The sequence below is a fragment of the Nocardiopsis mwathae genome (genome assembly GCF_014201195.1).
GTDB classification, from domain to species: domain Bacteria; phylum Actinomycetota; class Actinomycetes; order Streptosporangiales; family Streptosporangiaceae; genus Nocardiopsis_C; species Nocardiopsis_C mwathae.
On sequence record NZ_JACHDS010000001.1, the window covers coordinates 2,872,465 to 3,102,094 of the forward strand.

General features: G+C 71.9%; 202 protein-coding genes, 1 pseudogene and 3 riboswitches (2 of these 206 running past the window's edge). Of the genes and pseudogenes, 71 read left to right on the plus strand and 132 right to left on the minus strand.

Annotation, left to right across the window (positions count from 1 at the left end):
- Positions 1–1,454, plus strand: partial view of a thiamine pyrophosphate-dependent enzyme gene (locus HNR23_RS12410; protein WP_184075732.1) — the 3' portion only. Its footprint begins 247 nt before the window's first position; 1,454 of the gene's 1,701 nt are visible here — the last part of the coding sequence; the start codon falls outside the window, past its left edge; it ends in the stop codon at positions 1,452–1,454.
- A 108-nt stretch (positions 1,455–1,562) separates the two neighbouring features.
- Here HNR23_RS12410 and HNR23_RS12415 read toward each other — a convergent pair whose 3' ends face one another.
- The 4 genes from HNR23_RS12415 to HNR23_RS12430 form a co-directional block, all read right to left on the minus strand.
- Entirely contained in the window at positions 1,563–2,489 is a 927-nt protein-coding gene (locus HNR23_RS12415; protein WP_184075733.1) for an RluA family pseudouridine synthase, read from the minus strand.
- Positions 2,486–3,145: a signal peptidase II gene (gene lspA / locus HNR23_RS12420; protein ID WP_184075734.1), complete on the minus strand. Its 660-nt coding sequence runs from the start codon at positions 3,143–3,145 to the stop codon at positions 2,486–2,488. Before lspA ends, HNR23_RS12415 begins: the two co-directional genes overlap by 4 nt.
- Before the next feature lie 35 nt (positions 3,146–3,180).
- Positions 3,181–3,591, minus strand: coding sequence for a TraR/DksA family transcriptional regulator (locus HNR23_RS12425; protein ID WP_184080242.1), 411 nt, complete (start codon positions 3,589–3,591; stop codon positions 3,181–3,183).
- 341 nt (positions 3,592–3,932) lie between these two features.
- On the minus strand, positions 3,933–4,196 hold the full coding sequence (locus HNR23_RS12430; RefSeq protein ID WP_184080244.1) for a hypothetical protein: 264 nt from the start codon (positions 4,194–4,196) through the stop codon (positions 3,933–3,935).
- A 482-nt stretch (positions 4,197–4,678) separates the two neighbouring features.
- On the opposite strand from HNR23_RS12430, the gene ileS reads away from it, so the two are divergent.
- A complete protein-coding gene (gene ileS, locus HNR23_RS12435; RefSeq protein ID WP_184075735.1) occupies positions 4,679–7,861 on the plus strand; it encodes an isoleucine--tRNA ligase in 3,183 nt (1,060 codons plus the stop codon).
- Between the two features lie 115 nt (positions 7,862–7,976).
- Here ileS and HNR23_RS12440 read toward each other — a convergent pair whose 3' ends face one another.
- The 19 genes from HNR23_RS12440 to mraZ all read right to left on the minus strand — a co-directional run bounded on the left by HNR23_RS12440 (position 7,977) and on the right by mraZ (position 29,631).
- Complete coding sequence (locus HNR23_RS12440; protein WP_184075736.1) at positions 7,977–9,011, minus strand: hypothetical protein; 1,035 nt, start codon at positions 9,009–9,011, stop codon at positions 7,977–7,979.
- Between the two features lie 60 nt (positions 9,012–9,071).
- Positions 9,072–9,935 (minus strand): DivIVA domain-containing protein, encoded by an 864-nt coding sequence (locus HNR23_RS12445; RefSeq protein WP_184075737.1) that lies wholly within the window; start codon positions 9,933–9,935, stop codon positions 9,072–9,074.
- A gap of 130 nt (positions 9,936–10,065) precedes the next feature.
- Positions 10,066–10,359 carry a YggT family protein gene (locus tag HNR23_RS12450; protein WP_184075738.1) on the minus strand — a complete coding sequence of 98 codons (294 nt, stop codon included), beginning with the start codon at positions 10,357–10,359 and terminating at the stop codon, positions 10,066–10,068.
- A gap of 39 nt (positions 10,360–10,398) precedes the next feature.
- Complete coding sequence (locus tag HNR23_RS12455) at positions 10,399–10,926, minus strand: cell division protein SepF (RefSeq protein ID WP_184075739.1); 528 nt, start codon at positions 10,924–10,926, stop codon at positions 10,399–10,401.
- 116 nt (positions 10,927–11,042) lie between these two features.
- Complete coding sequence (locus HNR23_RS12460) at positions 11,043–11,780, minus strand: YggS family pyridoxal phosphate-dependent enzyme (RefSeq protein WP_184075740.1); 738 nt, start codon at positions 11,778–11,780, stop codon at positions 11,043–11,045.
- Positions 11,777–12,505 carry a peptidoglycan editing factor PgeF gene (pgeF, locus tag HNR23_RS12465; protein WP_184075741.1) on the minus strand — a complete coding sequence of 243 codons (729 nt, stop codon included), beginning with the start codon at positions 12,503–12,505 and terminating at the stop codon, positions 11,777–11,779. Before pgeF ends, HNR23_RS12460 begins: the two co-directional genes overlap by 4 nt.
- 135 nt (positions 12,506–12,640) lie before the next feature.
- Positions 12,641–14,044, minus strand: a complete 1,404-nt coding sequence (gene ftsZ, locus HNR23_RS12470) for a cell division protein FtsZ (RefSeq protein ID WP_184075742.1) — start codon at positions 14,042–14,044, stop codon at positions 12,641–12,643.
- 439 nt (positions 14,045–14,483) lie between these two features.
- The gene (locus HNR23_RS12475; protein WP_184075743.1) at positions 14,484–15,188 is read right to left on the minus strand and encodes an FtsQ-type POTRA domain-containing protein; all 705 of its coding nucleotides are present in this window, start codon (positions 15,186–15,188) and stop codon (positions 14,484–14,486) included.
- Between the two features lie 86 nt (positions 15,189–15,274).
- The gene (gene murC, locus HNR23_RS12480) at positions 15,275–16,714 is read right to left on the minus strand and encodes a UDP-N-acetylmuramate--L-alanine ligase (RefSeq protein ID WP_184075744.1); all 1,440 of its coding nucleotides are present in this window, start codon (positions 16,712–16,714) and stop codon (positions 15,275–15,277) included.
- Entirely contained in the window at positions 16,711–17,874 is a 1,164-nt protein-coding gene (gene murG, locus HNR23_RS12485) for an undecaprenyldiphospho-muramoylpentapeptide beta-N-acetylglucosaminyltransferase (protein WP_184075745.1), read from the minus strand. The genes murC and murG overlap by 4 nt, the downstream gene beginning before the upstream one ends.
- On the minus strand, positions 17,871–19,235 hold the full coding sequence (ftsW, locus tag HNR23_RS12490) for a putative lipid II flippase FtsW (RefSeq protein WP_184075746.1): 1,365 nt from the start codon (positions 19,233–19,235) through the stop codon (positions 17,871–17,873). The genes murG and ftsW overlap by 4 nt, the downstream gene beginning before the upstream one ends.
- A 153-nt stretch (positions 19,236–19,388) precedes the next feature.
- A complete protein-coding gene (gene murD / locus HNR23_RS12495) occupies positions 19,389–20,768 on the minus strand; it encodes a UDP-N-acetylmuramoyl-L-alanine--D-glutamate ligase (protein ID WP_343070752.1) in 1,380 nt (459 codons plus the stop codon).
- A gap of 98 nt (positions 20,769–20,866) precedes the next feature.
- Positions 20,867–21,877: a phospho-N-acetylmuramoyl-pentapeptide-transferase gene (mraY, locus tag HNR23_RS12500; protein WP_221308597.1), complete on the minus strand. Its 1,011-nt coding sequence runs from the start codon at positions 21,875–21,877 to the stop codon at positions 20,867–20,869.
- Between the two features lie 41 nt (positions 21,878–21,918).
- Positions 21,919–23,334 carry a UDP-N-acetylmuramoyl-tripeptide--D-alanyl-D-alanine ligase gene (locus tag HNR23_RS12505; protein WP_184075749.1) on the minus strand — a complete coding sequence of 472 codons (1,416 nt, stop codon included), beginning with the start codon at positions 23,332–23,334 and terminating at the stop codon, positions 21,919–21,921.
- Between the two features lie 425 nt (positions 23,335–23,759).
- Complete coding sequence (locus tag HNR23_RS12510; protein WP_184080246.1) at positions 23,760–25,328, minus strand: UDP-N-acetylmuramoyl-L-alanyl-D-glutamate--2,6-diaminopimelate ligase; 1,569 nt, start codon at positions 25,326–25,328, stop codon at positions 23,760–23,762.
- 139 nt (positions 25,329–25,467) lie between these two features.
- A complete protein-coding gene (locus HNR23_RS12515) occupies positions 25,468–27,444 on the minus strand; it encodes a penicillin-binding transpeptidase domain-containing protein (RefSeq protein ID WP_184075750.1) in 1,977 nt (658 codons plus the stop codon).
- Between the two features lie 52 nt (positions 27,445–27,496).
- Positions 27,497–27,952: a hypothetical protein gene (locus tag HNR23_RS12520; RefSeq protein WP_184075751.1), complete on the minus strand. Its 456-nt coding sequence runs from the start codon at positions 27,950–27,952 to the stop codon at positions 27,497–27,499.
- Positions 27,949–28,959, minus strand: coding sequence for a 16S rRNA (cytosine(1402)-N(4))-methyltransferase RsmH (gene rsmH / locus HNR23_RS12525; protein ID WP_184075752.1), 1,011 nt, complete (start codon positions 28,957–28,959; stop codon positions 27,949–27,951). The genes HNR23_RS12520 and rsmH overlap by 4 nt, the downstream gene beginning before the upstream one ends.
- Before the next feature lie 243 nt (positions 28,960–29,202).
- Positions 29,203–29,631 carry a division/cell wall cluster transcriptional repressor MraZ gene (gene mraZ / locus HNR23_RS12530; protein ID WP_184075753.1) on the minus strand — a complete coding sequence of 143 codons (429 nt, stop codon included), beginning with the start codon at positions 29,629–29,631 and terminating at the stop codon, positions 29,203–29,205.
- Between the two features lie 291 nt (positions 29,632–29,922).
- Between mraZ and HNR23_RS12535 the strand changes: the two genes are divergently transcribed.
- The 3 genes from HNR23_RS12535 to HNR23_RS12545 all read left to right on the plus strand — a co-directional run bounded on the left by HNR23_RS12535 (position 29,923) and on the right by HNR23_RS12545 (position 34,891).
- A complete protein-coding gene (locus HNR23_RS12535; protein WP_184075754.1) occupies positions 29,923–30,918 on the plus strand; it encodes an AAA family ATPase in 996 nt (331 codons plus the stop codon).
- A 161-nt stretch (positions 30,919–31,079) separates the two neighbouring features.
- Positions 31,080–32,300, plus strand: a complete 1,221-nt coding sequence (locus tag HNR23_RS27495) for a DUF58 domain-containing protein (RefSeq protein WP_184075755.1) — start codon at positions 31,080–31,082, stop codon at positions 32,298–32,300.
- Positions 32,301–32,605: 305 nt separating this feature from the next.
- On the plus strand, positions 32,606–34,891 hold the full coding sequence (locus HNR23_RS12545) for a transglutaminaseTgpA domain-containing protein (RefSeq protein ID WP_184075756.1): 2,286 nt from the start codon (positions 32,606–32,608) through the stop codon (positions 34,889–34,891).
- Between the two features lie 186 nt (positions 34,892–35,077).
- On the opposite strand, the gene HNR23_RS12550 is transcribed toward HNR23_RS12545, so the two are convergent.
- From HNR23_RS12550 to HNR23_RS12600, 11 genes are all read right to left on the minus strand, one after another.
- Complete coding sequence (locus tag HNR23_RS12550; protein ID WP_184075757.1) at positions 35,078–35,464, minus strand: DUF3040 domain-containing protein; 387 nt, start codon at positions 35,462–35,464, stop codon at positions 35,078–35,080.
- 258 nt (positions 35,465–35,722) lie between these two features.
- Positions 35,723–36,997 carry a DNA polymerase IV gene (locus HNR23_RS12555; RefSeq protein WP_184075758.1) on the minus strand — a complete coding sequence of 425 codons (1,275 nt, stop codon included), beginning with the start codon at positions 36,995–36,997 and terminating at the stop codon, positions 35,723–35,725.
- A 166-nt stretch (positions 36,998–37,163) separates the two neighbouring features.
- Positions 37,164–37,934, minus strand: coding sequence for a methyltransferase (locus HNR23_RS12560; protein ID WP_184075759.1), 771 nt, complete (start codon positions 37,932–37,934; stop codon positions 37,164–37,166).
- Positions 37,935–38,019: 85 nt separating this feature from the next.
- Positions 38,020–38,433, minus strand: a complete 414-nt coding sequence (gene nusB / locus HNR23_RS12565; protein WP_184075760.1) for a transcription antitermination factor NusB — start codon at positions 38,431–38,433, stop codon at positions 38,020–38,022.
- 49 nt (positions 38,434–38,482) lie between these two features.
- The gene (efp, locus tag HNR23_RS12570; RefSeq protein ID WP_184075761.1) at positions 38,483–39,046 is read right to left on the minus strand and encodes an elongation factor P; all 564 of its coding nucleotides are present in this window, start codon (positions 39,044–39,046) and stop codon (positions 38,483–38,485) included.
- A 122-nt stretch (positions 39,047–39,168) separates the two neighbouring features.
- Positions 39,169–40,248 (minus strand): 3-dehydroquinate synthase, encoded by a 1,080-nt coding sequence (gene aroB / locus HNR23_RS12575; RefSeq protein ID WP_184075762.1) that lies wholly within the window; start codon positions 40,246–40,248, stop codon positions 39,169–39,171.
- Entirely contained in the window at positions 40,245–40,769 is a 525-nt protein-coding gene (locus HNR23_RS12580; protein ID WP_184075763.1) for a shikimate kinase, read from the minus strand. Before HNR23_RS12580 ends, aroB begins: the two co-directional genes overlap by 4 nt.
- A 66-nt stretch (positions 40,770–40,835) precedes the next feature.
- Positions 40,836–42,023: a chorismate synthase gene (gene aroC / locus HNR23_RS12585; protein WP_184075764.1), complete on the minus strand. Its 1,188-nt coding sequence runs from the start codon at positions 42,021–42,023 to the stop codon at positions 40,836–40,838.
- 68 nt (positions 42,024–42,091) lie between these two features.
- Positions 42,092–42,976, minus strand: coding sequence for a prepilin peptidase (locus HNR23_RS12590; protein ID WP_184075765.1), 885 nt, complete (start codon positions 42,974–42,976; stop codon positions 42,092–42,094).
- 99 nt (positions 42,977–43,075) lie between these two features.
- Positions 43,076–43,816: an SseB family protein gene (locus HNR23_RS12595; RefSeq protein ID WP_184075766.1), complete on the minus strand. Its 741-nt coding sequence runs from the start codon at positions 43,814–43,816 to the stop codon at positions 43,076–43,078.
- Between the two features lie 52 nt (positions 43,817–43,868).
- Positions 43,869–44,345, minus strand: a complete 477-nt coding sequence (locus HNR23_RS12600; RefSeq protein ID WP_184080248.1) for a MarR family winged helix-turn-helix transcriptional regulator — start codon at positions 44,343–44,345, stop codon at positions 43,869–43,871.
- A 137-nt stretch (positions 44,346–44,482) separates the two neighbouring features.
- Here HNR23_RS12600 and HNR23_RS12605 point away from each other — a divergent pair, with 137 nt between their 5' ends.
- A complete protein-coding gene (locus HNR23_RS12605; protein WP_184075767.1) occupies positions 44,483–45,028 on the plus strand; it encodes a YceI family protein in 546 nt (181 codons plus the stop codon).
- 150 nt (positions 45,029–45,178) lie between these two features.
- On the plus strand, positions 45,179–45,496 hold the full coding sequence (locus tag HNR23_RS12610; RefSeq protein WP_246421726.1) for a DUF2470 domain-containing protein: 318 nt from the start codon (positions 45,179–45,181) through the stop codon (positions 45,494–45,496).
- A gap of 27 nt (positions 45,497–45,523) precedes the next feature.
- Here HNR23_RS12610 and HNR23_RS12615 read toward each other — a convergent pair whose 3' ends face one another.
- Positions 45,524–45,883 carry an SdpI family protein gene (locus HNR23_RS12615; RefSeq protein ID WP_184075768.1) on the minus strand — a complete coding sequence of 120 codons (360 nt, stop codon included), beginning with the start codon at positions 45,881–45,883 and terminating at the stop codon, positions 45,524–45,526.
- Between the two features lie 370 nt (positions 45,884–46,253).
- Between HNR23_RS12615 and HNR23_RS12620 the strand changes: the two genes are divergently transcribed.
- Positions 46,254–48,923 carry a protein kinase domain-containing protein gene (locus HNR23_RS12620; RefSeq protein ID WP_184075769.1) on the plus strand — a complete coding sequence of 890 codons (2,670 nt, stop codon included), beginning with the start codon at positions 46,254–46,256 and terminating at the stop codon, positions 48,921–48,923.
- Between the two features lie 366 nt (positions 48,924–49,289).
- On the plus strand, positions 49,290–50,216 hold the full coding sequence (locus HNR23_RS12625) for an aldose epimerase family protein (RefSeq protein ID WP_184075770.1): 927 nt from the start codon (positions 49,290–49,292) through the stop codon (positions 50,214–50,216).
- A gap of 134 nt (positions 50,217–50,350) precedes the next feature.
- On the opposite strand, the gene HNR23_RS12630 is transcribed toward HNR23_RS12625, so the two are convergent.
- The 10 genes from HNR23_RS12630 to fmt all read right to left on the minus strand — a co-directional run bounded on the left by HNR23_RS12630 (position 50,351) and on the right by fmt (position 60,649).
- The gene (locus HNR23_RS12630) at positions 50,351–50,992 is read right to left on the minus strand and encodes a nucleotidyltransferase family protein (protein WP_184075771.1); all 642 of its coding nucleotides are present in this window, start codon (positions 50,990–50,992) and stop codon (positions 50,351–50,353) included.
- A gap of 177 nt (positions 50,993–51,169) precedes the next feature.
- Positions 51,170–52,333 (minus strand): XdhC family protein, encoded by a 1,164-nt coding sequence (locus HNR23_RS12635; RefSeq protein ID WP_184075772.1) that lies wholly within the window; start codon positions 52,331–52,333, stop codon positions 51,170–51,172.
- A gap of 235 nt (positions 52,334–52,568) precedes the next feature.
- Positions 52,569–52,994, minus strand: coding sequence for a PH domain-containing protein (locus tag HNR23_RS12640; RefSeq protein ID WP_343070538.1), 426 nt, complete (start codon positions 52,992–52,994; stop codon positions 52,569–52,571).
- Positions 52,995–53,088: 94 nt separating this feature from the next.
- Positions 53,089–53,583 carry a 6,7-dimethyl-8-ribityllumazine synthase gene (gene ribH / locus HNR23_RS12645; RefSeq protein ID WP_184075774.1) on the minus strand — a complete coding sequence of 165 codons (495 nt, stop codon included), beginning with the start codon at positions 53,581–53,583 and terminating at the stop codon, positions 53,089–53,091.
- 104 nt (positions 53,584–53,687) lie between these two features.
- Entirely contained in the window at positions 53,688–55,034 is a 1,347-nt protein-coding gene (locus HNR23_RS12650) for a bifunctional 3,4-dihydroxy-2-butanone-4-phosphate synthase/GTP cyclohydrolase II (protein ID WP_184075775.1), read from the minus strand.
- Between the two features lie 104 nt (positions 55,035–55,138).
- Positions 55,139–55,825 (minus strand): nicotinamide riboside transporter PnuC, encoded by a 687-nt coding sequence (gene pnuC, locus HNR23_RS12655; RefSeq protein WP_184075776.1) that lies wholly within the window; start codon positions 55,823–55,825, stop codon positions 55,139–55,141.
- The gene (locus HNR23_RS12660; RefSeq protein ID WP_184075777.1) at positions 55,825–56,475 is read right to left on the minus strand and encodes a riboflavin synthase; all 651 of its coding nucleotides are present in this window, start codon (positions 56,473–56,475) and stop codon (positions 55,825–55,827) included. The genes pnuC and HNR23_RS12660 overlap by 1 nt, the downstream gene beginning before the upstream one ends.
- 135 nt (positions 56,476–56,610) lie before the next feature.
- Positions 56,611–56,741: riboswitch (FMN riboswitch) on the minus strand.
- Positions 56,742–57,355: 614 nt separating this feature from the next.
- A complete protein-coding gene (gene rpe / locus HNR23_RS12665) occupies positions 57,356–58,024 on the minus strand; it encodes a ribulose-phosphate 3-epimerase (RefSeq protein WP_184075778.1) in 669 nt (222 codons plus the stop codon).
- A gap of 104 nt (positions 58,025–58,128) precedes the next feature.
- Positions 58,129–59,589: a transcription antitermination factor NusB gene (locus HNR23_RS12670; protein ID WP_184075779.1), complete on the minus strand. Its 1,461-nt coding sequence runs from the start codon at positions 59,587–59,589 to the stop codon at positions 58,129–58,131.
- 130 nt (positions 59,590–59,719) lie between these two features.
- Positions 59,720–60,649 carry a methionyl-tRNA formyltransferase gene (fmt, locus tag HNR23_RS12675; protein WP_184075780.1) on the minus strand — a complete coding sequence of 310 codons (930 nt, stop codon included), beginning with the start codon at positions 60,647–60,649 and terminating at the stop codon, positions 59,720–59,722.
- Positions 60,650–60,794: 145 nt separating this feature from the next.
- On the opposite strand from fmt, the gene HNR23_RS12680 reads away from it, so the two are divergent.
- Positions 60,795–63,026, plus strand: coding sequence for a primosomal protein N' (locus HNR23_RS12680; RefSeq protein WP_184075781.1), 2,232 nt, complete (start codon positions 60,795–60,797; stop codon positions 63,024–63,026).
- Positions 63,027–63,034: 8 nt separating this feature from the next.
- Here HNR23_RS12680 and HNR23_RS12685 read toward each other — a convergent pair whose 3' ends face one another.
- The 4 genes from HNR23_RS12685 to HNR23_RS12700 form a co-directional block, all read right to left on the minus strand.
- Positions 63,035–63,430 carry a PIN domain-containing protein gene (locus HNR23_RS12685; RefSeq protein WP_184075782.1) on the minus strand — a complete coding sequence of 132 codons (396 nt, stop codon included), beginning with the start codon at positions 63,428–63,430 and terminating at the stop codon, positions 63,035–63,037.
- Entirely contained in the window at positions 63,427–63,720 is a 294-nt protein-coding gene (locus tag HNR23_RS12690) for a FitA-like ribbon-helix-helix domain-containing protein (protein WP_184075783.1), read from the minus strand. Before HNR23_RS12690 ends, HNR23_RS12685 begins: the two co-directional genes overlap by 4 nt.
- Positions 63,721–63,866: 146 nt before the next feature.
- Entirely contained in the window at positions 63,867–64,637 is a 771-nt protein-coding gene (locus HNR23_RS12695; protein WP_184075784.1) for an SAM-dependent methyltransferase, read from the minus strand.
- A 194-nt stretch (positions 64,638–64,831) separates the two neighbouring features.
- Positions 64,832–66,211 (minus strand): aminotransferase class V-fold PLP-dependent enzyme, encoded by a 1,380-nt coding sequence (locus tag HNR23_RS12700; RefSeq protein WP_184075785.1) that lies wholly within the window; start codon positions 66,209–66,211, stop codon positions 64,832–64,834.
- A 79-nt stretch (positions 66,212–66,290) separates the two neighbouring features.
- A riboswitch (SAM riboswitch) is annotated at positions 66,291–66,418 on the minus strand.
- Positions 66,419–66,683: 265 nt separating this feature from the next.
- Between HNR23_RS12700 and HNR23_RS12705 the strand changes: the two genes are divergently transcribed.
- The 5 genes from HNR23_RS12705 to HNR23_RS12725 all read left to right on the plus strand — a co-directional run bounded on the left by HNR23_RS12705 (position 66,684) and on the right by HNR23_RS12725 (position 71,621).
- Positions 66,684–67,049, plus strand: a complete 366-nt coding sequence (locus HNR23_RS12705) for a DUF3870 domain-containing protein (RefSeq protein WP_184075786.1) — start codon at positions 66,684–66,686, stop codon at positions 67,047–67,049.
- 64 nt (positions 67,050–67,113) lie between these two features.
- Positions 67,114–68,403 carry a CoA transferase gene (locus tag HNR23_RS12710; RefSeq protein WP_184075787.1) on the plus strand — a complete coding sequence of 430 codons (1,290 nt, stop codon included), beginning with the start codon at positions 67,114–67,116 and terminating at the stop codon, positions 68,401–68,403.
- On the plus strand, positions 68,400–69,590 hold the full coding sequence (locus HNR23_RS12715; protein ID WP_184075788.1) for an acyl-CoA dehydrogenase family protein: 1,191 nt from the start codon (positions 68,400–68,402) through the stop codon (positions 69,588–69,590). The genes HNR23_RS12710 and HNR23_RS12715 overlap by 4 nt, the downstream gene beginning before the upstream one ends.
- A 67-nt stretch (positions 69,591–69,657) precedes the next feature.
- Positions 69,658–70,122, plus strand: coding sequence for a nitroreductase/quinone reductase family protein (locus HNR23_RS12720; RefSeq protein WP_184075789.1), 465 nt, complete (start codon positions 69,658–69,660; stop codon positions 70,120–70,122).
- Positions 70,123–70,364: 242 nt separating this feature from the next.
- Positions 70,365–71,621: a DUF418 domain-containing protein gene (locus tag HNR23_RS12725; protein ID WP_184075790.1), complete on the plus strand. Its 1,257-nt coding sequence runs from the start codon at positions 70,365–70,367 to the stop codon at positions 71,619–71,621.
- Positions 71,622–71,720: 99 nt separating this feature from the next.
- Here HNR23_RS12725 and HNR23_RS12730 read toward each other — a convergent pair whose 3' ends face one another.
- From HNR23_RS12730 to pyrR, 16 genes are all read right to left on the minus strand, one after another.
- The gene (locus HNR23_RS12730) at positions 71,721–71,960 is read right to left on the minus strand and encodes a hypothetical protein (protein WP_184075791.1); all 240 of its coding nucleotides are present in this window, start codon (positions 71,958–71,960) and stop codon (positions 71,721–71,723) included.
- Between the two features lie 78 nt (positions 71,961–72,038).
- Entirely contained in the window at positions 72,039–72,266 is a 228-nt protein-coding gene (locus tag HNR23_RS12735) for a hypothetical protein (RefSeq protein WP_184075792.1), read from the minus strand.
- Positions 72,267–72,344: 78 nt separating this feature from the next.
- Positions 72,345–73,196 carry a hypothetical protein gene (locus HNR23_RS12740; protein ID WP_184075793.1) on the minus strand — a complete coding sequence of 284 codons (852 nt, stop codon included), beginning with the start codon at positions 73,194–73,196 and terminating at the stop codon, positions 72,345–72,347.
- Positions 73,197–73,367: 171 nt separating this feature from the next.
- The gene (metK, locus tag HNR23_RS12745; RefSeq protein ID WP_184075794.1) at positions 73,368–74,561 is read right to left on the minus strand and encodes a methionine adenosyltransferase; all 1,194 of its coding nucleotides are present in this window, start codon (positions 74,559–74,561) and stop codon (positions 73,368–73,370) included.
- 357 nt (positions 74,562–74,918) lie between these two features.
- Positions 74,919–76,136 (minus strand): bifunctional phosphopantothenoylcysteine decarboxylase/phosphopantothenate--cysteine ligase CoaBC, encoded by a 1,218-nt coding sequence (gene coaBC / locus HNR23_RS12750; protein ID WP_184075795.1) that lies wholly within the window; start codon positions 76,134–76,136, stop codon positions 74,919–74,921.
- A gap of 44 nt (positions 76,137–76,180) precedes the next feature.
- Positions 76,181–76,447, minus strand: coding sequence for a DNA-directed RNA polymerase subunit omega (gene rpoZ / locus HNR23_RS12755; RefSeq protein ID WP_184075796.1), 267 nt, complete (start codon positions 76,445–76,447; stop codon positions 76,181–76,183).
- Between the two features lie 91 nt (positions 76,448–76,538).
- Positions 76,539–77,135 (minus strand): guanylate kinase, encoded by a 597-nt coding sequence (gene gmk / locus HNR23_RS12760; RefSeq protein WP_184075797.1) that lies wholly within the window; start codon positions 77,133–77,135, stop codon positions 76,539–76,541.
- A 409-nt stretch (positions 77,136–77,544) separates the two neighbouring features.
- Entirely contained in the window at positions 77,545–77,868 is a 324-nt protein-coding gene (gene mihF, locus HNR23_RS12765; protein WP_184075798.1) for an integration host factor, actinobacterial type, read from the minus strand.
- A gap of 350 nt (positions 77,869–78,218) precedes the next feature.
- Positions 78,219–78,923: an orotidine-5'-phosphate decarboxylase gene (gene pyrF, locus HNR23_RS12770; RefSeq protein WP_184075799.1), complete on the minus strand. Its 705-nt coding sequence runs from the start codon at positions 78,921–78,923 to the stop codon at positions 78,219–78,221.
- 243 nt (positions 78,924–79,166) lie between these two features.
- Complete coding sequence (locus tag HNR23_RS12775; RefSeq protein ID WP_184075800.1) at positions 79,167–80,129, minus strand: dihydroorotate dehydrogenase; 963 nt, start codon at positions 80,127–80,129, stop codon at positions 79,167–79,169.
- A 155-nt stretch (positions 80,130–80,284) separates the two neighbouring features.
- The gene (locus tag HNR23_RS12780) at positions 80,285–81,190 is read right to left on the minus strand and encodes a dihydroorotate dehydrogenase electron transfer subunit (protein ID WP_184075801.1); all 906 of its coding nucleotides are present in this window, start codon (positions 81,188–81,190) and stop codon (positions 80,285–80,287) included.
- A 161-nt stretch (positions 81,191–81,351) separates the two neighbouring features.
- On the minus strand, positions 81,352–84,669 hold the full coding sequence (gene carB, locus HNR23_RS12785; protein ID WP_184075802.1) for a carbamoyl-phosphate synthase large subunit: 3,318 nt from the start codon (positions 84,667–84,669) through the stop codon (positions 81,352–81,354).
- A gap of 9 nt (positions 84,670–84,678) precedes the next feature.
- Complete coding sequence (gene carA / locus HNR23_RS12790) at positions 84,679–85,839, minus strand: glutamine-hydrolyzing carbamoyl-phosphate synthase small subunit (protein WP_343070539.1); 1,161 nt, start codon at positions 85,837–85,839, stop codon at positions 84,679–84,681.
- Positions 85,836–87,125 carry a dihydroorotase gene (locus tag HNR23_RS12795; RefSeq protein WP_184075803.1) on the minus strand — a complete coding sequence of 430 codons (1,290 nt, stop codon included), beginning with the start codon at positions 87,123–87,125 and terminating at the stop codon, positions 85,836–85,838. The genes carA and HNR23_RS12795 overlap by 4 nt, the downstream gene beginning before the upstream one ends.
- Positions 87,126–87,169: 44 nt before the next feature.
- Positions 87,170–88,096 carry an aspartate carbamoyltransferase catalytic subunit gene (locus HNR23_RS12800; RefSeq protein ID WP_184075804.1) on the minus strand — a complete coding sequence of 309 codons (927 nt, stop codon included), beginning with the start codon at positions 88,094–88,096 and terminating at the stop codon, positions 87,170–87,172.
- On the minus strand, positions 88,096–88,734 hold the full coding sequence (pyrR, locus tag HNR23_RS12805; protein WP_184075805.1) for a bifunctional pyr operon transcriptional regulator/uracil phosphoribosyltransferase PyrR: 639 nt from the start codon (positions 88,732–88,734) through the stop codon (positions 88,096–88,098). Before pyrR ends, HNR23_RS12800 begins: the two co-directional genes overlap by 1 nt.
- Before the next feature lie 576 nt (positions 88,735–89,310).
- On the opposite strand from pyrR, the gene bldD reads away from it, so the two are divergent.
- Positions 89,311–89,805: a transcriptional regulator BldD gene (gene bldD / locus HNR23_RS12810; RefSeq protein ID WP_017557791.1), complete on the plus strand. Its 495-nt coding sequence runs from the start codon at positions 89,311–89,313 to the stop codon at positions 89,803–89,805.
- A 457-nt stretch (positions 89,806–90,262) separates the two neighbouring features.
- Entirely contained in the window at positions 90,263–90,871 is a 609-nt protein-coding gene (locus HNR23_RS12815; protein ID WP_184075806.1) for a GNAT family N-acetyltransferase, read from the plus strand.
- Here the strand turns inward: HNR23_RS12815 and metF are convergent.
- Positions 90,789–91,742 (minus strand): methylenetetrahydrofolate reductase [NAD(P)H], encoded by a 954-nt coding sequence (gene metF, locus HNR23_RS12820; protein WP_184075807.1) that lies wholly within the window; start codon positions 91,740–91,742, stop codon positions 90,789–90,791. The two genes, HNR23_RS12815 and metF, sit on opposite strands and share 83 nt — an antisense overlap.
- A gap of 106 nt (positions 91,743–91,848) precedes the next feature.
- On the opposite strand from metF, the gene HNR23_RS12825 reads away from it, so the two are divergent.
- Both HNR23_RS12825 and HNR23_RS12830 read left to right on the plus strand, forming a co-directional pair.
- The gene (locus HNR23_RS12825; RefSeq protein ID WP_184075808.1) at positions 91,849–92,919 is read left to right on the plus strand and encodes a polyprenyl synthetase family protein; all 1,071 of its coding nucleotides are present in this window, start codon (positions 91,849–91,851) and stop codon (positions 92,917–92,919) included.
- Positions 92,920–93,237: 318 nt separating this feature from the next.
- Positions 93,238–94,122 carry an NAD(P)H-binding protein gene (locus HNR23_RS12830; RefSeq protein ID WP_184075809.1) on the plus strand — a complete coding sequence of 295 codons (885 nt, stop codon included), beginning with the start codon at positions 93,238–93,240 and terminating at the stop codon, positions 94,120–94,122.
- A 751-nt stretch (positions 94,123–94,873) separates the two neighbouring features.
- Here the strand turns inward: HNR23_RS12830 and thiE are convergent.
- A complete protein-coding gene (gene thiE, locus HNR23_RS12835; RefSeq protein WP_184075810.1) occupies positions 94,874–95,524 on the minus strand; it encodes a thiamine phosphate synthase in 651 nt (216 codons plus the stop codon).
- Between the two features lie 173 nt (positions 95,525–95,697).
- Positions 95,698–96,057, minus strand: coding sequence for a helix-turn-helix domain-containing protein (locus HNR23_RS12840; protein WP_184075811.1), 360 nt, complete (start codon positions 96,055–96,057; stop codon positions 95,698–95,700).
- A gap of 132 nt (positions 96,058–96,189) precedes the next feature.
- Positions 96,190–96,301, plus strand: a riboswitch (TPP riboswitch).
- Between HNR23_RS12840 and thiO the strand changes: the two genes are divergently transcribed.
- From thiO to pknB, 4 genes are all read left to right on the plus strand, one after another.
- Positions 96,294–97,445, plus strand: a complete 1,152-nt coding sequence (thiO, locus tag HNR23_RS12845) for a glycine oxidase ThiO (protein WP_184075812.1) — start codon at positions 96,294–96,296, stop codon at positions 97,443–97,445. Its footprint overlaps the riboswitch before it by 8 nt.
- A 60-nt stretch (positions 97,446–97,505) precedes the next feature.
- Positions 97,506–97,706: a sulfur carrier protein ThiS gene (gene thiS / locus HNR23_RS12850; RefSeq protein WP_184075813.1), complete on the plus strand. Its 201-nt coding sequence runs from the start codon at positions 97,506–97,508 to the stop codon at positions 97,704–97,706.
- Positions 97,707–97,709: 3 nt separating this feature from the next.
- Positions 97,710–98,546: a thiazole synthase gene (locus HNR23_RS12855; protein ID WP_184075814.1), complete on the plus strand. Its 837-nt coding sequence runs from the start codon at positions 97,710–97,712 to the stop codon at positions 98,544–98,546.
- A gap of 183 nt (positions 98,547–98,729) precedes the next feature.
- Entirely contained in the window at positions 98,730–100,691 is a 1,962-nt protein-coding gene (gene pknB, locus HNR23_RS12860) for a Stk1 family PASTA domain-containing Ser/Thr kinase (RefSeq protein ID WP_343070541.1), read from the plus strand.
- A gap of 99 nt (positions 100,692–100,790) precedes the next feature.
- Here the strand turns inward: pknB and glpK are convergent, their stop codons facing one another.
- Positions 100,791–102,269: a glycerol kinase GlpK gene (glpK, locus tag HNR23_RS12865; RefSeq protein WP_184075816.1), complete on the minus strand. Its 1,479-nt coding sequence runs from the start codon at positions 102,267–102,269 to the stop codon at positions 100,791–100,793.
- 274 nt (positions 102,270–102,543) lie between these two features.
- Between glpK and HNR23_RS12870 the strand changes: the two genes are divergently transcribed.
- Positions 102,544–103,569, plus strand: a complete 1,026-nt coding sequence (locus HNR23_RS12870; protein WP_184075817.1) for a 6-phosphofructokinase — start codon at positions 102,544–102,546, stop codon at positions 103,567–103,569.
- A gap of 137 nt (positions 103,570–103,706) precedes the next feature.
- On the plus strand, positions 103,707–104,981 hold the full coding sequence (gene thiI / locus HNR23_RS12875; protein ID WP_184075818.1) for a tRNA uracil 4-sulfurtransferase ThiI: 1,275 nt from the start codon (positions 103,707–103,709) through the stop codon (positions 104,979–104,981).
- Between the two features lie 43 nt (positions 104,982–105,024).
- Here thiI and aroF read toward each other — a convergent pair whose 3' ends face one another.
- Complete coding sequence (gene aroF, locus HNR23_RS12880; RefSeq protein WP_184075819.1) at positions 105,025–106,089, minus strand: 3-deoxy-7-phosphoheptulonate synthase; 1,065 nt, start codon at positions 106,087–106,089, stop codon at positions 105,025–105,027.
- Between the two features lie 320 nt (positions 106,090–106,409).
- Between aroF and HNR23_RS12885 the strand changes: the two genes are divergently transcribed.
- Entirely contained in the window at positions 106,410–107,012 is a 603-nt protein-coding gene (locus HNR23_RS12885) for a molybdopterin-dependent oxidoreductase (protein WP_184075820.1), read from the plus strand.
- Between the two features lie 35 nt (positions 107,013–107,047).
- On the opposite strand, the gene HNR23_RS12890 is transcribed toward HNR23_RS12885, so the two are convergent.
- Positions 107,048–108,343, minus strand: coding sequence for a serine hydrolase domain-containing protein (locus HNR23_RS12890; protein ID WP_184075821.1), 1,296 nt, complete (start codon positions 108,341–108,343; stop codon positions 107,048–107,050).
- Positions 108,344–108,662: 319 nt separating this feature from the next.
- On the opposite strand from HNR23_RS12890, the gene HNR23_RS12895 reads away from it, so the two are divergent.
- The 3 genes from HNR23_RS12895 (at position 108,663) to HNR23_RS12905 (ending at position 113,665) form a co-directional block, all read left to right on the plus strand.
- Entirely contained in the window at positions 108,663–110,321 is a 1,659-nt protein-coding gene (locus tag HNR23_RS12895; protein WP_221308107.1) for an IS1182 family transposase, read from the plus strand.
- A gap of 243 nt (positions 110,322–110,564) precedes the next feature.
- On the plus strand, positions 110,565–112,988 hold the full coding sequence (locus HNR23_RS12900) for an ATP-binding protein (RefSeq protein ID WP_184075823.1): 2,424 nt from the start codon (positions 110,565–110,567) through the stop codon (positions 112,986–112,988).
- Between the two features lie 221 nt (positions 112,989–113,209).
- Complete coding sequence (locus HNR23_RS12905; RefSeq protein WP_184075824.1) at positions 113,210–113,665, plus strand: hypothetical protein; 456 nt, start codon at positions 113,210–113,212, stop codon at positions 113,663–113,665.
- On the opposite strand, the gene HNR23_RS27500 is transcribed toward HNR23_RS12905, so the two are convergent.
- The 4 genes and pseudogenes from HNR23_RS27500 to HNR23_RS12920 form a co-directional block, all read right to left on the minus strand.
- The gene (locus tag HNR23_RS27500; protein ID WP_343070542.1) at positions 113,616–114,062 is read right to left on the minus strand and encodes an ATP-binding protein; all 447 of its coding nucleotides are present in this window, start codon (positions 114,060–114,062) and stop codon (positions 113,616–113,618) included. The two genes, HNR23_RS12905 and HNR23_RS27500, sit on opposite strands and share 50 nt — an antisense overlap.
- A gap of 56 nt (positions 114,063–114,118) precedes the next feature.
- Positions 114,119–114,601, minus strand: a pseudogene (locus HNR23_RS27505) (DUF5931 domain-containing protein); the annotation flags it as partial.
- Positions 114,501–115,457: a hypothetical protein gene (locus HNR23_RS12915; RefSeq protein ID WP_184075825.1), complete on the minus strand. Its 957-nt coding sequence runs from the start codon at positions 115,455–115,457 to the stop codon at positions 114,501–114,503. The gene HNR23_RS12915 and the pseudogene HNR23_RS27505, both read right to left, overlap by 101 nt.
- Positions 115,454–116,221 (minus strand): alpha/beta hydrolase, encoded by a 768-nt coding sequence (locus HNR23_RS12920; RefSeq protein ID WP_184075826.1) that lies wholly within the window; start codon positions 116,219–116,221, stop codon positions 115,454–115,456. Before HNR23_RS12920 ends, HNR23_RS12915 begins: the two co-directional genes overlap by 4 nt.
- 321 nt (positions 116,222–116,542) lie before the next feature.
- Between HNR23_RS12920 and HNR23_RS12925 the strand changes: the two genes are divergently transcribed.
- Both HNR23_RS12925 and HNR23_RS12930 read left to right on the plus strand, forming a co-directional pair.
- A complete protein-coding gene (locus HNR23_RS12925; protein ID WP_184075827.1) occupies positions 116,543–117,400 on the plus strand; it encodes a lysophospholipid acyltransferase family protein in 858 nt (285 codons plus the stop codon).
- Positions 117,401–117,447: 47 nt separating this feature from the next.
- Positions 117,448–118,149: an endonuclease/exonuclease/phosphatase family protein gene (locus tag HNR23_RS12930; protein WP_184075828.1), complete on the plus strand. Its 702-nt coding sequence runs from the start codon at positions 117,448–117,450 to the stop codon at positions 118,147–118,149.
- 95 nt (positions 118,150–118,244) lie between these two features.
- On the opposite strand, the gene HNR23_RS12935 is transcribed toward HNR23_RS12930, so the two are convergent.
- Together HNR23_RS12935 and HNR23_RS12940 are read right to left on the minus strand one after the other, a co-directional pair.
- The gene (locus tag HNR23_RS12935) at positions 118,245–119,222 is read right to left on the minus strand and encodes an ROK family glucokinase (RefSeq protein WP_184075829.1); all 978 of its coding nucleotides are present in this window, start codon (positions 119,220–119,222) and stop codon (positions 118,245–118,247) included.
- A gap of 118 nt (positions 119,223–119,340) precedes the next feature.
- On the minus strand, positions 119,341–119,850 hold the full coding sequence (locus HNR23_RS12940; protein ID WP_184075830.1) for a hypothetical protein: 510 nt from the start codon (positions 119,848–119,850) through the stop codon (positions 119,341–119,343).
- 444 nt (positions 119,851–120,294) lie between these two features.
- Here HNR23_RS12940 and HNR23_RS12945 point away from each other — a divergent pair, with 444 nt between their 5' ends.
- On the plus strand, positions 120,295–122,091 hold the full coding sequence (locus tag HNR23_RS12945; RefSeq protein ID WP_184075831.1) for an AMP-binding protein: 1,797 nt from the start codon (positions 120,295–120,297) through the stop codon (positions 122,089–122,091).
- 120 nt (positions 122,092–122,211) lie between these two features.
- On the opposite strand, the gene HNR23_RS12950 is transcribed toward HNR23_RS12945, so the two are convergent.
- The 4 genes from HNR23_RS12950 to HNR23_RS12965 all read right to left on the minus strand — a co-directional run bounded on the left by HNR23_RS12950 (position 122,212) and on the right by HNR23_RS12965 (position 126,743).
- Positions 122,212–123,264: a C40 family peptidase gene (locus HNR23_RS12950; RefSeq protein WP_343070543.1), complete on the minus strand. Its 1,053-nt coding sequence runs from the start codon at positions 123,262–123,264 to the stop codon at positions 122,212–122,214.
- A gap of 496 nt (positions 123,265–123,760) precedes the next feature.
- The gene (locus HNR23_RS12955) at positions 123,761–124,765 is read right to left on the minus strand and encodes a C40 family peptidase (RefSeq protein ID WP_184075832.1); all 1,005 of its coding nucleotides are present in this window, start codon (positions 124,763–124,765) and stop codon (positions 123,761–123,763) included.
- A 348-nt stretch (positions 124,766–125,113) separates the two neighbouring features.
- Entirely contained in the window at positions 125,114–126,472 is a 1,359-nt protein-coding gene (locus tag HNR23_RS12960) for an NYN domain-containing protein (RefSeq protein WP_184075833.1), read from the minus strand.
- Positions 126,462–126,743 carry a hypothetical protein gene (locus HNR23_RS12965; RefSeq protein WP_184075834.1) on the minus strand — a complete coding sequence of 94 codons (282 nt, stop codon included), beginning with the start codon at positions 126,741–126,743 and terminating at the stop codon, positions 126,462–126,464. Before HNR23_RS12965 ends, HNR23_RS12960 begins: the two co-directional genes overlap by 11 nt.
- A gap of 278 nt (positions 126,744–127,021) precedes the next feature.
- On the opposite strand from HNR23_RS12965, the gene HNR23_RS12970 reads away from it, so the two are divergent.
- From HNR23_RS12970 to HNR23_RS12980, 3 genes are all read left to right on the plus strand, one after another.
- Positions 127,022–128,773 carry a DEDD exonuclease domain-containing protein gene (locus HNR23_RS12970; protein ID WP_184075835.1) on the plus strand — a complete coding sequence of 584 codons (1,752 nt, stop codon included), beginning with the start codon at positions 127,022–127,024 and terminating at the stop codon, positions 128,771–128,773.
- A 101-nt stretch (positions 128,774–128,874) separates the two neighbouring features.
- On the plus strand, positions 128,875–129,645 hold the full coding sequence (locus tag HNR23_RS12975; protein ID WP_184075836.1) for a rhomboid family intramembrane serine protease: 771 nt from the start codon (positions 128,875–128,877) through the stop codon (positions 129,643–129,645).
- A gap of 70 nt (positions 129,646–129,715) precedes the next feature.
- Complete coding sequence (locus HNR23_RS12980) at positions 129,716–129,991, plus strand: Lrp/AsnC ligand binding domain-containing protein (RefSeq protein WP_184075837.1); 276 nt, start codon at positions 129,716–129,718, stop codon at positions 129,989–129,991.
- 88 nt (positions 129,992–130,079) lie between these two features.
- On the opposite strand, the gene trpD is transcribed toward HNR23_RS12980, so the two are convergent.
- Both trpD and HNR23_RS12990 read right to left on the minus strand, forming a co-directional pair.
- On the minus strand, positions 130,080–131,132 hold the full coding sequence (gene trpD / locus HNR23_RS12985) for an anthranilate phosphoribosyltransferase (RefSeq protein WP_246421730.1): 1,053 nt from the start codon (positions 131,130–131,132) through the stop codon (positions 130,080–130,082).
- Positions 131,133–131,438: 306 nt separating this feature from the next.
- Positions 131,439–131,876 (minus strand): response regulator transcription factor, encoded by a 438-nt coding sequence (locus HNR23_RS12990; protein ID WP_184075838.1) that lies wholly within the window; start codon positions 131,874–131,876, stop codon positions 131,439–131,441.
- A 441-nt stretch (positions 131,877–132,317) separates the two neighbouring features.
- Here HNR23_RS12990 and ctaE point away from each other — a divergent pair, with 441 nt between their 5' ends.
- Genes ctaE through qcrB form a run of 4 tightly spaced genes read left to right on the plus strand, consistent with a single transcriptional unit; the run spans position 132,318 to position 136,598 of the window.
- Positions 132,318–132,899: an aa3-type cytochrome oxidase subunit III gene (ctaE, locus tag HNR23_RS12995; protein ID WP_449406833.1), complete on the plus strand. Its 582-nt coding sequence runs from the start codon at positions 132,318–132,320 to the stop codon at positions 132,897–132,899.
- Between the two features lie 17 nt (positions 132,900–132,916).
- Positions 132,917–133,828, plus strand: coding sequence for a cytochrome bc1 complex diheme cytochrome c subunit (gene qcrC / locus HNR23_RS13000; RefSeq protein ID WP_184075840.1), 912 nt, complete (start codon positions 132,917–132,919; stop codon positions 133,826–133,828).
- Positions 133,821–134,939 (plus strand): cytochrome bc1 complex Rieske iron-sulfur subunit, encoded by a 1,119-nt coding sequence (gene qcrA / locus HNR23_RS13005; RefSeq protein ID WP_184075841.1) that lies wholly within the window; start codon positions 133,821–133,823, stop codon positions 134,937–134,939. The genes qcrC and qcrA overlap by 8 nt, the downstream gene beginning before the upstream one ends.
- Positions 134,940–134,942: 3 nt before the next feature.
- On the plus strand, positions 134,943–136,598 hold the full coding sequence (gene qcrB / locus HNR23_RS13010) for a cytochrome bc1 complex cytochrome b subunit (RefSeq protein ID WP_184075842.1): 1,656 nt from the start codon (positions 134,943–134,945) through the stop codon (positions 136,596–136,598).
- A 456-nt stretch (positions 136,599–137,054) separates the two neighbouring features.
- On the opposite strand, the gene HNR23_RS13015 is transcribed toward qcrB, so the two are convergent.
- The 4 genes from HNR23_RS13015 to ctaC form a co-directional block, all read right to left on the minus strand.
- On the minus strand, positions 137,055–138,353 hold the full coding sequence (locus HNR23_RS13015) for a L,D-transpeptidase (RefSeq protein WP_184080258.1): 1,299 nt from the start codon (positions 138,351–138,353) through the stop codon (positions 137,055–137,057).
- Between the two features lie 292 nt (positions 138,354–138,645).
- The gene (locus HNR23_RS13020) at positions 138,646–139,071 is read right to left on the minus strand and encodes a cytochrome c oxidase subunit 4 (protein ID WP_184075843.1); all 426 of its coding nucleotides are present in this window, start codon (positions 139,069–139,071) and stop codon (positions 138,646–138,648) included.
- A gap of 15 nt (positions 139,072–139,086) precedes the next feature.
- Positions 139,087–140,760, minus strand: a complete 1,674-nt coding sequence (gene ctaD, locus HNR23_RS13025; RefSeq protein ID WP_184075844.1) for an aa3-type cytochrome oxidase subunit I — start codon at positions 140,758–140,760, stop codon at positions 139,087–139,089.
- The gene (gene ctaC / locus HNR23_RS13030; protein ID WP_449406834.1) at positions 140,760–141,761 is read right to left on the minus strand and encodes an aa3-type cytochrome oxidase subunit II; all 1,002 of its coding nucleotides are present in this window, start codon (positions 141,759–141,761) and stop codon (positions 140,760–140,762) included. Before ctaC ends, ctaD begins: the two co-directional genes overlap by 1 nt.
- A 416-nt stretch (positions 141,762–142,177) precedes the next feature.
- Between ctaC and HNR23_RS13035 the strand changes: the two genes are divergently transcribed.
- Positions 142,178–142,414 carry a sulfurtransferase TusA family protein gene (locus HNR23_RS13035; protein WP_184075846.1) on the plus strand — a complete coding sequence of 79 codons (237 nt, stop codon included), beginning with the start codon at positions 142,178–142,180 and terminating at the stop codon, positions 142,412–142,414.
- A 112-nt stretch (positions 142,415–142,526) separates the two neighbouring features.
- On the opposite strand, the gene rpsD is transcribed toward HNR23_RS13035, so the two are convergent.
- Positions 142,527–143,138: a 30S ribosomal protein S4 gene (gene rpsD, locus HNR23_RS13040; RefSeq protein WP_184075847.1), complete on the minus strand. Its 612-nt coding sequence runs from the start codon at positions 143,136–143,138 to the stop codon at positions 142,527–142,529.
- Positions 143,139–143,213: 75 nt separating this feature from the next.
- On the opposite strand from rpsD, the gene HNR23_RS13045 reads away from it, so the two are divergent.
- A complete protein-coding gene (locus HNR23_RS13045) occupies positions 143,214–143,993 on the plus strand; it encodes a DUF2470 domain-containing protein (protein ID WP_184075848.1) in 780 nt (259 codons plus the stop codon).
- A 75-nt stretch (positions 143,994–144,068) separates the two neighbouring features.
- Here HNR23_RS13045 and HNR23_RS13050 read toward each other — a convergent pair whose 3' ends face one another.
- The 7 genes from HNR23_RS13050 to HNR23_RS13080 form a co-directional block, all read right to left on the minus strand.
- Entirely contained in the window at positions 144,069–145,040 is a 972-nt protein-coding gene (locus HNR23_RS13050; RefSeq protein ID WP_184075849.1) for a PfkB family carbohydrate kinase, read from the minus strand.
- A gap of 251 nt (positions 145,041–145,291) precedes the next feature.
- Positions 145,292–145,642: a HesB/IscA family protein gene (locus HNR23_RS13055; protein WP_184075850.1), complete on the minus strand. Its 351-nt coding sequence runs from the start codon at positions 145,640–145,642 to the stop codon at positions 145,292–145,294.
- Positions 145,643–145,888: 246 nt separating this feature from the next.
- Entirely contained in the window at positions 145,889–147,010 is a 1,122-nt protein-coding gene (locus tag HNR23_RS13060) for a glycerate kinase (protein ID WP_184075851.1), read from the minus strand.
- 121 nt (positions 147,011–147,131) lie between these two features.
- On the minus strand, positions 147,132–147,710 hold the full coding sequence (gene pspAB, locus HNR23_RS13065; RefSeq protein ID WP_184075852.1) for a PspA-associated protein PspAB: 579 nt from the start codon (positions 147,708–147,710) through the stop codon (positions 147,132–147,134).
- 99 nt (positions 147,711–147,809) lie between these two features.
- Entirely contained in the window at positions 147,810–148,730 is a 921-nt protein-coding gene (gene htpX, locus HNR23_RS13070; RefSeq protein ID WP_184075853.1) for a zinc metalloprotease HtpX, read from the minus strand.
- Positions 148,731–148,951: 221 nt separating this feature from the next.
- Positions 148,952–149,236, minus strand: a complete 285-nt coding sequence (gene pspAA / locus HNR23_RS13075; protein ID WP_184075854.1) for a PspA-associated protein PspAA — start codon at positions 149,234–149,236, stop codon at positions 148,952–148,954.
- A complete protein-coding gene (locus HNR23_RS13080) occupies positions 149,233–150,006 on the minus strand; it encodes a PspA/IM30 family protein (RefSeq protein ID WP_184075855.1) in 774 nt (257 codons plus the stop codon). Before HNR23_RS13080 ends, pspAA begins: the two co-directional genes overlap by 4 nt.
- Before the next feature lie 280 nt (positions 150,007–150,286).
- Between HNR23_RS13080 and HNR23_RS13085 the strand changes: the two genes are divergently transcribed.
- Both HNR23_RS13085 and HNR23_RS13090 read left to right on the plus strand, forming a co-directional pair.
- The gene (locus tag HNR23_RS13085) at positions 150,287–150,769 is read left to right on the plus strand and encodes a DUF3043 domain-containing protein (protein ID WP_343070545.1); all 483 of its coding nucleotides are present in this window, start codon (positions 150,287–150,289) and stop codon (positions 150,767–150,769) included.
- A gap of 82 nt (positions 150,770–150,851) precedes the next feature.
- Positions 150,852–151,862: an aldo/keto reductase family protein gene (locus HNR23_RS13090; RefSeq protein WP_184075857.1), complete on the plus strand. Its 1,011-nt coding sequence runs from the start codon at positions 150,852–150,854 to the stop codon at positions 151,860–151,862.
- Positions 151,863–151,941: 79 nt separating this feature from the next.
- Here the strand turns inward: HNR23_RS13090 and HNR23_RS13095 are convergent, their stop codons facing one another.
- On the minus strand, positions 151,942–152,148 hold the full coding sequence (locus HNR23_RS13095; protein ID WP_184075858.1) for a hypothetical protein: 207 nt from the start codon (positions 152,146–152,148) through the stop codon (positions 151,942–151,944).
- Positions 152,149–152,337: 189 nt separating this feature from the next.
- On the opposite strand from HNR23_RS13095, the gene HNR23_RS13100 reads away from it, so the two are divergent.
- From HNR23_RS13100 to HNR23_RS13140, 9 genes are all read left to right on the plus strand, one after another.
- On the plus strand, positions 152,338–153,303 hold the full coding sequence (locus HNR23_RS13100) for a bifunctional adenosylcobinamide kinase/adenosylcobinamide-phosphate guanylyltransferase (RefSeq protein ID WP_184080260.1): 966 nt from the start codon (positions 152,338–152,340) through the stop codon (positions 153,301–153,303).
- Positions 153,304–153,409: 106 nt separating this feature from the next.
- Positions 153,410–154,168, plus strand: a complete 759-nt coding sequence (locus HNR23_RS13105; protein WP_184080262.1) for an adenosylcobinamide-GDP ribazoletransferase — start codon at positions 153,410–153,412, stop codon at positions 154,166–154,168.
- A 396-nt stretch (positions 154,169–154,564) separates the two neighbouring features.
- A complete protein-coding gene (locus tag HNR23_RS13110; RefSeq protein WP_184075859.1) occupies positions 154,565–156,076 on the plus strand; it encodes a leucyl aminopeptidase in 1,512 nt (503 codons plus the stop codon).
- Positions 156,077–156,258: 182 nt separating this feature from the next.
- Positions 156,259–157,635 carry a dihydrolipoyl dehydrogenase gene (gene lpdA, locus HNR23_RS13115; RefSeq protein ID WP_184075860.1) on the plus strand — a complete coding sequence of 459 codons (1,377 nt, stop codon included), beginning with the start codon at positions 156,259–156,261 and terminating at the stop codon, positions 157,633–157,635.
- Between the two features lie 78 nt (positions 157,636–157,713).
- A complete protein-coding gene (gene sucB, locus HNR23_RS13120; RefSeq protein ID WP_184075861.1) occupies positions 157,714–159,132 on the plus strand; it encodes a 2-oxoglutarate dehydrogenase, E2 component, dihydrolipoamide succinyltransferase in 1,419 nt (472 codons plus the stop codon).
- Positions 159,133–159,470: 338 nt separating this feature from the next.
- Positions 159,471–160,370 carry a TIGR01777 family oxidoreductase gene (locus tag HNR23_RS13125; RefSeq protein WP_184075862.1) on the plus strand — a complete coding sequence of 300 codons (900 nt, stop codon included), beginning with the start codon at positions 159,471–159,473 and terminating at the stop codon, positions 160,368–160,370.
- A 162-nt stretch (positions 160,371–160,532) separates the two neighbouring features.
- Positions 160,533–161,255, plus strand: coding sequence for a lipoyl(octanoyl) transferase LipB (gene lipB / locus HNR23_RS13130; RefSeq protein ID WP_184075863.1), 723 nt, complete (start codon positions 160,533–160,535; stop codon positions 161,253–161,255).
- Positions 161,256–161,313: 58 nt separating this feature from the next.
- Positions 161,314–162,270: a lipoyl synthase gene (lipA, locus tag HNR23_RS13135; RefSeq protein WP_184075864.1), complete on the plus strand. Its 957-nt coding sequence runs from the start codon at positions 161,314–161,316 to the stop codon at positions 162,268–162,270.
- A gap of 108 nt (positions 162,271–162,378) precedes the next feature.
- The gene (locus HNR23_RS13140) at positions 162,379–163,110 is read left to right on the plus strand and encodes a DUF4191 domain-containing protein (RefSeq protein ID WP_184075865.1); all 732 of its coding nucleotides are present in this window, start codon (positions 162,379–162,381) and stop codon (positions 163,108–163,110) included.
- Between the two features lie 128 nt (positions 163,111–163,238).
- On the opposite strand, the gene HNR23_RS13145 is transcribed toward HNR23_RS13140, so the two are convergent.
- Positions 163,239–163,685 (minus strand): RDD family protein, encoded by a 447-nt coding sequence (locus HNR23_RS13145; RefSeq protein WP_184075866.1) that lies wholly within the window; start codon positions 163,683–163,685, stop codon positions 163,239–163,241.
- A 332-nt stretch (positions 163,686–164,017) separates the two neighbouring features.
- On the opposite strand from HNR23_RS13145, the gene glnA reads away from it, so the two are divergent.
- Both glnA and HNR23_RS13155 read left to right on the plus strand, forming a co-directional pair.
- Positions 164,018–165,442: a type I glutamate--ammonia ligase gene (gene glnA / locus HNR23_RS13150; RefSeq protein ID WP_184075867.1), complete on the plus strand. Its 1,425-nt coding sequence runs from the start codon at positions 164,018–164,020 to the stop codon at positions 165,440–165,442.
- 141 nt (positions 165,443–165,583) lie between these two features.
- Positions 165,584–166,054, plus strand: coding sequence for a DUF6247 family protein (locus tag HNR23_RS13155; protein WP_184075868.1), 471 nt, complete (start codon positions 165,584–165,586; stop codon positions 166,052–166,054).
- A 399-nt stretch (positions 166,055–166,453) separates the two neighbouring features.
- Here the strand turns inward: HNR23_RS13155 and HNR23_RS13160 are convergent, their stop codons facing one another.
- From HNR23_RS13160 to HNR23_RS13180, 5 genes are all read right to left on the minus strand, one after another.
- Positions 166,454–166,993: a copper chaperone PCu(A)C gene (locus HNR23_RS13160; RefSeq protein WP_184075869.1), complete on the minus strand. Its 540-nt coding sequence runs from the start codon at positions 166,991–166,993 to the stop codon at positions 166,454–166,456.
- A complete protein-coding gene (locus HNR23_RS13165) occupies positions 166,990–167,610 on the minus strand; it encodes an SCO family protein (RefSeq protein ID WP_184075870.1) in 621 nt (206 codons plus the stop codon). The genes HNR23_RS13160 and HNR23_RS13165 overlap by 4 nt, the downstream gene beginning before the upstream one ends.
- An 84-nt stretch (positions 167,611–167,694) precedes the next feature.
- Positions 167,695–168,300, minus strand: a complete 606-nt coding sequence (locus HNR23_RS13170) for a hypothetical protein (protein WP_246421734.1) — start codon at positions 168,298–168,300, stop codon at positions 167,695–167,697.
- A gap of 162 nt (positions 168,301–168,462) precedes the next feature.
- Positions 168,463–169,038 (minus strand): TetR family transcriptional regulator, encoded by a 576-nt coding sequence (locus HNR23_RS13175; protein WP_184075872.1) that lies wholly within the window; start codon positions 169,036–169,038, stop codon positions 168,463–168,465.
- 20 nt (positions 169,039–169,058) lie between these two features.
- Positions 169,059–169,382 carry a DMT family transporter gene (locus HNR23_RS13180; RefSeq protein ID WP_184075873.1) on the minus strand — a complete coding sequence of 108 codons (324 nt, stop codon included), beginning with the start codon at positions 169,380–169,382 and terminating at the stop codon, positions 169,059–169,061.
- A gap of 215 nt (positions 169,383–169,597) precedes the next feature.
- On the opposite strand from HNR23_RS13180, the gene HNR23_RS13185 reads away from it, so the two are divergent.
- Positions 169,598–172,618, plus strand: coding sequence for a bifunctional [glutamine synthetase] adenylyltransferase/[glutamine synthetase]-adenylyl-L-tyrosine phosphorylase (locus tag HNR23_RS13185; protein ID WP_184080264.1), 3,021 nt, complete (start codon positions 169,598–169,600; stop codon positions 172,616–172,618).
- Positions 172,619–172,762: 144 nt separating this feature from the next.
- On the opposite strand, the gene HNR23_RS13190 is transcribed toward HNR23_RS13185, so the two are convergent.
- From HNR23_RS13190 to HNR23_RS13200, 3 genes are all read right to left on the minus strand, one after another.
- Entirely contained in the window at positions 172,763–174,346 is a 1,584-nt protein-coding gene (locus HNR23_RS13190; protein ID WP_184075874.1) for an alpha-amylase, read from the minus strand.
- 373 nt (positions 174,347–174,719) lie between these two features.
- Positions 174,720–175,055: a hypothetical protein gene (locus tag HNR23_RS13195; RefSeq protein WP_184075875.1), complete on the minus strand. Its 336-nt coding sequence runs from the start codon at positions 175,053–175,055 to the stop codon at positions 174,720–174,722.
- A gap of 89 nt (positions 175,056–175,144) precedes the next feature.
- The gene (locus HNR23_RS13200) at positions 175,145–175,894 is read right to left on the minus strand and encodes a hypothetical protein (protein WP_184075876.1); all 750 of its coding nucleotides are present in this window, start codon (positions 175,892–175,894) and stop codon (positions 175,145–175,147) included.
- 303 nt (positions 175,895–176,197) lie between these two features.
- Here HNR23_RS13200 and HNR23_RS13205 point away from each other — a divergent pair, with 303 nt between their 5' ends.
- Positions 176,198–176,449, plus strand: a complete 252-nt coding sequence (locus HNR23_RS13205; protein WP_184075877.1) for a hypothetical protein — start codon at positions 176,198–176,200, stop codon at positions 176,447–176,449.
- A gap of 85 nt (positions 176,450–176,534) precedes the next feature.
- Entirely contained in the window at positions 176,535–179,525 is a 2,991-nt protein-coding gene (locus tag HNR23_RS27215; RefSeq protein ID WP_184075878.1) for a helix-turn-helix transcriptional regulator, read from the plus strand.
- 94 nt (positions 179,526–179,619) lie between these two features.
- Here the strand turns inward: HNR23_RS27215 and HNR23_RS13215 are convergent, their stop codons facing one another.
- A complete protein-coding gene (locus HNR23_RS13215) occupies positions 179,620–181,374 on the minus strand; it encodes an NAD+ synthase (RefSeq protein ID WP_343070546.1) in 1,755 nt (584 codons plus the stop codon).
- Positions 181,375–181,586: 212 nt separating this feature from the next.
- Between HNR23_RS13215 and HNR23_RS13220 the strand changes: the two genes are divergently transcribed.
- A complete protein-coding gene (locus HNR23_RS13220; RefSeq protein ID WP_184075880.1) occupies positions 181,587–182,948 on the plus strand; it encodes a glutamine synthetase beta-grasp domain-containing protein in 1,362 nt (453 codons plus the stop codon).
- A gap of 95 nt (positions 182,949–183,043) precedes the next feature.
- On the opposite strand, the gene HNR23_RS13225 is transcribed toward HNR23_RS13220, so the two are convergent.
- From HNR23_RS13225 to HNR23_RS13245, 5 genes are all read right to left on the minus strand, one after another.
- Positions 183,044–183,730, minus strand: a complete 687-nt coding sequence (locus HNR23_RS13225) for a response regulator (RefSeq protein WP_184080266.1) — start codon at positions 183,728–183,730, stop codon at positions 183,044–183,046.
- A 361-nt stretch (positions 183,731–184,091) separates the two neighbouring features.
- Positions 184,092–187,070, minus strand: a complete 2,979-nt coding sequence (locus HNR23_RS13230; RefSeq protein WP_184075881.1) for a helix-turn-helix transcriptional regulator — start codon at positions 187,068–187,070, stop codon at positions 184,092–184,094.
- 1,210 nt (positions 187,071–188,280) lie between these two features.
- Positions 188,281–188,463, minus strand: a complete 183-nt coding sequence (locus HNR23_RS13235; protein ID WP_184075882.1) for a hypothetical protein — start codon at positions 188,461–188,463, stop codon at positions 188,281–188,283.
- Between the two features lie 255 nt (positions 188,464–188,718).
- Positions 188,719–189,333, minus strand: a complete 615-nt coding sequence (locus HNR23_RS13240; protein WP_184075883.1) for a TetR/AcrR family transcriptional regulator — start codon at positions 189,331–189,333, stop codon at positions 188,719–188,721.
- A 7-nt stretch (positions 189,334–189,340) separates the two neighbouring features.
- Positions 189,341–190,984: a DHA2 family efflux MFS transporter permease subunit gene (locus HNR23_RS13245; protein ID WP_184075884.1), complete on the minus strand. Its 1,644-nt coding sequence runs from the start codon at positions 190,982–190,984 to the stop codon at positions 189,341–189,343.
- Between the two features lie 308 nt (positions 190,985–191,292).
- Between HNR23_RS13245 and panB the strand changes: the two genes are divergently transcribed.
- Together panB and HNR23_RS13255 are read left to right on the plus strand one after the other, a co-directional pair.
- Positions 191,293–192,135, plus strand: a complete 843-nt coding sequence (gene panB / locus HNR23_RS13250; RefSeq protein ID WP_184075885.1) for a 3-methyl-2-oxobutanoate hydroxymethyltransferase — start codon at positions 191,293–191,295, stop codon at positions 192,133–192,135.
- A gap of 179 nt (positions 192,136–192,314) precedes the next feature.
- The gene (locus HNR23_RS13255) at positions 192,315–193,352 is read left to right on the plus strand and encodes an LLM class F420-dependent oxidoreductase (protein ID WP_184075886.1); all 1,038 of its coding nucleotides are present in this window, start codon (positions 192,315–192,317) and stop codon (positions 193,350–193,352) included.
- A gap of 357 nt (positions 193,353–193,709) precedes the next feature.
- On the opposite strand, the gene HNR23_RS13260 is transcribed toward HNR23_RS13255, so the two are convergent.
- Together HNR23_RS13260 and npdG are read right to left on the minus strand one after the other, a co-directional pair.
- Positions 193,710–194,495 carry a helical backbone metal receptor gene (locus HNR23_RS13260; protein WP_394353772.1) on the minus strand — a complete coding sequence of 262 codons (786 nt, stop codon included), beginning with the start codon at positions 194,493–194,495 and terminating at the stop codon, positions 193,710–193,712.
- The gene (npdG, locus tag HNR23_RS13265; protein WP_184075887.1) at positions 194,492–195,178 is read right to left on the minus strand and encodes an NADPH-dependent F420 reductase; all 687 of its coding nucleotides are present in this window, start codon (positions 195,176–195,178) and stop codon (positions 194,492–194,494) included. Before npdG ends, HNR23_RS13260 begins: the two co-directional genes overlap by 4 nt.
- 107 nt (positions 195,179–195,285) lie before the next feature.
- Between npdG and HNR23_RS13270 the strand changes: the two genes are divergently transcribed.
- The gene (locus tag HNR23_RS13270; RefSeq protein ID WP_184080270.1) at positions 195,286–196,038 is read left to right on the plus strand and encodes an FCD domain-containing protein; all 753 of its coding nucleotides are present in this window, start codon (positions 195,286–195,288) and stop codon (positions 196,036–196,038) included.
- A gap of 36 nt (positions 196,039–196,074) precedes the next feature.
- On the opposite strand, the gene HNR23_RS13275 is transcribed toward HNR23_RS13270, so the two are convergent.
- The 6 genes from HNR23_RS13275 to map all read right to left on the minus strand — a co-directional run bounded on the left by HNR23_RS13275 (position 196,075) and on the right by map (position 202,880).
- Entirely contained in the window at positions 196,075–196,434 is a 360-nt protein-coding gene (locus HNR23_RS13275) for a hypothetical protein (RefSeq protein WP_184075888.1), read from the minus strand.
- Between the two features lie 208 nt (positions 196,435–196,642).
- The gene (locus HNR23_RS13280; protein ID WP_184075889.1) at positions 196,643–197,572 is read right to left on the minus strand and encodes a S66 peptidase family protein; all 930 of its coding nucleotides are present in this window, start codon (positions 197,570–197,572) and stop codon (positions 196,643–196,645) included.
- Positions 197,569–199,584 (minus strand): prolyl oligopeptidase family serine peptidase, encoded by a 2,016-nt coding sequence (locus HNR23_RS13285; RefSeq protein ID WP_184075890.1) that lies wholly within the window; start codon positions 199,582–199,584, stop codon positions 197,569–197,571. Before HNR23_RS13285 ends, HNR23_RS13280 begins: the two co-directional genes overlap by 4 nt.
- Positions 199,585–199,602: 18 nt before the next feature.
- The gene (locus HNR23_RS13290; RefSeq protein WP_184075891.1) at positions 199,603–201,012 is read right to left on the minus strand and encodes a M20/M25/M40 family metallo-hydrolase; all 1,410 of its coding nucleotides are present in this window, start codon (positions 201,010–201,012) and stop codon (positions 199,603–199,605) included.
- 85 nt (positions 201,013–201,097) lie between these two features.
- Complete coding sequence (locus HNR23_RS13295; RefSeq protein WP_184080272.1) at positions 201,098–201,931, minus strand: M55 family metallopeptidase; 834 nt, start codon at positions 201,929–201,931, stop codon at positions 201,098–201,100.
- Positions 201,932–202,028: 97 nt separating this feature from the next.
- On the minus strand, positions 202,029–202,880 hold the full coding sequence (gene map, locus HNR23_RS13300; protein WP_184075892.1) for a type I methionyl aminopeptidase: 852 nt from the start codon (positions 202,878–202,880) through the stop codon (positions 202,029–202,031).
- Between the two features lie 121 nt (positions 202,881–203,001).
- On the opposite strand from map, the gene HNR23_RS13305 reads away from it, so the two are divergent.
- Complete coding sequence (locus HNR23_RS13305; protein WP_184075893.1) at positions 203,002–203,199, plus strand: hypothetical protein; 198 nt, start codon at positions 203,002–203,004, stop codon at positions 203,197–203,199.
- A gap of 30 nt (positions 203,200–203,229) precedes the next feature.
- Here HNR23_RS13305 and HNR23_RS13310 read toward each other — a convergent pair whose 3' ends face one another.
- Both HNR23_RS13310 and eat read right to left on the minus strand, forming a co-directional pair.
- The gene (locus tag HNR23_RS13310) at positions 203,230–203,820 is read right to left on the minus strand and encodes a hypothetical protein (protein WP_184075894.1); all 591 of its coding nucleotides are present in this window, start codon (positions 203,818–203,820) and stop codon (positions 203,230–203,232) included.
- 88 nt (positions 203,821–203,908) lie between these two features.
- On the minus strand, positions 203,909–205,378 hold the full coding sequence (gene eat / locus HNR23_RS13315) for an ethanolamine permease (protein ID WP_343070547.1): 1,470 nt from the start codon (positions 205,376–205,378) through the stop codon (positions 203,909–203,911).
- Between the two features lie 304 nt (positions 205,379–205,682).
- On the opposite strand from eat, the gene HNR23_RS13320 reads away from it, so the two are divergent.
- The 4 genes from HNR23_RS13320 to HNR23_RS13335 all read left to right on the plus strand — a co-directional run bounded on the left by HNR23_RS13320 (position 205,683) and on the right by HNR23_RS13335 (position 210,152).
- Positions 205,683–207,047 (plus strand): type I glutamate--ammonia ligase, encoded by a 1,365-nt coding sequence (locus HNR23_RS13320; RefSeq protein ID WP_184075895.1) that lies wholly within the window; start codon positions 205,683–205,685, stop codon positions 207,045–207,047.
- 112 nt (positions 207,048–207,159) lie between these two features.
- The gene (locus HNR23_RS13325; protein ID WP_184075896.1) at positions 207,160–208,533 is read left to right on the plus strand and encodes an aldehyde dehydrogenase family protein; all 1,374 of its coding nucleotides are present in this window, start codon (positions 207,160–207,162) and stop codon (positions 208,531–208,533) included.
- Between the two features lie 24 nt (positions 208,534–208,557).
- The gene (locus HNR23_RS13330) at positions 208,558–209,322 is read left to right on the plus strand and encodes a 3-oxoacyl-ACP reductase (RefSeq protein WP_184075897.1); all 765 of its coding nucleotides are present in this window, start codon (positions 208,558–208,560) and stop codon (positions 209,320–209,322) included.
- A 122-nt stretch (positions 209,323–209,444) separates the two neighbouring features.
- Entirely contained in the window at positions 209,445–210,152 is a 708-nt protein-coding gene (locus HNR23_RS13335) for a gamma-glutamyl-gamma-aminobutyrate hydrolase family protein (RefSeq protein WP_184075898.1), read from the plus strand.
- A gap of 35 nt (positions 210,153–210,187) precedes the next feature.
- Here HNR23_RS13335 and HNR23_RS13340 read toward each other — a convergent pair whose 3' ends face one another.
- The 4 genes from HNR23_RS13340 to HNR23_RS13355 form a co-directional block, all read right to left on the minus strand.
- Positions 210,188–211,471: a Gfo/Idh/MocA family oxidoreductase gene (locus HNR23_RS13340; RefSeq protein ID WP_184075899.1), complete on the minus strand. Its 1,284-nt coding sequence runs from the start codon at positions 211,469–211,471 to the stop codon at positions 210,188–210,190.
- A 68-nt stretch (positions 211,472–211,539) separates the two neighbouring features.
- Entirely contained in the window at positions 211,540–212,457 is a 918-nt protein-coding gene (locus HNR23_RS13345; RefSeq protein ID WP_184080276.1) for a carbohydrate ABC transporter permease, read from the minus strand.
- Between the two features lie 5 nt (positions 212,458–212,462).
- On the minus strand, positions 212,463–213,431 hold the full coding sequence (locus tag HNR23_RS13350) for a carbohydrate ABC transporter permease (RefSeq protein ID WP_246421735.1): 969 nt from the start codon (positions 213,429–213,431) through the stop codon (positions 212,463–212,465).
- Positions 213,428–214,696, minus strand: coding sequence for an ABC transporter substrate-binding protein (locus tag HNR23_RS13355; protein WP_184075900.1), 1,269 nt, complete (start codon positions 214,694–214,696; stop codon positions 213,428–213,430). The genes HNR23_RS13350 and HNR23_RS13355 overlap by 4 nt, the downstream gene beginning before the upstream one ends.
- 206 nt (positions 214,697–214,902) lie before the next feature.
- Here HNR23_RS13355 and HNR23_RS13360 point away from each other — a divergent pair, with 206 nt between their 5' ends.
- A complete protein-coding gene (locus HNR23_RS13360) occupies positions 214,903–216,315 on the plus strand; it encodes an ROK family transcriptional regulator (RefSeq protein WP_343070548.1) in 1,413 nt (470 codons plus the stop codon).
- A 95-nt stretch (positions 216,316–216,410) separates the two neighbouring features.
- Here the strand turns inward: HNR23_RS13360 and HNR23_RS26800 are convergent, their stop codons facing one another.
- The 7 genes from HNR23_RS26800 to HNR23_RS13395 form a co-directional block, all read right to left on the minus strand.
- A complete protein-coding gene (locus HNR23_RS26800; RefSeq protein ID WP_184075901.1) occupies positions 216,411–217,586 on the minus strand; it encodes a metalloregulator ArsR/SmtB family transcription factor in 1,176 nt (391 codons plus the stop codon).
- Between the two features lie 45 nt (positions 217,587–217,631).
- On the minus strand, positions 217,632–217,973 hold the full coding sequence (locus HNR23_RS26805) for a metalloregulator ArsR/SmtB family transcription factor (protein ID WP_184075902.1): 342 nt from the start codon (positions 217,971–217,973) through the stop codon (positions 217,632–217,634).
- 239 nt (positions 217,974–218,212) lie between these two features.
- Positions 218,213–219,298 carry an oligopeptide/dipeptide ABC transporter ATP-binding protein gene (locus HNR23_RS13375; RefSeq protein WP_184075903.1) on the minus strand — a complete coding sequence of 362 codons (1,086 nt, stop codon included), beginning with the start codon at positions 219,296–219,298 and terminating at the stop codon, positions 218,213–218,215.
- Entirely contained in the window at positions 219,295–220,428 is a 1,134-nt protein-coding gene (locus HNR23_RS13380; RefSeq protein WP_394353773.1) for an ABC transporter ATP-binding protein, read from the minus strand. Before HNR23_RS13380 ends, HNR23_RS13375 begins: the two co-directional genes overlap by 4 nt.
- Positions 220,425–221,315, minus strand: coding sequence for an ABC transporter permease (locus HNR23_RS13385; protein WP_184075904.1), 891 nt, complete (start codon positions 221,313–221,315; stop codon positions 220,425–220,427). The genes HNR23_RS13380 and HNR23_RS13385 overlap by 4 nt, the downstream gene beginning before the upstream one ends.
- Positions 221,312–222,376, minus strand: a complete 1,065-nt coding sequence (locus tag HNR23_RS13390) for an ABC transporter permease (protein WP_184075905.1) — start codon at positions 222,374–222,376, stop codon at positions 221,312–221,314. Before HNR23_RS13390 ends, HNR23_RS13385 begins: the two co-directional genes overlap by 4 nt.
- Positions 222,377–222,380: 4 nt before the next feature.
- Complete coding sequence (locus tag HNR23_RS13395) at positions 222,381–224,249, minus strand: ABC transporter substrate-binding protein (protein ID WP_184075906.1); 1,869 nt, start codon at positions 224,247–224,249, stop codon at positions 222,381–222,383.
- Positions 224,250–224,579: 330 nt separating this feature from the next.
- On the opposite strand from HNR23_RS13395, the gene HNR23_RS13400 reads away from it, so the two are divergent.
- From HNR23_RS13400 to HNR23_RS13415, 4 genes are all read left to right on the plus strand, one after another.
- Complete coding sequence (locus HNR23_RS13400; RefSeq protein ID WP_184075907.1) at positions 224,580–225,293, plus strand: metal-dependent hydrolase; 714 nt, start codon at positions 224,580–224,582, stop codon at positions 225,291–225,293.
- Between the two features lie 78 nt (positions 225,294–225,371).
- Complete coding sequence (locus HNR23_RS13405; protein ID WP_184075908.1) at positions 225,372–226,034, plus strand: class I SAM-dependent methyltransferase; 663 nt, start codon at positions 225,372–225,374, stop codon at positions 226,032–226,034.
- 60 nt (positions 226,035–226,094) lie between these two features.
- Positions 226,095–227,258, plus strand: coding sequence for an exonuclease SbcCD subunit D (locus HNR23_RS13410; protein ID WP_184075909.1), 1,164 nt, complete (start codon positions 226,095–226,097; stop codon positions 227,256–227,258).
- On the plus strand, positions 227,258–229,630 hold the 5' portion of the coding sequence (locus tag HNR23_RS13415) for an AAA family ATPase (protein ID WP_184075910.1). 645 nt of this gene lie beyond the right edge of the window; only the first 2,373 of its 3,018 coding nucleotides appear in the window; it begins with the start codon at positions 227,258–227,260; its stop codon lies off the right edge, out of view. Before HNR23_RS13410 ends, HNR23_RS13415 begins: the two co-directional genes overlap by 1 nt.

Consider the following 229,630-nt stretch of genomic DNA (forward strand, 5'->3'; position numbering starts at 1 on the left):
CACGGGGGCCGGGGGCGTCCAACCTCGCGGTGGGGGTGCACACGGCGCGCCAGGACTCCACCCCGATGATCGTCTTCCTCGGCCAGGTGGAGACCGACCACCTGGGCAGAGAGGCGTTCCAGGAGGTGGACCTGACCGCCTTCTACGCCCCGATCACCAAGTGGGCCACCACCGTCACCCGCGCCGACCGACTGGCCGAGGTGACCGCGCGCGCCATCCGCGTGGCCACCACCGGCCGCCCGGGACCGGTCGCCATCGCGGTCCCCGGAGACCTGTTCGGGCAGCGTGTCCCCGCACCGAGCGGCCTACCAGGCGGCATCCCGCCGCGGCCGCCCCTCGGACAGGACGAGCGGGACCGGCTGGCCGACTGGCTCGCCGGCGCCCGGCGGCCGGTGATCATCGCCGGAGGCGGGGCGCGCGGCGGCCGCGAGGCGCTGGTCCGCGTCGCCGAGCGCTTCCACGCCGGGGTGTACGCCGCGTGGCGGCGCCAGGACGTCTTCCCCAACGACCACCCGCTCTACCTGGGGCACCTCGGGCTGGGCTGCGACGAGGCGACCCTGGCGGCGCTCCGGGAAGCCGACGCCGTGCTGGTCGTGGGATCACGGCTGAGCGAGGTCACCACCCAGGGCTACCGACTCCCCGCTCCCGCGGGCAAAGGCGTGGACTCGCCGGTCGCCCAGATCGACATCGATCCCGACCAGATCGGGATGGTCACCGGCGTGTGGCTCGGTGTGGTCGCCGAGGCGCGGCGCGCCCTGGAGGCCCTGGCCGACGCACCGGTCAGCGCCCCCTACCGCGACTTCGCCCCCGCCCACCGGGCGTGGCTGGAGACCACGGCCGCGCCCGCCGACAGCGCCGTGCACCCCGGCGGGCGGCTGCACCCCTGGGCCGTGGTGGAGAGCATGAGGCGCGTCCTCCCCGACGACAGCGTCGTCTGCAACGACGCCGGGAACTTCGCCGCCTTTCTGCACCGGGGCTGGAGCTACCGCCACCCGCGCACCCAGCTCGCCCCGACCAGCGGCGCGATGGGCTACGCCGTGCCCGCCGCCGTCGCGGCCAAACTCGTCGAGCCCCACCGGACGGTCGTGGCCGTGGCCGGGGACGGCGGCACGCTGATGACCGGGCAGGAGCTGGAGACGGCGACCCGTCTGGGGCTGCCGGTCATCGTCGTGGTGTTCCAGAACGGCATGTACGGCACGATCGCCATGCATCAGGCGCGCGACCTGGGCCGGACCGCGGGCATCGGCATCAGCGGCCCCCTGGATCTGGCCGGTTACGCGCGCAGCCTGGGCGCACGCGGCGCCACCGTCTCCTCCCCCGAGGAGCTGGACAAGGCGCTCGCCGACGCCCTGGACACCGAGCTGCCCACCCTCATCGACGCCCGGACCGACCCGGACATCATCAGCCCGGGCGCGACCATGTCCGGCCTGCTGTCCGGCGACGGCGGCCGCTAGCGGCCGCCCCTACGAGCAGCCCCCGCCGATCTCGCAAGACGGTTCGAATCCGTGCGGACCTTCGGACCGTCCTCCCGAGATCGACGGGGGCCGGGGCACAGGTGCCGGTCAGTCCTCGCGGAGGAGGTCGACGGCCTTGGCCAGGTCGTCCGGGTAGCGGCTCGCGAACTCCATGTGGCGGCCCTCGGTGGGGTGTTCGAAGCCGAGCCGGACCGCGTGCAGCCACTGCCGCTGGACGCCGAGCCGGTCGGCGAGCGTGGGGTCGGCACCGTACAGGTAGTCGCCGACGCACGGGTGGCGCATGGCCGCCATGTGCACGCGGATCTGGTGGGTGCGGCCCGTTTCGAGCTTGATCTCCAGGAGGCTGGCCGCACGGAACGCCTCAAGGGTGTCGTAGTGGGTGACGGAGGGGCGGCCGCCGGCCACCACCGCGAACCGGCCGTCACCGGAGGGGTGGCGGTCGATGGGGGCGTCGATCGTGCCGCGCAGCGGGTCCGGGTGGCCCTGGACCAGCGTGTGGTACCGCTTGTCGACCGTGCGCTCCTTGAAGGCGCGCTTGAGCACGCTGTAGGCGGCCTCGCTCTTGGCCAGCACCATGAGGCCGGTGGTGTTGGCGTCGAGCCGGTGCACGATGCCCTGCCGCTCGGCCGCACCGCTCGTGGTCAGCTGCACGCCGGAGGCGAGCAGGCCCTCCAGCACCGACGGCCCCGTCCAGCCCACGGTCGGGTGGGCGACGACGCCGACCGGCTTGTCGACGACGATGATGTCGGTGTCCTCGTAGACGATGCCGAGCCCCGGCACCGGCTCCGGGCGCGGGACCGGCGCGCTGGGCGGTGGCGGGAGCGTGACGTCCAGCCAGGACCCGGCCTGGACACGGTCGGACTTGGCCGCCACTCCCCCGTCGACCAGCACGTTGCCCTCGACGATGAGCTCGGCGGCGCGGGTGCGGGACAGGCCGAACATGCGGGCGATGGCCGCGTCGAGGCGATCGCCCTCCAGCCCGTCGGGCACGGGCATGCTGCGCTGGTCACTCACGTCCGGTCCCCCTTGTCGGCGCCGTCGCCGCCCGCGCGGCCCCGCTCTCCGTCGTCCTCGCCTCCGGTACCCGCGGAGTCGGTACCGCGGCTCCCCCCGCTCTCGGTGCCGGCTGATCCGCCGGCACTCGCGCCGTCGGGCTCCCCGCCGGTGTCGGACTCACGGGTCCCATCGATGTTGATGCCCCGGAAGGCCAGAATGACCGCCAGGACGCCGCCGACCACGATGCAGGAGTCCGCGAGGTTGAACACCGGCCAGTTGGGAACCTGGATCCAGTCGACGACCTCGCCGTACAGCGGCGCAGGCGGGCGGAAGAACCGGTCGTAGAGGTTGCCGGTGGCGCCGCCCAGGATGAGGCCGAGCGCGACGGCCCAGCCGGTGCTGCGCAGCTTGCGTCCCATCGTCACGATGTAGAGCGCCACGGCGCTGGCGATCAGGGTGAACACCCAGGTCACGCCGGTTCCGATGGAGAACGCGGCGCCCGAGTTGAACACCAGCGTCAGCCGCAGCAGCTCCCCGACGACCGGCACGCTCTCTCCGGGGAGGAGCCGCGCCAGCACGATCTCCTTGGTGGCGAGGTCGGCGGCGAACGCGACCAGCGCCAGACTCAGCAAAAGAACGAACCGCCGCGGCTTCTTCGCGGCGGGTCCGTTCACCGTCCGATTTCCGTCCCCGGAGGGCTCGATGTCAGTCAGCGACGCTCCTCGCGCTGTTTGCACTTCACACACAGTGTGGCCCGCGGAAACGCCTGTAGCCGCGCCTTGCCGATCGCCTTGCCGCACGATTCGCAGACGCCGTAGGTTCCCGCGTCCATTCGCTTGATCGCCCGCTCGTTCTGTGCGAGCAGGTCACGAGTATTGTAGGCCAGCGCCAGGTCGTGCTCGCGCTGGTAAGCCTTGGCACCGGTGTCCGTGGGGTCGTCGCCGGCCCCGTCGACGGAGTCGGCGAGCCGCTCCGCCAGCTTGGCCTCGGTCTCCGCGATCTCGGCGCGCAGCTGGTCCATCTCGGTCTCCAGCTCCCGGCGCACTTCGGCGAGCTCTTCCTCGGTCCAGGGGCTCTCGCCCTCACGGACGGGAAGGCCCGAGGCCTCGGTCACGCCCATGTTCCCCTCACGCTCTCCCCCACGGAGCCCCTGTACGGCCCCGGCCGACGTCACCGTGGTCTTCGACACCATAGGTGCTCCTGTTTGCAAAAGACCGCACGCGGATTCGTACCGGTCCCCGACATTCCCCGCTCTCACCTGCGAGAACACCACGGTCACACCGCATCCGTCCACGCAATGCCGGGTAGCTTAAACGCCCAGCCAGGGGCGATTCAACCGACACGACGCAACATACCCACCTCGGTTCTTTTCCTCATGTGTTCCCATCTTCGGGGGCTCCGATTCGCCGGGGCCGCGCATGCCCGCGCCGTCGATCGGTCAGGGGCGGGCGCAGTGCCCGCTCACTCGGCCACGGCGAACCCGCCGTAGTCCTCCGCGAGACGCGACAGGTGCGGCTCGTCGAAGGTGGCCGGACCGCCGTGCGGGCCGGTGTGCACCTCGATCACCCAGTCGACGTCCTCGGCGTCGTCCTCGCCCGCGAGCATGTCACGGTGCACGCGGCACGGCTCGTACCCCTGCCCGCTCAGCTGCTCGGCCAGTTCCTCGGCGTCCTCGCGGTCGGGCAGCGTGACCAGTACCGTGCCCTCGCGCCGCGCCTCGCCCATGTTCGACCCGCCCTTCACGTCCACTCGGAATCGGCCGGAACGACATGCCGCCGACGGCGCCGTCCCGGCAGGCCAGTATGCCCCCGCCCGCGGCCGCGGCCCCTCACTCCCCCTCCACCGCGCGGACGCGCCCGCGGTCCCGGACCCTCACCGGCGCGGCCGACGACGGCGAACCGGACGCCGGGTTCGGCTATCCTCAGAGATCAAGCAAGGCGTGGATGGGGACGAGTACCGCCGGACACAGCCACGAGCGACCCGGGGGCGGTGGGAGCCCGGGGGCATGACCGTCGGGAAGATCACCCCGGAGCCGCCGGAAGAACGGCCAGCGCGACGCGCCCGGCCCAGTAGACCCGGCAGCGGCAGCAATGAAGTGGGGCGCGCTCGGGTCCGGACCGGAGGCGGCGCCCAAGGAGGGTGGTACCGCGGGGCCGCCGAGCCTCGTCCCTCCATCAGGTGAACACTCCTGATGGAAAGGGCACGAGGTGTCGCACGATCAACCCGCAGCCGCCCGGCCGTTCCCGGCGCTGCCGGCCCAGGTCGACCTGCCCGAGGTCGAGCACGAGGTCCTGCGCCGCTGGTCGGAGCAGAAGGTCTTCGAACGCTCCCTGGAGCAGACCCGCGGCGGCCCCAGCTGGGTCTTCTACGAGGGGCCCCCGACCGGCAACGGACAGCCCGGCGTCCACCACGTCGAGGCCCGCGCGTTCAAGGACGTGTTCCCGCGCTTCAAGACGATGAAGGGCTTCCACGTCGACCGCAAGGCCGGTTGGGACTGCCACGGCCTGCCCGTCGAGGTCGCCGTGGAGAAGGAGCTCGGGCTCAGCGGCAAGAAGGACATCGAGGAGTTCGGTGTCGCCGAGTTCAACGCGCGCTGCCGGGAACACGTGCTCAGCAATGTCAAGGGCTTCCGCGCCATGACGGAGCGGATGGGCTACTGGGTCGACCTCGACCAGGCCTACCGCACGATGGACTCCGAGTACGTGCAGTCGGTGTGGTGGGCGCTGAAGACCATCTGGGACAAGGGCCTGCTGGTCCGCGACTACCGGATCAGCCCCTACTGCCCCCGCTGCGGGACGACGCTGTCCGACCACGAGCTGGCCCAGGGCTACGAGACCATCACCGACCCATCGGTCTACGTGCGGTTCCCGGTCACCTCCGGGCCGCTGGCCGGACCCGACCGCCCCACCTCGATGCTGGTGTGGACGACCACCCCCTGGACCCTGGTCTCCAACACCGCCGTGGCCGTGCACCCCGACGTCTCCTACGTCGTGGCCACCGACGGCAGCGAGCGGCTGCTGGTGGCCGAGGCGCTGGCCGAGAAGGTCCTGGGCGAGGGCTGGGAGCTGACCGGCGAGCGCTTCGAGGGCAACGAGATGGAGCGCTGGACCTACCGGCGCCCCTTCGACCTGGTCTCCTTCGACACCCCCGCGCACTTCGTCGTGCTCGGCGACTACGTCACCGTGGAGGACGGCACCGGCCTCGTCCACCAGGCACCCGCCTTCGGCGCCGACGACATGGCGGTCTGCCGCGCCTACGGCCTGCCGGTCGTCAACCCGGTGCGCGGCGACGGCACCTTCGAGGCCGACCTGGACCTGGTCGGCGGGCAGTTCTTCAAGGCGGCCGACGAGGCCCTGGTCGCCGACCTCGCCGACCGCGGCCTGCTCTTCCGCGACCAGGCCTACGAGCACAGCTACCCGCACTGCTGGCGCTGCCACACCCCCCTGCTCTACTACGCGCTGCCGTCCTGGTACATCAAGACCACCGCGGTCAAGGACGAGCTGCTCGAACAGAACGCCCGCACCAACTGGTTCCCGGAGAACGTCAAGGAGGGGCGGTTCGGTGAGTGGCTGCGCGGCAACATCGACTGGGCGCTGTCCCGCAGCCGGTACTGGGGCACGCCGCTGCCGGTATGGGAGTGCGGCTCCGGGCACTTCACCGTCGTCGGCTCGCTGGCCGAGCTCGGCGAGCTCGCCGGGCAGGACCTCGGCGCGCTCGACCCGCACCGCCCCTACGTCGACGACGTGCTCATCGACTGCCCCGAGTGCGGGGCGCGGGCGCGCCGCGTGCCCGAGGTCATCGACGCCTGGTTCGACTCCGGGTCCATGCCGTTCGCCCAGTGGGGCGCCCCGCACCACAACCCGGAGACCTTCGAGGCCAACTTCCCGGCGCAGTACATCGCCGAGGCCATCGACCAGACGCGCGGCTGGTTCTACTCGCTCATGGCCGTGAACACCCTCGTCTTCGGTCGCTCCTCGTATGAGAACGTGGTCTGCCTCGGACACATCCTCGCCGAGGACGGCCGGAAGATGAGCAAGCACCTGGGCAACGTGCTGGAGCCCATCGCGGTCATGGACCGGCACGGCGCGGACGCCCTTCGCTGGTTCATGCTGGCCAGCGGCTCGCCCTGGGCGGCACGCCGCGTCGGCCACGCCGCACTGGAGGAGATCGTCCGCAAGGTCCTGCTGACGTACTACAACACCGTCTCCTTCTTCACCCTGTACGCCAACGCCGGGGAGACCTGGAACCACGAGCGGCTGGCCGACGCCCCCGCCCCGGCCGACCGCCCGCTGCTGGACCGATGGCTGCTGTCCGAGCTCAACCGGCTCGTCGCCGACGTCGACGACGCCCTGGAGCGCTTCGACACCACCGGCGCCGGGCGGCGGATCACCGCGTTCGTCGACGACCTGTCCAACTGGTACGTGCGCCGCTCGCGCCGCCGCTTCTGGTCGGGCGCCAGCACTCCGGAGGGGGCGTCGGCGTTCGCGACGCTCTATGAGGCGTTGGAGACGCTGACCCGGCTGATGGCGCCGATGGTGCCGTTCCTCACCGACCACGTGTGGGCGGCGCTGCGGCGGCCGGAGTCCCCGGAGTCGGTGCACCTGACCCGGTGGCCCGAGGTGCGCCGGGACCTGATCGACATCGAGCTCTCGGAGCGCATGGCGCTCACCCGCCGCCTGGTGGAGCTGGGGCGCGCCGCACGTGTCGACTCGGCCGTCCGCACCCGCCAGCCGCTGTCGCGGGTCCTGGTCGGCGCGCAGGGCTTCGACACGCTGCCGGAACAGCTGCGCGCGCAGATCACCGAGGAGTTGAACGTGGTCCGGCTCGACCCGCTGTCGGCGGTCGGCGGCGACCTGGTCGACTACACGGTCAAGCCGAACTTCCGGGCGCTGGGCAAGCGCTTCGCCAAGCGCACCCCGCTGGTCGCCAAGGCGATCCAGGCGGCCGACCCGCGGGGCCTGGTCGAGGCGGTGCGCTCGACCGGTTGGGCGCACGTGTCGGTGGAAGGCGAGCAGGTGGAGGTCAACGCCGACGAGGTGCTGATCACCGAGCAGCCCCGTGAAGGGTGGGCGGTGGCCACGGAGAACGGCGAGACCGTGGCCCTGGACCTGGAGCTGACTCCGGAGCTCCAGCGCGCCGGCCTGGCGCGCGAGGTGGTCCGGCTGGTCCAGGACGGGCGCAAGTCCGCCGGCCTGGACATCTCCGACCGCATCGAGCTGTTCTGGACGGCGACCGACCAGAGCGCGGCCCGGGCCCTGACCGAACACGGCGAGACCATCGCCGGTGAGGTCCTGGCCCGCAGCCTGACCGAGGGCGAGCCCGACGGAGAGGCCCACCGAACGGCCTCGGACGACCTCGGCATCACCTTCTGGCTCCGCAAGGCGGAGTAGCGGAGGGGCCGTTGCACGGATGAGGGCCGGGGCGCGTACGCGCCCCGGCCCTCATCCGTGCACGATCACGGGGCCGGATCCGATGATGTCCGCTGCGCCCGATGGGCGCCCGTGGTCATCTGGGGCCGGGTCGCCCGCCCGCCTCACCGGTGCCGGGGTCGGCGTCGTCGGTGGGAGCGTCGTCCCGCTTCCCGTCCGGCTCCTCAGCCGGCGGCTCCTCGGGGGACGGCTCCTCGGCCGGCGGCTCGGCGGCGGGGGTGTTCCCAGGTTCCCGGGGCTCGGCTTCGGGGGTGCCGTCCGCGGCGGGTACCGGGATGGGTTCCGATGGGGTGGGTTCCGGTGCGGCTGCCTCCGCCGCGGTGTCCGAGGCGGGCTCGCTCTCGGCGGGGTCCGGGTCGTCGGAGAAGTCTTCGCGCAGGAGGTCGACGAAGGCGGAGAAGGAGTCCTCCGCATCCTCGGTGCTCTGGGGCTCGTCCGGTTCCGAAGCCGTATCGGTGGAGTCGGTGGGCGCGCCGACGGGGCGGGGCCGGGTCTCTTCCGGCTCGGCCTCCGCTGTCGGCTCGGTGCCCGTCGCGGCGCCGTCCTCAGCGGGCTCGGCGGCGGGCTCGGGTTCCGGTTCCGGGGCCGGACGCGGCCGGGTGGCCTTCTCCGGGACCACGTAATGGAAGGCGGGAGCCTCTTCGGCGACGTCCGCCTTCTCGGTCGTGGGTGCGGCCGGGGCCGCGGGTTGTGGCTCTGCCGGTGCGGAGGACGTGCTCGTGGCCGGAGGCCCCGGCCACAGGCGCGTACCCGCGGTCGCGGAATCCCGCACCGGCGCGGGAGCCGGTGCGGGATGAGCCGAGGTGCTCACCGCCGGTGTGGCAGTGGCCGGTACCGCCGCGACCGAGGGGCTGGTCGCGGCGGGGACGGACGCCTTCCCCAAACCGTCCGTCCGCCGGGCCTGAACTGCCGAGGCCACCCGCTCCCTGAGTTCGTTCCATCCTGGGAGGCCTAGGTACCTGCGGAGGCGGATCGTCTCGATCGCCAGCAGAACGGCACCGAGGCCGCCCATCGCGAGGGCGATGTAGACCAGTGTCGTCTCTACGAGTACCACGGCCGCCGCGATGACGACCAGAGCCGCCGCAAGCGTGACGAGGCTGAGGATGAACACGGGAAGAGAGCGCCTTTACTCACGGGTTGGCGGTGTGCACGTGAACAGGGGTCCCGCGCGTCAGCGACGCTCGTGCGGGGCCTCCTGGTGGAATCCGCCGTGCTGGACCGGCTCGGGCTGGGCGAACGGGTTGCCCGCGGGGGTACCGCCGCCCGGAGTCGCCATCCCCGGTGCCCCACCGGTGGGAGGCATGGTCGCGAAGCCGCCCGTGGTGTTCGGGTTCGGCGCGCCGGGCTCCTGGGCACCCTCGGCGAGTTCGCGCAGCTGGCGCTCGAAGTAGTCCTTCAGTCGGCTGCGGTACTCGCGCTCGAAGTCCTTCAGCTCGCTGACCTTGTGCTCCAGCTCCTCGCGCTGCTGCACCAGGGAGCCCATGACCTGGCGGTGGCGCTCCTGGGCGTCGCGGTCGAGGTTCTCGGAGCGGGCGCGGGCCTCGTTGACGATCTGCTCGGCCTGGCGGCGGGCCTTGCCGAGGATGTCGTCGGCCTCGTGGCGCGCGCGGCCCAGGGTCTCGTCGGCCTCGCGGCGGGCGTCGGAGATGGCCTGGTCGGCGGTCTGCTGTGCGAGGGCGAGGACCCGCGCGGCGGTGTCCATGTTCTCCTCGGCACCGGGGAGACCCATCTGGGCGGCCATGGCCGGCATCGGCTGCTGCTCGACCTGGGGCGGGGGCGCGGGGGCGGGCTCCGGCTCGGGAGCGAGCTGCGGCTCCTGGGGCGCCTGCTGGAAGTCCTGCATCCCGGCGTTGGGCACCTTGCCGCGCAGGCACTCCGCAAGCTTTCCGCGAAGCTCTTCGTTCTCCTGGATCAACCGGTCGAGCTCGGACTCGACCTCGTCGAGGAAGGCATCAACCTCTTCCTCGTCGTAGCCCGGTCGTAGCCGGGTCGTACTGAACTGCTTATTGCGTACATCCGCGGGTGTCAGCGGCATGCTCGTCTCCTTGGCGCGCTTGGACTCTATCCGTAGGGACGCTACCTGATCGTGACCTTACGGCAATCCAGTTCATGACCAAGACCACATAGCGGAACCGGAGCTTACCCATCCGGCATCCGAGGCGGTCCTAGATGAACCGGAGCGAAGCCACGACCTGGATGAGGATCACCACGAACAGAAAGAGGACGGTGAAGCTCAGGTCCAGCGCCACACTCCCCAGACGTACGGGTCTGATGAACCGGCGCAGGAACTTCAAGGGTGGGTCGGTGATCGTATACGTCGTCTCCGCCAGTACCAACACGAACCCGCTGGGCCGCCAGGATCTGGCGAACGACTGTACGAGTTCGAAGACGAGTCGGCCGATCAGCACCAGCATGAACAGCTGCAGGATGACGATCAGGACGCTCTGGACGATGCTCACGGTCGAACTCCGACCCACTCTCTGGACGTCTGCGTTGCTCTAGCTCTGATTGAAGAACCCTCGCTCAGCGATACGTGCCTTGTCTTCAGCGGTCACCTCAACATTAGCCGGGGACAACAGGAACACCTTGTTGGTCACCCGCTCGATACTGCCATGCAGCCCGAAGATCAGCCCCGCCGCGAAGTCGACCAGCCTCTTGGCGTCGCTGTCGACCATCTCGGTGAGGTTCATGATCACCGGGGTGCCTTCTCGGAAATGCTCTCCGATAGTACGCGCTTCGTTGTACGTCCGAGGATGGAGCGTCGTGATCCGCGCCAGGTCCGCGGTCGACGGTATCCCGTGGGTCGCAGGGCGCCGCTCCGCCGCCGACATGGCGTAGTCGTCCGCGTCCATCACGGAGTCGGAGCGAGGATCGCCGCCATGGGCGTCGAGCTCGCGGTCGCGTCGGTCCTCGACCCCGTCGTCAAAGTCGTCGAAGTCATCATATTCATCCGCATAGCGGTGATCGTAGCGGTCGTCCTCCACGAGGCCGAGGTAGACCGCCATCTTGCGCATCGCGCCGGCCATCTCTTGTCCTCCGTCGTCCCTGTGGTGCTGCACCGCAGATGACTTTTCACCTATTAGCCCAGGTCCGCCCTGGTGGGCGAACTCGACAGATGGGCGCCAAGGTCCATGTGGGGACATTACCCCACGATCGGGCCACGATCACCGAGCAACGCCGTGCCCACCCGCAGGTGTGTCGCGCCGTGTTCGATGGCGGCCTCCAGATCTCCGCTCATACCGGCCGAGATCACCCTGGCCCGAGGGTAGCGATCCCGGATCTCGGAGGCGACCTGGTGGAGCCGGGCGAACGCCGTGCCGGGGTCGCCCTCGCGCGGGGCGACGGCCATGACGCCGCCCACCGACAGCCCGCCCTCGGCCTCGATCTCCCCGGCGACCGACAGGGCGTCGCGAGGGTCCACCCCGCCGCGCGGCCCCAGCACGCCGACGGCCGACTCCGGGTCCAGGTCGACCTGGACCAGGCAGGTCAGCTCGCGGCCCTCCGCGCGGGCGCCCTTCCCCAGGGCTCGGACGAGGCGGCCGCGGTCCACCGAGTGGACGACGTCGGCGTAGCGCGCCACCGACCGCGCCTTGTTGGTCTGCAGCTGACCGATGAAGTGCCAGGTGAGGCCCAGGCCACTGCACTCCGCGGCCTTCGGGCCGGCCTCCTGGTCGCGGTTCTCGCCGACGTCGGTGAGCCCGAGTTCCGCCAGGATCCGCACGTCGGAGGCCGGATAGGTCTTGGTCACAGCGATGATGGTCACATCGCCGGGGTTCCGGTCCGCCTTCTCACAGGCCGTCGCCACGCGTTCGCGCAGGGCCAGGAGGTGCGACCGGATCCGGTCGGTCCGCGGCCCGGCCACCTGTCCGTCCCGGGTCATCTCGCCTCCCGCCAGATGAAGCCGGCCAGGCGGCCGGTCGGGGCGTCGCGCCGGTGCGAGAACAGCTCGGAGCTCTCCAGGGTGCAGCGCTCGTCGGCCGTGATGTGGCCGATTCCGGTCGTGCGCAGCTGCGCGGTCACCGCGGCGCGCAGGTCCACACCGGTGGTCCCCCGCCGGGTGCGGCTGGCGCCCTCCGGAGAGCGCCGCGCCACCTCCTCCTGCATCTCCGGCGGCACCTCGTAGCACCGCCCGCAGATGGAGGGTCCCAGCGCGACCGTGATCCGCGCCGGGTCCGCGCCCTGCCCGACCATCGCGGCCACCATCGCCGGGGCCACGCCCGCGGCGGTGCCCAGCCGACCCGAGTGGGCGGCGCCGATGACCCCGGCCGCGCCGTCGGCGGCGAGGATCGGCAGGCAGTCGGCGGCCAGAGTGGCCAGCACCAGGTCGGGGCGCGTCGTCACGACGCCGTCGACCTTCCCGGCGTCGCCGGGGGCGTCGACTACGGCGACGTCGGCGCTGTGGACCTGGTTCATCCAGACCACGCGGTCGGGGTCGAAGCCGAACCGGGCGGCGGCGACGCGCCGGTTCTCGGCGACGGCCCCGGGGGCGTCGGAGGTACCCATGCCGAGATTGAGCGTGTCGTACGGCGCGGTGCTGACCCCTCCGTCGTAGCGCTGGGTGAACCCGGCGCGGACACCCGGTCCCATCTCGATCGTGGCACTCATCGTCGGACTGTTCCTCACAGGCGGGAGAAGGAGGGAGAACGTGCAAAAGGGTACCGGCGGCGGGATGCCCCGCCGCCGGTACCGGTACGTATCGTTACCTGCCGTGACCGCCGATTCCTCGGCTCGCGCGGACCGTTACTTGAGGAAGTCCGGGACATCCAGGTCATCGGGGTCGTCGAAGATGACGCGGCGCCGCGGGGTGGGGATATCCCCGCCGCGGGGGTAGGACCCCTCGGTGCCGGTCCCCCGGACGTAACCGCTGTCGTTGACGGCGCGGATGTTCCGGGCCCGCTGCTGCTGCTCGTTCCGGTCGATGTCGTCCTCCGGCTCGGCGGGCTCGGGCGCGGGAGGCTCTTCGGCGCGCACCGGCTCTGGCTCCGGCTCCGGCTCGGGCCGCACGGCGGGGGCGGACGCCTCGGGGCGTGGCCGCTCCTCGCGGACGGGCTCGGGCTTCGGCTCGGGGGCGGGCTCCGGCCGCGGCTCGGCGGCCGCCGACGGCGCCGGGGCTCTCGGCGGCGCGGGCTCGGCGGGCGGGTCGGAGCGCGGCGCGGCCGCCGCGGTGCTCGCCCGCGGCGGGTTGATGGCCTCGCTGCGCGGCTCGTCGAACCCGGCCGCTATGACCGTGACCCGCACCTCGTCGCCGAGGGCGTCGTCGATGACCGCGCCGAAGATGATGTTGGCCTCCGGGGCCGCGGAGTTCGCGACGAGCTGCGCCGCCTCGTTGATCTCGAAGAGGCCGAGGTCGGACCCGCCCTGGATGGACAGCAGCACGCCGTGGGCGCCGTCGATACTGGCCTCCAGCAGCGGGGAGGAGATGGCCATCTCGGCCGCGGCGACGGCGCGGTCGTCGCCCCGTGCCGACCCGATGCCCATGAGGGCCGAGCCGGCGCCGGACATCACCGACTTCACGTCGGCGAAGTCGAGGTTGATCAGGCCGGGTGTGGTGATGAGGTCGGTGATGCCCTGGACACCGGAGAGGAGCACCTGGTCGGCCGCCTTGAACGCGTCCAGCACGCTGACCTGGCGGTCGGAGATGGACAGCAGGCGGTCGTTGGGGATCACGATGAGCGTGTCGACCTCTTCGCGCAGCATCGCTATCCCGGCCTCGGCCTGGGTGGCGCGGCGCTTGCCCTCGAACCCGAACGGGCGGGTGACGACGCCTATGGTCAGCGCGCCCAGCGAGCGGGCGATGTTGGCGACGACGGGCGCGCCGCCGGTGCCGGTGCCACCGCCTTCGCCGGCGGTCACGAAGACCATGTCGGCCCCCTTGAGGACCTCCTCGATCTCCTCCCGGTGGTCCTCGGCCGCCTTGCGCCCCACATCGGGGTTGGCACCCGCGCCCAGCCCGCGGGTGAGTTCGCGGCCGACGTCGAGTTTGACGTCGGCATCGCTCATGAGCAGCGCCTGAGCGTCGGTGTTGATGGCGATGAACTCGACGCCCTTGAGTCCCTCTTCGATCATCCGGTTGACGGCGTTGACGCCGCCGCCGCCGATACCGACGACTTTGATGACCGCGAGGTAATTCTGCGGTGCTGCCACGACGAGGGGCCTTTCCGCTCGCATCCGCCGACCGCGCCGTCGCCGCCGTGCGGGGGTCTTCCGCGCTCCCCGCCGGGCGGCCCGGGCGGCCGGTCGTCCGGTTCTACAGTCTTTCGTGTTCGCGGACCCCGCGGGCCGGCACTCGACCGGTGGGGGTCCCGTGGGGTCCGGGGCCGGGGAAGACCGGTGCATCGGCTTGGTCCCGGTCCCATTCGCCACTAACGCTTCGCGTCCATACTTATGTCAACCAAAGGTAGTGCTTCCCGACAGTAGGCCGCGGCCTTCCGAGGGGCAACTAACCACGAGTTCAGCCTAACGGCGTGTCGCGTGAAGAGGCGATGTGCGCACCCGGCGCGTCGCGTCTGGAATGTCCGGTGGCGTGTTCCGACGCGTTCTTACCCGGCCGGTTCCGGACACGGCGGCCGACCGCAACCACCGACTAGCGGACCACTGCGACATCGGGGGCGCTGACGTCGTAGCGGCGCTCCGCGCTGGAGGGGTGCTCCCGCAGCAGCACCGCGAGTACTTCGCCCTTCTCCTCGGCGCGCTCGCCATCGCCCCAGGTGACCTCCGCGCCGTCGCCGAGCCGCAGGACGAGTGTCGCAGGGGCGTCCGCCGCGATGGTGTCGACCTTGGCCAGGACGTCCTCGGGCAGCTCCTCGGCGACCGCTGCCGCCGCCTCGATGCCCGGGTTGCCCTCGACCTCGCCCCTGATGGTGACGAGGGGGAAGCCGCCCGGCCGGGCGTCGGCGTCGGCTATGCGCACGCCGTCCTGGTCCACCAGCCGGTAGCCGCCGCCCTCCCGGAGGGCCAGCTTCGGGGTGCGCTCGGCGACGTCCACCCGCAGGGTGGACGGCCACACGCGGGTCACCTCCACCGACTCGGCCAGCCGCAGTTCGGCGGCCCGGTGCGCGGCGGCCCCGGTGTCGACCCGGGCCAGGGGGGTGCCCGTGGGCACCCCCAGCGCCTCCACGACAGCCGCCTCGGAGAGCCGGTCGACCCCGGTGACCTGGATGTCGCGCACCACCAGTAGACGCGAGCCGAGTAGGAGCCAGATCACCACGGCCAGCAGGGCGACGACGAGCAGGGTGACGAATGCCGCCTTCCACGGGTCGGACGATCCGGCTCCCTGCGGCTTGCGCACGCTTGGGGCCGTTCCCGCCGCTGCCCCCGGCCGCCGACGCTCCACGTCCACCGCTCCCCTCCGCCGTGGTCCTCCGGCGCGCCCCGCTACTCCTCCGCCGCGTCCGCCATCGCCGCGACGATGTGGGGGCCCAGCTCGGTGATGTCCCCGGCACCCATGGTGAGCACGATGTCACCCGGTCTGGCCAGGGACGCGGCCGTGGCGACCGCATCGGAGCGCTCCGGACGGTAGTGCACCCGGTCGTGGCCGATGCGGTCGGTGATGAGCCGCGCGTCGACACCGGGCTCGGGGGCCTCGCGCGCCGCGTAGACGCCGAGTACGACGACCTCGTCGGCCATGGTGAGGGCCTCGGCGAATTCCTGGGCGAAGATCCGCGTGCGGCTGTACAGGTGCGGCTGGAATACCGCGATGATCCGCCCGGGCCCCTCCTGCGCCGCGGTGGCCTCGCGTGAGGCAAGCGCCGCACGGGCGGCTTCCAGGTCGGCCGCGATCTCGGTGGGGTGGTGGGCGTAGCTGTCATAGACGGCGGCGCCCCGCGCCTCGCCCTTGGGCTCGAACCGGCGGGCGGCGCCGGTGAAGGCGGACAGGCCCTCGACGGCGACCTCGGGGTCGTGGCCGAGCTCGTCGGCGACGGCGACGGCCGCCGCGGCGTTGAGCACGTTGTGCCGACCGGGCACGGCGACGGCGCAGGCCAGGGGGTCGCCGCCGGGCGGCGTGAGGGTGAAGGCGGTGGCGAAGCCGCGGGCCGCGATGTCGGAGACCCGGTAGTCGGCCTCGGGTGCCTCGCCGTAGGTGCGCACCCGCTTGCCGCGCTCACGGGCGACCTCGGCGACCTTGCGCGCACCGGGGTCGTCGATGCCGATGACCAGGGTGGAGCCGACACGGTCGACGAAGGACGCGAAGTTGGCGTGGATCTCCTCAAGGCCGCCGTAGTTGTCGAGGTGGTCGGCCTCGACGTTGGTAACCACGGCGATCTCGGGCGACAGCATCAGAAACGAGCCGTCGCTCTCGTCCGCCTCGGCGACCATGACGTCGCCGGCTCCGGCGTCGGCGCCCAGCCCGGTGGTGACGAGCTTGCCTCCGATGACATAGCCGGGTTCGGCGCCCATCTCCTGGAGCACGACGGTGAGGATCGAGGTCGTGGTCGTCTTGCCGTGGGTCCCGGCGACGGCGACGCCCGTGCGGTCGAGCAGCAGCGCGCCCAGTGCGGCGGCGCGGGGCAGCACCCGGATGCCGCGCTCGCGGGCGCGGAGCAGCTCGGGGTTGTCCTCGCGCACGGCGGAGGAGAGCACCAGGGTGTCGGCGTCGCCGAGCTGGTCGGCGGCGTGCCCGACGTGCACCCGGGCGCCCAGGTCCTCCAGTTCGCGCAGGAGCGCGCTGTCCTTGGCGTCGCTGCCGGACACCTCGACGCCGCGCTGGAGCAGGATCCGCGCGATGCCGGACATGCCGACCCCGCCCATGCCGAGGAAGTGGACCCGGCCCAGTTCGGCGACGGGGACGGGCTCGGTCGTGGGGACCAGGCTCACGTGGCGTCCTTCCCGTCGGCGTAGGTCCCGGTGTCCGTCTCGACCTCGAAGTCGTCGACCGGGGTCTCCGGAACGGCTCCGCCCTTGGCCACGGCCATGACCTCGCGGGCCAGCGCCTCGTCGGCGTCGCGGCGGCCCATCTTGGCGGCGGCCTCGGACATGGCGACGATGCGGTCGGTGTCGGTGAGCAGCGGGATGAGGTGCTGCTGGATCCACTGGGGGGTGAGGTCGGCGTTGGCGACCATCAGGCCGCCTCCGGCTTCCACGATCGGCTCGGCGTTGAGCCGCTGCTCGCCGTTGCCGATGGGCAGCGGGACGAAGGTCGCCGGCAGGCCGACCGCGGTGAGCTCGGCGCACGTGAGCGCGCCGGAGCGGCACATGGCCATGTCGGCGGCGGCGTAGGCCATGTCCATGCGGTCGACGTAGGGGACGGCGACGTACGGGACGCCCTCGCGGGTGAGGTCCTGGGGCTCCTCGGCGTTCTTCGGGCCCACGACGTGCAGCACCTGCACGCCGGCGGCGCGAAACGCCTCGGCGGAGTCGAAGGCGGCCTGGTTGACCGCCTGTGCGCCCTGGGAGCCGCCGAAGATGAGCAGCGTGGGCAGGTCGGGGCGGAGCCCGAAGAACGCCCGCGCCTTGTCGCCCATGCTGAGCCGGTCGAGCTTGGAGATCTGCTCGCGCAGCGGGATGCCGATGTAGCGCCCGTTGCGGATCTCGGTGTGCGGGTGTCCGGTGAAGACGTGCGGGGTCAGCCGGGCGCCGAGGCGGTTGGCCAGCCCGGGCAGCGGGTTGGCCTCGTGGATGACGATCGGGATCCGGCGGCGGCGGGCCGCCAGGTAGCCGGGGGTGGCGACATAGCCGCCGAAGCCGACGAGCACCTCGGCCTGGATCCGGTCGAGGTGGGCGCTGGCCGCGCTGACGGCGCCCGCGAGCTTGCCCGGGACCGACAGCAGCTTGGGGGTGAGCTTGCGGGGCAGGGGCACGGCGGGGATCTCCCCCAGCTCATACCCCCGCATTGGGACAAGGCGGGTCTCCAGTCCCCGCTCGGTCCCCAGACACACGATCTGGGTGTTCGGGTCGATACGCCGCAGCGCATCGGCCAGGGAGAGCGCGGGCTCGATATGCCCGGCCGTTCCACCTCCGGCGAGGGCTACCCTCATCGTCGCCGATTCCTCCTCGCTTGAACCTGCGTCGGACGCGATCCGTTCTTCGCCTGCGCCGCCCTCCCGGTTTTCCCTCCGGGCCCGGCATTGTCCAGGCCAAGCCAGCTTAGAGCCCTTTGCGCCCGGCTCGGACCGCGAGCGGCCAAGGCCCTGCGGGCGGCGGGCTCGTTCTTCGCGAGCGCGAGCAGCACCCCCAGCGCCAGCATGGTCGGGATCAGCGACGACCCCCCGGCGGAGACCAGGGGGAGCGGAATGCCCGTGATGGGCATGAGCCCGATGACCGTCCCGATGTTGACCATGGCCTGGACCACGATCCAGGCGGTCAGCGAGGTCGCGGCCAGCCGGACGAACGGCTCCTTGGCCCGCGAGGCGACGCGTAGACCAGCGTAGCCGAGGACGCCGAACAGTCCGACGACGAGGAGGGTTCCGATCAGCCCGAGCTCCTCGCCGATGATCGCGAAGATGAAGTCGCTCTCCGGGTGCGGCAGGACACCCCACTTCTCGAAGCTGCCGCCGATGCCGCGGCCGAACACCCCGCCGCTGCCCAGCGCGTACAGGCCGTGCAGCAGCTGGTACCCGGCGCCGGTGGGATCGGCCTCGGGGTTGAGGAACGAGGTGAGGCGGCCCTTGCGGAACGGTTCGACGGCGATCATGATCGCGGCGAGCGCTGCCACCAGCCCGATCATCCCGGCGATGAGCCGCGTGGGGGCGCCCACGACCCACAGCAGCGACAGGAAGATCGTCAGCAGCACAAAGGAGGTGCCCAGGTCGGTGCCGATGAGAACCAGGAGTACCAGCACGCCGCAGCCGGGCAGCAGCGGCATCAGCAGCTGGCGCCAGTCGGTGAGCTGTTTGAGCTCCTCCTTGCGGGCCAGCACGTTGGCGCCCCACATCGCGAACGCGAGCTTGGCCGGCTCGGAGGCCTGCACGGTCACTCCGCCGATCTCCAGCCACCGCATCGCCCCGGCGCCGTACTCCTCGCCCTTGAACATGGTGATGATCAGCAGCGCGACCGAGACGATCATCGCGGGGTAGCCGATCACCCGCAGTACCCGGAGCGGGAGCTGGGAGGCGACCACCAGCAGCGGAAGCCCGATGGCCGCGGCCACGACCTGCTTGCGGAACAGGGAGAGGGCCGACCCGGTCTCGGTGTAGGAGTCGACCATCGACGACGACCACACCATGACCAGGCCGAGCGCGATCAGCAGCGCGCTGCTGCCGAAGATCAGGTAGTAGGAGGTCAGCGGGCGGTTCAGCACCTGCGGCAGCTCCCGCGCCCGCGCCATCCCGCGGCCGAGCGCACCGCCTCCCCGCTGATCGCCCTTCCCGGCGGAGGAGACCGATGTCGACACCGCCATGCGTCACCTCCACCCACGCCCCGTTTCACCCGGCGTCGACCAAGTCTGGCGGCTGAAAGCCCGAGCTCGTAGGACATTTCGCGCGTGTTGGGCGGTTTTCCGGAAGGGGCGGGGTGGCCCCGGCCACATCTCCGCGGCGGCCGGGGCGGGGCGTCAGCCGCCGAGCTTGCGGACGGCGTCGCCGAAGGCGTCGCCACGGACGTTGTAGTCGTCGAACATGTCCATCGACGCGGCCGCCGGGGCCAGCAGTACGGTGTCGCCCTCCCGCGCCATGGCCGCCGCCGCCTCGACGGCCGCGGCCATGGCGGTGTGCCCGTCGGTGTCGGCGATGTCGGTCACCGGGACGTCCGGGGCGTGGGCCGCCAGGGCCTCGCGCAGTCGGGCCCGGTCGCGGCCCAGCAGCACGGCGGCGCGCAGCCGGGGCGCGGCGGTACGCACCAGGTCCTCGACGTCGGCGCCCTTGAGCAGGCCCCCGGCCACCCACACGATGGAGGCATAGGCGGCCAGGGAGGCCGCGGCGGCGTGCGGGTTGGTGGCCTTGGAGTCGTCGACGTAGTCGGCGCCGCCGACTGCGGCCACGTAGGCGATGCGGTGCGGTTCGGGCGCGAAGCCCGCCAGGCCGGCCCGGACGGACGCCGGGGCGACGCCCACCGACCGGGCCAGGGCGGCCGCCGCGAGGGCGTTGGCGACGTTGTGCGGCGCCGCCGGAACCACGTCGGCCAGTGTCGCGAGCTCTTCGGCACTGTGCCTCGGGTCGTCGACGAACGCCCGGTCGACCAGCAGGTTCTCCACCACGCCCAGTTCGCCGGGGCGCGGCGTGTCCAGGCTGAAGCCGACCAGCGGTGCGTCGGTGTCGCCCGCGCGGGCCAGCCGCAGCGACCACTCGTCGGCGGTGTTGGCGACCCGGAGCGTGCCGGGGGCGAAGACGCGGCCCTTGGCCTGGGCGTAGGGCTCCAGACCGCCGTGCCAGTCGAGGTGGTCGGGGGCGACGTTGAGGACGGTCGCGGCGTGCGGGCGCAGCGAGGACGACCAGTGCAGCTGGAAGCTGGACAGCTCGACGGCGAGGATGTCGGCTCGGTTCCCCGACTCGTCGGGCAGCGCGGCCTCGATGACGGGGGTGCCGACGTTCCCGACCGCCACGGCGTCGCGGCCGTCGGCCCGCAGCATCGCCTCCAGCATCCGCACGGTCGTGGTCTTGCCGTTGGTGCCGGTGACGGCCAGCCAGACCTGATCGGCGGGCTTGAGCCGCCAGGCCAGTTCGACGTCGCCGATGACCTCGATACCGGCTGCGGCGGCGGCCGCCAGCAGCGGGGAGTCGGGCCGCCAGCCGGGCGAGGTGACCACCAGGTCGGTCCCGGGAGGCGGGCCGTCGGCGGCGCCGAGCTCCACCCGGGCGCCCTCGGAGCGCAGCTCCTCGGCCACCCGGCGGGCGGCCGCGTCGTCGCGGCCGTCGACGACGGTCACCTGCGCGCCGCGGGCGAGCAGGACGCGGGCCACCGGCGGGCCGGACACCCCGATCCCGGCGACGCACACGGCGCGCCCGCCGAGCCCGGCCGAGAACGCGGCGGTCCGGCCCGCGGTCCCCTCGGTGCCGGAAGCGGCGGCAGTGCTGTCAGGGTTCTCGCTCACGCTTATCTCGGCATCCATTCCAGGTAGAACAGGCCGATGCCGACCCCGACGAACAGGCCCTGGATGATCCAGAACCGGATGACGATGGTCGTCTCGGCCCAGCCCTTGAGTTCGAAGTGGTGCTGCAGTGGCGCCATCCGGAACACCCGTTTTCCGGTGAGCCGGAACGAGGTGATCTGGATCATCACCGACAGGGTGATGAGCACGAACAGGCCGCCGATGATGAGCAGCAGCAGCTGGGTGCGGGTGGTGATGGCGAGGCCGACGATGAGGCCGCCCAGCGCCAGTGAGCCGGTGTCGCCCATGAAGATCTTGGCCGGCGGCGCGTTGTACCAGAGGAAGCCGATACACCCGCCGAGGGCCGCCGCCGCGACGACCGCGAGGTCGAGCGGGTCGCGCACCGGGTAGCAGCTGGGTTCGAGCGCCTGGACGCAGCTCTGCCGCAGCTGCCAGTTGCCGATGATGACGTAGGCGACCAGGGAGAGGATCGTCGCGCCGGTGGCCAGGCCGTCGAGCCCGTCGGTGAGGTTCACCGCGTTGGAGAAGCCGACGATGAGGAACAGCGCCCAGATCACGAACACGCCGAGCATCAGCGGCGGTCCGAAGTCGCGCAGGAAGGACAGCTGCGGGGACGCCGGCGTGTAGCCGTAGCCGTTGGGGAACTGGGTGACGCCGATGGCGAAGCCGACGCCCACGACGGTCTGGCCGAGCATCTTCGCGCCGCTGCGCAGGCCCAGGCTGCGGCGCTTGTAGATCTTGATGAAGTCGTCGAGGAAGCCGACGCAGCCCATGCCGACGAAGAGGAACATCACCAGCAGCCCGGACACCGTCGGCCGGGTCATCAGCGCCAGGTGCGAACCGAAGTAGCCGATGACCGCGCCGAGGATGATGACGATGCCGCCCATCGTGGGCGTGCCCTGCTTGGTCTTGTGGCCTTCGGGGCCGTCGTCGCGCACCTCCTGGCCGAACTTGAACCGGTACAGGATCCGGATCACCATCGGCATGAGCGCCATGGAGAAGATGAGTGAGAGCGCCGAAGCGATCAGAATGCCGGTCACTTGGCGTCCCCCCCGGACTTGAGCAGCTCGGCGACCCGTTCCAGCCCGGCCACGCGCGATCCCTTCAGCATGACGACGTCTCCTGCCCGCAGGCGCTCACGCAGCGCCGACGTGGCGGCCGCCGCGTCGGGGACCCTGACGGTCTCCCCCGGCCACCCCTGCACGCTGTGTGCACCATCGGCGATGGGCGCGGCCTCGTCCCCGACGACGATGATCCCGGCGGCCCCGGCTTCGGCCGCGAGGCGGCCGACGGCTTCGTGCTCGGCGCGGTGCCGCTCCGCTCCCAGTTCGGCCATCTGCCCGAGGACGGCGAACGACCGCCGGTTCTCCCCGAGCCTGCCGAGCGTCCGCAGCGCCGCGGCCATGGACTCGGGGTTGGCGTTGTAGGCGTCGTTGACGACCGTGATACCGCCGTCCAGCTCGTCGACCTCCATGCGCCACCTGCTGACCGGGTCGGCCTGGCCCAGCGCGGCGGCGATGGCGTCGACGCCCATCCCCGCCTCCGCGGCGACGGCTGCGACGGCCAGCGCGTTGTGCACCTGGTGGGTACCCACCAGTGCGAGGCGCACCGGTGCGGTGCGGCCGCCGACCTCCAGGGTGAACGCGGCCCGGCCCAGGGCGTCGAGCTCGACGTCCGTGGCCCGCACGTCGGCGCCGGCGGAGGTCCCGTAGGTGACCACGCGCGCCTTGGTGCGGTCGGCCATGCCGATCACGGCGTCGTCGTCGGCGTTGAGCACCGCGAGCCCGCCGTCGGCCGCCGCGGGCAGCGCCTCGACCAGCTCGCCCTTGGCCTGGGCGATGGCCCCGCGGCTCCCGAACTCGCCCAGGTGGGCGCTGCCCACGTTGAGCACCACGCCGATGCGCGGCGGGGCCAGCGAGCACAGGTAGGCGATGTGCCCGGTGCCGCGCGCCCCGACCTCCAGGACCATGTAGCGGGTCGCCTCTTCGGCGCGCAGCACGGTCAGCGGGTGGCCGATCTCGTTGTTGAACGAACCCTGGGTGGCCAGCGTGGCCCCGCTGTGCGCCAGCACCTGGGCCATCAGGTCCTTGGTGGTGGTCTTGCCGGACGATCCGGTGACGCTGATGATGTCGGTGTCGGCCAGCTCGTGGGCGACGGCCCGCGCGAGGCGTCCCAGGGCGGCCTGGACCCCCTCGTCGCCTCCGTCGACCAGCAGGTGCGGGGCGTCGACCGGCCGGGACGCCAGGACCGCCACCGCTCCCGCCTCGACGGCGGCGCGGGCGTAGTCGTGGCCGTCGACGTGTTCGCCGGTGAAGGCGACGAACAGCGAGCCGGACCGGGCCTGCCGCGAGTCGATCACGACCGGGCCGTTGACGATCTCCGCTGCACGCGCCGATCCGCTTAACCGGGATTGGGTGATCTCAGCGATCCGATCGAGCGTCAGCGCGATCAAATCCACTCCTCATGTCGGGGCCCGGTCCTCCGCGCCTGTGGCGCTCCCGGGAACAGACGGCGCGAATGCGGGGAAGCGCGGTACTCGTCTACTTGGGAGCGGCGTCAGCACGCCACGGAGCCGGGCTGCGATTGCCGGACCTAACCTTAGAACATGTTGGGCCGCAGGGGTTGCGCCCAGGCCGGATCACGACCGATCCGTGATCACCTGTCCATGTCTTCGCCTCTCACGACCGTATCGCCCGTCATGAGGGAGACCGTCGCGGGCCGTCCGGCCGTGCGCGCCCCCGCGGCCACATCGGAACCACACCGGAACCACACCGGATCCACACCGATCTGGGCGGCGTGTACCGATCCGTGAGTGCTCGGTGCACGCCGCCGAGATCAACGGACGCGACGTGGACGGGGGGCCGCGCGGCCGGGCGCTCAGTCGTGTGCCAGCCGACGCAGGGCGTCGCGCAGCACCTCCCGGTCGTCGAAGGGCAGCACCTCGCCGCGGACGTACTGGCCGCGCTCGTGGCCCTTGCCCGCGACGACGACGACGTCGCCCGGCCGGGCCCGGCGGACCGCGGTCTCGATGGCAGTGGCCCGGTCGGGCTCGACCGTGATGCGGGCGCGCTGGTCCTCGGGCACCTTGGCGACGCCCTCCAGCATGCTGTGCACGATCGTGATCGGATCCTCACTGCGGGGGTTGTCGTCGGTGAAGACGACGGCGTCGGCGAGCCGGGCGGCGGCCTCGCCCATCAGCGGGCGCTTGGCCCGGTCGCGGTCGCCGCCGCAGCCCACGACCATGGTGAGGCGGCCGTCGGTGATCTCCCGCAGCGAGCCGAGCACGGCCTCGATCGCGCCGGGCTTGTGCGAGTAGTCGACCAGGGCGGTGAAGTCCTGGCCCTCGTCGACGGGTTCCATGCGCCCGGGAACGCCCGATGCCGCGGCCACCCCTTCGACCGCGGTGTGCATCGGGACCCCGGCCTCGACGAGGCCGACGATGGCGGCCATGGCGTTGGACACGTTGAACGGGCCGGGCAGCCGAACCGCGGCGTCGGCCTCCATCCCGCCGGGTCCGACCAGGCGGAAGGTGCTGCCGTCGGCGGACAGCCGCACGTCGAGCGCGCGCCAGTCGGCCTCGGGATCGCCCTCGGAGGAGAAGGTGGTGACCGGGATCGCACCGCGGGCTCCGACCATGTCGATGAGGGCGCGGCCGAACTTGTCGTCCCGGTTGACCACGGCGACCTTGGCGTACTCGGGGGTGAACAGCCGCGCCTTGGTGTCGAAGTAGTCGCGCAGGTCGGCGTGGAAGTCCAGGTGGTCCTGGGAGAGGTTGGTGAAGATCGCCACGTCGTAGGCGGTGCCGCCGACGCGGCCCATCGCCAGGGCGTGGCTGGAAACCTCCATCGCGGCGGCGGTGACGCCGTTCTCCCGCATCACGGCGAACAGGCCATGCAGGTCGGTGGCTTCCGGGGTGGTCAGCGAGGAGTCGACGCGCTCGTCGCCCACCCGCATCTCGACGGTGCCGACGAGGCCGGTGTGACGCCCGGCGGCGCGCAGCCCGGACTCCACGAGGTAGGTGACGGTGGTCTTGCCGCTGGTGCCGGTCGTCCCGATGAGCAGGAGCTCCTCGGCGGCGTTGCCGTACACCCAGGCGGACACCTCTCCCAGGCGGGTGCGCGGATCGGTGACGGACAGGACGGGAAGCCCGGTCTGCGCGGCACGCTCGGCGCCGGAGGGGTCGGTGAGGATCGCGGCGGCGCCGGACGCAGCGGCCTGCGCGGCGAAGTCGGCGCCGTGCCGGGTCAGGCCGGGCAGGGCGGCGTAGATGTCGCCGGGCCGCACACTGCGCGAGTCATGGGTGATCCCGGTGATCGTCGTCTCGGTCACATCGGGCTGGGCTCCGCCGCCGACCGGCTCATGGTCGGCGGGTCCGGCGAGCACGCCCGGCCCGAGCAGGCGGACGAGGTCGGACAGCGGGCGGAGTCGATTCTGGTCAGGTCGCATTACCGGTGGCACGTCGAGAGGCTATCGGCTGGGATCGTCGGAAGGTTAATTCCGAGAATGGCACACCCGGGCGGCCGCGTGTGGGGTTCGTCGCAGCGCGCCGGGAGAGCTCCGCCGGGCCCGCGGGTCCGGCGGGGCGTCACTCGTTCTCCATGAGGCGGATGTTGGGCGCGTCGGTGCCGGTCGAATCGATCTTCAGGGACTTCAGCGCGAACGTCATCACGTCGGTGAAGACCGGCGCGGCCGCCTTGCCGGCGTAGTACTCCTTCTTCGGGTTGTGCAGCACCACCTGGACGATGAGCTGCGGGTCGTCGGCGGGGGCGAAGCCGACGAACGAGGAGGTGTGGCCACCGCCCTTGTAGGAGCCGGTCTCCGGATCGACCCGGTTGGCGGTGCCGGTCTTCCCGGCCACCCGGTAGCCGGGGATCCGGGCCTTCTCGGCGGTGCCGTCCTCACCGGTGACCGCCTCCAGCATGAGCTTGAGCTCGTCGGCGGTCTCCTTGCTGATGACGCGCTCCTTCTTGGCGTCGGGGGCCGGGGTGAACTCGCCGTCCTCGTCGACGGTCCCGGCGAGTACGTGCGGTTCGACCCGCACTCCGTCGTTGGCGACGGTCGCGTACACGCTAGCCATCTGCACGGCGTTGACCGACAGGCCCTGTCCGAACGAGATCGACGGGAGCTGGGTGCCCCACCAGTCGTCGGGGTCGGTCAGGATCCCGGCGTTCTCGCCGGGCAGGTCCAGCCCGGTGGGCTGGCCGATCCCGAACTTGCCCAGGTAGGTGTAGAGGCGGTCCTTGCCCAGCTGCTCGCCGACCTGGATGGTGCCGACGTTGCTGGACTTGGCGATGATCCCGTTGAGCGTCATCCGCTCGGTCTCGTGAAAGTGGTCGTCCTTGAAGGTGCGGTCGTAGCGCTGGATGGAGTAGGGGACGGTGTAGACCGTGTCGGGCGTGGTGAGCCCCTCCTCCAGGGCCCCGGCCGCGGTGATGACCTTGTTGGTACTGCCGGGCTCGAACGCCTCCGCCACCGCGCCGTTGGAGCGCTCCTCGGCGGTGGAGGAGTCGATGTCCTGCGGTGAGTAGGTGGGGTAGTCGGCCATCGCCACGATCTCCCCGTCGGGGCGCATGACGATCACGCTGCCGCCGTCGGCCTCCAGCTCCTCGGAGCGTTCGGCGATGGCCTGCTCGGCGTGCCACTGCACGTCCTGGTCGAGGGTGAGCCGCGCGTCCTTGCCGGGCACCGGGTCCTTGGCCAGCCCCCCGGCCATGGGGATCTGGGTGCCGGAGGCGGCGAGGTCGACCTGCTGGCGCCCGGCCTCCCCGGCCAGCGTGGTGTCCAGCACGGCCTCCAGCCCCTCGGCGCCCTGGCCCTCGGCGTTGGTGAAGCCGATCAGATCGGCGGCGCCGGTCTCGTCCGGGTAGATCCGCTTGTAGTCGACCATGGCGCCCAGGCCCTGGAAGCCGTGCGCGGCCAGGTCCTTCCACTCCTGGGGGGGCACGTTCTGCTCGATCACCTGGTAGCGGCTGGGGGTGGCGTCGACCTTGGCGGCGACGGCGTCGGTGTCCAGACCGAAGCGCTCGGAGAGTTCGCCGATGAGTTCGCCGCGCTGGTCGGCGCGGATCTCGGTGGGGTCGACGAACACGAGGCGGGACTCGACCGACATCGCGAACGGGTTGCCGTTGATGTCGGTGATCGCACCGCGGGTGGTCGGGATGTCGATGGTGGTCCGCCGCTGCTGCTCGGCGGCAGCGGCATACCTCTCGGCCTCGATGCCCTGGATCTGGATCAGCCGACCGGCGAACACCAGCATGATCACGACCATCATGACCAGTGAGAGCTTGATCCGCCGCTGCGGGTTGACGAGGCGGAAGCGGCGGCGCGGGGGCGGGGCGGGGCCCGAGGGCCCGCCGTCGCCGCGGGGGCGCGCTGCCGCCCCGGGCCGAGCCGGGCCGGAACCGGCAGGGCTCCGGCGGGTCCGGCGGCGCTGCGGCTCGCCGCCACCGGAGGCGCGTGGGCGCTCCTGGCGACCGTCCTTGGCGGCGGACCCGCGGCCGGACCGCCCCGAGGAGGCGGGACGGCGGGGGTCGCGAGACCGCCCGTCGCGCGACGGACTCACCCATGTCTCCTAGCGGTCGGTCTTCTCCTCCCGGCGCCCGCACGACGCCCCGTCACGGTGTGCCCGCCTCGGGGTCGCCGTTGACCGTTCCGGTACGCAGATCGATGAACAGCGGCGCGTCGCCGGGCTCCATACCCATCGCCTCGGCCTCCGATGCGATGCGGTCGGGCGCCTCCAGCGCGATCACGTCCTCGCGCAGCGCCTCCTCCTGGTGGGACAGGTCGCGGTACTCCTGCTCCAGCTCGGTGATGGCGAAGGCGTCCTCGATCAGCACGGTGCGCAACGTGAGCAGGCTGATCATCGCCCCGCCGAGCAGGCCGAGCACGAGCAGGACGAACGGCATCCGCGGTGCCCGCGACGCAGGCCGGCGCTGGGGCGCCGATGTGCGTTCGGGCGCGGGGCGGGTGCCGTCCGGGGTGCGCTTGCGTTCCGGGGCGCGGGTGCGTCCGGATGTGGCGGTGCGGGTGCGGGCTCTGCCCCGCGCCCGGCCGTCGGTGGTGGTGCTCATGGATGTGTTCGCCTCCCCACTCGGCCCCGTGCCGCTCTGACCCGCTCGGCGGCCCGGAGCCGGGCCGAGGCGGCGCGGGGGTTGCCTTCGCTCTCGTCCGCGGAGGGCTGCTCGGCGCCGCGGGTGAGGAGTCGTAGTTCGGGCTGGGCGTCGGGGAGCGGGACGGGCAGGTCGGGCGGGGTGGTGTCGGTGGCGAGAGCGGCCAGGGCGCGCTTGGTGAGCCGGTCCTCCAGGGAGTGGTAGGACAGCACGGCGATCCGCCCGCCCACGGCCAGCCGCCCGATGGCGGCGGGCAGGGTGCGCTCCAGGATCGCCAGCTCGGCGTTGACCTCGATGCGCAGCGCCTGGAAGGTGCGCTTGGCCGGGTTGCCGCCGGTGCGGCGGGTGGCGGCGGGGATGGACTCGCGTACGAGGTCGGCCAGCAGCCGGGTGGAGTCGATACGGTGCCGGATGCGTTCACGCACGATGGTGTGGGCGATGCGCGCGGCGAAGCGCTCCTCGCCGTAGTCGCGGAGGATGCGGGCGAGTTCGGCGGCGGAGTAGGTGTTGACGACGTCGGCCGCGGTGAGCTCCTGGGTGCGGTCCATCCGCATGTCGAGCGGGGCGTCGTAGGAGTAGGCGAAGCCGCGCTCGGCCTCGTCGAGCTGGGGTGAGGAGACCCCGAGGTCCAGCAGGACGCCCTGGACCTCGGTGATGCCGAGGTCATCGAGGACGCGGGGGATGTCGTCGTACTCGGCGTGGGCGAAGTCCACGCGGCCGGCGAACGGGGCGAGCCGCCGGCGGCTGCGGTCCAGGGCGGTGGTGTCGCGGTCGACGCCGACCAGACGCAGCCCGGGGTGGGCGGTGAGCATCGCCTCGGAGTGGCCGCCGAGGCCGAGTGTGCCGTCGACGAATACCGCCCCCGGGCGCTCCAGCGCCGGGGAGAGCAGCTCGACGATCCGGTCGAGCATGACCGGAACGTGTGCCGCCGCGGCGTCTCCCGATGCGTCTCCCACCGTGTCCCCCATGAGCACAGTGCCCCCCTTGTTGTCGATGTTCTCGCGGACGTCCCCCCGGACCCGCGGCCGTCCGGACCGGCGGCCTCCAGACGCTACCCGGAGAACGTGCGCCACCTGGCACCGGGGAAGCTGTGCCAGCTGGCCTCCGGTCGCGTCTGAAGGCCCTGGTTCCGGACTGGACACTTGACGGCGGTGGCGTCGCGCCGACCGCGGCCGCCGGCCGTGGCCGTCGACGCGGTGCCGCCACGTCACTCACACCCCCGGCAACACCTCCTCCGCCAGATCCGCGAACACCTGCTCCTGGTCGGCCTCGTAATCGGCCCAGGCCCGCGCGTCCCAGATCTCCAGGCGCGTGTTGGCTCCGATGACGACGCAGTCGCGGTCCAGGCCCGCGTAGCCCCGCAGGTGGGGCGGGATGGTGATCCGGCCCTGCCGGTCGGGGACCTCATCGGACGCGCTGGCGAAGAAGACGCGGCTGTAGTCGCGAACCGCCTTGGCGGTGACCGGCGCCGCGCGCAGGGCCTCGGTGATGCGCTCGAACTCCGCCATCGGAAAGACGTAGAGGCAGCGCTCCTGACCCTTCGTGATCACCAGTCCCCCCGACAGTTCGTCGCGGTACTTCGCCGGAAGGAACAAGCGCCCCTTCGTGTCGAGGCGGGGTGCGTGGGTGCCGAGGAACACCGGCACCACCTCCCCAGCCCTGCGGGGGCGGTCTCCCGCCCCACGATGCCCCACTGTACTCCACTCTCCCCCACGGTCAACAGAATCACCCGCCGTTCCAGAGCTGTCGAACCGATGAATGTGCAGGTCACAAGGGGTTGAGGGGGGTGGTGCGCCGGGGGTGTGCCCTACGCGGCCCGCGGGCGGGAAGGCGGGGACGGCCCCGGGTCGCCCGTCGGTACCGCTGTGCATTCCCCCGCTTTGGGGTTAGCCTCGGGTGCGTTGGTTGCGGGTCCGGGGGAAAGGGGAGAGGTGTCGCTCGACGCTCGATACGACACGAACGGGTTCGACGGCCGTCCCTCCCACACCGGCGGCGTCCTGGTCGTCGCCGACCAGATCCGGCGTGCGGTGGAGACGGTCATCGAGGGCAAGCCCGAGGTGGTGCGGATGGCCCTGACCGTCCTGCTGGCCGAGGGCCACCTGCTCATCGAGGACATCCCCGGTGTCGGCAAGACCATGCTCGCCAAGGCGCTCGGCCGGGCCGTGGACTGCTCGGTGCAACGGGTCCAGTTCACCCCCGACCTGCTGCCCAGCGACATCACCGGGGTCAGCGTCTACCACCAGGAGCGTCACGAGTTCGAGTTCAACCCCGGCCCGGTCTTCGCCAACATCGTGCTGGGCGACGAGATCAACCGGGCCTCCCCCAAGACCCAGTCGGCGCTGCTGGAATGCATGGAGGAGATGCAGGTCAGCGTGGACGGCGAGACGCGTCGGCTGGAGCGCCCGTTCATGGTGATCGCGACCCAGAACCCGACCGACATGGAGGGCACCTACCCGCTGCCCGAGGCACAGCGGGACCGCTTCATGGCGCGGATCTCCGTGGGGTACCCGACCCCGCAGGCCGAGCTGGACATGATCGACACCCACGGGGCGCTCTCCCCCCTGGACGGCCTCGCCCCGGTCGCCGACACCGCCGAGATCCGGGCCATGGTCGCCCACGTGCAGACCATCCACGTCGCCCCCGGCATCCGCCGCTACGCCGTCGACCTGGTGTCGGCCACGCGGACCGCCCCCGAACTGCGCCTGGGCGCCTCGCCCCGGGCCACCCTGCACCTGATCCGGGCGGCACGCGCGTACGCGGCATTGGAGGGGCGCGCCTACGTCGTCCCCGACGACGTCCAGGCGCTCGCCGTGCCCGTGCTCGCCCACCGGCTACTGCTCGCCCCCGAAGCCCACATGGAGCGCCGCACGACCGAGCACATCGTCTCCGACCTCGTCGCCCGGCTACCGATCCCCGGCCCCCGCTAGGACATGATCCACCGAACACGCCCCGGTCCGGTGTCGTCCACCGGCTCCCCCCGGCACGGCGGCACGCCGCCCGGCCCGGGAGGTGGGGCGTTCGCAGGCGGACGGGCGGCGGACGGGCCCGAACCCCCTGCCCCCTGCCGAGCGGCCGAGAGTTGAGTCCCGTGCGTGCCTTCACCTTCCGCGGCCTGTCCCTCCTGTGCGCCGGTGCGGCCCTGCTGGCCGCCGGGCTCATCATCGGCCAACGCGACGTGGTCGGCCTGGGGGTACTGGTAGTCGCCGTTCCGCTGCTGTCGCTTGCCGCACTGGCCGGATCACCGCGGCGGCTCACGCACACCCGCGCCCTGCAGCCCGAACGCGTCCCGGCCGGAAGCGACGCGCGGGTCCTCATCCGCGTGGCGAACACGTCGCCCTCGCGGGGGGTCGCCGGGCTGACGGCCGAGGACACCCTGCCCAACCTCCCCGACGACGCGCCCCGCTTCGATGTCGGCCTCCTGCGGCCGCGGGAGGTCCGCGACCTCTCCTACCGGATCCGGCCGCCGGTGCGCGGCGGCTACCCCGTCGGCCCGCTGCGGGTGGCCGTGGACGACCCGCTGGGCTGCGTGCGGCTGCGGCGCACACTGGGCACCCACGTCCCGCTGCTGGTGACCCCGCCGGTGGTGGCCCTGCCGAGGGCGTGGCCGATGGGCGGGGCCGCCGACGCCGGAGAGAGCAGCACCCGGTTCGTCACCGGGGTCGGCGAGGACGACCAGGTGCCGCGCGCCTACCGGCACGGCGACGACCTGCGCCGGGTGCACTGGCGCAGCACCGCGCGAGCCGGCGAGCTCATGGTGCGCCGCGAGGAGCACCGGCTCGGCGACCACAGCGCGGTCCTGCTCGACATGCGGCACGGCGCGCACGCGGGCGAAGGCGCGGACTCCTCACTGGAGGCGGCGGTCAGCGCCGCCGCATCCATCGCCCTGCACCTGATCGGCCGCCGCCAGGAACTGCGGCTGCTCACCGACGAGCGGGAGGTCCCCGGCGGGGGCGGAGAGCGGGTGCTGGACGCGCTCGCCCTGACACCCTCCTCGCGGGCGGCCCGGCTGGGCCGCGGCATCGACCTGGCCGCCGGATCGCCGGTGGCGGGCACCGGCCTGTGCGTCGCGGTGCTCGGCGCCCTCGCCGACACCGACCTCGCCGCGCTCGCCCGCCTGGGCTCCGCGCACAGCCACCGCCGTGTCGCCGTCCTCTGCACGGCGGCGGCCTGGCCCTCTCCCGGCGACCTCGACGCCGCCGCAGCCGCGCTCTCCCGCACCGGCTGGCTGGTGTACCGGATCGACACCGCCGACGACCTCCTCGACACCGCGCTACCCGCCCGGGCCGGGTGGGGAGGTGCGACGCGGTGAGACTGAGCCTCGGCGCCTCCTCGGCGAGCCCGGTGGCCCCGGCGTCAGGACGACTGCGGGCCGCCGCCTCCGCGTGCACGCTCGCCCTCGCACGGTTCCTCCCCGCGCGCTCGGACTCACCACACACTCCACCGCCGACCCCACCGGGCCTACGGCCGTTCGGCGCCGCCGCCTCCGCGTGCACGCTCGCCCTCGCACGGTTCCTCCCCGCGCGCTCGGACTCACCACACACTCCACCGCCGACCCCACCGGGCCTACGGCCGTTCGGCGCCGCCGCCTCCGCGTGCACGCTCGCCCTCGCGTCGATGCTGGCGGTGCTGGCGGCTCTTCCCGTCCTCGCACCGATCCTCCGGGGGGACGGGTGGTGGACGGCGGCCGCGGTCACCGTGGCGGCGGTCGCGCTGACCGGGGTGGTGGTGCGGGTGCTGCGGGTCTCCGAGGCGGTGCTGCCCCTGCTGCAGGCCGCGGCCGGGGTCATCGCGCTGACCGCGCTCTTCGCGCCGGGGCAGGCGGTCGCCGGGCTCATCCCGACACCGGAGTCGGCCGCCGCTCTGCTCTCCCTCGCCGCCGAGGGACGCGCCGAGATCGACGCCAGCCCCGCGCCGGTCGCCGCGGGCCCCGTGGTGGCCCTGGTGGTCGCCCTGGGCATGGGGCTGCTGGCGCTCCTCGCCGACTTCCTCGCGGTCACCGCGCGCATGCCCGCGCTCGTCGGCCTGCCCCTGGCCGGGATGGCGCTCCTCGTCCTCTCCGTGGACGACCAGGGCATCGCCTGGTGGGCGTTCGCCCTGGCGGCAGCGGGCTACCTGGGGTTGCTCGGTGTCGACTCCTGGATCCGGGCCGGGGCGCGCGGGATCCGGCCGTTGGGGAGCACCGGGTCCGCGGCGCGCGCCTTCGGCGCCCTGCGGCGCGCCGCCACGGCCGGGGCTGTGGCCGCGGCCGCCATCGCACTCGCCCTGCTCGTTCCGGTGGCGGTCCCCGGGCTGGGCGACGGCGCGCTGTTCCGGATGGCGCAGAGCGGGATGATCGGCAACGACGCCGTCACCACGACCCACCCCCTGGTCAGCCTGCGCACCCAGCTGGCCGACGACAGCGGTACGGCCGTCCTGTCCTACGGCAGCGACGACTCCGACCCCGACTACCTGCGCACCTACGTTCTGGACGTTTTCGACGGCGAGAACTGGACGATGTCGTCGCTGCGCGCCGGACGCAACACCCGTGTGGGCGCCGACGACCGGCTTCCCCTGCCGCCGGGGACTCCGCGCCTCACCGGCGACCCGGTGCGCACCGAGGTGTCGGTGGCGGGCGACGCCCGGGACGTCGACTTCCTGCCGATGCCCTACCCCGCGCTGTCGGTGGACGTCGGGGGCGAGTGGTTCGCCGACCCCGCCACCCAGATGGTGTTCCGCACCGGCGGCGGGGAGCGTTCGCTGGACTACCGGGTGGACAGCGTCCGGCCGCGGCCGAGCGCGGCCGAGCTGGCCGCGAGCGGCGGCACACCCGGGGTCGACCCGCAGTACCTGCGGGTGCCGGAGGACGTCGATCCGCGGGTGGCGGAGCTGGCCCGTTCGGTGGTGGGCGGGGCGCGGACTCCGCACGAGCGGGCGGTCGCGCTGCAGGACTGGTTCACCGGAGCCGGGGGGTTCACCTACGACCTGCGGCCGCCGCCCCTGCCCGAGGGAGCCGACCCGCTCGCCCACTTCCTGCTGGAGGGCCGCGTCGGCTACTGCGAGCAGTTCGCCGGGGCCATGGCGCTGATGGCGCGCCAGATCGGCGTCCCCGCCCGAGTGGCCACGGGCTACACCGCCGGGACGCAGGTGGCGGACGACCGGTGGGAGGTGCGCCGGTCGGACGCCCACGCCTGGCCGGAACTGTACTTCGAGGGGCAGGGGTGGCTGCGGTTCGAACCGACCCCGTCGTCCGGCGACGGGCAGGGAACGGCCTCGGTCCCCTCGTACGCGGAGCCCGCGCCGGAGCCCGGCGGCGCGGCCGATGACCCCGGCCCCCGTCCCGACACCGCGGAGGAGCGGCCGGAGCGCCCGGACCCCGCGGGGCCGGAGGCGGAGGACCCGGCGGCCCCGGCACCGGGCTCGGCCACGGAGGGCACGGGCGGGTCGGCCGACGCGGCGGCACTGGGGAGGATCCTGCAGGCCGCCGCGGTCGCGCTGTTGGTACTGCTCGCCCCGGCGCTGACCGCGACGGCCGTCCGGCATCTGCGGCAGTCGGGGGCGACCACCGACAGCGCGCGGGCGCGCGCGGCCTGGCTGGGGCTGCGGGACGAGGCCGCGGACCTGGGGGTGCCGTGGAGTCCGGCGGAGAGCCCGCGGACCATCGCGCGGCGCCTGGCGGTGGAGTACGGGCTGTCCGGGGCCGCGCGCGAGGCGGTGTGGCGGATCGCGCTGGCCGAGGAGAGCGCGCGCTACGCCCCGCGCCCCGTGGTCCCCCGGTCCCTGGCCGCCGACGTCCACACGGTGCGCCGCGCACTGCGGCGCCGGGTGGGTCTCGCCGCCCGGGTGCGCGGCACCCTGCTGCCCCGTTCGCTACTGCGCCGCGCGGGCGACGTCCGGCGGGCGGCACGGGTCCGCACCGGCTGAGCGGCGGGCGGCGCCGATGCGGGTGCCGCCCGGGTCACGGTCGGACGGAGACGCGGGGTCGACAGGCGGGGTGCGCGCGGCGGCGCGACAGGCCTTGCATAGGCGAACGCGCCCGCCGCAGACCGGCGGGCGCGTTCGCCGACACGTGAACTCAGCGAGAGAGGCGCTGCTGCCGCGACAGCAGAGTCAGTGGTCGCCCTCCTGGCGGCGGCGCCAGCGCTCCTCGAAGCGGTTCATCATCCCGCGGCGTTCCGCCCGGGGCTGTTTACCCTCGACGGGTGCCGCGGTGCCCTCGGCGCCGCCGACGACCCGGCGCCATCCCGACAGCCCCCACAGGGTGCAGGACAGCATGATGATGAAACCGACGGCGCTGATCGCCGGCTGCTTGAAGATCACACCGGCCATGAGGAGTGAGACGCCCAGGACGAAACCGATGGACGCCTTGATGATCCACCGCTTGTAGTGCACCGCGGGGTTCGTCTGGCGGACGGTGTTGGCGAACTTCGGATCCTCGGCATAGAGCGCCTGCTCGATCTGGTCGAGCATACGCTGCTCGTGTTCAGAGAGCGGCACGGCGCCTCCCAATGACAGTCCCCGATCGGGGCAACGGGTACTGAACAGCAGTCTGATGGTCAGTGATATGCCCAGAATACGGTGCCTTAGCGCCCGCTGAAAAGAAAAGATGCGCGTGTAGCTGACCCACGATGGTCACTCTACCCCTACTGTCCATTGGCGACACCGGTCCAAAGTCCCCGCTTCCACCCCGGAACCCAGGGCATCGATATGCCTCATGTCCCGGCCAACGATCGAACTGACCGAAAAGTGTCGCACTCAGGCGTCGTTCTCGTCACGCCGGGCCAGCGCGGCGGGCTGGATCGCCCCGGCTCCGAACTTCCGGGTGACCCGGTCCATGGCCTGTTCGGCCTCCCGCCAGCCGGTCTCCGGCTCGTCGAAGGCCAGCTGCCGGTGCACCTCATCGGCGCCCGCCAGTCCCTCCACGCGCACGCCCACCAGGCGCAGCCGGACCCGCTCCAGACCGGACGCCGCGTACAGCTCCCGGGCGACGGCGTTGATGTCCCGGGCGACGTCCGTGGGTCCCGACAGGGTACGCGAGCGGGTGACGGTCCGGAAGTCGGCGCGACGCAGCTTCACCACGACCACGCGCCCCACCTGGCCGCTGGCGCGCAGCCGCCGCGCCACCGCCTCGGACTGGCGCAGCAGCTCGCGGTTGATCACCTCGGGGTCGTCGACGTCGCGGTCGAACGTCTCCTCGGTGCCGATGCTCTTGTCGGGGGCCCCGGGCACCACCCGCCGCTCGTCGCGGCCCCGGGCGAGCTCACTGAGCCGCCCGCCCACGGCCTGCCCCAGCTCGCGGCGGAGCGTGTCCGGGGAGACCCGCGCGACGTCGCCGACGGTGCGCAGGCCCAGCCGGGTGAGGTGCTGCTCGGTCTTCTCCCCCACGCCCCACAGCTGCCCCACCGGAAGCGGGTCCAGAAAGGCGGGGACCCGGTCGGTCGGTACCAGCAGCAGGCCGTCGGGCTTGCACCGGGTGGAGGCGAGCTTGGCGACGAACTTGGTCGAGGCGATGCCCACCGAGCAGGTGAGGCGCTGCTCCTCGCGTACCCGGGCGCGGATGAGCTCGGCGATGCGTACCGGGCTGCCCAGGCGCCGCCGCGCCCCGGCGACGTCGAGGAACGCCTCGTCCAGTGAGACGGGCTCGACGTCGGGGGTGACGGCCCGAACGATGTCCATGACCGCTTCGGAGGCCTCGCGGTAGGCGGCGCCGTCGGGCGGGAAGACGAGGGCGTCGGGGCACAGCCGCAGGGCGCGCACCATGGGCATGGCCGAGTGCACGCCGTAGGTGCGGGCGATGTAGTCGGCCGAGGAGACCACGCCGCGGGGGCCGGTCCCGCCGACGATGAGGGGCCGGCCGCGGGTCTCGGGGTTGCGCAGCCGCTCGACGCTGGCGAAGAACGCGTCCATGTCGAGGTGCAGGATGGTGCAGTCGGCGTCCGCGACGACGGCATCGGGCACGATCGGTTCGATACCGTCCGCGCCGATCACTCCGCGCAGTGCGGCCCCGCGTTCCAGCTGGCGTCGGCTCATGTCACCAGTGTGCCGGACAACTGCCGCAATGGCGCCGATTGTGCAGGTCGAAGCCGCCCTATGTGGTCCGGTTCGCCCGTGGCCGGACCGGATGCGGACCGCCCGGCCGATCGGGAGGCGCCCACGGTGTGTCGCGGCCGTCCCGCATCTGCCCTTCCCTGCCGGGTCAGGCCGGCTTGCGGGCCAGGACGTGCAGCTGGGTGGCGATACCCGAGAGCTCCGGGTGCACCGCGGCGTCCTTCTCCAGTTCGAGCAGCTCGCGGCCGGTGTTCGGGTCGGATTCGAAGACACGGCCCGGCAGCAGGTCGGCGAAGACGCGCACGCCGCGGACCTCCGGCGCGGTGAGACCGCACTCCTCGACCAGCGCCAGCAGGCGGTCGGCGGTGAACCGGCGCGGCATGGGGTCGCCCTCGCCCCAGCGGCCCTCGGGGTCGGCCAGCAGCCGGTGCGCGTCGGCGACGTGCCCGGCCAGCGCCCGGTGCAGCGCCCCGGCCACGGTGTTGGTGGCCAGCAGGCTGACCGCTCCGCCGGGCCGGGTGATGCCGACGACATCGGCCAGGGCGGCGCGCGGATCCTCGACGTACTCCAGCACGTTGTGCACGAGCACGAGGTGGGCCTGCCCGGCGGGGAGGAGCTCGGCCAGGTCGCGGGTCTCGCCCTGCATCGCGTGCACGCGGACCCCGGCCTCGGCCGCCCGGCGCTCCAGCGCGGCCAGCGAGTCGGGGTTGGGCTCCACCACGGTGACGCGGTGCCCCAGCTCGGCGAGCGGGACGGCGGCGCCTCCGGTGCCGCCGCCCGCGTCGACGATCTCCAGCGGGGAGTCGGCCGTGGGGCCGAGCCCGGCCAGCAGGTTGCGCAGCGCATCCCACACGACGGCGGTGCGTGCCGTGCCCGCGGCCCTGTGCGGGCCGGAGGAGGTCGCGCCGTCCACGGTCATGCCACCGGCCTTCTCGGTCACCCTCGTCCCCGTTCTTCCCCGTCGCGCCCGCTCTTCCGCGGCGGCGTGTGCGGCCGCCGCCCCGCTACAGCGCGAGCGACGCCTTGTTCTCCATCAGCCGGGAGAGCAGGCCGTTGATGAAGGCCGGTGACTCCTCGGCGGACAGCTCCTTGGCCACCGCGACCGCCTCGGCGATCGCCACCCCGTCGGGGATGTCGTCGGCCCACAGCAGTTCGTAGGCGCCCATCCGCAGAATGTTGCGGTCGACCACCGGCATGCGCTCCAGCGTCCACCCGATGGCGTACTCCTGGAGCAGCGCGTCGATGCGGGTACGCCGCTCGTCGACCGCTGTCGCGAGCTGCTCGGTGAACTCGTTGATCGGAGGCTCCGGCTGTGCGCGCCGCCGCTCCAGGACCTTCGCCACGGGGGTCTCCCGGAGCTCGGATTCGTAGAGCACCTCGATCGCGCGCCTGCGGGCCTTGCGCCGTGCGCCACTCACTGTGTGTTTCCCTGCTCGCTGTAGTCCGGCCGCTTCGGGTGGACGGTCATCAGTTGACGCGTCCGAGGTAGTCACCGGTGCGGGTGTCGACCTTGACGCGCTCGCCCGTGGTGATGAACAGCGGCACCTGGATGACGGCGCCGGTCTCCACCGTGGCGGGCTTGGTGCCACCGGTCGAGCGGTCGCCCTGGACACCGGGGTCGGTCTGCGAGATCTCCATCTCCACGGAGGCGGGCAGCTCGATGTAGAGCGGGTTGCCCTCGTTCGTCGCCACCGTGACCGTCGCGCTCTCCAGCAGGAAGTCCGCGTTGCCGCCGACGACCTTGTCGGAGACGTTGATCTGGTCGTAGGTCTCGGTGTCCATGAAGACGTAGGAGTCGCCGTCGTTGTACAGGTACTGCATCTCACGGCGGTCGACGTTGGCGATCTCGACCTTCGCCCCCGCGTTGAAGGTCTTGTCGACGGTCTTTCCGGAGACGACATTCTTCAGCTTGGTGCGGACGAACGCGCCGCCCTTGCCCGGCTTTACGTGCTGGAACTCTACGACGTTCCAGAGCTCACCGCCGTCGAGTCGCAGCGTCGTGCCGTTCTTCAGGTCGTTCGTCGTGGCCACTTCTGTCGTCTCTCCATGGGTTGGGCACGGTGGTCGGTGCGTGTGTCCGCGGGATCCCCGCCGTCGGTGCGGACGGTGGGTCTCCTGTGCGGCCAGTCTAGTGGCTCCCCGGGGTGAGGGGGTCAGGCGCCGACGGCGCCGTAGGCGGCGTCCAGTAGGTCGTCGTCGGGGCCGGTGAGGATCGCGGGCTTCCCGATGCCGTCCAGCACGACGAAGCGCAGGGTGGCGCCGCGCGCCTTCTTGTCGACCCGCATGGCCTCGCGCAGCTCGCCCCAGACCTCCCGGGAGTACCCGGTGGGCAGCCCGACGGAGGTCAGGATGGAGCGGTGGCGCTGCACGGTGGCGTCGTCGATCCGGCCGTCGAGGCGGGCGAGTTCGGCGGCGAAGACCATACCGATGGAGACGGCGTAGCCGTGCCGGAAGGTGTAGTTCTCCGCGCGCTCGATGGCGTGGCCCAGGGTGTGGCCGTAGTTGAGGATCTCCCGGCGCCCGCTCTCCCTCAGGTCGGCGGAGACCACCTCGGCCTTGACGGCGATGGCGCGTTCGATGAGCTCCCGGGTGTGGCGCCCCTCGGGGCGGGTGGCGCCGTCGGGGTCGTCCTCGACCAGGTCGAGGATGACCGGGTCGGCGATGAACCCGGCCTTGACGACCTCGGCCAGCCCGCCGATGTAGTCGGCGGGCGGCAGCGTCGGCAGGGTGGCCAGGTCGCACAGCACCCCGGCCGGGGGATGGAAGGCGCCCACGAGGTTCTTGCCCTCGGGGGTGTTGATCCCGGTCTTGCCGCCGACCGCGGCGTCCACCATCCCCAGCAGCGTGGTGGGCACGAGAACGCAGCGGACCCCGCGCAGCCAGGTCGCCGCGACGAATCCGGCGAGGTCGGTGGTGGCGCCGCCGCCCACGCCCACGACGGCGTCGCTGCGGGTGAAGTTCGCCTGGCCGAGCCGCGACCACGACTCTGCGGCGGTGGCGGCGGTCTTGGCGGCCTCGCCGTCGGGCACGGTCAGCGCGTGCACGGTGTACCCGGCGGCCCGCAGCGCCCCCAGGACGGGGCGGGCGACCTCGCCCAGCGCCTCGGGGTGGACGACGGCGACCTGTTCGGCCCGCTCGCCCACCAGCCCGGGCAGCTCACCGAAGATCCCGCTGCCCACGACGACGTCGTAGGGGGCCGAGGCTCCGCCGACCGCGATCCGGGTGGAGCTCATCGCGTGTCCTCCTTCTGCCCGGGCAGGGAGGCGACGATCGCGTCGACGACCTCCTCCGGGTGGTAGCCGCTGGTGGGAACGGTGGCGCTGGCCAGACCGCGATAGATCGGCAGCCGCTCCTCCAGCAGCTTCCTGAGCTTGGTGCGGGGGTTGCCGACCAGCAGCGGGCGGGGGGTGTCCAGGCCGACGCGCTTGGCGGCATCGGCGAACTCGACCTCAAGGTAGACCACGTGGTGGTCGGCCAGGTCGGCACGTGTGTCCGGGTCGAGGACGGCGCCACCTCCGAGAGCGACGACACCGGGATGGGCGGCCAGCGCCCCGGCGACGACCTCGCGCTCCAGGGCGCGGAAGGCGGGTTCGCCGTCCTGCACGAAGATGTCGCCGACGGGCTTGCCCGCGCGCGCCGCGATCTCGACGTCGGTGTCCATCAGTTCCACGCCCAGCCGTTCGGCCAGCGCCCGGCCCACGGTGGACTTGCCCGCACCGGGCGAGCCGATGAGGACCGCGATCGGTGTACTCATCCGTCCCTTTTGTTCCTCGTCCGTTCGTGCCGAAGCGTCCCGCCGGCCCCGCGGTGCCGGGGCTGCCTAGCGAATGTCCAGCGTGTCCAGGTAGGAGCGCAGGTTGCGGGCGGTCTCGGCCACCGAGTCGCCGCCGAACTTCTCCACCGCGGCCTCGGCGAGCACGAGCGCGACCATGGCCTCGGCGACCACCCCGGCGGCGGGGACCGCGGTGACGTCGCTGCGCTGGTGGTGGGCCAGGGCGGGCTCGCCGGTGGTGACGTCGATCGTGTCGAGCGGGCGCGGGACGGTGGCGATGGGCTTCATCGCCGCGCGGACCCGCAGCGGCTCGCCGGTGGACATGCCGCCCTCCACGCCTCCGGCGCGGTTGGTGCGGCGGCGGATACCCTCGGTGCCCGGTCCGGGCTCGATCTCGTCGTGCGCGGCCGACCCCCGGCGCGCGGCGGTGCGGAAGCCGTCGCCGACCTCGACGCCCTTGATGGCCTGGATGCCCATGAGCGCCCCGGCCAGCCGCGCGTCCAGGCGGCGGTCCCAGTGGACGTGGCTGCCCAGGCCGGGCGGGAGGCCGTAGGCGAGCACCTCGACGACGCCGCCGAGCGTGTCACCGGTCTTCTTGGTGTCGTCCACCTCGGCGACCATCCGCTCGCCTGCCTCGGCGTCGAAGCAGCGCAGCGGGTCGGCGTCGATGGCCTCCAGGTCGGCGGGGCCGGGCAGGGGGCCGTCCTCGGGGACGGCGACCGCGCCCATGGAGACGACGTGGCTGAGGATCTCGATGCCGAGTGCCTGGCGGCAGAAGGCGCGGGCGACCTCGCCGATGGCGACGCGCGCGGCGGTCTCGCGGGCGCTGGCGCGCTCCAGGATCGGGCGGGCCTCGTCGTGGCCGTACTTCTGCATGCCCACGAGGTCGGCGTGGCCGGGCCGGGGACGGGTCAGCGGCTCGTTGCGCGCCAGCCCCTCCAGCTCCTCGGCGGGCACGGGGTCGGGAGACATCACCTTCTCCCACTTGGGCCACTCGCTGTTGCCCACCTCGACGGCGACCGGCCCGCCCTGGGTGCGGCCGTGTCGGATCCCGCCGATGACGGAGACCTGGTCCTGCTCGAACTTCATCCGGGCGCCCCGGCCGTACCCGGCGCGACGGCGGCGCAGCGCGGCGGCGATGTCGTCCGAGGTGACGGAGACACCGGCCGGGAGGCCTTCCAGAATCGCGACGAGTGCCGGTCCGTGGGATTCCCCTGCGGTCAGCCAGCGCAACATGCCCTGATCTTCCCACGGTCCGGGGGTGGAGCGCACACCAGGGCTCGGAGTCCCCGCCCGGCCGCAGCTCAGATGAGCAGGGGAAGCGGGTCTCCCACAAGGACGACGGCGAGCGCGCCGACGATCATGAACGGCCCGAAGGCGAGCTGGGTCTTGCGGGTGGCGCGCCCCAGCGCCATCAGGGAGAGCCCGACGGCCGACGACAGGAGGAACGCCAGGAACGTGCCGGAGACGACGCTGGAGAGGCTCTGCCAACCCAGGTAGAGGCCGAGCAGGCCGGACAGCTTGACGTCACCCCACCCCATCCCGGCGGGGTAGATGAACCAGAGCAGGAAGTAGAAGGCGGCCAGGGCGGCCATGCCGATCAGGGCGCCGGCCGCGACACCGGGCGCCGCGGCCGCAGCCGGTCCGACACCGCCGACCAGGTCACCGGGGCCGCCGAGGTGGGGTGCGGTCAGGATGCCGCCGAGCACCAGGGGGGCCGCGACCACGTAGGAGCGCAGCACCAGCACGTCGGGCAGCCGGTGGACGCGCACGTCGATGACCGACAGGACGGCGCCCAGCGCACCGAGGAACAGCAGCGCGACCAGCGCGACCCAACCGGACCCGGCCATTCCCAGGCCGGCCCCGGCCGTGTACCCTGCGGCGGCGAACACGGCGGCCGTGGTCCACGCGGTGGCCGCGGAGGTCGGCACGGTCGCGGCGCAGGCCGGGCACCGCCCGTGCCAGAGGAAGCCGACCGGCCGGGGCAGCGGAAGCCAGCGCAGGAAGGGGATCTCGGTCCCGCAGTGCGGGCAGGTGGGCGGCGGCGGTCCGGAGTCGTCGTCCGGCGCGGGGTCGTGCCGGACGAAGAGCGGAACCATGCGCCCGGTGGCGCGCCCCACCGGAATCCCGGCCAGGCCGAGGGCGGCCGCGAGCACGACGGTGAGCACGGCATCGGGGGATGTGGGCATGGAGGGAAACCTACCCGTCCCGCGATGAACATGGTGAGAGGAGTCGATCCCGTCCGATCCGTCCCCTCGTACGCCCTGGCCATCGCGGGTAGGGGCGGGTCAGTCGGCCTCGGCTCGGCGGGCCCGGACGACGGCGCTCAGTTCGACGCCGCCGGGGAGCAGTGGGGCGAGCTCGGCCGCCAGCCGGTCGGCGACGCGGCGGATCGAGTCGTCGTCGCGGCGGTCCAGTTCCAGGCGGACACCGATGTCGGCGCGCTCTGAGCTGTGGATGCGCACGCGCTCGATGCCGAACTCGGTGTGGGTGATGCGGTAGATCATGGCGAGGACCTGGGGGTCCTCCTGGGGCTCGGGAACGGTGCCGCGCTCGGCGAGGATGGTGAGGAAGCGGCCCTGGACCGCATAGGTGATCGGGCCGGCGACGTCGATGACGAGGGCGTCGGCTCCCTCGTCGATCGCGGACTTGCAGGCCTCGATCGCGCTGACGGGGACGGGGCGGGCGTCCTCGCGCCAGCGGCGGACGGCGTCGACCGAGGTGAAGGCGAGGACGCCCCGGCGGCCGTCCTTACCGATCATCAGGGGGACGGCCACCTCGCTTTTCTTGTCGCGCTTGAGGCCGTCCTCGCCTTCCTCGACCTCGGTGGGGACGGCGACCACGGGGACCAGCACACGGGACGGGCCGAGTGCGGCCAGCACCTGGCGGTCCCCGATGTCGCCACGGGAGTAGGCCTCCAACCGCTCGGTCACCTGTGGATCGGCTGAGCCGTCATCGTCGCGAAATCTCTGTGCGCCGGTGATGGTGGGTCGTTGGGTCACGACTGGTGACTCTACCGAGTCCGACATGGCACGAGGGGAAGAGCGGGATTAATCCCCCTGCGGGGAGGCCGATCTCACCTCATCTGCGGGAGCGCTCGCGCAGCCCGGCCTCCAGGACGCCCATGATCTCGCCCAGGCGCTCCACCTGCTCGTCGGTGAGCCGGTCGAACATGCACTCGCGCACCCGGCCGACGTGCCCGGGCGCGGCCTCGGACAGCGCCTTCTCGCCGTGCTCGGTGAGCACCGCCCACGACCCGCGGCGGTCCTGGGAGCAGCTCTCCCGGCGCACGTAGCCGTCGCGTTCGAGGCGTGCGATCTGGTGCGACAGACGGCTCTTGGAGACGATCACGCTGTCGGCGAGGTGGCGCATGCGCACCCGCTGCCCCTCCGCCTCCGACAGGCTCACCAGGATGCCGTACTCGACGAGCGTCAGCCCGTCGCGCTGCCGCAGATCCCGGTCGAGCTCTTGGTTCATCAGGGAGTTCGTCCGCAGGAAGCTGCGCCAGATGCGTTGCTGATCGTCATCGAGCCAGTCGACCGGGTCCATGGCCGTCATCGTAGTCCGCCCGCCGCTGCCCACGGGGTCCCCTGCCATGTCATTCCTTACCAGCAAGACTCCTCCTCGGAATCAAAAACGTGTCAACGTGGTAACTGATTGTTATCATGCAATCTCGTCATCTTTCGGGGGGAATCATGGCCGATTTCAACCTCAAGCCCGGGACCTGGCAGATTGACCCGACACATTCCCAAATTGGTTTCTCTGTCCGCCACATGATGATCAGCCGCGTGCGCGGCCGCATGGAGAAGTTCGGCGCCACCCTCGACGTCGGCGACGACCCGCTGACCTCCTCTGTCACCGCCAGGATCGACGCCTCCTCCATCGACACCGGCAACGAGGAGCGCGACGCCCACATCCGGTCGTCCGACTTCTTCGATGCGGCGACCCACCCCGAATGGACCTTCGCCTCGACGGCCATCCGCCCGGACGGCGCGGCATTCCTCCTCGACGGCCGGCTGACCGTCAAAGGGACCGCCCTCCCGGTCGCGCTGCGGGTGGAATTCAACGGCACCACCACCGACCGTTACGGGCTGACCAGGGCCGCTTTCCATGCCGAGACCGAACTCAGCCGCACCGCCTTCGGTGTGGACATCCAGATGCCGATGGACGGCGGCGGAGTGGTCGTCGGCGACCGCGTCACCGTGGAGATCGACGCCGAGTTCGTGCACGATCGGCGGTGACCGCCTCCGGCCAGGGCCCGTGCCGGGCCGCAGAGCGCGCGGACACCGCCGCGGGGCCCCCGAACCCCGGATCCCGACTTTCACGACACTCCGTCGTATGATCGCCGTGTCCGATATGGACCGAAGATCACCGAAAGGATCCGAAGACCGTTGCCACCGACACCGTTCAGTCCCGAGGTCGTCCAGGCCGTCACCAAGCACATGAACGACGACCACGCAGCGGACTCCCTGCTGATCTGCCAGGCCCTCGGTGGTCGCCCCGCGGCCACCGCCGCCCGGATGACCGGCCTCGACGGCTACGGCGCCGACTTCGCGGCCGTGGTGGACGGAACCGAGGTCGAGGTGCGCATCCCCTGGTCCCGCCCGCTCAGCGAGCGTGCCGAGATCCGCCGGGAGGTCGTGCGCATGTACCAGGACGCCTGCGAGATGCTCGGCGTCCCACCGCGACAGGGGGACGGCCGGCACTGAGCCTGCCGACGGCCGCCACCCGGGGCGCTACGGGGTGCTCGCGCCCGCCGCCCGCACCCCCGCGACGGCACCTCCCGCCAGCAGCGCCGTCATGACCGCCAGCACCGCGAACATCGGGCCGGTCGCGCTCCCGGGCTCACCGGCCAGCGCACCCCGGACCACGAACGCGATCCCCGCCAGCGACAGCCACATCGCCGACCAGAAGAAGTACGGCTGCGCCCGGCGGTGCGCGGCCAGCCAGGCCTCCTCCGAACGCAGGGTCGAGGGGACGCGGATTCCGGGACTGGAGTGAATGTCGATTCCCCTCCGCACCGCGTGCTGACCGGTCCAGGCCAGAAAGGCGCTCAGCGCGCCGAAGGCGAGGCCGAGCACGAACCACTCCGACATCGTCACCGCTCCCAGCGATCACCACCAGAAAAACGTCACCTTCCCCCACATACCACACGCAATGCCACCCCAACCCCGGTTCGGGCCCTGCGGCCGGAACCGGCCGCGCCGCCGCCCCCGCGCCGCCGGTGGAGGCCGACCTCGGGCATGTTCGGCGGATCGAATCCGCACGCGCGCCCGGCCGCGACCGGACCGAAGCTCGCTGCGCCGCTCCACACGCGGAGCCGGCCCGAATCGACTCGGTGGAGCGGCCTGAGAGCGCTGCCCCGGACGGCCGCGCACGCACCGGAACGCATCCGCCGAACACGCCCTACTCTGGAGGACATCCCCTCGTCCAGTGGTCAAGCACCGGAAAGACGCCCCTGCAACGATGGTCACTCCCGATCAGCCGGATCCGGCGGCACCGACGCAGCGGATCGAGCCGACGTCCGCACCGTCGACCACGCGCCTCGACCCGGGGCGGGGACCGACGCGGTGGGCCACCCGGATCCTGCGCCCGCGAGGCGGGACACCGGACGGCACCGGCGCCGCCGCGGCCACCCGCCCGCCGGAGCCGCGCACGCGTGTGCTGCCGGGCGCGCGGGGCGGCGCGCCCGCGACGGCCGCACTGCCGTCCCGGGGCGCCGCCGCGCGGCCCGCCCCATGGTGGCGACGCGCCCTTGGCCCACTCCTGGAATGGTTCGCCCGCCTGGTCGGACGGCTGGTCGTCGGGCCCGCCAGCGAGCTGGACTACGCCGTCCCCGCCGAACTGCGCCGCGCCTACAACGTGCGAGGCCACATCGGCGCCGGCGGCGAGGCCATCGTCTACCTGGCCGAACCCGCCGACGAGTCCGCAGGGCAGGACGGGCGCAAGGTCGCGCTCAAGGTCTACCGCCCCGGCCACGACATCAACCGGGAGCTGCTGGACCGCCTCCGCGCCCGGGGCACCGCCGACCCGCACACGCCCGCCATCCACGGGTACGGCTACGCGCGCAGCGCCTGGGGCGAGGAGCTGGCCTGGGAGGCCCAGGAGTACTTCGCCCATGGCTCGATGCGGTCCCTGCTGGACGAGGCCCCGCTGCCCGAGGGGCGGGCACGCGACGTCGTGGCGGCGGTCGCCGACTGCCTGCGCCACTGGCAGGAGTCGCTGCAGCACAACCACACCGACGTCAAGCCCGAGAACCTGCTGATCCGCGGCCTCGACCCGCCGGTGTTCGCCCTCACCGACTTCGGCGGCGCCGTCCGCGCCACCATGAGCCGGGTGTACGGCGGGCTCGCCATCACCGAGGACTATGCCGCTCCCGAGGTCGTGGAGGGCCGGCGCGAGGCCCCGGCCGCCTGGTGGTCGCTGGGGATCATGGTGCACGAACTGATGACCGGCCGCCGACCCGAGCGCGGCGAGAACTGGCTGACCGCCCGCTCGACCGACATCGACGTCTCGGCGATCCCCGATGAGCGATGGCGGCTGCTGGCGCGCGGGCTGCTCGCCCCGGCCCCCTCCGCACGCTGGGGACACGACGAGGTCCGCGCCTGGCTGTCCGGCGAGCGCCCGCAGATCGCCGCGGCCCGCCGCCACGCGCCCCTGGTCTTCGCCGACGTCTCCCACGAGGACCCGCCCAGCCTCGCCTTCGACCTCCTCGACCGCTGGGACAAGGGCGAGGTCTGGCTTCGCACCCACTGGCCCAGCCTGCGTACCTGGCTGGACCGCGAGGTCAACGACTACACCTTCGACCGCGCGTACCTCACCCGGCTGGACCAGCACCCCGAGCACGTGCACCTGGCGATCGGCGCGCTGGCCGCGCACTTCGTGCCCGGCATGCCGCCGCGCTACCGCGGGCACGAGATCAGCGCCGAGGGCGTGCTCGCGCTGGCCGCCGGCGAGCGGAGCCGCCACGGCCTGCTGCGCGAGGCCGTCGAACTGGGCGCGCTCGACCTCGCCGCCCGCCACTGGTGCGGGCACCCCGCATGCCGCGCCGACGGCGCCCGGCGGTGCGCGCTGCTGGAGCGCGTCCAGCACGAGGTCCCCTTGATCATGCAGCAGGTCGCCACGACCGCGGACCGGCTGCGGGGCACGGGGGTATCCGCCGTCGCCGACCTCGCCGAGCACGAATGGGACTCGGCGTGGGCGACCGCCGCCGAGCTCGTCTTGGACCCCGAAGCGCCGGCCCGGCAGCGACGGCTCCTGCGCGACCAGTCCTGGCACCCGGTGCGGCGCAGCGACGCCCCGTACGCCCCGTGGTGGCGCGAGCAGCGCCGGACCGCCCTGCGCGGACGCGCCGACGCGATCACCACGGGCGCGGCGGTGGTCACCGCCGTGCTGCTGCTACCGGTCGCCGCGGCGGCGGGGAGCACGCTGCGGGAGGCCGAGCGCGCCGACAGCCGCGAACGGTGGCGCGGCCGCTGGACGGGCGCGGCGGAGGCCGTCGGCGGCGGCTGGGCGCGGGCGCAGGAGAAGCTGTCAGGCGCCTGGAGGCGGCGTCCGACCGACGGTCCGGCGTCCCCACCGCCCTGGCCCGCGTCCCCGTATGGGCCGTCTCAAGGCCGACCCCCCGGACTCCGGCAACAGGACCGGGACAGGGAGCAGGCGCGGGCCGACCGCGCGATGAACCAGGTCCTGAGGGCGATGAACGCGGGCCGGTGCCGCAGGTTCGCCTACCCGGCGGCACTGGTCGGGTTCATCGACGCCCTGGGCCGCGTCCTGCGCGGGGCGGAAGGGTTCTACCCGCAGAACGAGGTGGTCCGGGCGCTGTACGAGCCGCTCGTGGCGTTCGCCACGGGAGACCACACCGGGCCCCTCGTGAGATCGGCGGCGAACGCCCTCGGCCTGCTGCCCTACGGTATCGGCGGACAGTGGTGGCTGCCCGCCGTCCTCGGCGCGGTCCTGCTGGTCCTCGGCCGTACCGCCGCGAACCAGCGGCGCCGGGCCCGCACGCAGCTGGCCGCCTTCCGGCTGGCCGTCGCCGGGTCGGTGCTGATGGCCGTGGTGCTGCTGTCCACCGGCTTCGTCATGGTCGGGGCGGGCCTGCTGATGCCGCTCGACACCCTGTTCGGCGGCCGCTGACCCGTTCCGCCGCCCCCGGCGGTGGGGTGCGGCGACCTACCACCGGCCGATCCTTCGATGCGCGTCGCCGAGCTCAACGGATGATCCGGTGACGTCGTCGGTGCAGGGCCGGTGGCCACCCGCCCCGAGGGGAAAACGCAACGATTCTCCCCGATCGCCCACGTAGCTGGGCGTACGGCTATATGATCGCCCGGTAGCCGGAACAGATGATCCGATTTCCAGTCGTCCACGGAGCTGCGGTCCACAACGCGAAAGCGACCGAGCGAGCGAAGCCGCCGACGCCGACCACCGAAGGCCCGAGCGCATCGGCGGCGTAGCGGGCGAGGAGCCTTGAGCGGGCAGGAGACACAACGCGAAGGTGATCGAGTGAGTGAGGCTGTCGAACTGGTGGCGGGCGACTATCGCGCGGTCATCGGCCGCGGCGGGGCCGCGTTGCAGCGGCTCACCTGGTGCGGCGAGGACCTGGTCTGGGACGGTGTCGCGGGTTCGGGGAGCCACGGGGTCGAGGCTTTCCAGGGGCGGCTCATGGCCCCTTGGCCGAACCGCGTGGACAAGGGCCGCTACACCTTCCAAGGGGCGGAATACCAGCTGGACATCACCGAGCCGGAGCGCGGCACCGCGATCCATGGGCTGGTGCACTCCCGGCCCTGGACGGTGGTGGACGCCGACCCCGCCCACGCCAGGCTCTGCCTCACCCTCGACGGCGAACCCGGATACCCGTTCCCGCTGGAGCTGGCGGCGGACTACCGGCTCGACCCGGCCTTGGGGCTGACCGTGAACGTGGCCGCGCGCAACGTCGGCCCGTCGGCCGCGCCCTACGGCTTCGGGGCGCACCCGTACCTGACGGTGGGGGTTCCGCTGGACGAGGCCACCCTGCACCTGCCCGCCCGGCTCCGGCAGCCCGTGGACGACCGCCTGCTGCCGACCGGCCCACCGCAGAACGTGGCCGGGACCGACCACGACTTCCGTGCCCCGCGCCGTGTCGGCGCGACGCGGTTCGACACGGCTTTCACCGGTTTGCGGCCCGGTGCGGAGGGGAGGTCGTGGACGGTGCTGTCCGGGCCGGACCGCGGTGTCGGCCTGTGGGCCGACGCCACCTGCGGCTGGCTCCAGGTGTTCAGCGCCGACGGCCTTCCCGGTGGCGCGCACCGCTGCGCTCTCGCCGTCGAACCAATGACCTGCCCGCCCAACGCCCTGGCCACCGGCCGCAGCCTGCGGGTGCTGGAACCCGGGCAGCGGTCCGAGGCCCACTTCGGGATCCGCAGGATGGCCCCCGCGCCGGCACCGGACTAGGTGTACCGCCCGGAGAGATGCCGAAGGCAGGTGTCCGGAGCCGCCGTCTCCGGGGGTGGAGGCGGCGGCTCCGGTGCTGTCGGTGGTCGGGTGTCCGGCCCCGGGGACGGCCGGTCGTCGGGGGGTAGTAGGGGCTAGTCCGGGCCGCCGGTGGCGTCGCCACCGCCTTGCCCGGGGTCGAGGAGCTTGCGCATGCGCTCCAGGTCCTCGACCGTGTCGATGTCGTCGGGGCTGGCCACGTCGTCGCAGTCCACGGGGGTCACCAGGTGGGAGTAGGCGCGGAGGAACGGCCGTGCGCCCACGTCGCCCTCCGCCAGGGCGTGCACGCTCGGCCAGTGCTCACGCCCGAGCAGAACGGGGTTGCGCAGGTTGCCGCCGTACGTCGCCACGACCGCGCGGGAGCCCTCGGCGTAGGCCTCCAGCAGCCGGTTCACCGCCGCCGCCGTCACCAGCGGCTGGTCCACCAGGGCGATCACGACGGCGTCGACCTCGGTCGGCATCGCGTCGAGCCCGATGCGCAGCGACGACCCCATTCCGCTCCGCCACTGCGGGTTGTGCACTGCGGTCGTGCCGTCGACCTCGACCCGCGCAGCTCCTGTCACGACATAGACCGGCACGCACCCTCCCTCACACAGGATCCGCACACCCCGGTCGACGAGCCGCTCGCCCGCGAGTTCCACGAGGGCTTTGGGGTTGCCGAGTCGGGTCCCCTCCCCCGCCGCGAGCAGCAGCCCGGCCACCGGTGTGCCGTCACCGCCTGTCTTGCGTGTCGTCATGACGCGATGATGTCACGCTCGGGACGGTTCGCACCCCTGTCCGCGATATCACTCCACATGCACCAAGAGCCCGAAACCCCGTACGAACGAAGGATCCGCAGCCAGGGGTGCCCGGATCGTGGGGCCGGTTGGCCGGATCCGGCCGCAACACCGCTCCGGCGCGGGTTTCCGGCCAGGTCACCGCGTGTGAGTCCCGGCTGTCATCTCCGTGGGGACACCGGGTCCCGACGATGCCAGCGGTTCGGTGTGGATGCGCCCGGTGGTCGACCGCAGGGGGCGCCCGCTGCCTCCCCACCGGGTCTGGATGAGCTCGGCCGCGATCGAGACCGCTGTCTCCTCGGGCGTACGCGCTCCGAGGTCGAGGCCGATGGGCGAGCGCAGCCGGGCCAGCTCCGTCTCACTCACCCCTTCGTCGCGCAGCCGCGCCATACGGTCGTCGTGGGTGCGGCGGCTGCCCATCGCCCCGATGTACCCGGCACGGGTGCGCAGAGCCAGCTTCAGCAGCGGGACGTCGAACTTGGGGTCGTGCGTCAGCACGCAGATCGCCGTCCGCTCGTCGATCTGGTCCTCGACCTCGCCGAGGAAGACGTGCGGCCACTTCACGACCACTTCCTCGGCCCGGGGGAAGCGCTTGGCGGTGGCGAACACGGGGCGGGCGTCGCACACCGTCACCCGGTAGCCGAGGTAGGCGCCGATGTCGGCGACGGCGGCGGCGAAGTCGATCGCGCCGAAGACCAGCATCCGCGGGGCGGGGGCGAAGGACTGCACGAACACTTCGAGTTCGTCGCCGCGCCGCTGCCCGCCGGCTCCGTAGCGGAGGATGCCGGTGCCGCCCTGGGCGAGCATGCCCCGGGCGTCGTCGTCCACGGCGGCGTCCAACCGGTCGGTGCCCAGGGTGCCCTCGCTGTGGTCGGGCCAGACGATCCTGCGCCGCCCGAGGCGTCCCGGCCCGGAGGCGGTGGTGGCGACCGCGACGGGCTGGTGTTCGTCGATCGCGCCGATCACCGCGCCGAGGCGCGGGTGGAGCGTGCGGTTCACCGGCTCCACGAGGATGTGCAGGGTGCCTCCGCAGGTGAGCCCGACGCTGAACGCCTCGTCGTCGCTGACACCGTAGCTTTCGCGGGCGGGTGTGCCGGTCGCGATGACCTGCTGTGCCAGCTCGTAGACCGCACCTTCCACGCACCCCCCGGACACGCTTCCCACGACCTCGCCCGACGCCGCGACCGCCATCGCCGCGCCCGCTTCGCGCGGGGAGCTGCGGTAGGTGTCGATGACCGTCGCGAGCGCGAAGGTCTCACCGGAGGAGTACAGCTCCCCGACGGCCTTGCGGATGTCACGCACGTTTCCAGCTCCTCCTCCGGCCCTGGCGGCGGTCGGTCGGCGCACGCGGAACGTCGCCGTCCGCGGCCGCGTGCACCGCCCGGAATGCCAGGCTATGTGTTCCGCGACACATTCGCAGAGACCGTGATCCTCCAAAGATCGCACATGTCTCTCGTACCCGGACACAGGACCGTTCGGGGGCCGCCGACGCCCCGCGCGCGGCGGTTGCGGCCGGCGGCGGAGACGGGAGAGCGGATCAGCGCTCGGGTTCCTCGGCTTCCCCGCGTTCGTGGAGCAGGGTGCGGAACTCGGCGAGGTTGGTCTGGGCGAGCTCGCCGTCGTTGCTCTGGATGCCCATGACCGCCAGCGTCGACCCGTCGGCCAGGTCGATGGACGGCCAGGGCTCCCCCACCGGCATGCGGATGTCGACGATCTCCGGCCACTCCAGCACGTGCGTTCGGATGCCGTTGACCACGGTCACCCGGTCCTCGGCGGCGGTCAGCCGCGGCCGCGCGAGCAGGTGCAGGGCGCCCACACCGACCAGGCCCATCATGACCAGGCCGACCCGGTCCTGCGGCCGCCAGTCCACCGGGAGGACGATGGCCAGGACCACCATAGTGGCCAGTGTCACCGCAGCCAGCCCGTAGGCGACGATGCGGATGTTGCGCGGGCGCCATGTCACGGGGAGCCCCCGTTTCGGCCTGTCGACCGGCTCGCTCAACGGTCCCTCTTCTCTCGTGTCCAGCGGCGCCAACGTTCTCCCTCTACCCTTCGGACTACCCAGCTGAGCGGGGCCGGTCCGCGCGCAGTCCGCGCAGGACCACGGCGCCCTCCAGGGCCGCGCGCGCGGCCTCCCACCCCTTGTCCTCCCTGCTGCCAGGGAGGCCGGCGCGGTCGCGCGCCTGCTCCTGGGTATCACACGTCAGCACCCCGCTGGCCACAGGGGTGGCCTCGCGCAGGGCCACGTCGGTCAGGCCCTGGGTGACCGACAGGCACACGTAGTCGAAGTGGGGGGTGCCGCCGCGGATCACCGCGCCCAGGGCGACGACGGCGTCGTGGGTACGGGCGAGCTCCTGGGCGACGACCGGGATCTCGATGGCCCCGGCCACTCTGACCAGGGTCGGCTCGTCGGCCCCGGCGTCCTCGGCCGCCGCGAGCGCGCGCCGCACCATGGGGTCGACGATATCGGCGTTCCATCGGGTGGCGACGATGCCGAGAGTGAGTCCGGCCGCGTCGACGGCCGTTTCGCCGGGGTGTCCCGTTCCGCTCATTGGTGCTGGTCCTCGTGGTCGTACGGCAGTCGCCTGCCGGGGGTGGTCGGATGTGGTCGATGTCGGAATGTCGTCGGGTGGTGACGGCGCCGCAGGGTGCCCGCTCAGTTCACGGCGGCGATACCGGGCAGGTCGTGGCCCATGCGGTCGCGCTTTGTGCGCAGGTAGGTGAGGTTGTCGGCGGTGACGGAGGTCGGCATGGTGATGCGCTCGGTGACGGCGATGCCGTTGACCACCAGCCCGTCGGTCTTCTCCGGGTTGTTGCTGAGCAGCCGCACCGACGAGACGCCGAGGTCGGCCAGGATCCGGGCGCCCGCGCCGAACTCGCGGGCGTCGGCGGGCAGGCCCAGCTCCAGGTTGGCGTCGACGGTGTCGGCCCCGGAGTCCTGCAGCCGGTAGGCCTGCAGCTTGCGCAGCAGGCCGATGCCGCGGCCCTCGTGCCCGCGCAGGTACACCAGGACGCCGCGGCCGGCCGCGGCGATGTGCTCCATGGCGGCGTCGAGTTGGGGGCCGCAGTCGCAGCGCAGCGACCCGAAGCCGTCACCGGTGAGGCACTCGGAGTGCAGCCGGGCCAGCACGTCGGTGCCGTCGCCGAGGTCACCGTGGACCAGGGCGACGTGTTCGGCGCCGTCGGCCAGGCCCCGGTAGCCGATGGCGCGCCATTCGCCGTGGCGGGTGGGGATGCGGGTTTCGACGACGCGCTCCACCAGCGGCGCGGGCCGCGCCGGGGGCTCGGCCCGGCCGGGGTCGCGCTCCAGGTGGGCGACGAGCTGCTCGATGGACACGAGTTTCAGGCCGTGCTCGTCGGCGAACTCGCGCAGGCGGGGCAGCCGGGCCATGGTGCCGTCGTCGTTGACCACCTCGGCGATGACCCCGGCGGGCCGCAGCCCGGCGAGACGGGCCAGGTCGACGGCGGCCTCGGTGTGGCCGCGGCGGACCAGGACGCCGCCGGGGCGGGCGCGCAGCGGGAAGATGTGGCCGGGGCGGACGAAGTCCCCGGCGGTGCTGCGGGCGTCGGCGAGCAGGCGGATGGTGTGGGCCCGGTCGGCGGCGGAGATGCCGGTGGTGACTCCGGCGCGCGCGTCCACCGAGACGGTGTAGGCGGTCCGCATGGACTCCTCGTTGACCCGGACCATCGGCGGCAGGTCGAGTCGGTCGACGTCCTCACCTGCCATGGGGACGCAGACGACGCCGGAGCTGTGGCGGATCATGAACGCGAGCAGTTCGGGGGTGGCGGCCTCGGCGGCGAAGATGAGGTCGCCCTCGTTCTCGCGGTCCTCGTCGTCCACGACGAGGACGGGGCGGCCGGCGGCGATGTCGGCGACCGCCGCGGTGATGTCGTCCAGCCGGACGGGGGCGTCGGTCGGTGTGCCCGGCGCCGCGGGCGTGGTCGGCGTGGTCGAGGCGTTCGGTGTGGTCGGGTCGGTCCGCTCCTGGGTGACGCTCGTCATCGTGGCTCCTTGGCCTGCTGGGACTTGCTCGGCTGCGGGGTCGGCTGCGGGGTCGGCTGCGGGAACTGCGCTGGTCGTCGGCTGGAGGCGGCCGGGTTCGGGGGTCATGCGCCCACGCCCGCCGGGTCGGGCGGTGCGGGCTCGGCGGTGGAGGCGCGCTCGCGGGTCCGGTACTGGCGCATCCAGTCGCGGATCCCCAACAGGGCCAGGACGAAGAAGACTCCGTAGACGATGCCGGTGACCCACAGGCCCGACATGAGCGCCAGCGGCACGCCGACCAGGTCGACGATGATCCACACGAACCAGAAGTCGATCAGCGCACGGCTCTGGGCGAAGGTCGCGACGGCGCTGCCGACGAAGATGAAGGCGTCCGGCCAGGGGGCCCAGGACAGCCCGGTGGCCTCGAAGGCCAGCGCCACGGCGATGGTGCCGCCGATGAGCGCTCCGAGCAGCAGCCCGCGTTCGTGGGAGGTGGCCGGCCGCACCCTCAACTCGGCGCCGCCGCGGGTCTGCCGGGCCCAGCGGGTCCAGCCGTAGGCCACCAGGCCGATGAACATGACCTGCTTGAGGGCGTTACCGGTGAGGTGCGCGTCGATGGAGACCGCGAAGAGCAGCACGGCCCCGGTGAGCTGCACGGGCCAGGTCCAGATGGAGCGCCGGATGGCCAGCGCGACGGTGCCGAGCGCCGCGAGGTTGCCGATGAGGTCGGCCCACCGGACGTGCTCGCCGAAGAGGGTGAATCCGGCGTAGGCCCACTGCAGCCACCACACGCCGGTGGACACGTCGCCCATCAGGCGCCCTGCCCTTCGCGCGGGTCGGCCGGGCGCGGGTCGGCCGCGGCGCCGGTGAAGCCGACGAGCCGCTCGACGTACTTCGCGACGATGTCGACTTCGAGGTTGACCGGGTCGCCGACGGCCTTGCGGCCGAGGGTGGTGAGGTCGAGCGTGGTGGGGATGAGACCGATGGTCAGTGAGCCGGGTTCGACGGAGACGACGGTGAGGCTGACGCCGTCGACCGTGATGGAACCCTTCTCCACGACGTAGCGGGCCAGGTCGTCGGGGAGCGCGATGCGGACCGTCTCCCAGCGCGAGCCGGGGACGCGCCGCAGGATCCACCCGGTGCCGTCCACGTGGCCCTGGACGATGTGGCCGCCGAGCCGGTCGGACACCTTGGCGGCGCGTTCGAGGTTGACGGGGGACCCGGGGCGCAGCGCGCCGAGGCTGGAGCGGTCCAGCGTCTCCTTCATCACATCGGCGGTGAACGTGCCGCCGGTGCTGTCGGTGACGGTCAGGCAGACGCCGTTGACCGCGATCGAGTCGCCGTGCCGAGCATCGGAGGTCACCAGCGGGCCGCGTACCGCGAGCCTGACGGCCGCACCGTCGGCGCCGTCGGGCGTGATCGCCTCGACCTCGCCCAGTTCCTCGACGATTCCGGTGAACATGTCCGGGCCATCCCCTTCACCTGGTCAGGCTCCGGGGATGAATGCCGAGCGGCGGATGCCGCTCAGCGGACCGGATGATGTGCGCCCCACCGCCGCCACGTCCGTGGCGGAGCGGTCGGCCGCCCATCCGGTCCCACGCGTACTGCCTCCCATCCGGACTTTCACCGTCGGTACCGGAATTTCACCGGTTCAACCGGCCGATGGCTTCGGCCGGGTCGCGGACTTTCACCGCCGGTTCGGACTTTCACCGACCCCGGAGCACGCGTTTGGACAACGTCTCGGTCAACAAGTGTGCCATGAAGGAGTATTCCCGTCGCACCCCAGCCCCCGGAAAACGCGCGCGGCCCCGCTGGGGGTGACGCACACCACAGGGCCGAACGCGGCTCGCCGACCGTCCTCAACCCTGCGTTGATCTCGGAGATATCGGGGTGAAAATCGGCGCCGATACCCCACTAGCTCCGAGATCAACGGCGGAGGGAGCGGGAAAGCGCTGTCCCGAGTCCGAACCCCGGTGGCGCTCGGGTGAAGGGTGCCCGGATCGGGGGATCCGGGCGGGCTGGACGGGTTCACCTCGATGACCATGGGAAAAAATCCGGCGAAACGGGCGCGATGAGATACGAGCCCATGATCATGTCCGGGCAGACCCCTGGGCTCTCGGATCGCGGAAACCGCTGCACGCGAAGCGGAAACCCGGACTTTCGGCCGGCCCCAAGCCGCCGGTCCACCCACCCCCAACCGCCCACCGGGCCCGAACGACCGCCGGACACCGGTTTCCCGCCCCCTCCTGCGTTGATCTCGGAGATATCGGGGTGAAAATCGGCGCCGATACCCCACTAGCTCCGAGATCGACGGAGGAGGGGGTGACGTCGTCGGCGAAAGGTCAGCGGGACGACGCCTCGACCGCCTGGGCGCGCAGGGCGTCGACGGCCGCGGCCGGGTCGTCGGCGCCGTAGACCGCCGAGCCGGCGACGAAGACGTCGGCGCCCGCGGCGGCGGCGCGCTCGATCGTCTCGGTGCTGACACCGCCGTCGACCTGGAGCCACACCTGGGCGCCGGTGCTGTCGATGAGCTTGCGGGCGCGCTCGATCTTGGGCAGCACGATGTCGATGAACTTCTGCCCGCCGAACCCGGGCTCGACCGTCATCAGGAGCATCATGTCCACCTCCGGGAGGAGGTCGGCGTAGGACTCCAGCGGTGTGGCCGGGTTGAGGGCGAGTCCGGCGCGGGCGCCCTGGCGGCGGATCTCGCGCAGAGTGCGGACCGGCGCGCCGGCGGCCTCGGCGTGGATGGTGACGCTCCCGGCGCCGGCCTCGGCGTAGGCCGGGGCCCAGCGGTCGGGGTCCTCGATCATCAGATGGCAGTCCAGGGGCAGCGATGCGGCCTTGCGGAGCGATTCGACGATCGGCAGGCCGAGGGTCAGGTTGGGGACGAAATGGTTGTCCATGACGTCGACATGGAGCCAGTCGGCCGAGTTCGCGACCGCCGCGGCCTCATCTGCGAGGTGGGCGAAGTCGGCGGAGAGGATGCTAGGAGAGATCTGGATTGCCACGGCTCCGAGTCTAGCCAGCGGGCCGCCGCGACCTGCGCGGCCGGGTGGTCGCGCAGGCGCGGCCGGGTGGTCGCGCAGGCGCGGTCGGGACGGGGGCGGCGTCCTCAGCTCTTGCGCAGGAGCGCCAGGAACATCGCGTCGGTGCCGTGGCGGTGCGGCCAGAACTGCACGTAGTCGCCGGTCGCCACGTCGGGGATGTCGTCGAGGAAGTCGGCCGCGCGCAGTACTGCCGCGTCCGAGCGGCCGGCGAGCACGTCCTCGACCACGCCCCGGGTTTCCGGGAGGTGCGGGGAGCAGGTCACATAGGCGACGACGCCGCCGGGGCGCGCCGCGTCCAGGGCGCGCGCGAGCAGGTCGCGCTGGAGGGGCGCCAGCTCGCCGGCGGTCTCGGGGGTGCGCCGCCAGCGCGATTCGGGGCGTCGGCGCAGCGCGCCCATGCCGGTGCAGGGGACGTCGACGAGCACCCGGTCGAAGGCACCGTCGCGCCAGGCGGGCCGGGTCGAGTCGGCCACGACGACGCGTCCGGCGTCGCGCACCGAGCGGTGCACGGCCTGGGCGACCAGCCCGGCCCGGGCCGGCTGCACCTCGGCGGCGAGCAGCCGGGCGTCGCGCTGCCCGGCCAGCCCGGCCAGCAGTCCGGCCTTGCCGCCGGGGCCGGCGCACATGTCGAGCCATCGGGTGTCCGCACCGGCCACCGAGACGCGGGTGAGCGCGAGCGCGACCAGCTGGCTGGCCTCGTCCTGCACGGCGGCGCGGCGCTGGCGCACCTCGCGCAGCAGGGCGGGGTCGCCTTCGGGCAGGTAGGCGGCGAAGGGCGAGTAGCGGGCCGCGGTGGCGCCGCCTTCGACGAGGTCGGCGACGCTGGCACGGCCCGGTTTGGCGACGAGTGTCACGCGGGGGCGCTCATTGTGCGCGGCGAGCAGAGGTTCGGTCTCGTCGAGGCGGCCTTCGGGGTCGTCGCCGAGTGCGGCGGCCAGGGCGGACACCATCCAGCGCGGGTGGCTGTGGACCACGGCGAGGTGGCCCGTCGGGTCGGTGTCGCGGTCGGGGGCGACGACGGCGAGCCAGGCTTCCAGGTCGCGGGCGCCGACCTTGCGGAGCACGGCGTTGACGAAGCGGGCGCGGTGGTGGCCTACGACCCGCCGGGCGATGTCGACGGTGGAGTTGACGGCCGCGTGCGGCGGGATGTTGGTGGACAGCTGCTGGTGGGCACCGAGGCGCAGCACCGGCAGCACCTCCGTGTCGACGGACGTCAGCGACCGGTCGATGCAGGCGTCGAGGATCGCGTCGTAGGTTCCCTGGCGGCGCAGCGTGCCGTAGGTGAGTTCGGTGGCCAGCGCCGCGTCCCGCCCGGTGATGTTGCGCTCACGGAGAAGTGCGGGCAGGAGGAGGTTCGCGTAGGCGTCGCGCTCCTCGACGGCGCGCAGGACGTCATAGGCGGTCCTGCGCGCCGGGTCCCGGGGGGTGGGCGGTGCCGCCGGGTTCTTCTTCCCCTTGCCGCCCTGGGCACCGCCGCCCTTGGGACGGCGGGACGGGCGGTAGGGGGAACGGGAGCGGTCGGTCACGTCGGAATCAACCTCATGCCTGGAGAACAGCGCCGCGAAAACGCCGGATGCCGGAGAACGTCGGATGGCCCGCCTCGGCGCGTCCGCCTCCGGACACCGATCGGGCCACTCGTGTCGAGGATACGGCAGCTCAGCCGCCGAGGTGGTCGTCGTCGGCCGGGCGCACGCCGCGCGCCCAGTCGACGGCGGCCATCGGCCGCTTGCCCTGCGGCTGCACCTCACCGAGTTCGACGGGGTGGGTGGCGGTGCCGACGAGCACCCTCTTCTTCTCCACGGCGAGGCGGCCCGGGGGCAGCGGCTCGGCGTCGGGGACGGGCGCCACGGGGCCGAGCTTGATCCGCGTGCCGCGGAACGTCGACCAGGCGCCCGGCGCCGGTGTGCAGGCGCGGATGAGCCGGTCGACGCGCATGGCCGGGGCTCCGAAGTCGGCCTCGGCGTCGGCGGGGGTGAGCTTGGGGGCATAGGACACCCCGTCGCCGCTCTGCGGGCGGGCCGCGAGCTCGCCGGACTCGATGCCGTCGAGGGTACGCAGCAGCAGGTCGGCGCCGGAGTGGGAGAGGCGGGTGAGCAGTTCGCCGCTGGTGTCGCGGGCGCCGATGGGCTCGGTCAGCATCCCGTAGACCGGACCGGAGTCCAGGTCGCGCACGATCTCGAAGGTGGCGGCGCCGGTGACGTCGTCCCCGTGCAGGATCGCGTGCTGGACGGGCGCGGCCCCGCGCCAGGCCGGTAGCAGGGAGAAGTGCAGGTTGACCCAGCCGTGCCTGGGGATGTCCAGCGCCTCCTGTCCCAGGAGTGCGCCGTAGGCGACGACCGGGCAGCAGTCGGGGGCGATCGCGCGCAGGCGGTCCAGGAACTCCGGGTCACGCGCCTTGGCAGGCTTGAGCACCTCCAGCCCGGCCTCGGCCGCGACCTCGGCGATCGGACTCGCGCTCACCTTGCGGCCCCGCCCGGAGACGGCGTCGGGCCGGGTCACCACGGCCGCCACCTCGTGCTCCGACTCCAGGAGCAGCTTCAGCGAGGGCACCGCGACCTCGGGGGTTCCAGCGAAGACCAGCTTCATCGATATCTCGTTCCTTCACCACTGTCCGGCATGACGCTCGGATCCTTGTTCTATCAGCCGTTCCGCCCGGAACGCGGCCCGCACGATCCACAGGCGCGGCCGACGGCGCAGGAGTCGTGGGTGCCCTCTGGTACACCTGACGGTGATGACTCCGCAGCCCGACCCCGACGAGGGGGTTCTCTTCGAGCTGCCGCGTGTCGGGGACGCGGCCGGGGCGAAGAGGACCACGAAGGCGAAACCGCCGAAGAAGCGCAGGCCCGCAGCCGACCTGCCGGTCGCCCGTGTCCTCGTGGACACCCCGCTGCCGCACCTCGACCGACTCTTCGACTACCGGGTGCCCGACACCATGGCGGAGTCGGCCGTGCCGGGGTGCAGGGTTCGGGTGTACTTCAACGGGCAGCTCCTCGCCGGCTTCCTGATGGAGCGGGTGGCGGAGTCGGACTTCCAGGGCCGGCTCGCCTACCTGCATGACGTCGTCTCCAGCGAGGTGGTCCTCACACCGGAGATCGCGGAGCTGGCCCGCGCGGTGGCCGACCGCTACGCGGGCACGCTCAACGACGTGCTGCGCCTGGCCATCCCGCCCCGCCACGCGCGCGTCGAGAAGGAGAAGCGGCCGGAGGAGCCCGGCCCGCCCGCCGAGGGCACCCCCGAGGACGATGCGGCGGCCGCGGGCACCGCGGAGACGGCCGCGCCGGACGCGGAGGCAGCGGCGGCGCCCGGTGAGGATGCGCCCGCCGACGCGCCGGAAGCCACCCCGGCGACAGCTCCCGCCGGTGCGGCGGACGCCTCGCCCGCCCCGGACCCCGGCCCCTGGAGCGACTACCCCACCGGCCCGTCGTTCCTCGCGGCGCTCCACGCCGGGGGCGCACCGCGGGCGGTGTGGACCGCGCTCCCCGGATCGGACTGGGCCGACGCGGTGGCGGTGGCCACCGCCACCGCCCTGGCTGCCGGGCGCGGCGTCGTGGTCGTCGTGCCGGACGGCCGCGACGTCGCCACGGTGGACACCGCGCTCACCGCCCGCCTGGGGCCGGACCGCCACACCGCGCTCACCGCCGGCCTCGGCCCCGCCGAGCGGTACCGCCGATGGCTGTCGGTGCTGCGCGGCGAGGTCCGGGCCGTGGTGGGCACGCGCGCCGCGATGTTCGCGCCCGTCCGCGACCTGGGGCTGGTGGTGCTGTGGGACGACGGCGACGACGTCCACTGCGACCCGCATGCCCCCTACCCCCACGCCCGCACCGTGCTGTCGATGCGCGCGCACCGGGCCGGAGCGGCCGCGCTCATCGGCGGGTTCACCCGCACCACCGAGGCCACCCAGCTGGTCGAGTCGGGGTGGGCGCACCCCCTGGCCGCCGACCGGGCGACCGTGCGCGGCCGTGCCCCGCGTGTGCACGCCGCGGGGGACGATGCCGAGCTGGTGCGCGACGAGGCGGCGCGCGCGGCGCGGCTGCCCAGTCTGGCCCTGCGGATCGCCCGGGAGGCGGCGCAGACCGGCCCGGTGCTCGTCCAGGTGCCGCGGCGCGGCTACCTCGTCTCCCTGGCCTGCGCGTCATGCCGGGCGCCCGCGCGCTGTGCCTCCTGCCAGGGACCGCTCGCGCTGCGCAGCGCCCACGCGATGCCGTACTGCCGCTGGTGCGGCCGCCTGTCCGGCGAGTGGCACTGCGGGATGTGCCGCCACGACCGGGTGCGCGCCAATGTCGTGGGGGCACGGCGCACGGCCGAGGAGCTGGGCCGGGCGTTCCCCGCGCTGACCGTCCGCACCTCGGGCCGCGACGAGGTGCTGGCGGAGGTCGACGACCGCCCCGCTCTGGTCGTGGCCACCCCGGGCGCCGAACCGGTGGCCGCGGGAGGCTACGCCGCCGCCCTGCTGCTGGACGGGTGGGCCCTGCTCGGCCGGGCCGACCTGCGGGCGGGCGAGGAGGCCCTGCGGCGCTGGCTGAACGCGGCCGCGCTGGTACGCCCCGCGGGCGACGGCGGCCGGGTGATCGTGCTGGCCGGAGCCGAACTCCCGGTCACCCAGGCCCTGATCCGCTGGGACCCGGCCTGGTTCGCGTCGCGGGAGCTCGCCGAACGCCGGGAGCTGGGTTTCCCTCCGGCGGTGGCGATGGCGTCGGTGACGGGCGAGGCATCCCACGTGCACGAGCTGCTGAACGGCCTCGACCTGCCGGAATCCGCCGAACTCCTCGGCCCGGTCCCGGTCACCGCCGGCCCGGACTCCGAACGCGCCGGCACCGGACAGGTCGAACGCGCCCTCCTGCGCGTCCCCCGTGCCGACACGCCGGCCCTGACGGCCGCCCTGAAGGCGGCGGCGTCCGCCCGCAGCGCCCGTAAGGACGACCACCTCGCCCAGATCCGGGTGGACCCCCTGCACGTGGTGTGAGGCTACCTTCAGATCGCCAGATCGACCCTGCAGTGGGAGACCGCTGTTCGTGCCAACCTTGCGTCCGCTGTCACCAGCTCTGCCCCCTTCGTCGCAGCCAGCACAACGTAGGCCGCGTCATATGCGCTGATTGACGAGCGCAGCTGCCACATCGTCCAAAGAAGTGAATCCAGTGGAACGGTGGTGATTCCAAGCTGGGGCAGACGACTCACGGCGTGCGAGGCGACCTGCTCGTCGATTTTCCGTCCCAGCGTCAACCCGCGGATGGCAGAGAAGACCTCCGCCTTCACATGCTCGGGGGCATACCACTGCGTGTCCCTGCCGAGAGCCGCTCGCGCCTTGCGTCCACGCTGGTCGCTGTAGACGAGCAGGTTGGTGATCACGGATGCGTCAGCGACGATCACGCTGCTCCGCCCTTCTCCTGGAATCCCCCGTTCGAGAAGCCCATGTCCTCGTCGGGCCGGCTCGCCCTGATCAGGTCAGCAGCGTCCGGAGCATCCGGCCCGGCTCCCCCGCCCTCAGCGAGTTCGGCCTCGATGTCCGCCAGAATCTGACGGTTGCCGATGAACTTCACCTGTTGCTCGATCACGGCGAGGAGATACGCCTGCAACGACTTCCCTTGCTCTCGCGCCTCACGCATCAGAGCGTCGCGAGATTCCTCGGGCACACCGCGGATTGTTAGTACTACGCTCATGACTACATAATGCAGTCACATCGACGTCAAAATCCAGTCGTTTCCCTGACTCATTCCTAGCACCCGACGCCGAAGTCCGCCGTCCGCTGTTCGAGCGCGGGCGGATGACCCCACGGGCGACGCCCCGGCGTGCCCGCGCGTCCTCACTACCGGCGGCCGAGGCCGGCCGGGATGCCGGTGCCGCGCCCCGCGACGTCCTCGTCCGGGTAGGGCCACCAGGCGAGGTCGGCGAGGCCGGGGTCGAGCAGGGTGAACGCACCGAAGGCGGACCGGGCGCGTCCGCCGTCACCGGCGCCCGCGGAATCGGGTGGCAGGGCCAGCGCCAGGAACCCGCCGGGACACATGGCGGCGTGGAGGGCGTCGACGAGCCCGGCGGCCGGTGCGCCGCCGTCCTCCGGTGGCGCGGTGTCCACCAGGAAGAACGCGGCGGGCTCGCCGAAGTCGACGAGCCCGCGCAGGTCCAGCAGTGAGATGAGGGAGGCCGGGTCCGGCCGGTGGACCGCGGCCACGGAGACGGCCGCGTCCCCGGCCGCCCCGCACCCCCGTATCGGCACCGTGGATCCGGTTTCGACGTAGACGACCCGGGCGTCCGGCGCGTGCTCGTGCACGGCGCCGCCGATGCCGTCGTCGGCCGGCAGCCGGGAGCCGATGTCGACGAACTGGCGGATCCCCGCGTCGGCCGCGAGGTACCCGGCCGCGCGCCGGAGGAAGCCCCGCTTGGCGCGGGTGACCTCGGGAGGCTCGGCCGAGCCGGGTGCGGTGGGGCGTGCTGCGGCCCCCTGGTCCGCCGCGGACGGCGCATCCCCGTCCGCTCCGCGGCGCAGCCGGTGCTCGTCGATGCGGATCACGCGCGGGGGCGGCACATCGATCGCCGGTGGATCCTCGACGATGTGCAGTGCCCGCCGCTCGTCAGTCACGATCGCGTTCTCCGAACCCTCGGCCGGTGCCTGGGCGCGCGGAGCGGGGGGCGCGGATCGTGTCCTTGGCCCCCGGGTCACCGCCGCCGTGTCGTTAGCGCCCGATGGTATCGCGTGTGAGCTATCTCATTCACCCGACGCACGTCCACACCCTCGGCCCCGTCGTGCCCTTGACGCCGGGGACCCGAGGCATCTCACCGCAGTGCCCGGGGGTCGGGCACCGGTACGACACGGCCGTCGTCCTCGCGGTACTCCCAGCCCGGGCCCTGCGCGGCCAGCCGGGCGACGGCTTCGACCAGCCGGTCGACATGCTCCTCGGTGGTGCCCAGCCCGAGGCTCGCGCGCACCGCCTGGTCGTGCCCTTCGGGCAGCAGGTGGCGGGTGAGCAGGTGGGCGCAGAATAGCCCGTCGCGCACCCCGATCCCGTACTCGGCGGACAGCGCGGCGGCCACCAGGTCGGCGGGCAGCCCGTCGACCACGAAGGACACGATGCCCACGCGCGGGTGGTCGGCGTCCCACAGGGCGAGGTCGCGCACCCCCTCGGTCTCCGCGAGCCCCGCCCGCAGTCGGCCCAGGAGCGCCTGCTCCCGCGCGTGCAGCCGCTCCTGCCCGGCCTCGGTGAGGACGTCGCAGGCCGCGGCGAGCGCCACCGCGCCCAGCACGTTGGGGCTGCCCGCCTCGTGCCGCGCGGGCAGGTCGTTCCACCGCACGTCGTGTTCGGTGACGCTGCCGGTGGCGCCGCCACCCGCCAGGTAGGGGGTGGCGGCCTGCAGCCAGTCGGTGCGCCCGGCGAGAACGCCCGCCCCGAACGGAGCGTAGAGCTTGTGCCCGGAGAAGGCGACGTAGTCGGCACCTGTGGCGGCGAGGCTGAACGCGCGGTGCGGGACGAGCTGGGCGGCGTCGACGACGATGCGCGCACCGGCGGTGTGCGCGACGGCGGTCAGCTCCTCGATCGGCCAGATCTCGCCGGTGACGTTGGAGGCGCCGGTCACGCACAGCAGGCGCGGCCCTTCGGGGGCGGTGCGCAGGGCCTCGCGGGCCGCCGCCACGGCGGCGGACGGGCTGTGCGGCAGCGGCAGGCGGATGACCTGGCCCGCCCTGCTCCCCCGGTGCTGCCAGGGCAGCAGGCTGGCGTGGTGCTCGGCGGAGAAGACGACGACCGTGCAGTCCCGGGGGACCGAGCGGGCGAGCAGGTTCAGGGCGTCGGTGGTGCCGCGGACGAACACCACGGCGTCGTTGTGGCGCGCCCCGACGAATCGGGCCACCGACCGGCGCGCCTGCTCGTAGGCGTCGGTGCTGACCTGCGAGTGGTATCCGGCCCCCCGGTGCACGCTGGCGTAGTAGGGCAGGGCGGCGTCCAGGACCTCGCGCACCGCCGTGAGGCAGGGGGCGCTGGCGGCGTAGTCGAAGTTGGCGTAGGTGGCGCGCTCGCCGGTGACCAGGGGGATGCGGACGTCGGCTCCGACCACACCCACACCGGGTCCGGCGGTGGCGGGGCCGACGGCCGACGCGGCGCGGGCGGCCGGGTCACAGGCGGCGGGGCGGGTGGACGGGGTGGCGGTGACAGCGGTCATCGTGGCTCCTCCTGGGGCCGTCAGGGACCCCGGGGAGCATGGCGGCGCATACGGCGCCGCCGTGGTCCGAACCCGGTGGGGTCCGCGCTTGCCTGACACGTGTACGGAATGCGGTCGTGTCTCGACCTGGTCCTCACCCGGGGCACCCCACCGCGGAAGGAGGGTTGCCGGCCAGCAAGCCGGGGCTTGACGCTGGCGCTCATGACCTGCCAGGCACTATAGCGCACTCGCACAGCGCCCGTACCGGCCCCTCCCTCTCTTGCCGGATCCGCCGATCCGGCGGCCGCAACCGCCCCCGGCGTCCGATGCCCGACCCGGTCGGCGGCGAGCGTTGACAACGCGGCACACTCATCGGAGATACTGAGGGCGACTGCCCTCCCGCTGTGGACGTCGGGTCCGCCCTGCCGTCCTGCCAGGCGAGAGACTCCAGCACAACCGGGGTTTCCGCCTGCCCACCGGAGGGATTTCCACCGTGCACGAACGCGATCGGCTGCAGCGCCTCCTCGACGATCCCGAGGTCGTCCTCGTCTCCGGCTACGCCCGTCTCCCCGACTCGGTGGCGAGCCACTCCCAGTACGAACGGCTCGGCGTCGTGCTCGCCGTGCACCTGGCCGACGGCCGGATCGTCGCCGCCGACACCACTCTCCTCACCGATCTGGCCAAGGAGTTCTTCCGCGTGCTGGTCGAGGGGTTGTCGGTCCGCGACGACATCGCCGAGATCGTCGAACGCGTTCAGACCCGCTACGCCGGGCAGTCCGGGGCCGCCCTGACCACGGCCCTGCGCCGCTGCCTGGAGACCTACCACCAGCTCCGCGAGTCCCGAGCGGCCGCGCGGTAGCGGCTCGGTGGGATGCGCGACACGCACTCGACACGGACACGACACGGAAGGGACGCCGCCGACAGTGGACACACCGACTCCGGCCAGCGACCGCCCGGCCCGGCCACTGGCGGGCGTGCGGGTGGCCGACCTGTCCCGGGTCCTGGCCGGGCCCTACGCCACGATGCTCCTGGCCGACCTCGGCGCCGAGGTCGTCAAGGTCGAACACCCCGAGCTCGGGGACGACACCCGCTCCTGGGGCCCGCCGTGGGCGGGGGGCGAGTCCGCCTACTATCTCTCGGTCAACCGGGGCAAGCGGAGTCTCGCCGTCGACCTGAAGGACGAGGAGGGGTTGACGGCCGTCCGCGAGCTGTGCGCCCGCGCCGACGTGGTGATCCAGAACTTCCGCCCCGGCGTGATCGAGCGCCTGGGCCTGGACCACGCCGCGGTCTCCGCCCGCAACCCCGCCGTCGTGTACTGCTCCATCACCGGTTTCGGCCCCGAGCACGCGCCCGAGGGGCGTCCCGGCTTCGACATCATCGTGCAGGCGGAGAGCGGCCTGATGGCGGCCACCGGTGAACCCGGCGGGGCGCCCTGCAAGGTCGGGGTCGCCATGACCGACGTGCTCACCGGGCTGAACGCGGCGGTGGCGATCCTCGGCGCCCTGCTGCGCGCCCGCACCACCGGCGTCGGCGAGCACATCACCGCTTCGCTCGTCAACTCGGCGCTCTCCAGCCTGGTCAACCTCACCCAGCAGGCGCTGGTGACCGGTGAGGACCCGCCGCGCCTGGGCAACGCCCACTCCACGATCGTGCCCTACCAGGCGTTCCCGACCGCGGACGCCGACATCGTCATCGCCGCCGGGAACGACGCGCTGTACCGCAGGCTGTGCGCCGCGCTGGACCGCGCCGACCTGGCCGAGGACCCCCGCTACGCCACCAACCCCCAGCGTGTGGCGCACCGCGCGGAGCTGGTCGCCGAGATCGGCGCGACGCTGCGCGCCCGCCCCTCGGAAGAGTGGGTGAAGCTCCTGCTGGCCGCCGGGGTGCCCGTCGGCAAGGTACGCGGCGTCCTGGACGCGATCCGCAGCGCCGAGGCGGCCGGGGACGACGTGCTGCTGGGCGTCGACCACCCGGTGGCCGGACCGATGGAGCAGATCCGGGCCGGCTTCCGGCTGGAGTCGACCCCGGCGGGCACCGGAGCCGGCGGCCCGCTCCTGCCTCCGCCGCTGCTCGGCCAGCATTCGGTCGAGGTGCTGCGCGAGCTGGCGGTACCCGAGGACCGCATCGGCGCCCTGCTCGAACGCGGCGCCGTGCATCAGTCAACCGCTTCCGGCACCGGGATCGGAACGATCGGAAAGGACGTCCCCCGATGAGCGAACGGCACAGGGCCGCACCGCCCGACCCGCATGACTTCCTGGCCGTGGACGGATCGCTGTCCGGCGAGGAGCGCGACATCCGCGACACCGTGCGCGACTTCGCCGACCGTGAGCTGCGGCCGCACGTGGCCGACTGGTTCGATGCCGGGACCATCCCCGACCCGCGTTCGCTGGCCAAGGCGTTCGGCGACCTCGGCGTGTTCGGGATGCACCTGGAGGGCTACGGCTGCGCGGGGGTGAGCGCCGTGGAGTACGGGCTGGCCTGCCGTGAACTGGAGGCGGTCGACTCGGGGCTGCGCAGCTTCGTGTCGGTGCAGGGGTCGCTGGCGATGACCGCGATCCACAAGTTCGGGTCCGAGGAGCAGAAGGAGCACTGGCTGCCGCGCATGGCGGCCGGCGAGGCGATCGGCTGCTTCGGGCTGACCGAGCCCGATTCCGGCAGCGACCCGGGCTCGATGCGGACGCGCGCCCGCCGCGACGGCGCGGACTGGGTGCTCGACGGCACCAAGATGTGGATCACCAACGGGTCGATCGCCGACGTGGCGGTCGTGTGGGCGGTGACCGACGACGGAATCCGCGGCTTCGCGGTGCCCACCGACGCCCCCGGGTTCACCGCCAACGTCGTCCACAAGAAGCTCTCACTGCGCGCCTCGATCACCTCGGAGCTGGTCCTGGACGGGGTGCGCCTGCCGGGCGACGCCGTGCTCCCCGGCTCGACAGGGCTCGGGTCCCCGCTGTCCTGCCTCAACGAGGCGCGGTACGGGATCGTGTGGGGGGCCGCCGGAGCGGCGCGCGCCTGCTACGCGGCCGCACTGGAGTACGCGACGACCCGTGAGCAGTTCGGCCGGCCCATCGGCGGCTTCCAGCTCACCCAGCGCAAGCTCGCCGACATGCTCGTCGACGTCAACCAGGCAGGGCTCACCGCGCTGCAGATCGGGCGGCTCAAGGACCGCGGCGAATGCCACCGCGACCACGTGAGCTTCGGCAAGTTCGCCTGCGTGGCGGCGGCCCAGCGGGTGGCGGCCACGGCACGCTCGATCCACGGCGCCAACGGCATCACGCTGGAATACCCGGTGCTGCGGCACCTGCTGAACCTGGAGACGGTCGCGACCTACGAGGGCACCGAGGAGATCCACGCGCTCAGCCTCGGCCAGGCCGTGACCGGCCTCTCCGCGTTTCGCTGACGGCCGGGGGCTCGCTCCACTCGGCGTACCCAGCACAATAGTGGGGAGCCGAATTAGGGAGATGTCGATGGGGAACGACACGAGTCACTTCCGGATGACGAAGTTGCGGCGCACCGCCAACGCCGTCATCGGGGGCTTCATCAAGTACGGGGCCAGCCCGTCGGACATGCAGCTGCTCACCACACGCGGCCGCAAGTCCGGCTTCCTGCGGACGACACCGGTGAGCCTGGTGGAGAACGAGCAGGGCCGGTTCCTCGTCGCTCCGTACGGGGAAGTCGACTGGGTCCTCAACATCCGCAAGGACGGGTACGCCACCCTGCGCCACGGCGGCTGGATCGAGCTGATCAGCGTCGTCGAGGTCGACCCCGAGCGCGCGGCCCCGGTCCTGCGGGAGTACCTGCAGCACCCGCGCGTCGCCATCGTCGGCCCCTACTTCAAGGCGGCCCCCGACTCCCCCCTCGAATGGTTCGCCGACGAGGCGCACACCCACCCCGTCTTCGAGATCGTCCGCAGCACCACGGTCCGCATCTGAGACCGCCCGGAAGGGCACATGGCGAAGGCGCGGTGGGGCGTCCCCGCGCTCGCGGGGACGCCCCTCGTCCGCCCGCGGACGGCGGATGCCCTGCCTCGGCACCGCATCCGCCGCCTACATCCAAAGCATCACGCGATCTCGGCTGCGTGCAGGACGACCGCGGCCGGCCCACCCCGCCACCCTGGAACGGCCATCGGCGCCGCCGTGCGCCCACCGGTCGACCGCGGGGAGAGAGTCGGATCATGGTACAGAGCCGGACACAAAGCGCTGAGTCGCCACCGTCCGGGTCCAGTGCACGGCTGCCGCTCCTGGACGTGCTGCGTGGCGTGGCCATCATCGGCACGCTCGGCACCAACGTGTGGATCTTCGCCTCGCTAGGGGCCGAGGCCTCCCTGCTCAGCGGGGGCGGCGAATTCGGCACGATCGACGAGGCCCTGGCGGATCCGTCCGCGGAGTCGGTGGTCACCGGAGTGTTCCGCTGGTTCGCCAACGGCAAGTTCCTGACCATGCTGACGGTGCTGTTCGGTGTCGGACTGGCCATCCAGTTCCGTTCGGCGGCCAAGCGCGGCGCGCGGTGGCCGGGACCCTACATGTGGCGGGCGCTGTTCCTGTTCTTCGAGGGCCTGGTCCACTTCACCCTGGTCTTCGCCTACGACGTACTGATGGGATACGCGGTCACGGCCATCGTCGTGGCCTGGCTGCTGACCCGTTCGGAACGCGCGCGGAGCATCGCCATGTGGTCGGGCGCGGTGCTGAACGTGGCGTTCATGTCGCTGCTGACCGCCGGTCTGGTCTATGTGACCCGCGCCTTCGACGGCCCCGACGCCGCGGCGGCCGACCCCCCGCGGCCCGACCCGGAGGCCGTCCGCCTCTTCGCCGAAGGCGGCTACCTGGAACAGGTGGCCTGGCGGCTGGACAACTTCTTCGGCGTGCTGCGCGCGGAGCCGGTCATCGCGTTCCCGCTCATGGTGTTCCTGTTCCTGCTGGGCATCCGGCTGTTCCGCGCCGGCGCGTTCGGCGACGACGCGACCGGGCGGCGCATCCGCCTGCGGCTCATGGCCTGGGGCCTGGGCGCCGGTATCCCGCTGCACGCCGCCACCGCCCTGATCGGCCCCGAGTTCTTCCTGGTCGACCGCTACGTGGCCGCCCCCATCGTCGGCATCGGGCTGCTCGGCCTGGTCGGTTGGATCATGGACCGCGTCCGCACCACGGGGCCGCTGGTCACCGGGGTGTCCGCCCTCGGCCGGGCGGCCCTCAGCGGCTATGTCCTGCAGAACGTGATGGCCATGCTGGCCTGCTACGGCATCGGCCTCGGCTTGGCCGCGCGGCTCTCCGGAACCGGGCCGTGGTGGGTGATCGGCCTGTGGGCGGCGATCTCCCTCACCCTGATGGCCGGCGCCACCCTATGGCTCCGCCGCTTCGACCACGGCCCCTTCGAGACCTTGCAGAAGTGGACCCTGTCCGAAATCCCCGACCGGCGTAGCGAAGCCTCACGCTGATCCGGCCCGGTAGTGAGACCAGCCGGGCCCGGCTTCCGCTGCGGAAGCCGGGCCGGTGCGTCTCAGGCAACCGTGTCGAAAGATCGCGACCGCGGCGGATCAATGGAAGAGGTCCTCGGCCTTACTGACCTTCGCCGCCCGCCGCACCCATCGACTGAGCACCTCAAGGTCGGTGCAATCCCGAATCCGCTTCTGCTGTTCGGCGTTCACCTTCAGACCCCGGGCTTCGAGGAAGGTGATGATGTCCTCCGCCTTACCCTCCGCCTTACCCTCCGCCTTACCTTCAGCGATGTGCTTGCGGGCGAAGTCCGTCTGCCACTCGTAGGTTCCGGTCGCCATCAGGTCCTCCCAGGTCTTCCGCGCCGCCGAGCTGAACCTGCACATACGGCACTCTCGGAAGACCGCAGCCGCAGTGAGTCAGTCGAAGAGGTCCTCGGCCTTACTGACCTTCGCCGCCCGCCGCACCCATCGACTGAGCACCTCAAGGTCGGTGCAATCCCGAATCCGCTTCTGCTGTTCGGCGTTCACCTTCAGACCCCGGGCTTCGAGGAAGGTGATGATGTCCTCCGCCTTACCCTCCGCCTTGCCTTCAGCGATGTGCTTGCGGGCGAAGTCCGTCTGCCACTCGTAGGTTCCGGTCGCCATCAGGTCCTCCCAGGTCTTCCGCGCCGCCGAGCTGAACCTGCACATACGGCACTCTCGGAAGACCGCAGCCGCAGTGAGTCAGTCGAAGAGGTCCTCGGCCTTACTGACCTTCGCCGCCCGCTGCACCCATCGACTGAGCACCTCAAGGTCGGTGCAATCCCGAATCCGCTTCTGCTGTTCGGCGTTCACCTTCAGACCCCGGGCTTCGAGGAAGGTGATGATGTCCTCCGCCTTACCCTCCGCCTTGCCTTCAGCGATGTGCTTGCGGGCGAAGTCCGTCTGCCACTCGTAGGTTCCGGTCGCCATCAGGTCCTCCCAGGTCTTCCGCGCCGCCGAGCTGAGCTTGGACGCGATGAAGTCATTGTAGATAAGCGTTCGGTCTTCGGGCACTGCGTCCAGTGCGTACTGTGTGGCTTTGAGGACCGACTCGTTGTCGCCATGCGCCGCTGCCGACAGCACCGACAGTTCCGGGGATGAGCGGGCTTGTACCGGGTCCTCCACCACCGGGATATCCGACGGCCCGAGTACCCACGGGCGCAGGACCATGCCGTCAGGGTCGCCTTCGATCACCAGCGGGGTACGTGCCCACTCGGCTGTCTTCTCGTCTGGGCACACCACCAGGAGGCGGACAGGGCGCTTTAGCCGGGCGCGCAGGGCACAGACGTACACCGGCCACGTATAGGGCTTGTCATCATCCTTGTTCAGCTGCACCTCGACGGCGACCGCCAGTCTCGTCCGACCGTCTCTCAGCTGCACGACCCCGTCAGCCGTGTAGCAGACAGGCCTCAGCTGGGGAACGTCGGGACAGCCCAGGATCGCTTCCGTGTACTCCGGAAGCTGAGCTCCGAGGACGTCGCGCAGCACCTCAGGAGCCAACTCGGGGCGGTTGTGGAACAGGCGAACCAGTAGTTCGTGCTCGAAAGAGGGCATGGCGGGACGCTACCGAAGGTGACCGGTAGATTCCGAAGAATCACGGGGAATCCGTCTACCTCGGCTTTTCTTCCCCTGTTATAGGTGGCCCGAAAAGGCCGAGGCCCGTCTCCCATAGCGGGGAGACGGGCCTCGGGCGTGGCTGCGTTCGCCGGGGTGACCGGGGGGCTCCTAGGCGCCCACGGCGGACTTGAGGGCCTCGGCGCGGGTGGGCTGCTCCCAGGTGAACTCGGGGAGCTCGCGGCCGAAGTGGCCGTAGGCCGCGGTGTTGGAGTAGATCGGGCGCAGCAGGTCGAGGTCGCGGACGATGGCGGCCGGGCGGAGGTCGAAGACCTCCAGGACGGCCTTCTCGATGACGTCCGGGGCGACCTGCTCGGTGCCGAAGGTCTCGATGAACACACCGACCGGGTGGGCCTTGCCGATCGCGTAGGCCACCTGGACCTCGGCGCGGTCGGCGAGGCCGGCCGCGACGATGTTCTTGGCGACCCAGCGGGTGGCGTAGGCGGCGGAGCGGTCGACCTTGGACGGGTCCTTGCCCGAGAAGGCGCCGCCGCCGTGGCGTGCGTAGCCGCCGTAGGTGTCGACGATGATCTTGCGCCCGGTGAGGCCCGCGTCGCCCATCGGGCCGCCGATCTCGAAGCGGCCGGTCGGGTTGACCAGCAGCCGGTAGTCGTCGGCATCCAGACCGTAGTCGGCGACGACCGGAGCGATCACGTGCTCTTTGACATCGGGCGCGAGGAGCTCGCCCAGGTCGATGTCGGGAGCGTGCTGGCTGGAGACCACGACGGTGTCCAGGCGGACCGGGGTCTGGCCGTCGTACTCGACCGTGACCTGCGTCTTGCCGTCGGGGCGCAGGTAGGGGACGGTGCCGTCGTGGCGGACCGCGGAGAGCCGCTGGGACAGCGCGTGCGCGAGCTTGATCGGCAGCGGCATGAGCTCGGGGGTCTCGCGGTTGGCGTAGCCGAACATCAGGCCCTGGTCGCCCGCGCCCTGGCGGTCGAGCTCGTCGCCCTCGTTCTCCACACGGGCCTCGTAGGCGGTGTCGACACCCTGAGCGATGTCCGGCGACTGGGCGTCGATGGAGACGCTGACGCCGCAGGAGGCCCCGTCGAAGCCCTTCGCGGAGGAGTCGTAGCCGATGTCGAGGATCTTCTTGCGGACGATCTCGGGGATGTCGACGTAGGTCTTGGTGGTGACCTCACCGGCGATGTGCACCTGCCCGGTGGTGATCAGCGTCTCGACCGCGACCCGGCTCTTGGGGTCGTCGGTGAGCATCGCGTCGAGGATCGCGTCACTGATCTGGTCGGCCATCTTGTCGGGGTGGCCTTCGGTGACCGACTCGGAGGTGAAAAGGCGACGGGACACGTTACGTGACTCCTTGCAGCGGCTGCTGGCTGACAGTTGTCGGGTCGGCACGGCGCTCGCCGAGGCGGTGGGGGTCCCCGGTGATAACCGACCGAAGCGATTGGTTTATTGGCTTCACTGTAGTGGGGCTTCCACCCCCGTGCTGCGAGGGCCGGATGTGGCGATCCGCATCCGCCGCCCCCCGGACGTCGACATCCGGGGCACAGCGGTGCGACGCCGCTTCCAACGTCTCTGACGGCAGTGTGACGCACAGGGCACCGGAAAATCCAGACTTACGGCCATACCTGGCGTGTACTGGGATTTTCCGTGCCGCAGGGCGAAACGAAGTTGCTGCCCACGCAACACTACCGCCGGGTATCAACCCGCGGCCAGGCGGTCCGCGACGAGATCCCAGACACGGTCGGCGAGGTCGTCCTTGGGACCGTAGGGGATGTCGGTCGCCGACCCGTCGGCGCCCAGTACGACGGCCTGGTTGTCCTCGGTACCGAAGGCCCTCCCGCCGCCGACCTGGTTGACGACGAGCAGGTCGCAGCCCTTACGGGCGAGCTTGGCGCGGCCGTGCTCCAGGACGTGGTCGGTCTCGGCGGCGAAGCCGACGATGACCTGCTGCGGGTGGGCGCGGTCACGGGTGAGCCCGGCGAGGATGTCGGGGTTCTCCACCAGCTCGATGGGGTCGGGGCCGACGCCGGCACGCTTCTTGATCTTGCCGGAGGCGCGCCGGGCCGGACGGAAGTCGGCGACGGCGGCGGCCATCACGACGGCATCGGCCTTGCCGTACTCGGCCCGTACCGCCTCCTCCAGCTCGACGGCGGAGCCCACCCGGCGCACGTCGGCGCCGGCCGGGTCGGGCAGGGCCACGTTGACCGAGATCAGGGTCACCTCTGCACCGCGCGCGACCGCCGTGGCCGCCAGCGCGTACCCCTGGCGCCCTGAGGAGCGGTTGCCGAGGAAGCGGACCGGGTCGATCTCCTCCCGCGTGCCGCCCGCGGTGACCAGGACGCGCCGCCCCGCGAGGTCGGCGCCGAGGTCGCCGCGTGCCAGTACCCGGCGCGCGGCGGCGAACAGGTCGGCGGGATCGGGCAGCCGCCCGCGGCCGGTGTCGGCCCCGGTGAGCCGCCCGACGGCGGGGTCGAGCACGATGGCGCCGCGCGAGCGGAGCGTCGCGACGTTGGCCTGGGTGGCCGGGTGCTCCCACATCTCGGTGTGCATGGCCGGGGCGAACACGACCGGACAGCGCGCGGTGAGCAGCGTGTTGGTGAGGAGGTCGTCGGCCAGCCCGTGTGCGGCCTTGGCCAGCAGGTCGGCGGTGGTAGGCGCGACGAACACCAGGTCGGCGCGCTGACCGATGCGGACGTGCGGGACTTCGTGCACCGCGTCCCACACTCCGGTGGCCACGGGGCGCCCGGACAGTGCGGCCCAGGTGGGCTCACCGACGAAGCGGAGCGCGTCGGCGGTCGGGACGACCTGCACGCGGTGACCGGACTCGGTGAACAGGCGCAGCAGCTCGCACACCTTGTAGGCGGCGATTCCGGCGCCGACTCCCAGGACGACCTCGGGTACTCGTTCGGTTTTCACGACAGGACTCTATTCGGGCGGGCCCCGCGCCGGCGGGGCGCCTCTCAGGCTCCCTCGTAGGGCTCCGCGGTGAGCAGCCCGGACTTGACCTCGCGCAGCGCGATGGACAGGGCCTTCTCCTGGACCTGCGTCTCGACCAGCGGGCCGACGTACTCCAGCAGGCCCTCGCCGAGCTGGGCGTAGTAGGCGTTGATCTGCCGGGCGCGCTTGGACGCCATGGTGACCAGGCTGTACTTGCTGTCGACGCACTCCAGGAGCTCGTCGATGGGCGGGTTGGTGATGCCTTCGGCGACGGCCTCGGTGCCAGCCACGTGGGTCCCCTCTGGACGGTCGGCGGCCCCGTGCGCGGGACCGGCGGGATGGTTCGGATATGCAGACTAGCCGACGCGGACGCGTCGGTTATCACACCTGCGGCGCGAGGATCAACGCTAGCAGCTCATCGCGTACGTCCTGGACGGACGTGTTGACCAGTGTGCGGTCGAACTCCTTCTCCGCGGCGAGCTCGACGCGGGCGGTGTCCAGGCGGCGCTGGACCACCTCCGGGGGTTCGGTACCCCGCCCGGTCAGGCGGCGCACCAGCTCGTCCCAGGACGGCGGCGCCAGGAAGACGTGGAACGCACCGGGCATGTTCTCCCGGACCTGGCGGGCGCCCTGCAGGTCGATTTCGAGCAGGACCGGGACTCCGGCGCGCAGGCGCTCCTCGACGGGGCCGCGGGGGGTGCCGTAGCGGTTGCCCGCGAACTCGGCCCACTCCAGCAGCCGGCCCTCGGCGATCATCCGGTCGAACTCGGCGTCGCCGACGAAGAAGTACTCCACCCCGTCGGTCTCGCCGGGCCGCGGCGCACGCGTGGTCACCGAGACCGACAGCCAGACCTCGGGGTTCCGCGCCCGGATCTCCCGCACCACCGTACTCTTGCCCACCCCGGAGGGGCCGGACAGGACGGTGAGTCGTCTCTCCGGGCCACTGGTGTCGGCGCCGGTCGCGGAATCGGTAGGCACGTGAAGATCAAACTCTCGATGTCGCGGGGCGGGTCGCGCGGCGGGCCGGTCGGGCGCCGCGCGGCGCGCGTGCACGTTGGCGGGTGCGTCCGCGGCGTGGCGCTCCACCGATCGGGCATCGGACGGCGGACGGGCGCCGCTGACGCCGGGTGGCGGGTCCGGCACGCGGACTGACGATGATTGGTCTTTTATACCACTGTGCCGCGGCTCGGCCGACGGAATCACCCAAGGGCATCCCGGGTGATCCGCCCGTCGCCTCACCGCGGCACAGGGGCGTCCGCTACACGTCAGGTCGGCCGCCGGCGGCGGCCGACCGCTACAGCGTCAGGTCCGCGGCCCGGGCTCGCGTCCGGGTGCGGACCACCGCGCGGTTCCCACCGACAGTGGGGAACCGCACAGGCGCCGATCGTTACTCGGCCTTGTCGCCGAACTCCTTCTCCAGGGCCGTGCGCTGGTTGGCGCCCAGGCCCCGGACACGGCGGGACTCGGCGATGTTGAGCCGCTCCATGATCTGCTTGGCGCGGACCTTGCCGACGCCGGGGAGCGATTCGAGCAGAGCGGAGACCTTCATCTTGCCGATGACGTCATCGGTCTGGCCGTTGGCGAGAACCTCGGACAGGCCGATGCCGCCGTGCTTCAGCTTGTTCTTGACTTCCGCGCGCTCTTTTCTGGCCTTCGCGGCTTTCTCCAGAGCCGCGGCGCGCTGTTCGGGTGTGAGGGGAGGAAGGGCCACGCCGGGTCACCTCGGTTTTCTCTCGTTTGTAGAGGGCGGACGCCTGCGCAAGTTAGTAGGTTCCGACCCTGTTCGGCAACGCAAAGTGGCCTTTCAAGCGGCTTTTCCTCAAACTAACTACTTTCCGTGTCCACTCGACTGCACACAGGTGCGAAACTTGCCGCTTTTCCGCCGACAGCGAGGGATAACCGTTTCGGTTTCCCGACCGGCGCGAGCCAGTGCCGCAGGTCACAAGCCTGCGCCGACGACGTGGTTTCGGACATACCGGTTTTGTTGCCAAATGTGACCGGATCCGGCCACATTCACGTCCGCCCCCGTCGGCCCCGCACCGGGACACCCGGTGGGGCGGCTCAGCCCGATGGCGCCGCCTGGGCACGGCGCAGCGCCGCCGCGATGGACGCCGCCGCCGCTCCCGGGTCGGCCGCACGGGTGATCGGCCGCCCGATGACCAGCAGGTCGGCCCCGGCCTCGATCGCCGCCTCCGGGGTCGCCACGCGGGCCTGGTCCCCCCGCTCCGCCCCCGCCGGACGCACGCCCGGTGTGATCAGCGTGATGTCCGGGCCCACCTCCGCGCGCAGCGAGGCGACCTCCTGCGGCGAGCAGACCAGGGCCCGCGCGCCCGCGTCCACCGCCAGCACCGCCAGCCGCCGGGCGGCGTCGGACGCCGGGCCGCGCAGCCCGATCTCCTCCAACTGCGCCTCGTCCAGCGACGTGAGAACGGTCACGGCGGCGATGTCGGTCTGCGGGGCCGCCTCCACCGCCGCCCTGATCATGTCCCGCCCGCCGGCGGCGTGCACGGTCAGGATCGAGGGTTTGAACCGGGCGATGTTGCGCGCGGCACCGGCCACCGTGGCCGGGATGTCGTGCAGCTTCAGGTCGAGGAAGACGGCGACCTTGTTGGCGCCCCGGACGGTGGTGATCACCTCGGGGCCGTAGCGCAGGTAGAGCTCCAGTCCCACCTTGACGGTGCTGACGTGCGGCGCGACCGCCGACGCCCAGCGGGCGGCTGTCTCGATCTCGGGTGCGTCGATGGCGACGGCGATAGGCGCGGCCACGAGCGTTCTCCTTACGTGTCGGAGTCGTGCGGATGTGAATCGGTTCTCTGACGTCTTCGCAGGTACCGGCGGCGCGCCACCGCGGCACCGCCGACTGCGTTTCCCCGGGAAGCCCGGTTCATGCCGGCCCGGAGGGCGATGCCGACCGGTGCCTGCACGGCGCCCAGGCGGCCCTGGCGGCTCGATCCCCTCCCCGCTGCGACCGTTGGGGCCGTGCGAGCCCGTGTCGCCGCAGCGGCCGTTTCAGAGCGCCGCAGCGCCGCCCTGAAGCGCGGCCCCGATGGGCCGGTGTGCTGATCCGATGAGGTCGGCGACCCGTGTCACCCCCCGGTCGATGAGCATCTCCTCCAGTTCGCGCAGGATCCGGACACATGCCGAAGGGTCGGCGAAGTTCACCGTACCGACGGCCACCGCGGAGGCCCCGGCCGCGAGGAACTCCAGCACGTCGGATCCGGTGCGCACCCCGCCCATGCCGATGATCGGCACCTGCGGCAGCGCGGCGTGCACCTCATAGACGCAGCCCACCGCGATCGGGCGGATGGCCGGACCCGACAGCCCGCCCATGCCCCCCGCCACCGCCGGGCGCAGCGTCCGCGGGTCGATGGCCATCCCGCGCACGGCGTTGACCATCGACAGCCCGTCGGCCCGCGCTTCCACGCACGCCGCCGCCAGCCCGACCAGGTCGGGCACGTCCGGCGCCAGCTTGGCGAAGACCGGGACCTCGGATCGCGTGTGCGAGCGCACCGCACGCACCACCCGAGCCGCCTCCTCGGGGTCGTCGGCGAAGTGCCGCCCCTGACCCGCCGGGTTCGGGCAGGACAGGTTGACCTCGATCAGGTCGACGCCCGGCGCATCCGAGATCCGCCGGGCCAGCTCCGCGTACTCCCCCGCGCCGCCCCCCGCGACCGAGACCACGGCCCGTCCGCCCCGGGAGATCAGCCACGGCAGGTCGCGCTGGAGCAGCACGTCGACCCCCGGCCCCTGCAGGCCGGTGGCGCTCAGCATGCCGCTGGGCGTCTCGGCGACGCGCGGAGCCGGCCGCCCGGCGCGCGGCTCCAACATCACCGACTTGGTCGTCACCGCCCCGATCCGGGAGATGTCGAAGTACTGCGCCAGCTCGCGTCCGCTGCCCGCGCAGCCGGCCGCCGTCACGACGGGGTTCTCCAGCTCCACGTTGCTCAGCCGGGTCCGCAGATCAGGGCTCATCCCCTGGGCGCCTTTCGTGTCCGGTCGGGTGCGGGAGGGGGGTCGGGGGCAGGTGTCGGTGAGGTGGGGCGGCGGCTCGGTCAGGGCGAGGGGCGGAAGGTCGGCGGGCGTGAGGTCCGCGGGCGTCACGGGATGCGCCTCCGGTCCGGGGCCGCTCACCCGGCCTCCCGGTCGATGGCGTCGGAGTGGGCGCCGCCGTCGTGGAGCGCCTTCCAGCCCGGGGCGCCGAGCGCGTCGAACGGGATCGTGCCCACGTCGTCGAAGCGCACGCGCTCGCCGCGGAACACCGGCCCGTCCATGCAGCTGCGCACCATCCGGGTGATGCCGTCCTCCCCCACGACCGGGATCACGCAGGTCATGCAGAGCCCGGTCCCGCAGGCCATGGTCTCCTCCACCGAGACCTGCACCGGGATCCCGTGCGCCGAGGCCACCGCGGTGGCCTCGCGCAGCATCGGCATCGGCCCGCAGGCGTAGACGACGTCGGAGCGCGCGTCCTCGATGACCGTGCCCAGCGCGTCGGTGACCCTCCCGTGCACGCCGAACGACCCGTCATCGGTGGTGAAGGTCGCGGTTTCGGCGACCCGGCGGGCGGTGATGGCGCTGAACACCCGGTCGGCCGAGGCGGCGCCGAGCACGAAGTCCACCCGGCACCCGCGGCGGCGCAGCGAAAGCGCCAGCGGGAACAGCGGCGCCGCCCCCGAGCCGCCCCCGGCCAGCACGCAGTTGACCGGGTCGCGCGGCAGCGGGAAGGGGCGGCCCAGCGGCCCGACGATGTCGAGCAGGTCGCGTGAGCGCCGCTCGGCCAGCCAGGCGGTGCCCTGGCCGCGCACCGCGAAGAGGAACTCCACGGTGCCGCCGTAGTCGGGCTTGACGTCGTGGATGGCGAACGGGCGGCGCAGCAGGGTGCTGGACTGCTCGCCGCCGACCGCCACCGAGACGAACTGCCCCGAGCGGAATCGCTCGGCGATGCCCGGCGCCACCACGGTGATGGCGTAGTAGGCGTCGACCCGGCGCACGGTCAGCACCGGGCAGCGGATCTGGATCGGTCCCTGCTCACTCATCGGGACCTCCGACCGCATCCGGCCGCCCCGGCTTCCTCGCCGCGGCGGGGGCCGGGGGCGCCGGTACCCCGGCCCGTCGTCCACCGGGCGGGGCCGTATCCCCGCTCGCAGCGATCTCCTCACGTCCGGCCACCGGCGCGCCCCTCGCTCCCTACGTGCTTCTAGTCGGTGGACCCGCGCAGGGAGGCGGCGTGCTCCTGGAGGGAGCGCACACCGATGTCACCGCGCACCAGGGCCTCGATGCCCTGGACGGCCGCGGCCAGCCCCTGCACCGTCGTCACGCTCGGCACACCGCGCAGGACCGCGGCGGTCCGGATCTCGTAGCCGTCGAGGCGCGGCCCGGACTGGCCCGCCCCGCCGAACGGCGTGTTGACGATGAGGTCCACGTCTCCATCGTGGATGAGTTGCACGATAGTGGGTTCGTTGTCGGGCCCGGGGCCTTCGCTGTGTTTCCGGACCACCCGGGCCTCGACCCCGTTGCGCCGCAGAACCCATGCGGTGCCCTCCGTGGCCAGGATCTCGAAGCCCAGATCGGCCAGCCGCTTGACCGGGAAGATCATCGAGCGCTTGTCCCGGTTGGCGACCGAAACGAACACCGAACCCGTGGTGGGAAGCGACCCGAAAGCCGCCTGCGAGGACTTGGCGTAGGCCGCGCCGAAGGCGGCGTCCAGGCCCATGACCTCACCGGTGGAGCGCATCTCCGGCCCCAGCACGGTGTCGACACCCTGGCCGGCCTTGTCGATGAACCGGTTGAAGGGCAGCACCGCCTCCTTGACCGCGACCGGCGCGTCCATGGGCAGGGTGCCGCCGTCGCCCTCGGCCGGGAGCAGTCCCTCGGCGCGCAGCTCGGCGATGGTGGCACCGAGCATCACCCGGGCCGCGGCCTTGGCCAGCGGCACCGCGGTCGCCTTGGAGACGAAGGGCACCGTGCGCGAGGCGCGCGGGTTGGCCTCCAGCACGTAGAGCACGCCCGAGGTCAGCGCGAACTGGATGTTGATCAGGCCGCGCACCCCGGTGCCCCGCGCGATCCCCTCGGTGGAGTAGCGGATCCGCTCGAAGTCCTCGTTGCCCAGCGTCACGGCCGGCAGGGCGCACGCCGAGTCGCCGGAGTGGATCCCGGCCTCCTCGATGTGCTCCATGACACCGCCGAGGTAGAGGTCGCGGCCGTCGTAGAGGGCGTCGACGTCGATCTCGATGGCGTCGTCGAGGAAGCGGTCGATGAGCACCGGGTACTCCGGGCTGACCTCGGCGTTGCGCTGGATGTAGTCGCGCAGCATGTCCTCGCCGTAGACGATCTCCATGCCGCGCCCGCCCAGCACGTAGGAGGGGCGGACCATGACCGGGTAGCCGATCTCGCCGGCGGCCTCGCGCGCCTCCTCGAACGACGTGGCGGTGCCGTGCTTGGGCGCGGGCAGCCCGGCGCCGGCCAGCACCTTGCCGAACTCGCCGCGGTCCTCGGCCAGGTCGATGGCCTCGGGGCTGGTGCCGACGATGGGCACCCCCGCCGCCTTCAGGTCGCGGGCCAGGCCGAGCGGGGTCTGCCCGCCCAGCTGCACGATCACCCCGGCCACCGGCCCGGTGGCCTGCTCGGCGCGGACCACCTCCAGCACGTCCTCCAGGGTGAGCGGCTCGAAGTAGAGCCGGTCGCTGGTGTCGTAGTCGGTGGAGACGGTCTCCGGGTTGCAGTTGACCATGACGGTCTCGTAGCCGGCCGCCGACAGCGCGAAGGAGGCGTGCACGCAGCTGTAGTCGAACTCGACGCCCTGGCCGATGCGGTTGGGGCCGGAGCCCAGGATGATCACCTTGGGCGTGGTGCCCTCGGGGACCTCGGTCTCCTCGTCGTAGCTGGAGTACAGGTAGGGCGTCCGGGCGGCGAACTCCGCCGCGCAGGTGTCGACCGTCAGGTAGACGGGGTGGACGCCCATGGCGTGGCGCAGCTCCCGGACGACCTCCTCGGACTTGCCGGTGATCTCGCCGAGCTGGGAGTCGGAGAAGCCGAGCCGCTTGGCGGCGCGCAGCAGCTCCTCGTCCAGCTTGGGCGCGGCCGCGACCTTGCGGGCGGTCTCCTCCAGCAGCATGAGCTGGTCGACGAACCACGGGTCGATACGGGTGGCGGCGTGCACCTCGGCGACGGTCGCACCGGCGCGCAGTGCCTGCTGCACCAGGCGCAGCCGCTGCTCCCCGGGGGTGGCGGCGGCCGCGAGCAGGGACCCCTTGTCGCGCAGCCCGCCCACGCCGGGCTCCCCGGCCCAGGTCAGGCCCACGCCCTTCTTCTCCACCGAGCGCATGGCCTTCTGCAGCGCCTCGGGGAAGGACCGGCCGATGGCCATGGCCTCGCCGACCGACTTCATGGTGGTGGTCAGCGACGGGTCGGCGCCGGGGAACTTCTCGAAGGCGAACCGCGGCACCTTGACGACGACGTAGTCGAGGGCCGGCTCGAAGCTGGCCGGGGTCTCGCGGGTGATGTCGTTGGGAATCTCGTCGAGGGTGTAGCCGACGGCCAGCTTCGCGGCGATCTTGGCGATCGGGAAGCCGGTGGCCTTGGAGGCCAGGGCCGAGGACCGGGAGACGCGCGGGTTCATCTCGATGACGATGAGCCGCCCGTTCTCCGGGTGGACCGCGAACTGGATGTTGCAGCCGCCGGTGTCCACGCCGACCTCGCGGATGACCGCGATGCCCAGATCACGCATGCGCTGGTACTCGCGGTCGGTCAGGGTCATGGCGGGGGCGACGGTGATGGAGTCGCCGGTGTGCACACCCATCGGGTCGAGGTTCTCGATGGAGCAGACGACGACCACGTTGTCGTTGGCGTCGCGCATCAGCTCCAGCTCGTACTCCTTCCAGCCGAGGATGGACTCCTCCAGGAGCACCTCGCTGGTCGGCGACAGGTTGAGCCCCTGCCCGGCGATGCGGCGCAGCTCGGTCTCGTCGTGGGCGAAACCGGAGCCGGCGCCGCCCATGGTGAAGGACGGCCGGACCACGACCGGGTAGTTCAGCTCCTCGGCGGCGTCGAGGCACTCCTGCAGGGTGTGGCAGATGAGCGAGCGGGCGGACTCGCCGCCGATGCGCTCCACGATCCCCTTGAAGGTCTCGCGGTCCTCACCCGAGTGGATGGCGTCGATGTTGGCGCCGATGAGCTCCACCTTGTACTCGGCGAGAACACCCGACTCGTGCAGGGCGACGGCGGCGTTGAGGGCGGTCTGCCCACCCAGCGTGGGCAGCAGCGCGTCGGGGCGCTCCTTGGCGATGATCTTCTCGATCATCTCCGGGGTGATCGGCTCGACGTAGGTGGCGTCGGCGATCTCCGGGTCGGTCATGATCGTGGCCGGGTTGGAGTTGACCAGGATCACGCGCAGGCCCTCGGCCCTGAGCACGCGGCAGGCCTGGGTGCCGGAGTAGTCGAACTCCGCGGCCTGGCCGATCACGATCGGCCCGGAGCCGATCACGAGGACGGATGACAGATCACTACGGCGCGGCATGGGTTTCCTCTAGGGCTGGGCGGGCGTGGCGGAGTGGGACGTGGCTGCCATGAGGTCGCAGAACGCGTCGAACAGCTGGGCGGCGTCGTGCGGACCCGCGGCGGCTTCGGGGTGGTACTGGACGCTGAACGCGGGCCGGTCCAGCAGCCGGAGCCCCTCCACCACGTGGTCGTTGAGGCCGAAGAAGCTGACCTCGGCGCGGCCGTAGGGGGTGTCGAACGGGCCGTCGGTGGGCGCGTCGACCGCGAAACCGTGGTTCTGGCTGGTGATGTAGACCCGGCCGGTGTGCACGTCGCGCACGGGCTGGTTCACCCCGCGGTGGCCGAATGTCAGCTTGTAGGTGCCCAGTCCCAGCGCGCGGCCGAGGATCTGGTTGCCGAAGCAGATGCCGAACAGGGGCTTGCCGGCGTCCAGTACGCCGCGCATGGCGGCCACCGGGGCGTCGGCGGTCGCGGGGTCGCCGGGGCCGTTGGAGAAGAAGACGCCGTCGGGGTCCAGGGCGAGGATGTCCTCGGCGGTGGCGGTGGCGGGCAGCACGGTGACCTCGCAGCCGCGCTCGGCCATCCGCTGCGGGGTCATGGCCTTGATGCCCAGGTCGACGGCGGCCACCCGGAACCGGGCGGGGACGCCCTCGGGCGGGGCCACGGTGTAGGGCTCGGCGGTGGTGACCTCGCCCACGAGGTCGGCACCGGCCATCGTCGGCTCGGCGAGCACGCGCTGCAGCAGCGCCTGCGGGTCGCTCTCGGTGGTGCTGATGGCCGCGCGCATGGCGCCGCGGTCGCGGATGTGCTTGGTCAGCGCGCGGGTGCCGGGCATGGCGATGCCGACGACGCCCTGGCGGCGCAGCTCCTCGTCCAGGGTGCGCCGGGCGCGCCAGTTGGAGGGGATGCGGGCGGGGTCGCGCACCACGTACCCGGCGACCCAGATCCGGCCCGACTCGGGGTCGTCGTCGTTGACGCCGGTGTTGCCGATGTGCGGCGCGGTCATGGCCACGATCTGGCGGTGGTAGGAGGGGTCGGTGAGCGTCTCCTGGTAGCCGGTCATACCGGTGTTGAAGACGATCTCGCCGAACGTCTCGCCCTGCGCGCCGAACGAGCGGCCGCGGAAGACCCGGCCGTCTTCGAGCACCAGGATCGCGGGCACGTCGGTGGTGGTGGTCTCTGCAGTCACTGAATCTTCCCATCGAGGACCGTCGGAACGCCGCGCAGGAACGTCGCGGTCACGTTCCCGGGCAGGGTCATCCCCCGGTAGGGGGTGTTGCCGCTCTTGGAGACCATGGCGGCCCCGTCGACCTCGCGGGAGGCCGCGGGGTCGTAGAGCGTGATGTTGGCGGGCTCGCCGACCGCGAGGGGGCGGCCCTGGCCACCGATGCGGCTGATCCGCGCCGGGGTGGCCGACATGCGGTCGGCGACGGCGGCCCAGTCGAGCAGGCCGGTGTCGACCATGGCGTGCTGGACCACCGACAGGGCGGTCTCCAGGCCCACCATGCCCATCGCGGCGTTGGCCCACTCGGTCTCCTTGGCCTCGACCGGGTGCGGGGCGTGGTCGGTGGCCACGCAGTCGATCGTGCCGTCGGCCAGGGCCGCGCGAAGGGCGTGCACGTCCTCGGCGGTGCGCAGCGGCGGGTTGACCTTGTAGATGGGGTCGTAGCTCTCGGCGAGCCCGTCGGTGAGCAGCAGGTGGTGCGGGGTGACCTCGGCGGTGACGTCGCAGCCGCGCGCTTTGGCCTCGCGGATGATCTGCACCGACCCCTTGGTGGAGACGTGGCAGACGTGCAGCCGCGACCCGACGTGCTCGGCGAGCAGGCAGTCGCGGGCGATGACGGCCTCCTCGGCCACCGCCGGCCACCCGGCCAGGCCGAGCCGGTCGGAGACGACACCCTCGTTCATCTGGGCGCCCTCGGTCAGCCGCGGCTCCTGCGCGTGCTGGGCGACGACGCCGTCGAAGGCCTTGACGTACTCCAGGGCGCGGCGCATCAGCAGCGGGTCGGCGACGCACAGGCCGTCGTCGGAGAAGACCCGCACCTGGGCCGGGGAGTCGGCCATGGCGCCGAGCTCGGCCAGGCGTTCGCCGCGCAGGCCGTGGGTGACGGCGCCGACGGGCTGCACGTCGCAGTAGCCGGCCTCGCGGCCCAGCCGCCAGACCTGCTCGACGACGCCGGCGGTGTCGGCGACCGGCTCGGTGTTGGCCATGGCGTGCACGGCGGTGTAGCCGCCGCGGGCGGCGGAGCGGGAGCCGCTGGCCACGGTCTCGGCGTCCTCGCGGCCGGGCTCACGCAGGTGGGTGTGGAGGTCGACCAGCCCCGGCAGGGCGATGAGGCCGTCGGCCACGACGACCGCGGCGCCCTCGGCGTCCAGCCCCGCGCCGATCGCGGCGATGGCGCCGTCGCGCAGCAGGATGTCGGTCGGCTCGCCGCCCAGGACGCGGGCCCCGCGGATCAGGTGGTTCACGTTCATCTCTATCCGTATTCTCCGTCGGTGTCTTCTCCGTCGGTGTCGCGTCAGGCGCCGATCGCGGATTCCGAGCCGCCGAGCAGCAGGTAGAGCACGGCCATGCGGATGCTGAGCCCGTTGGCGACCTGCTCGGTCACGGTGCAGCGCGGGGAGTCGGCGACCTCGGCGGAGATCTCCATGCCGCGGACCATCGGGCCGGGGTGCATGACGATGGCCTCGTCGTGCATCCGGGCGAAGCGCTCGGAGTCCAGGCCGTAGCGGCGGCTGTACTCGCGCGGGGTGGGGAAGTAGGCGCCCTGCATGCGCTCGGCCTGCACGCGCAGCATCATCACCACGTCGCTCTTGGACAGGGCCTCGTCGAGGTCGTAGGAGACTGCGCACGGCCAGGTGTGCACGGAGACCGGCATCAGCGTGGGCGGGGCCACCAGAGTGGCCTCGGCGCCGAGCGTGTGCAGGAGCAGCACGTTGGAGCGGGCGACCCTGCTGTGCCTGATGTCGCCGACGATGGCGACGCGCAGGCCGTCGAGGCGGCCCATGCGCTCGCGCATGGTGTAGACGTCCAGCAGCGCCTGGGTGGGGTGCTCGTGGGTGCCGTCCCCGGCGTTGACGACCGAGCCGTCGACCCAGCCGGACAGCCGGTGGGCGGCGCCGGATGCGGAGTGCCGGATGACGACGCCGTCGGCGCCCATGGCCTGCAGGGTGAGCGCGGTGTCCTTGAGGCTCTCGCCCTTGGAGACGCTGGAGCCCTTGGCGGAGAAATTGATGACGTCGGCGGAGAGCCGCTTGGCCGCGAGCTCGAAGGAGGTGCGGGTGCGGGTGGAGTCCTCGAAGAAGAGGTTGACCACGGTGCGCCCGCGCAGGGTCGGGAACTTCTTCACCGACCGGGCGCCGGCTTGGGCGAGTTCGCGGGCGGTGTCGAGGATGAGGGTGGCCTCGTCGCGGCTGAGGTCGCCGGCGGAGAGCAGGTGGCGCATCAGAGTTCCCCTTCCGCCCCGGGTCGGGGCTTGGCGGGGCCGAGGACGACGGCGTCGCGGCCGTCGAGCTCCTCCAGCAGGACGGTGACGTTCTCGCGGAGCGAGGTCGGCAGGTTCTTGCCGACGTAGTCGGCGCGGATCGGCAGCTCGCGGTGGCCCCGGTCGACGAGGGTGGCGAGCTGGACGGCGCGGGGGCGGCCCAGGTCGTTGAGGGCGTCGAGGGCGGCGCGGACGGTGCGCCCGGAGAAGAGGACGTCGTCGACGAGGACGACGACGCGGCCGTCGATGCCGCCGGCGGGGATCTCGGTGCGGCCGAGTGCGCGTGCGGGCGCGAGGCGGAGGTCGTCGCGGTACATGGTGATGTCCAGCGACCCCCACGGGACGGTGCGGTCCTCCACGCGCTCGATGCGCTCGGCGAGACGGCGGGCGAGCGGGACGCCCCGGGTGGGAATTCCCAGTAGGGTGACGTCTTCTCCACCCTTGGTACGTTCGAGGACCTCGTGCGCGATGCGGGTGAGGGCCCGCGTGATCTCGGGTCCTTCGAGGACGGTCTTGGTCGCGCCGCGGTCGGCGGGTTTCGGCGGCTCTGCCGCCTGCGCAGCATGCGCGTCACTTTCCGTGCGCTTTTGGGCACACAAAGTAGTGACCCCCTTCCCTGCCTCACTGAACAGGACGTTAAAGGATGTCGATCGGCCCCACGCTACCAGCGCGATCACCACCCCCCGAATCCCGGGGGTCAGCAAACATGGCAAAAATATGACACTGGTCACATAACGATCTCTTGACTATCCCGTCACGCGCCGAATTCCGGGCACCACCGAACCCGGTGCGTTCACGCCGTGAAAACACGGAATCCCCTACACCTGCGGGCTTTACGGTGTCCGCGGTGGCCGCCGGGCGCCCCCGTTGATCCCGGAATGAGAGAGCCCTCACTTACACACGGTTTGGCCACTGATTAGTCGCGTTTCCACCCAACGGCTTGACCTGGCGCGCAGACCGCCCTACCGTCACTGTCCGTAACCAATCTGGGTGGGGGACGCTCCGTGCCACCCGACGCACGAGACGGTGTGGCCCGTAGCACGGAGTGGTGGCCCCCGGGGAACGGCGCATGGCGCATGGCCATGATGCCGGGTTCCGCCGGACGGGCCGTGGCCGGTGAACCCGGATCCACCACCCACGCCAGCCACCTTCACGGCCGGGGAGCGACGAAGAAGATGCCATCCGAATACGCGAAGTCCCTCGGCGCGCGACTGCGCGCCATCCGCACCCAGCAGGGGCTCTCCCTGCACGGGGTGGAAGAGAAGTCCCACGGGCGCTGGAAGGCCGTCGTGGTGGGCTCCTACGAGCGCGGCGACCGCGCCGTCACGGTGCAGAAGCTCGCCGAGCTCGCCGACTTCTACGGCGTGCCGATGTCGGAGCTGCTGCCCGGCGGTGCCGCGCCCACGCCGCTCGGCCCCACGCCCAAGCTCGTCATCGACCTGGAGCGCATGCAGCAGCTGCCCCAGGAGAAGGCCGGACCGCTCGCCCGCTACGTCGCCACCATCCAGAGCCAGCGCGGCGACTACAACGGCCGCGTGCTCTCGATCCGCCAGGAGGACCTGCGGTCGCTGGCCGTCATCTACGACCGCTCGCCCAGCGACCTCACCGAGGAACTCATCAACTGGGGCGTCCTGGACCCGGAAGCGCGCCGCGCGGTCGACGCCTTCTAGCCGGCCCCAGGACCGGAGCGGTTCCTTCGTCAACGCCCCCCTGCCCCAGGGGCTCCCTGCATACGCACGGCGGCCGTGCACCTCACCGGAGGTGCACGGCCGCCGTGCGTATGCGGGGGGTCGGTCGGCGGGCACCCGCGCGCACGAGAGGAGCGGCCGGGCACAGGGGCTTCCCCTCCCCCGCCCGGCCGCTCTCCCCGCGCCCGAGCGCCCGGGGGGAGGGCGGCCGGGCACGGGTCCCAGGAGGTACCCGGAGCACGCATTCGAACAAAAGTTCGAACACACGTACGTTAACCCCACCGGGCGTCCGGCGTCAAGGCGTGGCGGTCGCGCCGAGGCCCAGGTCGCAACGGGGAGCGCCGCCCCGATCCGCGGCGCCCGCGGCCGGTTGCGGCCACCTCCGCGGCGGCCGCCGCACGGCAGGCCCCGCCGAGGCACCAGGGCGTAGGGTGGCGCTGTGCAGACCGACACCGAGCTGTGGGACCTGGCCGCTCCCGCCTTCGTCCACGCGCTGCCCGCGCTGATGGACATCTACGCGGCCGCCATGGACCCGCCGCGGGACCAGCTCGCCGGGCGGCAGGTCATCATGGAGCAGCACTCCCGCCACCCCGGATTCCGGTCGGTCACCGCCGTCGAGGCCGGAGGGGACGCCGTCGGCTTCGCCTACGGGTTCCATGGCCGACGCGGCCAGTGGTGGCACGATGTGGTCACCCAGGCGCTGCGCGTCCGCGACCCGGCCGCCGAACGGCGCTGGTTCCGCGACTCCTTCGAAATCGCCGAGGTCCACGTGCGCCCGGAGCGCCAGGGCCGGGGCATCGGTCGGCGGCTGCTCTACCGGCTGACGGCGGCGCGCACCGAGCGCACCGCCGTCCTGTCGACCCATGCCGGCGCCACCGTGGCCCGCGGCCTCTACACGTCCTGCGGCTTCGTCGACGTGCTGTCGGACTTCCGCTTCCCCGGAAGCCCGCAGCAGCCCTTCGCCATCATGGCCGCGCGGCTCCCCCTGCGGGTACCCGGTTCGGCGCGATTTCGCGGTAGATCTCGCGTGTGGCGGTGGACTGGTTGAAGGTGATGAAGTGGATGCCCGGGGCGCCCTCGTCCAGCAGGCGCTCGCACAGCCGCTGGGCCTGCTCGATGCCGAGGCGGCGCACGGCCTCCTTGTCGCCGCCCACCTTCTCGAACTCCGCGGCCAGGGCTCGCGGGAACGGCGCGCCCGACAGCTGCTCGGAGCGCTCGATCGTGGCGAGCTTCACCACCGGCATGATCTCCGGGATGATCGGCACCTCGCAGCCCTTGGCCGCGACCCGGTCGCGCAGCCGCAGGTAGTCGTCCGCCTCGAAGAACATCTGGGTGATCGCGTAGTCGGCGCCCGCCCGGCACTTGCGGACGAAGTACTTCACGTCGGACTCGATGTCGGGCGAGCGCGGGTGCTTGTAGGGGAACGCCGCCACGCCCACGCAGAAGTCGCCGGTCTCCTTGAGCAGCCGGACCAGCTCGTCGGCGTAGTTCAGCCCCTCGGGGTGCCTGACCCACTCTCCCAGCGGGTCGCCGGGCGGGTCCCCGCGCAGTGCGAGCATGTTGCTCACGCCGGCGTCGGCGAACCGGCCGATGAGGTGGCGCAGTTCGCGCACCGAGTGGTCGACGGCGGTCATGTGCGCGACCGGGAGGAGTGTGGTGTCGGTCGCCATGCGTTCGGTGATCTCGACCGTGCGGTCCCGGGTGCCGCCGCCGGCGCCGTAGGTCACGGATACGAACGAGGGGGCCAGTGCCTCGATCTCGCGGATGACCCGCCAGAGTTTCCGCTGGCCCTCGGGGGTCTTGGGGGGAAAGAACTCGAACGAGAAGGTCGGTTCGCCGGCGTTGAGCAGGTCGCGGATGTGGCGCGGCCGCGGGGCAGGGCGCGGCGCCGCACCGGAGCGTGTCACTGTGCCAAGCATGTGATCCACCATAGGCCACTCGCCCGGTCGGGAATGGGCCGGGACGGGCGGCACCCGCGCCCCGGCCGGTGGAGGGACCGCCGCGAACAGCGGATAACCTGCCCTCATGACCTCCACACCATCATCTCCCGTCGATTTCGTGCGTGCGGCCGTGGATTCCGAGATCGCCGAATTCACCGAGCGCCGCCGCGCCCAGCTGCTGGAGATCGGCCCGGAGCTCAAGCCCGTGATGGAGGCGCTGGAGGCCATGCTGGCGGGCGGCAAGCGGCTGCGTCCGGCCTTCTGCTACTGGGGGTGGCGCGGCGCCGGGGGCGGCGACATCCCGGAGATCTACCCGGCCGCGGCCTCACTGGAGTTCCTCCAGGCGTGTGCCCTCATCCACGACGACGTCATCGACAACAGCGACACCCGCCGCGGTCTGCCGGCCACGCACAAGCGCCTGGAGGAGCTGCACGGCCGCTCGGGCTGGAGCGGCTCGGCCGCCGGGTTCGGGCAGGGCTCCGCGATCCTCATCGGCGACCTGTGCCTGGCCTGGAGCGACGAGATGTACCAGGGCAGCGGGCTTCCCCTGGAGGCGCTGCGGGCGGGCCGGGAGCCGTTCGACGCGATGCGCACCGAGGTGATGGCCGGGCAGTACCTCGACATGCTGGAGCAGGTGCGCGGTTCGGAGAGTGTCGAGGCGTCGCTGCGCGTCATGCACTACAAAGCGGCCAAGTACACCATCGAGCGCCCGTTGCACATCGGTGCCGCCCTGGCCGGCCGCTACCCGGAGCTCGCCGGCGTCTACAGCGCCTACGGGACCGCGCTGGGCGTCGCCTTCCAGCTCCGCGACGACCTCCTGGGCGTCTTCGGCGACCCGGAGGAGACCGGCAAGCCCGCGGGCGACGACCTCAGAGAGGGCAAGCGCACCCTGCTGGTCGCCGAGACGCTGGAGCGCGCCGCGGCGGACGACGCCGCCGAGTTCCGCCGCCACCTGGGCGACCCGGACCTCACGCCGGAGACCGTGGATCGGATGCGCGCCCTGGCCACCGGCTGCGGCGCGCTGGAAGCGTGCGAGCGGCGCATCGACGGCTACGTCGCGCAGGCCACCCGCGCGCTGGAGAGCCCGCTGATCGCCGACGAGGCCCGCTCCGCCCTGGCCGACCTGATCGTGGCCGCCACGGCGCGCAAGCACTGACCCACGGGCCCCGCCCCGCCCGCCGGGGGCGCCGCGCCCGTGCGCGGGCCGTCACCGGACGGCTACACGTACGCACCGTGCGGGGCGTGCCTCCCCACCAGAGGAGGAGACCGGTTCCTCCCCCTGGCGGATCGACGCGGGACGCTCGGCCTGTTTGAGTCGGAGACGGACCCGGACCGCGGCCCGGGAGGGCCCGGCGGGCGGTGTCCGCGGGTGAGGTGAGGACGGCACCTCATCCGCGGACGCCGCCCCTCGCACGGTCGAGTCCGGCGCGCCGTTACCCGCGCCGGAAGGGGCATCAGGTGAGAATAGGGAGCCATGGGTGACGATCAGGCAATAACGCACACCATCGGCATCACCGGTGCGACCGGGGGAATCGGCGGCCGCGTCGCCGCGCGACTGGCCCGGCGCGGCATCGCCCAGCGGCTCATCGTCCGCGACCTCAACCGGGCACCGGAGTTCCCCGGTGCCAGCGCCGCGATGGCGTCCTACGAGGACACGACCGCCTTCGAGCGCGCGGCCAAGGGGGCCGACACGCTGTTCCTGGTCTCGGCCACGGAGTCCGCCGACCGGGTGGACCGGCACATCAGCGCGGTGGACGCCGCCGTCGCGGCGGGGGTGAAGCGCATCGTCTACCTGTCGTTCCTGTCGGCGGCTCCGGCCGCGACGTTCAGCTACGCCCGCGACCACTTCTACACCGAGGCGCATATCCGCTCCACGGGCGTGGCGCACACCTTCCTGCGGCCCGGCTTCTACCTGGACCTGCTGCCGTACTGGGCCGATGACGCAGGGGTGATCCGCGGGCCGGCCGGGCAGGGCCGGGTCGCCTGGGTCTCCCGCGACGACGTCGCCGACGCGGCCGTCGCCGTCCTCACCGAGGGGGCGGAGCACGACGGCGCGACCTACGACGTCACCGGCCCCGAGGCGATGACGATGGGCGAGACCGTGGAGCGGCTGTCGGCGCTGACCGGCAAGACCATCCGCTACGTCCCCGAGACCTGGGAGGAGGCCCTGGCCTCGCGCCGCCCCACCGGCGCCCCGGAGTGGCAGATCGAGGGGTGGGCCAGCTCGTATGCCGCGATCGCCAGCGGCGAGATGGACGTCGTCTCCCCGGCCGTGGTCCGCCTGACCGGCCACCCCGCCCAGACCCTCGAACGCTTCCTCCGCACCCACCCGAGCGCGCTCAGCCACGTCTACACCTGAGTGCAGCCCCTGGACGGCGCTCGATCGCGTTGCCGCTTCGACGGAACCGGTCGCCTTTCGACCACCCTACGACGACGTCGGGAAGAAGCCGAGCCTTCCAGGAAGGCACGATGGAACCCGCACGCGAATACGACACGGACACCGATGACGATGTGCGTCTCTCAGATCCGCTGCGCGCCATGGAGGGAGATCGAGAATTCGTTCCTTCGCAGTCACGGAGCTCCGGTCGCCGAAGTCGTCCCCTTGACACGATCGGTACGGCGCCCCGCACCCGGACTCCGGGCAGGCAAGATCACCATCGCCGGAGACTTCGATGAACCGGACGAGGAAACCCTCGCCGCTTTTCGCGGGGAGCGGCCGTCAGGCTTCTGCTCGACACGCACATCCTGCCTGGTGGCCGGAGGACAGCCCAAAGCTCCCAGCTGTGGCATGCGAACGGGTTCTCAGCACCGAGGAGGTGTACGTCAGCGCCGTGACAGCATGGGAAATCTCCATCAAGTCGGCGCTGGGGAAGCTCGTGGTCCCCGAAGATCTCGACGCCGCCCTGCGGTACCGCGGATTCATCGAACTTCCGATGAGTATCGACCACGCCATGCGTGTCGGCGCGTCGCCTCGATATCACTCGGACCCGTGCGATCGCGCACTGATCGCCCGAGCTCAGGCAGAAGCACTCCCACTCGTAGCCGTCATACCGAAATCCAGAAGTACGACGTCGAGGTCCTCAGCGGGTGATCCCGGACGTACCGCCAGCTCACGCCGTTACGGCCAGCCTCCGCTTGAGCTCCGCTGCCGCGGCGTGCGGGTCGGGGGCCCCTGTGATGGCGCGGACGACGACGACGCGGGTGGCGCCCGCCGCGAGGACCTGGTCGAGGTTGTCGAGGTCGATGCCGCCGATGGCGAACCAGGGGCGCTCGGTGCGCAGAGCGGCGGCTTCGGTGACCAGGGGCAGTCCGGCGGCCGGGCGGCCGGGCTTGGTGGGGGTCGCCCAGGTGGGGCCGACGCAGAAGTAGTCGACGCCCTCCTCGGCGGCAGAGGCGGCGGCCGTCCGGGCGTCGTTGTTGGATCGGCCGATCAGCGGGCCGTCGCCGAGGATCGCGCGGGCATGGGGCACCGGCAGGTCGCTTTGGCCCAGGTGCAGGACGTCGGCGCGGGCGGCGTGGGCGATGTCGGCGCGGTCGTTGACGGCCAGCAGCGCGCCGTGGCGCTCGCAGGCCTCGCGCATCACCTCCAGTGCGGCCAGTTCGTCGCGGACCGCCAGCTCCTTGTCGCGCAGCTGGACGATGTCGACGCCTCCGGACAGCGCCGCGTCGAGGAACGCGGCGAGGTCGCCCTGCTCGGTGCGGGCGTCGGTGCACAGGTACAGGCGGGCCGTGGACAGTCGTTCGCGCAGGCTCTCACTCACCCGGTCAGGGTAGTGCGCCCCACGGGGCGGCCGGGCGGCGGGGCGGGGGAACCGCGCGGCCGTGCCGATGGGCGCGGCCGGGCGTTCCGGCCGCGCCCGGGGTCGATCGCGCGGGACTGCGGTTGTCGCACCGGAAGGTCGGGCCGGGGATCACCGCCCCGGGGGCCGCCCGGCTAGAGGGCCATCGCCTGGGCGCGGCGGCGCACCTCGGTGCCGCGGTTGGCGGCCAGGGCCTCGATGGGCGCCCCGGGGAGCGTGTCATCCGGGGTGAACATCCAGTGCAGCGCCTCGTCGTCGGTGAAACCGGCGTCGGCGAGCAGGGTGAGTGTCCCGGGCAGGCCCTTGACGATGTCACCGCCTGCGATGAACGCGGCGGGGATCGAGACCTCCCCGCCCTTGCGGATGCCCAGCAGCTTGTGGTCGCCGATGAACTGCTTGACGCGGTTCGGGCTGACGCCCAGCGCCTGCGCGGCTTCCTTCAGGGTCATCCATTCGCCGACGAGGGCTTCGATGTCGTGGTCGTTCTGTGTCACGCAGCCAATCTCCCACAGTTTCGCCGCACGCAAACCCGGCCGTCGGCGCTGATCGCTCCTGGCGTACCCGCAGCGGACGCCCACCCCTCGGCCGGTCCGCGCACGACGCCCTAAGATGGGCGGGAAAGACGTGAAGATCCCCGCGGGAGCCGGGTGGGACCCGGCTGAGAGGGAGGCTGTGAGCCTCCGACCGCATGAACCTGATCCGGGTCATACCGGCGAAGGGAGTGGATGGCATGACCGTGCCCGACGACCCCCTGCCCGCCTCCGACGTCCTCGTCGTGGGTGACGGCCTGATCGGACTGGTCACCGCGTGGCGCGCGGCCCGGCGCGGCCTGCTGACGACCGTGGTGGGGCGGCACTGCCCGTGCGCCGCCTCCGGTGTCGCCGCGGGCATGCTGACCCCGGCCACCGAGGCCATGTTCGGCGAGGAGCCGCTGATGCGGTTCGGCGCCCTGTCCCGCGACCGCTACCCGGGCTTCGTCGCCGAGCTGGAGGACGAGAGCGGGGTGCCGACGGGCTACCGGTCGGCGGGCACCCTGCAGATCGCGTTCGACACCGACGACCTGTCCAAGCTGACCGAACTCGGCGAACTGCAGACCCGGCTGGGGCTGAAGGCCGAGCGGCTGACCGCTCGCGAGTGCCGCCGGCTGGAACCGATGCTCGCGCCCGCGGTGCGCGGCGGTATCCACGCGCCCGACGACCGCTCCGTCGACCCCCGCGCGCTGCTGGCGGCGCTGCGCACGGCCTCCGAGCGGCGCGGCGTCCGCATGGTCGACGACCGGGTCACCGACGTTGTGGTGTCCGCCGACCGCGCCCGCGGCGTCCGGCTGCGCTCGGGCGGCGAGCTCGCCGCCGACCAGGTGGTGCTGGCCGCCGGGACACGCACACCCGGAATCGGCGGCCTGCCCGAGGGCGTGGTCCCGCCCGTGCGCCCGGTCAAGGGCCAGCTGCTGCGGCTGCGGATGCCCCGGGGCGAGCCGCCCATCGTCACCCGCACCGTGCGGGGCCTGGTCAAGGGGTCGCCCGTTTACCTGGTGCCGCGCGCGGGCGGGGAGATCGTGCTGGGTGCCACACAGGAGGAGATGGGCGACGACACCCGGCTCACCGCGGGCGGGGTGTGGGAGCTGCTGCGCGACGGCCACGAGCTGGTGCCGGGCATCAGCGAGCTGGAGATCGCCGAGACCTGCGTCGGGCTGCGCCCGGCCTCCCCCGACAACGAGCCGCTGCTCGGCCCGACCCGCCTGCCCGGGCTGCACCTGGCCGCCGGGCACCACCGGCACGGTGTACTGCTCGCCCCCGCCACCGGCGACGCCATGGCGGAGGCCCTGGCCACCGGTGAGCTGCCGGACTACGCCCGCCGCTTCGCCGCGACGCGGCTGTCCTGAGCGCGTGGTCCCGGGCATCCGCCCGCAGACGTCGAAATCTTTGCGATAGGGAGTTCAACCGTGAAGGTGATCATCAACGGCGAGCCCCGCGACCTGGCTCCGCGCAGTACGGTCGCCGACGCCGTCCGCACCCTGACCGAGGCGCGCGAGGGAATCGCCGTGGCGGTCAACGACGAGGTCGTTCCCAAGGCGACCTGGGCGACGACCGTCGTGAGCGAGAACGACCGCGTGGACGTACTCACGGCTGTGCAGGGAGGCTGAGCGATGACCGCGGAAACCACCGGCGCCACAAGCCCCACCGGCACCACCGGCCCGGGCACCCCCGGCGGCGTGCGCTCCCCGGCCGGCGACCCCCTGGTCATCGCCGGTGAGGAGTTCGCCTCCCGCCTCATCACCGGCACCGGCGGGGCGCCGTCGCTGAAGGTCCTGGAGGAGGCGCTCATCGCCTCCGGGACGGAGATGACGACGGTCGCGATGCGCAGGGTCTCCCCCGGCGCCGAGGGCTCGGTGTGGGACGTGCTGCGGCGCAACGGCATCCGGCCGCTGCCCAACACCGCAGGCTGTTTCACCGCCATGGACGCGGTGCGCACGGCCCGGCTGGCCCGCGAGGCGCTGGAGACGGACTGGATCAAGCTGGAGGTCGTGGCCGACGAGCGCACCCTGCTACCCGACCCGGTGGAGCTGCTGGACGCGGCCGAGCGGCTGGTCGACGAGGGGTTCGTGGTCCTCCCCTACACCAACGACGATCCGGTGCTCGCGCGGCGGCTCGAAGGGCTGGGGTGCGCCGCCGTGATGCCGCTGGGCGCGCCGATCGGGTCGGGGCTGGGCATCCGCAACCCGCACAACATCGAGCTCATCGTGGAGCAGGCCGAGGTTCCGGTGGTGATCGACGCCGGTATCGGCACCGCCAGCGAGGCGGCGCTCGCCATGGAACTGGGGTGCGACGCCGTCATGCTCGCCACCGCCGTCACCCGGGCCCAGGACCCGGTGCGGATGGCGGCGGCGATGCGCGACGCGATCACCGCCGGGCGCGGCGCCCGGCTGGCCGGGCGGATACCGGTGCGCCGCTACGCCCAGGCCTCCTCGCCCGCCGTGGACTGACCGGGGCCTCACCGGCGCCTACGTCCGCATCTCCCGTTCCGGTCCGCCCCGTGGCCGCCCCCGGGCGGGCCGGATCGTGGTGTCGCATTGGCCCCGATTCCCGCCCCCATGGGCTATTACGATGTCACGACGCTCTTCACAAGCGTCGCCTGCCCCGCCCGGATCACCCGTAAACTCACCTTCGTGGACATGACGACTGCGGACCCGCTTGTAGGCGCGACACTCGACCGTCGCTACTTCGTCGAGTCGCGTATCGCGGGCGGTGGCATGGCCACCGTCTACATCGCACATGACCAGCGCCTGGACCGGCGCGTGGCTCTCAAGGTCATGCACCCCTCCCTCGCCCAGGACCCCCAGTTCGTGCGCCGCTTCATCAACGAGGCGCACTCCGTCGCCAAACTCTCCCACCCCAACGTCGTCCAGGTCTTCGACCAGGGCACCGACCAGGGCTGCGTGTTCCTGGCCATGGAGTACGTGCCCGGCCGCACCCTGCGCGACCTACTCGAAGAGCGCGGTCGGCTGCACCCGCGCGAGGCCCTGCAGGTGATGGCCCAGGTGCTGGGCGCGCTGGGCGCCGCGCACCGGGCCGGGCTCGTGCACCGCGACATCAAGCCGGAGAACGTCCTGCTCACCGTCGACGGCCAGGCCAAGGTCGCCGACTTCGGATTGGCGCGGGCGGTCGAGTCCGCGCACCAGGGCATGACCAAGACCGGCACCCTCATGGGCACCGCCGCCTACATCGCCCCCGAGCAGATCGAGCGCGGGACCTCCGATACCCGGACCGACGTGTACGCGGCCGGGATCATGCTCTACGAGCTGCTCACCGGCGCCCAGCCGCACACCGGCGAGACCCCCATCGCCGTCGCCTACCAGCACGTCAACTCCGACGTACCGCGCCCCTCGACCGTCGTCCCCGGCCTGCCTCCGGAGATCGACGCCCTGGTCACCAAGGCCACCGAGCGCGACCCGCGCTACCGCCCGGGCGACGCCGGGCAGTACCTCTCCGCCGTGGCGCAGGTCCTCGACGGCGGCGCTCCCGCGTTCGCGCAGACCGCGGTGATCGACACCGCCTCGCCGGCGGCGGGCGGACCCGCCTTGCGGAGCGGCACCGCTCCGGTGCCCGGCGGCGACAACGCCACCGTCCAGGTGAACGTGGGCGGCCACGGCGGCGACGGTTACGGCGACCCCCGCGACGGGGGCCCCGGGCCGGGCCGCCGCAAGTACCTCCTGATGGCCACCGCCGGCGTCCTCGCGGTGGTGATGCTCTGTTTCGGCTGGTGGATGCTGATCGGGCGCTACGAGAGCGTCCCGGACGTCGTCGGCATGGACCAGAACGCGGCCACGGCGGAGCTGCGGTCCCTCGGCCTGAAGATCGAGGTCGCCGACGACCCCGTCTACAGCGACGAGGCCGCCGAGGGCACGGTCGCCGCGACCACCCCGGATGTGGGCGACAACGTCCTGCCCGAGGACACCGTGACCGTGTCGCTGTCCAAGGGGCCGCAGACCGTCGACATGCCCGAGGTCGTGGGCGACCCCGAGGCCAACGCGCGCAAGGCGCTGGAGGACGCCGGGTTCACCGACATCGACGTGAAGCAGGAGGACTCCTACGACCACCCGCCGGGCACCGTGCTGGACGTCGACCCCGAGGAGGGGTCCGGTGCCGACCGCGAGGAGACCGTCACCCTGACCGTCAGCAAGGGCTTCGACGTGCCCGGCGTCGTGGGTCTGACCGAAGAGGCCGCCCGCACGGAGCTGGACGGCAAGGGCCTGGAGGTGGAGGTCACCACCGCGTCCAGCGACGACACGCCCAAGGGCGAGGTGATGAAGCAGTCACCGGAGGCGGGCACCACCGCCGGGGCCGGGGACACCGTCAAGCTCACCGTCTCCTCGGGCAAGGAGCAGATCGAGATCCCCGACGTGCGCGGGATGAAGTACAAGAAGGCCGAGAAGGAGCTGGAGAAGCTCGGCTTCGAAGTCGAGGTCACCCGGGTGCTGGGTGCGGACCGCGTCGACTCCTACACTCCCACCGGGAAGGCGGAGAAGGGCGCCAAGATCGAGCTGATCACCAGCCCGTTCGCACCCCGTGACCGGGATCGGGACCGGGGCCGGGGCCGCGACAGGGACCGGGACGACGATGACGACTAGGGCGTTCCCCGGAACACGCCCTATCGCCCGGGCGCCGCGCCCGGCGCCTCCGGCCCCGGAGCCGGTGCGCTCCGCCGAGATCGACGGCAGGACGCGCGGTCAGGCCAGGTCGGCCCAACCCTTGGAGCGCTCGACCGCGACGCGCCAGCGGCGGTAGCCGGCCTCGTCCCGGGCACCGGGCTCGTAGCGGCGGTCGAGTTTCCAGGTGTGCTTCAGCTCGTCGGTGGACTGCCACACGCCGGTGCCCAGGCCGGCCAGGAAGGCCGCGCCCAGGGCGGTGGTCTCCTGGACCTGCGGGCGGGCCACACTGACGCCCAGCTGGTCGGCCTGGATCTGGCAGAGCAGGTTGTTGCCCGACGCTCCGCCGTCCACGCGCAGTTCGGGCAGCTGGGTGCCGGATGCCCGGGCCATGGCCTCCACGACGTCGCGGACTTCGAAGGCGATGGCGTCGAGGGTCGCGCGCGCGATGTGCGCGCGCCCGGTGCCGCGGGTGATCCCGAAGATCGAGCCGCGCGCGTGCGGGTCCCAGTCGGGCGCGCCCAGGCCGGTCAGCGCGGGTACGAAGACGACGCCGCCGGAGTCGGTGACGGTCTTGGCCAGGGCCTCGGTCTGGGGTGCGGTGTCGATCATGCCCAGACCGTCGCGCAGCCACTGGACGGCCGCGCCGGTGACGAAGATCGACCCCTCCAGGGCGTAGTCGAGCCTGCCGTCCGGGTGCTGCCACAGCACCGTGCTGAGCAGGCCGTGCTCCGGGGCGATCGCCTGCTGCCCGGTGTTGACGAGGATGAACGACCCGGTCCCGTAGGTGCACTTGGAGGTGCCGGGCTCGTAGCAGGTCTGCCCGAACATGGCCGCCTGCTGGTCGCCGGCGATCCCGGCGATGGGCAGCCGCAGGCCGAGGAAATCCTCGGGCACCGACTCGCCCACGACCCCGTAGGAGGGCACGACCTCGGGCAGGGCGGAGACCGGCACGCCGAACAGGTCGCACATCTCCTCCGACCAGCGGCCGGCCCGGATGTCGAAGAGGAGGGTCCGCGAGGCGTTGGAGGCGTCGGTGACGTGCCGCGCGCCGCCGGTCAGCCGGGCGATGATGTAGGAGTCGACGGTGCCGATGGCGGTCTCACCGGACTCCACACCGCTCCAGGCGCGCGGGTCGTTGCGCCGCATCCAGGTCAGCTTGGTGGCGGTGAAGTAGGGGTCCAGTCGCAGCCCGGTGACCTCGGTGACGCGTTCCTCGTGCCCGGCGTCGCGCAGCTCGGTGCAGATCCCCGCGGTCCGGCGGTCCTGCCACACGATGGCCCTGCGCGGCGAGCTGCCGCGCCGGCGGTTCCACAGGACGGCGGTCTCGCGCTGGTTGGTGATGCCGATGCAGGTCGGCGCCTCGGATGCCGCGTCCAGCGCGCTCTGGCAGGCGGCGAGGACGGCCTGCCAGATCTCCTCGGGCACGTGCTCGACCCACCCGGTCTGCGGGAAGTGCTGGGCGAACTCCTGGTATCCGCGGGCCTGGACGGTGCCGTCTGCACCGACCACCAGGGCGGTGACACCGGTGGTTCCGGCGTCGATGGTGAGCACGGACATGGGGTGGCCTCCAACAGCTCGGACAATTATGGTCTAGACCATATGAATGGCGCGGACCGACCCTACCGCTCCCGCCACAGCGTCATTCGTGGGACTTACCCGGAGGTGACAGAGATCCAACCCTCGACCCGACACCGTGGTGACGTCGGTCACAACCGGCGGATCAGGCTGACGGGCACGGTCCGCGCGGTCAAGAGTCCAAGGAGACCGGCGACGCCGGTCGGAAAGCGTCCGTAGAACGACCCAACCGAATCCGAGAGCGAGGAGTACACCCATGCGAGTCGGGGTTCTGACCGGCGGCGGCGACTGCCCGGGGCTGAACGCGGTGATCCGCGCGGTGGTACGCAAGGGCATCAAGCACTACGGCTACGAGTTCGTCGGCTTCCGCGACGGCTGGCGCGGGCCTCTCGAAGGCAACGTCATTCCCCTGGACCGGGCTGCGGTGCGCGGGATCCTACCGCGCGGCGGGACGATCCTCGGGTCGTCGCGCACCAACCTGATGAAGGTCGAGAACGGCGTGGAGCGGGTCAAGGACAACCTCGCCGGGCTCGGCGTCGACGCGCTGATCGCGATCGGCGGCGAGGACACCCTCGGTGTCGCACGCCAGCTGCACGACCAGGACGTCAAGGTCGTCGGCGTGCCCAAGACGATCGACAACGACCTCAACGCCACCGACTACACCTTCGGCTTCGACACCGCCGTGAACATCGCCACCGAGGCGATCGACCGCCTGCACACCACCGCCGAGTCGCACCACCGCGCGCTGGTGGTCGAGGTCATGGGCCGCCACGCGGGATGGATCGCACTGCACTCGGGGATGGCGGCCGGCGCCAACGTGATCCTCATCCCCGAGCGTCCCTTCGCCATCGACGACGTCATCGCCTACGTCGAGAGCCGGTTCAAGACCGACTACGCGCCGATCATCGTCGTCGCCGAGGGCGCGCACCCGCAGGACGGCGACATGGAGGTCAGCACCCAGGAGCTCGACGCCTTCGGCCACGTGCGGCTGGGCGGCATCGGCCAGCGGCTGGCCGCCGAGATCGAGAAGCGCACGGGCAAGGAGTCCCGCTCGGTCGTGCTCGGCCACGTCCAGCGCGGCGGGACGCCCTCCGCGTTCGACCGGGTGCTCGCCACCCGCCTGGGCGTCCACGCGATCGAGGCCGTGCACGACCGCGACTACGGCCGGATGGTCGCCCTGCAGGGCACCGACATCGTCCGGGTGGACCTGGCCGAGGCCACCGCGGAGTTGAAGACCGTTCCCGTGGAGCGCTACGAGGAGGCCGAGGTCTTCTTCGGGTAGTCCGGCCGGAGCGGCCGGAGCGGCCGTACGGACCGGTCGTCGGAATGTTCGATACTGGAATGGGCGGCCCCCGCACGGGAGGCCGCCGATTCCACCACTCGACCACCCGCCGTTCCACACACCTTGGAGACCACGTCATGGCCGTTACGTCCGACTCCGCTGCGATCGAGGCGCGAGGGGTCGTGGAGGCCGAGACCCCGGCCCGCTCCGAGGCGGGGGCCGGCGAGCTGTGCGTGCTGATGAAGCTCGGCGAGATCGTGCTCAAGGGCAGCAACCGCCGGCTCTTCGAGCGACGGCTGCACAACAACATCCGCGCGGCCGCGCGCGGGCTCGGCGAACTCAAGGTGACCCAGCGCGGAGCGGGCGTGATCGTCATCCGCATGCCCGGCGCCACCGACGAGCAGGTGGGCGCGCTGGCCGAGCGCATGAGCTGCGTCATGGGGATCGTCTGGGTGCACCTCGTGCGCCGGGTCGCCAAGGACCTCGACACCGTGGCCGACCTCTCCGTTCGCTCCATGGCGGGGCGCACCGGCTCCTTCGCGGTCCGGGCGCGGCGCCGCGACAAGCGCTTTCCGATGACGTCGGCCGAGCTGGCCGGGTACGTCGGCGGGAAGGTCAAGGCCGCCCACGGGCTCCCGGTCGACCTCAAGCGCCCCGACAACACCGTCCACATCGAGGTCGACCGCGACGAGGTGTTCCTCTACACCGACGGCATCCCCGGCCAGGGCGGCCTGCCCGTCGGCATGAGCGGGCGCGGCCTGGTACTGATGTCCGGCGGCATCGACTCCCCGGTGGCGGCGCACCGGATGATGCGCCGCGGCCTGAAGGTCGACTTCCTGCACTTCTCCGGGATGCCGTTCACCGGCCCGGAGTCCATCTACAAGGCCTACAGCCTGGTGCGCCGGCTCGACCGGTACCAGGTCGGCTCACGGCTGTTCGTCGTGCCCTTCGGCAAGGCCCAGCAGCAGCTCAAGACGTCGGGCATCGAGCGGCTGCAGATCGTGGCGCAGCGGCGGCTGATGCTCAAGACGGCCGAGGCGCTCGCCGACGACCTGGGCGCTCAGGCGCTGATCACCGGCGATGCCCTGGGCCAGGTCTCCAGTCAGACGATGACCAACCTCACCGCGCTCGACGACGCCGTCGACCTGCCGATCCTGCGCCCGCTGATCGGCATGGACAAGACCGAGATCATGGACCAGGCCCGCCGCATCGGCACACTGGCCATCTCCGAGCTGCCGGACGAGGACTGCTGCACCCTGCTGACGCCGCGCCAGGTCGAGACCGCCGCGAAGATCGCCGACCTGCGCCAGATCGAGAAGCGGCTGGACGCCGAGGAACTGGCCGAGCACCTGGTGACCACCGCCCAGCTGCACCGCCCCAGCTTCCTCGGCGACGAACTGACCGAGCTGTAGCAGTGTGAGGGCCCGCGGCGCCGCGGGCCCTCACACGCTCGGTTCAGACACCGACCGTCTGCACCCCCGCCCCCGCCGGGATGTCCGGGGCGGTCGCCAGGGTACGGCCCAGCAGCCGCGACATGCTCGAAACGGCGTCGGCCAACTCCTGGATGTCGTCGCCGACCAGCGCCTGCGGGCCGTCGCACAGCGCGGTCTCCGGCGCGGGGTGGACATCGACGATGACGCCGTCGGCGCCGGCCGCGATCGCCGCGCGGGACAGCGGGAGCACCAGGTCCCGCTTGCCGCCGGAGTGCGAGGGGTCGACGATCACCGGCAGGTGGGAGAGCTTCTGCGCCACCGGCACCGCGGCGATGTCCAGGGTGTTGCGGGTGGCCTTCTCGAAGGTGCGGATACCGCGCTCGCACAGCACGATGTCGAGGTTGCCGCGCTGGGCGATGTACTCGGCGGCCATCAGCCACTCCTCGATGGTGGCACTCATCCCACGCTTGAGCAGTACCGGCTTGCCCGCCTCGCCGGCGGCCTGCAGCAGCGCGAAGTTCTGCATGTTGCGGGTGCCGATCTGCAGCATGTCGGCGTAGGAGGCGACCAGCTCCACGTCCCCGGCGTCGACGACCTCGGTGACGATCGGCAGGCCGGTCTCGTCACGGACCTCGGCGAGGATCTTCAGCCCGGCCTCGCCCAACCCCTGGAAGGCGTAGGGCGAGGTGCGCGGCTTGTAGGCGCCGCCGCGCAGCAGGGCCGCCCCGGCCGCCTTGGCCATGAGCGCCGCGCCCAGGGTCTGCTCCGGGGTCTCGACGGCGCACGGGCCGGCGATGAGGGTCATGTGCTCACCGCCGATCGGCACGCCGCGGACAGTCACCACGGAGCGGCGGTGGTGGTTCTCCCGACTGACGAGTTTGTAGGGCGCGGAGATCCGCAGCACGTCGCTCACTCCCGGCATCGCGCGAAGGTCAAGGGTCTCGAACCGCCGGACGTCGCCGACCAGGCCGATGATGGTGCGGCTGACGCCGCGGGTCACATAGGCCTCCCCGCCGGCCGAGTCGACCAGGTCGACGAGGTGTTCGATATGGGAGGGCGTGGCGTCCGGTGCCATCACGATGACCATGAGCGTGGGTTCCTTCGACGGTTCGAGGGTCGTGCTTCGGGCGGGTGGAGCGGGTGCGGATCGGGCCGCGACCGCGGTCCCTGCATACAAAGAAGCCCCGGGCCGTGCGGCCCGGGGCTTCGATACGTCGTCCGTGTCAGCGCAGCGCTAAACGGGCGACCGTCCTACCCAAGGGCCGGTAGCCATAAAAGCGCCAAAACTTCCGCTGCATGGGAGCGACTATAGCGCACGATCGCGGCGGTCGAACCCACGAGGGGTTCACGCCACACCGCTCACCCGGGTTTGGCAGGATGGCGGGGACGGGACGTGAAGGAGATCGATTGTCGGAGAATCGGCTGCCGCCCGGCCAGTACGTGCCCGGCCCCCGCGCGGCCCTGCACTACGGCCCGGTGCCGCGCTTTCGCCCGCAGCGCTGGGATCTCCGGGTGTACGGGGCCACCGAGTCGCTGGGCGAGTACCGGTGGTCGTGGGCGGAGTTCGACGACCTGCCGCGGACCGACACCGTCGCCGACTTCCACTGTGTGACGAGGTTCACGATCCCCGGCGTCCGCTGGCGCGGCGTGCGCGCGTCACTGCTGGTCGACCTGGCGCCCCCGCACCCCGAGGCCACCCACGTCATGGTGTGGGCGGAGTACGGCTACAGCGCCAACCTGCGCATGGCCGACTTCCTCGCCCGGGACGTCCTGCTGGCGACCCACCGCGACGGCGTCCGCCTCACCCCCGAGCACGGCTTCCCGGTCCGGCTGGTGGTCCCCCACCTGTACGGCTGGAAGAGCGTGAAGTGGGTGCGCGCCATCGAGTACATGACCCGCGACCGCCGCGGCTTCTGGGAGGAGCGCGGCTACCACAACCTGGCCGACCCCTGGTCCGAGCAGCGCTACTCCTACCAGGAGGAACCCGGCCAGGGCCCACCGCTGGCCTGACTTCCCGGCCCGGCCCCGCTCCTGAGGCGCGGACCTCAGAAGTACTCGTCGTACAGGTCGTGGTCGGGCCATGCCTCCACCCGGGCGGCCGCGTCCGGAAGCGCGGTCGCGATCGCCTCCTGGTAGGGCAGGCCCGACGGGTCGTCGCTCTGGTTGAACAGGGCTGCCCAGCTCAGGCCGTCGTGGGTGCGCGCCATGAAGGTGGCGGTGCCGGGGAGGCCGCCGCCGTGGGACGCGGTGAATCCGCCGCTCGTCCCGGCCGGGCTGACGAACCAGCCGTGGCCGTAATACCAGCCGTGCTCGTTGACGCCGGTCTCCGGCTCGGCGAAGGTCCGGCGGACCGCGTCGGGGCCGAGGATGTCGTGGGAGTCGTACAGCGACGCGAAGCGCACCATGTCGACCGCGGAGGAGAGCCAGCCGCCGAACGCGGCCCGGTTCTCCATGCGGATCGTCCCGTAGGGGGCGGGGACCTGGGCACCGGAGTCGTCCATGACGGTGGTTCCGGTGTGCTGGGAGACGTAGTGGACCTCGGTGGGCGCGCGGTGTTCGGCGAGGGTGCGGGCGACCCGCATGCGGGTGATGCCCAGCGGTGCGAGGATGTCGTTCCGGACGAACGCGTCGTAGGGGCGGCCGGTGAGGTCGGCAACGATCTCACCGAGCAGCATGTAGCCGAAGTTGGAGTAGGCGTAGGTGGTACCGGGGGCGTGGGCCAGGGACTTGCCGGCGCCGTACCGGACCATCTGGCCGATGTCGACCGGCAGGGAGGCGCCGAGCGCCCGCGCCGCCTCGATGTCCTGCACGGTGAGGTCGCCTTGCGCGTTGTCCCAGCCGCCGAGGAGCTGGAGCGCGCGCTCCACCGTGACCAGCGGAAGCCGGGGGTCGAGCCGCTCCCCGTCCAGCGGGACCAGGTCGAGGTGGTCGGTGATCGGGTCGCCCATGCCGATGCCGCCCCGCTGCGCGAGCAGGTTCACCGCGGCGCCCAGGATCGGCTTGGACATGCTCGCGATGCGGAACAGCGCCGTCGGCCCGAAACGCAGGTCGCCGTCGTCGGTCCAGGCATAGGACCGGGCCAGGACCAGGCGGCCCCCATCGGTCACGGCGAGCTGTCCGGCGGAGATACCGCGCCGCTGCATGAACTCCTTCATGGCCGCGTCGAAGGGCCGGAGGGAGGGGACGTCGATCCCGCCCACACGCCATTCACGCTCCGCTCCGGCCGCCGCGTGCACCGGTCCGGCCCCGAGTCCTCCGGCCAGCCCAGAACCGATTCCGGCCGCGCCCATCATCGTGCCGAATTCGCGCCTGGTGACGGATTTCCCTGTGGATCCTGTCATTCTTCCGCCCTTTCGATGATCGCAAGGGAGCCGCCCCATGCGGACGTTCCGGACGGCACCTGCCCGGCGGACTCCTCCCCCAGTCGGCGCGATCACCCCTCATTCGCGCTCGGGCACCCCTAACATTCCGCCTGGGCGGATGCGCCGGATGGTCGGGGCGCAATCGGGTACGGCCCTAGCTTGACTCTGTCGGGAATCTTGGGGTTTGCCGGTGCGGCAGCGTGATCAGAGGGCATGCTCGGAGCTGTTCCGAAACCCGATGCAGTCGTTGAGGTGTCCATTGTCGCTCCGTCCCCGTTCCGGTGAGCAAGTCCCGACCATGACCGCGCAGGTCGCGCGAGCGAGCAACCCGAACGGCACGACAGCGATGTGGGTCAGAGACCGGCTGGACGGACTGTGGTGCGACGAGGACTTCGCCGGCTGGTACCCACGCGACGGGCGCCCCGGCCTCTCGCCCGCCCAGCTGGCCACAGTCTGCGTTTTGCAGTTCCTGCTCGGCCTGTCGGACCGGCAGGCCGCCGAGGCGGTCCGCTGCCGCATCGACTTCAAGTACGCCATGGCCCTGGAGCTCGACGACCCGGGCTTCCACCACAGTGTCCTGGCCGACTTCCGTGAGCGTCTCGCCGAGGACGACCGCGCCGACCACCTCTTCGACCTCGCGCTGGCGCGTCTCCAGGAGGCCGGGCTGGTGCGCGAACGGACCACGCAGCGCACCGATTCCACCCACGTCCTGGCCGCAGTGCGCGACCTGACCCGGCTGGAGCTGGTCACCGAGGCGGTGCGGGCCGCGTTGGAGGAAGTCGCCAGCACCGCCGGGCACCTGCTGGCCGACCTGGTCGATGAGGACTGGGGGCACCGCTACGGTCGTCCGGTCCGTCTGGGAAAGAATCCCACCCGGCCCAAGACCAGGATCAACACCACCGGTGACGACGCCGCCCGACTCCTGGAACACCTCTACCGGCACGCGGCACCCCGCGTGTTCGGCCCCCGTGTCCAGTCCCTGCGGCAGATCATGGTGCAGAACTACTACCAGGACGCAGCGGGCCGTCTGCGCTGGCGCACCGAAGAGGACGGCGGGCTGCCGCCCTCGTCCCGGGCGATCGTCTCCCCCTACGACACCTCCGCCCGCTACGCGCGCCATGGACACATCATCAGCTGGACGGGATTCTCCGCTCATCTGACCGAGACCTGTGCCCCTGACGGCCCCAACGTGATCACAGACGTGGCCACCACCGCGGCCACCGCACACGACACCCGGGCGCTGCCCGGCATCCACACCCGCCTGCACCGGCGCGGCCTTCTGCCCGCCGAGCACCTGGTCGACAGCGGCTACACCTCCCTGGTCCACCTGGAGCAGGCCGCCCGCCGACACCAGGTCACCGTCTGCGGGCCACTGCCGACCAACCCCACCCGCCAGCACCGCCGAGGCGAGGGCTTCGGCCGGGACGACTTCCGCATCGACTTCGACCGCCGGCAGGTCACCTGCCCCCAGGGCCAGGTCAGCAGCGGCTGGCACGGCCCCTACCCGACGTCCTCACCCACCGCGGCTCCACTGATCGTGGCCCGGTTCACCAAGGCCCAGTGCGGGCCCTGTCCGGTCCGTAGCCAGTGCACCGGCTCCCGCGAAGGCGCCCGTAACGTCGGCTTCCCACCCCGAGAACTCCGCGACCTGCAACTCCGCGCCCGTAGCGAGCAGCAGACAACCGAGTGGAAGACCCGCTACGCGGTGCGATCCGGAGTGGAGGGCACCGTCAACGAGTTCGCTCACGGCTATGGCATGCGGCGCTGCCGCTACCGAGGCCAGCCGAAAGCCCACTTGCAGCACGTGTTCACGGCCATCGCCGTCAATATCGAACGCCTCAGCGGCATGCCGCCCACCGGAGAAGCACCCCCAGCCCGGCCCCCCACTGCCTTCCAGGACTACCTGGACCAACACGAGATCCACCGACCGAAGTCCTGGCGGACCGTCGGCAGCTGACCTCGACAGCTCCAAGATTCCCGACAGAGTCAAGCTAGGGCGTGTTCGGCGGATGCTTTCCGGTGAGCGAGCGGCCGTCCGGGGCGGCGCTCGCAAGCCGCTTCACGAAGTCAATCCAGGTCGGCTTCACGAGTGGAGCGGCGCAGCGAGCGTCGTTCCGGTGGCCGCGAGCCGGGAATGATCCGTCAAACACGCCCTAGCGCACCGGCGCCCTCCGACAGGAATCCGGCAGGAAGGATGGTCGTGTCCGCAGGAAACCCGTTTCCGGTCTCCCCTGTCGCCAAGGTGAGCGACTACGTCCGTTCGAGCCCCGACTGGGCGGTGATCGAGACCGACGCGTTCAGGAGCGCGATCTCGTGCGCCCGGGACTTCCGGACCCAGGTATCGGGGGTCGCGCGGGGCGCCGACGCGAGCCCGCTTCGGGCGAGCCGCGCGCTGGCCGTGGTCGGCGACTACGGGACGGGAAAGACCCGACTGGTGGTCGAGGCGCTCCGGTACCTGCACCACGAGCGCCTCGACTCGCACCGGATCATCGCGATGTCGGCGGCCGGGGCCGACTTCGTCGACCTGTACCGGCAGTTCCTGAAGCTGCTCGCGGGACCGGAGCATCGCGGTCAGCTCCGCCACCTGGTCACCGAGCATCTGCGGGACGTCGTCGTCGACCACCTGCGCGGCGGGACGCTGACCCGCCAGGTGGCCGAGCACCTCCAGGACAGCGATATCGACGTCGTCTCCGTCATCGAGAACCTGGGACTCCCGCTGGCCGCGCTGTTGGAGCGGCTCCGAGCCGAGCTGACCGACGTCGTCGGCGACCACGAGATGGGGACGGTGTTGGCCGCGCTCATCGAGCCGACGGTGCGCGCCCAGGTGTGGCGGTGGCTGGACGGCGGCGACCCGTGCTCCGCGCTGCGCGACAGGTCGGTCGGCGGCCCGATCGACACACCGGGCCGCGCCCTGGCCGCGATGACGGCGCTGGTCCGGCTCTACCGGAGCCGCGGATGGTCGCTCACCCTGGCGATCGACGAGATGCATCTCCTGCTCGACGATCACCGTGCACAGGGTCCCCCGGACCCGCCGGAGGCGGGCCCGGCACGCGCGGCCGACGCCCCCACCGGGGAGGCCTCCACCGGATACGTCCCGATGGACCACGGGATCCCCCGGCTCTTCAAGCGCTTCCTGGAGGACATGATCAGTCCGGGAACGGCACGGGGCGAGACCTTCGTCATCATGAGCGGCCTGCCGGACCTTCTCCACCTGTTCCCCGCCGATGTCGCCGAGCGCATCTCCACGACGGTGACCATGGCCCCGTTCGACGAGCGGCGGACCCGGGACCTGATCCGGACGTTGCTGTCCCTGGAGCACCCGGCCGGTGAGCGGGACGACGGCATCGCCCCGTTCGAGGAGGCCACCCTCGCCGACATCGTCCGGTTCACCGGCGGGCAGGTCCGGCGCATCCTGCTGCTGTGCCGGTCCGCCTACCAGGCGGTGGACGAGGACGCGAGCGTCAGCCTGGATGTGCTCCGGGACATGGCCCGCGAGCAGTTCAGCTACGTCGAGGTCAGGGACACGTTCACGACGGCATGGAGGCTGTTCGGCGAACAGGGATGGCGTGCGGAGGCCCGCGAGGGGGACCCCGCCGACCCGGACGGCAGCGCGGCGATCTGGCTCCCGCTTCCCGAGCGCGAGGAGACCGGTTGCCTGGTGATGTTCCAGGGACCGGTCCTGGACGACGCCGATGTGTGTTCCGTCCAGGAGCGGATCGACCGCGCCCTGCCCTCACTCGGGACCGGCGCCCAGGACCGGGCGGCGGTCCGCGTCCTCCTCGTCGTCAACGGCTACGTCGCCCGTCCCCTGCAGAAGGCGCTGCAGGGCCGGGTCGACCTTGCCCTCCCCTACCGGCACCGGCGCTTCGCCGACCACCTGGCACGGGCGACCCGGCACTTCCGCGAGGAGCTCGGCCGAAAGGCCGCCGTGGCGCCCACCGCCGGAGTCGTCGAGCGCCTGGCGGAGCTCTCCGCCCAGCAGCACCGGGCCCAGGAGCTGCTGAACGGGTTGACCACCGTGCTCGACCAGGTACGGACCGAGCAGCAGCGCACCGCCCAGCGGTCCCGCGCCGCCATCGAGTCCCGCGGTCAGGCCGACATCACGCTCCCCGCGGTCCGGGAGGCCCCGACGGGCTACAGCCGGATCGGGTACCTCATCGACCAGGTGCACGCGGAGCTCAGGGAGGTGGCCAAGCCGCAGCGCGTCCGGCTGCGCGAGGCGTTCCGCCACCAGGTCTATGCCCCCACGGGGACGGTGATGCCGCGGTGGCACACGGACGAGGCCATCACCCAGGTCACCAGCGCCTCATGGCAGATGCGCACCGGGCTGCTGCTCGTGCTGGAGGAGACGCTGCTGGCCTTCGCCGAGAGCGTGTACACGGTCCTGCGGGCCGCCGACCAGGACGACATCGCCCCGCCACGCCGGGCGCTGCGTCAACTGTGCGATCAGTTCACCGAAGTCGTCGAGTGCCTGACCCGGGAACTTCCGCCCCCGGATCCGGCGTCGCCGGTGAGCACCACGTCGACGCCGGAGCCCCACGACGACTTCACCCTGCTCCTGCGACGCCTCGGAGACAACGTCTTCGACAAGATCTTCGAGGACGACTTCCGACGGCGCTGGTGAGCGGTCTTCACCCTCCTGTTTCCGTTGATCTCGGGACTATCGACCGAATTCTCACTGACATTCGGTCGATAGTCCCGAGATCAACGGACAGCGGACGCACGTAAGGAATCTCCGACGCAATTCCCGACGCGAAGTCTCTGTCGTTGACGGTCGTTGACTCCGGAAATTCCAGACTCTAGCCTCGGTGTGGAAAACCGCTCATCCCACCACCCGGAGCAGGCATGGACCGCCATCCCATCGGCCCGAGAACAGCGCCACGACCCGCGCTTTCGCCCAACCCCGCCCTCGCCGCGCTCGCGGGGGCCGTGCTGGTGGCCGGCGGATTCCTGTTCCGCATCGGATGGGATGCGCCCATTTCCGCTTTTTCCGCCGTCGACCCGCTCCAGCACAGAATATTTCTGACGGTGTGGGGCTTCGGAGTCGCACTCCTGGCATTCGGCATCTTTCGGTGGGCCATTCCCGCGGTCCCGACGATTTCCCGCCGATGGTATGTCGCCTATATGGGCCTGCTGACCGGTGTCGCCCTCGGCTCGCTGCCGTGGAGCAGCTACGACGCCGTTTTCCTCTACCAGGTCTGGTGGACCGGACCGCTGGCGGTGGGACTGGTCGCGCTGCACGACGGCGGGCTCATCGCGGCACGCGCATCTCGATTTCGGTCCCCTCCCCCGGCGCGGTGACGATCACCGTGTCCCCGCCGAGGTCGCGGACACGGCCCCGGATGGACCGGGCGATGCCCAGGCGCCCATCCGACTCGGCCTCGGCGATCCGGCCCTCGGCCGTTCCCGGGCCGTCGTCGCGGACGGTCACGGTGGCGGCGTCCTCCTCGTCCTCGACCAGGAGCCACACGCGCGTCTCCGGCGGGCGGTGCCGGTCGACGTTGGCCAGCGCGGCGTGGACGGCGGCCTCGACCCCGTCCACCGCGCGCCGCGGCAGCACCACCGGCGTGGCGGGGTCCGACACGGTGATCCGGGACGAGGACAGGCAGCCGAGGCGGGCGCGCAGGTCGGCCCGGCCGTCCTCCCGCACCTGTGCGGGCTCCCCCGCCGGGGCCGCCCGGACCTCCTGCGCCTGCACGCCGACCAGCGCCGGCCGCCGATGACGGCGGCGGCCGGCGCCACCCCGCCGAACCAGGTCGCGGTCAGCGGCGGCGCCATGCGCAGGTACCCCGGGGAGACCGCGAACGCGGTGGCCGCCTGGCACCCGAAGGTGATCACGAGATCGGCGGTCAGCGGCCGCCAACGGCCGATCCCCGGACCGGGGTAGACGTGGCGGGCCAGGGCCGTCCACACCACCATGGTCGCGAACACCGTCCACGCCAGCCACGGCCGGGCGGGCAGCCCGTGGTGCTGCACGATGAGCGCGAGCGCGTCCACCAGGGAGGCGATCCGAAAGGCGCTGATCGCCCGCCAGATCGGCGTCTCGTAGCCCACGGCCGGATCCGGATCGGGCGGCCGGAGGGACAGCGGGGAGGCGAGGGCGGCACGGTGGGGGATACCTCGGCGTGGCGGAGGCTCAGACCACGGCGCCGTCGTCGGGCCCGTTGTCGCCGGAGGGGCGGTCGCCCATCCGCACGACGAGCACGACGAACCCCGCGATGAAGGCGGCGACGGCACAGAAGGCGAGCCAGCCCGGGAGCCGGACCCCGATCAGCATCGACCCGAGCAGGAGCAGCGGTCCGCCGAACAGCCCGCCCCAGGACAGGCGGCTCACCAGGTCGCCGCGCGGGAACGGCGGCGGGGGCGGGGGTATGTAGTGGTCGGAGTCGTCGTCCCGGGCGGCCGCCCGCCCCCCGGCGCCGCCGTCGCGGCCGGGTTCGGCGGTGTCGGGGTCCGTCTCGGAGGAAGCGTCGGGGCCATCGCCGCCCTCGCTGCCCGAATCGGCGGCCGCGCGCCGCGGACCGCCCTGGGCACCGCCGTCGACACGCGGGTCGCGGGCGCTGAGGTTCTCCGCGTCGGGCCAGTGGACATCGGTCCGCGAGGGGCCCTCGCTGTCGTAGAAGCGCGCCACGAGGTCGGCCCAGACGGCTTCGTCGCCCTGTCGTGGAGACGCGGAGTCGGACCCCCCCGTATCGGGGCGCCCTGCGTCGGCCGGCGGCACGGGATCGGTGTCGGGGTCGTCCTTCCGGTCGGGGCCGGGTGTCTCCGGCGTACGCGGCCGGGGCCCGGCCGCCCCGGTCGAGGTCCCCGGTTCGCCGATGCCCAGCGCGTGCTCGGCCAGGTCGGGGAGTTCGCGGCGGAGGATCGCGGCGGCGGTGTCGCGCGCCTCGGCGTCGACGAAGAGGTGGTCGGTGGGCAGGTCCGCCACGGACAGGGCGGCGGTGTCCGGCTCTTCGCCATCGAGGGGCAGGGCGTAGGCGGCGATGCCGGAGCGGCCGAGCACGTCGAGCATGCGGTCGGCCGTGGCCGGTGGGAGCAGGAGGAGCGGAACATAGGAGTCCGCGAGCAGGCCGTTCCCCCGGCGTTGCGTCATCGGTCCATTCCTTCCCCGCTTCCGCAGTGTTCGCGCACGAACGCGAGGCTGCCCGCGAAGACGGTGTCGGCGTCGTTGTCCAGGGTCGCGACGTGGTAGCTGTCGTCCAGCGAGTGAACCGTCAGCCGCGCGTTCACCGCCTCACTCGTGAGGATACGCAGACTCCTCGGGCCGATGACATGGTCTTCGGGACTCCGGTAGGCGAGGATCGGCGCGGTGATCGAGGGCAGGCCGCGGCGCGTGTCCCGCCACAGCTTCGGCAGCGTCCCGGCCGCGGCCGTGGGGATCTCGTCGTAGCCGATCTCCACGGCACCGGGCTTCTTGATGTCGGAGGCGATGCCCGGGGTCACGGGCAGGATCCGCTGGACGTAGGGGGCGAAGAGCACCTTCCAGTCCTCCACGGCGAGGGAGGGGTTGACCACGACCACGCCGCTCACCCGGTCCGGGTGCATCCCGGCGAGGCGCAGCGCCAGGCAGCCGCCCATGGACATCCCCATGACGAACACCCGGTCGCACTCGGCATCGAGCTCGACCAGGGACTCCTCCACCGCGCCGAGCCAGTCGCCACTGGTGGTGGTCGCCATGTCCTGCCAGGTCGTGCCGTGTCCGGGCAGCCGGGGGAGGTCCACGGTCAGTCCGGCCTCGGCCAGGTACTCCGCCCACGGGCGCATCGACTGCGGGGTGCCGGTGAACCCGTGGCACAGCAGCACACCGACACCTCCGCCACCACGGTGGTACGGTTCGGCGCCGGGAAGCAGCGACATGGGGGTCTCCTCGACTTTCCTCTCCTCGGGCGCGCCGGGTACAGCGCGTCCGCCGCGGCCTACGTGGTGTCAGGTCTACGAAACTAACCCAGGGGCACGGTGGCCGGAACCCCGCCGCCCCGGTCGGAGCGGTCCCCCCGGATGAGATGGTTGCATACCAGGGCAGAACGGGAGGTTTCTCTCCTACTGCCAGGTAACTTACTCCGACATTGGTAGTCGGTCCCAGCTGATGCGAAGATAACGGCGATTGTTCGTGAATGCGGGAAGGCGAACGTGACGAAGCAGGTCGGACGCTCCCCGCGGGTGCGGGGGTGAATCTCGTTGTTCTACTGGATTGTCAAGGCGATCCTGGGTCCGGTGCTGGCCGTGCTGTGGCAGCCGCGCGCCGAAGGGGTGGAGAACGTACCCAGGTACGGCCCGGCGATCCTGGTCGGTAACCACCTGTCCTTCTCCGACCACTTCTTCGGCCCGCTGCCGCTGCCGCGCAAGATCACCTTCCTGGCCAAGGCCGAGTACTTCACCGGGACCGGGCCCAAGGGCCTGCTCAGCCGCCTGTTCTTCACCGGCGTCGGGCAGATCCCCATCGACCGCTCCGGCGGCAAGGCCAGCGAGGCCGCACTGCGCACCGGCCTGCGGGTACTCAAGCAGGGCAGGCTGCTCGGCATCTACCCCGAGGGCACCCGTTCCCCCGACGGCAAGCTCTACCGCGGGCGCACCGGCGTGGCCCGCCTGGTACTGGAGTCCAAGGCACCGGTCATCCCCATGGCGATGATCAACGTCGACAAGATCATGCCGCCCGGCCGCACCGTCCCGAAGCTGGGCATCCGCCCCAAGGTGAGGTTCGGCAAGCCGCTGGACTTCTCCCGCTACTACGGGATGGAGAAGGACCCGCGGGTACTGCGGGCCATCACCGACGAGATCATGTACGCGCTGATGGAGCTCTCCGGCCAGGAGTACGTCGACCGCTACGCGCAATCGGTCAAGGCCGAGCTGGAGGCGGCCGCCAAGGAGGAACGCAAGGAGCAGCACGCCTCCGAGCGCGAGCGCAGGAAAGCCGAACGCGCCGAGCGCAAGGCCGAGCGCGCCGAGCGCCGGGCTGCCAGAAAGGCCGAGAAGAAGGCGAAGAAGTCGGCGAAGGCCGAGGCCACCACCCCGCAGCCCCCCGGTACAGCCGCCTGACCCGGCTCCCGCGTGGGGCACACGCCGGTCCCGGGTACGTAGGGGCCATGACGCTGCGGGTGCTGAGCTACAACGTGCGCGCGCTGCGCGACGACCCTGCGGCGGTCCGGCGGGTCATCGCGGCGTGCCGACCCGATGTCGTCTGCCTGCAGGAGGCGCCGCGGTTCCTGGGCTGGCGTCGGCGGCGCCGCGCCCTGGCCCGCGGGTGCGGGCTGGTGCCGGCGGTGAACCGGCGGCCGGGCGGTCTGGCGGTGCTGCACCGCCCGGGCATCCGCGTGCTCCACGCCGAGCACCGGCTGCTGCGCCGCCACCCCCGGCTGCACCGCCGCGCGCTGTCCCTGGCCGTGCTCGATGTGGGCGGGCGGCCGCTGCTCGTCGGCTGCACCCACCTGGACCTGGACGACCGGGCCCGGCAGCAGCACGCGGCGGAGGTCCTGGCCCTCTTCACCGCGGCGGCCGCCCGCCACTCCGCCCCCGGTGTCCTGGCGGGAGACATCAACTGCACCCCGCAGGGCCCGGCCTGGCGGCTGCTGGCGGCCGAACTGTGCGACACCGGCGCGGCCCGCCCGCGCGGCGAACCGCTCACCTTCCCGGCACGGCACCCGCGCGCCCGCATCGACGGCGTCTTCGCCACCCGCGGGCTCACCGTCACCGGCGCCGGGGTCCCCGTCGGCCTCGTCCCGGCCGCCGACCTGGCCGCGGCCAGCGACCACCGCCCCGTTCTCGCCGAGATCGACCCCCCACGATGACCACGGCGCCGAGCAGCGGTTCCGGCCTCGGGCATGTCCGGAGGATGCTTTCCGGTGGCCGCGAGCCGGGAACGGTCCGCCGCACACGCCCCAGGTCAGCGGGCGAGGTCGGCGGCTCCGACGATGCCGGCGGTGGAGCCGAGTTCGGCGACGCGGATGTCGGCGAGGCGGCGGGTGGCGCGGCCGGTGACGTGGCGGGCGAAGGACGACCGGGCCGGTTCGAGGAGGATGGCTCCGGCGTCCGAGACGCCGCCGCCGAGGACGAAGCACTCGGGGTCGAGGATGGCGGCGAGGTCGGCGAGACCGAGGCCGACCCACTCGCCGACGGCGCGGAAACACTCCAGCGCGCCTTCGTCGCCCTCCAGGGCGGCCTGGGTGATCTCCGGCCCCCGGATCCGGGAGATGTCCCCTTCGGCCAGCTTCAGCAGGTGGGCGGCGCGCACGGGGTCGGTCACGGCGAGGTCGCGGGCCTCGGCCACCAGGGCGCGACCGCTGGCGTACTGCTCCCAGCACCCGTCGTTGCCGCAGCCGCAGCGGCGGCCGTGTCGCACCATGCGGTAGTGGCCGACCTCGGCGGCGACGCCGTAGCGGCCCCGCTGCAGCCGACCGCCCATCACGATGCCGCCGCCCACACCGGTGCCCAGGGTGACGCAGACGACGTGGTCGCTCCCACGTCCGGCGCCGAACCGCGCCTCGGCCCAGGCCGCGGCGTTGGCGTCGTTCTCGACGACGACCGGCAGGTCCACCCGGCGCCGGATCCGCTCGGTTATGGGATCGTCGGACAGGCCCATGTTGGCGGCGAGGACGATCCTGGCGCGGTCCTCGTCGACGAACCCGGCGATCCCCACGCCGACCGCGGTGATCTCGCCGTTCTCCTCGCCCTCCGTGCGCTCGTCCCCGGCGCGGCGGCCGCACAGCTCCGCCACGACCCGACCGATGACGTCGGCCAGCGCCTCGCCGTCACCCGTGGGGGTGGGGTGGCGCACGACGTCTCCGAGGATCCGTCCGTCAGGGGCGACGACTCCGGCTGCGACCTTGGTACCGCCGATGTCCACACCGATCGTCAACCGCATGGACGGCTCCATTCTCCGGTTTCACTCACATCTGCGTCGCGGGCGGGCGCACCGCGGGGGCGGGGTGTCGCTCCGCGTGCGCTGTGACCACATTCTCACACTGGTCTGGACCACTCGATCAATTCCGCCCGCTGGAGGGGCCGTCCGGCTCGCCGTCGGGGAGTTCGCGTGGGACGTCGGGGGTGCGGCCGGGCTCGGCCGCGCCCGCCTCGCCCTCGGGGGCGGCGGCTCCCCCGTCCCCGAGGTCCGCCCCCCGCGGTCCGGCGCCCTCCCGCTCCCGGTGCTCGCGCTCCATCCGCTGCTTCTCCAGTGACCGCTCGACCACGTCCCAGGTCTCGCCCAAGGCGCCGAACAGCGCCGCCCCGGCCTTGCCGAGGTGCCCGACGACCTCCGGCGCCGCGGTGCGCACGATGCCGGCCAGCCGGTCGAGCGGCTCCTGTTCCGGCTGCGGCTGCTCCAGCCGGACGGCTTCCCCCCACACGTCGTCCTTCGCGGGTGGCGGAGCGGTCACGCTCGACACGCCGCGGCGCACGCCCGCGATGATGAGCTTGCGCTGCAGGGCGTCGACGAGCCGCAGTGCGTCGTCGATGATGTCCTGTGAACCCGTGTCGCGGTTCGGCTCAGCCATGGTCGTCCAACCCCTGTTCTGCCGTCGTGAACGCCACGTTATCCGCGCCCGCGGGGTGGCGGCCTGCCGCCGCGGTCGAATCGGGGGAAACCCCGACACGGTTCAGGGACGGCCCGGCGCACCGCCTGACCCATCGCCCTGCGTGCCCACGACACGCCGTATGGTCACGATTCCGCTGAGCCGCCTGGCCTGTGCCCACGAATCCGCTGCGGATTCGGTGTTCAGGACTGCCCTCGGAGCAAGATCAACGCTAGGGTCGAACTACGGGCGCCGACGCGGCGCGGCGGTTCGCCCCCGGTGCGCATCGCCGCAGGACATGGGACCGATTTCATCAACATCACGTCTCGTTCGGATACCGAACGAGAACACGTTCTACCGACTAGTAGCTTAAGTTGTTACCGTCGTCACGTCCCCTAGAGGCCTTGTACGACCAGGAGCGATAACGTGCGCGAATTCAGCCGTCCTGTGAAGGTCGAGATCTCATCGCAGGCGCGCCTGCCCGATACGGTCTTCGCCCGCGCCGCCGAGGAGCCCACCGCCGTCGCGCTCCGGGTTCAGGAAGCCGGCCAGTGGCGGGACGTCACCTGCCGGGAGTTCCGCGACGACGTCGTGGCGATCGCCAAGGCGCTGATCGCCGCCGGCATCGAGCACGGCGACCGCGTCGGCCTGATGTCGCGGACCCGCTACGAGTGGACCACCATCGACTACGCGGTCTGGTCGGTCGGCGCCGTGACCGTGCCGATCTATGAGACCTCCTCCGCCGAACAGGTCGAGTGGATCCTCGGAGACTCGGAGGCCAAGGCGGTCTTCGTCGAGGGCGAGGCCCACGCCGAACGCGTCAGGTCGGTGCTGCCCGGCCTCCCCGGGCTCGCCCACACGTGGAAGATCGAGGACGGCGGCCTGGCCGCCTTCGTCGAGACGGGCTCCGGCGTCGACGGCTCCGTCGTGGAGGAGCGGCGGACCGCGGGCGACGTCGACGAGCTCGCCACGCTGATCTACACCTCCGGCACCACCGGGCGCCCCAAGGGCTGCGAGCTGACCCACCGCAACCTGCTCTTCACCATCATGAACGTGATCGAGGGCCCGCTGCAGGAGGTCTTCACCCTGCAGGGCCGCTCGACCCTCCTCTTCCTCCCGCTGGCCCACTCGTTCGCCCGGGTCATCCAGATCGGCTGCATCGAGTCCAGGACGATCCTCGGCCACTTCCCGACGACCGGCCCGGAACTCATCGACCAGTTCGGCGTCTTCAAGCCGACCTTCCTGCTGGCCGTGCCGCGCGTCTTCGAGAAGGTGTTCAACAAGGCCGAGCAGAAGGCCACCGCCGAGGGCAAGGGCAGGATCTTCGCCGCCGCGGCGGCCACCGCCATCGACTACAGCAAGGCCCTGGACAGCGGGCGCGTCCCGCTGGGCCTGAAGCTCAAGCACGCCGTGTTCGCCAAGCTCGTCTACGGCAAGCTTCTGGACCGCCTGGGCGGCGAGGCCCGGTACGCGGTGTCCGGCGGCTCCGCGCTGGGCGAGCGGCTGGGCCACTTCTTCCGCGGCGTGGGGCTCACCATCATCGAGGGCTACGGGCTCACCGAGACCTCCGCCCCCACCTCGGTCAACACGCCCGCCAAGAACAAGATCGGCACCGTCGGCCCGCCGCTCCCCGGCGCCACCATCAAGATCGACGACGACGGCGAGGTGCTGTGCAAGGGCGACCACATCATGCGCGGCTACTGGCGCAACGAGCGGGCCACCGCCGACGCGTTCGACGCGGACGGCTTCTACCGCACCGGTGACCTGGGCGCCCTGGACGAGGAGGGGTACCTGCGCATCACCGGCCGGAAGAAGGAGATCATCGTGACGGCCGGCGGCAAGAACGTCGCCCCGGCGGTGATCGAGGACCGCATCCGAGGGCACGCCATCATCAGCCAGTGCCTGGTGGTCGGGGACAACCGCAACTTCGTCTCCGCGCTGGTCACCATCGACCCGGAGGCCTTCGAGTTCTGGAAGCAGCAGAACGACCGCACCGGCGAGATCGCGGACCTGGTCGACGACCCGGGCCTCATCGCCGCGGTGCAGGAGGCCGTGGACGACGCCAACAAGGCCGTGTCCAAGGCGGAGTCGGTGCGCAAGTTCAGGATCCTGCCCGAGGACTTCTCCGAGGAGGGCGGCCAGATGACGGCGTCGCTGAAGGTGAAGCGGCACGTCGTCACCAAGCAGTACGAGCACGAGATCGAGCGGATCTACACGGGCTGACCCCCGGCTCCGGTGGTCCGCCGGCGGCCGCACCCGCCGCGACCGCGCCCCGAACGTGCCGCCGCCCGCCCGATGGACGTCCATCGGGCGGGCGGTGTGCTGTGCGGGTGCGCCGCCGGCTCAGGGCCGCACGGCGGCGGTGAAGTTGTTCCGGTAGTAGCTGTTGAGGGTGACCTCGGCGACCGGCTTGGACGGGTTGGAGGCGTGCACCATCTTGCCGTCGCCGACGTACATGCCGACGTGGCTGGGGCCGCCGTAGAAGAAGATCAGGTCGCCCGGCCGCATGTTGTCCCAGGAGACCCGCTTGCCGGCGTTGACCTGGTCGAAGGTGGTGCGCGGCAGGCTCACTCCGGCCTGCCTCCAGGCGGCCTGGACCAGGCTGGAGCAGTCCCACACGTCCGGGCCGTTGGCGCCCAGCCGGTAGGCGTCGCCGATCTGAGCGTAGACGAAGTCCAGGGCCACCCGGGCGTTGCCGGAGGCCGAGCCGTTGTAGGACGCGCCCCCGCCGGAGGAGGACGAGGAGGATCCGGATCCCGAGGACCGCCCGCCGTCGACACCGGCGGTGGCCTGGGCCTGCTCCTCCTCGGTCAGCCCGTCGAGGATCTCCTGCTGCTTGTCGATCTTCTCCTGCGCCTCGTCCTTGGCGTCCTCGGCGTCGTCGAGCTTCTCCTTGGCCTTCTTCTCCGTGGACTCGGCCTCGGACTCCAGGTCGTCGAGCTCGGACTTCTGCTCCAGGTACTTCCGCAGGCCCGCCTTCTGGCTCTCGGAGAGGTAGTCGAGGTCGGCCGACTGCTGCAGGGCGTCGTCGGGGCCGTCCGCGGTCATCAGGTAGGCGGGTGAGGAGTAGTCGACCCCCAGGTAGGCCGACGTCGCCAGTCGGCGTACCCCGTTCTCCAGGCCGTCGAGCTTCTCCTGAGCGTCGTCGCGCTTGGACTCCAGGTCGTCGAGCTTCTTACGCGCGGCGTCGTGGTCCTCCTTGGCCTGGTTGTAGGCGTCGGCGAGCTCCGCGTACTCCTTTTCGAGCTTCTCGATCCTGTCCCGGACCTCATCGGCGGTGGGGTCGGCGAAGGCGACTCCGGTGGAGGTGAGCAGAGCCCCCGCGGCGACGAAGCCGACGATCGCGAGGTGACGGCGGAAGGAGCGGCGCCCCTGGGGTTCCTGGCGTTCGTCCACGCTGGTGGCACACCTTTCTGCAAACCGCCCACCGGTGTGTCGTGGCGGGTCCTCGGGCAGGGAGGTGCCCGTCGGCGCCGGCAGTGGACGGCCGGACCGGGGTGAACCCTGGGCTCCCGCCGGCGGCGCGTCGGGGGCTCGCGTCGGGCCGGGGCCCTCCGGTCTCCGCGTCCCGGGGGTCAGGCGGTGTGAATCACGCGGAGTGGGGCGGAAGCCGGTCGCCGCCATCCGGATGATGGCGTGGTCTACGACCTCGCTCGGCGCGCAACAGTAGTGCATCGACGCGCCCGTCTCAACCGTTTCGTTACCCAAGAGCCCGGATTGCGGTTATCCGCATATGTCGTATAAGCCACTGCCGATATGGAAGCACTCGCGGCACGCACGAAAAAGCCCTGGTCACCGCGGGAGCGGTGACCAGGGCTGCGGCCCTCTCGGTTCCCGTCGAGCGTGATGATCTCCACCGGGGACCGAACCGGGCGAACGGGCGTCGGACGGACTACGGGCGGACGCCGAACATGAACTGACCGTCCCAGTACCCGGCCAGCGGCACCTCTTCGAGGTTCTTGCCGGTGCGCGGCGCGTGGACCATCTTGCCGTTGCCGGCGTACAGGCCGTTGTGGCCGAGGCTGCTGAAGAACAGGATGTCGCCCGGCTGCAGCTGGTCGCGGGAGACGCGCTGTCCCACCTCGGCCTGGCTGTAGGTGGTACGCGGCAGGTTCACGCCGCCGGCGGCCCAGGAACGCATGACCAGGCCGGAGCAGTCGTAGCCGTTGGGCCCGGCCGAGCCGAAGATGTAGGGCTTGCCCAGCTGGGAGTAGGCGAAGTCCAGGGCGGCGCGGGCGTTGCCGGTGGCGCTGCCCGTGTAGCCGCCGGCGGCGTCGGAGCCGCCCTGGGATCCGGCCTCCTCGGCGTCGGGGAACTCGGCGAGCAGGTCCTTCTGCTCCTTGATCTTCGCCTCGACCTCGTCCTTCTTCTTCTTGGCCTCCTCGCGGGCCTTCTTCGCGTCCTTGAGGGCGTCGCCGGCCTCGTCCTTCAGCTTGAAGAGACGCTCGGAGGAGTCGCCGAACTCGTCCAGCTTGGACTGCTGGGCGTCGGAGAGGTAGTCGAGGTCGTCGCTCTGCTCAAGGAGCTTCTCGGGGTTCTCGGCGGCGAGGATGGTGGTGGTGGCGTCGAGGTCGTTGGACTTGTAGACGGCACTGGCGAAGTTGGCGACCTCGTCGCGCAGCTCGTTGTACCGGTCCTCCTCGTCACCGACCTGCTCTTCGAGCTCGTCGGCCTTCTTCTTCGCGGCCTTGTAGTCGTCGTTGGCCTCGTTGTAGTCCTGAACGATCTTGCCGGCCTCTTTGTTGAGGTCGTCGAGAGTCTTCTCGACGTCCTCCCGGGTCGGCTCGGGATCGGCATACGCGACACCAGTGGGCGCGATCAGGCCACCGGCGACGACCACGCCCAGACCGGTCGCGATCCGGCGGGCCGTCTGCCGACCACCATCTTTGTTCGCCATGGCGGTCATGCTCCTTTTAGTTCAAGTCCGCGGTAGGGGACGGGGGCGGAGGGCCGGCGTGCGCGTGCGATGCCGCCGGGACCGGGGGATCGGGGACCACGATCACCGGGCGTCGCGGGCGCGGGTAGGACGGGGCCGACGCTCTCCCCACGGCTCGGGAGCCTCCCGCGTCGCGGCCGGGGGAAGCCGCCGCCGGACGTGCCCGGGGCACCCGGGCACAGCCCTGGCCTCATAGCGGGAAGCCGGTCATGCTCCGGGTAGAAACTAGCGGACCTCCGGTCTCACCTCAACCACAACTACGACAAGTAACAGCCTGCACCCCGATGTCAGCGATGTCGGACGTGCCCCTCAGGCCTCCAGGCGCCGCAGGAGCAGCGCGGAGGCCACGGTGCGCGCCCCCTCGCGCCGGACCGCGGTGATGATCTCCTTGTCGGACGTCACCACGGCGAGCGGCCGCCCCTCGGGCTCGGCCCGGACCAGCCGGATGATGAGCTCGTCGGCGGTCTCTCCCGGGTCGCTGAACAGCAGCCGGACACGGCGCGTGGCGGAGAGGGCCGGCGGCGCCTCCACATCGGCGCCGTCGAAGACGCAGGTGATCTCGGCCTTGGTCCGCGTCGCCAGCCCCTCCAGGGAGGCCAGCAGCCTGCCGCGCTGATCGGCCAGCGGAAGCGTGCCGTACCCCGTCTTGGTGACGTTATAGCCGTCCACGAGGAAGTGGATGCGCGGCAGCGTGAGCAGCTGGTCGACCAGACCGGGGTCGTCATCGGGCAGCCCCTGGCCGGGGACGACGGTCCCGCGGGCCTGCCGCTCCCCCGCGACCAGATCGCCCGGGCTCTCGATGGAGGTGGGCAGCGCCAGTTCCCGGCGCAGCCCGTGCGCGGCGTCCAGCAGCACGTCGAGCAGTACGCGCAGCCGCGCCTCGTCGGCGCTGCGTCCGGCGCGGGCGGCCCGGCGGGCGTTCTCCACCTGCGCTTCGGCCGCGGCGAGGCGGTTGCGCAACCGGCGGTTCTCCGCTTCCACGACGTTGACCTGGTTGGTCGTCGTGGAGCTGAGTTCCGCCGCCTCCGCGATCGCCTGCTCGGCCCCCGTGACGGCCTCCTTCGCCCGCTGGCGCTCGGTGTGGATCTTGCGGCGCAGGTCGGCGATGGTGGTGCGCTGCTCGCGCAGCCGCGCGCGCAGGCGGGCCAGTTCTTCGCGCTGCTCGGATCTGCTGTCCTCCAGCTGGCGGCGCAGGTCGGCGATGGTCTCCGCGGCCTCGTCGGCCTCCTTGGCCGTCTCCTGGCGCTCCAGCTCGCCGTGGATGCGCTCGACGATCTCCGACCAGCCCTCCGGCCGGACCAGGTAGGCGGCGGCCGCGACGGCGACCGGGTCGGCCGCAGGGGGAACGACGCCCTTGCGCAGCTCCTCGGCGAGCTCCGGCCACACCTGCTCCACCCGAGCGGCGACCTGCGACCGGAACTCGGCGTCGCCCTCCAGCTGGGCGGCGATCTGCGGCCCGGCCAGGCGCGCGCGGCGGCGCGGCTCGAACTTCGCCACGCGGCGAAGGGGCGGCGGCAGCTGGGACATCCTCATCCCGCCCAGGACGTCGGAGCCGTACTCGATGACCCGGGAGCGGACACTCTCCGGTAGCGGGCGGCGCAGGGCCTCCTCGTGGGCGCTCCCCTCCGGATGGGCACCACTCCGCGGGGCCGTACCGTCAGAGGTCATTCCGCTGCGCACCGTTCTCGGCGGTGGTCCCCGCCTCCTCGCCCGCGGGGCGGTCCACGATCTCGACCGAGTCCAGTGCGTTGCACCAGCGGCAGCGCACCTGATCGACGGTCTCGGCGAGCACCTCGCTCTCCTCGACGTCGTAGGCGCCGGACAGGTCGAAGTGCAGGTAGTCGCGCGACCGCACGCTCCGCGTCACGTCGAACCGGGTCAGGTTCCCGCACTGGGCGCACCGCCAGCGCTGGCTTTCGGACGGGACAGAAATACTCAAGGCCACTTCCTCCTTCTGCATCCTCACCGCACGACCCTAGGCCCTGCGCGCCGGGAAACGGCCCGGTGACACCGCAGCACGCCGCGCCGCGCCCGCGCCGACCGGACGCACCATCGCTCCCCCCGCCCCTGGCCTGCACCATCTTTCCACGTAGGTGAGGTCCTGATCTTGACGGATCCGCATCGATCCCGGTGCGGAGCGGACACGATCGGTCACACCGGGACGAACCCGCGTACCGCGCCCGCCCGTCCGTCACCGCGGCCGCTTAGGCTGGCCGGGTGGCAGACCAGCGGCTTTCCCCACCCGGAGCACTCGTCCAAGGCACCCTCGACGAGCTGGGTACCCCCCTCACGCACACGACGTTCGTGGTCGTCGACCTGGAGACCACCGGATCGCGCTCCGACGGCGCCGGGATCACCGAGATCGGCGCCGTCAAGGTGCGCGGCGGCGAGGTCCTCGGCGAGTTCGGCACCCTCGTCGACCCCCGCATGCCCATCCCGCCGCACATCACCCTGCTGACCGGCATCACCCAGGCCATGGTCGCCACCGCCCCCGGTCTGGATGCGGCCCTGCCCGCCTTCCTGGAGTTCGCCGGGCTGCACGCCGAGGGCCCGGCCGAGCAGGACGAGGGTCCCGTGCTGGTCGCCCACAACGCCCCCTTCGACATCGGGTTCCTGAAGGCCGCGTGTGCCCGGCACGGCCACACCTGGCCCGCCCCCACCGTCGTCGACACCCTGCCCATCGCCCGCCGCCTGGTCACCCGCGACGAGGTGCGCAACCACAAGCTCGGCACGCTGGCCGGGTTCTTCGGGGTCCCCGACCTGCCGACCCACCGCGCCCTCGACGACGCCCGCGCCACCGTCGGCGTCCTGCACGGGCTGCTGGAACGCCTCGGCTCACACGGCGTCGACACCCTGGAAGAGCTGAGGAGCTTCCGCACCCCGCGCACCGGCGCCCAGCGCCGCAAGCGCCACCTCGCCGACGACGTCCCCGAGGCCCCCGGTGTCTACGTCTTCACCGACGCCAAGGGCGACACCCTGTATGTCGGCAAGAGCTCGAACCTGCGGCGGCGCGTCCGCTCCTACTTCACCGCCGCCGAGACGCGCGGGCGTATCCGGGACATGATCGCCCTCGTCGAAGGGGTCATCCCGATCGTCTGCGGTACCGCGCTGGAGGCGGAGGTCCGCGAGCTGCGGCTCATCGCCGAGCGCAAGCCGCCCTACAACCGCCGCTCCCGCAACCCCGGACGCGCCGCCTGGCTGAAGCTGACCCGGGAGGCCTACCCGCGGCTGTCGGTCGTCCGCACGGTCCGCGACGACGACGCGCCCTACATCGGCCCCTTCCGCTCCTCCCGCGAGGCCGAACTGGCCCGCGAGGCGCTGCACCAGGCCATCCCGCTGCGCCAGTGCACCCACCGCTTCTCCCCCGCCCGCCCCATCAGCGCCTGTGTTCTGGCCCAGCTGGGCCGGTGCGGCGCGCCCTGCGACGGCAGCGAGTCCCCCGCGCGCTACGCGGAGCACGCGGCGGCCGCCGAGGCGGCCATGACCACCGACGCCACCCCCGTCGTCGAGGCGCTGAGCGGTCACATCACCCGGCTCTCCGTCGAACTGCGCTATGAGGAGGCCGCGCTCCACCGCGACCGGCGGGCCGCGTTCGTGGCCGGCGCCGCGCGCGCCCAGCGCCTCGCCGCCCTGGCCGCGGTGCCCCAGCTGGTCGCCGCGCAGCCGACCCGGCCGGGGTGGGAGGTGCACGTCATCCGGTACGGGCGGCTCGCCGGGAGCGGCACGATGCGGCCCGGAAGCGATCCCCACGCCTACGTCGAGGCGCTCGTCGCGGCCGCCGAGACCGTGTTCCCCGGCCCCGGCCCCAGTCCGCGGGCGACCCCCGGGGAGATGGAGTGCGTGCTGCGCTGGCTGGGCTCGCCCGGCATCCGGCTGATCGACACCGCGGCCCCGTGGACATGCCCGGTCAATGGTGCCGAGAAGCACCGAGAGCTGACAGACTGGCAGCGCGACAGCGCCTACGACTGACCATCCGCAGGCCCGCGCCGACGTCCGCCGTCGATCCCGGCGCCCGGGGGCGGAGGCCGGCATCACGCGGCACAGCCCAGCGACATCGTGGACGGAGATCGATGGCAGGCATCCCGCTCAGCGACGACTACCGGGGCCGCCGGGTACCCGTCGTCACCTACCTGCTGATCGCCGCCTGTGTCAGCGTCTATCTGCTGTCGCCCATGTCGATGCTGGCGTTCTGGTACGGCGACTCCCTGGTGTCCCGCGTGTGCCCGGTGGACGTGTACGTCTGGCGCTGGGGCGCCATCCCGGTCGAGCTCCTGAGCGGCGATCAGCTCCCCTACTCCGGCGGCTGCTCCGGCGGGGAGTTCACCAAGGTCCCCTGGGTCTCGGCGTTCACCGCGATGTTCCTGCACGGCGACGCCGTCCACCTGATGAGCAACATGGTGTTCCTGTTCGTGTTCGGCCCCGTGGTCGAGGACCGGCTGGGCCGCCTGCGCTACCTGGGCCTGTACACGGCCACCGGGCTCATCGCGACCTACGCCTACGCACTGGGGACGCCCGACGCCGACATGCCGCTGGTCGGCGCCTCAGGGGCGGTCTCCGGCGTGCTGGGCGCCTACCTGCTGGTGCAGCGCCGCAGCCGGATCATCTTCCTCGCGCTGTTCGTGCTGCCGATCCGGCTCCCGGGGTGGGTGATGGTCGGCACCTACTTCGTCCTTCAGTATTTTCTCTACGTCAGCGTGTCGCTGTTCCCCAGCGCCGACGGGGACAGCGGCAACATCGCCTATGCCGCGCACGTCTACGGTTTCATCGGCGGGGTGATCGGTGGGCTGCTGATCCACCGCATACGCTGGCGTGCGGGCACGCGCCTGTCGGACGTGTACTGATCGGGCCCGGAGCGCGGATCCCCGACGTCGGCGGCCGTCTTTTCCACCCACTCTGCCAGGAGGAGAGCCAGTGATCACCGCGATCGTCATGATCAAGGCCGACGTGGACCGCATCCCGGAGGTCGCCGAGGCGATCGCCGAAATCGACGGCGTCAGCGAGGTGTACTCCGTCACCGGTGGCATCGATCTGATCGCGTTGGTCCGCGTGCGGCGGCACGAGGAGCTCGCCGACGTCATCCCGGGCCGGGTGAACAGGATCCCCGGTATCCGATCGTCCGACACCCACATCGCCTTCAACGCCTATTCCCGGCACGACCTGCAGGCCGCGTTCTCCCTCGGCCTCTGACCGGCACCGACGGGCGGCGGCCCGCGACCACGTCGGTGGTCGCGGGCCGCCGCTGCAGGGGCACTCGTACGGGGAGCCGGAGAAGGGCCTAGACGCGCTTGCCGTGGGACTGGCTGACCTCGACCCAGCGGTCGAGCACCCGAACCGCGGCGCCGCTGTCGACGGCCTCGGCGGCCCGCTCGTAGCCGGACCGCAGAGCGTCCACCAGGGGACCGGTGAGGCCGTCGACGGCCGTGATCGCCGCGGCCGCGTTCAGCAGCACGGCATCGCGGATCGGACCGTGGCGCCCGGCGATGGTCTCGCGCACCACCCGGGCGTTGAACTCGACGTCACCGCCGCGCAGAGCCTCGGGGTCCGCCCGGTCGATGCCGAGGTCCACCGGGTCCAGGGTCTCCCGGTGCACCTCGCCGTCGCGGACCGTCCACACCCCCGAGGTCGTCGTGGTGGTCAGTTCGTCCAGGCCGTCGTCCCCTCGGAAGACCAGTGCGCTGACCCCGCGGCGGGCGAACACCCCGGCCACGGTGGCGCACATGCTCTCGTCGAAGACGCCGATGGCGCCCGCCCCGGGGCGGGCCGGGTTGGTCAGCGGTCCGAGGAAGTTGAACACCGTCGGCACGGCGAGCTCGCGGCGGGGCTTGGCGGCGTAGCGCAGCGACGGGTGGAACAGCGGCGCGAAGCAGAAGGTGATCCCCGCCTCGTCGGCCACTCGCGCGGTCGCCTCCGGCGGAAGGTCGATGACCACGCCGAGCCGCTCCAGCACGTCGGCGGTGCCGCAGGAGGACGAGGCCGCGCGGTTGCCGTGCTTGACGACCTTGGCTCCGGCCGCGGCCGCGACGATGGCGGCCATCGTCGAGACGTTGACGGTGTGTGCGAGGTCACCGCCGGTGCCGACGATGTCGACGGTCCGGCCGGGAACCGAGATCTGCACGGCGTTGTCCAGCATTCCGCTGGCCAGACCGGTGACCTCCTCCACGCTGGCGCCCTTGGCCCGCAGCGCGATGGCGAATCCGGCGATCTGGGCGTCGGTCGCGGATCCCGACATGATCTCGTTCATCGCCCACTCCGTCTCCTCGGCGGAGAGGGAATCGCCCTCCAGCAGGGCGGTGATCAGGTCGGACCAGGTTCGCTCACGTGTACGCAACAGACGTCCTCCAGGTTCTCGGTCACGGGGTCGGCGACATCGATCGGCCGCGTCCCAGGGCGACGCGGGCGGATGGGATGGGTCGGCTGTGCCATCGCCATCGCGCGATGTCGGCTCCGTGATGCGCAGCACCAAGGAAGGAGAGGCGGTGCCGGGCACCGCCGGCGGATCGGCGTGAGGCGCCGCCGTTGGCGTGAACGACGGCGACGGAGTACACCATCGAAGCGGCTTTCCGTGCGTGGACCGACGGGTCGTGGGACCGACCGGAGGCCGGTGGCGGCCCCCGGGGTGGACCACCCAGCCTATCTAGCTCGCGGCCGGCCGCGCGGCGCGCGTCCGCATCAGTTCGGCCAGCGCCTCGGCCAGCGCCACCGGGTCGATCGGGTGGCTGACGGCCTTGTCGGCGCGCGACCACGCCGCCAGCCAGCCGTCGTCGCGGCGGCCGATGAGCACCAGCACCGGCGGCGACTGGTAGATCTCGTCCTTGATCTGGCGGCACAGCCCCATCCCGCCGACCGGGGCGGCCTCGCCGTCGAGAACGGCGACGTCGATGCCGCTGTCCTCCAGGTGCTTGAGCGCGACCGGGGACGTGGCGCACTCGATGATCTCGACCTTGGGGACGTCGGCGGCCGGACGGCGGCCGATCGCGAGCCGCACCTGCTCGCGTACCGCGGCGTCGCTGCTGTAGACGAGGATCCGCATCTTCGGGCCGTGCTGCGCGGAGTCGCGGTCGTTGTTCGCCATGCTCAACCGTCCCTACTCAAATCCATGTGGGGGAGAACGCCACCACTGCCGAGCCTACGTTCCTTGAGACCTTCGACACGACAGGATGCCACCCAGGCCACCCCGCCAGCCATGGCCGCCCCCCGCCGGTACGACGGCCCGATACCGATTCGATACCTTCCCGCGCACGCGGCCCGACTGCGAACGCCCAGCTCACCCCCGTGAATCCCGGCCGCTGCGGGGCAAGCGGCACCCCGGACGCCCGCCCACGCGCACTCCCTCGGCTGCGAGCGCCGGATAACGGGAAGGTCGCGAAGCGACAACGTCCCCCGTCACAGGCCGGTAGCGTTGTCGGCGCCGATCACACGGGTTCCGGGGGGTCGTGCACCACCTCGCGCGAGATGCCGTAATAATGCTGACGTGGCGACAGCAACCGCGAACCAAACAACAGGACCGACACCAGTGCATGGTGCGGCTAAGCGACCTGACCTGGTGAGCGTTGGCACCATCGTGTGGTTGGCCAACGAGCTCATGTTCTTCGCAGCGCTGTTCGCGATGTACTTCACCATCCGATCGGTGACCGTGGGCAACCCCGACCTGGGGCCCTGGCCGGAGGTCGAGCCCGACGTCGGCTACGCCCTCGTGTTCACCATCATTCTGGTGGCCTCCAGCTTCACCGCGCAGGCCGGCGTCTGGGCCGCCGAGCGCGGTGACGTGCGGAAGCTCCGTATGTGGTTCTTCATCTCGTTCCTCATGGGCCTGGTCTTCGTACTCGGCCAGGCGAACGAATACCGAGAGCTCGTCCACGAGGGACTGACCCTGCAGTCCAGCGCCTACGGCTCGATGTTCTACCTCACCACGGGTTTCCACGGTCTCCACGTGATCGGTGGGCTGATCGCGTTCCTGCTCCTGCTGGGACGCACGTACGCCGCGAAGCGCTTCACCCACCAGCAGGCCACGAGCGCGATCGTTGTGTCCTACTACTGGCACTTCGTCGATGTGGTCTGGGTCGCTTTGTTCGCAACCATCTACTTCATTCAGTAACCCGAATCGGGGAAACCGTGAAATGGATTACCGCGCGGCGACGGCATCCCCTTGCGGGGTATGTCGTCGTCATACTCGCGCTTGGCCTCTTCGGTCTGGGCTACGCCTTCGTGGCGCCCACCGGGACCGACAGGGCCGAGGCGCAGACACTTGCCGCCGAAAAGGTCGACGACCGTCAGCCTGACGCTCAGCGGGGCAAGGACATCTTCAACAAGACCTGTGCGAGCTGCCACGGTCTGACCGGCGGAGGCTCCGCCAACGGCCCGGACATCACCGGTTCCGGTGAGGCCGCGGTCAACTTCCAGGTGAGCACCGGGCGTATGCCGTCCATGGACCCGGACACGCAGATGCCGCGGAAGCCGCAGGCCATCACCGATGAGGAGCTCGACGACCTCATCGCGTACTACAACGCCGAGATCGGCGACGGCCCGAAGATCCCCTACGACGTCCCGGGCAACGCTCCGCAGCGAGGCGACTTCGACGACGAGGAGTCCTTCGAGTCCGCCAAGGCGGAGTACGACGACGCCTACGAGAAGTACCTCGCAGGGGCCCAGGACACCGAGGCGGGCATGAAGCTGTACCTGACCAACTGTGCGCACTGCCACAGCTGGTCCGGTGCCGGCGGCGCGCTCACCGGCGGCAAGTACGCGCCCGAGATCCACGACGCCACACCGCGTCAGATCTATGAGGCCATGCTCACCGGGCCCGGGCAGATGCCCGTGTTCAACGACACCACCGTCACGCCGACGGAGAAGCAGGAACTGATCTCGTACGTGAAGACCCTGCAGTACGAGCCGAACGCGGGCGGAATCTTCGACCTGAACCGCATCGGCCAGGTCGCCGAAGGCTTCATCGGCTGGACCGTCGGTCTCACCCTGATCGTGGCCTGCGCGATCTGGATCACCGCGAAGCAGCGAGCCCATGACTGAAAACAACACCAACCCCGATAACGAGGCGGGTGCCGACGACCGCGTCATCGGCACCCCTTCGGACGCCTCCGGCGACACGATCGTCGCCGGTTCGGCGGAACCGCACCGTGAGCACGCCGGGCCGTATCCGGCCGAGGAGACGCACACGCGCTCCGAGGAGGAGCAGCGCAAGGGCGAGAAGATCGCCTCCGCGTGGTTCATCATCGCGTTCCTCGCCGGCATCGGCTTCTTCGTGGCCTACTTCGCGTGGCCGCCGAACGCCGCGGACGAGCCGGCGATCGCCGACCCGCAGATCGGCCAGTACTCGAACATGGCGCTGGGCGGCACGCTCGCCCTCGCCCTGTTCGCGATCGGCGCCGGCATGACGGTGTGGGCGCGCCGCGTGATGCCGCACTACGAGGTGTCCTCGCCCTACGACGAGCTCCCCTCCCCGCCGGAGGAGAAGAAGTCGTTCAGCGAGTTCTTCATGAAGAGCGCGGACGAGAGCGGGTTCCTCAAGCGCCCGCTGATGCGCCGCACCCTGCTGCTGGCGATGGCGCCGATGGGGCTCGCCCCCATCGTCATGCTGCGCGACACCGGGCCGCTCCCCGGCGACAAGCTGCACAACACCCTTTGGGAAAAGGGCATGCACATCGCCGTCGAGGGCACGCACCGCAAGATCAAGGTCTCGGACCTCGACGAGGTCGGCGGCATGATCTCGGCACTGCCCTACGTCGAGCCCAGCGAGGAGAACCCCCACGGGGCCGTCAGCCTCAACGACCAGGCCAAGGCCGTCATCCTGCTCATCAAGATGCCGGAGGACGCCTGGGGCCCGGAAATGACCGAGCAGAAGCTCAACTGGACGCAGGACGGGATCATCGCGTACTCCAAGATCTGCACGCACGTCGGCTGCCCGGCGGCGCTGTACGAGCGGGAGACGCACCGCATCCTGTGCCCGTGCCACCAGTCGACGTTCGACGCCGCCGATGCCGCCAAGGTCGTCTTCGGCCCCGCGCACCGGCCCCTGCCCCAGCTGCCGCTCTCGGTGGACGACGAGGGCTACCTGGTGGCGGACGGGGACTTCTCCCAAGCGGTCGGCCCGACGTTCTGGGACGCGGAGAAGGAGGCCTAGTCGATGAGTACGACCCCAGAGGCGCCCAAGGCGCTGCGGAACATCGGCAACTACATCGATGACCGCTTCCACCTGTCGAAGACCGGTGAGAAGAACCTGCGCAAGGTCTTCCCGAACCACTGGTCCTTCATGCTGGGCGAGATCGCCCTGTACTCGTTCATCATCCTCATCATCACCGGAATCTTCCTGACGTTCTGGTTCATTCCGAGCATGGCCGAGGTCACCTACGACGGCTCCTATGAGCGCCTCAACGGTGTCGAGATGAGCGAGGCCTACGCGTCCACGCTGTACATCGACTTCGATGTGCGCGGCGGGTTCCTGGTCCGGCAGATCCACCACTGGGCGGCGCTGATCTTCGTCGCCTCGCTGGTGGTGCACATGCTTCGGGTGTTCTTCACCGGAGCGTTCCGCAAGCCGCGCGAGATCAACTGGCTGATCGGTGTCGCGATCTTCGCCCTGGCGATGGTCGAGGGCCTCTTCGGCTACTCGCTGCCGGACGACCTGCCCTCGGGCATGGGTGTCCGCATCCTGCAGGGTGTGATCATCGCGCTGCCGCTGGTCGGCACGTATCTCAGCATGTTCCTCTTCGGCGGGGAGTTCCCCGGCGACGAGATCATCACGCGGCTGTACATGCTGCACATCCTGCTGATCCCCGGGATCCTGCTGGCGCTGATCGTGGCGCACTTCATGATCCTGTGGCACCAGAAGCACACGCAGTACCCCGGGAAGGGGAAGACCGAGAAGAAGGTCGTCGGTACGCCGATGTTCCCCGGGTTCGCCGTCAAGGCGGGCGGGTTCTTCTTCTTCGTCTTCGCGATCATGGCCGGGCTCAGCGCGTTCGTGCAGATCAACCCGATCCACCTGTTCGGCCCGTTCAGCCCGACATCCATCACCTCGGGTCTGCAGCCCGACTGGTACATGGGCTTCATGGAGGGGTCGCTGCGGGTCTTCCCGAACTGGTTCGACTTCCAGATCTTCGGCTACGCCGTTCCGACCGGCGTGCTGGTCCCGGGCCTGGTGATTCCGGGACTGATCTTCGGTGGTCTGGCGGCCTGGCCGTTCCTGGAGCAGTGGATCACCGGCGACAAGCGCCACCACAACGTGGCCGACCGCCCGCGCAACGCGCCGGTCCGCACCGGCCTGGGTGTCGCCGGCATGACCTTCTACGGTCTGCTCTGGATGGCCGGGTCGAACGACGTCCTGTCGGAGACCTTCTCGATCAGCCTGTACGCGACGACGTATTTCTTCCGGATCTTCCTGATCGCCGGACCGATCATCGCGTTCATCATCACCAAGCGCATCTGCCTGGGCCTGCAGCGCCGGGACCGGGAGACGCTGGAGCACGGCTACGAGAGCGGCACCATCCAGCAGCTGCCCAGCGGTGAGTTCGTCGAGGTCCACAAGGAGTCCTCGGACGACACCGTGCACGTGCTGCAGGCCAAGCAGCCGGTCGAGCGGATCGACGTCGATGCCGTCGACGAGCACGGTGTCGAGGCCCCGGAGGCCCGTGGCGTCATGGGGCGGATGCGCGCCGCCCTGGCCCACTGGTACACGAAGGACAACATCTCCTTCGAGGGCGTCGAGCCGCACAGCGGCCACCACCTCCACCACGGCGCGCACGGTGCCGAGGAGGAGACCAAGGCCGGCTCGTCCTCCTGAGGCGAACCCCAACGGCCGAAACACCAGGCCCGGCCCCCGAAAGCGGGGGCCGGGCCTTCGTCGTCCTGTGCGAGCTCTGAGCGTCCTGTGCGGCCTGACGACGACGGCGGCGGGGAAGACGAGGGAGACGGTGTCAGGGGCGGCCGTCCGCCGGCGGGGCGTGGCCGGGTCGGCCGCAGTCCCCTCCGTCGCGGACCGACCCGGTGATAGCGCCATCCCACCCCCGAGAACAGCGGAGGCAGGGGGCTCGGGGGACGGCGGGACGGGGAAGGGCGCCCGCCCCCGCCCCTCCCCCTCACGTCGTCACGGCCGCTCGTCTCCCCAGGACACCGAGCAGGCGACCACCGGCAGGACCGCACAGCGGTCCTGCCATCGCCCACCCCGCACAGCACGGAGGGCCGCTGGGAGCGCGGTGCGCTCCCAGCGGCCCTCCGGCGATTCGCCCAGGTGCGGGGGTCAGACGGCCTCGCCGTGGACGTCGCCCGGGGTGCCGTTGCCGTCGGTGGTGTCGGCCTCGCCCGTCTCGCTGTGCTCCAGCCACTCGTCCCACGAGCGCTGCCAGTAGCCCCAGCCGTTGTCCACCTCCAGCTGGCGGTCGGTGCCGTTGATCACCAGCACGTCGCCCATGAGCGCGTTCTCGAAGTACCACTTGGCGTCGGCCACGCTCATGTTGGTGCAGCCGTGGCTCAGGTTGGCCTGGCCGAGCCGGTTGTTCCACGGCGCCGCGTGGGTGAACTCACCGCTGTTGGAGAACCGGACCGCGTAGTTGACGTCCAGCTTGTAGCCGTCGGGGCTGTCCACCGGGACGCCCACCGTGGAGGAGTCCATGACCAGGTGCTCGTACTTCTCCATCAGCAGGTGGGTGCCGCTGGTGGTGGTGTAGGCCCGGGTGCTGCCGTCGCCGTTGCTGATCGGGAAGGACTTGATCTGCTTCCCGTCCCGCTCGACGACCATCGTGTACTCGTCGTTCTCGATGGTGCTGATCTGCTCGCGGCTGACGCGGAAGTCGATGCGGTAGTTCTTCACCCCGTAGACACCGTCGGAGGCCTCGGTGCCGGCCAGGTGCAGGTCGACGCTGACGTCCTGGTTCGGCTGCCAGTACTCCTTGGGGCGGAACACCGCCATCTTGTCGCCGAACCAGTTCCAGGCGCCCTCGACCGTCTCCTCGGAGGTCACCTCCATGGAGTTCTCGACCTGCGCCTTGTTCTCCACCGGCATGTCGAAGTTGACGATGACCGGCATCCCCACACCGACCTCCTGGCCACTGGTGGGGAAGTTGGACTGGAGCTCCAGCCGCTGGCCGGGGGCGGCCTCCAGTGTGCTGAACTCGCTGATGACCTCCGTCTCCTCACCGGCCTCGTTCTCGGCGAGGGCGGTCACGGTGATGTCGGAGCCCGGGATGAGGTTCCAGTCACTGACCCACTCGGTCTTGTCCTCGTTGAGGGTTCCGGTGACCTCGTCGACGTCGGGCGTGTCCTCGCCGTCCTCGGCCTCGCCCGCCTCGGTGCCCTCACCGTCTGCGGGGTTCTGCGCGTCGGCCTCGGTGTTCTGCGACTGCTCGATCGTGACATCGGTGATGGTGCCGCCGTCCGCGGTCACGGTCACGGGCAGGTTCGGGCGCACCTTCGTGGTGCCGTCCTCCGGACTGATCGCGATCTTGACCTCGTCACCGGCGGCCTCGGCCCCGGCGGTGCTGGTATCGGCACCGTCCGGACCCGTACATGCCGCGGTGAGGGCGAGGGTCAGACCGGCCATTCCGGCGCCGAGCCGGCGGTACGCCGTCGGGACTGTGCTGCCCTTCACGCGAGCGACCTCCTGCGTTCTGCTCTACCTACTGCGAAGCTCCGTCATCGGCATTGGACGCGGCGGCGAGCAGGAAAGTTCCAGATCGTTGACAACGCGGCCAAAGCGGGGAGATACCGATGATCAGGTACGGGCCGCCCCAAAAGAATACCCCGGTCGGTCTGTGGACTCATCGGAACCCACCGACCGACCGGGGATATCAGGCCCGGTCTCGCCTCCGGGACGCACTCGGCGGCGTGCGAACTCAGTGCTGGAACTCTCCGCGGTAGTACTCGAAGACCCAGCCGATGGAGGTCATGATCACGGCGAACCCGCCGATGAGGACCATCCACCAGCCGATCGCCACACCCACCGCGGTGAACGCGACCGCCATGGCCACGAACAGCGGCCACCAGCTGTGCGGGCTGAAGAACCCGTACTCGCCGGCGCCTTCGACGATCTCGCCGTCGAGGCGCTCCTCCGGCGGCAGCCCGTGCCAGGCCTCGCTACGACGGGCGGCCTGCCACAACCAGAAGCCGACCATCCAGCCGAACCCGATCGCGACGACCAGGGCGGTCGTGCCGGTCCACTCGATCTGGCCCTCGGCCACCCAGGCCCAATAGGCGTACAGCGCCGCACACAGGCCGAAGAAGGTGGAGACGCCCATGAACAGGTATGCCTGCATCTTCATGATGAACGCACCCTCCTACTTCGTGTTCGCCGGTTCCGGGTGTGCGCCCGGAGCGGCAGCGTGCGGGTGGTGGAGGTCGAACGCCGGGCGCTCGGACCGGATGCGCGGCAGCGACGTGAAGTTGTGCCGCGGCGGCGGGCAGGAGGTGGCCCACTCCAGGGAGCAGCCGTACTCCCACGGGTCGTCGACCTCGACCTTCTTCGGGTTCTTGTGGGTGATCCACATGTTCCAGAAGAAGATGAGCGTCGAGGCGCCGAGGATGAACGAGCTGACCGACGAGATCTGGTTCAGCAGGGTGAACCCGTCGGTCGGCAGGTAGTCGGCGTAACGGCGCGGGAAGCCCGCGGCGCCCAGCCAGTGCTGCACCAGGAAGGTGCCGTGGAAGCCGAAGAACAGCACCCAGAAGTGCGCCTTGGCGAGCTTCTCGTCCAGCATCTTCCCGGTGAACTTCGGCCACCAGAAGTAGAAGCCGGCGAACATCGCGAAGACCACGGTGCCGAAGACCACGTAGTGGAAGTGGGCCACCACGAAGTAGCTGTCGGTGACGTGGAAGTCGATCGGCGGGGAGGCCAGGAGCACACCGGTGAGGCCACCGAAGAGGAACGTCACCAGGAACCCGATGACGAACAGCATCGGGCTGGCCATGACGATCTGCCCGCGCCACATGGTGCCGATCCAGTTGAAGAACTTCACACCGGTCGGGACCGCGATCAGGAAGGTCATGAACGAGAAGAACGGCAGCAGCACCGCGCCGGTCGGGAACATGTGGTGCGCCCAGACCGTGACGGACAGGCCCGCGATCGCGATGGTCGCGCCGACGAGGCTCTTGTAGCCGAAGATCGGCTTGCGGCTGAACACCGGCAGGATCTCGGTCGCGATACCGAAGAACGGCAGCGCGATGATGTACACCTCGGGGTGGCCGAAGAACCAGAACAGGTGCTGCCACAGGATGGCGCCGCCGTGCTCGGCGTTGTACACGTTCGTGCCGATCATGCGGTCGGCGCCGAGCGCGATCAGGGCCGCGGTGAGGACCGGGAACGCGATCAGCACCAGAACGCTGGTCAGCATGGCGTTCCAGGAGAAGATCGACATCCGGAACATCGTCATGCCCGGAGCGCGCATGCACAGGCCGGTGGTGATGAAGTTGACCGCCGCCAGGATGGTGCCCAGACCGCTGACGATCAGGCCCAGGATCCACAGGTCACCGCCGAGGCCCGGCGAGCGGACCGCGTCGGAGAGCGGCGTGTAGGCGAACCACCCGAAGCTCGCCGCACCGCCGGGGGTGAGGAACCCGCCGATGGCGATGAGGCTGCCGAAGAGGAACAGGTAGTACCCGAAGATGTTCATCCTCGGGAACGCCACGTCGGGGGCGCCGATCTGCAGCGGCATGATGATGTTGGCGAACCCGACGAACAACGGGGTCGCGAACATCAGCAGCATGATCGTGCCGTGCATGGTGAAGAGCTGGTTGAACTCTTCCTTCGTCACGACCTGCATGCCCGGCAGGAACAGCTCGGCGCGGATGATCAGCGCCAGCACTCCGCCGAACAGGAAGAACGCGAACGAAGTGATCAGGTACATGTACCCGATCGTCTTGTGGTCGGTCGACGTCATCCAGTTGACGATGATCGACCCCTTGCGCGTCGGCCGGGGGCCGGCCGCCACACTCGTCTCGGTTGCCGTCGTCATTACTGGCCTGCCTCCTCGGCCGCGGCGTCGGCCGTGTCCTGCTCGTCGGCGCCGTCGGCCGACTCGGCCGTGCCGGCCTGCTCGGCGTCGTCGGCGTCGGCATTCTCGTCGCGGGCATCGGCGGTGTCGGCCGCACGCTCGGCGGCCCGCTCCGCGATCTGCTCGCTCCTCTGGTCGTGGGCCTGCTTCTGCTCGGCGGCCCAGGCCTCGTAGTCGTCGGGCTCCATCACTTCGAGGTTGAAGAGCATCCCGGCGTGCTCGACACCGCACAGCTCGGCGCAGCGGCCGGCGTAGGTGCCCGCGGTGCCCTCCTTGACCTTGACCTGGAACGCGTTGTCCCGGCCCGGGACGACGTCCAGCTTGAAGGCGAACGCGGGGACCCAGAAGGAGTGGATGACGTCGGGCGAGTAGAGGTCGAAGTGGACGACCGCACCCTCGGGGACGACCAGCGTGGGGACGTCCTGCGGGGTACCCACGACCGAGAACTCGGTGTTCGGCTCGGCCTTGGGGTCGTCGGCCGCCTCGCGGACCTCGGCCTTCGACTCGTCGAGGTAGTTGAACTGCCAGCTCCACTGGAAGGCGACGACCTCGACGTTGACGTCGGCGGGTTCGTCGGTCTCCAGCAGGTAGGCCTGGTCGCGCGCGGTGAAGTAGAAGAGGACCGCGATGACGACGATCGGCAGAACGGTGTAGAGCGCCTCGATGGGCATGTTGTAGCGCACCTGCGGCGGCAGCTGCTCGGAGCGCTTGCGGTGGAAGATGACCGACCAGATGATCAGTCCCCACACGAGAATGCCGACCGCGAACGCCGCCACCCACGAGCCCTGCCAGAGCGCGAGAACGGTCTCGGCCTGCTCGGTGATCGGCTCCGGCACACCCAAACGAGTGAACTCGTTCGACGCGCAGCCGGTCGCGGCAATACCCAGCGCGGCGAGCGCGGCGCCACGTGGTGCCCATCGGCGCAACGCGGAGCGCCGATTCCTATGGCGGGTCGGACTCACGGATTGCCTTCCCAGCGGTGAATGCCCGCACGGCGTGCACGGGCGTAGTTATATCCGAAGCTTGTCAAGGGGCAACATTATCGCGAACCGCCTGGTGATCCGCTCGTGGGCGAACCGAGCCAGCGTGTTGCTGCACACCCTCGCGGCGGGGGCGGTGACGGACGCTCTCTAGCGTCCGCGACCCGCCGTCGCGTGGATCCGCGGCGCCGAGCCCGGGGTCCCGGTGGTTCGCGTCCATCGCCCTACCCGGCTTCCGGGGCTGCTCGGGGACGCCGTGACGGTGTCCGCGAAACCTCCCCGAAGTGCGGGCTAAGGCGAGGGTATCGCTGCATTTACGACGCCCTTAACCGGGTGCCGCTTAACGCTCCACATGGGTCAAGATTGGGATACGAACCTGCTACGCGAGGAGTACATCGGTGTCGGACCAGCCCTTGGTCACCGTCGAAGCGACCGGCCGCAAATGCCCGATTCCGATCATCATGCTCGCGGGGCGTATCCGCGAGGTGCCGATCGGTACTGTCATAGCCGTCACAGCCGACGACCCGGCCGCGAGGACGGACATCCCGGCGTGGTGCCGGCTGAAGATGCACGAGTTCGTGGCAGAGGTCCCACTGGAGCGCGGTAGCGCGTTCCACATCCGCCGGATGTACTGACGCGCGCCCTCACGAAGAGCGTGAGAAGAGCGGCGGCCCGGGGGCCGGGCGCGTCACGCAGCAGGGCCGCGCGGCCGGGAGTCGGCTGCGCGGCCCTGCTCACACCAGAGGCCTAGCGGGCGTAGTACTCGACGACGAGCTGCTCGTCGAAGGGCACCGGGGCCTGCTCGCGCTTGGGGCGGTCGACGACCGCGATGCGCAGGTCCTTGTGGCTGACGGCGAGGAAGCCGGCGATCTTGTCGTCGGCGTGGATCCCCTCGGCGGCCTCGATGAAGGGCACCATGTTGCGGGACTTCTCCCGAACGCCGATGACCTGACCGGGCTTGACCTGGTACGACGGGATGTCGACCTTCTTGCCGTCCACGGTGATGTGGCCGTGGTTGATGTACTGCCGCGCGGCGTAGATCGACGACGCGAAGCCGGCCCGCAGCAGCACCGTCATGAGGCGGAGCTCCAGCTCGGAGACCATCTCCTCACCGGTACGGCCGGGGCGCTTCTTGGCGGCTTCGTAGACGCGCAGGAGCTGCTTCTCCGACAGGTCGTAGTACCAGCGCATCTTCTGCTTCTCCGCCTGGCGGACGGCGAAGTCGCTGGTGTTGCGACGAACGCGGCGGCCGTGCTCACCCGGGGGGTACGGCCGCTTCTCGAAGTAGCTGACCGCCTTACGGGTCAGCGGGGTGCCCGCGCGCCGGGACAACCGCACCTTCGGTCCGGTGTAGCGCATTGAGGTCCTCCGTTGTTTGAGTCACTTGCAAAAACGGGAATCCTAGGTAAGGCTTGCCTAAGTCTAGGAGGTGTCATGCGACAGCCCTGCCCGTCCGCGATCGAACGGGTCCGTTCCCTCGCCGCCACGGCGACCCCCACCACGGCGGTGTTGGCAGACGATCCCGGCACGCGTTTCAGCGTGCGCGGGGCGGTAGACGATGCCGGTCGCACGGTGCTGTGGGCCGAGTCCGGCCACCCGCTGCACGAGGCACTGCGGGCGGCGGGACGGACGAACGCCGATCTCCCGATCGGCGTCGGCCTTTCCGCGCTGCGGCACGTGGGTCGCACACCTACTGTACGCGCTCGGCTGTGGTGCGACGGCCGCGTATCGGCCGTCCCCGCAGGCGAACGCCGCGACGCCGCCCTCGCCGTGTGGGACGTGTGCCCCGACGAGGAGCTGCTCGCCGCAGTCGACCATGATCCCATGCCGGACGCGCCGTTGCTCGCGCGCGTGGAGCCCGCGACGGTGATGTACCACACATACGACGCCTCGGGCGTCATCGACGGCCCCGCGTTCCGGGCCGCCGCGCCCGACCCGATCACCGGCGCGGCCGAGCGCATCCTGCGACACGTCAACGACTGCCACCGCGACGAGCTGAGCGCCGCCCTGCGCCACCTGCCCGACACCCCCGACGGGGCGGCCTGGCTCTGGGAGCTGGACGCCCACGGTGTGACCCTGTGGGTCAACCCGCTGCACGGCGGCGATCCGGCGCTGATCCGGGTGCCGTGGAGCGATCGCGTCACCCGCCCCTGCCAGCTGGAGCGCGCCCTGTTCGACCTGATGTCCCGGCACGGCCACGCGGCCCGGCCCTGACACGCCACCGCCTCCGCGGCCGCCGGGGCCGCGGAGGCGGTGCCGGTGACGTAGCCCTGACCTGGGACGGCCCTCCTAGATGAAGGGCTCCACCTCGGCCGCGCTGTCGTCGCCGTAGCTGGCCGCCAGGCGCTCCAGCAGGGTCCGGCGGGTCAGCTGGTACTCCTGCGGCCCGCTCACCTCCAGCGAGTGCACGGCGGTGGCGTTGCCGACCTGGGCGGCGCGCTCCGGCGGCAGCCCCCAGGAGACGCCGGCGAGGAAGCCGGCGCGGAACGCGTCGCCGACACCCGTGGGGTCGGCCTTCTCGCTGACGACCGCCGCGGGCACGTGCAGCGGGGGCTCTCCCTTGCGCTCGATCCGGACGCCCTTGGCGCCGAGCGTGGTGACCCGGGTGCCGACCAGGGCGAGGATCTCCTCGTCGCTCCACGCGGTCTTCTGCTCGGCGAGCGCCTTCTCGTACTCGTTGGTGAACAGGTAGGCGGCGCCCTCGATGAGTCGGCGCACCTCGGGGCCCTCCATACGGGCGAGCTGCTGGGAGGGGTCGGCGGCGAACGCCAGGCCGCGGTCGCGGCACTCGTCGCTGTGCCGGAGCATGGCCTGGGGGTCGTTGGCACCGATCAGGACCAGGTCCAGACCGCCGTCACGGGCGGCGAGCGGCCCCAGCTCGATGTTGCGCGCGTCGGCCATGGCGCCCGCGTAGAAGGACGCGATCTGGTTCTGGTCGCGGTCCGTGGTGCAGACGAACCGCGCGGTGTGCCGCACCTCGGAGATGTGCACGCCGGAGGTGTCCACCCCGTGGCGTTCCAGCCATGACCGGTACTCCTCGAAGTCGGCGCCCGCCGCGCCGACCAGCACGGGGCGCAGCCCCAGGCGCCCCAGGCCGAAGCAGATGTTGGGGGCGACGCCGCCGCGGCGTACTTCCAGCTCTTCGACCAGGAACGAGAGCGACACCTGTTCCAGTTGGTCGGCGATCAGCTGCTCGGCGAAGCGTCCCTCGAAGGTCATCAGGTGATCGGTGGCGATGGATCCGGTAACCGCGATGCGCACGGCGGAGGGCTCCTTGGGTCGGGAGATCGGGACCTAGCAAGAGTACCCATCACGACCCGTGACACAGAAGGCCTCATATCCCCGATATCCGTTACGTCGCCGTGGATGAGTCGCCGCGGCGGGGCTGGACGCGGCACTCGGCACACGGCGCGCGAAGCGCAACGGCCCGTGCGGAGGAGTCCGCACGGGCCGGGTCCGGCGCCGCCGGTGCCCGCGGCGTGATCGCCGCGTCGGCAGGACCGGGAAAGCGCCTAGTTGAAGGAGTCGCCGCAGGCGCAGGAGCCGGTGGCGTTCGGGTTGTCGATGGTGAAGCCCTGCTTCTCGATGGTGTCGACGAAGTCGATGGTGGCGCCCATGAGGTAGGGGGCGCTCATGCGGTCGGTGACGACCTCGACACTGCCGAACTCGGCCACCACGTCGCCGTCGAGCTCACGCTCGTCGAAGAACAGCTGGTAGCGCAGCCCCGAGCAGCCCCCCGGCTGAACGGCGACACGCAGCCGCAGGTCGTCACGGCCTTCCTGGTCGAGGAGCGCCTTGACCTTGCCCGACGCCTCATCGGTCAGGATGATCCCCTGCGCGGTGGCCTCGCTCTGAACCGTCATATCTGCTAGCTCCTCCAAAAGGCGTGGCGGCCGCCACTGCGACCTGAGTTTTCCTCGGAGGTGTCAACGCCGAGGTTTCGCTGTGCATTCCAGCCCGTGGCGGGGACACGCGATGCGTACTGGTGCTGCACCCCCAGGTTAGGTCGTCCGGGCGGCCTCCGCCATTCCGCGGGGAGGTGATCGGCGGCTCCCCCGCTTCGTTCCGGGCGGCGAGCGGGGCTCGGCCGGGCGCGTCGGGCAGGCGCCTCAGGGCCGCCAGTGCCGGGCGATGTCGCCGGCCAGACGCCGCAGCTCCTCGGCGGACCTGCTCAGCGCGGCCTCGGTCGACCCCGCCGACTCCACCAGGGAGTAGGTCGCGGTGATCCCCGCGGCAGCGGCCTCCGCCCGGTCCACCGCCACCACACCGGCGGCCACCACGCACGGCACGGCGTGTGCCGCAGCGGTCAGCGCCACTCCGTGCGGGAGCTTGCCGCGCAGCGACTGCGAGTCGAAGGACCCCTCCCCTGTGATCACCAGGTCGGCCGCTGCCACCTGTTCGGCGAGGTCCACGGCGGCCAGGACCCGCGCCACGCCCGACTCGACGGTGCCGCCGAGCAGCAACAGGCCGTAGCCCAGCCCGCCCGCGGCACCGGCGCCCGGGAGGGCGCGAGGGTCGCACTGCGCCCCGGGCGCGGCGGAGGCGGCGTCGGCGAACAGGGCCAGTGCGCGGTCCAGGCGCCGCACCTGGCTGGCGTCGGCGCCCTTCTGCGGGCCGAAGACCGCGCTCGCGCCCTGTGCGCCGAGCAGGGGGTTGTCGACGTCGGTGGCGGCGACGAGCCGGACCCCGGCGGTGCCGCGGCGGGCGGGGCCGAGGTCGAGGGGGCCGGGCAGGTCGGCGAGGGCCAGACCGCCGGAGCCCAGGGCCTCATCGGGGGTCGCGCCGAGGGCGGCGAGCATGCCGGCCCCGGCGTCGTTGGTGGCGCTGCCGCCGAGGCCGACGACGACGGTGCGGGCGCCGCGGCCGATGGCGTGGGCGATGAGTTCGCCGACGCCGCGGCTGGTGGTGCGCCCGGGGTCGCGCCGGTCGGGGTCGACCAGGTGCAGTCCGCAGGCCTGGGCGCTCTCGATGTAGGCGGTGCCACCGTCACCGTCGAGTAGGTACTCGGCGGTCACCGGTGTACCGAGCGGGCCGGTGACGTCCACCCGGAGGGTCGTGCCGCCCAGGGCGGTGTGCAGGACCTCGACGAAGCCGGGGCCGCCGTCGGAGAGCGGGAGGAGCTCGGTCGCGGCGTCGGGGTCGACGTCGTGCCAGCCGTCGGCGACGGCCTGGGCGGCCTCGGTCGCTGTGAGGGTACCGGCGAACTTGTCTGGGGCTATGACGATGCGCACCGGACCAGTGTGCCCGGCGCCACCCGTTCGGGACCAGACCCGAGAACAGATTTTATCCACTTTGCGATAAACATATTCCGGAATCCGGAATCCCGCCGTGGTGTCGCCGGCACCGCCGGGGTCACAGACCCGGCGCCCCATAGACCGGGAACCAGCGCGACTTGTCCTTCTCCACCGCGATGTCGTTCCCGACGGCGGCCTCGATCTGCAGCTCCAGCGCGTTGTCCCGGCTCTGCCCGCCGGTCGGCGCGAACGGATAGAAGGTGCCGCGCTTGTACAGGTACACCAGTGCGACCGTGCGACCGCGGTCGTCGGCGAAGGTCACCAGTGAGCACAGCAGCGACGGCCCGAACCCGGCGTTCTCCAGTGATGAGTTGACCGCGTGGATGTCGGTGACCAGCCCGCCGATGTCGCCTGACGCACCCGTGTCGACACGCACCACCAGCCAGGTGTAGCCGTAGTCGTCGGCGATCGGCTCCACCGCCGGGCCGCCGTCGGCGTTGAGCAGGTCGGTGACGTCGCGCTCCAGGTCGGCGAACGCCTGGCCCTCGGCCGCTCGGAACGCCACCGAGCCGCTGCCGGTGGGTCGGAACCCTGCTGCGGCCTGCAGGGTGACGGCCGCCGACGGCAGACCGAAGAGCTGGTCGAGGTCGGGTTGGACCGGCTTGGATCGGCCCAGTAGGGCCCTTAGGAAGCTCACGGCGGCGATCCCTCACTCATCGGTGTCGCATCGGTGTCACACGGTCGCGGTCGGGTGGCCCGCTGTCGTCCCCGCCACCGGGGCGGCGGTGCGAGCAGCCTACGCGCCCCGCCCCAGCTGCCGCGAGATGTCGGCGAGCTGCTCCAGGCGCCGCTCCACCGGCGGGTGTGTGGCGACCAGCTGGCTCATGCTGAACCCGCTCTTGGAGAAGGCGGGGGTGAAGAAGAAGGCGTTGAACGGCTCGACCTGGCGCAGGTCCCGGCTGGGGATGCGGGCCATGTCCCCGGTGATCTTGGTGAGCGCACTGCCCAGCGCCGAGGGGCGGCCGGTCAGGTAGGCGGCCGCGCGGTCCGCCGACAGCTCCCGGTAGCGCGACAGCACCCGCGTCAGCAGGAAGCTCAGCGCCCACACCACCGCGCTGATCACCACCACGCCCAGGGCGATCACCGCCGGGGCCGGGCCGTTGTTGTTCCCGCGTCCGCCGCCGCCGAACGCGGCGAAGCGCAGCCCCATCTGGGTGAGGAACCCGGCGACGATGCCGAGGAACCCCGCGATGGTCATGACCATGACGTCGCGGTGCGCGACGTGGGAGAGCTCGTGGGCCAGCACCGCCTCCAGCTCCACCGGCTCCAGGCGGCGCAGGATCCCCGTCGTGACGCACACGACCGCGTTCTTCTCGTTGTGCCCGGTCGCGAAAGCGTTGGGCACGTCGGTGTCGGCGATGGCGACCTTGGGCTTGGGCATGTCGGCCATGGCACAGAGCCGGTCGACCACGGCGTGCAGCTCGGGTGCCTGCTGCGGGGTCACCTCACGCGCGCCCATGGAGTACACGGCGATCTTGTCCGAGGTGAAGTACTGGACCGCCGCGAAGCCGCCGATGATCACGACCACCAGGAGCCAGGGGACACCGATGAGGATGAGCAGGATGACGAAGGCCACGTACACGATGCCCAGCAGGGACATCGTCAGGACCATGCGGGTCGTCAGTCCGCGGTCGGGGATGAATTTGGAGCCTGCCACGGGGTCGCGCCTTTCGCCGGGTCGTCCTCACACAGGGCACACGTGCAACCGGGGGATGTCTCGCAGTCTAATCCGGACGGGTTGGAATTCCTTGGGAGGAACGTGTGAGTCCGGTGGCACGGGAGGTGGGTCGAGCGCGGCGGCCGCCGCTTCCCCGCGGGGAAGCGGCGGCCGCCGTCACGACGAGAGCCGGGGATGGCCCGAAGCCCACCGAAGGGGGCTCAGCGCACGTCGGGGATGAGCCCCTCGTCGCCGAGCATGGCACGCACCTCGTCCATGGTGGCGTCGGCGTGCGGCAGGATGAACTGCGAGGGCTCCAGGGAGTCGGGGGGCAGCGGCTTGCTGTCCTTGCGCACCCGGTCGAGCAGGTCGTGCAGAGCCCGCCGGAAGGTCGCCTCGTCGTTCTTCTCGATCGCGTCCTCGATCTTGCCGTCGAAGTCGTTCAGCAACTCCAGGTCGGCATCGGTGAGGTCGAGCTGCCCCTCACCCATGATGCGGACGATCATGCACCCTCCCCCTGGCCCTGGCGGGTGGAGTTGCCGCCCTCGATCTGCTGCGGGGCGGACGAGCCGCCGCCCGGCTCCAGCTCGCGCTTCATCTTCTCCAGCTCCGCCTCGACACCGGTGGTGCTGGCCATGCGGTCGAGCTCGGCCTGGATGTCGTCCTTGGCCGTGCCCGTGACGTCGTCGAGGGCACCGGAGGCGAGGAGTTCGTCGACGGCGCCGGCGCGGGCCTGCATCTCCGACGTCTTGTCCTCGGCGCGCTGCACCGCCATGCCGACATCGCCCATCTCCTCGGAGATGCCGGAGAACGCCTCGCTGATCTGGGTCTGCGCCTGGGCCGCGGTGTAGGTGGCCTTGATGGTCTCCTTCTTGGTCCGGAAGGCGTCCACTTTGGCCTGCAGGCGCTGCGCGGCGAGCGTGAGCTTCTGCTCCTCCTGCTGCAGCGACTCGTGCTGCTGCTTGAGGCCGTCGATCTGGGAGGCAAGACCGGAGCGGCGGGTGAGGGCCTCCCGCGCCAGGTCCTCGCGCCCCTGCTGGAGGGCCGCGCGGCCCTGGTTCTCCAGTTTGCCGGACTGCTGCTCAAGCTGCTGGATCTGCAGTTCGACCCGCTTGCGGGAGGTAGCTACATCGGCCACTCCGCGCCGGACCTTCTGCAGGAGTTCCAGCTGCTTCTGATACGAGTAGTCGAGGGTTTCACGTGGGTCCTCGACGGCGTCCAGGGCCTTGTTGGCCTTGGACTTGAAAACCATGGAAAGTCGCTGAAACACGCTCATCGGCGTGGCCGTCCCCTTCTCGGTCCGTACATCGGCTGTTCCCGGCGGGCGCTGCATCCAACCCTACGCGGTATCGCGTGCGGTCGCCATGAAGCCCGGACCGGCTACCCTGAGGGATGTGTTCCGACGTCGTTCCGCATCTTCCGCATCCACAGAGCCGTCCGTGACCGGCTCCGCCAGTACTGAGGCTACTGAGGCCCCCCAACCTAAGGGATACACCCCGAAAAAGGGCGCACCCACCCCTAAGCGCAGGGAGACCGACAAGACCCTGCGCCGCCCGGTGCAGGCTCCGCAGAGCCGCAAGGAGGCCTACCGCCTCTACAAGGAGCGGCGGGCCCGCCAGACCCAACCCGCCCCGGTGCGCTCCGGCGTTCCCCAGGGCGAGGAGCGCTACTACCGCCCCCAGGACTACGGCAAGGTGCGGGCCTACGCCCGCGACTTCGTCGACTCCCGGCGCAGCGTCAGCGAGTTCTTCCTGTATTTCTCGCTGCTGATCATCGTGCTGCTGTTCCTTCCGCTCCGCGAGATCCAGATCGCCGTCACCTACATCATCTGGCCGGTGATGATGGTCAGCCTCGTGGCCGAGGGCATCTACGTCAGCAACCGGATCAAGAAGAACGTCGCCGATCTCTTCCCGAACGAGACGGAGGGCGTGCGCGGCGTCGGCTGGTACGCGGCCATGCGCCAGCTGCAGATCCGCCGCCTGCGCCTGCCCAAGCCTCGGGTGAAGGTGGGCGAGGCCATCAAGGCGGGCCGCGCCTGAGGGTGCGTGCCCACCCCGCCCCCGACGATGTGCGGCCGCCGATAGGAGACAGCGCCCGGTCCCCGGGACTAGGGTGCCGGGCATGGAATTCCGTCATCTTGGCAGCAGCGGCCTCGTCGTCAGCGAGATCTCCTACGGCAACTGGATCACGCACGGCTCCCAGGTGGAGGAGGACGCCGCCGTCGGGTGTGTGCGCGCCGCGCTCGACGAGGGCATCACGACCTTCGACACCGCCGACGTCTACGCACAGGGCCGCGCCGAGGAGGTCCTGGGCCGCGCCTTGAAGGGCGAACGGCGCGACGGCCTGGAGATCTTCTCCAAGGTGTTCTGGCCGATGGGACCGGGCAGGAACGACCGTGGCCTGTCCCGCAAGCACATCGTGCGGGCGGCCGAGGACTCCCTGCGCCGGTTGGGCACCGACTACCTCGACCTCTACCAGGCGCACCGGTTCGACTACGCGACACCGCTGGAGGAGACCCTCCGCGCCTTCGACGACCTGGTCCGCCAGGGCAAGGTCTGCTACATCGGCGTCTCGGAGTGGCGCGCCGAGGAGATCGAGCGGGCACTGAAGCTCGCCGACGAGATGGGGCTCGACCGGATCGTGTCCAACCAGCCGCAGTACAACATGCTGTGGCGGGTGATCGAGGCCGAGGTCGTCCCGGCGTGCGAGCGCGGGGGCGTCGGCCAGATCGTCTGGTCGCCGATCGCCCAGGGCCTGCTCACCGGCAAGTACCGGCCCGGCCAGGCCCCTCCGGCCGGCTCGCGGGCCACCGATGAGAAGGGCGGCGGCGCGGACTTCATGGCCTCCCGCGGGCTGGAGGACCAGGAGCTCCTGGGCCGGATCCAGTCGCTGCGTCCACTGGCCGAGGAGGCCGGCCTGAGCCTGGCCCAGCTCGCGGTCGCGTGGGTGCTGCAGAACCCCAACGTGTCCTCGGCCATCATCGGCGCCTCCCGGCCGCAGCAGGTCAAGGAGAACACCTCGGCCGCGGGCGTCCGCCTCGACGCCGACCTGATGCGCCGCATCGACGACATCCTCGGCGACCGCATCGAGCGCGACCCGTCCCACACGGTCAGCCCGCCTCAGCGCCCTTAGGGCGTGTCCGGCCGAGCGCCGCCTCCGGACCCGAGCCCCGCGGCTCGGGTCCGGTGGTTCCGGGGCCCGCGGGGGTGCCCTACTCGGGCTCCTCCAGGCTCATGGTGTAGACGGTCCGGTCATCCTCCAGGAGCGTGACCTGTGCGGCTCCGGCCTCGGCCAGGTCCTGCCAGTTCTCGCCGAGCCAGGTCTCCGCGTCGCCGCGGGAGGTGAACAGCTCGCCGGGCATTTCCTCGTCGTCCAGCGGCTTGCCGTTGCCCGTCTCGTAGCGCCAGCTCCACGCCATGGAATCCGCCTCTCTCGCGCCGACGTCGGTCGTGCCGAGCCTAACGGCAGCCGGCCGACGCGATGCGGTTAACTATCGGTCGTGCGAATCCGACTTTCCGGCACCTCCGGTTCTGCCGGCTGGCCGGCGCCCAACTGCCGTTGCGCCTCGTGCAACCGTGCCGTGGAGAACCGGCGGCAGCCGGTGCGCATCACCGTCGACGACGCGTTCACCCTCCGCGACCCCGGCGCGGGCACGGCGACACCGCCGCCGCACGGGTACACCGTCGCGGCTACGGCCTACGGGACCCGCGTCGAAGGGCCCGACGGCGGTCGGCTGCTGTACGCGTCCACCGACGCCCCGGCCGACCCGCCCGGCGGCGGAGATCCCGCCGACCACCAGGTCGACACGGCGATCGTCGACGTCGTGGAGTCCCCGCGGACGGTCGGGGCGCTGCGCCGCGCCGGGATCGTCGGCCCGACGACCACGGTGCTCGCGGTCGGCGGCGATCACCGCGTCCACTCCCCCGCCGAGTTCGAACGCCGCACGCGGCTGTGGGCGGCGGCCGCCCCCTCCGACGGCCAGGAGCTGCTGTGCCCCACGGCCGCATGGCCGCCCACGCGCGTCCGGGGGCCGCACCGGGTCCTCATCACCGGTGGCGCCCGCTCCGGCAAGTCCACCGAGGCCGAGCTGCGCCTGCTCGGCGAGCCCGAGGTCACCTACCTCGCCAGCGGCCCCGCCCCGGAGGGCGACGAGGCCGACACCGCCTGGGCGCGGCGCGTGGAGCACCACCGGCGGCGGCGCCCGCCGTGGTGGACCACGGAGGAGACGCTCGACGCCGCCGCCGTCCTGGAGCGGGCGACGGGCGCGGTGCTCTTCGACTGCGTGGGCACCTGGCTGGCCGGGATGATGGAGCACTGCGGGATGTGGCGGGACATTCCGCCGCCCGATGCCGACGCAGCCCTGGAGGCGCGCATCGATGAGCTCATCGGCGCATGGCGCCGCTGTCCGGCCCGCATCGCGGCGGTGACCAACGAGGTGGGCTCGGGTGTCGTCCCGGCCACGGTCAGCGGGGGGCTCTTCCGCGACCGCCTGGGCCTCCTCAACCAGCGCCTCGCCGCCGAGTCGGAGCAGGTGGTCCTCGTCACCGCGGGCCGCGTCCAGGAGCTGCCGTGAGGCGGGGTGCGCGGTGGTCCTCCGCGCCCCAGGGCGCCGCCGCCGGAGCGGGGGAACGGTGACCGGACGCCCGCGAGCGGCCGCCGACGCCGCGGCCGGGGCGCGGATGGCGGTGGGAACGCTCACCGTCGTCCCGGTGCGGGTGGAGCGGGTCGACCGCGTCGTCGCCGGGTGGGCGATGGCGCTGGCCCCGGGCGTCGGGGTGCTGCTGGGGGCGGCCGCGGCGGTGCCGCTGCTGCTCGCCGACGCGGCGGGGCTCTCCCCTCTGCTGTGCGCGTCTCTGGCCGTGGGGCTGTCGGCGGTGCTCAGCCGGGCGCTGCACCTGGACGGACTCGCCGACCTGGCCGACGGCCTCGGCAGCGGCAGACCCGCCGACGGCGCGCTCGACGTCATGAAGCGCTCCGACATCGGCCCGTTCGGGGTGATCACGCTGGTGCTGGTGCTGCTCCTGCAGGTACTGGCGCTGGCGCAGCTCACCGAGGCCGACCCGGCGGCAGGCGCGGCCGGGCTGGTCACGGCATCGGCCACCGGGCGGCTTGCCGTGGCCTGGGCCTGCACGCCCCGTGTCCCGGCAGCCCGGTCGGAGGGGCTGGGCGCGCTCGTGGCCGGAAGCGTGCCCTGGTGGGCGGCGGCACTGGGCACCGTGGTCGTGCCGGCGGTCGCGCTCGCCGGCCTCCCCGCGGGAGGCGTGTTCGCCCTCGGCTGTGCGCTGGCGGTCCCGGTCGGGCTGGCCGCGGCCGTCGGGCTGCGCCGCCACGCGCTGCGCCGCCTGGGCGGCATCACCGGCGACGTGCTGGGCGCGCTCGTCGAGACCGGGGCCACGGCGGCGCTGCTCACCGCCGCACTCGCCGTCGCCGCACGCTGAGGGGCGCGCCGGGCCCCGCGCCCTTCGGGGACACCGCCGTCGACGTGGGTGGCGGCCTGTCGCCATCATCACATTTCTTCACACGGCCCGGCCGTGGCCGGTGGCACCGGGACGGGCCGGCGGCGGGGCCGGGGCGGTGGCGGGCAGCGGGCGGCACGCGCCGCACCACCGGACCGCGTGTCCGACGCACGGTCGCGGCAGCCCCGGTGGCAGGGAGGACGCACAGCGCCGGGAAGCCGCCCGGGCGGCTCCAGAAGCCCGCAGCGCAAGCCGGATCCGCGGAAAAGAACCGCCGAACTTTCCGATCCGCGCAAGTCCGCGGCCGATTGACCCGTCGTCCCGGCATACCGGGTGCGGCGTGCCCGTCGGCGCGCCACAAGGACTAGCATCGAGTCCGTGAGCACGTCGCTGTCAGTCATAACGGAGTCCCCCAGTTCGCTCGACGCCGACGCTGTAGTCGTCGGATACCACTCCGGCCCCGAGGGGCCGGAGCCCGCGTCGGGCGCTCACGGCCTCGACGCCGCCCTCCCCGGCGGCCTCGCCAAGACACTGTCGCTGCTGGGCGCCGGCGGCAAGCCCGAGGAGGTGCACACCTTCCCCTCCCAGGGAGCCGCCAAGGCCCCGGTCGTGATCGCGGTCGGACTGGGAGACGCCCCCGCCGACGGCACGGCGATCGACCCCGATCTCCTCGCGCGCGCCGCCGGTGCCGCGCTGCGCGAGCGCGGGAAGCGGATCCGCGTCGGACTCGCGCTTCCCGCCGACACCGCCGAGCAGGCCGGTGCCGTCACGATCGGCGCCCTGCTCGGCGCCTACTCCTTCACCCGGTACCGCACGGGCGCACAGGACGCTCCGGTCCCGCTGGAGCTGTCCGTCGTCAGCGCCGCCGAAGGCGCGCCCGAGGCCGTCGTACGCGCCGAGATCCTCGCCGCGTCCACGAACCTCGCCCGCGACCTCGTCAACGCCGCCCCCGCCGACCTGGTCCCCGAGGACCTCGCCGGCGCGGCCGAGGAGGTCGCCCGCGAAACCGGCCTCAAGGTCGAGACGCTCGATGAGCGCGCCCTGGCCGAGGGCGGCTACGGCGGTCTGGTCGGCGTCGGCCAGGGGTCGAGCAACCCGCCGCGGCTGGTGCGCCTCTCCTACGGCCACCCCGAGGCGAGTCGGACGCTCGCCTTCGTCGGCAAGGGCATCACGTTCGACAGCGGCGGCCTGTCGCTGAAGCCGGCCGCGTCCATGGACTGGATGAAGTCCGACATGGGCGGGGCGGCGGCGGTGCTCGCCGCCATGCGCGGCATCGCGCTGCTCAAGCCGGCCGTGAACGTCATCGGCTACCTGGCGATCGCCGAGAACATGGTGAGCGGGAACGCGCAGCGCCCCTCCGATGTGATCTCGATCTACGGCGGCAAGACGGTCGAGGTGCTCAACACCGACGCCGAGGGGCGCCTGGTGATGGCCGACGCCCTGGTCCGGGCGCACGAGGACGAGCCGGACCTGATCGTCGACGTCGCCACCCTGACCGGAGCGCAGCTCGTCGCGCTGGGCACCCGCCTCTTCGCCGTGATGGCCAACGACGACGCGGTGCGCGACGACATCGTCGCGCAGGCCGCGGCCGCCGGCGAGGCCTCCTGGCCGATGCCGCTCCCGGACCACCTGCGCAAGGGCCTGGACTCCACCGTCGCCGACATCGCCAACGTGGCGGGCGAACGCTGGGGCGGCATGCTCAGCGCGGGCGTGTTCCTCAAGGAGTTCATCGCCGAGGGCCAGCGGTGGGCCCACATCGACATCGCCGGCCCGTCCTTCAACCAGGGCTCGCCCTTCGGGTACACCCCCAAGGGCGGCACCGGTTCGGCCACGCGCACCCTGGTGCGGCTCGCCGAATCGCTGGCAACCGACACGAACCGATCCGAATAGTTGAACAGTGCGGTCCCCGCGGACGCGGGGACGACCCGGAAAAAGCGCGCGCGGCCGGATGGGACACGCGTTCGGCCGCGTTGTGATGTCAGAAACTCGCAAAACCCAGATAGGACGTGCTCCCCGCTACCGCGGGGCCGAATCCGCGTCCATCGAAACCTGTAACAAGGAGTGTCCTTCCCGTGAGTGAGAGCGGCGGCACCTTCGACCTCGTCGTCCTGGGCGGCGGCAGCGGCGGATACGCGGCGGCGCTGCGCGCGGCCGAACTCGACATGAGCGTCGTCCTGATCGAGAAAGACAAGCTCGGCGGTACCTGCCTGCACAAGGGCTGCATCCCCACCAAGGCGCTGCTGCACTCCGCCGAGGTCGCGGACTCCGCCAAGGAGAGCGAGAAGTTCGGGGTCAAGGCGAGCTTCGACGGCGTCGACATGGCGGCCGTCCACAAGTACAAGGACAAGGTGGTCGGCGGCCTGCACAAGGGCCTGTCCGGGCTGGTCAAGGCCCGCAAGATCACCGTCGTCGAGGGTGAGGGCAAGCTCACCGGCGCCGACGAGGTCACCGTCGACGGCACGGTCTACAAGGGCCGCAACATCCTGCTCGCCACCGGTTCGCAGCCCAAGACCCTGGGGCTGGACATCGACGGCGAGAAGGTCATCACCAGCGACCAGGCACTGAAGTTCGAGCGCGTTCCCAAGTCCGTGGTCGTGCTCGGCGGCGGCGTCATCGGTGTGGAGTTCGCCAGCGTGTGGCGTTCCTTCGGCGCCGAGGTGACCATCGTCGAGGCCCTGCCGCACCTGGTCCCGGTCGAGGAGGAGTCCAGCTCCAAGCTGCTGGAGCGCGCGTTCCGCAAGCGGGGCATCTCCTATGAGCTGAACACCCCCTTCGAGAGCGTGAAGACCACCGACGCCGGTGTCGTCGTCACCCTCAAGGGCGGCAAGACGGTCGAGGCCGAGGTGCTGCTCGTCGCCATCGGCCGCGGCCCGGTCTCCGAGGGCCTGGGCTACGAGGAGGTCGGTGTCCGGCTGGAGCGCGGCTTCGTCCAGGTCGACGAGAACCTGCACACCGGTGTCGGGCACATCTACGCGGTCGGCGACCTCATCCCGACCCTGCAGCTCGCCCACGTCGGCTTCGCCGAGGGCATCTTCGTCGCCGAGCACATCGCCGGGCTCAACCCGCCGGCCATCGACTACGACGGCGTTCCGCGGGTCACCTACTGCGAGCCGGAGGTCGCCTCGGTGGGCCTGACCTCGAAGGCCGCCGAGGAGCGCGGCTACGACATCGTCGAGATGAACTACAACCTCGGCGGCAACGGCAAGAGCCAGATCCTGCAGACGCAGGGTGCGATCAAGGTCATCGCCGAGAAGGACGGGCCGGTCCTGGGCGTGCACATGGTGGGCAGCCGCGTCGGCGAGCTCATCGCCGAGGGGCAGCTCATCTACAACTGGGAGGCGCTGCCCTCGGAGGTCGCGCAGCTCATCCACCCGCACCCGAGCCAGTCGGAAGCGCTGGGCGAGGCGCACCTCGCGCTCGCCGGCAAGCCGCTGCACGTCCACGACTGACGCGGCGACGGGGTGGGTCGGCCGCGACCCACCCCGTTTCTCGCGTGTATCAACGCACGTCACTTCCAAGAGGAACCCATGCCGACTTCCGTAACAGTGCCCGAGCTGGGCGAAAGCGTCACCGAGGCCACCGTCACCCAGTGGCTGAAGAAGGAGGGCGAAGCCGTCGAGGTCGACGAGCCGCTCCTTGAGGTCTCCACCGACAAGGTCGACACCGAGATCCCGTCGCCCGTGTCGGGTGTGCTGACCAGGATCGTCGTCGCCGAGGACGAGACCGTGGACATCGGCGCCGAGATCGCGATCATCGGCGAGGCCGGTGACGTCCCGGCCGAGGGGGGCGCGCCTGAGGCCGAGAAGGCGGAGCCCGAGCCGACGCCCGAGCCCGCTCCGGAGCCCGAGTCGGCCCCGGTTCCCGCCGCCCCGGCGGCCCCCGCCGCCGAGGCTCCGGCGGCACCGGCCGCGCCCGCCGCGCCGCGTGCCAGCCGTGAGGACGCCACCCCGCCGGTCGACGTCGAGACCATCAGCGGCACCGGCCAGGTGTCGGGCACCGACGCGGTCACCGAGGCCTACGTGACCCCGCTGGTCCGCAAGCTCGCCGCCGAGCAGGGTGTGGACCTCAGCCGGGTGCAGGGCACCGGTGTGGGCGGCCGCATCCGCAAGCAGGACGTCCAGGAGGCGGCCCGTCGGCAGAAGGAGGCCGCATCCGCGCCGGCCGCCGCTCCGGCTCCGGCCGCCGCCGCACCGAAGCGCACGGTCACCGTCGACACGACGCTGCGCGGCCGCACCGAGCAGATGTCCCGCCTGCGCCAGGGCATCGCCGAGCAGATGGCCGACTCGCTGCGTGTCTCCGCCGAGACCACCCAGGTGGTCGAGGTCGACGTCACCAACATCGCCCGGCTGCGCGGCGTGGCCGCCGAGCAGTTCGAGGCGCGCGAGGGCGTGGAGCTGGACTTCTTCCCGTTCTTCGCGCTGGCGGCCGTCGAGGCGCTGAAGTCGCACCCGAAACTCAACGCGGTCATCGACAGCTCGAACTACGAGGTCACCTACCACGCGATCGAGAACCTGGGCGTCTCCGTCGACACCGAGCGGGGCCTGCTCGCTCCGGTGATCAAGGACGCCGGGGACCTCAACCTGGGCGGTCTCGCCCGCAAGATCGCCGACCTCAGCGAGCGGGCGCACACCGGCCTGCTCAACCCGGACGAACTCAGCGGCGGGACGTTCACGCTGGCCGACACCAGCGGCTCCGGGGTGCTGTTCAACACCCCGATCATCAACCAGCCGCAGGTCGCCATCCTCGCTACCGGTGAGGTCGTCAAGCGGCCGGTCGTGGTCGAGGACCCGGAGCTGGGCGAGGTCATCGCGGTGCGGTCGACGGTCTACTTCGCGCTGACGCACGACCACCGCCTGATCGACACCGGCGACGCCGGCCGGTTCCTGCAGACCGTCAAGGAGCGCCTGGAAGAGGGCGCCTTCGAGGCGGAGCTGGGCCTGGCCTGAGCCGCGGCCGCACCGTCCCGGCCCCGTCCGCAGCGCGCGCTGCGGGGCGGCGGCAGGGGCGGGCACGCGGACGCCCGCCACGGGCAGTGGGGCGGTACCCGATCGGGTACCGCCCCACCTTTTACCCCACCATTCACCATCCCCCTGGTGATCCCCATCACCAAAGGTCTCTCGGGCAGTGGCCCGGCCGCGGCTCGCGACACCCCGGTCGGCCCGACCCCCCGTTCGTCGCAGGGAGTCCCTTGCCCTGTACCCAAAGTAAGGCTCCGTGCGGTCGCGCGCAGGCGTTCGGCAGAACTCGGCAATGATTTTTCGCCGCTCCGGGTACGTACAGTTGCATGCGAATCGCGATCACAGGGGCGTCTGGCCTGGTCGGGACGGCCTTACGCCGTTCACTTGAGGTCGACGGGCATTCGGTGGTCCGTCTGGTCCGGCACACGTCGGCTTCCCCGCCGGGCCTTGTCGAGGCCCACTGGGATCCCGCCCGGGGCGAGGTCGAGACCGGCCCGCTGCGCGGCGTCGACGCGGTGGTCCACCTGGCCGGCGCGCCGATCGGCCCGGCCCGCTGGACACCGGAGTACAAGCAGCTGATCCAGGACAGCCGGGTACTGGGTACCCGCACCCTGTGCGCGGCGCTGGCCGATATGGACAAGCCACCGTCGCGGCTGCTGTCGGCCTCGGCCATCGGCTACTACGGCGCCACCGGGGATACGGCCGTCGACGAGGACGCCCCGCACGGGGAGGGTTTCCTCGCCGAGGTCACGACGGCCTGGGAGGCCGCCGCCACCCCGGCCGAGGAGAGCGGGATCTCCGTCGCCTACCTGCGCAGCGGCGTGGTGCTGTCGGTCGAGGGCGGGCTGCTGGGCAAGATCCTCCCGCTCTTCCGGATGGGGCTGGGCGGCCGCCTCGGCGACGGCCACCAGTACATGAGCTGGATGTCCATCGCCGACGAGGTGGCGGCGATCCGGTTCCTGCTGGAGCGCCCGGAGATCACCGGCCCGGTCAACCTGTGCGCGCCCGAGCCGGTCACCAACGCCGAGTTCACCGCGGCCCTGGGCCGTGCGCTGCACCGCCCGGCGGTCCTGCCGGTCCCCGAGTTCGCGATGAGGTGGGCGATGGGCGAGTTCGCCGATGAGGCCGCGCTGATCGACCAGCGCGTGCTCCCTCGGCGCCTGCTGGAGGCCGAGTACCCGTTCCGGCACGCCGACCTCGACACTGCGCTGGCCGACATCCTGTGAGCCGACCGGCGGATGCCGACCGGAGTCGGCCGAGGGATCGTGTGGCCGCGGCGAACACGCCGCGGAGCGGTGTTATTCCGTTGATCCTGCGGTGGAACGGTGTCCGGGACGTGCCCTATCCGACATCGCCCGCACGGCCCTGCGGGACATAAGGTGGGATGTATGAGTGAGCTCGTCTTCGCCCGGCTCGGTGACGCCCCGGTCCCCTACCACCGGGGGTGGGACCTGCAGAAGCGGATCCACGAGAGCCGGGTGGCCGACCGGATCGGCGACACCGTCCTGATGCTGGAGCACGAGCCCGTGTACACGGCCGGAAAGCGCACCGGAAAGTGGGAGCGGCCGTCGGCCGACCCCGGAGCCCCCGTCGTCGACATCGACCGCGGAGGAAAGATCACCTGGCACGGCCCCGGGCAGCTCACCGTCTACCCGATCGTGAAGCTCGCGGACCCCATCGACGTGATCGCCTACGTGCGCATGCTGGAGGAGGCGATCATCCGCACCATCGCGGAGTTCGGGCTCGTCGGCGAGCGCGTCGAGGGACGCACGGGGGTGTGGCTCGACGCCGACCCCGAGCGGGGCCTGGCCGAGCGCAAGATCGCGGCCATCGGGTGCCGGATCGCCCGCGGCGTGGGGATGCACGGGTTCGCCCTCAACTGCGATAATGACTTGTCCTGGTTCGACCGGATCGTCCCGTGCGGGATCTCCGATGCCGGAGTCACGTCGATCTCCCGCGAGCTGGGGCGGGACGTACGAGTGGCCGACGTGCTGACGATCACCGAGCGGCACCTGGCCGCGGTTCTCGATGCTCCGACCTACAGCCACCACGACGGCGTCCCCGGACTCGCCGAGCCGGAGTCGGCAGAGCCCGCCGCGGCCGCCGTCTGACCCCGCACGAGCATCACAACGACCTCCCCAGTGTGGATGAGGAAAGGAAGGGCCCGCGTTGACCGTCGCTCCTGAGGGCCGCAAGCTGCTGCGCATCGAGGCGCGCAACAGCGAGACCCCCATTGAGAAGAAGCCGCCGTGGATCAAGATCAAGGCGAAGATGGGGCCGGAGTACTCCGAGCTGCACTCGCTGGTGAAGCGCGAAGGCCTGCACACGGTCTGCCAGGAGGCGGGCTGCCCGAACATCTATGAGTGCTGGGAGGACCGCGAGGCGACCTTCCTCATCGGCGGCGACCAGTGCACGCGGCGCTGCGACTTCTGCCAGATCGCCACGGGCAAGCCGACCGCGCTGGACCGCCGTGAGCCGCTGAAGGTCGCCGAGTCGGTCCGCACCATGGAGCTGAAGTACGCCACGGTCACCGGCGTCGCCCGCGACGACCTCGACGACGGCGGTGCGTGGCTGTACGCCGAGACGGTCCGCAAGATCCACGAGCTCAACCCCGGCACCGGTGTCGAGCTGCTGATCCCGGACTTCAACGCCGACCCCGACCAGCTGGCCGAGGTGTTCGGGTCGCGCCCGGAGGTGCTGGCGCACAACATCGAGACGGTGCCGCGGATCTTCAAGCGGATCCGCCCCGGCTTCCGCTATGAGCGCTCACTGGACGTCATCACCCGGGCCCGCGCCGACGGGCTGGTGACCAAGTCCAACCTGATCCTGGGCATGGGCGAGGAGCGCGAGGAGATCTCCCAGGCGATGCGCGACCTCCATGAGGCCGGGTGCGACCTGCTGACGATCACCCAGTACCTGCGCCCGTCCAAGCTGCACCACCCGATCGACCGGTGGGTCAAGCCGCAGGAGTTCGTGGAGCTGGGGAAGGAGGCCGAGGAGATCGGCTTCGCCGGTGTCATGTCGGGCCCGCTGGTGCGCTCCTCCTACCGCGCCGGCCGGCTGTACCGGCAGGCCGTCGAGAAGCGCGAGCAGGAAGCGGTCTCGGGCGCCACCGTGCACGCCTAGGACCGGCCGTCCGATCCATCCGATCCGGACACAACGTGACCAAGCTGAAACGGCGGCCCTCGGCCGCCGTTTCACGTTCGCTCTCCCACGACACATATCCTGGACACCATGGCGAAGAAGCCCAAGGACAACAACACATCCCCGGCCACCGATGCCAAGGGCAAGGGCGGGGCGGAGAAGCCGCCCGGCAGGTTCAAGCAGATCGGCATGGTCGCCAAGGTCGTGCACCGGCAGAGCCCGAAGAGCATCCCGATCGCCGTCGGGATCTTCGTCGGTGTACTGGCGCTCTGCGTCCTGGGGGGCTACCTCACCGGGGGATGGCTGTACTGGATCACCCTGGGCCTGCCCGTCGGCTTCCTCGCCGGGTTCATCTTCTTCACCCGCTCCGCCCAGCGGATCCAGTACCAGCTGCTCGACGGCCGCCTGGGCGCCGGGATGGCCGTGCTGGACAACATGCGCGGCGACTGGACGGTCGAGCCGGGTGTCGCCGCCAACCGGCAGATGGACATCGTGCACCGCGCGGTGGGCCGCCCGGGCATCGTGCTCGTGGGTGAGGGCGACCCGGCACGGCTGCGCGGCCTGATCGCCGGCGAGAAGAAGCGGGTCGCGCGCGTCGCCTACAACACCCCGATCTACGACCTCACGGTCGGCAACGGCGACGACCAGGTGCCCGTCTCGAAGCTGCAGCGGCACGTCATGAAGCTGCCGCGCAACCTCGACAAGGCCGAGGTCGCCGAGCTGCGCTACCGGCTGCGGGCCCTTCCCGCCGCCGTGCAGATGCCCAAGGGGCCGATGCCCAAGGGTCTGAAGATGCCCAAGGGCCCCAAGGCCCAGGGCTGAGCTCCCGCATATCGGCGGACGTGTGGGGCCCGCCGGTCGGTGACCGACCGGCGGGCCCCACACGTCTCTGTGTCTCGGGTGTGTCGGCCGCGTGTCGTGTTCCCACGCGGCGACGCGGGCCGAGCGGTTCAGTAGCGCCGGCTCACGGTTCCTGCGGCGCGGTCGTGCAGGCCGCGCATGTCGCGGTCATGGACGACGGCGGGGACCACCAGGCACAGCAGCGCGGTGCGCACCACCATCGCGACGGGCCAGGGCAGGTCGCGCTCGCCGGTCGACGCGATGCCCACGCCCACGACGCGCTTGCCCACGGTGGTGCCGATGAGGGTGAGCAGGACGATGTTGTAAACGGCGAAGACGGCGAGCGCGAGGCCGGCGACGCTGTTGGCGGCCTCGGGGTCGGCCGGGGACACCCCGGTGGCCATGGACACCACGCCCAGGCACAGCATCCAGTCCAGGAACACCCCCACCAGCCGCCGCCCGATGCCGGGCACCGAGCCCGGCCCTTCCTCCGGCATGCCCAGCCGGTTACCCCGGTAGCGGAACTCCACCTCGTCCGCGCCGCCCATGTTTCCCATGGTGACAACGTTATCGGCGCCCGCACCCCGCTCGCGTCCGGCCGGGGGTCCGGGCCGGGGTGTCGCCCCGCCGGGCGCCGGGTTTCGGGCGTCCGGTTGCGGCCGCGGCGGCCGTTCCGGGATCGCCGTTTCCGCCCTGTACACGCGTTTACATGCCTTGGTCAGGGAAAACGTCCGGGCCCGTAACATGCAGGAAACAGGGGAGACATGGTCAGGAAACGGCCTCCTCCTAGCGTCGGGGACGTAGCCGGGAGGCGGCGAGGTTCGGACATGCCCGCGATGGTGCGGAAGTTCTCACCGCGCGGCCTCTTACACCTGCACGGAGGTACGTTTTGTTCAGCAGCGCCGAAGAGCTTCTGGCCTTCACCCGGACCGAGGACATCAAGTTCCTCGACGTCCGGTTCACGGACCTGTTCGGGTCCACGCACCACTTCACGCTCCCGATCGAGAACGTCGACGCGGGCACCTTCGAAGAGGGCCTGATGTTCGATGGCTCCTCCATTCGGGGCTTCCAGGCCATTCACGAATCGGACATGCTGCTCCTCCCGGACTTCAGCACGGCCGTCGTGGACCCCTTCCGTCAGCACAAGACGCTGAACCTCACGTTCTTCGTGCACGACCCCTTCACCCGTGAGTCCTACAGCCGCGACCCGCGCAACGTCGCCCGCAAGGCGGAGGCCTACCTCAAGGGCACCGGCATCGCCGACACCGTGTTCTTCGGCCCCGAGGCCGAGTTCTACATCTTCGACGATGTGCGCTTCGAGACCCGGGAGAACGCGAGCTTCTACTTCATCGACTCGATCGAGGGTGCCTGGAACCGCGGCACCGAGAACGGCGAGTCCAACCTCGGCTACCGCCCGCGTTTCAAGGGCGGCTACTTCCCCGTCGAGCCGGTCGACCACTACAGCGACCTGCGCTCCACCATGGTGCGCAACCTGATCGACGCCGGCATCAAGGTGGAGATCCAGCACCACGAGGTCGGCACGGCCGGCCAGGCGGAGATCGACTTCCGCTTCGACACCATGCTGAAGTCCGCCGACACGGTGCAGCTGTACAAGTACATCGTGAAGAACACGGCCTACCAGCAGGGCAAGTCGGTCACCTTCATGCCCAAGCCGGTCTTCGGCGACAACGGCTCGGGTATGCACTGCCACCAGAGCCTCTGGAAGAACGGTGAGCCGCTGTTCTTCGACGAGACCGGGTACGCGCAGCTGTCCGACATGGCGCGCTACTACATCGGCGGCCTGCTCAAGCACGCCCCGGCGCTGCTCGCGCTGACCAACCCGACGGTGAACTCCTACCACCGCCTGGTGCCGGGCTTCGAGGCCCCGGTCAACCTGGTGTACTCGCAGCGCAACCGCTCCGCGTGCATCCGCATCCCGCTCACCGGCTCCAACCCCAAGGCCAAGCGCCTGGAGTTCCGCGTGCCGGACCCGTCGGCCAACCCCTACCTCGCGTTCTCCGCGATGCTGATGGCCGGCATCGACGGCATCAAGAACAAGATCGAGCCGCCGGAGCCGGTCGACAAGGACCTCTACGAGCTCCCGCCCGCCGAGGCCGACGCCATCAGCAAGGTCCCCGGTTCCCTGGAGGCGGCCCTGGACGCCCTGGAGACCGACCACGAGTTCCTGCTTGAGGGCGGCGTCTTCACCCCCGACCTCATCGAGACCTACGTGGACTACAAGCGCACCGAGGAGATCGACTCCCTCCGCCTGCGCCCCCACCCGCGCGAGTTCGAGCTCTACTACGACATCTAAGAGCCCGACCCGACCCGCGGTCCCCCACCGCGGTGAGGAAACGTCCAAGGGCCGCTGTCCCCGCTCCGAGAGTGGGGACAGCGGCCCTTGCTCGCTGTCATATCCTGGATTTCAGAACGTATTCTGAATAGACTCTGTTTCATGAGCGCAAGCTGCACCGACACCGTCAGCTTCTCTGACCTGTCCCGAAACCCACGGAGCGTGGCCGAGCGCGCCAGAAGCCTCGGCCGTGTCCGTGTCACCCACCGTGACGCACCTGACTTCTATCTGATCGCCGCCGACCGAGAGGACCTGCGGGACCAGACACTCACCACGGCATCCCGGATCTTTCTCGCCATAGCGAAGCAGGATCCCGGATCACACTCTCTGGAGCTTGCTATCCGCGAGGTCTTCCCGTGGGTCCGTCATCTGCCGGAGGAGGAGGTCCACGAGTTCTCCGAAGAACTCGTCGCCGCATTGTCCGACGCAGCCGAACTGGACACGGATACAAGTGTCCAAGAAGTCATCGCCGGATGGCGTGCGACCGCGCGGATCAAGGCCGACCCTGAGCAGCACCGGCGTGCCTTGGAGCCGATGACGGGGGACTTCGGACCGGTGGACGTTATCGCATGAGCCCAAAACGCGGGGACAGGGTGACTGTCCCACCCCCCCAATGATGAATGGGACATGCGATTCGGCACGACCGACGCGATACGAGGTTGGGAAGAACTATGCCGTCTGGCCGTGGCCAACGCACGCCGCTGCTTCGAGACGGTGCGAGCTGAACCACGATCTAAAGCACAGCCTCACCGCCAACATCGCCTACGCGGGAGTCTCGGAACGGCGCCGTGGAACGGCCGCGACCTAGAGCAGTGGGAGTATGAAGTCACGAGCGGTGGACGCGTGCGATATCTGATCGACGACCGGACGCGCACGATCTGGCTCGTTTACGCCTCTCCTCGGCACCCCAAGGACACCGAACGGTGAGCCGGTGGTGGGGGCGGGCCCGCCTCCACCACCGGTCGGTCGGAATCAGTGGCCCTCGTGGTCCATGTCCTCGTGGTCGCCCCCGGCCTTGTCCCCCATCGGGTCCTCGACGACCGCCTCGGTCTCGATGTCGCCGGACTTCTCGAAGGTCAGGGTGAGGGTGATGTGGTCGCCCGCTTCGAGGGTGCCCGGTTGCATGAGCATCAGGTGCAGGCCCCCGCTGGCGAACTCGACCGTGGAGCCGGCCGCGACGGGGACGGTGTCCTGCTGCTCCATCTTCATCTCGCCGTCCTCGTCCACCATGTCGTGCATCTGCACCTCCTCGGCGGCGTCGGTGCCGACCCCGGTCAGGACGTCGTCGGCATCACCGGTGTTCTCGATGGTGAGGTAGCCGGCGGTGACGTCCGGGTTGGCCGGGACGCGGACCGTGGCGTCGTCCACGGTGATGGCGGGCGCCGCGGAGGCGCCGTCGGCGGCGTCCTCCTTGGTGGCGCCGTCGGCGCCCGGGCCGCCGCACGCGCTCAGCGCGCCGAGGGCGGCCAGGGCGGCGGACAGCAGGACGGTGTTCTTCAGGGTGGCGGTCATCGGGCGTCGTCTTCTTTCAGGAGCAGTTTCAGGTCGGCGGCGATGTCGTCGGGCTCGGTCCCGTAGTTCCACATGAGCTCGGATTCGCCCTCGGGCGAGAACACCAGGGTCTGGCTGCCGTGCCCGACCTGGTAGTCGCCGTCGCGGTCGTCGGGGCGTGACACGGAGATTCCGAGGTCGGCGGCTGCCGCATCGGTGTCCTCCAGCGTCCCGCTCAGACCGGTGAAGTCCGGGTCGAAACTGCTCAACCACATGTCCATCAACTCGGGGTCGTCGCGGTCGGGGTCGGCGGTGACGAACACCACCTTGAACCGCTCCTGTTCGGCCGGATCGAGCATGTCGACGGCCTGGGCCATGTCGGCCATGGTCGTGGGGCAGATGTCCGGGCAGTTGGTGAAGCCGAAGAAGACGGCCGTGGTGGCGCCCGCGGAGTCGGCCCTGAGGTCGTACTCCTCGCCCTTGTTATCGGTGAAGGTGAGGGACGGCAGGGTGAACGCGCCGTCGATCTCGGTGCCGTTGTACGGCGAATCGTCGCCCGGCCGGCCACTCGGCCCGGAGCAGGCGGTCAGCGCCGCCGCCAGGGCCAGTCCGCCGGCGAGCGGAATGGTGATGCGCATGGTGAGAATTCCAGGCAGGGGTGGACTCCGCCCCGCGGGTCTGGCGCGGGGCGGAGTCGCACGACACTTCGGATGGTCGCTGGGTCAGGCGGCGAGCGCAGGGGGCGCGCGCCCGGCGACGACATGGCGCAGCACGCGGGACCGCGGCAGCAGCACGGGGCTGTGGCCGTAGCAGCGCGGAGGCCGGGCGGCGCGGTAGGAGCCGCGTCCCAGCAGTGGCGACAGCAGGGTGGCGCGCAGCCACCGCAGCACGGCCCAGAGCGCCTCCTCGCCGGAGGCCAGCCACCACCCGGTGACGAGGGCGGCCCACACGTGGGCGACGGCCATGACGAAGCCGTCGCCGCTGAGGAGTCCGCCGCCGCACATGTGCCCGAGCGACCGCGCGAGCGCGTCGGGCGGCAGGGATGAGGTGAGTGTGATCGCCGCCGGGGATCCGGGTGCCGCGAAGTGGAAGGTGAGGTGGAGCAGGGCCTGGGCGCCGAGCAGTCCCCCGATGATCGCGGCGGCCGAGCGCTGCCGCCCGGCGAAGGGCGCGAACAGCAGGGCGCACCCCGCGACGGCGCCGCCGAGGACCAGGGGGCCGGGCAGTGCCCCGCCCGCCACGGCATGCCCGAGCATGGCCATGCCGACGCAGACGGCCGCGAAGAGGGCCGCCCGGAGGGCACGGAACGAGAGCTGCGGGTATGTCATGGCGGGAGCCATCTTCTCAAGCCTTCGGAGCGGACGCGATCGGGGTCGCCCGAAGCGGGTGCGGTGGCGCCGACCTGCGGTGGGGTCCGCCGGCGCCGAGATGGCCGATGCGGTGGGAGATCGCGCCCGGGCGGCCGCGCGGGGGCGGCGCCGGGAGGCCCGTCATGTGAGCCGCAGCACGTGGCGCAGGACGGCGCGCACCTCGCCGGGTTCCAGGGCCCGGTCCTCCAGCAGGGCTTCGATGCACAGGCCGTCGGCGACGGCGACGGCCGCGCGGATGGCGACGGGGTCGTCGGTGTAGCCCGCCGCGACCTCGGCGACGAGGTCGATCCACTTGCGGGCGACGGGGCGGAGCGCGGGGCGGCGCACCGCCAGCAGGGTGAGTTCGTACTCGGCGAGGGAGCGGATACGCCCCGCCGGCTCCGCGCTCTCGGTGACCATGGCGGCCAGCCCGTCGAGTGCGTCCTGTCCCGCCCCGACCAGTTCGCGCATGCGGTGCACGTAGCCGTCGGCGGCCTCGGTGAGTGCGGCGACGAGAAGGTCGTCCAGGGTCGCGAAGTAGTAGAGGGCCGAACTCGCGGGCACCCCGGCCTCGCGCGCCACGGCGCGGTGGGTGACCCCGGCCACGCCGTCGCGCTCCACCACGCGCAGCGTGGCGGCGATGATCTCCGAGCGGCGCCGCTGTCCGCGCACCCGCCTCCCGTCGGTCGGCCCCGCCGCAGTCCGTCCCCGTGTCACCGCTCCGCCTTCCGTTCCGCTCAGTGCGCGCCGCCCATCTCCAGGGCCAGCACCCCCATGATGACGAGCCCGATGCCGCCCACCTGCAGCCAGGTCAGCGGCTCCCCGAGGAAGAGGGCGCCGACCGCGGCGACGAGGGCCACCCCCAGTGCGGCCCACACCCCGTAGGCCACGCCGATGTTCATGCCCTGCTTGAGCACCTGGGAGAGCAGCCAGAACGCGGTCCCGTAGCCGGCCAGGGTGATGAGTGAGGGCACCAGGCGGGTGAACCCGTCGGAGAAGCGCAGCGAGATCGTCGCGACGACCTCGGCGCCGATCGCGCCGAACAGTAGCAGCCATGGCATGGCGGAACCTCCTTGCGTCAACGGGCACGCGCGTGCCTGGGGGGATCACTGAGCTTCCGCGCGATGTCGGTTTCCGCCCTGCGGTCGCGGCGGCACGGGAAGGCCAGTAGTTGTACATCAGTTCAACAATTTCATCCTAGATCATCATCCCGGGTACGCCGCTCCAGGTCCGCCCGGCTACGGTAGGCAGCGTGGCGACGCGCGACGGATTCTCGATGACCGCGGGGGCACTGGCCCGGCGCGGGTTCGGCGACGGCACGCGCGCGGCGCGGCTGATGGCGGAGTCCGGACTCGACCCCGGGGTCCACGCCGCGGTCATCGACTCGCTCAGCGCGGCCGCCGACTCCGACCAGGCCCTGCTCGGCCTCACCCGGCTGGTGGAGACCGCCCCCGACCCCGACGAGCTGCGCACCGCACTGCTGGACGACCCCGACCTGCGGTCGCGACTGACCGGTGTGCTCGGCGCGAGCACCGCCCTCACCGACCACCTGGTGCGCCACCCCGGCGACTGGCGGGAGTTGCGGGGCGCGGACGCCGCGCGCAACCCCGGCACCGAGGAGCTGCGCGCCGGACTGCTGCACACCGTCGGCGCCGACCCCAACGCCGACACCCCGGTGGCCGCGGCCGGGGCCGCCGACCCCGACGGCCCCGAACACGCGCTGCGCGTCGCCTACCGCCGCCGTGTGCTGCGCCTGGCCGGACGGGACCTCACCGGCGCGATCGACCTGGAAACCGCCGCGGCCGAGCTCGCCGACCTCGCCGCGGCCACCCTGGACGCCGCCCTGGCCATCGCGCGGGCGCGGGCCCCGCAGGACGCCGAGCTGTGCCGCCTCGCCGTCATCGGCATGGGCAAGTGCGGCGGGCGGGAGCTGAACTACGTCAGCGACGTCGACGTCGTGTTCGTCGCCGAGCCCGCCGAAGGCGTCGAGGACGAGCCGGCCGCGATGCGCGCCGCCACCCGGCTTGCGTCGGCGATGATGCGCACCCCGGGTGCCACCGACGCCGAGGGCACCCTGTGGGAGGTCGATGCCGCGCTGCGCCCGGACGGCAAGAACGGGCCGCTGGTCCGCCCGCTGGCGAGCCACATCGCCTACTACGAGCGCTGGGCCAAGACCTGGGAGTTCCAGGCGCTGCTGAAGGCCCGACCGATCGCCGGGGACGCCGCGCTGGGCCGGGCGTACACCGAGGCGATCGCGCCGATGGTGTGGCAGGCGGCGAGCCGCCCCCACTTCGTCGACGACGTCCAGGCGATGCGCCGCCGCGTCCTGGCCCACATCCCGGCGGCCGAGTCCGACCGCCAGATCAAGCTCGGCCCCGGCGGGCTGCGCGACATCGAGTTCTCCGTGCAGCTGCTGCAGCTGGTCCACGGGCGCACCGACCCCGCAGTGCGGTCGGGCAACACGCTCAGTGCACTGGAGGCACTGTCGGCCGGCGGCTACGTGGGCCGCGAGGACGCGGCCGGGTTGGCCGACGCCTACCGCTTCCTGCGCCGGGTGGAGCACCTGCTCCAGCTGCACCGACTGCGCCGCACCCACCTGCTCCCCTCCGCCGACGCCCCGGACGGCCCTGAGCAGCTGCGTCGGCTGGGCCGCGCGCTGGGGTATGCCGCCAACCCGGTCACCGACCTGACCACCGCGTGGCGTCAAGTGGCCGGTGAGGTCCGGCGGCTGCACGAGAAGCTCTTCTACCGACCGCTCCTGCACGCGGTCGCCCGCCTGCCCGGCCCCGAGGCGCGCCTCACCCCGGGGCAGGCCGGGGAGCGCCTGGAGGCCCTGGGCTTCGCCGACCCGCAGGGGGCGCTGCGCCACCTGGAGGCGCTGACGGCGGGCGTGTCACGGCGCGCCGCCATCCAGCGCACCCTGCTGCCGGTGATGCTGGGCTGGTTCGCCGACTCCCCCGACCCCGACGCCGGGCTGCTGGGATTCCGCCAGGTCAGCGACGCTCTGGGGACGACGCCCTGGTACCTGCGGCTGCTCCGGGACGACGTACGGGTGGCCGAACGCATGGCGTGGCTGCTGGGCACCAGCAGGTACGTCACCGACCTGCTGCTGCGCGCCCCCGAGGCGGTGGCGCTCCTCGCCGACGATGCCGACCTGGCCCGGCGGCCCGCAACGGCGCTCACCGCCGAGGCCTACTCGGCGCTGCGCCGCCACGACTCGGCGGAGAAGGCCGTGGGGGCGGTGCGCGCGCTGCGGCGCCGCGAGCTGTTCCGTACCGCAGCCGCCGACCTGCTGGAGGTCGCCGGGATCGACGAGGTCGGTGCTGCGCTCACCGCGATCGCGCGGGTGACCATCGATGCCGCGCTGCGTGCCGCCTGGAGTCGGGTGGCGGCGGAGCTCGGGGAGGAGCCGTGCACGCGGCTGTGCGTGGTCGCGATGGGCCGGTTCGGCGGCAACGAGCTGAGCTACGCCAGCGACGCCGACGTGATGTACGTGCACGACCCGCGCCCCGGCGCCGACCCGGGCGAGGCGACCCGGCAGGCCGAGCGGATCGTCCACGAGCTGCGCCGTCTGCTGGAGATGCGGTCCGACGACCCGCCGCTGGTCCTCGACGCCGACCTGCGCCCCGAGGGCAGGAGCGGCCCGCTGGTGCGGACATTCGACTCCTATGCCGCCTACTACGGGAGGTGGTCGTCGACCTGGGAGAGTCAGGCGCTGCTGCGCGCCGCCCCGATCGCCGGGGACGAAGAGCTGGGCGAGCGGTTCACCGCCCTGATCGACCCCATCCGCTACCCGCAGGGCGGAGTGTCCGACAAAGGCGTGCTGGAGGTGCGGCGGCTCAAGGCCCGGATGGAGGCCGAGCGGCTGCCGCGCGGCGCCGACCCCACGCTGCACACGAAGCTGGGCCGGGGCGGCCTGTCGGACGTGGAGTGGGTCGCCCAGCTCATCCAGCTGCGGCACGCCCACGAGCTGCCCGAACTGCGCACGACGGGCACGCTGGAGGCCCTGGATGCGGCCGTGGCCCATGGCCTGCTCACCGCCGATGACGGCGCCACCCTGGAGTGCGCCTGGCGGATGGCCGCGCGCGTGCGCGGGGCGGTGATGCTGGTGCGCGGCCGCGGCGGCGACTCGGTGCCCACGTCGGTCCGCGACCAGTCGGCGCTGGCCGGCGCCCTGGGCTACCGCGACGAGGAGGACGAGGAGGAGGGGCCGGCCGGCCGCCTGCTCCAGGACTACCGCCAGCTCACCCGCCGCGCCCGCACGGTGATGGAGCGGGTCTTCTACGACGAGCCGTGACGGGGACGCCCGGAGGAACCGGGCCGACCCCCGCCCCTCGGCGGCGCCGCCCGCCCCGTTGATCTCGGGAGAGGAGAACGGTCGGGGTTTCAGCGAGATTTCCGACCGTTGTCCCGAGATCGACGGGGTCAAGGTGGGTGTCGCTCAGGCGCGCGGGGGTGTCGCGTCGACGTGGACGGCGAGGAAGCCGTCGGGCCCCACGGTGGCGGTGATCCTGCCGTCGGCCACGGTGACCGTGCCGGACGCGCACTCGGCGGGGCCGGTGGCGACGTCGCAGTAGGCGCCGTCGGGCAGACCCGTCTCACTCGTCAGGGTCCAGGCGGTGCCGGTGGCGTTGAACGCGGCGAAGCCGCGGTCGCCGCGGTCGAAGGCGAGGCGGGCACCGCCGTCGGCGGCGCGCGCCACGGCCGGTGCGGAGCCGACGGCCGCGGTGAAAGTCGGCATCGCGTGCAGGTTGCGGTGCTCGCAGAACCAGCCGGGGTCGGCGCAGTCGGTGGCCGCGGTGATGTCCCCGGCCGGGTTCCCGTCCTCGGTCCCGGTACTGGGCGGCCCCTGGGCCCTCTCCGCGTAGGGGTAGCTGGACATCACCTTGGGTGTGCCGTAGGGCTGCGCCAGCATGAACGCCTGGGCGAGGTCGTGCCGAGCGCCCATGCCCTGGTAGCTGATGGACATGTCCTCGCGCTGGGTGTCGTGGTTGTCGATGAACACCACGGCCTGGTCAGGGGCCAGGGCCATGTCGCGGCCGACCGTGTCGAGCAACCCGCCGAGGCGGCCCTCGCGCACGTCGGCACCCACCTTCTCGTGGAACCGGAAGTCGGTGACGTCTCCCAGGTGGGTGTAGCCCCAGGGTTTGATGGCGTCGGGCCCGCCGCCCTCCCTGACCTCCTGGAAGATGTAGGGCTTGGTGCCCTGGCCGGGGACGTCGCGGAGCCCGGCGTAGATGGCGGCGAGGTCGTCGGCGGGGATGTGCTTGGCGGCGTCGACGCGGAAGCCCGCGACGCCGAGGTCGACCAGGTCGTTGAGGTAGCCGGTGAGTCGAGCCCGCACACGCGGTTCGGAGGTCCTCAGGTCGCGCAGGGAGAGCAGCTCGCAGTTCCAGACCTCGCCGGGGTCGTCCCAGTCGGTGATGGCGCGGCGGCAGTCGTTGAAGTCGCGGGTGGCGTACGGGATGGCGGGGTAGCTGTAGGTGTCGCCGTTCCACTGGCTGCCGGCGCTTCCGGTGCCGTGTCCCGGCCCGGTGGTGTGGTTGACGATGGCATCGACGTAGATCTCGACGCCGTTGTCGCGGCAGGTGTCCACCATCGCGGCGAAGTCCGCAGCGGTTCCGCGCCGGGTGTTGTCGAGCTTGTAGGAGACCGCCTGGTAATCCTGCCACCAGGGGAAGTCGGCGTTCTCGGCGCGGGGGATGACCACGTGCTCCTGGGGCGGGGACACCTGGACGGCCGCGTAGCCGTTGGGGCCGAGCACGTCGGCGCATTCGCGGGCGACGGACTCCCAGCGCCACTGGAAGAGGTGGACGATGACGGCGCCGTCGGCACCGGTCGGACCGTCGGCTGTGGATGCGGGCGACAGGGGGGGTGCGGGGGCGGGCGGGGGCGCCGTGTCGGCGGTGGCCGGTGCCCCGGGCACGGCCAGCAGGCCGCCGACGAGTGCGGCCGACGCGGCTGCGGCCGCGAGGCGGTTCGGGTGTGGGCACTGGGGTGGGAGCCGGCGGTTTCGGAGGTTCATCGCGCCTCCCGGGCGGATGGGCCGAGTGGGGGATAGACCGTGATACCCGCGGAACCCGCTGAAAGGAACTGCAAGAGTTTTCACGGTGTGGTGAAGATAACAAGCGACCCGGGCCACTGTGAAGACCGCGTTTCCGCAGCATCACACGGACGGAGGTCGGCCATTCAACCCTCAACCACCTGCGAAAACTCACCTCGCGCAACGACTCGACACACGGCGTAGGCATACTATGACCTGCGGAAAGAAATTCGCCGCGCACGCGGACTCCCCCGCAAGCACCCGAAGCAGACCGCAATCTCTTTCGATCCACGCAAAGGGGCCGGGCCCACAGGGGCCCGGCCCGGGTTCTCCGGCACGCTCGTGCGCGCGACCGTTACCAGAAGACGGCGACGGCGACGTTGAGGATGGCGAGCACGCCCGCGGCCACCGCGAGGTTGGTGGCGGGCTTGCGGAGGTTGACCGTACCCACGATGGCGACGGCGAACGCGACGACGAGCTTGACACCCACCTTCATGTGGTCGACTCCGCCGCCCCCCATCTCGGCGAGGCCGACCAGGAGCAGACCGGTGAGCAGCTGCAGCAGGGCACTGTGCAGGATCACCTTGGGCGACTTGGCGTTGCCGGTGATCAGCTGCATCAGGAAGCCGCTGATGATGCCGGCCATGCCCAGCAGGTGCAGGAAAACGAGCGCGGAGTAAACGATGTCCATGCCGACAAGCCTACTACGCGGCGTAGTACATAAGCGCGCCTTTCATGACATGCTGACATAACGCTTCGGCAGCCTCCGGCGCACCGGCGCTACATCGCGGCCCGGCGCGCGCGCCGCCACCACAGCAGGAGCACCGCCCCCAACCCGAAGGCGGCGCCCAGCCCCGCCCCGAGCAGGGTGGACCGCGGCATCCCGCCCTCCCCCGCGGCCGCCTCGGCCTGCTCCTCGGACCCCTTCGACTCCTCGCCGTCCTTCTCCGCCCGCAGCAGGTTGGCGTCGGTCGCGCACGCGACCGCCTCCCCGCCCTCCTCCAGCTGCACACAGGCGGTGGTGGCGACGTAGGGCGCGTCCTCGTCACCGGACACCTCCCCCAGCCGCATGGTCACCGTCCGCACGAGCTCCTCCCCCGCACCCAGGTCCGCCTCCCACGCGACCGCACCCTCGTAGGCGACACCGTTCTGCCCGACCTCCACGATCTCCATCCCCGGGGGCACGCTCTGCGACAGCAGAATCCGCTCGACCCGTTCCTCGCCGTCGTTGCGCACGTTGACGACGTACTGCGATTCGTCCTGCGCCTTCATCCAGTGCCGACCGTCGCTCACGGACACCGACAGCGAGGAGAACCGGCCGCTCTCCCCTTCTGCGCCCGCACCTTCCCGGTCCGCCTGATCCTGCTGATCCGGCTGATCCACCTCGTCCACCCGGTCACCGCGCGCCTCCGCCGGAAGGACGAAGGCACCCGCCAGCGCCGCGGCCCCCACGAGCCCGACCGCCCCCGCCGACGACCACGCCGCCGTGCGCCCCCTTCTGCGGCAGTCCCGCCCCTCATCCATGACCATCGACTCCCTCATTCGGCCTCGCGACCCTCCCCCGTGGAGAATCCCCCAACCACGACAACTACCCGCATTCGCGCGAATACCCAGCGCGACACACCGCAGCGGCCCGACCCGCGACCCCCGCGGCTCCGGACGGCCCCCCTTAGCCGCACCGCCGCACGTCGCGGCCGCGAATAGGGCGTTCACCCGATGCGCCCCGGGGCGCCTTAGCCGGACTCTGGGGACCACACCCGGCCGACGGGGCGGACCCGCCCGCCCGGCCAACCGCACCCACCGCACCCACCGCACCCACCGAGGAGCACGCAGATGATCCACCCCGACATCGTCCACGAGATCGCCCGCCAACGCGCGATCGAGCAGGAGCGCCATCTGCACCGCCGCACCGCCGCCGACCGGGCCGCATCGGAGACCCACCCCTCCCCCGCCACCCCGCGCCCCACCCTGCCGACCCGCCTGGCCCGTTGGCTCGGCCGCACCGGCGCCGCCGAGTCGTGGCAGCGCCACCTCGCGGCGGACACCCGGCGTCAGGGCGTGTCCGACGGATGGTCTTCCTCGTGAGCGACCGTCCGGGCGCGCCCCGCTGCCGCAGGCGGAGCGGGCCACGCCGGGCGACCCGCTACCACGGCCCGGCATACTCGGTGAGATGAGCACCATCGGCACCAGCCCCGTCTTCGTCGGCCGTCGCGCCGAACTGCGCGCCCTACTCGACCACGCCCACCGCGCACGGACCGAGGCCCCGGCGACGATGCTCATCGGAGGCGATGCCGGTGTCGGCAAGTCCCGCCTGGTCACCGAGTTCGCCACCCGGGCCGGCCAGGGCCGCGTGGTGTTCGGCGGCTGTCTCGAACTGGGCGTGAGCGGCCTCCCCTTCGCCCCGTTCGCCGCGGTGCTCCGGCACCTCCTGCGCGACCTGGGCCGCGCCCCCTTCGACGCGCTCGCCCTCGACGGCGAGCACGAGCTGGCCCGGCTCCTGCCCGAACTCGGCCGCGCGCCCACCGAGCGGCGCGAGGCCCGCGGCATCCTCTTCGAGCAGGTCCTGCGCCTGCTCACCGCCGCCGCACGCCCTGACGGGCTGACCGTTGTCGTCGAGGACCTGCACTGGGCCGACAACGCCACCCGCGACCTGCTGATCTTCTTGCTGCGCAACCTCGATACGGCCGGGATCCAGGTCGTGGCGACCTTCCGTTCCGACGATCTGCACCGCACCCATCCGCTGCGACGGCTCTTGCCGGAGTTGGAGCGGCTGACCAGCGTGACCCGTATGGACCTGCGGCCGCTCGACCACGACGAGGTCGCCGAGCAGGCCGCCGCCATCCGCGGAACCCCGCTGCCGCCCGAGGAGGTCACCGCCCTCTTCGAGCGCACCGGCGGCAACCCGCTGTTCGTCGAGTCGCTGACCGACTGCTCGGCCATCCTCACCGGCGACGTACCGGAGAGCACCCGAGAGCTGCTACTCGCCTCCCTCCACCGCCTCGACGACCGGGCGCGCTTCGTCGTCCGGGTGGCCTCGGTCGGCGCGGTCAGCGGCGGACGGATCGAGCACGGGCTCCTGGCACACGTCGCCGACCTCCCCGAGGACACGTTGGACGCGGCGCTGCACGCCGTCGTCGACACCAACCTGCTGCGAGTGGAGGGAACCGGCTACCGGTTCCGGCACGCACTGCTGCGCGAAGCCGTCCACTCCGAGCTGCTCCCCGGCCAGCACGCCCGGCTCCACCTCCGCTTCGCCGAGGCCCTGGACACGCTGCCCGGCGCCGCGCCCGCCGACCGACTCGCCGCCGAGCAGGCGCACCACTTCCACGCCGCCGGGGACCTCCCCCGGGCACTGAGCGCCGCCTGGTCCGCCGGAGTCCACGCCCGCGAGTCCCTCGCCTACGCCGAGGCGCTCCTCATGCTCGAACGCGTCCTGGAACTCTGGGACCGGGTGCCGGACGCCGAGGACCGAACCGGTGGCGACAACCGAGTCGACGTCACCAGTCTGGCCGCCGGGTGTGCCGTGGAGGCCGGTCAGGTGCAGCGCGCCCGCGAACTGTGCGACCTCGGGCTCGGCGACATCCCCGCCGACGCCCGGGACGCGAGGAGCCTGGCCCGCCGCGGTGTCCTGCTGCGCCGTCGCGGGCAAGCGCGCATCCAGCTCTCCGACAGTGAGGGGCTGGACGATTTCCACGCCGCACAGGCCGTCCACCCCAGGCACGCCTACGGCTACGGCTTCCTGCTGTCCCTGCTGGCCCGCGAAGCCCTGCTGCGCCAGCGCATGCCCGGCCGCACCGGTCAGGCCGACGACGACGGGCACGACGCCATCGCCCTGGCCACAGAGGCGATCCGCTACTCAGAGGCACCCCCGGCGGGGGCTGAGGACTGCGACGACTGCGCCAAGGCCGACGCGCTCATCACCCTGGGCACCGCCCTGCTGGGCCGGGGGGAGACCGAGGCGGGGCGGGCCGCACTCGACGAGGGCGTCGGGATGGCACAGCGCATGTCCGAACCGTCGCTGGAGACCCGCGGGATGATCAACCTCTCCCACCACCTCCGTGAACAGGGGCGGCACGGCGAGGCGATCGACGTCCTCGACCGCTCCCTGGAACGGCTGCGCGACCTGGGGCTGATGAGCAGCCACGGCCCCTTCACCGCGCTGAACCTCGCCGAGACCCATTTCGACCTCGGGAACCTGGAGACGTCACGGCAGATGACGCGCACCGGCCTGGGCTGGTCACCCTCCCCGACACACCGCGTCTATCTCGGCCATGCCACCGTGCGGGCGGCCCTCGCCATGGGGGACCTGGCCGACGCACGGGCCCACGCCGCACACGGCGACGTGCGCCGGACCCTCACCACCGCGCGCATCCACACCGCACAGCTCGGCATCGCCGCCACCCTCGAACTCGACCTGGCCGACAACGACCTCGACCACGCCATCGACCTTGCCGGGGAGACCCTACGCACCGTCGACCTCGGCTACTCCAGCGGCTACGGCTGGCTGCTGATCGACCTGGTCGCCGAGGTGCTGCGCCGCGCCTCGGCCGACGCTCCGCAGCGCCGCCCGCAACAGACGGCGGAGGTGCGCAGGCTGGTCGACGAGGTCGCCGCGGCCATGCCGGAGATCGGTCCGGTCCAGTCGGCTTACCGCGTCTCCTCCTCCGCCCGGCTGGCCGCCGCCGACCTCCGCGACGCCACGGAGGTCGCCGCCACGTGGCGGAACGCCGTGGACACATGGGAGTGCACGCCGCTGCGGCTGCGGTCGGCCGACGCTCGGCTGCACGCGGCGGAGGCCGGGGTCGCCGCCGGAGACCGCGCCGACGCCGACACGTGGGTGCGGGCCGCCGCCGCGACCGCCAAGGAATGCGGCGCGGCCGTCCTGGAGAACCGGGCCGCCGACCTGGCCCGCCGCCTCGGCATCTCGCTGGATGCCACGGCCGGAACCGCGCCACCCGCTCTCCCCGCCGGGTTGACCCCGCGCGAGACCGAGGTGCTGCGCCTTCTCGGTCGCGGCTACACCAACGCCGAGATCGCCGGCGAGCTGTTCATCGCGGTCAAGACGGCCAGCGTGCACGTCTCCAACATCCTCGCCAAACTCGACGTGGCGAACCGGGGAGCCGCCGGCGCGCGGGCGCGGGAGCTCGGGCTCGCCGGCTGAGGGCGGTCGCGAAGGCGCCGACGGCCGCCCCGGTCGGTCCGCATAGCGTGCGGGGAAGGGCCGGGGCGGCCGCCACATATGACGACTCAGCGCGTCAGGGGGTCCAGCGGTTGGTGATCGGGACCCGGCGGTCGCGGCTGAGGTTGCGCGAGCTGATCTTGGGGCCCGGCGGGTACTGGCGCCGCTTGTACTCGGCGCCGTCGACCAGCCGTATCACGCGTTTGACCAGCTCCGGGTCGAATCCGGCGATGGTGAGCTCCAGGTAGCCCTTGTCGGTGCCGATGTAGGCGTCGAGCAGCGAGTCGAGCAGCCGGTAGTCCGGCAGCGAGTCGGTGTCGAACTGGCCGGGGCGCAGCTCCGCGCTGGGTGCCTTGGTGATCGAGTGCTCCGGGATCGGCGGGACCTCGCCCCTGCGCTCGGCCTCGGCGTTGCGCCAGCGCGCCAGGTCCCACACCACGGTCTTCCAGCAGTCCTTGATCGGCGCGTACCCGCCCACCGAGTCGCCGTACAGCGTGGAGTAGCCGGTGGCCAGTTCGCTCTTGTTGCCGGTGGCCAGCACCAGGTGCCCCTCCTGGTTGGACAGGGCCATCACGGTGGTGCCGCGCACCCGCGCCTGCAGGTTCTCCGCGGCCAGGCCGTCAAGCGTGATCGCGCCCGAGAACGCCTCGACGATCGGCTCGATGGGGATCGTGCGCCCGTGCACGCCCTGCCGCTTGACCAGCTCCTCGGCGTCGGCCACCGAGTGCTCGCTGGAGTACTTGCTGGGCAGCAGCACGCAGTGCACGTTCTCCGGCCCCACCGCGTCGGTGGCGATGGTCGCCGTCAGCGCGGAGTCGATACCGCCCGACAGCGCCACCATGGTCGACGTGAAGCCGTTCTTGGTCACGTAGTCCCGCAGCCCGGTGACCAGCGCGTGGTAGACCTCACCGATGTCGTCGGTGGGGTCGGGGCGCGGCGTGAGCACCGGCTCCACCGGTTCGTAGGGGGCGACGGGGCGGCTGGAGATGGTGTGCCGCACGATGCGGATGCCGTCGACGGGGGCCGCCGGCGGCGAGACCTGGACCGCCTCGGGCAGCCGCAGGTCGGTGATGAGCAGGGCGTCCTCGAACTGGGGGGCGCGCGCCACCAGCTCGCCGTCGGCGTCCACGATCAGCGAGTCACCCTCGAAGATCAGCTCGTCCTCGGCGCCGCTCATGTTGACGTAGCCGACGGCCGCGCCGATCTCCCGGGCGCGCCGCTGGCACAGTTCGAGTCGGACGTTGTCCTTGTCCCGCTCGTAGGGCGAGCCGTTGAGGGTGATGAGCATCCCGGCCTGGGCCTCGCGCACCGCCTTGACAGGGCCGCCCTCCTGCCACAGGTCCTCGCAGATCGCGAACGCGATGTCGACGCCGTGCAGCCGCACCACCGGGAGCGTGTCGCCCTGGACGAAGTTGCGGAACTCGTCGAACACCCCGTAGTTGGGCAGGTGGTACTTGGCCGAGGTCAGCTGCACCCGGCCGTTGTGCAGCAGCGCCGTGGAGTTCTGCGGCGCACCCGCGGGCTGCCCGAACCGGGCGCCCAGCCCCTCGCGCCGGTTCAGGAACCCGACCATCACCGGCAGGTCGCCCAGCCCCTCGGCGGCGAGCCGCTCGGCCAGGTCGTGGGTCGCCTTCACCGAGGCGGAGACGAACGAGTTCCGCAGCGCCAGGTCCTCCACCGGGTATCCGGTGATGACCATCTCGGGGAACACCACGAGATGCGCGCCCGCCTCCGCGGCCCTGCGCGCGTAGTCGGCCACGAGCCGACTGTTACCTTCCAGGTCACCAACTGTGGGGTTGACCTGCGCCATTGCAATCCTCAACTGTGCCACACCTTGAGCCTACGGCGTCTGCGAACAGGGCGCGCACCCCCGGAGCGCGCACGGTTGTGATAATCCGTACACGGGCACCATCGCCGCACACGCCGCAGGTGGGAACGGCGTTAATGCGCCGGAAACCTGCACAGGGCAGACTGGATCACCAGAGGTGTCTCCCGGCCCGGACCCGGGGACGACCCAGGTAGCGAACACGAGGAAGGTGAGCCGTGAATCGACAGCAGGAGTTCGTGCTCCGGACATTGGAGGAGCGCGATATCCGGTTCGTCCGGCTGTGGTTCACCGACGTGCTCGGGTACCTCAAGTCGGTCGCGGTCGCGCCCGCGGAGCTGGAGGCCGCGTTCAGCGAGGGCATCGGCTTCGACGGCTCTGCGATCGAGGGGTTCGCGCGGGTGTACGAGGCCGACATGCTGGCCCAGCCCGACCCCTCGACCTTCCAGGTGCTGCCGTGGCGCAACGAGCCGCACGGCACCGCGCGCATGTACTGCGACATCCTCATGCCGGACGGCAGCCCCAGCTACGCCGACCCGCGCCACGTCCTCAAACGCCAGCTCGGCAAGGCCTCCGACCTCGGGTTCACCTTCTACACACACCCCGAGATCGAGTTCTACCTGCTGAAGAAGTACCCGGAGCCCGGCGCGTTCCCCGAGCCCAACGACGCGGGCGGCTACTTCGACCACACGCCGCACAACAGCGCGCACGACTTCCGGCGCAACGCCATCAACATGCTGGAGGCCATGGGCATCTCGGTGGAGTTCAGCCACCACGAGGGCGGCCCGGGGCAGCAGGAGATCGACCTGCGCTACGCGGACGCGCTCACCACCGCCGACAACATCATGACCTTCCGGCTGGTGATGAAGGAGGTGGCCATGGAGCAGGGCGTCTACGCCACGTTCATGCCCAAGCCCTTCACCGAGTACCCCGGTTCGGGCATGCACACCCACATGTCGCTGTTCGAGGGCGACCGCAACGCCTTCCACGAGCCGGGCGCCGAGTACCAGATGTCGAAGGTGGGCCGCGGATTCACCGCCGGGCTGCTGCGGCACGCCGCGGAGATCACGGCCGTGTGCAACCAGTGGGTCAACTCCTACAAGCGGCTGTGGGACAACGCGGCGGCGTCGGCGGGCGCCGGCGGCGAGGCCCCGGCCTACGTCTGCTGGGGGCACAACAACCGCTCCGCGCTGGTGCGGGTGCCGATGTACAAGCCGACCAAGAGCAACTCCAGCCGGATCGAGTTCCGGTCGGTGGACAGCGCGTGCAACCCCTACCTCGCCTACGCGGTGATCCTGGCCGCGGGGCTGAAGGGGATCGAGGAGGGCTACGAGCTACCTCCGGGCGCGGAGGACGACGTGTGGGCGCTGACCGACGCCGAGCGGCGGGCGCTGGGGATCTCCCCGCTGCCGCAGAGCCTGGACGAGGCCATCCGCGCGATGGAGAACAGCGAGCTGGTCGCCGAGACGCTCGGCGAGCACGTCTTCGACTTCTTCCTGCGCAACAAGAAGGCGGAGTGGCAGTCCTACCGCCGCCAGGTCACCCCCTACGAGCTGCAGCGGTACCTGCCGACCCTGTGACACCGCACCCGTGCGGGCGGCGCCGCCCGCACGGGTGTCCGGCCGTCCGGCATCAGGTGCCGGGTATCACATGCCAAGTCGCAGGTGGTCAGGCGTCACGCATCGCCGTCGAGGATCTTCTCCCGCACCGCGTAGACCGCGGCCTCCGTACGCGAGTGGAGCCGGAGCTTCTCCAGGATGTTGCGCACGTGGTTCTTCACGGTGTGCTCGGAGATGAACAGCTCGTCGGCGATCTCCTTGTTGTTCAGGCAGCGAGCGACCAGGCGCAGCACCTCGGTCTCGCGGTCGGTGAGGTGCGGGCTGGGCAGTCCGCGGGAGCGCCCGCCGTCCTTCTTCGCCAGTGCGGTGAACTCGCCGATGAGCTTGGTGGCCATCGAGGGGTTGATGAACGACTGGCCGCCGGCGATCGCACGGACCGCGTCGGGCAGCTCGTCGATGGAGATCTCCTTGAGCAGGTAGCCGGTGGCCCCGGCCTTGAGCGCCTCGAAGAGGTCGGTCTCCTCATCGCTCATCGTCAGCATGACGATCTTGGCATCCGGAACGCTGCTCTTGATGCCGGTACAGGCCTCGATGCCGTTGCCGTGGGGCATCCACACGTCCATGAGGACGACGTCGGGCAGCAGGTCGGCGGCCTGGCGCACGGCGTTCTCCCCGTCCCCGGACTCCCCGATGACGTCGATGTCGGGCTCTTCCTCCAGAACCGACACGAGGCCGCGCCGAAAGAATGCGTGATCATCGACGACAAGGACCTTTATCGGGTCTCCCGCGACCCGTGTGTCCATGGTCAACGTCGGTTCTGAGGTGGGGGGCTGCCCACTCACAACGGATTTCCTTCCTGGCGCGTTGTGGCCGGATATGGGGTGACACGCGTTCCGCCGCAGCGGAACCCGTGTGACGCGCGCCGCCGCGGAATCACCGGATGCCGCGGAAGCACATCGTTTGGCCGTTGCTTTCCTCCACTTTATTCCATCCACCGCTCGCGCCACAGCCCCTGATCCACCGCGCGCGGGGGATTTGCGCGCCCGATACCCGAGTGCGCGGGAGTCACCCCAAGACACCGGTTTTCGATCACCCCGCACTCCGGAGACACTTTCGGTCGATTCAACCGATTTGGCTTCTTTCCCGTTATTCCACTACCGGAATTCACTCCATTCCCGCCTCCCGCGCACGCACCGCCGCGGCGTTCCGATTGGAGACACCGAGTTTGGCCAGCACATTCGACACGTGCACGCTCACCGTCTTGACGGAGATCATCAGTTCTCCGGCGATCTCCCGATTGGTCCGCCCACCCGCGATGAGCCCCAGAACCTCGGCCTCACGGGGGGTGAGTCCGCCAAGAGCGCTGCGGTCGATCGCGGCCGACTCAGAGGGCAGCGCGACCTCCTCCTCAACGTGCGGCAACTCGATCCCCGCGGCCTCCGCAGCGTCCACGGCGTCGCGCACCAGAGCACCCGCCGCACACTCCTCAGCGAGCTCCCGCGCCTCGACCAGGCTCCGCCGGGCGGTGTCGCGGTCCCCGAGCACTGCAGCAGACGCCCCGAGCCCGATCAGCGAGCGGACCAGGTCGATCCGAGCGCTGAACCGGCGCGCGCCGACCACGGCCACGCTCCACTGCGCAAAGGCCTCACCGGCATCCTCCGCGATCAACGCGCGGGCCATCGGCACCGTCACCTCCTCGATCGGCCGGTGCACACGGTCGCTGTCTCGTTCGACGAGGCCGATGAGGTCCCACAGTGCCGACGCGACCGCCTCGGCGGCCTCCGCACAGGACGGGTCGGTCCGCGACGCCCGCCGCAGGCGCTCTACGACCGTCGCCGGCGGGACCAGCAGGTGCGACAGCCAGATCCAGCGCCGCATCCAGGGACGTTCCTCGCTGAGGAGGTGCAGCGCGCGTTCGGCGGCCTCCTCCAGGTGCCCCGTCGCGAGCGCCAGATCCACCTGCAGAACACGCATCCCGATGAACTGGACCGGAGCCGAGCTGTGCTCCGGCAGCACCCGGTAGAACTCCTCGACGGCATCCCGTGCCGCATCCCACTCTCCCTGAAGCACATCGATGTGTGCCGTCACCGAGAGGATGCGGGACCGCCCCAGCGGGTTTCCCGTGGCCGAAACGCCCTCCAGGATCGCCCGGGCGTCTTCCAGGCGCCCGACCAGCATCAGTCCGTCGGCAACCCCGGCGACGAACAGGGCGCCCTGCGCCCGCAGGAGCCCGAGCTTACGGGCGCGTTCCAAGCCGGCCCGCCAGACCTCGACCGCTTCTCCGAAGCGACCGCTGTACTTGAGGAGCGCACCGAGGTTCACCAGGGCGCGGAACTCCACGGCCGGCCTCTCGATCTCGCGGGCGATCCGGGCGGCGTCCTCCAGCATCCCGCGCCCCTCGGCCAGGGTGGACCGGTCCTGGCCGACCACCGTTCCGAGCGTGATGAGCGCGTCCGCTTCGCTGCGCCGGTCACCGACGTCCCGGGCGAAGTCGAGACTACGGCGCGCACCGCGCGCCGCGTCCTCGTCATGCCCGCGGATCATGAGTGTGGACGCAACCGTCGCCATGACCTTCGCACGCCCGTGGTGCCGGTCGGGCAACATCTCCAAGGCCCATGCCAGGTCCTCCAGGGCGCCGTCCCCGGCCATCTCCCGGCGGGCCTCCCCGCGCGCGTGCAGCAGGTCGGCCAGGAGGACGCGGTCGTCCTCGGGAAGGTGGTCCCAGCCGGAGAAAGCCGAGGCGGGCAACGCGGGCATTAGCTGATCCACCCCCTCGGTCGCGAACTCCACGGCGCGCAGCGGCAGCCCGAGGGCACGGGCGATGAGCGAAGCGCGCCACAGCACCCGGCCCTGGGAGGTCCCGACGCGCTCGGCCGCGTCGGGCACCTGCTCCCACAGCTCCAGCACGCGTTCCACCATCGCCAGCGCCTCCGGGTGGGCGAGAGCGCCGCGCGCGTGTGTGGCGGCGCGCCACGCCGCCTCCAGCGCCCGGGGCAGGTCGTGGGCCGCGTAGGCGTGGTGAGCCAGCCTGCCGTCGGACGCTCGTGGGCCGAAGCCGGGAACGCCTGCCTCCAAGGCGTCGGCGTAGCGGCGGTGCAGCCGGACGCGCTCGCCCGGCATCAGATCCTCCCCGACGGCCTCGGCCAGCAGGGCGTGCCGGAAGACGTAGTGGTCTGCACTGGTCCGCAGCACGTTGGCGTCGATGGCGGCGCGCAGCGCGGCGTCGAGTTCGGCGGCGGTCAGGCCGGTCACGGCGGACAGCAGCTCGTGGCCGACGCGTTCCCCGCCCACCGCGACGGCCTTCACCACCGAGCGCGCGGTGTCGTCGAGGGGTCGCAGCGCACCCAGCAGCAGTTCGCGCGGGCCATCGGGCACGGGAGCGGCGGCGAGGTCGCGGTACTCCAGAAAGGACTCGACGAACAGCGGGTTTCCGCCGCTGCGTTCGAAGACGAGATCCGCGTCGTGTGCCGAAAGCGCCTCGCCGCGAATGCCTGCGGCCTGCCGCGCGACCTCGTCGCGGCTCAGCGGGGACAGGTCGAGACGGGTCACCGACGGCAGGCGCTCCAGCTCGGGCAGCAGTCGGCGCAGCGGGTGCGTGCGGTGCAGGTCGTCGGTCCGGAGGCTGACGAGCAGCTGGATGCGGGCGGTGAGCAGGTTGCGCAGGAGGAACACCAGCAGGTCGCGCGTTGAGGTGTCGGCCCAGTGCAGGTCCTCCAGTATGACGGTGAGCCCGTCGGGGTCGGCGGCGTCTTCGAAGAAGGTCAGCACCTCCTCGAACAGGCGCGCCCGCCCTTCGTCCGCCGAGTCGGGTACGGGTCCGAGTTCGGGGAGGAGCCGGGCCATCTCCCGTGGCCGCGTCTCCTCCGCCAAACGGGACTCCCGAGCTATCAGCCGCAGCACGGTGACGAACGGCGCGAACGGCAGCCCCTCGACACCCAGCTCCAGGCAGCCACCGGCGACCACCCGCCCCATGGCCGACCGATCGACATACTCGCGCAGCAGGCGGGACTTGCCCACGCCTGCCTCGCCGGTGATCAACACGGCCGTCGACGCCTCGCGCCGCGCGAGTTCGGCGTCGTCGAGGAGTTCCTTCAGCTCGGCGTCGCGGCCGACGAACACAGGGCTGGGGTCACGGCGTTCCATGGCGCCCAGTATGTCCCTCCCGCCCACCCACCACCGACCCCGGCCATACCCAGAAGCCCGCAGCCACAGGCTTTGTGGAGGTCAGGGGAAGGAAGGGAGCGGTCGGGGCAGGGTGGAACCGCAGCTTCGAGCGAGGCGCCGCGTCTGAGGTCCGCTTGACCGCCTTGTCGGTGGGTTCGTGCGCGGTGTCCTGTGGAGACGAGCAGCAGCGACGAGGGAGGTGGTGCCTGGGGGTCGTGCGTCCTGCGGGTGGGCGGTTGGCCGGGCCGACGGCGGGAGCCAGCGCCCCACTCGCCCCCCGCCGTCCCCGCCCCACGCGGTCCGATGCCCTGGCCTCCGTTGATCTCGGAGATATCGGGGTCTCGCGCGCGGTTTTCACCCCGATATCTCCGAGATCAACGGGGAAGGGGGCGGGAAAGCGCTCTCCCGGGGGGGTAGGCCGGGTAGGCCGGGTGGGTCGGGGTGTGTGCGGGTGAGGGGCGGCTGAATTCGGTGTTTCCGCCCGACCCCAATCCCCTCCCGCGATGACCATGGGATGCAATCCGGCGAAACGGACACCACCAGATGCGAGCCCATGATCATCTCCGGGGAGGGCCCGGGGCTCCCGGATCGCGGAAACCGCTGCACGCGAAGCGGAAACCCGGGATTCCGGACGAGCCGAAGCCACCGGTCCACCCGCCCCAACCGCCCACCCGGCCCGAAAGACCACCGGAGAGGGGGCGCAGACCAGCGCGGCTCCGGCCCCGGCCGCAGGACGAAAGCGACATCCCTCGCTCCTCGCCGTTGATCTCGGGACTATCGACCGAATACCGGCGAGAATTCGGTCGATAGTCCCGAGATCAACGGAGGCAAGGGCGCTGATCGGGCCGGGGCGGTACGGGGCGTGGGACGGGAGGGGCGCCCGCTCCCCTCCTCCTTGTCGCTGCCTCACCGGTACGGGGCCGGGGGCGGAGTGCGGCGCTGGCTGCCGCCGTTGCCCCGGTACCCCGCCCACCCGCCGGCCGACCGACCACCCCAGGCCCCACTCTCCCTCGTCGCTGCTGCTCGTCTCCACAGGACACCGCGCACGAGACCACCGACAAGGCCGCCCCGCGGACCCCTTCCTGGCCTGCTTCCACCTCGCACGACGACAGGTGGGCCGCCCCAGATCCGCGCCGCACGCAACGTGAACGGCGAGGTGGGTTCGGCGCTACAGGCCGAGGCACGCCTGCTAGGCACCACTGCGCCGCGCGTCGCCCGGCGAGTCGCCGCAGGGCGAGTCGCAGTCGTCCTCCGAGTCGTCCCGGCACCGCCGCTCCGCCTCGCGCAGGAGCCGGCGGTGCTCGGCCGCTTCACGCCTGTCCTGCCGGTACTGGCGCGCCAGTTCGGCCGCGTGGTCCGGGTGCATCATCATGGGTCCTCCCGATGTCGATCCCGCCGAGGCCGTGCGGCCTCCGGCGGTCACCACATTCGGGCTAAGGCCCCTGGCACCGGAATCGGGAGAACACCCGATCTTTCCTGGTGAGCGGCGTAGGGACGGGGCGGGTGGCATCCCTAGGGAACGCCGAGGGGGCCATGGCGGCGTGGGGGCACGGGATGCGCTCCCGCCCCGAGCCCTCCTGGGCGCCGCCCGGGTCACCGGTTCCCTAGGCAGCCGGATGCGGCCCGGTCAGGAGCCGACTCGGTCGTCGGCGCCGTCCTGCCGGTCGATGCCTAGGCAGACGGTGTCCACCAGGAGTTCGGCGCACCGCTGCGGGGAGACGTCGGTGGCGTTGCGCACGTAGGACAGCGCGCCGCCGACCAGCAGGTACAGCACCGTGTCGGGGTGCAGACCGGGGTCGAGCTCGCCGCGCTCGATGCCGCGCTCCAGGGTCCGGAACACGGCTTCGTGGCGGGGGGCCACGACCTGCCTCTTGATACGCGTCCCGATCTCGGGGTGGCTCTCGCTCATCATCAGCGTGCTGATGGCGCGCTGCAGCGGGCTGTCCATCTCGTCGCAGATCTGCGCCACGATCTTCACCAGGTCGTCGCGCGCGCTTCCGGTGCCGAGTCGCGGAAGGGGTGAGCGCAGCGTGGTCACGGCGTCGGTGAACAGCTCTACCTTGCCCGGCCAGCGGCGGTAGATGGTGGCCTTGCCGACCCCGGCGCGAGCGGCGATCGCCTCCATCGAGATGCCGCCGACATCCTTGCGCTCGGCCAGCAGGTCCAGGGCGGCGGAGAGGATCGCGTCGTCGGCCTCGGCGCTGCGCGGGCGCCCGCGGCTCGGGGTGGCTGTCGTGTTCATGGTTGTCTCACTCGCTCGATCCGGTGCGGATCCGTTCGGGGGAACGGGCGGGGCGCCGGGGATCCGGTTCGTCCCTACTCTGCCCGACCGAGGGGGCCGCCCCCTCCCGGCCCCCTGGATGGGCGGCGTCGGGGCGCCCTTCCCTGCGGGGCAGCCAGATGAGCATGATGACCAGGCAGACCGCTCCGATGGCCATGGAGCACAGGGCGGCCAGGTGCATTCCGGACAGGAACGCGTCCTTGGCCGGGGCTACCAGGGCAGCGCCCTCCTCGCCGAGGCGGCCCACCACGCCCATCGTCCCCTCGATCGACTCCCCCGCGGTGTGCCGCGCTTCGGCGGACAGCGGCAGGTCGGCCAGGTGCGGATTCATCGTGGCGCGGTAGACGCTGGAGATGAGGGCGCCGAGCACGGCGACGCCCATGGCCGTGGCGACCTGCCGGACGGTGTTCTGCACGGCCGACGCCGCTCCGGCCTGCTGCGGAGGCACGGCCGCCATGATGGCGGAGGTCGCGGGTGTCATCACCATCGCCATGCCGCAGCCCTGCAGGAAGAAGGCGACCTCGATGTGCCAGACCGGGGTCTGCAGGCCGAGCGTCGAGTAGAAGCCCAGCACCCCCACCACCAGCAGGGCGCCGACGCCGCCCACCGCCTTGGGGCCGAACTTGCCCACGAGGTAGGGGCTGAGCGGGGCGAAGATGACCTGGGCGGCGGCGATGGGCAGGACGAGCAGCCCGGCCTGCAGCGGGGTGAACTCGCGCACGCTCTGCCAGTAGAAGGTGATGAAGAACATCACCCCGGCCATGGCGAAGAACATCATCATGATGGCCACGACCGCGACGGACAGCTGCGGATTGCGGAACAGGCGGACGTCGAGGGCGGGGTGGTCGGTGCGCGCCTCGTGCAGCACGAACAGGACCAGGATGGCGGTTCCGGCCAGGATGGACCCGTAGACGTCGGGGTCGGCCAGGGAGCTGCGCTCGCCCGCACCGATGATGCCGTAGACGAGCAGCACCAGGCCGGCGATCGACAGCAGCACGCCGACGGGGTCGAGGCGTCCGGGGTGCTCGTTGCGGGACTCGGGGGCGAGGACCACCAGCAGCGCCATGCCGAGGATGACGATCGGCACGTTGATCAGGAAGACCGAGCCCCACCAGAAGTGCTGGAGCAGCAGCCCGCCCAGTGGCGGGCCGATACCGAGGCCGAGGCCGACCGCGCCGGCCCAGATGCCGATGGCCCGGGAGCGCTCCTCGCGCGGGAAGACGTCGGTGATGATGGACAGCGTCTGCGGCATCACGGCCGCGCCGCCCAGCCCCATCACCACGCGCGCCCAGATGAGCTGGTCGGGCGACTGCGCGTAGGCGGAGGCGAGGGAGCCCAGGCCGAAGACGGCCAGGCCGACGAGCAGGGTGCGCTTGCGCCCGAGCCGGTCGCCGATGACGCCGCAGGTGAACAGCAGCCCGGCGAAGACGAGCGTGTAGGAGTTGATGGACCAGGCCAACTGACTCTGGCTGGCGCCGAGACCCTCGTGCGGGTCGGAGATCACCCGCAGGGCGACGTTCAGGACGGTGTTGTCCAGCACCACCACCATCAGACTGATGACGAGTACGCCGAGAACGGCCCAGCGGCGCCGGTGCGCCACGGTCGGATCCACGTGACCTCCGAGGAACGGGTGGATGGGAGGGGCTGGCCATGGGCGACCTGGAGTCGACCCCTTCCATTTCAATACGAGACGGTCTCGTTTCGCAACTGGATTCGTTGTGGCCCCTCCCCCACCCGGCTTCGGGAATATGCCCGCTTCGCCCGGGATGACATGGGGATACACAATGGTTATGACTCAGCGGAACCGCCGGAAATCCGCCGTGCGATGATGGCCGTACCGGCGGCGCCACGCCGCCGGAACCGTTACCTACACGTCCGGGGACGCCGTCAGGCGCTTCGAGACACCGGAGGAACGCAGACATGAGCACAACGACGTCCACAGCCTCCCTGTACGGGGGCGCCACCAACCGCCGCGTCACCGTACGCGACATCGCGCGGGCGAAGGAGCGCGGCGAACGCTGGCCGATGCTCACCGCCTACGACGCGCTCACGGCGCGCATCTTCGACGAGGCCGGCATCCCCGTCCTCCTGGTCGGCGACTCAGCCGCCAACGTCGTCTACGGGTACGACACCACCGTCCCGGTCACCGTCGACGAGCTGCTGCCGCTCACCGCGTCGGTCGCCCGGGCCACCAAGCGGGCGATGATCGTCGGCGACCTCCCCTTCGGCTCCTACCAGGGCTCGCCGGAGCAGGCGCTGGCCACCGCCGCGCGCTTCATGAAGGAGGGCGGCGCCCAGGCCGTCAAGCTGGAGGGCGGCCGCAGGGTGGCCCGCCAGGTCGAGACGCTGGTCGCGGCGGGCATCCCGGTGATGGGCCACATCGGGCTCACCCCGCAGTCGGTCAACACCCTGGGCGGCTACCGCGTCCAGGGGCGCGGCGAGGCCGGGGCCGACCTGCTGGCCGACGCCAAGGAGCTGGAGCACGCCGGCGCCTTCGCCGTCGTGCTGGAGTGCGTGCCGACCGACCTGGCCGCGACCATCACCGAGCAGCTGTCGATCCCCACGGTCGGCATCGGCGCCGGCCCGGTGACCGACGCCCAGGTGCTGGTCTGGCAGGACATGGCCGGGCTCAGCCCGAACGTGGCCAAGTTCGTCAAGACCTTCGCCGACCTGAACACGACCCTCAGCGAGGCGACCAAGAGCTTCGCCGAGGAGGTCGTCGCCGGCACGTTTCCGGACAAGGAGCACTCCTACTCCTCCTGACTTCCCCTGACCACTCCGGGGAATGCGGTGTCACACATCCGCCCGGGTCGGCCCGACCGGCCCGGGCGGTCACGTATCCGCACGCCACCGGTCGTGTGACTCTCACCCCCGAACAGGAAACCGAACGCTACTCGGTAGTAGAGTTCGTCACACCAGGAGGTCCGACCAACGGAGGCACGATGCGCATCTCCATGCCACTGCAGTACGCCGGTGAACCGAAACCCGCCGTCGACCAGGTCGTCGAGCTCGAAAAGGCCGGGCTGGACACCGTGTGGGTGGCCGAGGTCTACGGGTACGACAGCCCCACCCTGATGGGGTACATCGCGGCGCGCACCGAGCGCGTCGACATCGGGTCGGCCATCCTCCCGCTGTACTCCCGCACGCCCTCCCTCATCGCGCAGACGGCGGCCGGGCTCGACTACCTGTCCGACGGGCGCGCCATCCTCGGCCTGGGCGCCAGCGGCCCGCAGGTCATCGAGGGCTGGCACGGCGTCCCCTACACCAAGCCGCTCGCCCGCACCCGCGAGGTCGTGGAGATCTGCCGCAAGGTGTGGGCGCGCGAGGAGCGCCTCACCCACGACGGCAAGGTGTTCACCCTGCCGCTCCCGCCCGACCAGGGCACCGGGCTCGGCAAGCCGCTCAAGATGATCAACCACCCGGTGCGCAGCTCCGTGCCGATCTACGTGGCCGCGCTCGGCGAGAAGAACGTGCAGATGACCGCCGAGATCGCCGAGGGGTGGCTGCCGCACCTGTTCATCCCGGAGAAGGCGAACGAGATCTGGGGCGAGGCGATCGCGGCGGGCAAGGCGAAGCGCGCTCCCGAGCTCGGCGAACTGGAGATCTCCGCCGGCGGCCTGCTCGCCATCGGCGAGGACGAGGAGACCCGCAAGCTCGCCGACTTCACCCGCCCGATGATCGCCCTCTACGTCGGCGGCATGGGCGCCAAGGGCAAGAACTTCTACAACTCGCTGGCCCGCCGCTACGGCTATGAGGAGGCGGCCGAGAAGATCCAGGACCTCTACCTCGACGGCAAGAAGGACGAGGCCGCGGCCGCCGTCCCGGACGAGATGGTCGAGCTCACCAACCTCTGCGGCCCCGAATCCCACGTCCGCGAACGCGTCGAGGCCTTCCGCGCCGCCGGTGTCACCCAGCTCAACGTCACCCCGGTCGGCAGCGACCCGGTCAAGCTCATCGAGAAGCTGAAGAGCTGGCTCTAGGGGACCGCAGTGCCGAAGCAGGGGTCAGGGACGGGTTCGTTCCTGACCCCTGTGCGTTCGGAGCGCCGTGTGCCGCGGCCTCGCCTCCGTCCGGTCCCGGCTCTCGCGCGGCCTCCTCTGCGGAGGTCGACCGGTCTCCACCGGCGCGGACATACGCCGGACGCTGTCCGGCGATGCGGCCCTCCTCCCGATCGACGAGCTCCTCGTGGGCGTGGAGCAGGTCGATCGGGACGATGGCGGCGACAGGCTCGCTCGTCCGATCGCACGTGATGTAGGTGAGCTCGTCGTGGGCGGCTCCGAAGGGAAACGCGGCGGGCTCCGTGCTCATGCGAGCGACGCTAGCGGAGGAGCAGCTGCTCAGTCCGGACTTTCGGTCTTCGAGATCGCGTGGCCGATGACCTCGCGGGCTTCGGCGAGTGAGGGGCCGTACCAGGTCAGGTGGCGGCCGCTGACGAGGGCCGCGGGGAGGTCGGGGAAGGACTCGGGGCCGTCGGCGGGGCCGAACGGGTAGGGCTCGTCCGGGAGGACGACCAGGTCGGCGGCGATCGCGTTGAGCTCGTCGAGGGGGACCCTGGGGTAGCGCTCGGCGGCATCGGCGTAGGCGTTGGCGATGCCGATCCGGGCCAGCAGGTCCCCGGCGAAGGTGTCTGGACCGAGGACCATCCAGGGGCGGCGCCAGATCGGGACGATCGCCCGCCGCAGGGGCGCGGGCGGCGCGCCGAGGCGGTCGGACCAGGCGTCGCGGGCCTCGGTCAGCCAGGCCGGTCGGGCCTGGCCGCAGGCCGACAGCATCCGCTCCAGGCTCTCCAGGGCCTCCGGCAGGGTGCGGATGACCGTCACCCACACCGGGGTTCCGGCTGCGCGCAGCGCGTCCAGGTCGGCCGGGCGGTTCTCCTCGAAATTGGCCAGCACCAGGTCGGGGCGGAGTTCGACGACCCGGTCGACGTGGGGGTTCTTGGTCCCCCGCACGCGCACCACGTCCAGGTCGGCGGGGTGGGTGCACCAGTCGGTCGCGCCGACGAGGAGATCGGGGGCCGTGCGCGCGACCGCTTCGGTCAGCGACGGCACCAGCGACACGACGCGGCGCACCGGGGCGGGGACGGGGACCGCCGCCCCGGTGTCGTCGATCACGTGGGAGCTCACACGTCCGTGATGCGCAGGCCCGCGTGGGCCTTGTAGCGGCGGTTGACCGCGATCAGGTTGGCGGTGAACGCCTCGACCTGGTGGGCGTTGCGCAGGCGGCCACCGTAGATGCCGCGGACGCCCGGGATGCGGCTCGCCAGGGCGCGGACGATGTCGGTGGCCTCGCGGTCGTCGCCGAGCACCAGCACGTCGAGGTCGACCTTGTCGACCTCCGGGTCGAGCAGGGTGACGGCGGAGACGTGGTGGAACGCGCCGACGACGCGGCTGCGCGGGAGGACGGCCTCGGCCTGCTGGGCGGCGCTGCCCTCCTCGACGACCAGGGCGTAGGGGCCCTTCTTGTCGAAACCCAGCGGGTTGACGCAGTCGACGACGATCTTGTCGGCCAGCCGGTCGGCGAGGGCCTCCAGCAGCTCCTTGTGGCCGTCCCAGGGCACGGCGACGATGACGACGTCGCCCTGCTCCGCGGCCGTGGCGTTGTCCGCCCCGCGCACGCCGAGGCCGGCGCCCAGGCTCTCGGCCGCGGTCTGCGCCCGCTCCGCGCTGCGCGAGCCGATGACGACGTCGTGGCCGGCCAGCGCGAAGCGCCGGGCCAGGCCGCGCCCCTGGTCACCGGTGCCGCCCAGCACCGCGACCGACAGGCCGCCGACGTCCGGGAGGTCGTGTGGGTTCTTCTGTTCTGCCATGGGTCGATCATTCCACGCGCGCGGGCGGCGGGGACGGGCGGGGAGTGCCCAATAGAGTGGTGTCGTTCGCGGCATCGACGAGGGTGAGTACGGAGATCGAGGTGAGCGTGTCCGAGCCGGAGGCCGGGTCCGCCGGTGGGTTCGGGGAACCGGCGGCCGACGCCGTATTCCGGCCGGTGCGCTCCGGAAACGCGTTCGAGGAGACCGTGGAGCGCCTGCTGTCCGCGATCAAGCTGGGGGTCGTGGCGCAGGGCGAGCGGTTCCCGCCCGAGCGCGAGCTCGCGAGTCGGCTGGGCATCAGCCGGATCACGCTGCGCGAGGCCATCCGCGCGCTGCAGGAATCCGGGTACGCGGAGTCGAGGCGGGGCCGGTTCGGCGGCACGTTCGTCACCTACGTCCCGCCGCCGCCGAGCCGGGCCGAGGCGCAGCGGCTGCTCGCCCGGATGGACGGCTCCCTGGACGACCTGTTCGTGTTCCGCGAGGCGCTGGAGGTGGGCGCCGCGGTCCGGCTGGCCGCGGCCGGGCTCACCGCCGGCCAGGAGGAGCTGCTGCTGGCCCGCCTCGCCGCGGTGGACCGCGCCTCGACCGACGACTACCGCCGCTGCGACACGGTGTTCCACCTGACGCTGGCCGAGCTGACCGGGTCCCCGTCGCTGTCCTCGGCGCTGGCCGACACCCGGATGCGGATCAACGACCTGCTCAACGCCATGCCGATCCTGTCGAAGAACCTGGAGCACGCCAGCCGCCAGCACCGGGCCGTCGTCGAGGCGATCCGGCGCCGCGACCCCGACGGGGCGCGGCGTGCCGTCGTGGAGCACCTCGACGGCACGGCCGCGCTGCTGCGCGCCTTCCTGGGGTAGGCCGAGGCGAGTGGAGGTCGAGAAGGAGGGGCCGGTTCAGGCGAGGCCGAGGTCGCGCATCTCGCGCCGCTCCCGGGCCACCCGGGCCAGGGCCGAGACGGTGCGGCCGTCCGCGTGGCCGTCGGCGCGCAGCCCGGAGGCGCGCTGGAACGCGACCAGTGCCGGGCGCCGCTCGTCGGGGAGCGCGGCCGCGTCGAGGTACCCCGCTTCGATGAGCAGCGACCGCACCTCCTGCGGGTCGGCCTCGGGCAGCACCAGCTCTGCGGCGAACAGCGAGCCGATGACCCCGCGGGCGATGTGGAACAGGCGCCGTGCGCCGACGGGGCCGTCGTCCGACGTGCCCGGCACGTCGACGCACTGCCATGCACCGTTGCGGTGCGTAGAGATCGTCACCATGTCGACCACCTACTCCCCTTCACCTCGCTGTCCGGTCCTTCTCCCTTCCGAGTATGGGCAGCCGACCGTTAGCGCACATCATCCGCACGGTTAGAGTCCGGATAGGCCGAAAGTAGGTGGCCGTTCCCTCGCGTGAGGCGATCGGCCGTCCCGGACCCGGCCGATCGGCCGGGTCCGGGACGCCGCGGCGCCCCGGATCCCCTGCGGTTCAGGCGAGCGCGGGCTCGTCCAGGCGCAGCGTGCGGGCGTCGGCATCGAGGGTCGCGGTGACCCCCAGGGGAACGGTGAGCTGACCGGGCAGGTGACCGAACCCGAACCCGCCGACCACCGGGACCCCCAGCGGGGCGAGTCGGTCCAGCATCAGCGCGCGGATCTGCTCGGGCCCGGGGTCGCAGTCGGTCCAGGACCCGAGGACCACTCCGGCGACCCCGCGCAGCCAACCGGTGCGCAGCAGCTGCGTGAGCATCCGGTCGATCCGGGAGATGTCCTCCTGGACGTCCTCCAGCAGCAGGATGCCGCCCGCGGCCGACGACCGGCTGCGGGGCGTGCCCAGCCCGCCGCAGAGCAGGCTGAGGTTCCCGCCGATGAGGACGCCGTGCGCGGTGCCGCCCACCAGCGTTTCGGCCGCGGGTGGGGCCAGGGTGCGCCGCGTCTCCGGCTCGAACAGGGTCGCCCGCAGTTCGGACTGGGCCACCTCGTCGTCGACGAAGTACTGGGTCGCGATGACCGGCCCGTGCAGGGTGGCCACGCCCAGCTCCAGCGCGAACGCCTCGTGCAGGGCGGTGATGTCGCTGAACCCGACGAGGACCTTGGCGGGGCCGCGCCGCAGCGCGTCGAAGTCCAGCAGGTCCAGGATGCGGTGCGCGCCGTCGCCGCCGCGGGCGCACAGCACCGCGGCGGTGCCGGGGTCCGTCCAGGCCTCCTGCAGGTCGGCGGCGCGGTCGGCGTCGTCTCCGGCCAGGTAGGGCAGGGTGGGGTGGCGTTCGCGCACGTGCGCCCCGCAGACCACGTCCAGGCCCCACCCCCGCACCGTGTCCAGGGCGGCGTCGAGCCGGTCGGCGGTGACCGGGCCGCAGGGGGCGACGACCGACACCCGGTCGCCGGGCCGCAGCCGCGGCGGGCGGACGGCGGGGGTCATGGGCGCAGCTCCACCCGCGGCACGTCGGTCTCGAACCCGAAGACCTGGGCGTAGAGCGACAGCTCGGCCTCCAGCGCCGTGCGGATGGTGTCCTCCCGGCGGAACCCGTGCTGCTCTCCCTCGAATGTGAGGTAGGCGTGGGGGACTCCGCGGCCCCGGATGCGCGACAGGAAGCGCTCGCACTGCACCGGCGGGCAGATCTCGTCCTCCAGCCCCTGCAGCAGCACGAACGGCGCGGTGACGTCCTCCGCGTGGTCCACCGGCGAGTTGCGCTCGTAGACGTCTCGGGCCGACGGCCAGGGGCCGACGATGCTCTCCGGGTAGTGCGACTCGAAGTCGTGGGTCTCGCCGGTGCGCCATCCGGCCAGGTCGACGATGGGGAACTGGATCGCGGCGCAGCGGAACACGTCGCTGAAGGCGAGGGCGGCGGCGCTGGTGAACCCGCCCGCGCTGCCGCCGCGGATGGCGAGCCGCGCCGGGTCGGCCAGCCCTTCGGCGACCAGCCCCTGGGCGACGGACACGCTGTCCTCGACGTCGACGACGCCCCAGCCGCCGCGCAGCCGCTCCCGGTAGGCGCGGCCGAATCCGGTGGAGCCGCCGTAGTTGACCTCCACGACGCCGATGCCGCGGCTGGTGAAGTAGGCGACCTCCTGGTCGTAGATCATCGGCGTGCGGCTAGTGGGTCCGCCGTGCACCCACACGACGTAGGGTGCGCGCTCCCCCGCGGGGCCGGTGACCTCGGGGTGGTGGGGCGGGTAGAGGTTGGCGTGCACCTCGCGTCCGCCGACGCCGGTGAACACCCGCGCCTCGGGGCGGGGCAGGAACGCGGCGAAGGGCGCGCTCTCGGTTCCGCCCGCGCTGAGGGTGCGCCAGGAGCCGTCGGCGAGGTCGACCGCGACCGGCGCGACGGGTCGGTCGGGCGCGGCCGCGATGCCGACGACCGTGCCGCCGTCGGCGCCGGCCAGGGCCAGTTTCGGCGACCACTCGGTGTGCGGCGTGTCCACATCGGCGACCTCGCCGGTGTCGGGGCTCAGCAGCCCCAGGCGGGTGGCGGCGGTGCCGTGGACCGCGGCGAGGCGGCCGTCGGGCAGCGGGACCGCCCAGCACGCGCCGAGCTGCCAGAGCGGGCCGCCGAACTCCTCGCGGCGCACACCCACGAGGCTGTCCGGACCGGAGGCGACCGCGCCGTCGGCGTCCAGGGTGATCCGGTGCGGGTTCCACCAGCCGTCCGGGTCGGTGACGCAGTACAGGGTGGCGGCGTCGCCCCACTCGGCCTGGACGACGGACTGACCCGCGCCGCCGGCCACGGTGCGCGCCCCGGTGGCGCGGCCGTCTCTGAGATCGGCGACTCTGAGCTCGGTGGAGTCCCACGGCATGTCGGGGTGGTCCCAGCCGATCCAGGACAGGCGGCCACCGTCCGGGGAGAGGCGGGGGCAGGCCAGGAAGTGGTGGTCGGCGGCGACCACGCGGACGGCCGCCGGATCGGTGGCGGCCGACCCGTCGAGCGGGACCGACACGATCGCGCGCCGTACCGCCTCCGGCCCGTCCCCTTCCGTGTGCTCCTCGCGGATGCACAGGACGCCGGCGCCGTCGGGGCTCACGACCGGCTCGATGTAGCGCAGCGCGCCCGGCATCGCGGGGTCGGGGGTGAGCGGGTGGGGCGCGGCGCCGGCCGCCGGGTCGAACAGGTACAGCCGCTGGTCTCCGAACTCGCTGAACACCACGGCCGCGCCCGCCCTGCCCGGCAGCAGCGCATAGGAGCGGCCGCCGTACTCGTGCACGCGGCTGCGCGCGTTCCAGGGGGCGGGCAGGACCGTCTCGGTGCCGCCGGCCGGGTCGTCGAGCCGGGTCCGGCACAGCGCCACCCTGCCGGACTCGCTCGGCCGCGGCTCGGCCCACCAGACCTCCTCTCCGAGCGCCACCGGCCAGTTGGGGGCGCCCTCGTGCCGGGCGACGTCCGTGGCGGTGATCGGTGAGGGCCAGCAGCCGAAGGGGAGGGAACGCTTGGACACCGGTGCCTGCTTTCCTTGCTACTCGACGGTGGTGAGAAACCTGTCCATGACGCGGGCGCCGAACCGGAGCGCGTCCACGGGTACGCGTTCGTCCACTCCGTGGAAGAGCGCGCCGTAGTCGAGCTCCGGCGGGAGCCGCAGGGGGGTGAAGCCGTAGCCGGTGATACCGAGCACCGAGAACTGCTTGGCGTCGGTACCTCCCGACAGGCACACGGGCACCACGTGTGCGTCGGGGTCGTGGGCGAGCAGGGCGGTGCGCATCGCCGCGTACGTGGGCGACTCCACGGGTGAGACCAGCGGGACGGAGCGGTGGTGGTAGTCCCACTCCACCCGCGGGCCGGTGAGATCGTCGAGGGTGGCCCGGAAGTCCTCCTCGGCGCCGGGCAGGACGCGGCCGTCCACGCCCGCGGTCGCCGTCTCCGGAATGACGTTGACCTTGTACCCGGCCTGCAGCATGGTCGGGTTGGTGCTGTTGCGGACGGTGGCGCGCACCAGCTTGGCGGCCGGGCCGAACCGGTCCAGCAGGGCGTCGAGGTCGCGGTCGGCGTCGAAGTCGGCCGCGTCCAGGTCGACCTTGATGCCCAGGGCGGCGCCGATCTCGGTGATCGCGGCCCGTGTGACGGGGGTGAGCCGGACCGGCCACCGGTGCTCCTGGATGCGCGCGACGGCCGCGGCGAGCGCGCCGACCGCGTTGTCGTGGTTGACCTTGGCGCCGTGCCCGGCCGTGCCGCCGGCGGTCAGTGTCAGCCAGGCGCTGCCCCGCTCGCCGGCGCCGATCGGGTACAGCCGCGCCGGGCCGCCCCGTTCGGTGCGGGTGTGGAAGGTGTAGGCGCCGGACTCGCTGACGCCTTCGGTGCACCCCTCGAACAGCCCGGCGTGCTCGCGCGCCAGCCACTCGGCACCGTAGGCGCCGGTCCCCTCCTCGTCGGCGGTGAAGGCGAGCACGATGTCGCGGTGCGGCCGCCGCCCGGTGCGCGCCCAGGAACGCGCGAGCGCGACCATGGTGGCGTCGGCGTTCTTCATGTCGATGGCGCCGCGGCCCCACACCATGCCGTCGCGGACCTCGCCGGCGAACGGGTGCACCGTCCACTGGTCGGGGTCGGCCGGCACGACGTCGAGGTGGCCGTGTACGAGCAGCGCCGGGGCCAGCGGGTCGGCGCCGCCGACGCGGGCGACGACGTTGGCGCGTCCGGGGGCCGACTCAAGGATGAGCGGGTCGAGGCCGGCCTCGGCGAGCCGCTCGGCGACGTACTCGGCGGCGGGCCGCTCCCGGCAGGCGCCGTCGCCCCGGTTGGTGGTGTCGATGCGGATGAGGTCGGAGGTGAAGCGGACGACCTCGTCGTCCACGACCGCCCGGTCAGCGGCGGCATCCGCCGCCCCCTCCTCCGCGCCGTCCGCACCGCCGTCGCTGTCGTTCCCGCGCAGCATCGCGCCCCCCGTTCGTCGACCGGACCTCTTCGCCCCGGGCCCGTGCGGGCCCCGCCGGTCCCCCCGGACCGGCGCCGCACCCTCGTCACCCGTAGGGCGACTCCACCGCGTTGGAGATCAGGGTGCAGATCACTTTGAAGGCGCGGATCATCTCGTAGGCGTCCGGTGACGTGCAGCGGACCCGCCGCTCGGCGACCTGATCGACGCCGGGGACGGTGGCCGCGGCGCCGGCCAGGTGCGCGGCGTCGACCTCGACCTCCAGGGTGAGCGGTCCGTGGCGGACGGGATCGAGGCGCCCGGCGAGTGCGACGGCCTCTTCGGCCCCCGCGGCGATGTCGGCGGCGGTGCGGGCCGGCGGGCGGCAGACGGCCGCGTAGCGGGAGACGTAGTCCTTGACGGCGACCGTGCGGGCGCGCGGGGCGTAGGTCGCGGCGTCCGCGCAGGCCCGGTCGTCACCGGTGACCAGCACGACGGGGACGCCGTACTCGGCCACGACGTAGGAGTTCAAATACCCCTCGCTGGCGGGCTCGCCCTGGAGCCACACGCCGGTGATGGAGTTGGGCAGGTAGGTGTGGGCGAGGACGCCCTCCGCCCCGGCGCCGCAGTGGTAGCCGAGGAAGGCCACGCCGTCGATGTCGCCGCGCTGCACGCCCTCGACCATGGACAGGTCCTTGTGCCGCCCGGTGAGCATCACGGCCCGCTCGTCGATCCGCTCCAGCAGCAGGTTGCGCATGGTGGCGTGGGCCTCGTTCACCAGGACCCCGGTGGCCCCTCCGGCGAAGAATCCGGCGATGGCGGCATTGACGTCGGAGGTGAACATCGACCGGCAGCGCTGCCACTGCTCCGTCCCCGGGTCCACGTCCGCGGACCAGGTGACCCCGGTGGCGCCTTCCATATCGGCGGAGATGAGGATCCTCACGAGCACCGACCCTAACCCCCGGGGCGCCGCCGCCGCATCCGTTCACCCGCGATCGGGCGGAACGAAATCGAGACCGCCACCCGCAGCGACCGGACCGCTACGGAAGGGTGAGGATCTCGGCGCCGTCGTCGGTGATGACGAGGGTGTGCTCGAACTGGGCGGTGCGCCCGCGGTCGGCGGTGACCGCGGTCCAGCCGTCGTCCCACATGTCGTACTCGATCGCACCCAGGGTGATCATCGGCTCGATGGTGAACGTCATCCCGGGCTCCATGACAGTGGTCGCGCGCGGGTCGTCGTAGTGCGGGATCACCAGGCCGGAGTGGAACTCGGGGCCGACGCCGTGGCCGGTGAAGTCGCGCACCACGCCGTAGCCGAACCGCTTGGCGTAGGACTCGATGACCCGGCCGATGACGTTGATCCGGCGGCCCGGGCGGCAGGCCTTGATGGCCCGCATCAGGGCCTCACGCGTGCGCTCGACCAGCAGCCGCGACTCCTCGTCGACGTCCCCGGCGAGGAAGGTGACGTTGGTGTCGCCGTGCACGCCGCCGATGTAGGCGGTGATGTCGATGTTGACGATGTCGCCGTCGGAGATGACCGTGTCGTCGGGGATGCCGTGGCAGATGACCTCGTTGAGCGAGGAGCACAGCGACTTGGGGTAGCCCTTGTAGCCCAGCGTGCTGGGGTAGGCCCCGTGGTCGATGAGGAACTCGTGGCCGATGCGGTCGAGCTCGTCGGTGGTCACGCCGGGCCGGATGTGCTTGCCGACCTCCTGGACGGCCTGGGCCGCGATGCGCCCGGCGACCCGCATCGCCTCGATGGTCTCGGGCGTCTGGACGTCGCCCAGCACGCCCTCGATCGGGCGTTTCCTGCCCACGTACTCCGGCCGCACGATGTGTGAGGGGACCGAACGTGGCGGCGAGATGCGCCCGGGAACCAGCGGAGTCGTCATGACTGGAAAGTGTAGTTCCTACGCTCCACTTTCCGATCCGCGTCACACGCGCGGCGCTGGGGTAAGGATCCGGATGCGAGGACTGTGGAGTGGGAACGGATCATCCCCCAGGAGAGAGCACATGAGCGACCCGGACAACGTCAGCGGCGGGCTGCAGTGGTGGTACTGCCTCAAGCACAGCAAGCCCGAGAGGGGACCGGGGTGCCCGAACAAGTACCGCCTCGGCCCCTACCCCGACGAGGCCACCGCGACCAACGCGCTGCACATCGCCGCCGAGCGCAACGAGGCCTGGGACGAGCAGGACGAGCGCGACCGCTGACCCGCGGCCGCACCACCGCCCCGGCCGCGGTCAGTCGGGCACGCGCGGACCGCTGACGACGTCCAGGAAGCGGGAGAGGCGGTCGCGCAGGCCGCCCTTGCGGCGCCCGTCCTGGTGGCCGGCCGCACTGCTGACCAGGTGCTGCAGTCCTTCGAAGGTCAGGGGCGCGGTGTCGGGCGACAGCGTGATGGCGTCGTGCGCCAGCGAGGTGAGCTCGCGGTCCCCCTGGTCGAGGGCGAGCACCGTGGCGCCGGTGCGGCGCGCATCGTCGACCCGTTCCAGCAGCGGAACCGGCGCCTCCTCGCCCGGATTGACCACGAACAGGGTCTCCCCGCGCCGGACCTCGGCCAGCCGCTCCATACCGATGCCGAGGTGCGCGGGGGCTCCCGGCGGCGGCTGCCAGCGCACCAGGCTCGGGGAGAGCTGGGGCAGCCCGGCGTAGCGGCTCTCGTCGTCCAGGTGCGCGGCGAGGTGCCACGGCTCCTCCTCGGGCGTGCCCACGAGCAGCAGGCCGCCGGGGGTGCGGGTAGCGCGCAGCGCACGGGCGAAGTCCTCGGAGCGCTCGACCCACGGGGTCGACCCCAGAATCTCGCGCAGTACCTCTACGTGTTGTGCGTCCACCCGTCCATGGTGCCCGATACCGGAGCCGCGGCGCAGGTGTTCCCGGGTGATCCGCGGCGGCGCCGCGGTCCGGTGGTCGGGCCCATCCTCAGTTGAGCCGCGCCTCCTCGCGCTCCAGCAGCGCGAACTCCTCCTCCGGCGCGTCGGCCACCAGGCGGTGCCGCGAGTAGAACCAGAAGTAGGCCAGGAAGGCGAGCAGGATCGCGGCGGCGATCCCGGCGCCCACCATGTCCACGGCGAACGTGGCCGCCACCGCGCACAGCGCCAGGACCAGCGCGATGCCGGTGGTCAGCGTCCCGCCGGGGGTGCGGTACGGGCGCTCCAGGCCGGGCTCGCGGCGGCGCAGCACGATGTGCGCCACCATCATCAGGGCGTACGACACGGTCGCTCCGAAGACGGCGATGTTGATCAGCTGGTCGCCGTTGGCCACCGCGGCGGCCAGCACGAAGCCGATGGTGCCGGGGACGATCAGCGCCATGTAGGGCGTCTTGCGCCGGCCGGTGACCGAGAGCCAACGCGGCAGGTACCCGGCCCGGGACAGCGCGAACAGCTGCCGGGAGTAGGCGAAGATGATGGAGAAGAACGAGGCCACGAGTCCGGCCAGGCCGACGTAGTTGACGACGTCGGCGAGGAGGGTGTCGCCGCCGTAGGCCGCGCGCAGCGCCTCGGGCAGCGGGTTGTCGGAGTCGGCCAGGGTGGCGGCGCCGGCCCCGCCGGGGGCCAGGATGAGCATGGCGAACGCGGTCACCAGCAGCACGCCCATCGCGGCGATGATGCCGCGCGGCATGTCGCGCCTGGGGTCGCGGGCCTCCTCGGCGGCGAGCGGGACGCCCTCGATCGCCAGGAAGAACCAGATGCCGAAGACGAACGCGCCGAGCACACCCATGTAGCCGTGCGGCAGGAACGCGCTGGCCCCGGCGGCGTCGGTGGGGGCGATGTCGAAGAGGTTGGCCACCTCGAACTTGGGCACCATGCCGATGACGAACACCGCCAGCGCCGCCAGCGCGACGCCGGTGATCACGAACATCACCCGCAGCGCCTCGCCGACGCCCCACAGGTGGATGCCGACGAAGACGAGGTAGCAGACCAGGTAGACGGGCCAGGCGTTGGTGATGCCGAACAGGCCCAGCGCCTCGACGTAGCCGCCGATGAACACGGCGATGGCGGCCGGGGCGATGGCGTACTCGATGAGGATCGCGGTGCCGGTCGCGAAGCCGCCGAGCGGGCCCAGCGCGCGGCGGGCGAAGCCGTAGCCGGCCCCGGCGGTGGGCAGTGCGGAGGCGAGTTCGGCCAGGCCCAGCACCATGAATAGGTACATCGTGCCCATGAGCACGGTGGCGATGAGCAGGCCGCCCCAACCGCCCTCCGCGATGCCGAAGTTCCATCCGGCGAAGTCACCGGAGATCACGTAGGAGACGCCGAGCCCGGCGAGCAGCAGCCATCCCGCCGCGCCGCGCCTGAGCTGCCGCCGTCGCAGGTAGTCGTCGCCGACCCGGGCGTAGTCGGCGCCGTGGACATGGGTTGTGGGTCGCTCCCCTGGTCTGCGTTCGATTGCCACGGATGTTCCCCTCACTCGTGCGTGTGCAGTGCCGGGGACCGTCCCCCGCCCGCAACCTCCGGACCCGGCGGGGACGCAAAGGTATTAGGTCGGTCCTTTTGGTGTTAAGCGGTGACTATGAGCTGGACACATCAGCACTGTCAAGGGGGGCCGGCGGACTTTCGGCGCAGCGTGGAGGCGCGTCACGCACCGCGCATGACGTGCGCGTTTCACGCCGATGTCGGCCGGGCGCGCCCATTGACACGCCGCCGCGCGACTGCTTCCATTCGGGAAATGGTCTGTTGTTGAACCAAAGGAGCTCGACGTGCGAGCGAACGACGGCGGTCCCCCACTGACCCTCGACCGGCTGCGCGCCGAGATCGAGTCAGGCGCCATCGACACCGTCCTGGTGGCGTTCACCGACATGCAGGGGCGGCTCCAGGGAAAACGGCTCTCCGGCCGGTACTTCCTGCAGGAAGTCCTCGACCACGGAACCGAGGGGTGCAACTACCTGCTCGCCGTGGACGTGGAGATGAACACGGTCGACGGCTATGCCATGTCGTCGTGGGAGACCGGCTACGGCGACTTCGTCATGCGGCCCGACCCGGCCACGCTGCGCCGCACCCCCTGGCAGCAGGGGCAGGCCATGGTCAACGCCGACCTCACCTGGCACGACGGTTCCCCGGTGGCCGCCTCCCCACGCCAGATCCTCCGGCGGCAGACCGACCGGCTCGCCGCGCGCGGCTGGCGGGCCATGGTCGGCACCGAGCTGGAGTTCGTGGTCTACCGCGACTCCTACGAGGACGCCTGGAACCGCGGGTACCGCGACCTCACCCCGGCCAACCGGTACAACGTCGACTACTCGGTGCTGGGCGGCGCCCGCGTCGAGCCGCTGCTGCGCCGGATCCGCACCGAGATGGGCGGCGCCGGGATGTACGTGGAGTCGGCCAAGGGCGAGTGCAACCTCGGCCAGCACGAGATCGCGTTCCGCTTCGACGAGGCCGTCGCCACCTGTGACAACCACGCCGTCTACAAGAACGCGGCCAAGGAGATCGCCGCCCAGGAGGACATGGCCGTCACCTTCATGGCCAAGCCGGACGAACGCGAGGGCAACTCCTGCCACATCCACATCTCACTGCGCGGCGACGACGGCGGCCCCGTGCTCGCCGAGGGCCAAGGGCTGTCGAAGCCCGGCCGCCACTTCCTCGCCGGGCAGCTGGCCGCGCTGCGCGAGCTCACCCTGTTCCTCGCGCCCAACATCAACTCCTACAAGCGCTACGTGCCCGGCAGCTTCGCACCCACGGCCGTGGCCTGGGGCGTGGACAACCGCACCTGCGCGCTGCGGCTCGTCGGACACGGGCCGTCGCTGCGCGTGGAGAACCGGGTGCCCGGCGGCGACGTCAACCCCTACCTGGCGACGGCCGCGCTGATCGCCGCCGGGCTCGACGGCATCGACCGGGAGCTGGAACCCGGCGATCCGACCACCGGCAACGCCTACACCTCCGGCCTGCCCACCGTGCCCACCACCATGCGCGAGGCCCTGGAGCTGTGGGAGAAGAGCGAGCTGGCGCGCACCGCCTTCGGCGACGAGGTCGTGGCGCACTACGCCAACTACGCCCGGGTGGAGCTGGCCGCCTACGAGGCCGCGGTGACCGACTGGGAGCTCTACCGCGGCTTCGAACGCCTCTGACCCGACCATGACACCACCCTTTTCGTCGGCCTCGGGGGAACGGCCCGAATCGCGTCGGGAATCCGGGCCGTTCCCCCGAGGTCGACGAAAAGGGCCGAGGGGAAGCCACACGATGACCCGCGAAACGTCCTACACCGTGATCGACCCGGCCACCGAGGAGGCGATCACCACCGTCCCCCTGGCCTCCGAGGAGGAGACCGACGCCGCCGTGGCTCGCGCCCGCGCCGCCTTCCCGGCGTGGCGGGCCATGGCGCCCGGCGACCGGGCGCGGCTGCTGCGCGAGGTCGCCGCGGCGATCGACGCGCACGCCGAGGAGCTCGCCGCCCTGGAGGTGCGCAACGCCGGCCACCCCATCGGCCAGGCCCGCTGGGAGGCCGCCAACGCACGCGACGTCTTCTCCTACTTCGCCGCCGCGCCCGAGCGCAACACCGGGCGGCAGATCCCGGTGCCCGGCGGATGGAGCGTCACCTTCGCCGAACCGCTGGGGGTGGTCGGCGTGATCGTGCCGTGGAACTTCCCGATGCCGATCCTCGCCTGGGGCGCCGCCCCCGCCCTCGCGGCCGGCAACACCGTCATCGTCAAGCCGGCCGAGCTCACCCCGCTCACCGCGATCCGCATCGGCCGACTCGCCGCAGAGGCGGGCCTGCCCGAGGGCGTGCTTCAGGTGCTGCCCGGAGCCGGGCCGGTCGCCGGGGAGCGGCTGGTGCGCCACCCCGGCGTCGACAAGATCACGTTCACCGGGTCCACCGCCGTGGGCAAGCGCATCATGGCCGCCTGCGCCGACGACGTGAAGCGGGTGACCCTGGAGCTCGGCGGGAAGAGCGCCAACATCGTCTTCGCCGACGCCGACATCGAGAAGGCCGCGGCCGCCGCCCCCGGCGGGGTGTTCGACAACGCCGGACAGGACTGCTGCGCCCGCTCGCGGCTGCTGGTGCAGCGCGAGGTGTTCGACCGGTTCATGGAGCTGCTCGAACCCGCGGTCACCGGAATCGCGGTGGGCGACCCGCGCGATGCCGCCACCGAGATGGGGCCGCTCATCTCGGCGGCGCAGCGCGACCGGGTCGCCTCCTACGTCCCCCAGGACGCACCGGTGGCGTTCCGCGGCACGGCGCCGCAGGGGCCGGGCTTCTGGTTCCCGCCGACCGTGCTGCTGCCGCCGGGGCCCGACGACCGCGCGTTCACCGAGGAGATCTTCGGCCCGGTGGTCTGCGTGCTGCCGTTCGACGACGAGGCCGACGCCGTCCGGATCGCCAACACGACCGAGTTCGGGCTGGCCGGGTCCATCTGGACCCGCGACGTGGGCCGTGCGCTGCGCGTCTCACGGGCGGTCACGGCGGGCAACCTGTCGGTCAACTCGCACTCGGCCGTTCGCTACTGGACGCCGTTCGGCGGGTTCAAGCAGTCGGGGATCGGCCGCGAACTCGGCCCCGACGCGCTCGACGCCTTCACCGACACCAAGACCGTGTTCGTCTCCGACGACACCTGAACCGATCAGGGAGAGCAAGCGCACATGCAACGATTCGAGGGCCGTGTCGCCGTCATCACCGGCGCGGGCAGCGGGATCGGGAGGGCCACCGCGCTGCGGCTGGCCTCCGAGGGCGCGACCATCGTCGCCGTCGACCTCGACCGAGAGGCGGGAGACGCCGTCGCCGAGGAGACCGGCGGGTCGGCCATCGCCGCCGACGTCACCGACGAGGAGGCCGTCAAGGCCGCCTTCGCCGAGGTCAAGGACGTCTACGGGCGCGTGGACGTGGCGTTCAACAACGCCGGGATCTCCCCGCCCGACGACGACTCCATCCTGGACACCGGGATCGACGCCTGGCGCCGCGTGCAGGAGGTCAACCTGACCTCGGTCTACCTGTGCTGCAAGTACGCCCTGCCGCACATGCGCGAGCAGGGCCGGGGGGCGATCGTCAACACGGCCTCCTTCGTGGCCACCATGGGCGCGGCCACCTCGCAGATCTCCTACACCGCCAGCAAGGGCGGGGTGCTGGCGATGAGCCGGGAGCTGGGCGTGCAGTTCGCCCGCGAAGGGATCCGCGTCAACGCGCTGTCCCCCGGGCCGGTCAACACGCCGCTGCTCACGGAACTGTTCGCCAAGGACCCCGAGCGCGCCCAGCGGCGGCTGGTACACGTGCCCTTCGGCCGGTTCGCCGAACCGGAGGAGATCGCGGCCGCCGTGGCGTTCCTGGCCAGCGACGACGCCTCTTTCATCACCGCGTCGAACTTCCTGGTCGACGGCGGGATCTCCGGCGCCTACGTCACGCCGCTGTAACCGCGGAGGCGGCCGCCTTTCGGTTCCGCCGGCGGAACCGAAAGGCGGTCCACGACACTGGAAGGCGGGACCACCGTCGCACCGCGGGTCCCGCTCACGGGCGAGCAACGAGAGGACGTGCGATGAACCGGCCGATCATCGGCATATCCGCCTACGCCGAACAGGCGCGCTGGGGTGAGGCGTGGGACCTGCCGGCCACACTCCTCCCCCAGGCCTATGCCGACTCCGTGGCCGCCTCCGGCGCGGCCCCCGTCCTCCTGCCCTCGGTCGAGGGCACGGCCGACACCGTCGCCCGGCTGGACGGGCTGGTGCTGGCCGGGGGCGGTGACATCGACCCGGCCCGCTACGGCGCCGCGGCCGCCCCGCCGACGGCGGGGGTGCGCCCGGCCCGCGACAGCACCGAGTTCGCCCTGCTGGAGGCGGCGCTGGACCGGGGCATCCCGGTGCTCGGGATCTGCCGGGGCATGCAGGTGATGAACGTGGCCCGCGGCGGCACCCTGCACCAGCACCTGCCCGACCTGGTGCGCAGCGACGTGCACCGGCAGCGGCTCGCCGCCTTCGACCCGCACCCGGTCAAGGTCGCCCCGGACAGCCCCCTGGCCGATATCCTCGGCCGCACCGTGCTCGACGTTCCCTCCTACCACCACCAGGGCCTGGCCGTGCTGGGCCGCGGCGTCGCCCCGATGGCCTGGACGGACGACGGCACCGTCGAGGCCATCGCCTACACCGACCGTCCCGGGGTGCTCGGCGTCCAGTGGCACCCGGAGATGGACGACGACCCGAGCCTGTTCGACTGGCTGACCGAACGGGCCCGGGCGCCGCGGCGGTAGCGCCGGGGCGGGGGTAACGACCGCCGGGCGAAGCGCTACCGCACCCTGGGCGTGTCGGGCATGTCCGACGTCTCCAGTCGCACCACGCGGCCTTCGCGTCGCGCCTGTTCGGCGGCGAACACCATGAGGTGGGAGTGGAGCGCGTCCTGCCCGCTGGTGACCACCATGTCCGGGTCTCCGGCGGCCACCGCCCGGAAGAAGGAGGCCAGCAGGCCGGCGTCGCCGCCCCCGTGGCCGGTGTCGATCATCCCGGTGTCGGCGGCGGCCACGTCGATGACTTCGGTGGTGTCGGTCAGGAAGTCGTAGCGCGTGATGTGTTCGCCGTCGCAGGCCAGCTCACCGCGGGTGCCGTAGATCGCGGTGCGGCGCGGCCCCGCCCGGGTGAACGCGGTCATGGTGAACGCCGCCGTCACCCCTCCGGTGAACTCCAGCCCCACGACCTGGTGGTCGACGACGTCGTTGTCGCAGTGGTAGACACAGCGGCCGTAGGGGCCGTCGCGCAGGGCGGCCTCGATGGTCCGGGGTCCGGGGTCGGGGGTGAGCACGTCCAGCGGCCACCCGGTGCGGCCCCGGTCGAGGAAGCGCCGGTAGATGCGCAGGGCGGAGTAGGGGCAGTCGGGTTCGGCGGCGCAGTCGACGCACCGCTCGCCCGCACCCGGCGGCGCCTCCTCGGGACGGAAGTGCTTCAGCGAGCCGAACGAGGACACGGCGACGGCGTCGCGCCCGATGATGTGGCGCAGCCAGTCCAGGTCATGGCAGGACTTGGCGAGCAGCATCGGCGCGGTGTCGGCCTCGCGGCGCCAGTTGCCGCGCACGTAGGAGTGCGCCTGGTGCCAGAAGCCCACGGGTTCGACGTGGTCGACGCTGACGACCTCACCGATGCCGCCGGAGTCGATGATCTCCTTGAGCATCAGCGTGTAGCGGGCGTAGCGCAGCACGTGGCAGACCCCGAGCAGGACCCCGTTTCGGCGCGCCGCCGCGACGATGGCCTCGCAGTCCGCGCGGGTCTGCGCCAGCGGCTTCTCGACCAGCAGGTGGTAGCCGAGGCCGGCGAAGGCCTCGGAGGGGGCGCGGTGGTCGTCGTCGAGCGTGCACACCAGGGCCACGTCGGCCAGGCGCGGGCGCGCCGCGGCCGCGCGCCAGTCGTCGAACCGCGCCTCGGGCGGCACCCCGTGGGCGTCGGCGAGCGGCTCCCGGTACTCCGGGCGCGGTTCGGCGACCGCCACCACCCGCGCGGCGCCGGGGTTGTTCTCGATCCACCGCGCGTAGCCGCCGCCGCGCGATCCGGCGCCCACGATCATCACCCGTACCGGTGCCACCGGTGCCCCCTTGTCCGCTCTCGCCTGCCCTGGTCGCGCGGCCGCGCCGGGCGGCCCCGCCGATCCGCTCATCGGAACCCCCCGGCCGACAGTCCTCGGACGATCCGGCGCTGGAACAGCAGCACCAGGACGATGAGGGGGACCGTGACGACGACGCCGGCCGCCATCTGCGAACCGAACGGCTGCTGGAACTCGGTGTCGCCGGCGAACTTGGCCAGTGCGACGGTCACCGGGTTCGAGGCCAGGGTGATGGAGACGACGCTGGAGATCAAGTACTCGTTCCAGGCGGCGAAGAACACCAGCAGGGCGGTGGTGGCCACGCCCGGTGCGGCCAGTGGCAGGATCACCCGGGAGAAGGCGCCGACCGGGCCGCAGCCGTCGACCCGCGCGGCCTCCTCCAGCTCCCAGGGCATCTCGCGGAAGAACGTGGTCAGCACGAAGATCGCCAGCGGGAGCGCGAAGCTGATGTTGGGCACGACCATCGCCTGGTACTGGTCGATCCACCCCCAGTCACTGAACAGCTGGTAGAGCGGGGTGACGATGGCGACGCCGGGGAACATCGAGCTGGCCAGGACCAGGCCGAGCACCAGGTTGCGGCCGCGGAAGCGCAGCCGCGCCAGCGCGTAGCCGCAGGAGACCGCGATGACCATGGCCAGGCCGGTGGTGGCCACGGCGATGATGATGCTGTTGCGGACCGCGTAGCCGAAGTGGTTCTCACCGCCGAAGACGCCGCGGTAGTTGACGAGCGTGGGTGCGGCCGGCCACAGGCTGTTGTCGGTGATCTCCCCCGGGCCTTTGAGGCTGGAGACGAACATCCAGTAGAAGGGCGCCAGGCAGTAGAGGACGAGCAGCAGGATTCCGCCCGCGATCACCCACGACTCCCAGGTCATGGGCGCGCGGCGGCGCCGGGCGGTGGCCGTTCCGCCCCGCCGCCGTGCCGGGGCGGGGGCGCCCGCGGCCGCGGTGCTCCCCGTCGCGTTCCCCATCGGGTTCACCGCCGCGCTCCCCCCTCGCCGCCGAAGCCGGCGAACACGTTCGCGCCGATCGTCCTGATCAGCAGGAAGGCGCACAGGAAGACGAACAGGAAGGTGATCGTCGACAGCGCGCCGCCGTAGCCCTGCCGGAGCTCGCTCGTGGCCGCCTGGACGACCAGCATGGACAGGGTGTCGGTGTTGTTGGCCCCGCCGGTGAGGATCTGCGGGAGGTCGTACATGCGCAGCGCGTCCAGCGTGCGGAAGAGCACCGCGACCACCAGCGCCGGCTTGACCAGGGGCAGGGTGATGGAGGTGAACCGCTTCCAGGCGGAGGCGCCGTCGATGGCCGCGGCCTCGTAGAGGTGCGGCGGTATGGTCTGCAGCCCGGCGAGGATGAGCAGCGCGACGAAGGGGGACGTCTTCCAGACCTCGGCGAAGATGATCGACCACTTGGCCGGCCACTCGCTGCCGCCCCAGACGATGTCGGTGCCCAGCAGCGCGTTGACGACGCCGTCGGGCTGCAGCATCCACCCCCACATGACGGCGCTCACCGCCGTGGGCAGCGCCCAGGGCAGCAGCACGGCGACGCGCACGATGCCCCGGCCGCGGAAGGCGCGGTGCATCACCAGGGCCATGGCGAGGCCGAGCAGGGTCTCGATGGTGACGGTGACGACGGTGAACAGGACGGTGTTGGCGAAGGCGTTCCAGAACTCGACGCGCTCGAAGCCCCAGAGCGCCTCGGCGTAGTTGGCGAAGCCGACGAAGTCGGGGTCGCCCCGGATGGGGTCGTCGAACACCGACCGGACGACGGCGCGGGTGACCGGGTAGGCCACGATGAGGCCGAGGGCGACGAGGGTCGGCAGGAGCAGCCAGAACGCCAGTCGGCGCTCGACGGCGCGTTCTCCCCGGCCGGGGCCGGTCCGGCCGCGGGTGCCCGAGGCGGTGCGCGGCCGTGCCCGCAGGGCGTCGGGGGGCGGGACGGTCATGTGTCCCTCACCGCCCACTCCAGCTCCTCCTGGAGGTCGGCCACCGCCTCGTCGACGGTCTTCTCACCGGACAGGGCGGCGTGGACGTGCTTCTGCACGGCGTTGGTGACGTCGTTGTAGCGCGGCGACACCGGGCGCGGCTGGACGGCGTCCAGGGCACGGCGCTGCGGGACGAGGTGCGGGGCGGCCGCCATCAGCTCCTCGTCCTCGTAGTTGGCCTGCCAGGAGGTGGGCGTGTTGGTCTCGGCCATCCACCGGCGCTGGACCGCTTCGCTCTGCACGAACTCGATGAAGCGCAGAGCCTCGGCCTTGTTGCCGCTGTAGGCGGACAGGGCGAGGTTGTTTCCGCCGAGCGTGCCGGTGCCGGGTCCCTCGTGGCCGGGAAGCGGGACCGCGTCGAACCGGCCCTGCACCCGCGACTCGGGGCCGGGCTCCTCCATGGCGGGCCAGGCGAACGCCCAGTTGCGCATGAACAGCAGGTCGCCGCGTTGGAAGGCGAGGCGGGCCTCGTCCTCCATGTAGGTGAGCGCCGCCCTGGGGATGTAGCCCTGCTCGAAGCCGTCGACCAGGAAGCCCAGCCCCGCCCGCGCCTCCGGTGAGTCGACGGCGACCCCGCCGTCCTCGTCGATGATGCGCCCGCCGGCCGAGGCGATGGCCTCGGTCGCGTTCACGGTCAGGCCCTCGTAGCGGGCGAACTGCCCGGCGTAGCAGTCCATGCCGTGCTCTTCGGCGAGGGGGCAGGCGGCGATGAGTTCGGCCCAGGTGGTGGGCGGGTCGTCGATGAGGTCGCTGCGGTAGTAGAGCATGCCGGTTCCGGTGGCGAAGGGGGCGGCGTACAGCTCGCCCCCGTAGGTTCCGGTGGCCGCGGCGGCGGGGAGGATGCCGGGGCCGGCGAAGCGCTCCCTGTCGAGTGGTTCGAGCCAGCCGCGGGCGGCGAACTCGGCGGTCCACACGGCGTCGGTGTAGAGCACGTCGTAGCGGCCGGTGCGGGCCTGGAGGTCCTGGACCAGGGCGTTGCGCTGGGCGTCGGCCGCGGCGGCGAGGTAGACGACGCGAACGCGCGCGTCGGGGTTCGCCTCGTTGAAGTGCCCGATGATCGCGCCCATGTCGCCGCCGGATGCGCGGGTCACGGCGAAGGTGACGACCGCGTCCGCGTCCTCACCGGGCAGGCTGCCGGCGCAGCCGCTCGTGGCGAACACGGCGCCCGCGACGACCAGGGCGAGTCGTCGGGCCCACGGTCCGGGCCCGGGTCCGGAAGTAGCCATCCGGCCTCCTGTGGCGGGAGCGTGTTTCATAACACGCTTTACAAATCGAACAGGATGGCGTGAGGTGATGTCAACACTCGGTTGCGGGACACTGCCCGGACCCCCGTGGACCTCCCCCTGCGCCTCGACGGGACATCACCGTGCGGTCACTCCGTATCCACCGGGCGGTACTCGCGCGATCATGGGAGGTGACGGGGTCGGCTCCGGTGAGCGGGGACGTCGACGCGGCCGACCGCCACGACACGGACGACGAAGGGCACGGGGTGCGCGGAGACGGAGAGTCCACCATGGTCAGACCGGCCGCAGGCTCGATGGCGGCGGTGCGGCGGATCAACACGTCGCTGGTGCTCGACGCGGTGCGCGCGGCGGGTCGGCCGATGCGTGTCTCCTCCCTGATGGAGAGCACCGGGCTGTCACGGCCGACGGTGGAGGCGCTCACCGAGGCGCTGACCGCGCAGGGCTGGCTGGTGGAGAGCGAGGGCGCGCCGCAGCCGGGCCGCCGCTCCCCTGGGCGGCCGGCTCGGACGTACGAGTTCAACGCGCGGGCGGGGTGGGTGCTGGGAATCGACGTGGGTGCCCACAAGGTGTCGGCCTGCCGGGCCGACCTGCGCGGAACTCCGCGGGCGTGGGCGCGCGTCCCGGTCACCCCGATGACACCCGCCGATGACCGACTCGACGCGGCGCGCGCGGCCGTCTCCGAGGTCATGGCGGACGCCGCGGCCACCGTTCCCGGCGGCGCCACCGGAGCCGGCGCAAGCGGCGGCCCCGCGGGCAGCGGAACGGGCGACCACCGCATCAGCGGCTCCAGCGCGCCGTCACCGCGTATCCTGGCCGCGTCGCTGGCGACACCGGGCGTCGTCGCGCCGCCGCCCCAGCGCGTGGTCCTGGCCCCGGCACTGCCCGGCTGGGACGAGGTGGACTTCGACCGCTGGGCGCACGGCGTCCTGCCGTGCCCGCTGCACGTCGACAACGACGCCAATCTCGCCGTCATCGCCGAGCGGGCGGCCGGCGTGGCGCGCGACCACGAGGACGTCGTCTTCCTGCTCCTCGGCGAACGGCTCGGCGCCGGGATCGTCACGGGTGGTCGGCTGCTGCGCGGACACAACGGCGCCGCCGGCGAGATCGGCTACGCCCCGTTCCCCGGGGCGCCCGCCGTGCCCCCGTCCGGGTTCGGCCCACTGGAGTCCCAGGTCAACGCCGACGCCATCGTCGAGATGGTGACCGAGGAATTCGCCCGGCCGGGAGCGGCGATCGACTCGCCGCTCCACCGCCGCTTCTCCGCGGCCTCCGCCGGCGAACACGTCCCGGCGATCGCCGCTAGCGCCAAGGAGGGCGATCCCGTCGCGCTGCGCGTCCTCTACCGGCTGTGCCAGCGCCTCGCCGAGGGCATCGCGCCCATGCTCCTGGTGCTCAACCCCGAACTGGTCGTCCTCGGCGGCGGCATCTCCGGTGTCGGCGACGCCCTGCGCGCCCCCTTGCGATCGGCTCTCGGCCGCCGCCTCCTCTTCCCCCCGGACCTGGAGCTGTCCGCCCTCGGCGACCGCGCCGTCGTCCTCGGCGCCGTCCACGACGCCCTCACCCGCTTCGAAGAGAGCACCCTGTCGGTCATCAGCGCGTGAGCGCGGACGCCCCGGGGAGCCCCGGGGGTGCCTCCCCCGCGATGATCATGGGTTCGCATCTCATTGCGCCCGGTTCGCCCGATTTTTTCCCAGGGTCATCGAGGAAAGCCTTTCCCCGATCCAGGCGGCCCTCCCCTCCTCCTCGTCGCTGCCTCCCGGTCCGGATCCGGGGGTCGGCTCAGGAGGCCGGGGAGCAGCTCGGTGCGGATGCGGGTGTCGATGTCGTCGCGTATGCCCCGTACCACCGCAGCGCCCTGGCCGGCCGGATCGGGGGTCGGCCAGTCGAGGTAGCGCGTGCCCGGGTAGACGGGGCAGGCGTCGCCGCAGCCCATCGTGACGACGGTGTCGGCGCTGTGCACGATCTCGTCGGTCAGCGGCTTGGGAAACTCGGTGCGCAGGTCGATGCCGACCTCCGACATGATCGCCTCGACCATGGGGTCGATGCCCGCGGCCGGGGCGGACCCGGCCGAGCGGATCTGGACCCGGTCTCCGGCCAGGTGGCGCAGCAGGGCCGCGGCCATCTGGGAGCGCCCGGCGTTGTGCACGCAGACGAAGAGCACCTCGGGTAGGGAGCGGGCGACGATGCCGTCGCGGCGGGCGACCGCGGTGAGCCGTTCGGCCGCGAAGCGTTCGGTGAGGGTGGGGAGGTGGGGCGTGACCGTGGCGCTACGCGCGAGCAGCTCATAGGACTCGCGCAGGTAGCGCTGGACCGTCTCCGGGCTGAACATGCCGCTGAAGCGGATGGTCAACCGTTCCTGGACGCGGTCGAGGAGGTCCTCGGGGTCCAGCAGACCGGGCAGGGGGCGGTCGGCGGTCGTGCGCCGCGGCTCGGCGGGCCGTTCCGGCTGCTCCGCGACGCCGAGTTCGTCGAGGACCCTGCGGAGCCCACCGTGGCCACCGTCCCCGGGCTCGGCCGCCTGGCCATCGGGGCGCGCGAAGCCGTCCAGGATGGTGTGCAGCCGCCGTGCGGTGGGGCCGGCGCGGTAGATGATCTGGGTGCCGCAGCGCTCCCCCGTCACCAGCCCGGCTTCGCCGAGCACCTTGAGGTGGTGGCTGACGGTCGGCTTGGTCAGGTCGAACGCCGCGGCGAGGGCCCCGGCGCACATGCCCTCGCCCCCCGCGGCCACCACGATGCTCAGCAGCCGCAGCCGCACCGGCTCGCCCAGGTCCTTCAGCTGGCGGGCGAGCCGCCGCGCCGTCGCGGCGGGGAGCCGCGCTGCCGCTGCGGCTGCTGACGGGGATGGGGACGGGGTTCGCGGAGCGTCGTTCATGTGCTCACGGTCCGTTCGACGGGTCCACGGCAGGCCGGATCGGGCTCAGCCCACCAGATCGCGGACGATGTCGGCGCGTTCGGGGCGGATCGAGTACCACGATCGCGGCCCGCGCTTGGCGCAGCCGAGGAATCCGGCGTCGCTGAGTGTCTTGAGGTGGTGGCTGATCGTCGGCTGGGCGGTCTGCAGCGCCTCCGCCAAGTCCTGTACACAGGCCGTGCCGTCGGGCGCGTTCAGCAGGGTCGCGAGGAGGCGCAGGCGGGTGGGGTCGGCCACCGCCTTGATCCGCGCGGCGATCCGCTCGGCGGCTTCCGGTCCGAACGCCGCCTCGATGCTCGGTGGCGGTGTCGGGCGCGCGGTCGGCGCGGCTGTACCGCCTGTGGTCACAGAACTCACCTGAGTCACACGTGCAGTTTAAGCGCCCTGATCGCTCCTGTATTGCGATGGGATGACACCGGATGCCCGGCTCGCCCGAACGCATTCTGAAACCGCACCGTGGCAGGGAGTGCGGAACACGGTCGGATCCGCGATGTGACGGAACGAACACGCCCCCTCACCGGATCCTGTCGTCGATCGCGGCGGAGGATCGGCGGTGTTCGGGGCAGCGCCCCGAGATCGACGGCAGGTCAGCGGGACGCGGGCTCGGCGCCTCGGCGTGCCCAGTGGCAGGCGACCCGGGTGGCGTCGGTGCCGTCGCCGCTGAGGACGCCGGGGTCCTCGGTGCGGCAGCGGTGCGCGACCCCGGCGCGTTCGGCCTCCCCCGAGGCGAGGATCTGGCAGCGGGCGTGGAAGCGGCAGCCGCCGGGGATCGCCGTGGGGTCCGGGGGCTCGCCGGTCAGCACGACCGGGTCGCCCGCGTCGGCCTCGGGCAGCACCGACAGCAGCGCCTGGGTGTAGGGGTGGCGGGGTGCGGACAGCACCTCCTCGACCGTGCCGACCTCGACCACCCGGCCCAGGTACATCACCGCGACCCGGTCGGCGATGTTCCAGGCCAGGCCGAGGTCGTGGGTGACCACCAGGGCGGTCAGGCCCAGATCGTCGCGGAGCCGCAGCAGCAGGCCGAGGATTTCGCCGCGCACCGAAGCGTCCAGGGAGGCCACCGGCTCGTCGGCCACGATGACTTCGGGATGCAGCACCAGTGCGCCCGCGATCACCACCCGCTGGCGCTGCCCGCCCGACAGCTCGTGCGGGTAGCGCAGGTAGAAGCGCTCGGGCGGGCGCAAGCCGGCGCGCGACAGCGCCTCGGCCACGCGCTCGCTCTCGTCGGCGGTGGCGCCCTCGTGGATCCGCAGCCCCTCGGCGACCGCTTCGTAGACGGTGTGCCGCGGGTTGAGCGAACCGCTGGGGTCCTGTAGGACCAGCTGGACGCGGCGGCGGTAGGCCTTGAGCGCGCGCATCGAGTACCCGAGACGGCGCCCCTCGAAGTCGACCCGCCCCGACGTGGGCTTCTCCAACCCGAGCAGGGTCCGGGCGAGCGTGGTCTTGCCGCAGCCCGACTCCCCGACCAGCGCGACGATCTCTCCGGCGTGCAGGGCGAGGTCCACTCCGTCGACGGCACGAGCGGTACGGCGGCCGCCGCGCCCCTTGAACACGACGTGCAGGTCGGTGCAGCTCAGCAGGGGCACCGCCGCGGGGGCGGCGGTGCCCTCGGCGGCGCCGCCCGCGGCCGGGTCGGGCCCCCCGGAGGGGGTGGTGTCCAGGCGTGCGGTCATCGCGTCTCCTCGGGCCGGGTGATGGGCGGCGCCCCGTTCGGGTCCCGGGCGACCTGCTCCGGAGGCATACCCGGCGACGCCGCGTCGGCCCCCGCCGGGACCCCGGCGGCCCGGGCGTCGTCATCGGACGGCACCCGCACACACGCGGCGGCGCGGTCGGGGCCGACGGGCCACAGCACGGGGTCCACCGCCGCGCACCGGTCCTGGACCACCGGGCAGCGCGGCCGGAACGCGCACCCCCCGGGCAGCGCCGCCGGGTCGGGCGGATCCCCGGCCAGACCGTGCGGGTTGCGCCGGGAGGAGGGGTCGCCGATCCTCGGGAACGCGGCGCTGAGTGCCGCGCCATAGGGGTGGCGGGCGTCGTCGAACACCTGCTGGGCGGGCCCCTCCTCGACGATCCGGCCAGCGTACATGACGGCGAGCCGGTCGCAGGTGTCGGCGAGCACCGACAGGTCGTGGCTGATCATCAGCATGCTGATGCCCGTATCGCCGACCAGGCTGTCGATCAGTCGCAGGATCTGCGCCTGGATCATCACGTCCAGCGCGGTCGTCGGCTCGTCGGCGATGATCAGCCGCGGCTCGCAGGCCAGCGCCATGGCGATCATGACGCGCTGGCGCTGCCCGCCCGACAGCTCGTGCGGGTAGGCCCGCGCCCGCGCCGGGGGCAGGCCGACCTGTTCGAGCAGCGCGCCGACGCGGCGCCGCACCGCGGCCGGGGTGGTCCTGGGCTCGTGCAGCAGGATCGGCTCGGCGATCTGGTCGCCCACGCGGTGCACGGCGTTGAGCGAGTGCATCGCCCCTTGGAACACGACGGACGCCCCGGCCCAGCGCACCGCGCGCAGCCGCCCCCACTTCATGCCGAGGACGTCCTCACCGTCGATCAGGATCTCCCCGCTGACGCGCGCCGACTTGGGCAGCAGCCGCAGCAGCGCCAGGGCGACGGTGGACTTGCCGCAGCCCGACTCCCCGGCCACCCCGAGCTTGCTGCCCGGTGCCAGGCCGAAGGACGCCCCGCGCACCGCGGGGATGTCGCCGCCGGCGGTGCGGTAGGTGACGTGCAAATCCTTCACCCGCAGGTAGTCGGTGCGCGGGGACGCTCCTGCGCGTGCTCGCTCGTCCACGTGCTTCACCGCCGTTCCCGGAGTCTGGGGTTGAACACGCCCTCCAGCGCCCGCCCGCACAGCGTGAAGGCCAGCGCGACCAGTGCGATGGCCACGCCGGGCGGGACGATGTACCACCACATGCCGGAGCTGATGGCGCCCGCGGTCCGCGCCTCCTGCAGGATGCCGCCCCAGGAGATGATGCCGGGGTCGCCCAGCCCGAGGAACGCGAGCGTGGACTCCATGATGATGGAGCTCGACACCAGCAGGGTGGTCTGGGCCAGCACCACCGGCATGACGTTGGGCAGCACGTGCCGGACCATGATGTGGGCGTGCCCGCCGCCCAGCGCCCGCGCGCGCTCGATGTAGGGGCGCGCCTCCACGGCCAGCGTCTGTGCGCGCACCAGCCGCGCCGGTGTGGGCCAGGCGGTGACGCCGATCGCGATGATGATGGTCAGCGTGCTGCGCTCCATGACCGCGGCCAGCGCGACGGCCATCACCAGCGTGGGCAGCACCAGGAACCAGTCGGTGATGCGCATCAGCACGTTGGCCGACCAGCCGCCGAAGTGTCCGGCGATGATCCCGATGAGGGTGCCCAGCGAGACGGAGACGAACGTGGCCAGGAAGCCGACCATGAGCGAGATCCGCGCGCCCCACACCACCAGGTCCAGCACGGAGCGGCCGAACGCGTCGGTACCCAGCGGGTAGCGGAGGCTGGGCGGCTCGAAGCGGTCGCCGGGCGCCCCGGTGGCGGTGATGTGCGCGGGGTCGATGATCAGCGGGGCGGCCAGTGCGAGCAGCCCGAACGCCAGCAGCCCGGCCAGCCCGAACATTCCGGCGCGGTTGCGCGCGTACTCGCGGCGGAACTCGCGGAACGCGCGGCGGCGCCGCTCCCAGACCAGCGCCCGGCGGCTCATGGCCGCACCCGGGGGTCGAGCAGCGGGTACACGAGGTCGGCCAGGAGGTTCATGATGATCACCGAACCGGCGAAGACGACGAACAGGGCCTGCACGATCGGCAGGTCGGGCACCCTGAGCCCGGAGTAGAACAGCGACCCCAGGCCGGGCCAGGCGAACACGGTCTCCACGAGGATCACGCCGCTCAGCACCCGGCCGAGTTCCAGGAAGATGAGGGTGACGGTGGGCAGCAGCGCGTTGGGCACGGCGTGGCGGCGCAGCACCAGGGCGTCGCGCAGCCCCTTGGCGCGTGCCGTGGTGAGGTAGTCCGAGCCCATCTCGTCCAGCAGCGAGGAGCGCATGACCATCATGTACTGGGCGTAGATGACGGCGACCATGGTGGTCACCGGCAGCACCATGTGGTGGGCCACGTCCAGGGCGACGTTGAACGTCCCGGTGACGCCGGGGCTCATCATTCCGCTGGTGGGGAACAACCCGGCGCCCGAGGACAGTGCGACGATCAAGAGCAGGCCGAGCCAGAACGACGGAACCGACCAGAGTGTCAGCGCCACCCCGGTGTTGACGCGGTCCATCACCGAGCCGCGCCGCCACGCCGAGCCGGTGCCCAGGGTCAGCCCGATGACCGCGGCGATCAGGGTGCCGGTCCCGGCCAGGAGCAGGGTGGGGCCGAGCCGGTCGAGGAGGAGCTCGGTGACGGGCGCCCGGTACTGGTAGGAGATACCGAAGTCGAACCGGAGCATGCCCAGGCAGTAGTCGACGAACTGCTGCCACAGCGGCTGGTCCAGGCCGAATTCGCGGCGCATCGCCTCCATCTGCTCGACGGTGACGGCCCGGTCCTGGGTGAGCGCCCGCACCGGGTCGCCGGGCAGGATGCGGAACAGGAAGAAGCTGGTGACGACCACCGCGAACAGCGATACCGCAGCGGTGAGCAGACGCCCGGCGACGTAGCGCAGCACCCGCGCGGCCCGGTGCCGGCGCTCGCCGCCCGGCGCGGCCGGCGGTCCCGCCGGGGGGATCCCGGCGGGACCACGGGCGGGCGGAGTACTGGGAGTCTCCGTCACCGCGTCACTCGCGTTCCTCGGCAGTGGCCGACCGGCGCCAGAGGTAGAAGCCGCCGGCGGCCAGCGCGAGCACGGCCGCGGCGCCGATCCCGGCGATCACGCCGGGGGAGAGCCCCGCGGCGGCGCCGCCCGCCGCGGCCGGGGTGGCCATCGAGAACGACCAGTGCCCGTCCTGGCCGTAGAGGTTGCCGCCGGGGTCGGGCTGGACCTGCATCGTGCCGATGACGTCGGAGCGGTACGCCTCCAGCATGTTGGAGTAGGTCAGCGTGACGACGACGGCCTCGTCGTACAGGATCTCCTGCATGTCGCGGATGTAGTCGGCTCGCTTCTCCGGGTCGCCGTCCTCGGCGAGCTGCTTGGCGTACAGCTCGTCGTAGTCCTCGTTGCAGAAGTAGGCGTCGCCGCGCATGGAGCCGGGCTCCCGGGGCAGCGCGTCGCAGGTGTGGATGCTCAGCACGTAGTCGGGGTCGGGGTTGACGCTCCACCCGGTGAAGATCAGGTCGTAGGTGCCGTCGTGCAGGGCGTCGCTGAGCACGCCGGGGTCGACGGTCCGGTTGTCGACCTCGATGCCGATGTCGGCGAGCCACTCTTCCATGAGCCGCCCGATGCTCACGTAGTCGGGCCGGTCGTTGTGGACGTGCATGCGCAGCTTGAGCCGGTCGCCGTCGGGTGAGACGCGCACCCCGTCGTCGCCCATCTCGTAGCCTGCGTCGTCCAACATCTCGTTGGCGGCGTCGGCGTCGAAGTCGAGCCGCGCGTCGCCCTCAGGGCTCCAGGAGTACATGGGGTAGCGGGCCGGGATGTAGCCTTCGGCGGGCTCGGCGTAGCCGCCGTAGACCTTGTGGACGATCTCGTCCTTGTCGATGGCGCGCAGGATGGCCTGGCGCAGCGTCTTGTCCTGGAGTGCCGGGTGGCCGTCGCCGAACTCCTCACCGTCCAGGGTCCGGGCGCCCGGGTTGATGGTGAACGCCTGGAACCGCTTTCCGGTGGCGTTGTTGACGGTGATGTGCTCCTCGCCCTCCAGCGCGTCGGCCTGGGCCGGTGTAAGCCCGGCGATGAGGGACACCTCGCCGGAGCGCAGCGCCTCGACCTCGGCGTCCTTCTCCGGAATGTAGCGGAAGACGACGCGGTCGAACTCGGGGGCGCCGCGCCAGTAGTCCTTGTTGGCCTCCAGGGTGACCGACTGGTTGGGCTGGTAGCCGGTGATGACGAACGGCCCGCTGCTGACAATCGGGAACTCGTCGTCGTTGTTGAAGGCGGCGAAGTCGTCGACCTGCTCCCAGATGTGCTTGGGGACGATCGGGACCTGGAGGGAGAGCATCGTCGCCTGCCGCTCGGAGAGCTCGATCTCCAGGGTCGTCGGGTCGGGCGCGGTGGCGCTCTCGAAGTTGGCGACGTAGCTGCCGTTGGCCTGGCCCGCCGCGTCGTCCTCCATGATCGTGGTGTAGGTCCAGGCGATGTCTTCGGCCGTGAGGGGTTCGCCGTCGCTCCACGTGACGTCGTCGCGGATCTGGTAGGTCCAGGTGAGGCCGTCCTCGGAGGTCTCCCAGGATTCGGCGAGCGCGGGGATGGTCTCGTTGGTCTGGGGGTCGTAGTTGGTCAGGTAGTCGTAGTTGAGCCGGTGGATGCTGGTGGTGATGAGCCGCTGCGCCAGGAAGGGGCTCATCGAGTCGACCGGCTGGGACGCGGCGACGGTGATGGTGTTCTCGCCGCCGTCGGTGTCCGCACCGTCGGCCATCGCGGCGGCGTCGGCCGTCGCGGCCGGTAGCGCGGCGATGGCGAGCGCACCCGCGGCGGCCAGCGGCGCCGTCCACCGGGCAGGGGCCGTTCGTGCGCGAGATCCTGGTCTAGGGTGGTGCTGCCGAGCGACCATGTTGCGTGCCTACCCCTACTGTGCGGACGTGAGGTACGTGATGATCTCACCGTCGGGATGTTGGTTGTCTACCAGCGTGTACAGAAAAGCGTCAACGAGCTACTCCGGCGCGGTCACACAACCTTCACAATCGCGAGAGCCGCCGTGGCCACGGGGACGATCGTGACGACCGTGGGTGTAGTTCCGGGGGAACGGCATCTCACCGGACGGTTTTCTCCCGCTTCCTCCCGATCCCTCTGACGCCGGTGCGGCGCGTCGGCGTTCGGTGGAGCCCCGCTCCGAGCCCGGGGTGATTCGCCAGAGAACCGCTCTGTCGCTAGGGTTCCCGCCATGATGGGGCACTCTCACGCGCTGAGCGGCGTGGTCGGCTGGATGGCGATCGTTCCCGTCGTCCAGGGAATGGAGTTCTACGGCATCCGCTTCGACCTGGGCCCCGGGGAGATCATCGCGGGCTCGCTGGTGTGCGCGGGCGCGGCGCTCCTCCCCGACCTCGACCACAAGAGCGCCACCATCACCAAGACCTACGGCTTCTTCACCGAGACCCTGGGGGCGTTGTTCAACTGGGCGTTCGGCGGACACCGCAACGGCACCCACTCGCTGTTCTTCGCCCTGTTCATGGGGGCGCTGGCGCAGAGCCTCGCGCTGTGGTCGGAGATGGCCGTGCAGATCTTCGTCTTCCTGCTCGTCGGGATCGCGCTGCAGGGGCTGGGCTTCGGCATGGACAAGAACCGGGTGGCCGCGGGGATCATCAACGCGCTGGGCACGGCCGGTATCACGCTGGCCCTCTTCACCGCCGGCACCGACTACTCGTGGATGGGCGTCGCGGTGGCGTTCGGCTGCCTGATCCACTACCTCGGCGACATACTGACCCACATGGGCGTGCCGCTGATGTGGCCGATCAGCAAGTACCGCGTCGGCCAGGACATCGGCTTCAAGACCGACGGGCCCGTCGAGCGCAAGATCGTCACCCCGATGCTCACGATGGCGATCATCCTCTACTCCTTCTACCTGTTCGACTGGCCGGAACTCCTGCCCCAGACGTGACCGCGGATGGCCCGGGGGCTAGGGTGATCGGCGACGAGCGCAGTTCGCCCTGAACCGACGGAGACATCGGGGGTTCACGTGACACGAGCGACCGAGGCCCTCACCCCGGAGCTGTACGAGTACCTGGTGGCGCACGGCGCGCCGGTCGACGAGGTACTCACCGACCTCGTCGAGGAGACCGCCCGCCTGTTCCCGGACAGCGCCATCATGCAGATCGGGCCCGAGCAGGGCACCTTCATGACCCTGCTCACCCGGCTCATGGGTGCCCGCGACGCGGTGGAGGTCGGCACCTTCACCGGATACTCCTCCATCTGCATCGCGCGCGGTCTGCCCGCCGACGGCACCCTGCTGGCCTGCGACGTCAGCGACGAGTGGACCTCGGTGGCGCGGCGCTACTGGGAGCGCGCCGGCGTCGCCCCGAAGGTGACGCTGAAGCTGGCCCCCGCCCTGGAGACGCTGCGCACGCTGCCCGCCGAGACCCGGTTCGACCTGGCCTTCATCGACGCCGACAAGGAAGGCTACGTCGGCTACTGGGACGAGCTCGTGCCGCGTATCCGGCCGGGCGGGGCGCTGCTGGTCGACAACACGCTCTCCCACGGCCGCGTCATCGACCCGGCCGTCACCGACTCCCCCGTCCAGGGCATCCGCGACTTCAACGACCACGCCCTGGCCGACACGCGGGTGGAGCCGGTGCTGCTGCCCATCGGCGACGGCCTCACCCTGGCCAGGAAGAAGGCCTGACGCCCGCGGTTCCCCCGCTCTCCTGCGGCCGCACCGGCACCTTCGGTAGTCTCGCGGACCATGCGGCTCTTGCATACCTCGGACTGGCACCTGGGCCGGTCCTTCCACCGGGAGAACCTGATCGACGCGCAGGCGGCGTTCATCGACCACCTCGTCGAGGTGGTCCGCACCGAACGCATCGACGTCGTCATGGTCGCCGGTGACCTCTACGACCGCGCGCTGCCCTCGGTCGACGCGGTGCGGCTGTTCGGGGAGGCCCTGGGCCGCATCCGCGACACCGGGGCGCGCGCCGTGCTGATCAGCGGCAACCACGACTCGATGACGCGCCTCGACTACGCCACCGACCTCATCGACGCCTCCGGTATCCACCTGCGCAGCTCGATGGAGGGCATCGGCCGCCCCGTGCTCATCGACGACGCGCACAGCGGCGCGCACGGCCCGGTCGCCTTCTACGGCATCCCCTACCTGGAGCCCGAGATCGCCCGCCACCACTGGCGACTGGACGGGCGCGGGCACCCGGCCGCCATCGGCCGCGCCATGGAGCTGGTCCGCACCGACCTCGCCGCCCGCCCCGCGGGCACCCGCTCGGTGGTGCTGTCGCACGCGTTCGTCACCGGCGCCGACCCCTCCGACAGCGAGCGCGACATCTCGGTGGGCGGCGCCGCACACGTGCCCGCCTCCATCTACGACGGCGTCGACTACGTGGCCCTGGGCCACCTGCACCGGGCACAGGAGATCACCGGAACCGTGCGCTACTCCGGCTCCCCCCTCGCCTACTCCTTCTCCGAGGAGCACCACGTCAAAGGCTGCTGGATCGTGGAGCTCGGCCCCTCCGGCCCGGTCTCCCACGACTTTGCAGAGGCGCCCGTGCCGCGCCCGATCGCGCGCATCAGCGGCCGGATCGACGACCTGCTCACCGCCGACCGGTGGGAGCGCTACACCGGCCACTGGCTCCAGGTCACGCTGACCGACCCGCTCCGCCCCGCCTTCCCCATGGACCGGCTGCGCGAGCGCTTCCCCCACACCCTGCAACTGGAGTTCGCGCCCGAGGGCGGACGCCCGGAGGACGACCGCACCTGGGCGCGGCGCGTCGCCGACCGGTCCGAGCCCGAACTGGTACTGGACTTCGTCGACTGGGCACGCGGCGCGCCCGCCGACGACGAGGAGCGGGCGCTCGTCGAGCGGGCCTTCGAGGAGATCCGCGCCGGAGAGGCGGCGGACTGATGCGCCTGCACTCCCTCACCGTCCAGGCGTTCGGCCCGTTCGCGGGAACCGAGAGCGTCGACTTCGACCGACTCGGCGACGGCGGCCTCTTCCTCATCCACGGCCCCACCGGTGCCGGGAAGACCTCCGTCCTGGACGCCGTGACCTTCGCGCTGTACGGGCGGGTGCCGGGCGCCCGCGAGGCGGCGCGCTCGCTGCGCAGCAACCACGCCCCGCCCGGGATCAAACCCGAGGTCACCCTGGAGGCGACCATCCGCGGGCGGCGCCTGCACATCACCCGTTCCCCCTCCTGGATGCGCCCGAAGAAGCGCGGCACCGGTGTGACCGAGGAGAAGGCCAAGGTCACCGTGGTCGAACTCGCCGACGGCGAACCCAGGCCGCTGACCAACCGGCCCGACGAGGCCGGGCAGATCATCACCGACATCCTCGGCCTCACCCTGGACCAGTTCTGCCAGATGGTGCTGCTGCCCCAGGGCGAGTTCGCCCGATTCCTGCGCGCCGAGGCCAAGGAACGCAAGGCCTCACTGGAACGCCTCTTCAACACGGGCGTCTTCACCCAGGTGGAGGACTGGCTGGTCGACCACGCGCGCGAACTCGGTCGGGCGGCCGGAGGCGCGGAGTCGGCGGTGAGCCGCACCGCCGACCTCATCGCCGAGGTCGGCCGCGCCCCGCGACCCGACGCGGGCCCCTCGACCGACGGCGGCACCGACCTTGAGGCACTCGTCCCCTGGGCGGCCGAGCTCACCCTGGTCACCGCCGCGACCGCCGAGGACGCCGGGCGGGTGGCCGCCGCGGTCGCGGCCGACCGCGGCCGCGCGCGCACCGCCCTGCAGGAGGCGCGCGACCTGATCGAGCGTCGGCAGCGCCACGAGGACGCCCTGCGCTCTGAGACCGCCCTCGCCGGGCGTGCCGACGAGCGCCGGAACCTCGAAGCGGAACTGTCCGCCGCCGAGCGGGCCGCGGCGGTCGTGCCGGTGCTGCGCACCGAGGAGTACCGGCGCACCGAGCTCGGCAAGGCGGACCTGGCGGCCGCCGAGCGCCTGGCGCTGGTCGGCGACCTCCGTGCCGAGGACCCAGACGCGGCCGCGCCCGCCGAGCCCACCATCGCCTCCCTCCAGGCCGCCGAGCGCGCCCGCCGCGACGAGGTCGCCCGGCTGGAGCACCTGCGCGGCGACGCCGACCGCCGCGCCTGCCTGGAACGTGAGATCGAGGCGCTGGACAGGCGCGTCGCCGCCGCCCGGCGCGAACTCGACCAGTGCCGCGCGCGTGCCGGCGAACTCCCCGGCCAGCGGGCCGCGCTGGCCGCGGAACTGGCCCAGGCGCGGGAGCGGACGGGGTCGCGCGAGGCCGCCGCCGAAGCGCTCGACCTGGCCCGCCAGCGGCTGGAGGCGGCGCGGAACTGCGTCCGGCTCCGCGCCGAGCTGGGGGCGGCCGAACAGCGGCGCATCGACGCCGTCGACGCCGCGCAGGCCGCGCAGGAGGCGCTGCTCGACATCCGCCGCCTCCGGATCGAAGGCATGGCCGCCGAGCTCGCCGGACGGCTGGGGACCGGTCGGCCCTGCCCGGTGTGCGGGTCGCGGGAGCACCCGGAACCCGCCGTCGGCGACGCCGCGCGCCCCACCCCCGAGGACGAGGAGCAGGCACAGCGGTCCGCCGAGGCCGCCCGCGAACGGCGCGCCCGGGCGGAGAACGCGGTCACCTCCCTGACCGAGCGGCGCTCGGCCGCAGAGGCCGGTGCGGCCGGGCTGACCGAGGAGGAGGCCGCCGATCTGGTGGCGGACCGGCAGCGCGCCCTGAACGAGGTCGACGCCGCGGCCACCCAGGCGGCCCGGATGGCGGCGCGTCTCGACGAGCTCGACGCGGCCCTGGACGAGGCGCGCGACCGCGACAGCGAACTCTCCCGCGAACTGGCCGAGCTCGCCGAGCGGCGCACGGCCCGCTCCGAGGAGGCGGCACGGCTCACCGACCGGCTCACGGCGGCGGTGGGCGCCGACGCCGACCTGGCCGGCCGGATGTCGCGCCTCAGCGGCGAAGCCGAGCTGCTGGGGGCGGCCGCCGAGGCGCTGCGGCAGCGGTCCACCGCGCGCGAGGAGCTGCGCGGCGCCGAGAGGGAGTCGGCCCGCGGGCTGGCCGAGGCCCGCTTCGCCACCGCCGAGGAGGCGTGGGCGGCCGACCGCGGCGCCGACGCCCGCCGCACGCTGCGCGAACGCGCCCGGGCCTACGACGACGAGCTCGCCACCGTCCGCGCGGCCCTGGCCGACCCGGAACTGGCCCGGGCGGCCGCGGCGCCGCCACCGGACCTGGACGGCCTCCGATCCGCACTCGACGCCGCCGAAGACGCCGCGGAACACGCCCTGACCTGGCATGACCAC

What these genes read in the sequence shown, in the direction of transcription:
- HNR23_RS12425 (WP_184080242.1), bottom strand. Translation starts at nt 3,591, where the DNA reads ATGGGCGTGACCGAGGCCTCGGGCCTTCCCGTCCGTGAGGGCGAGAGC.
- HNR23_RS12430 (WP_184080244.1), bottom strand. Translation starts at nt 4,196, where the DNA reads ATGGGCGAGGCGCGGCGCGAGGGCACGGTACTGGTCACGCTGCCCGAC.
- HNR23_RS12445 (WP_184075737.1), bottom strand. Translation starts at nt 9,935, where the DNA reads ATGCCGCTGACACCCGCGGATGTACGCAATAAGCAGTTCAGTACGACC.
- HNR23_RS12455 (WP_184075739.1), bottom strand. Translation starts at nt 10,926, where the DNA reads ATGGCCGGCGCGATGCGCAAGATGGCGGTCTACCTCGGCCTCGTGGAG.
- HNR23_RS12460 (WP_184075740.1), bottom strand. Translation starts at nt 11,780, where the DNA reads ATGACCCGGGACGGACAGGTGGCCGGGCCGCGGACCGACCGGATCCGG.
- pgeF (WP_184075741.1), bottom strand. Translation starts at nt 12,505, where the DNA reads ATGAGTGCCACGATCGAGATGGGACCGGGTGTCCGCGCCGGGTTCACC.
- murG (WP_184075745.1), bottom strand. Translation starts at nt 17,874, where the DNA reads ATGAGGGTAGCCCTCGCCGGAGGTGGAACGGCCGGGCATATCGAGCCC.
- ftsW (WP_184075746.1), bottom strand. Translation starts at nt 19,235, where the DNA reads ATGGCGGTGTCGACATCGGTCTCCTCCGCCGGGAAGGGCGATCAGCGG.
- mraY (WP_221308597.1), bottom strand. Translation starts at nt 21,877, where the DNA reads ATGGCGCTCATGCCGATGGTGATCCGGATCCTGTACCGGTTCAAGTTC.
- HNR23_RS12510 (WP_184080246.1), bottom strand. Translation starts at nt 25,328, where the DNA reads ATGCGACCTGACCAGAATCGACTCCGCCCGCTGTCCGACCTCGTCCGC.
- HNR23_RS12520 (WP_184075751.1), bottom strand. Translation starts at nt 27,952, where the DNA reads ATGAGCACCACCACCGACGGCCGGGCGCGGGGCAGAGCCCGCACCCGC.
- rsmH (WP_184075752.1), bottom strand. Translation starts at nt 28,959, where the DNA reads ATGGGGGACACGGTGGGAGACGCATCGGGAGACGCCGCGGCGGCACAC.
- HNR23_RS12545 (WP_184075756.1), top strand. Translation starts at nt 32,606, where the DNA reads ATGCTGGCGGTGCTGGCGGCTCTTCCCGTCCTCGCACCGATCCTCCGG.
- HNR23_RS12555 (WP_184075758.1), bottom strand. Translation starts at nt 36,997, where the DNA reads ATGAGCCGACGCCAGCTGGAACGCGGGGCCGCACTGCGCGGAGTGATC.
- HNR23_RS12560 (WP_184075759.1), bottom strand. Translation starts at nt 37,934, where the DNA reads ATGACCGTGGACGGCGCGACCTCCTCCGGCCCGCACAGGGCCGCGGGC.
- aroB (WP_184075762.1), bottom strand. Translation starts at nt 40,248, where the DNA reads ATGAGCTCCACCCGGATCGCGGTCGGCGGAGCCTCGGCCCCCTACGAC.
- HNR23_RS12580 (WP_184075763.1), bottom strand. Translation starts at nt 40,769, where the DNA reads ATGAGTACACCGATCGCGGTCCTCATCGGCTCGCCCGGTGCGGGCAAG.
- aroC (WP_184075764.1), bottom strand. Translation starts at nt 42,023, where the DNA reads ATGTTGCGCTGGCTGACCGCAGGGGAATCCCACGGACCGGCACTCGTC.
- HNR23_RS12590 (WP_184075765.1), bottom strand. Translation starts at nt 42,976, where the DNA reads ATGCCCACATCCCCCGATGCCGTGCTCACCGTCGTGCTCGCGGCCGCC.
- HNR23_RS12595 (WP_184075766.1), bottom strand. Translation starts at nt 43,816, where the DNA reads ATGTCGGACTCGGTAGAGTCACCAGTCGTGACCCAACGACCCACCATC.
- HNR23_RS12600 (WP_184080248.1), bottom strand. Translation starts at nt 44,345, where the DNA reads ATGACGGCCATGGACCCGGTCGACTGGCTCGATGACGATCAGCAACGC.
- HNR23_RS12605 (WP_184075767.1), top strand. Translation starts at nt 44,483, where the DNA reads ATGGCCGATTTCAACCTCAAGCCCGGGACCTGGCAGATTGACCCGACA.
- HNR23_RS12615 (WP_184075768.1), bottom strand. Translation starts at nt 45,883, where the DNA reads ATGTCGGAGTGGTTCGTGCTCGGCCTCGCCTTCGGCGCGCTGAGCGCC.
- HNR23_RS12620 (WP_184075769.1), top strand. Translation starts at nt 46,254, where the DNA reads ATGGTCACTCCCGATCAGCCGGATCCGGCGGCACCGACGCAGCGGATC.
- HNR23_RS12630 (WP_184075771.1), bottom strand. Translation starts at nt 50,992, where the DNA reads ATGACGACACGCAAGACAGGCGGTGACGGCACACCGGTGGCCGGGCTG.
- ribH (WP_184075774.1), bottom strand. Translation starts at nt 53,583, where the DNA reads ATGAGCGGAACGGGACACCCCGGCGAAACGGCCGTCGACGCGGCCGGA.
- HNR23_RS12650 (WP_184075775.1), bottom strand. Translation starts at nt 55,034, where the DNA reads ATGACGAGCGTCACCCAGGAGCGGACCGACCCGACCACACCGAACGCC.
- pnuC (WP_184075776.1), bottom strand. Translation starts at nt 55,825, where the DNA reads ATGGGCGACGTGTCCACCGGCGTGTGGTGGCTGCAGTGGGCCTACGCC.
- HNR23_RS12660 (WP_184075777.1), bottom strand. Translation starts at nt 56,475, where the DNA reads ATGTTCACCGGAATCGTCGAGGAACTGGGCGAGGTCGAGGCGATCACG.
- fmt (WP_184075780.1), bottom strand. Translation starts at nt 60,649, where the DNA reads ATGAAGCTGGTCTTCGCTGGAACCCCCGAGGTCGCGGTGCCCTCGCTG.
- HNR23_RS12680 (WP_184075781.1), top strand. Translation starts at nt 60,795, where the DNA reads ATGACTCCGCAGCCCGACCCCGACGAGGGGGTTCTCTTCGAGCTGCCG.
- HNR23_RS12690 (WP_184075783.1), bottom strand. Translation starts at nt 63,720, where the DNA reads ATGAGCGTAGTACTAACAATCCGCGGTGTGCCCGAGGAATCTCGCGAC.
- HNR23_RS12700 (WP_184075785.1), bottom strand. Translation starts at nt 66,211, where the DNA reads ATGACCGCTGTCACCGCCACCCCGTCCACCCGCCCCGCCGCCTGTGAC.
- HNR23_RS12715 (WP_184075788.1), top strand. Translation starts at nt 68,400, where the DNA reads ATGAGCGAACGGCACAGGGCCGCACCGCCCGACCCGCATGACTTCCTG.
- HNR23_RS12720 (WP_184075789.1), top strand. Translation starts at nt 69,658, where the DNA reads ATGGGGAACGACACGAGTCACTTCCGGATGACGAAGTTGCGGCGCACC.
- HNR23_RS12725 (WP_184075790.1), top strand. Translation starts at nt 70,365, where the DNA reads ATGGTACAGAGCCGGACACAAAGCGCTGAGTCGCCACCGTCCGGGTCC.
- HNR23_RS12730 (WP_184075791.1), bottom strand. Translation starts at nt 71,960, where the DNA reads ATGGCGACCGGAACCTACGAGTGGCAGACGGACTTCGCCCGCAAGCAC.
- HNR23_RS12735 (WP_184075792.1), bottom strand. Translation starts at nt 72,266, where the DNA reads ATGGCGACCGGAACCTACGAGTGGCAGACGGACTTCGCCCGCAAGCAC.
- HNR23_RS12740 (WP_184075793.1), bottom strand. Translation starts at nt 73,196, where the DNA reads ATGCCCTCTTTCGAGCACGAACTACTGGTTCGCCTGTTCCACAACCGC.
- HNR23_RS12775 (WP_184075800.1), bottom strand. Translation starts at nt 80,129, where the DNA reads ATGAGCCCTGATCTGCGGACCCGGCTGAGCAACGTGGAGCTGGAGAAC.
- HNR23_RS12780 (WP_184075801.1), bottom strand. Translation starts at nt 81,190, where the DNA reads ATGAGTGAGCAGGGACCGATCCAGATCCGCTGCCCGGTGCTGACCGTG.
- carB (WP_184075802.1), bottom strand. Translation starts at nt 84,669, where the DNA reads ATGCCGCGCCGTAGTGATCTGTCATCCGTCCTCGTGATCGGCTCCGGG.
- HNR23_RS12795 (WP_184075803.1), bottom strand. Translation starts at nt 87,125, where the DNA reads ATGAACGTGAACCACCTGATCCGCGGGGCCCGCGTCCTGGGCGGCGAG.
- HNR23_RS12800 (WP_184075804.1), bottom strand. Translation starts at nt 88,096, where the DNA reads ATGCGCCACCTGCTCTCCGCCGGCGACCTCAGCCGCGACGAGGCCACC.
- bldD (WP_017557791.1), top strand. Translation starts at nt 89,311, where the DNA reads ATGCCATCCGAATACGCGAAGTCCCTCGGCGCGCGACTGCGCGCCATC.
- metF (WP_184075807.1), bottom strand. Translation starts at nt 91,742, where the DNA reads ATGCTTGGCACAGTGACACGCTCCGGTGCGGCGCCGCGCCCTGCCCCG.
- HNR23_RS12825 (WP_184075808.1), top strand. Translation starts at nt 91,849, where the DNA reads ATGACCTCCACACCATCATCTCCCGTCGATTTCGTGCGTGCGGCCGTG.
- HNR23_RS12830 (WP_184075809.1), top strand. Translation starts at nt 93,238, where the DNA reads ATGGGTGACGATCAGGCAATAACGCACACCATCGGCATCACCGGTGCG.
- thiO (WP_184075812.1), top strand. Translation starts at nt 96,294, where the DNA reads ATGACCGTGCCCGACGACCCCCTGCCCGCCTCCGACGTCCTCGTCGTG.
- HNR23_RS12855 (WP_184075814.1), top strand. Translation starts at nt 97,710, where the DNA reads ATGACCGCGGAAACCACCGGCGCCACAAGCCCCACCGGCACCACCGGC.
- glpK (WP_184075816.1), bottom strand. Translation starts at nt 102,269, where the DNA reads ATGTCCGTGCTCACCATCGACGCCGGAACCACCGGTGTCACCGCCCTG.
- HNR23_RS12870 (WP_184075817.1), top strand. Translation starts at nt 102,544, where the DNA reads ATGCGAGTCGGGGTTCTGACCGGCGGCGGCGACTGCCCGGGGCTGAAC.
- thiI (WP_184075818.1), top strand. Translation starts at nt 103,707, where the DNA reads ATGGCCGTTACGTCCGACTCCGCTGCGATCGAGGCGCGAGGGGTCGTG.
- aroF (WP_184075819.1), bottom strand. Translation starts at nt 106,089, where the DNA reads ATGGTCATCGTGATGGCACCGGACGCCACGCCCTCCCATATCGAACAC.
- HNR23_RS12890 (WP_184075821.1), bottom strand. Translation starts at nt 108,343, where the DNA reads ATGACAGGATCCACAGGGAAATCCGTCACCAGGCGCGAATTCGGCACG.
- HNR23_RS12895 (WP_221308107.1), top strand. Translation starts at nt 108,663, where the DNA reads ATGACCGCGCAGGTCGCGCGAGCGAGCAACCCGAACGGCACGACAGCG.
- HNR23_RS12905 (WP_184075824.1), top strand. Translation starts at nt 113,210, where the DNA reads ATGGACCGCCATCCCATCGGCCCGAGAACAGCGCCACGACCCGCGCTT.
- HNR23_RS12915 (WP_184075825.1), bottom strand. Translation starts at nt 115,457, where the DNA reads ATGACGCAACGCCGGGGGAACGGCCTGCTCGCGGACTCCTATGTTCCG.
- HNR23_RS12920 (WP_184075826.1), bottom strand. Translation starts at nt 116,221, where the DNA reads ATGTCGCTGCTTCCCGGCGCCGAACCGTACCACCGTGGTGGCGGAGGT.
- HNR23_RS12930 (WP_184075828.1), top strand. Translation starts at nt 117,448, where the DNA reads ATGACGCTGCGGGTGCTGAGCTACAACGTGCGCGCGCTGCGCGACGAC.
- HNR23_RS12935 (WP_184075829.1), bottom strand. Translation starts at nt 119,222, where the DNA reads ATGCGGTTGACGATCGGTGTGGACATCGGCGGTACCAAGGTCGCAGCC.
- HNR23_RS12940 (WP_184075830.1), bottom strand. Translation starts at nt 119,850, where the DNA reads ATGGCTGAGCCGAACCGCGACACGGGTTCACAGGACATCATCGACGAC.
- HNR23_RS12955 (WP_184075832.1), bottom strand. Translation starts at nt 124,765, where the DNA reads ATGGCGAACAAAGATGGTGGTCGGCAGACGGCCCGCCGGATCGCGACC.
- HNR23_RS12960 (WP_184075833.1), bottom strand. Translation starts at nt 126,472, where the DNA reads ATGACCTCTGACGGTACGGCCCCGCGGAGTGGTGCCCATCCGGAGGGG.
- HNR23_RS12975 (WP_184075836.1), top strand. Translation starts at nt 128,875, where the DNA reads ATGGCAGGCATCCCGCTCAGCGACGACTACCGGGGCCGCCGGGTACCC.
- HNR23_RS12990 (WP_184075838.1), bottom strand. Translation starts at nt 131,876, where the DNA reads ATGGCGAACAACGACCGCGACTCCGCGCAGCACGGCCCGAAGATGCGG.
- qcrA (WP_184075841.1), top strand. Translation starts at nt 133,821, where the DNA reads ATGACTGAAAACAACACCAACCCCGATAACGAGGCGGGTGCCGACGAC.
- qcrB (WP_184075842.1), top strand. Translation starts at nt 134,943, where the DNA reads ATGAGTACGACCCCAGAGGCGCCCAAGGCGCTGCGGAACATCGGCAAC.
- HNR23_RS13015 (WP_184080258.1), bottom strand. Translation starts at nt 138,353, where the DNA reads ATGGCCGGTCTGACCCTCGCCCTCACCGCGGCATGTACGGGTCCGGAC.
- HNR23_RS13020 (WP_184075843.1), bottom strand. Translation starts at nt 139,071, where the DNA reads ATGAAGATGCAGGCATACCTGTTCATGGGCGTCTCCACCTTCTTCGGC.
- ctaD (WP_184075844.1), bottom strand. Translation starts at nt 140,760, where the DNA reads ATGACGACGGCAACCGAGACGAGTGTGGCGGCCGGCCCCCGGCCGACG.
- rpsD (WP_184075847.1), bottom strand. Translation starts at nt 143,138, where the DNA reads ATGCGCTACACCGGACCGAAGGTGCGGTTGTCCCGGCGCGCGGGCACC.
- HNR23_RS13045 (WP_184075848.1), top strand. Translation starts at nt 143,214, where the DNA reads ATGCGACAGCCCTGCCCGTCCGCGATCGAACGGGTCCGTTCCCTCGCC.
- HNR23_RS13055 (WP_184075850.1), bottom strand. Translation starts at nt 145,642, where the DNA reads ATGACGGTTCAGAGCGAGGCCACCGCGCAGGGGATCATCCTGACCGAT.
- pspAA (WP_184075854.1), bottom strand. Translation starts at nt 149,236, where the DNA reads ATGATCGTCCGCATCATGGGTGAGGGGCAGCTCGACCTCACCGATGCC.
- HNR23_RS13080 (WP_184075855.1), bottom strand. Translation starts at nt 150,006, where the DNA reads ATGAGCGTGTTTCAGCGACTTTCCATGGTTTTCAAGTCCAAGGCCAAC.
- HNR23_RS13090 (WP_184075857.1), top strand. Translation starts at nt 150,852, where the DNA reads ATGGAATTCCGTCATCTTGGCAGCAGCGGCCTCGTCGTCAGCGAGATC.
- HNR23_RS13095 (WP_184075858.1), bottom strand. Translation starts at nt 152,148, where the DNA reads ATGGCGTGGAGCTGGCGCTACGAGACGGGCAACGGCAAGCCGCTGGAC.
- HNR23_RS13105 (WP_184080262.1), top strand. Translation starts at nt 153,410, where the DNA reads ATGGCGGTGGGAACGCTCACCGTCGTCCCGGTGCGGGTGGAGCGGGTC.
- sucB (WP_184075861.1), top strand. Translation starts at nt 157,714, where the DNA reads ATGCCGACTTCCGTAACAGTGCCCGAGCTGGGCGAAAGCGTCACCGAG.
- HNR23_RS13125 (WP_184075862.1), top strand. Translation starts at nt 159,471, where the DNA reads ATGCGAATCGCGATCACAGGGGCGTCTGGCCTGGTCGGGACGGCCTTA.
- lipB (WP_184075863.1), top strand. Translation starts at nt 160,533, where the DNA reads ATGAGTGAGCTCGTCTTCGCCCGGCTCGGTGACGCCCCGGTCCCCTAC.
- HNR23_RS13140 (WP_184075865.1), top strand. Translation starts at nt 162,379, where the DNA reads ATGGCGAAGAAGCCCAAGGACAACAACACATCCCCGGCCACCGATGCC.
- HNR23_RS13145 (WP_184075866.1), bottom strand. Translation starts at nt 163,685, where the DNA reads ATGGGAAACATGGGCGGCGCGGACGAGGTGGAGTTCCGCTACCGGGGT.
- HNR23_RS13155 (WP_184075868.1), top strand. Translation starts at nt 165,584, where the DNA reads ATGAGCGCAAGCTGCACCGACACCGTCAGCTTCTCTGACCTGTCCCGA.
- HNR23_RS13160 (WP_184075869.1), bottom strand. Translation starts at nt 166,993, where the DNA reads ATGACCGCCACCCTGAAGAACACCGTCCTGCTGTCCGCCGCCCTGGCC.
- HNR23_RS13165 (WP_184075870.1), bottom strand. Translation starts at nt 167,610, where the DNA reads ATGCGCATCACCATTCCGCTCGCCGGCGGACTGGCCCTGGCGGCGGCG.
- HNR23_RS13170 (WP_246421734.1), bottom strand. Translation starts at nt 168,300, where the DNA reads ATGACATACCCGCAGCTCTCGTTCCGTGCCCTCCGGGCGGCCCTCTTC.
- HNR23_RS13180 (WP_184075873.1), bottom strand. Translation starts at nt 169,382, where the DNA reads ATGCCATGGCTGCTACTGTTCGGCGCGATCGGCGCCGAGGTCGTCGCG.
- HNR23_RS13185 (WP_184080264.1), top strand. Translation starts at nt 169,598, where the DNA reads ATGACCGCGGGGGCACTGGCCCGGCGCGGGTTCGGCGACGGCACGCGC.
- HNR23_RS13190 (WP_184075874.1), bottom strand. Translation starts at nt 174,346, where the DNA reads ATGAACCTCCGAAACCGCCGGCTCCCACCCCAGTGCCCACACCCGAAC.
- HNR23_RS13195 (WP_184075875.1), bottom strand. Translation starts at nt 175,055, where the DNA reads ATGGACATCGTTTACTCCGCGCTCGTTTTCCTGCACCTGCTGGGCATG.
- HNR23_RS13200 (WP_184075876.1), bottom strand. Translation starts at nt 175,894, where the DNA reads ATGGTCATGGATGAGGGGCGGGACTGCCGCAGAAGGGGGCGCACGGCG.
- HNR23_RS13205 (WP_184075877.1), top strand. Translation starts at nt 176,198, where the DNA reads ATGATCCACCCCGACATCGTCCACGAGATCGCCCGCCAACGCGCGATC.
- HNR23_RS27215 (WP_184075878.1), top strand. Translation starts at nt 176,535, where the DNA reads ATGAGCACCATCGGCACCAGCCCCGTCTTCGTCGGCCGTCGCGCCGAA.
- HNR23_RS13225 (WP_184080266.1), bottom strand. Translation starts at nt 183,730, where the DNA reads ATGGACACACGGGTCGCGGGAGACCCGATAAAGGTCCTTGTCGTCGAT.
- HNR23_RS13230 (WP_184075881.1), bottom strand. Translation starts at nt 187,070, where the DNA reads ATGGAACGCCGTGACCCCAGCCCTGTGTTCGTCGGCCGCGACGCCGAG.
- HNR23_RS13235 (WP_184075882.1), bottom strand. Translation starts at nt 188,463, where the DNA reads ATGATGATGCACCCGGACCACGCGGCCGAACTGGCGCGCCAGTACCGG.
- HNR23_RS13240 (WP_184075883.1), bottom strand. Translation starts at nt 189,333, where the DNA reads ATGAACACGACAGCCACCCCGAGCCGCGGGCGCCCGCGCAGCGCCGAG.
- panB (WP_184075885.1), top strand. Translation starts at nt 191,293, where the DNA reads ATGAGCACAACGACGTCCACAGCCTCCCTGTACGGGGGCGCCACCAAC.
- HNR23_RS13255 (WP_184075886.1), top strand. Translation starts at nt 192,315, where the DNA reads ATGCGCATCTCCATGCCACTGCAGTACGCCGGTGAACCGAAACCCGCC.
- npdG (WP_184075887.1), bottom strand. Translation starts at nt 195,178, where the DNA reads ATGGCAGAACAGAAGAACCCACACGACCTCCCGGACGTCGGCGGCCTG.
- HNR23_RS13275 (WP_184075888.1), bottom strand. Translation starts at nt 196,434, where the DNA reads ATGGTGACGATCTCTACGCACCGCAACGGTGCATGGCAGTGCGTCGAC.
- HNR23_RS13280 (WP_184075889.1), bottom strand. Translation starts at nt 197,572, where the DNA reads ATGACCCCCGCCGTCCGCCCGCCGCGGCTGCGGCCCGGCGACCGGGTG.
- HNR23_RS13290 (WP_184075891.1), bottom strand. Translation starts at nt 201,012, where the DNA reads ATGCTGCGCGGGAACGACAGCGACGGCGGTGCGGACGGCGCGGAGGAG.
- map (WP_184075892.1), bottom strand. Translation starts at nt 202,880, where the DNA reads ATGACGACTCCGCTGGTTCCCGGGCGCATCTCGCCGCCACGTTCGGTC.
- HNR23_RS13305 (WP_184075893.1), top strand. Translation starts at nt 203,002, where the DNA reads ATGAGCGACCCGGACAACGTCAGCGGCGGGCTGCAGTGGTGGTACTGC.
- HNR23_RS13325 (WP_184075896.1), top strand. Translation starts at nt 207,160, where the DNA reads ATGACCCGCGAAACGTCCTACACCGTGATCGACCCGGCCACCGAGGAG.
- HNR23_RS13330 (WP_184075897.1), top strand. Translation starts at nt 208,558, where the DNA reads ATGCAACGATTCGAGGGCCGTGTCGCCGTCATCACCGGCGCGGGCAGC.
- HNR23_RS13335 (WP_184075898.1), top strand. Translation starts at nt 209,445, where the DNA reads ATGAACCGGCCGATCATCGGCATATCCGCCTACGCCGAACAGGCGCGC.
- HNR23_RS13345 (WP_184080276.1), bottom strand. Translation starts at nt 212,457, where the DNA reads ATGGGGAACGCGACGGGGAGCACCGCGGCCGCGGGCGCCCCCGCCCCG.
- HNR23_RS13350 (WP_246421735.1), bottom strand. Translation starts at nt 213,431, where the DNA reads ATGACCGTCCCGCCCCCCGACGCCCTGCGGGCACGGCCGCGCACCGCC.
- HNR23_RS13355 (WP_184075900.1), bottom strand. Translation starts at nt 214,696, where the DNA reads ATGGCTACTTCCGGACCCGGGCCCGGACCGTGGGCCCGACGACTCGCC.
- HNR23_RS26800 (WP_184075901.1), bottom strand. Translation starts at nt 217,586, where the DNA reads ATGAACGACGCTCCGCGAACCCCGTCCCCATCCCCGTCAGCAGCCGCA.
- HNR23_RS13375 (WP_184075903.1), bottom strand. Translation starts at nt 219,298, where the DNA reads ATGACCGCACGCCTGGACACCACCCCCTCCGGGGGGCCCGACCCGGCC.
- HNR23_RS13385 (WP_184075904.1), bottom strand. Translation starts at nt 221,315, where the DNA reads ATGAGCCGCCGGGCGCTGGTCTGGGAGCGGCGCCGCCGCGCGTTCCGC.
- HNR23_RS13395 (WP_184075906.1), bottom strand. Translation starts at nt 224,249, where the DNA reads ATGGTCGCTCGGCAGCACCACCCTAGACCAGGATCTCGCGCACGAACG.
- HNR23_RS13400 (WP_184075907.1), top strand. Translation starts at nt 224,580, where the DNA reads ATGATGGGGCACTCTCACGCGCTGAGCGGCGTGGTCGGCTGGATGGCG.
- HNR23_RS13410 (WP_184075909.1), top strand. Translation starts at nt 226,095, where the DNA reads ATGCGGCTCTTGCATACCTCGGACTGGCACCTGGGCCGGTCCTTCCAC.